General features: G+C 45.6%; 199 protein-coding genes, 3 riboswitches and 1 other annotated feature. Of the genes, 161 read left to right on the top strand and 38 right to left on the bottom strand.

Annotated features, from left to right (window positions below):
• The first annotated feature begins 478 nt into the window (after positions 1-478).
• Positions 479-1,264 carry an NlpC/P60 family protein gene (locus tag ASG85_RS25245; protein ID WP_235550217.1) on the top strand — a complete coding sequence of 262 codons (786 nt, stop codon included), beginning with the start codon at positions 479-481 and terminating at the stop codon, positions 1,262-1,264.
• Between the two features lie 59 nt (positions 1,265-1,323).
• Here the strand turns inward: ASG85_RS25245 and ASG85_RS25240 are convergent, their stop codons facing one another.
• The 5 genes from ASG85_RS25240 to ASG85_RS25220 are packed head-to-tail and all read right to left on the bottom strand — an operon-like array spanning position 1,324 to position 6,450.
• Complete coding sequence (locus ASG85_RS25240) at positions 1,324-2,256, bottom strand: TauD/TfdA dioxygenase family protein (RefSeq protein WP_060648074.1); 933 nt, start codon at positions 2,254-2,256, stop codon at positions 1,324-1,326.
• A 26-nt stretch (positions 2,257-2,282) separates the two neighbouring features.
• Positions 2,283-3,626, bottom strand: a complete 1,344-nt coding sequence (locus ASG85_RS25235; protein ID WP_057304731.1) for an LLM class flavin-dependent oxidoreductase — start codon at positions 3,624-3,626, stop codon at positions 2,283-2,285.
• Between the two features lie 25 nt (positions 3,627-3,651).
• Positions 3,652-4,488: an ABC transporter permease gene (locus ASG85_RS25230; protein ID WP_057304732.1), complete on the bottom strand. Its 837-nt coding sequence runs from the start codon at positions 4,486-4,488 to the stop codon at positions 3,652-3,654.
• Complete coding sequence (locus ASG85_RS25225) at positions 4,481-5,359, bottom strand: ABC transporter ATP-binding protein (RefSeq protein ID WP_057304733.1); 879 nt, start codon at positions 5,357-5,359, stop codon at positions 4,481-4,483. Before ASG85_RS25225 ends, ASG85_RS25230 begins: the two co-directional genes overlap by 8 nt.
• Before the next feature lie 50 nt (positions 5,360-5,409).
• A complete protein-coding gene (locus tag ASG85_RS25220; protein WP_057304734.1) occupies positions 5,410-6,450 on the bottom strand; it encodes an ABC transporter substrate-binding protein in 1,041 nt (346 codons plus the stop codon).
• A 218-nt stretch (positions 6,451-6,668) separates the two neighbouring features.
• Here ASG85_RS25220 and ASG85_RS25215 point away from each other — a divergent pair, with 218 nt between their 5' ends.
• The 7 genes from ASG85_RS25215 to ASG85_RS25185 all read left to right on the top strand — a co-directional run bounded on the left by ASG85_RS25215 (position 6,669) and on the right by ASG85_RS25185 (position 17,049).
• Positions 6,669-7,856 (top strand): helix-turn-helix domain-containing protein, encoded by a 1,188-nt coding sequence (locus ASG85_RS25215; protein WP_057304735.1) that lies wholly within the window; start codon positions 6,669-6,671, stop codon positions 7,854-7,856.
• Between the two features lie 74 nt (positions 7,857-7,930).
• Entirely contained in the window at positions 7,931-9,982 is a 2,052-nt protein-coding gene (locus ASG85_RS25210; RefSeq protein ID WP_057304736.1) for a molybdopterin oxidoreductase family protein, read from the top strand.
• Between the two features lie 47 nt (positions 9,983-10,029).
• Positions 10,030-10,275 (top strand): hypothetical protein, encoded by a 246-nt coding sequence (locus ASG85_RS25205; RefSeq protein WP_057304737.1) that lies wholly within the window; start codon positions 10,030-10,032, stop codon positions 10,273-10,275.
• A gap of 430 nt (positions 10,276-10,705) precedes the next feature.
• On the top strand, positions 10,706-14,104 hold the full coding sequence (locus ASG85_RS25200; RefSeq protein ID WP_057304738.1) for a cadherin-like beta sandwich domain-containing protein: 3,399 nt from the start codon (positions 10,706-10,708) through the stop codon (positions 14,102-14,104).
• A 124-nt stretch (positions 14,105-14,228) separates the two neighbouring features.
• Positions 14,229-14,936, top strand: coding sequence for a DNA alkylation repair protein (locus tag ASG85_RS25195; protein ID WP_057304739.1), 708 nt, complete (start codon positions 14,229-14,231; stop codon positions 14,934-14,936).
• Between the two features lie 144 nt (positions 14,937-15,080).
• Entirely contained in the window at positions 15,081-16,325 is a 1,245-nt protein-coding gene (locus ASG85_RS25190) for an ATP-binding protein (protein ID WP_060648073.1), read from the top strand.
• Positions 16,326-16,362: 37 nt separating this feature from the next.
• A complete protein-coding gene (locus tag ASG85_RS25185) occupies positions 16,363-17,049 on the top strand; it encodes a DUF421 domain-containing protein (RefSeq protein ID WP_235550216.1) in 687 nt (228 codons plus the stop codon).
• 72 nt (positions 17,050-17,121) lie between these two features.
• On the opposite strand, the gene queF is transcribed toward ASG85_RS25185, so the two are convergent.
• Positions 17,122-17,622 (bottom strand): preQ(1) synthase, encoded by a 501-nt coding sequence (gene queF / locus ASG85_RS25180; RefSeq protein ID WP_057304741.1) that lies wholly within the window; start codon positions 17,620-17,622, stop codon positions 17,122-17,124.
• Positions 17,623-17,633: 11 nt separating this feature from the next.
• A riboswitch (PreQ1 riboswitch) is annotated at positions 17,634-17,677 on the bottom strand.
• A gap of 239 nt (positions 17,678-17,916) precedes the next feature.
• Between queF and ASG85_RS25175 the strand changes: the two genes are divergently transcribed.
• Together ASG85_RS25175 and ASG85_RS25170 are read left to right on the top strand one after the other, a co-directional pair.
• Complete coding sequence (locus ASG85_RS25175) at positions 17,917-18,867, top strand: thymidylate synthase (protein ID WP_060648072.1); 951 nt, start codon at positions 17,917-17,919, stop codon at positions 18,865-18,867.
• Between the two features lie 30 nt (positions 18,868-18,897).
• Entirely contained in the window at positions 18,898-19,386 is a 489-nt protein-coding gene (locus ASG85_RS25170) for a dihydrofolate reductase (RefSeq protein ID WP_060648071.1), read from the top strand.
• 60 nt (positions 19,387-19,446) lie between these two features.
• Here ASG85_RS25170 and ASG85_RS25165 read toward each other — a convergent pair whose 3' ends face one another.
• The 3 genes from ASG85_RS25165 to ASG85_RS25155 form a co-directional block, all read right to left on the bottom strand.
• Positions 19,447-20,073, bottom strand: a complete 627-nt coding sequence (locus ASG85_RS25165) for a YcnI family protein (RefSeq protein WP_060648070.1) — start codon at positions 20,071-20,073, stop codon at positions 19,447-19,449.
• 96 nt (positions 20,074-20,169) lie between these two features.
• Positions 20,170-20,841: a response regulator gene (locus ASG85_RS25160; protein WP_057304745.1), complete on the bottom strand. Its 672-nt coding sequence runs from the start codon at positions 20,839-20,841 to the stop codon at positions 20,170-20,172.
• A complete protein-coding gene (locus ASG85_RS25155; protein ID WP_321166605.1) occupies positions 20,841-21,683 on the bottom strand; it encodes a sensor histidine kinase in 843 nt (280 codons plus the stop codon). The genes ASG85_RS25160 and ASG85_RS25155 overlap by 1 nt, the downstream gene beginning before the upstream one ends.
• 138 nt (positions 21,684-21,821) lie before the next feature.
• Here ASG85_RS25155 and ASG85_RS25150 point away from each other — a divergent pair, with 138 nt between their 5' ends.
• The 3 genes from ASG85_RS25150 (at position 21,822) to phnE (ending at position 25,365) form a co-directional block, all read left to right on the top strand.
• On the top strand, positions 21,822-22,847 hold the full coding sequence (locus tag ASG85_RS25150; RefSeq protein ID WP_060648069.1) for a HoxN/HupN/NixA family nickel/cobalt transporter: 1,026 nt from the start codon (positions 21,822-21,824) through the stop codon (positions 22,845-22,847).
• Positions 22,848-23,020: 173 nt separating this feature from the next.
• Positions 23,021-23,794, top strand: a complete 774-nt coding sequence (phnC, locus tag ASG85_RS25145; protein ID WP_057304748.1) for a phosphonate ABC transporter ATP-binding protein — start codon at positions 23,021-23,023, stop codon at positions 23,792-23,794.
• A complete protein-coding gene (phnE, locus tag ASG85_RS39990) occupies positions 23,791-25,365 on the top strand; it encodes a phosphonate ABC transporter, permease protein PhnE (RefSeq protein ID WP_082562297.1) in 1,575 nt (524 codons plus the stop codon). The genes phnC and phnE overlap by 4 nt, the downstream gene beginning before the upstream one ends.
• Before the next feature lie 998 nt (positions 25,366-26,363).
• Here the strand turns inward: phnE and ASG85_RS25130 are convergent.
• Positions 26,364-27,332 carry a phosphate/phosphite/phosphonate ABC transporter substrate-binding protein gene (locus ASG85_RS25130; protein WP_057304750.1) on the bottom strand — a complete coding sequence of 323 codons (969 nt, stop codon included), beginning with the start codon at positions 27,330-27,332 and terminating at the stop codon, positions 26,364-26,366.
• A gap of 148 nt (positions 27,333-27,480) precedes the next feature.
• Between ASG85_RS25130 and ASG85_RS25125 the strand changes: the two genes are divergently transcribed.
• Positions 27,481-29,076 (top strand): bifunctional metallophosphatase/5'-nucleotidase, encoded by a 1,596-nt coding sequence (locus ASG85_RS25125; RefSeq protein ID WP_268796135.1) that lies wholly within the window; start codon positions 27,481-27,483, stop codon positions 29,074-29,076.
• 79 nt (positions 29,077-29,155) lie between these two features.
• Here ASG85_RS25125 and ASG85_RS25120 read toward each other — a convergent pair whose 3' ends face one another.
• Positions 29,156-29,401 carry a hypothetical protein gene (locus ASG85_RS25120; RefSeq protein WP_060648067.1) on the bottom strand — a complete coding sequence of 82 codons (246 nt, stop codon included), beginning with the start codon at positions 29,399-29,401 and terminating at the stop codon, positions 29,156-29,158.
• On the bottom strand, positions 29,398-29,718 hold the full coding sequence (locus ASG85_RS25115; protein WP_029194039.1) for a heavy metal-binding domain-containing protein: 321 nt from the start codon (positions 29,716-29,718) through the stop codon (positions 29,398-29,400). The genes ASG85_RS25120 and ASG85_RS25115 overlap by 4 nt, the downstream gene beginning before the upstream one ends.
• A gap of 103 nt (positions 29,719-29,821) precedes the next feature.
• Between ASG85_RS25115 and ASG85_RS25110 the strand changes: the two genes are divergently transcribed.
• The 8 genes from ASG85_RS25110 (at position 29,822) to ASG85_RS25070 (ending at position 38,283) form a co-directional block, all read left to right on the top strand.
• Positions 29,822-30,622: an alpha/beta hydrolase gene (locus ASG85_RS25110; RefSeq protein WP_060648066.1), complete on the top strand. Its 801-nt coding sequence runs from the start codon at positions 29,822-29,824 to the stop codon at positions 30,620-30,622.
• Positions 30,586-31,407: a 5-oxoprolinase subunit PxpB gene (gene pxpB, locus ASG85_RS25105; protein ID WP_321166604.1), complete on the top strand. Its 822-nt coding sequence runs from the start codon at positions 30,586-30,588 to the stop codon at positions 31,405-31,407. The genes ASG85_RS25110 and pxpB overlap by 37 nt, the downstream gene beginning before the upstream one ends.
• Complete coding sequence (locus tag ASG85_RS25100) at positions 31,397-32,377, top strand: biotin-dependent carboxyltransferase family protein (RefSeq protein WP_060648065.1); 981 nt, start codon at positions 31,397-31,399, stop codon at positions 32,375-32,377. The genes pxpB and ASG85_RS25100 overlap by 11 nt, the downstream gene beginning before the upstream one ends.
• A gap of 322 nt (positions 32,378-32,699) precedes the next feature.
• Positions 32,700-33,461: a LamB/YcsF family protein gene (locus tag ASG85_RS25095; protein WP_060648109.1), complete on the top strand. Its 762-nt coding sequence runs from the start codon at positions 32,700-32,702 to the stop codon at positions 33,459-33,461.
• Between the two features lie 911 nt (positions 33,462-34,372).
• On the top strand, positions 34,373-34,660 hold the full coding sequence (locus tag ASG85_RS25090) for a CD3324 family protein (RefSeq protein WP_047681764.1): 288 nt from the start codon (positions 34,373-34,375) through the stop codon (positions 34,658-34,660).
• 836 nt (positions 34,661-35,496) lie between these two features.
• On the top strand, positions 35,497-36,327 hold the full coding sequence (locus ASG85_RS25080) for an AraC family transcriptional regulator (protein WP_060648063.1): 831 nt from the start codon (positions 35,497-35,499) through the stop codon (positions 36,325-36,327).
• A 102-nt stretch (positions 36,328-36,429) separates the two neighbouring features.
• Positions 36,430-37,407: a Gfo/Idh/MocA family protein gene (locus ASG85_RS25075; RefSeq protein WP_060648062.1), complete on the top strand. Its 978-nt coding sequence runs from the start codon at positions 36,430-36,432 to the stop codon at positions 37,405-37,407.
• Between the two features lie 45 nt (positions 37,408-37,452).
• Entirely contained in the window at positions 37,453-38,283 is an 831-nt protein-coding gene (locus ASG85_RS25070; RefSeq protein ID WP_060648061.1) for a sugar phosphate isomerase/epimerase family protein, read from the top strand.
• 74 nt (positions 38,284-38,357) lie between these two features.
• Here ASG85_RS25070 and ASG85_RS25065 read toward each other — a convergent pair whose 3' ends face one another.
• Entirely contained in the window at positions 38,358-38,711 is a 354-nt protein-coding gene (locus tag ASG85_RS25065) for a hypothetical protein (protein ID WP_060648060.1), read from the bottom strand.
• Positions 38,712-39,005: 294 nt separating this feature from the next.
• Between ASG85_RS25065 and ASG85_RS25060 the strand changes: the two genes are divergently transcribed.
• The 10 genes from ASG85_RS25060 (at position 39,006) to ASG85_RS25015 (ending at position 48,463) form a co-directional block, all read left to right on the top strand.
• Positions 39,006-39,983, top strand: a complete 978-nt coding sequence (locus ASG85_RS25060) for an SDR family NAD(P)-dependent oxidoreductase (protein WP_200961704.1) — start codon at positions 39,006-39,008, stop codon at positions 39,981-39,983.
• A gap of 35 nt (positions 39,984-40,018) precedes the next feature.
• The gene (locus tag ASG85_RS25055) at positions 40,019-40,579 is read left to right on the top strand and encodes an SRPBCC family protein (RefSeq protein ID WP_200961703.1); all 561 of its coding nucleotides are present in this window, start codon (positions 40,019-40,021) and stop codon (positions 40,577-40,579) included.
• 204 nt (positions 40,580-40,783) lie between these two features.
• Positions 40,784-41,164 (top strand): gamma-glutamylcyclotransferase, encoded by a 381-nt coding sequence (locus tag ASG85_RS25050; protein WP_060648058.1) that lies wholly within the window; start codon positions 40,784-40,786, stop codon positions 41,162-41,164.
• Positions 41,165-41,252: 88 nt separating this feature from the next.
• Positions 41,253-41,627 (top strand): response regulator, encoded by a 375-nt coding sequence (locus ASG85_RS25045; RefSeq protein ID WP_060648057.1) that lies wholly within the window; start codon positions 41,253-41,255, stop codon positions 41,625-41,627.
• 57 nt (positions 41,628-41,684) lie between these two features.
• Positions 41,685-43,442 (top strand): diguanylate cyclase, encoded by a 1,758-nt coding sequence (locus ASG85_RS25040; RefSeq protein ID WP_060648056.1) that lies wholly within the window; start codon positions 41,685-41,687, stop codon positions 43,440-43,442.
• A 154-nt stretch (positions 43,443-43,596) separates the two neighbouring features.
• A complete protein-coding gene (blaI, locus tag ASG85_RS25035; RefSeq protein WP_060648055.1) occupies positions 43,597-43,971 on the top strand; it encodes a penicillinase repressor BlaI in 375 nt (124 codons plus the stop codon).
• Positions 43,972-44,033: 62 nt separating this feature from the next.
• On the top strand, positions 44,034-45,485 hold the full coding sequence (locus ASG85_RS25030; protein WP_060648054.1) for a M56 family metallopeptidase: 1,452 nt from the start codon (positions 44,034-44,036) through the stop codon (positions 45,483-45,485).
• A 221-nt stretch (positions 45,486-45,706) separates the two neighbouring features.
• Positions 45,707-47,335, top strand: coding sequence for a PAS domain-containing sensor histidine kinase (locus ASG85_RS25025; RefSeq protein WP_060648053.1), 1,629 nt, complete (start codon positions 45,707-45,709; stop codon positions 47,333-47,335).
• A gap of 156 nt (positions 47,336-47,491) precedes the next feature.
• Positions 47,492-47,950 (top strand): MarR family winged helix-turn-helix transcriptional regulator, encoded by a 459-nt coding sequence (locus tag ASG85_RS25020; RefSeq protein WP_060648052.1) that lies wholly within the window; start codon positions 47,492-47,494, stop codon positions 47,948-47,950.
• A gap of 174 nt (positions 47,951-48,124) precedes the next feature.
• Positions 48,125-48,463 carry a DoxX family protein gene (locus ASG85_RS25015; RefSeq protein ID WP_063860368.1) on the top strand — a complete coding sequence of 113 codons (339 nt, stop codon included), beginning with the start codon at positions 48,125-48,127 and terminating at the stop codon, positions 48,461-48,463.
• A 99-nt stretch (positions 48,464-48,562) separates the two neighbouring features.
• Here the strand turns inward: ASG85_RS25015 and ASG85_RS25010 are convergent, their stop codons facing one another.
• Positions 48,563-49,444: a PhzF family phenazine biosynthesis protein gene (locus ASG85_RS25010; protein WP_156390126.1), complete on the bottom strand. Its 882-nt coding sequence runs from the start codon at positions 49,442-49,444 to the stop codon at positions 48,563-48,565.
• A gap of 160 nt (positions 49,445-49,604) precedes the next feature.
• Here ASG85_RS25010 and nikR point away from each other — a divergent pair, with 160 nt between their 5' ends.
• Genes nikR through ASG85_RS24990 form a run of 4 tightly spaced genes read left to right on the top strand, consistent with a single transcriptional unit; the run spans position 49,605 to position 52,404 of the window.
• Positions 49,605-50,060 carry a nickel-responsive transcriptional regulator NikR gene (gene nikR / locus ASG85_RS25005; protein WP_057304768.1) on the top strand — a complete coding sequence of 152 codons (456 nt, stop codon included), beginning with the start codon at positions 49,605-49,607 and terminating at the stop codon, positions 50,058-50,060.
• 51 nt (positions 50,061-50,111) lie between these two features.
• On the top strand, positions 50,112-50,516 hold the full coding sequence (locus ASG85_RS25000) for a DUF2203 domain-containing protein (protein WP_057304769.1): 405 nt from the start codon (positions 50,112-50,114) through the stop codon (positions 50,514-50,516).
• Between the two features lie 11 nt (positions 50,517-50,527).
• Positions 50,528-52,180, top strand: a complete 1,653-nt coding sequence (locus tag ASG85_RS24995) for a copper resistance CopC/CopD family protein (RefSeq protein ID WP_060648051.1) — start codon at positions 50,528-50,530, stop codon at positions 52,178-52,180.
• A gap of 38 nt (positions 52,181-52,218) precedes the next feature.
• The gene (locus ASG85_RS24990) at positions 52,219-52,404 is read left to right on the top strand and encodes a hypothetical protein (protein WP_060648050.1); all 186 of its coding nucleotides are present in this window, start codon (positions 52,219-52,221) and stop codon (positions 52,402-52,404) included.
• Between the two features lie 53 nt (positions 52,405-52,457).
• Here ASG85_RS24990 and ASG85_RS24985 read toward each other — a convergent pair whose 3' ends face one another.
• Entirely contained in the window at positions 52,458-53,201 is a 744-nt protein-coding gene (locus tag ASG85_RS24985) for an SDR family oxidoreductase (protein WP_057304772.1), read from the bottom strand.
• 279 nt (positions 53,202-53,480) lie between these two features.
• Between ASG85_RS24985 and ASG85_RS24980 the strand changes: the two genes are divergently transcribed.
• The 10 genes from ASG85_RS24980 (at position 53,481) to ASG85_RS38870 (ending at position 65,124) form a co-directional block, all read left to right on the top strand.
• Positions 53,481-54,611, top strand: a complete 1,131-nt coding sequence (locus ASG85_RS24980) for a GntR family transcriptional regulator (protein WP_060648049.1) — start codon at positions 53,481-53,483, stop codon at positions 54,609-54,611.
• Positions 54,612-54,800: 189 nt separating this feature from the next.
• A complete protein-coding gene (locus tag ASG85_RS24975) occupies positions 54,801-56,135 on the top strand; it encodes a glycoside hydrolase family 125 protein (protein WP_060648048.1) in 1,335 nt (444 codons plus the stop codon).
• Between the two features lie 168 nt (positions 56,136-56,303).
• Positions 56,304-57,632 (top strand): ABC transporter substrate-binding protein, encoded by a 1,329-nt coding sequence (locus tag ASG85_RS24970; RefSeq protein WP_060648047.1) that lies wholly within the window; start codon positions 56,304-56,306, stop codon positions 57,630-57,632.
• 92 nt (positions 57,633-57,724) lie between these two features.
• Positions 57,725-58,570, top strand: coding sequence for a carbohydrate ABC transporter permease (locus ASG85_RS24965; RefSeq protein ID WP_082562328.1), 846 nt, complete (start codon positions 57,725-57,727; stop codon positions 58,568-58,570).
• 12 nt (positions 58,571-58,582) lie between these two features.
• Entirely contained in the window at positions 58,583-59,452 is an 870-nt protein-coding gene (locus tag ASG85_RS24960) for a carbohydrate ABC transporter permease (RefSeq protein WP_060648046.1), read from the top strand.
• Positions 59,453-59,482: 30 nt separating this feature from the next.
• The gene (locus ASG85_RS24955; protein WP_235550215.1) at positions 59,483-60,661 is read left to right on the top strand and encodes a glycoside hydrolase family 76 protein; all 1,179 of its coding nucleotides are present in this window, start codon (positions 59,483-59,485) and stop codon (positions 60,659-60,661) included.
• A gap of 68 nt (positions 60,662-60,729) precedes the next feature.
• A complete protein-coding gene (locus ASG85_RS24950) occupies positions 60,730-61,761 on the top strand; it encodes a glycoside hydrolase family 76 protein (protein ID WP_060648045.1) in 1,032 nt (343 codons plus the stop codon).
• A 96-nt stretch (positions 61,762-61,857) separates the two neighbouring features.
• Positions 61,858-63,420, top strand: coding sequence for a glycoside hydrolase family 76 protein (locus tag ASG85_RS24945; RefSeq protein ID WP_156396779.1), 1,563 nt, complete (start codon positions 61,858-61,860; stop codon positions 63,418-63,420).
• 31 nt (positions 63,421-63,451) lie between these two features.
• Entirely contained in the window at positions 63,452-64,138 is a 687-nt protein-coding gene (locus ASG85_RS38875) for a glycoside hydrolase family 27 protein (RefSeq protein ID WP_063860367.1), read from the top strand.
• On the top strand, positions 64,093-65,124 hold the full coding sequence (locus ASG85_RS38870) for an RICIN domain-containing protein (protein ID WP_063860366.1): 1,032 nt from the start codon (positions 64,093-64,095) through the stop codon (positions 65,122-65,124). The genes ASG85_RS38875 and ASG85_RS38870 overlap by 46 nt, the downstream gene beginning before the upstream one ends.
• 520 nt (positions 65,125-65,644) lie before the next feature.
• Here the strand turns inward: ASG85_RS38870 and glsA are convergent.
• The 4 genes from glsA to ASG85_RS24920 all read right to left on the bottom strand — a co-directional run bounded on the left by glsA (position 65,645) and on the right by ASG85_RS24920 (position 69,763).
• Positions 65,645-66,598: a glutaminase A gene (glsA, locus tag ASG85_RS24935; protein ID WP_057304782.1), complete on the bottom strand. Its 954-nt coding sequence runs from the start codon at positions 66,596-66,598 to the stop codon at positions 65,645-65,647.
• Positions 66,599-66,624: 26 nt separating this feature from the next.
• Positions 66,625-67,545 (bottom strand): aldo/keto reductase, encoded by a 921-nt coding sequence (locus tag ASG85_RS24930; protein WP_060648043.1) that lies wholly within the window; start codon positions 67,543-67,545, stop codon positions 66,625-66,627.
• A 109-nt stretch (positions 67,546-67,654) separates the two neighbouring features.
• Entirely contained in the window at positions 67,655-69,271 is a 1,617-nt protein-coding gene (locus tag ASG85_RS24925) for an MDR family MFS transporter (RefSeq protein ID WP_082588220.1), read from the bottom strand.
• Between the two features lie 63 nt (positions 69,272-69,334).
• Positions 69,335-69,763 (bottom strand): MarR family winged helix-turn-helix transcriptional regulator, encoded by a 429-nt coding sequence (locus ASG85_RS24920; RefSeq protein WP_060648042.1) that lies wholly within the window; start codon positions 69,761-69,763, stop codon positions 69,335-69,337.
• Positions 69,764-70,285: 522 nt separating this feature from the next.
• On the opposite strand from ASG85_RS24920, the gene pheS reads away from it, so the two are divergent.
• From pheS to ASG85_RS24895, 5 genes are all read left to right on the top strand, one after another.
• Positions 70,286-71,320, top strand: coding sequence for a phenylalanine--tRNA ligase subunit alpha (pheS, locus tag ASG85_RS24915; protein ID WP_057304785.1), 1,035 nt, complete (start codon positions 70,286-70,288; stop codon positions 71,318-71,320).
• 25 nt (positions 71,321-71,345) lie between these two features.
• Positions 71,346-73,799, top strand: a complete 2,454-nt coding sequence (pheT, locus tag ASG85_RS24910; protein ID WP_060648041.1) for a phenylalanine--tRNA ligase subunit beta — start codon at positions 71,346-71,348, stop codon at positions 73,797-73,799.
• A 94-nt stretch (positions 73,800-73,893) separates the two neighbouring features.
• Positions 73,894-75,519: a cell division protein ZapA gene (locus tag ASG85_RS38150; RefSeq protein ID WP_060648040.1), complete on the top strand. Its 1,626-nt coding sequence runs from the start codon at positions 73,894-73,896 to the stop codon at positions 75,517-75,519.
• A 6-nt stretch (positions 75,520-75,525) separates the two neighbouring features.
• Positions 75,526-76,080, top strand: a complete 555-nt coding sequence (locus ASG85_RS24900) for a CvpA family protein (RefSeq protein WP_235549311.1) — start codon at positions 75,526-75,528, stop codon at positions 76,078-76,080.
• A gap of 863 nt (positions 76,081-76,943) precedes the next feature.
• Positions 76,944-77,549: a transposase gene (locus tag ASG85_RS24895; protein ID WP_060648039.1), complete on the top strand. Its 606-nt coding sequence runs from the start codon at positions 76,944-76,946 to the stop codon at positions 77,547-77,549.
• 167 nt (positions 77,550-77,716) lie between these two features.
• On the opposite strand, the gene ASG85_RS24890 is transcribed toward ASG85_RS24895, so the two are convergent.
• Positions 77,717-78,103: a cupredoxin domain-containing protein gene (locus ASG85_RS24890; RefSeq protein ID WP_057304790.1), complete on the bottom strand. Its 387-nt coding sequence runs from the start codon at positions 78,101-78,103 to the stop codon at positions 77,717-77,719.
• Positions 78,104-78,285: 182 nt separating this feature from the next.
• On the bottom strand, positions 78,286-78,654 hold the full coding sequence (locus ASG85_RS24885; protein WP_060648038.1) for a phage holin family protein: 369 nt from the start codon (positions 78,652-78,654) through the stop codon (positions 78,286-78,288).
• A 246-nt stretch (positions 78,655-78,900) separates the two neighbouring features.
• Between ASG85_RS24885 and ASG85_RS24880 the strand changes: the two genes are divergently transcribed.
• The 33 genes from ASG85_RS24880 to ASG85_RS24720 all read left to right on the top strand — a co-directional run bounded on the left by ASG85_RS24880 (position 78,901) and on the right by ASG85_RS24720 (position 112,670).
• A complete protein-coding gene (locus ASG85_RS24880) occupies positions 78,901-81,261 on the top strand; it encodes an endonuclease MutS2 (RefSeq protein ID WP_060648037.1) in 2,361 nt (786 codons plus the stop codon).
• A gap of 142 nt (positions 81,262-81,403) precedes the next feature.
• Positions 81,404-82,084 carry a PspA/IM30 family protein gene (locus tag ASG85_RS24875; RefSeq protein ID WP_057304793.1) on the top strand — a complete coding sequence of 227 codons (681 nt, stop codon included), beginning with the start codon at positions 81,404-81,406 and terminating at the stop codon, positions 82,082-82,084.
• Positions 82,085-82,163: 79 nt separating this feature from the next.
• On the top strand, positions 82,164-82,583 hold the full coding sequence (locus ASG85_RS24870; protein ID WP_057304794.1) for a DUF350 domain-containing protein: 420 nt from the start codon (positions 82,164-82,166) through the stop codon (positions 82,581-82,583).
• A 138-nt stretch (positions 82,584-82,721) separates the two neighbouring features.
• The gene (locus ASG85_RS24865) at positions 82,722-83,222 is read left to right on the top strand and encodes a hypothetical protein (protein ID WP_057304795.1); all 501 of its coding nucleotides are present in this window, start codon (positions 82,722-82,724) and stop codon (positions 83,220-83,222) included.
• Between the two features lie 118 nt (positions 83,223-83,340).
• Positions 83,341-84,654, top strand: a complete 1,314-nt coding sequence (locus ASG85_RS24860) for an MFS transporter (RefSeq protein ID WP_082588214.1) — start codon at positions 83,341-83,343, stop codon at positions 84,652-84,654.
• Positions 84,655-84,737: 83 nt separating this feature from the next.
• A complete protein-coding gene (gene cysK, locus ASG85_RS24855) occupies positions 84,738-85,649 on the top strand; it encodes a cysteine synthase A (RefSeq protein ID WP_060648106.1) in 912 nt (303 codons plus the stop codon).
• A 168-nt stretch (positions 85,650-85,817) separates the two neighbouring features.
• Entirely contained in the window at positions 85,818-86,114 is a 297-nt protein-coding gene (locus ASG85_RS24850; protein WP_162257288.1) for a GNAT family N-acetyltransferase, read from the top strand.
• A 181-nt stretch (positions 86,115-86,295) separates the two neighbouring features.
• A complete protein-coding gene (locus tag ASG85_RS24845) occupies positions 86,296-86,787 on the top strand; it encodes an Lrp/AsnC family transcriptional regulator (protein WP_057304798.1) in 492 nt (163 codons plus the stop codon).
• A gap of 15 nt (positions 86,788-86,802) precedes the next feature.
• Entirely contained in the window at positions 86,803-88,008 is a 1,206-nt protein-coding gene (locus ASG85_RS24840) for an aminotransferase class I/II-fold pyridoxal phosphate-dependent enzyme (RefSeq protein WP_060648035.1), read from the top strand.
• Positions 88,009-88,076: 68 nt separating this feature from the next.
• Entirely contained in the window at positions 88,077-88,343 is a 267-nt protein-coding gene (locus tag ASG85_RS24835) for an aspartyl-phosphate phosphatase Spo0E family protein (RefSeq protein WP_057304800.1), read from the top strand.
• A 61-nt stretch (positions 88,344-88,404) separates the two neighbouring features.
• Entirely contained in the window at positions 88,405-88,932 is a 528-nt protein-coding gene (locus ASG85_RS24830) for a hypothetical protein (protein ID WP_060648034.1), read from the top strand.
• A gap of 32 nt (positions 88,933-88,964) precedes the next feature.
• Positions 88,965-89,118, top strand: a riboswitch (cobalamin riboswitch).
• A 151-nt stretch (positions 89,119-89,269) separates the two neighbouring features.
• Positions 89,270-90,283, top strand: coding sequence for an ABC transporter substrate-binding protein (locus ASG85_RS24825; RefSeq protein ID WP_060648105.1), 1,014 nt, complete (start codon positions 89,270-89,272; stop codon positions 90,281-90,283).
• A gap of 1 nt (position 90,284) precedes the next feature.
• Positions 90,285-91,322, top strand: coding sequence for a FecCD family ABC transporter permease (locus ASG85_RS24820; RefSeq protein WP_060648033.1), 1,038 nt, complete (start codon positions 90,285-90,287; stop codon positions 91,320-91,322).
• 5 nt (positions 91,323-91,327) lie between these two features.
• Entirely contained in the window at positions 91,328-92,104 is a 777-nt protein-coding gene (locus ASG85_RS24815; RefSeq protein WP_057304803.1) for an ABC transporter ATP-binding protein, read from the top strand.
• Between the two features lie 23 nt (positions 92,105-92,127).
• Positions 92,128-93,201 carry a nicotinate-nucleotide--dimethylbenzimidazole phosphoribosyltransferase gene (gene cobT, locus ASG85_RS24810; RefSeq protein ID WP_060648032.1) on the top strand — a complete coding sequence of 358 codons (1,074 nt, stop codon included), beginning with the start codon at positions 92,128-92,130 and terminating at the stop codon, positions 93,199-93,201.
• Positions 93,202-93,268: 67 nt separating this feature from the next.
• Positions 93,269-93,829, top strand: coding sequence for a bifunctional adenosylcobinamide kinase/adenosylcobinamide-phosphate guanylyltransferase (cobU, locus tag ASG85_RS24805; RefSeq protein WP_060648031.1), 561 nt, complete (start codon positions 93,269-93,271; stop codon positions 93,827-93,829).
• A gap of 31 nt (positions 93,830-93,860) precedes the next feature.
• A complete protein-coding gene (gene cbiB / locus ASG85_RS24800; RefSeq protein ID WP_060648030.1) occupies positions 93,861-94,850 on the top strand; it encodes an adenosylcobinamide-phosphate synthase CbiB in 990 nt (329 codons plus the stop codon).
• Positions 94,823-95,674 (top strand): adenosylcobinamide-GDP ribazoletransferase, encoded by an 852-nt coding sequence (gene cobS, locus ASG85_RS24795; protein ID WP_060648029.1) that lies wholly within the window; start codon positions 94,823-94,825, stop codon positions 95,672-95,674. The genes cbiB and cobS overlap by 28 nt, the downstream gene beginning before the upstream one ends.
• A gap of 522 nt (positions 95,675-96,196) precedes the next feature.
• Entirely contained in the window at positions 96,197-97,291 is a 1,095-nt protein-coding gene (cobD, locus tag ASG85_RS24790) for a threonine-phosphate decarboxylase CobD (protein ID WP_060648028.1), read from the top strand.
• Positions 97,292-97,295: 4 nt separating this feature from the next.
• Positions 97,296-98,882, top strand: a complete 1,587-nt coding sequence (locus ASG85_RS24785) for a cobyric acid synthase (RefSeq protein WP_060648027.1) — start codon at positions 97,296-97,298, stop codon at positions 98,880-98,882.
• Between the two features lie 20 nt (positions 98,883-98,902).
• Positions 98,903-99,472: a cob(I)yrinic acid a,c-diamide adenosyltransferase gene (locus tag ASG85_RS24780; RefSeq protein WP_057304810.1), complete on the top strand. Its 570-nt coding sequence runs from the start codon at positions 98,903-98,905 to the stop codon at positions 99,470-99,472.
• Positions 99,469-100,410, top strand: a complete 942-nt coding sequence (locus tag ASG85_RS24775) for an RluA family pseudouridine synthase (protein WP_057304811.1) — start codon at positions 99,469-99,471, stop codon at positions 100,408-100,410. The genes ASG85_RS24780 and ASG85_RS24775 overlap by 4 nt, the downstream gene beginning before the upstream one ends.
• 127 nt (positions 100,411-100,537) lie before the next feature.
• Positions 100,538-100,903, top strand: coding sequence for an arsenate reductase family protein (locus tag ASG85_RS24770; protein WP_057304812.1), 366 nt, complete (start codon positions 100,538-100,540; stop codon positions 100,901-100,903).
• 7 nt (positions 100,904-100,910) lie between these two features.
• Positions 100,911-102,008, top strand: a complete 1,098-nt coding sequence (locus ASG85_RS24765; RefSeq protein WP_060648026.1) for a site-2 protease family protein — start codon at positions 100,911-100,913, stop codon at positions 102,006-102,008.
• Positions 102,009-102,075: 67 nt separating this feature from the next.
• Positions 102,076-103,251 carry an aminotransferase class I/II-fold pyridoxal phosphate-dependent enzyme gene (locus ASG85_RS24760; protein WP_060648025.1) on the top strand — a complete coding sequence of 392 codons (1,176 nt, stop codon included), beginning with the start codon at positions 102,076-102,078 and terminating at the stop codon, positions 103,249-103,251.
• A gap of 91 nt (positions 103,252-103,342) precedes the next feature.
• Positions 103,343-104,497, top strand: a complete 1,155-nt coding sequence (locus tag ASG85_RS24755) for a DNA sulfur modification protein DndB (protein WP_057304815.1) — start codon at positions 103,343-103,345, stop codon at positions 104,495-104,497.
• Positions 104,497-105,681 carry a DNA sulfur modification protein DndB gene (locus tag ASG85_RS24750; RefSeq protein WP_057304816.1) on the top strand — a complete coding sequence of 395 codons (1,185 nt, stop codon included), beginning with the start codon at positions 104,497-104,499 and terminating at the stop codon, positions 105,679-105,681. The genes ASG85_RS24755 and ASG85_RS24750 overlap by 1 nt, the downstream gene beginning before the upstream one ends.
• A gap of 1,077 nt (positions 105,682-106,758) precedes the next feature.
• On the top strand, positions 106,759-107,037 hold the full coding sequence (locus tag ASG85_RS24745) for a hypothetical protein (RefSeq protein ID WP_060648024.1): 279 nt from the start codon (positions 106,759-106,761) through the stop codon (positions 107,035-107,037).
• A 13-nt stretch (positions 107,038-107,050) separates the two neighbouring features.
• Positions 107,051-107,401: a spore coat protein gene (locus ASG85_RS24740; RefSeq protein ID WP_057304818.1), complete on the top strand. Its 351-nt coding sequence runs from the start codon at positions 107,051-107,053 to the stop codon at positions 107,399-107,401.
• 79 nt (positions 107,402-107,480) lie between these two features.
• On the top strand, positions 107,481-107,708 hold the full coding sequence (locus tag ASG85_RS24735) for a hypothetical protein (RefSeq protein ID WP_029194101.1): 228 nt from the start codon (positions 107,481-107,483) through the stop codon (positions 107,706-107,708).
• Positions 107,709-107,791: 83 nt separating this feature from the next.
• Positions 107,792-110,956, top strand: coding sequence for a glycosyltransferase family 39 protein (locus tag ASG85_RS24730; RefSeq protein ID WP_060648023.1), 3,165 nt, complete (start codon positions 107,792-107,794; stop codon positions 110,954-110,956).
• Positions 110,957-111,116: 160 nt separating this feature from the next.
• Positions 111,117-111,659 (top strand): NADPH-dependent FMN reductase, encoded by a 543-nt coding sequence (gene ssuE / locus ASG85_RS24725; RefSeq protein ID WP_057304820.1) that lies wholly within the window; start codon positions 111,117-111,119, stop codon positions 111,657-111,659.
• 177 nt (positions 111,660-111,836) lie between these two features.
• The gene (locus ASG85_RS24720) at positions 111,837-112,670 is read left to right on the top strand and encodes a 5'-3' exonuclease (protein WP_414858793.1); all 834 of its coding nucleotides are present in this window, start codon (positions 111,837-111,839) and stop codon (positions 112,668-112,670) included.
• A 49-nt stretch (positions 112,671-112,719) separates the two neighbouring features.
• On the opposite strand, the gene ASG85_RS24715 is transcribed toward ASG85_RS24720, so the two are convergent.
• Both ASG85_RS24715 and ASG85_RS24710 read right to left on the bottom strand, forming a co-directional pair.
• Positions 112,720-113,694 (bottom strand): aldo/keto reductase family protein, encoded by a 975-nt coding sequence (locus ASG85_RS24715; protein ID WP_057304822.1) that lies wholly within the window; start codon positions 113,692-113,694, stop codon positions 112,720-112,722.
• A 102-nt stretch (positions 113,695-113,796) separates the two neighbouring features.
• Complete coding sequence (locus ASG85_RS24710) at positions 113,797-114,642, bottom strand: AraC family transcriptional regulator (protein ID WP_060648022.1); 846 nt, start codon at positions 114,640-114,642, stop codon at positions 113,797-113,799.
• 176 nt (positions 114,643-114,818) lie between these two features.
• On the opposite strand from ASG85_RS24710, the gene ASG85_RS24705 reads away from it, so the two are divergent.
• The 5 genes from ASG85_RS24705 (at position 114,819) to ASG85_RS39395 (ending at position 127,023) form a co-directional block, all read left to right on the top strand.
• Entirely contained in the window at positions 114,819-116,303 is a 1,485-nt protein-coding gene (locus ASG85_RS24705) for a tagaturonate epimerase family protein (RefSeq protein WP_060648021.1), read from the top strand.
• A 92-nt stretch (positions 116,304-116,395) separates the two neighbouring features.
• Positions 116,396-117,796, top strand: a complete 1,401-nt coding sequence (locus ASG85_RS24700; RefSeq protein ID WP_060648020.1) for an extracellular solute-binding protein — start codon at positions 116,396-116,398, stop codon at positions 117,794-117,796.
• 188 nt (positions 117,797-117,984) lie between these two features.
• Positions 117,985-119,046 carry an SGNH/GDSL hydrolase family protein gene (locus ASG85_RS24695; RefSeq protein WP_060648104.1) on the top strand — a complete coding sequence of 354 codons (1,062 nt, stop codon included), beginning with the start codon at positions 117,985-117,987 and terminating at the stop codon, positions 119,044-119,046.
• 12 nt (positions 119,047-119,058) lie between these two features.
• Positions 119,059-120,618 (top strand): extracellular solute-binding protein, encoded by a 1,560-nt coding sequence (locus ASG85_RS24690; protein WP_060648019.1) that lies wholly within the window; start codon positions 119,059-119,061, stop codon positions 120,616-120,618.
• Positions 120,619-120,642: 24 nt separating this feature from the next.
• Complete coding sequence (locus ASG85_RS39395) at positions 120,643-127,023, top strand: S-layer homology domain-containing protein (protein WP_082588213.1); 6,381 nt, start codon at positions 120,643-120,645, stop codon at positions 127,021-127,023.
• Positions 127,024-127,232: 209 nt separating this feature from the next.
• Here ASG85_RS39395 and ASG85_RS24680 read toward each other — a convergent pair whose 3' ends face one another.
• Together ASG85_RS24680 and ASG85_RS24675 are read right to left on the bottom strand one after the other, a co-directional pair.
• Entirely contained in the window at positions 127,233-127,541 is a 309-nt protein-coding gene (locus tag ASG85_RS24680; protein ID WP_235549312.1) for a hypothetical protein, read from the bottom strand.
• A 56-nt stretch (positions 127,542-127,597) separates the two neighbouring features.
• Positions 127,598-127,891 (bottom strand): DUF3055 domain-containing protein, encoded by a 294-nt coding sequence (locus tag ASG85_RS24675; protein ID WP_029194108.1) that lies wholly within the window; start codon positions 127,889-127,891, stop codon positions 127,598-127,600.
• Between the two features lie 201 nt (positions 127,892-128,092).
• Here ASG85_RS24675 and ASG85_RS24670 point away from each other — a divergent pair, with 201 nt between their 5' ends.
• Both ASG85_RS24670 and tyrS read left to right on the top strand, forming a co-directional pair.
• Positions 128,093-129,106 carry an HRDC domain-containing protein gene (locus ASG85_RS24670; RefSeq protein ID WP_060648018.1) on the top strand — a complete coding sequence of 338 codons (1,014 nt, stop codon included), beginning with the start codon at positions 128,093-128,095 and terminating at the stop codon, positions 129,104-129,106.
• A 68-nt stretch (positions 129,107-129,174) separates the two neighbouring features.
• Positions 129,175-129,431: a binding site (T-box leader), on the top strand.
• A gap of 51 nt (positions 129,432-129,482) precedes the next feature.
• Positions 129,483-130,742 carry a tyrosine--tRNA ligase gene (gene tyrS / locus ASG85_RS24665; protein ID WP_060648017.1) on the top strand — a complete coding sequence of 420 codons (1,260 nt, stop codon included), beginning with the start codon at positions 129,483-129,485 and terminating at the stop codon, positions 130,740-130,742.
• A 75-nt stretch (positions 130,743-130,817) separates the two neighbouring features.
• Here the strand turns inward: tyrS and corA are convergent, their stop codons facing one another.
• Both corA and ASG85_RS24655 read right to left on the bottom strand, forming a co-directional pair.
• Complete coding sequence (gene corA / locus ASG85_RS24660; RefSeq protein WP_060648016.1) at positions 130,818-131,753, bottom strand: magnesium/cobalt transporter CorA; 936 nt, start codon at positions 131,751-131,753, stop codon at positions 130,818-130,820.
• Between the two features lie 302 nt (positions 131,754-132,055).
• Complete coding sequence (locus tag ASG85_RS24655) at positions 132,056-132,283, bottom strand: hypothetical protein (protein WP_057304830.1); 228 nt, start codon at positions 132,281-132,283, stop codon at positions 132,056-132,058.
• Between the two features lie 245 nt (positions 132,284-132,528).
• A riboswitch (SAM riboswitch) is annotated at positions 132,529-132,657 on the top strand.
• Positions 132,658-132,768: 111 nt separating this feature from the next.
• Between ASG85_RS24655 and metA the strand changes: the two genes are divergently transcribed.
• The 10 genes from metA to ASG85_RS24610 all read left to right on the top strand — a co-directional run bounded on the left by metA (position 132,769) and on the right by ASG85_RS24610 (position 144,340).
• The gene (metA, locus tag ASG85_RS24650; RefSeq protein WP_057304831.1) at positions 132,769-133,713 is read left to right on the top strand and encodes a homoserine O-acetyltransferase MetA; all 945 of its coding nucleotides are present in this window, start codon (positions 132,769-132,771) and stop codon (positions 133,711-133,713) included.
• A 35-nt stretch (positions 133,714-133,748) separates the two neighbouring features.
• The gene (locus ASG85_RS24645; RefSeq protein ID WP_060648103.1) at positions 133,749-134,918 is read left to right on the top strand and encodes an aminotransferase class I/II-fold pyridoxal phosphate-dependent enzyme; all 1,170 of its coding nucleotides are present in this window, start codon (positions 133,749-133,751) and stop codon (positions 134,916-134,918) included.
• Entirely contained in the window at positions 134,915-136,087 is a 1,173-nt protein-coding gene (locus ASG85_RS24640; RefSeq protein ID WP_060648015.1) for a trans-sulfuration enzyme family protein, read from the top strand. The genes ASG85_RS24645 and ASG85_RS24640 overlap by 4 nt, the downstream gene beginning before the upstream one ends.
• Positions 136,088-136,224: 137 nt before the next feature.
• Complete coding sequence (gene mqnC, locus ASG85_RS24635) at positions 136,225-137,361, top strand: cyclic dehypoxanthinyl futalosine synthase (protein WP_057304833.1); 1,137 nt, start codon at positions 136,225-136,227, stop codon at positions 137,359-137,361.
• A 498-nt stretch (positions 137,362-137,859) separates the two neighbouring features.
• Positions 137,860-138,801, top strand: coding sequence for a putative sporulation protein YtxC (gene ytxC, locus ASG85_RS24630; protein ID WP_060648014.1), 942 nt, complete (start codon positions 137,860-137,862; stop codon positions 138,799-138,801).
• A gap of 424 nt (positions 138,802-139,225) precedes the next feature.
• Positions 139,226-141,160 carry a threonine--tRNA ligase gene (thrS, locus tag ASG85_RS24625; protein ID WP_057304835.1) on the top strand — a complete coding sequence of 645 codons (1,935 nt, stop codon included), beginning with the start codon at positions 139,226-139,228 and terminating at the stop codon, positions 141,158-141,160.
• Between the two features lie 182 nt (positions 141,161-141,342).
• Entirely contained in the window at positions 141,343-142,002 is a 660-nt protein-coding gene (locus tag ASG85_RS24620) for a 3D domain-containing protein (protein WP_414858792.1), read from the top strand.
• An 86-nt stretch (positions 142,003-142,088) separates the two neighbouring features.
• Positions 142,089-142,217: a hypothetical protein gene (locus ASG85_RS39640; protein ID WP_268795912.1), complete on the top strand. Its 129-nt coding sequence runs from the start codon at positions 142,089-142,091 to the stop codon at positions 142,215-142,217.
• Between the two features lie 143 nt (positions 142,218-142,360).
• The gene (locus ASG85_RS24615) at positions 142,361-143,884 is read left to right on the top strand and encodes a methyl-accepting chemotaxis protein (protein WP_060648012.1); all 1,524 of its coding nucleotides are present in this window, start codon (positions 142,361-142,363) and stop codon (positions 143,882-143,884) included.
• 78 nt (positions 143,885-143,962) lie between these two features.
• On the top strand, positions 143,963-144,340 hold the full coding sequence (locus ASG85_RS24610; RefSeq protein WP_057305109.1) for a hypothetical protein: 378 nt from the start codon (positions 143,963-143,965) through the stop codon (positions 144,338-144,340).
• Between the two features lie 43 nt (positions 144,341-144,383).
• On the opposite strand, the gene ASG85_RS24605 is transcribed toward ASG85_RS24610, so the two are convergent.
• Positions 144,384-145,673: an ammonium transporter gene (locus ASG85_RS24605; protein WP_060648011.1), complete on the bottom strand. Its 1,290-nt coding sequence runs from the start codon at positions 145,671-145,673 to the stop codon at positions 144,384-144,386.
• Positions 145,674-145,941: 268 nt separating this feature from the next.
• Here ASG85_RS24605 and liaF point away from each other — a divergent pair, with 268 nt between their 5' ends.
• The 16 genes from liaF (at position 145,942) to ASG85_RS24525 (ending at position 162,407) form a co-directional block, all read left to right on the top strand.
• Positions 145,942-147,057: a cell wall-active antibiotics response protein LiaF gene (liaF, locus tag ASG85_RS24600; protein WP_060648010.1), complete on the top strand. Its 1,116-nt coding sequence runs from the start codon at positions 145,942-145,944 to the stop codon at positions 147,055-147,057.
• A 9-nt stretch (positions 147,058-147,066) separates the two neighbouring features.
• A complete protein-coding gene (locus ASG85_RS24595) occupies positions 147,067-148,134 on the top strand; it encodes a HAMP domain-containing sensor histidine kinase (RefSeq protein ID WP_057304840.1) in 1,068 nt (355 codons plus the stop codon).
• The gene (locus tag ASG85_RS24590; RefSeq protein WP_057304841.1) at positions 148,124-148,774 is read left to right on the top strand and encodes a response regulator transcription factor; all 651 of its coding nucleotides are present in this window, start codon (positions 148,124-148,126) and stop codon (positions 148,772-148,774) included. Before ASG85_RS24595 ends, ASG85_RS24590 begins: the two co-directional genes overlap by 11 nt.
• Before the next feature lie 87 nt (positions 148,775-148,861).
• Positions 148,862-149,275, top strand: a complete 414-nt coding sequence (locus ASG85_RS24585) for a YugN family protein (protein WP_057304842.1) — start codon at positions 148,862-148,864, stop codon at positions 149,273-149,275.
• A gap of 142 nt (positions 149,276-149,417) precedes the next feature.
• A complete protein-coding gene (locus ASG85_RS24580; RefSeq protein ID WP_060648009.1) occupies positions 149,418-151,022 on the top strand; it encodes a S1C family serine protease in 1,605 nt (534 codons plus the stop codon).
• A gap of 145 nt (positions 151,023-151,167) precedes the next feature.
• Complete coding sequence (locus tag ASG85_RS24575) at positions 151,168-151,857, top strand: response regulator transcription factor (RefSeq protein ID WP_060648008.1); 690 nt, start codon at positions 151,168-151,170, stop codon at positions 151,855-151,857.
• Position 151,858: 1 nt separating this feature from the next.
• Positions 151,859-153,331, top strand: coding sequence for a sensor histidine kinase (locus ASG85_RS24570; RefSeq protein ID WP_057304845.1), 1,473 nt, complete (start codon positions 151,859-151,861; stop codon positions 153,329-153,331).
• 47 nt (positions 153,332-153,378) lie between these two features.
• The gene (locus ASG85_RS24565) at positions 153,379-154,335 is read left to right on the top strand and encodes a 4-hydroxy-3-methylbut-2-enyl diphosphate reductase (protein WP_060648007.1); all 957 of its coding nucleotides are present in this window, start codon (positions 153,379-153,381) and stop codon (positions 154,333-154,335) included.
• Between the two features lie 60 nt (positions 154,336-154,395).
• Positions 154,396-154,917 (top strand): DUF2062 domain-containing protein, encoded by a 522-nt coding sequence (locus tag ASG85_RS24560; protein ID WP_321166603.1) that lies wholly within the window; start codon positions 154,396-154,398, stop codon positions 154,915-154,917.
• A gap of 129 nt (positions 154,918-155,046) precedes the next feature.
• On the top strand, positions 155,047-156,090 hold the full coding sequence (gene aroF / locus ASG85_RS24555; protein WP_057304848.1) for a 3-deoxy-7-phosphoheptulonate synthase: 1,044 nt from the start codon (positions 155,047-155,049) through the stop codon (positions 156,088-156,090).
• Between the two features lie 239 nt (positions 156,091-156,329).
• A complete protein-coding gene (gene glnA, locus ASG85_RS24550) occupies positions 156,330-157,754 on the top strand; it encodes a type I glutamate--ammonia ligase (RefSeq protein WP_057304849.1) in 1,425 nt (474 codons plus the stop codon).
• A 181-nt stretch (positions 157,755-157,935) separates the two neighbouring features.
• Positions 157,936-158,487: an NADPH-dependent FMN reductase gene (locus ASG85_RS24545; protein WP_060648006.1), complete on the top strand. Its 552-nt coding sequence runs from the start codon at positions 157,936-157,938 to the stop codon at positions 158,485-158,487.
• A gap of 110 nt (positions 158,488-158,597) precedes the next feature.
• Complete coding sequence (locus ASG85_RS24540) at positions 158,598-159,917, top strand: DUF1800 domain-containing protein (protein ID WP_060648005.1); 1,320 nt, start codon at positions 158,598-158,600, stop codon at positions 159,915-159,917.
• Between the two features lie 15 nt (positions 159,918-159,932).
• Positions 159,933-161,162 carry a DUF1501 domain-containing protein gene (locus ASG85_RS24535; RefSeq protein WP_060648004.1) on the top strand — a complete coding sequence of 410 codons (1,230 nt, stop codon included), beginning with the start codon at positions 159,933-159,935 and terminating at the stop codon, positions 161,160-161,162.
• Positions 161,163-161,269: 107 nt separating this feature from the next.
• Positions 161,270-161,779, top strand: coding sequence for a mismatch-specific DNA-glycosylase (locus ASG85_RS24530; protein ID WP_060648102.1), 510 nt, complete (start codon positions 161,270-161,272; stop codon positions 161,777-161,779).
• A gap of 7 nt (positions 161,780-161,786) precedes the next feature.
• Positions 161,787-162,407, top strand: a complete 621-nt coding sequence (locus ASG85_RS24525) for an NUDIX hydrolase (RefSeq protein WP_060648003.1) — start codon at positions 161,787-161,789, stop codon at positions 162,405-162,407.
• A 17-nt stretch (positions 162,408-162,424) separates the two neighbouring features.
• Here the strand turns inward: ASG85_RS24525 and ASG85_RS24520 are convergent, their stop codons facing one another.
• A complete protein-coding gene (locus ASG85_RS24520) occupies positions 162,425-163,279 on the bottom strand; it encodes a DUF421 domain-containing protein (protein ID WP_060648002.1) in 855 nt (284 codons plus the stop codon).
• A 115-nt stretch (positions 163,280-163,394) separates the two neighbouring features.
• On the bottom strand, positions 163,395-163,970 hold the full coding sequence (thpR, locus tag ASG85_RS39390; protein WP_060648001.1) for an RNA 2',3'-cyclic phosphodiesterase: 576 nt from the start codon (positions 163,968-163,970) through the stop codon (positions 163,395-163,397).
• Between thpR and ASG85_RS39385 the strand changes: the two genes are divergently transcribed.
• The 21 genes from ASG85_RS39385 to ASG85_RS24410 all read left to right on the top strand — a co-directional run bounded on the left by ASG85_RS39385 (position 163,948) and on the right by ASG85_RS24410 (position 187,929).
• A complete protein-coding gene (locus ASG85_RS39385; protein WP_235550213.1) occupies positions 163,948-164,175 on the top strand; it encodes a hypothetical protein in 228 nt (75 codons plus the stop codon). The two genes, thpR and ASG85_RS39385, sit on opposite strands and share 23 nt — an antisense overlap.
• 171 nt (positions 164,176-164,346) lie before the next feature.
• The gene (gene serC, locus ASG85_RS24505) at positions 164,347-165,435 is read left to right on the top strand and encodes a 3-phosphoserine/phosphohydroxythreonine transaminase (protein ID WP_060647999.1); all 1,089 of its coding nucleotides are present in this window, start codon (positions 164,347-164,349) and stop codon (positions 165,433-165,435) included.
• 591 nt (positions 165,436-166,026) lie between these two features.
• Positions 166,027-166,386, top strand: a complete 360-nt coding sequence (nrdI, locus tag ASG85_RS24500) for a class Ib ribonucleoside-diphosphate reductase assembly flavoprotein NrdI (RefSeq protein ID WP_047677314.1) — start codon at positions 166,027-166,029, stop codon at positions 166,384-166,386.
• Entirely contained in the window at positions 166,373-168,457 is a 2,085-nt protein-coding gene (gene nrdE, locus ASG85_RS24495; RefSeq protein WP_060647998.1) for a class 1b ribonucleoside-diphosphate reductase subunit alpha, read from the top strand. The genes nrdI and nrdE overlap by 14 nt, the downstream gene beginning before the upstream one ends.
• Positions 168,458-168,479: 22 nt before the next feature.
• Positions 168,480-169,466 (top strand): class 1b ribonucleoside-diphosphate reductase subunit beta, encoded by a 987-nt coding sequence (gene nrdF, locus ASG85_RS24490; protein WP_060647997.1) that lies wholly within the window; start codon positions 168,480-168,482, stop codon positions 169,464-169,466.
• 212 nt (positions 169,467-169,678) lie between these two features.
• A complete protein-coding gene (locus tag ASG85_RS24485; protein WP_057304860.1) occupies positions 169,679-170,236 on the top strand; it encodes a glycerol-3-phosphate responsive antiterminator in 558 nt (185 codons plus the stop codon).
• 178 nt (positions 170,237-170,414) lie between these two features.
• Positions 170,415-171,164 carry an MBL fold metallo-hydrolase gene (locus tag ASG85_RS24480; protein ID WP_060647996.1) on the top strand — a complete coding sequence of 250 codons (750 nt, stop codon included), beginning with the start codon at positions 170,415-170,417 and terminating at the stop codon, positions 171,162-171,164.
• Between the two features lie 123 nt (positions 171,165-171,287).
• On the top strand, positions 171,288-172,103 hold the full coding sequence (locus ASG85_RS24475) for an HAD-IIA family hydrolase (protein ID WP_060647995.1): 816 nt from the start codon (positions 171,288-171,290) through the stop codon (positions 172,101-172,103).
• A 42-nt stretch (positions 172,104-172,145) separates the two neighbouring features.
• Positions 172,146-176,552 carry a lamin tail domain-containing protein gene (locus ASG85_RS24470; RefSeq protein ID WP_060647994.1) on the top strand — a complete coding sequence of 1,469 codons (4,407 nt, stop codon included), beginning with the start codon at positions 172,146-172,148 and terminating at the stop codon, positions 176,550-176,552.
• 120 nt (positions 176,553-176,672) lie between these two features.
• On the top strand, positions 176,673-178,349 hold the full coding sequence (locus ASG85_RS24465; protein ID WP_060647993.1) for a glycerol-3-phosphate dehydrogenase/oxidase: 1,677 nt from the start codon (positions 176,673-176,675) through the stop codon (positions 178,347-178,349).
• An 18-nt stretch (positions 178,350-178,367) separates the two neighbouring features.
• Complete coding sequence (locus ASG85_RS24460; protein WP_060647992.1) at positions 178,368-179,126, top strand: MgtC/SapB family protein; 759 nt, start codon at positions 178,368-178,370, stop codon at positions 179,124-179,126.
• A gap of 267 nt (positions 179,127-179,393) precedes the next feature.
• Positions 179,394-180,707, top strand: coding sequence for an ABC transporter substrate-binding protein (locus ASG85_RS24455; RefSeq protein ID WP_060647991.1), 1,314 nt, complete (start codon positions 179,394-179,396; stop codon positions 180,705-180,707).
• A gap of 18 nt (positions 180,708-180,725) precedes the next feature.
• A complete protein-coding gene (locus ASG85_RS24450; protein ID WP_057304867.1) occupies positions 180,726-181,658 on the top strand; it encodes a carbohydrate ABC transporter permease in 933 nt (310 codons plus the stop codon).
• A 13-nt stretch (positions 181,659-181,671) separates the two neighbouring features.
• Complete coding sequence (locus ASG85_RS24445; protein WP_057304868.1) at positions 181,672-182,502, top strand: carbohydrate ABC transporter permease; 831 nt, start codon at positions 181,672-181,674, stop codon at positions 182,500-182,502.
• A 19-nt stretch (positions 182,503-182,521) separates the two neighbouring features.
• Positions 182,522-183,277 carry a glycerophosphodiester phosphodiesterase gene (locus tag ASG85_RS24440; RefSeq protein ID WP_060647990.1) on the top strand — a complete coding sequence of 252 codons (756 nt, stop codon included), beginning with the start codon at positions 182,522-182,524 and terminating at the stop codon, positions 183,275-183,277.
• The gene (locus tag ASG85_RS24435) at positions 183,274-184,428 is read left to right on the top strand and encodes a hypothetical protein (RefSeq protein WP_060647989.1); all 1,155 of its coding nucleotides are present in this window, start codon (positions 183,274-183,276) and stop codon (positions 184,426-184,428) included. Before ASG85_RS24440 ends, ASG85_RS24435 begins: the two co-directional genes overlap by 4 nt.
• Before the next feature lie 95 nt (positions 184,429-184,523).
• Complete coding sequence (locus ASG85_RS24430; RefSeq protein WP_060647988.1) at positions 184,524-185,246, top strand: glycerophosphodiester phosphodiesterase; 723 nt, start codon at positions 184,524-184,526, stop codon at positions 185,244-185,246.
• Between the two features lie 707 nt (positions 185,247-185,953).
• Complete coding sequence (locus ASG85_RS24425; RefSeq protein ID WP_057304872.1) at positions 185,954-186,646, top strand: phytanoyl-CoA dioxygenase family protein; 693 nt, start codon at positions 185,954-185,956, stop codon at positions 186,644-186,646.
• Between the two features lie 21 nt (positions 186,647-186,667).
• The gene (locus tag ASG85_RS24420; RefSeq protein WP_060647987.1) at positions 186,668-187,150 is read left to right on the top strand and encodes an AraC family ligand binding domain-containing protein; all 483 of its coding nucleotides are present in this window, start codon (positions 186,668-186,670) and stop codon (positions 187,148-187,150) included.
• Entirely contained in the window at positions 187,147-187,512 is a 366-nt protein-coding gene (locus ASG85_RS24415) for an AraC family transcriptional regulator (RefSeq protein ID WP_060647986.1), read from the top strand. The genes ASG85_RS24420 and ASG85_RS24415 overlap by 4 nt, the downstream gene beginning before the upstream one ends.
• 33 nt (positions 187,513-187,545) lie before the next feature.
• On the top strand, positions 187,546-187,929 hold the full coding sequence (locus ASG85_RS24410; protein ID WP_321166606.1) for a DMT family transporter: 384 nt from the start codon (positions 187,546-187,548) through the stop codon (positions 187,927-187,929).
• Between the two features lie 333 nt (positions 187,930-188,262).
• On the opposite strand, the gene ASG85_RS24405 is transcribed toward ASG85_RS24410, so the two are convergent.
• Entirely contained in the window at positions 188,263-189,252 is a 990-nt protein-coding gene (locus ASG85_RS24405; RefSeq protein ID WP_060647985.1) for a helveticin J family class III bacteriocin, read from the bottom strand.
• A gap of 931 nt (positions 189,253-190,183) precedes the next feature.
• On the opposite strand from ASG85_RS24405, the gene ASG85_RS24400 reads away from it, so the two are divergent.
• Positions 190,184-194,230, top strand: a complete 4,047-nt coding sequence (locus ASG85_RS24400; protein WP_060647984.1) for an FIMAH domain-containing protein — start codon at positions 190,184-190,186, stop codon at positions 194,228-194,230.
• A gap of 222 nt (positions 194,231-194,452) precedes the next feature.
• Here ASG85_RS24400 and ASG85_RS24395 read toward each other — a convergent pair whose 3' ends face one another.
• On the bottom strand, positions 194,453-195,625 hold the full coding sequence (locus ASG85_RS24395; RefSeq protein ID WP_060647983.1) for an ROK family transcriptional regulator: 1,173 nt from the start codon (positions 195,623-195,625) through the stop codon (positions 194,453-194,455).
• 311 nt (positions 195,626-195,936) lie between these two features.
• On the opposite strand from ASG85_RS24395, the gene ASG85_RS24390 reads away from it, so the two are divergent.
• From ASG85_RS24390 to ASG85_RS24325, 14 genes are all read left to right on the top strand, one after another.
• Positions 195,937-197,388, top strand: a complete 1,452-nt coding sequence (locus tag ASG85_RS24390; protein WP_057304877.1) for an extracellular solute-binding protein — start codon at positions 195,937-195,939, stop codon at positions 197,386-197,388.
• Between the two features lie 62 nt (positions 197,389-197,450).
• On the top strand, positions 197,451-198,398 hold the full coding sequence (locus ASG85_RS24385) for a carbohydrate ABC transporter permease (protein WP_060647982.1): 948 nt from the start codon (positions 197,451-197,453) through the stop codon (positions 198,396-198,398).
• Positions 198,399-198,430: 32 nt separating this feature from the next.
• Positions 198,431-199,267, top strand: coding sequence for a carbohydrate ABC transporter permease (locus ASG85_RS24380; protein WP_060647981.1), 837 nt, complete (start codon positions 198,431-198,433; stop codon positions 199,265-199,267).
• Positions 199,268-199,359: 92 nt separating this feature from the next.
• Complete coding sequence (locus ASG85_RS24375; RefSeq protein ID WP_060647980.1) at positions 199,360-200,340, top strand: Gfo/Idh/MocA family protein; 981 nt, start codon at positions 199,360-199,362, stop codon at positions 200,338-200,340.
• Between the two features lie 51 nt (positions 200,341-200,391).
• Positions 200,392-201,381 (top strand): Gfo/Idh/MocA family protein, encoded by a 990-nt coding sequence (locus tag ASG85_RS24370; RefSeq protein WP_060648101.1) that lies wholly within the window; start codon positions 200,392-200,394, stop codon positions 201,379-201,381.
• A 105-nt stretch (positions 201,382-201,486) separates the two neighbouring features.
• Complete coding sequence (locus ASG85_RS24365) at positions 201,487-202,596, top strand: SGNH/GDSL hydrolase family protein (protein WP_060647979.1); 1,110 nt, start codon at positions 201,487-201,489, stop codon at positions 202,594-202,596.
• 235 nt (positions 202,597-202,831) lie between these two features.
• On the top strand, positions 202,832-203,989 hold the full coding sequence (locus ASG85_RS24360) for an ROK family transcriptional regulator (RefSeq protein ID WP_060647978.1): 1,158 nt from the start codon (positions 202,832-202,834) through the stop codon (positions 203,987-203,989).
• Positions 203,990-204,020: 31 nt separating this feature from the next.
• Complete coding sequence (locus tag ASG85_RS24355) at positions 204,021-204,788, top strand: Cof-type HAD-IIB family hydrolase (protein WP_060647977.1); 768 nt, start codon at positions 204,021-204,023, stop codon at positions 204,786-204,788.
• 604 nt (positions 204,789-205,392) lie between these two features.
• The gene (locus tag ASG85_RS24350) at positions 205,393-207,711 is read left to right on the top strand and encodes a helix-turn-helix domain-containing protein (RefSeq protein ID WP_060647976.1); all 2,319 of its coding nucleotides are present in this window, start codon (positions 205,393-205,395) and stop codon (positions 207,709-207,711) included.
• 196 nt (positions 207,712-207,907) lie between these two features.
• Complete coding sequence (locus ASG85_RS24345) at positions 207,908-209,542, top strand: extracellular solute-binding protein (RefSeq protein WP_060647975.1); 1,635 nt, start codon at positions 207,908-207,910, stop codon at positions 209,540-209,542.
• Positions 209,543-209,651: 109 nt separating this feature from the next.
• Entirely contained in the window at positions 209,652-210,608 is a 957-nt protein-coding gene (locus ASG85_RS24340) for an ABC transporter permease (RefSeq protein WP_057304886.1), read from the top strand.
• Between the two features lie 15 nt (positions 210,609-210,623).
• Positions 210,624-211,502 carry a carbohydrate ABC transporter permease gene (locus ASG85_RS24335; RefSeq protein WP_060647974.1) on the top strand — a complete coding sequence of 293 codons (879 nt, stop codon included), beginning with the start codon at positions 210,624-210,626 and terminating at the stop codon, positions 211,500-211,502.
• A gap of 15 nt (positions 211,503-211,517) precedes the next feature.
• Complete coding sequence (locus ASG85_RS24330) at positions 211,518-213,716, top strand: glycosyl hydrolase family 95 catalytic domain-containing protein (RefSeq protein ID WP_060647973.1); 2,199 nt, start codon at positions 211,518-211,520, stop codon at positions 213,714-213,716.
• A gap of 32 nt (positions 213,717-213,748) precedes the next feature.
• Positions 213,749-214,384: an SGNH/GDSL hydrolase family protein gene (locus ASG85_RS24325; RefSeq protein WP_060647972.1), complete on the top strand. Its 636-nt coding sequence runs from the start codon at positions 213,749-213,751 to the stop codon at positions 214,382-214,384.
• Positions 214,385-215,203: 819 nt separating this feature from the next.
• Here the strand turns inward: ASG85_RS24325 and ASG85_RS24320 are convergent.
• A complete protein-coding gene (locus ASG85_RS24320) occupies positions 215,204-215,917 on the bottom strand; it encodes a response regulator transcription factor (protein ID WP_047677301.1) in 714 nt (237 codons plus the stop codon).
• Positions 215,918-216,060: 143 nt separating this feature from the next.
• Between ASG85_RS24320 and trmL the strand changes: the two genes are divergently transcribed.
• Positions 216,061-216,525, top strand: a complete 465-nt coding sequence (gene trmL, locus ASG85_RS24315) for a tRNA (uridine(34)/cytosine(34)/5-carboxymethylaminomethyluridine(34)-2'-O)-methyltransferase TrmL (RefSeq protein ID WP_057304890.1) — start codon at positions 216,061-216,063, stop codon at positions 216,523-216,525.
• Between the two features lie 183 nt (positions 216,526-216,708).
• Positions 216,709-216,963, top strand: coding sequence for an AbrB/MazE/SpoVT family DNA-binding domain-containing protein (locus ASG85_RS24310; protein ID WP_047677456.1), 255 nt, complete (start codon positions 216,709-216,711; stop codon positions 216,961-216,963).
• Positions 216,964-217,312: 349 nt separating this feature from the next.
• On the opposite strand, the gene ASG85_RS24305 is transcribed toward ASG85_RS24310, so the two are convergent.
• The 4 genes from ASG85_RS24305 to ASG85_RS24290 are packed head-to-tail and all read right to left on the bottom strand — an operon-like array spanning position 217,313 to position 222,318.
• Positions 217,313-218,386: a phosphodiester glycosidase family protein gene (locus tag ASG85_RS24305; RefSeq protein ID WP_057304891.1), complete on the bottom strand. Its 1,074-nt coding sequence runs from the start codon at positions 218,384-218,386 to the stop codon at positions 217,313-217,315.
• Positions 218,386-218,820, bottom strand: a complete 435-nt coding sequence (locus ASG85_RS24300) for a hypothetical protein (RefSeq protein WP_047677233.1) — start codon at positions 218,818-218,820, stop codon at positions 218,386-218,388. Before ASG85_RS24300 ends, ASG85_RS24305 begins: the two co-directional genes overlap by 1 nt.
• 52 nt (positions 218,821-218,872) lie before the next feature.
• The gene (locus tag ASG85_RS24295; protein ID WP_057304892.1) at positions 218,873-220,501 is read right to left on the bottom strand and encodes a response regulator; all 1,629 of its coding nucleotides are present in this window, start codon (positions 220,499-220,501) and stop codon (positions 218,873-218,875) included.
• The gene (locus tag ASG85_RS24290; protein WP_060647971.1) at positions 220,498-222,318 is read right to left on the bottom strand and encodes a sensor histidine kinase; all 1,821 of its coding nucleotides are present in this window, start codon (positions 222,316-222,318) and stop codon (positions 220,498-220,500) included. Before ASG85_RS24290 ends, ASG85_RS24295 begins: the two co-directional genes overlap by 4 nt.
• 157 nt (positions 222,319-222,475) lie before the next feature.
• Here ASG85_RS24290 and ASG85_RS24285 point away from each other — a divergent pair, with 157 nt between their 5' ends.
• The 5 genes from ASG85_RS24285 (at position 222,476) to ASG85_RS24265 (ending at position 228,146) form a co-directional block, all read left to right on the top strand.
• Positions 222,476-223,360, top strand: coding sequence for a carbohydrate ABC transporter permease (locus ASG85_RS24285; protein WP_057304894.1), 885 nt, complete (start codon positions 222,476-222,478; stop codon positions 223,358-223,360).
• Positions 223,360-224,196: a carbohydrate ABC transporter permease gene (locus tag ASG85_RS24280; RefSeq protein WP_057304895.1), complete on the top strand. Its 837-nt coding sequence runs from the start codon at positions 223,360-223,362 to the stop codon at positions 224,194-224,196. Before ASG85_RS24285 ends, ASG85_RS24280 begins: the two co-directional genes overlap by 1 nt.
• A 161-nt stretch (positions 224,197-224,357) precedes the next feature.
• On the top strand, positions 224,358-225,677 hold the full coding sequence (locus tag ASG85_RS24275; protein WP_057304896.1) for an extracellular solute-binding protein: 1,320 nt from the start codon (positions 224,358-224,360) through the stop codon (positions 225,675-225,677).
• 216 nt (positions 225,678-225,893) lie between these two features.
• Positions 225,894-227,126 carry an MFS transporter gene (locus ASG85_RS24270; RefSeq protein WP_057304897.1) on the top strand — a complete coding sequence of 411 codons (1,233 nt, stop codon included), beginning with the start codon at positions 225,894-225,896 and terminating at the stop codon, positions 227,124-227,126.
• Positions 227,127-227,195: 69 nt separating this feature from the next.
• Complete coding sequence (locus ASG85_RS24265; protein ID WP_060647970.1) at positions 227,196-228,146, top strand: NAD(P)/FAD-dependent oxidoreductase; 951 nt, start codon at positions 227,196-227,198, stop codon at positions 228,144-228,146.
• 4 nt (positions 228,147-228,150) lie between these two features.
• Here ASG85_RS24265 and ASG85_RS24260 read toward each other — a convergent pair whose 3' ends face one another.
• Entirely contained in the window at positions 228,151-228,891 is a 741-nt protein-coding gene (locus ASG85_RS24260; protein WP_060647969.1) for a DUF2161 domain-containing phosphodiesterase, read from the bottom strand.
• Positions 228,892-229,039: 148 nt separating this feature from the next.
• On the opposite strand from ASG85_RS24260, the gene ASG85_RS24255 reads away from it, so the two are divergent.
• On the top strand, positions 229,040-230,344 hold the full coding sequence (locus tag ASG85_RS24255) for a sn-glycerol-1-phosphate dehydrogenase (RefSeq protein WP_063860365.1): 1,305 nt from the start codon (positions 229,040-229,042) through the stop codon (positions 230,342-230,344).
• The last annotated feature ends 342 nt before the right edge of the window (positions 230,345-230,686 follow it).

Genomic DNA, 230,686 nt, shown 5'->3' with positions numbered 1-230,686 from the left:
CCGTAACGATGAAAAACATTCTTAAAGTCGCTGGGATTCGCCCCATCTGAGGCAGAATGCTGCTGAGACGATGTTTTTCATCGTTACAATGGTGGGAGCGCGAGAAATTGACTCCGTAACGATGAAAAACATCCTTAAAGTCGCTGGGGTCGACCCCATCAGGCGCAGAATGCTGCTGAGACGATGTTTTTCATCGTTACAAAGGTGGGAGCGCGAGAAATTGRCTCCGTAACGATGAAAAACATCCTTAAAGTCGCTGGGGTCGAYCCCACCTGACGCAGAATGCTGCTGAGACGATGTTTTTCATCGTTACAGTGGTGGGAGYGCRAGAAATTGRCTCCGTAACGATGAAAAACATCCTTAAAGTCGCTAGAATCGACCCCATCAGGCACAGAGTAGCTGAGACGATGTTTTCATCATGTTTGTTTTTACAAAATTTTGGCATCCTAACAGCATCACTGGACAAGGGGTTTATTGGATGACATTGATGATGCGAAAAATCGTCTTTAGTTTGTTGCTGGCTTGCACTTTTTCTATGCTTAGCGGATGCTCCCAGAAATCAAAAATGGAGCAGCAGGGTATTAAGGAGCATTCGAACCTTGCAATGGAGCGTGAGACCGATAACAGAATGTCGGACTGGAATTTAACGAGCAGTGATTCGGAGCTATATATAGGGGATTTGGGGGTAGAACAGCACTTCACGACAAACCAGGTGAGGAGCATGGCGACGGGAAGTACGAAACAGGCGCTCTTACCTAACGGCTTCCCGTTGATTCAGGCTTTCCCCAATCCCGCTATTGTTCCCAAACAAGGAAGCTATGTAGAGAACGTGATAGATACGGCCATCGGTTATCTGGGGACACCTTATGTGTATGGCTCTGACAGATTGGAGCCTTCTTCGTTTGATTGCTCTGATTTTACGCGTTGGGTGTATTTGTATGCACTCGGGATGGATTTGCCTTGGGATGCCAAAAATCAGGCCGCCTATGTAGATGCCTTGTCTAAACGCAAGTACCGTGATATAAGCAAAGCACGGCGGGGAGATTTATTGTTCTTTACGAGTTTTCGAGGCAATCGGGCAGCGGATTATGCAGGGCTGGATGCTTCACAGAAGCCCATTAGTCATATGGGAATTTATTTAGGTGACGGGAAGATCATTCATTCGGCTTCGAAGAAAACAGGCGGGGTTCGGATCGATCAGATTATTAAAAATCATTTTCATTTGCAGTACCGCTTTATTCTGGGCGGCGGAATATTGGATTAGCTAACAAATGCCCAACTACAAGGCCAAAAACCTAGTAGTTGGGCATTTGTTTATCTCAACTAAGCACTCGTCTTGGTTAACGACTCGGATGGCTGTTTGATTCGTGTTACACTCTGTCGGCCATCGATACTCACCGGAACATCGCCGTCAACGGTGACTCGGCGCACAATCCGATGCTGGTCACCGTAATCGTTGATCGCATAGTGTTGCGTTGCGCGATTGTCCCAGATCACGACATCTCCGGCAGACCAGCGCCAACGTACCGTATTTTCCAGCTTGGTAATATGGCTTTGAAGTAGAGACAATAGTTGGGCAGAATCCGCGGAAGAAAGGCCCAGGATTTTCTTCGCAAAATGGCCAAGCACAAGGGTGCGTTCACCCGTCTCGGGATGCACGCGAACGATCGGATGCTCGGTTTCATACACCGTGGAGGCAAACACTTCCCGATGATGACGTTCTTTCTCGGGAGAGACTTCAGGACGCTGCGCGGCGTAATCGTAGTCATTGCTATGCAGTGCCCATAGCTGGTCCACGAGGGTACGCAGCTCAGAGGGGAGGTGCTCATAAGCTGCAGCCGTATTTGCCCAAACCGTGTCGCCGCCGGAAGCGGGAACTACAACGGCACGAAGTACAGAGGCCTGAGGGTAAGCATCGACGAAGGTCACATCGGTATGCCAAGAATCGGCCCGCCCGCTATGAGCGGAATCAAGCTCAAGAACGTAATCAGTTCCAGTTTTAATTGGCACCGTCGGATGAGCAACAGGGTCACCAAGCAGGCGAGCAAAAGCTTCCTGTCCCGCGTCATCCAGCTGATGCTGATCACGAATGAAAATGACTTTATGCTGCAATAACGCTTCGCGGATCGTCCTAACCGTCTGAGTATCCAGATCAGCGTTAAGGCTCACCCCTTTTATTTCTGCGCCAATTCTGCCTGCAACCGGAAGCACCTCAATGTGACTGGGAGTTACCTTTACTTGTTCATTTGTACTCATACGAATTACCTCCATTTTAATTATATTTATGCGCCTCCAACGGCAGCAGTCGCATACTGATTAGCAGGCCGAGATAAGCCCAAATGTCCCCGCAGGGTAGTTCCTGAATATTCCGTTCGGAACAATCCTCTTCGCTGCAATTCGGGTATGACGAACTGTGCGAATTCTTCCAATCCGGCAGGTAAATAAGGCGGCATCACATTAAAGCCGTCACTGCCTCCGTGTAAGAACCACTCTTCCAGCTGATCAGCTATTTGGATAGGCGTACCAGCAAACGTACGATGACCGCGTCCGCCAGCTAGACGGTGAAGCAGCCCGCGAATGGTTAAATTGTCGCGCTTCGCTAAATCAGCGACCAGCTGGAAGCGGCTTTTATTCCCATTGATGTCGGACAAGCTTGGCAGCTCTGGCAGAGGTCCATCTAACGGATAGGAGAATAAATCAATGTTCAACATATTGGATAACTGATTTAGCCCATATTCCGGAACGGTTAATTCGTTTAATTCCTGCTCTTTTTCTTTGGCTTCCGATTCGGTGCGACCGATGATGGGGCAGATGCCCGGTAAGATTTTCAACTGGTCAGGAGATCGACCATACTTGGCAAGTCTTGATTTTACATCGGAATAAAACTGTTGGGCCTCTACCAGTGTTTGTTGAGCAGTGAATATGGCCTCTGCATACTGAGCGGCGAATTCTTTGCCGGATTCGGAAGAGCCCGCTTGAACAAGCACAGGATATCCCTGCGGAGACCTTGGAATATTCAGAGGTCCGCGCACTTTGAAGGTATCGCCGACATGATTGATTTCCCGGACCTTACTTCGATCTGCGAAGGTGCCCGATTCTCGATCAATGATCAGGGCTTCATCTTCCCAGCTGTCCCATAGACTGGTCGTTACGTCTAAGAATTCTTTGGCCCGTTCATAGCGCTTGCTGTGCTCCAAATGGTCATCTTTGCTGAAATTGCTAGCCTCGAAGGAGCTTCCGGATGTGACAATATTCCAGCCTGCGCGCCCCTTACTTATGTGATCCAACGAGGCAAATTTGCGCGCAACATGAAAGGGTTCGTTATACGTTGTAGAGACGGTGCCGATAAGCCCGATATGATCGGTCACCGACGCTAAGGCAGATAGCAAAGTGAAGGGTTCAAGCCCAACAAACGCGCCATGTTTAATGTTTTGACTGACCGCTAACCCATCCGCCAAGAAGAGGGAGTCGAATTTAGCCTGTTCCGCAATTTGCGCAATCCGTTGAAAATATCGAATATCCGTAATATTCTCCGGCTCTGTGTTCTTGTGTCTCCATGATGCTTCATGATGTCCCGTATTCATGATGAATACATTTAAATGCAGTTGTCTTTTCGCTTTACTCATGATCACTCACGCACCTTTTATTTTTTTATTCACTATAGGTTTGCTTCCAGCCCGTTAATCTCTTCTCCAGCGTAACGAGCAGATAATTAATGATTAAACCAATAACCGAAATAGAGATAATGCCAGCGTACATATTCGTGATTTGAAAGCTGAACTGTGTGTATTGAATTAAGTAACCGAGACCCGACTTCGCACCAACCATCTCAGCGGCAACGAGCACTAGAATAGAGCCGGCTCCAGCCTGCCGAATACCTACAAAGATAGTCGGAGTCGCAGCGGGAATAATCACTTTGCGAAACAAGCTGACTGGCGATAAACCCATGGAACGAGCTGATTTGATCAAAAGTGGATCGACATTTTTGACGCCGCTTATGGTGTTCAGTAGAAGCGGGAACGTGCAGGCATACAGCACGATAGCAATCTTAGAAGTTTCACCAAGTCCGAGTAATAGGATGAAAACCGGAAGTATGGCAAGTGCGGCCGTATTTCGCAATAACTCGAGCAGTGGGTTGAGATATTCCGATACGGGCTTCCACCAACCGATGGCCAGACCAAGAGGGATGCTGATGACGATTGCTAGTGTAAATCCGCCCAAAGAACGCGATAAACTGGCTATCGTATGCTCGATAAGATCTCCCGACAGCAGCAACTGCCACCAAGCAGCCGCAATTTCGGAGATTGGAGGGAAGAACGTTCGATCAACGAGCCCTGCGCGAGGTGCCACTTCCCATACGAAAAGCAAGGCCACGATGACAATCGCATTTTTGAACAGTTTTCTTAGCTTTGCTAAGGACCAACTGACGACATCAAAGCTTTCTTTTTCACGAAGAACTAGGGCTTTCCCCGCATTCACACTAGCCATTCATAATGCCCCCTATTAATTCAGATTTATTGTGCTCAAAGCCATCCAAGCTCTTGGCTATCTCTTGCTCCTGGGCTCTCGTTACTTCGTCTTTAAGCAAATCCCACACCTCATGGCGCAGCTTGACGAAGTCAGGATGAGATCGTAAATCTTCTTCACTTCTTCGTGATTCAAAAGGGATATCAATGACTTTCTTGATTCTCCCTGGACGAGAGGTCATTACAGCGACACGCTGGCCTAAGTAAACCGCTTCTTCAATGCCATGCGTGATGAAAATAATCGTTTTTTTCGTAGCCTCCCAAATACGCAGCAGTTCGCTTTGCAGGGTTTCACGTGTTTGCGCATCCAGCGCAGCGAAGGGTTCATCCATCAGCAGCACTTCGGGATCGTAGGCCAAGCTTCTGGCGATCGCAACCCGCTGCTTCATGCCTCCTGAAATCTCATGGGGATAACGGTTTTCGAAGCCGGCAAGCCCAACCAGATGAATAAACTCTAGGGCAATTTTGCGGCGTTCTTTGCGACCCACCCCTTTGGCTTCGAGGCCAAACTCTACATTCGCCAGCGTCGTCTTCCAAGGGAAAAGCGCATACTGCTGAAACACAATACCGCGATCCAGATTCGGTCCTGTAATGGCCTTGCCATCTAACAAAATCTGCCCGCTGTTTGGCTTTGTTAAGCCCGCAAGTAAGTCTAGCAAGGTTGATTTGCCGCAGCCGCTTGGGCCGACGATAACCATGAATTCGCCCTTCTTCACCTCCAGATTGATATCCTTTAGGGCGGAAATAGGCTGTGAATCCTCTTTCAAATGCCCCAGGTTTCTTTGGATTCGAAACGATTTCTGCACATGCTGAATGCTTATTTTAGCTGTCATTTACAGCACCTCCTTAATGGTTTCGCCAGTGGGACTGGCTTTATAAGCAGTTACTTTTTCTCGTTAACAAAAGGATTGAATTCATTCGTGTACAAATCTTTGACCTTCAATTGCCCTTCTTTGATGACGCCTTCGTTCACAAGCCAATGGATCCAAGTATCGAATTCCTTGTCGGAGATCAAACCGCCTTTACCGGCAACACCGGTGCTTTTCCAAAACTTCACAGTAGAAGTATCTTCTTTTCTGCCTCGTGCGTTAATGATTTTCTCATAACGAGCAACGACTTCATCCCGCGGTGTTGTGCGAGCCCACTCAATCGCTTTGGCGGTTGCTTCAACAAATTTTCGAGAGGCATTCGGATTCGCCTTGATGAATTTATCAGTCAGGACATAACTGCCGGCACTAAAGGTGCCAAACAGATCGATATCCTTAAACAAAGGATGAATGCCGCCGCGCTCCAGCGCTTTGTCACGCAGTACACCGCCTAGTGCAGCTGCATCAATCTGTTCCGCGCGCAGCGTCTGTTCCGTTGTGACCGGCGGTACGACAACAAGCGTTACCTGCTTTATTTCCTCCGTCGTTAAGCCGGCTCTGTGCAGATATTCCTTAATGACGAATTCATGGTGAGCACCTAGTGTATTCACCGCGATTTTTTTGCCAATCAAATCCTTTGCAGACTTGATAGGACTGCCATCTAAAACGTAATATCCCGTCCACGTGTTCTCATCGACACCATAATAAGCAATCACTGGCTTAATAGGAGCTTTGGCAGATATCAATTTCACGATGGCACCATTAAAAGCTCCGCCAAAGTCGGTATCCCCCGTAACGACGGCTTGAATATCTTGAGGACCACTAATCGTGTTACCGATAAATTTCAGTTTCAAAGGGGCAAGGTATCCCAAGTCCTCAGCTAACTCTGGAAAAGTAACGGAGCCAACACCTCCTTGATAGCGAAGCTCAGTTACTTCAGGTGCGCCGCCGCTCGCTGATGCAGTCGCCTCTTTTTTGCCGCAGGCTGTCAATAGTAATGAGGAAGCAAGAAGTAATACGATGCCTGTCATGCAACCTTTTTTAGCGAAATGAGTCATGTTCATATCCCCCTAATGATAATTTGCTTTCGTTGACTTTCTGACCAAGCTATCTCCAATGGCTCGGTTTTAAATTGTATAATTCCTATAGACTTACTATGAATATATTTCTATAATGAAATATAATCTCAGCCCACCCAACTGTCAATGAAATGGAAACACATGAACATGAATGACGATGAATGACCATCTTAACCCCGGCAGGAGGCGCGATGACCATGACCAACCAGCGATTCAACCTCATTTCTTTGCATGATGCGATCGATTTGCTTGGTGTAAGCAGATCCACCTTTGACAGATGGCGTAAATTAAAGCAGCTTCCTTTTGTGAAAATAGGGAAAGAAATCTTAATTGATAAGAATGAGCTAGAGCAGTGGGTTCGTCATCACTCTTTTCGCATACAGAATCCGTCACTTGCCTCGGGCGCACCAACAACCGTTGCTTCTAAGGATCAGCCCACGATTACAGTTGGTTATCAAAGCGGAACGGCCCATATGTGGACAGCGCTCATCATGAAAGAGCTTGGCTGGTTGGAGGAAGAGCTCATCTTAGCGAATCCTAGCCGTCCTGTGCATGTAAAATGGTTGGATGCAGCTAACGGAACGTTGCTGCTGCAGGGATTGATTGGGGGCAGCGTTCAGATTGCTTCCATGGGAGACTATCCGATTGTACTTAGTCAATCACTCAGTCAGACGCTGCCTGCATTTCGTCCTATTCTACTAGCCTTTGACGGCAAAACCTCCGGTGGGCAAGGGATTTCACTTGTTATGCGCAAAGGGCTGGAGATCAACGATATTTCGGAGATCTGCCAGTGGCCGCTTTCATCGGCAGCGCAATCGAGTGCGGGTTATCGTTTATCGAAGCTGCTTCAATCGCTTGGAGGTGATGAGAATCATTTTGAACATAAAGAAATGGATGAATGTATGGCGGGCATCGTGAAGCGGAAGCTTGCCGGAAGTGTCATGTGGGAGCCGTATATTAGCTTGGCTCAATACCACGGCGTAGGTCAGGTGCTTTTTCCAGAGGGAATGGGGGAGAATTATTTAACGGGAATTGTTGCTGATGAGAATTGGGCGCGACATCATGAAGGTGACGCAGTTGCCTACTTAAAAGCACATGTACGGGTCCATGCCTTTATCCGCACTAATCCTTATGCAGCTGCCGAGCTTATTTCCAGGGCCAAAGGAATACCTCCAGAAATTACAGCATGCATAATCGCTAAAGTACGATGGGACGCTGCTTTTTATTCGAAGGATATGAACGCTCTACAGCAGCTATCACTGCCATTATCCAAAGAAGTCTGCTTCAAAGGTGAATATTTGCAACTAGCCATTAAGGCATTAAAGCTGCCCCAACTGAGCTGCGAACCACTGGAAGGGGATTGGGCCGTGGAGCAGTTGTACTAAATGTAAAGAGGCTTTCGCTTCGCTTCATTTCGGTATATAGTAAAAAAGAATTGAAGTGTTGAAAGGAGTGCCAAATGCTTACAACGATGCGTGATGAACAAAATGGTATTTTCCCAGCCGTATGCTCACTGGATTGTCCAGATCAATGCGGCCTGCTGCTTCATAAAGAAGCTGGAAAGATCGTTAAAATAGAGGGAGACCCGAATCACCCGGTAACACAAGGGGCTATTTGCAATAAAGTACGCAACATGACGGCTCGTATATATGATGATAAAAGGCTGCAGTATCCCATGAAGCGCGTGGGGCCTAAGGGTGAAGGCAGCCAGTTTGAAAGAATTACCTGGGAAGAAGCAATCGAAACCATTACTAGTCGCTGGAAGCAGCTAATCGCAGATGAGGGAGCCGAGTCTATTCTGCCTTATAGCTTCTATGGCAACATGGGACGGATTGGGACGGAAGGGATGGATCGCCGCTTTTTCAATCGGATGGGAGCAAGCCGACTGCTTTATTCCATCTGCGAATCAGCAGGCACAGAAGGCTACAAGTATACGATGGGAGGCAGCTTCGGGACGGATCCTGAGGATACGGTTCATGCCAAGCTGATCATCATGTGGGGCATTAATGCGGTCAGCACGAATATGCATCAGGTTATGTTGGCTGAAAAAGCCCGTAAGAATGGCGCGCAAATCATCGTGATTGACGCTCATAAGAACCAAACAGGCCGCTGGGCGGACTGGTTTATTCCGATTTTGCCAGGAACAGACGCTGCGCTTGCTCTTGGAATCATGCATATCTTGTTCGCTGAGAATTTAGTAGATGAAGCGTTTATGCAGCAATATACCGCTGGGCATGAGGAGCTAAGGGAACATGTGCGTCAATATGAACCTTCTGTGGTATCTACAATAACGGGCGTACCTGTCAATGACCTCTATCGATTAGCTCGCTTATACGGTCAGACTTCACCATCTTTCATTCGGATTGGAAACGGCATTCAGCACCATGATAACGGCGGTATGTGTGTGCGGACCATAGCCTGCTTGCCGGCGTTAACGGGACAGTGGCTGCATAAAGGCGGCGGCGCGATTAAAGGTAATGGCAGTTACTTGGAGCACAATATTCCAGCTTTACAGCGACCTGACTTGCGGAAGAAGGAAGCTCGGCAAATCAATATGAATTTACTCGGGAACGCCTTGCTGGAGCTTGATCCGCCTATTCGATCGCTTTATGTGTACAATTCCAATCCGGCGTTAGTTGCTCCTCATGCGAATAAGGTGAGAGAGGGACTTCAACGGGAGGACCTGTTTACCGTTGTTCATGACCTGTTTCTGACCGAAACAGCGAAGTTCGCGGATATTGTGCTTCCAGCAACGTCCTCATTTGAAAACACGGACTTTTACCGCTCCTATTGGCATCAATATGTGCACCTTCAGCTTCCCGTCATGGCTCCTCATGGGGAAAGCAAAGCGAATGTGGATGTGTTTCGTTTGTTGGCGGCGGAGATGGGCTATGAGGATGAAGCTTTGAGGGATACCGATGAAGCTTTGATTCGCCAGGCTTTGGATCATCCCGGGAACCCAGCTCTGAATAACATATCGTATGAAACATTACTCGAAAAACAGTTTATCAAGGCAGATGTTAAGCCGTTATTCCCTGGGGAATTAAAGACACCGAGCGGGAAGATCGAACTGTATTCTCATGAGATGGAGAGTAAAGGCTTTCCGCCACTTCCGACATATAAGCCACTAGTGGATGAGGGTGACCTGCCATTCTTGTTCGTTCCAGCACCGAATCATAACTTCCTGAATTCGACTTTTGCGCATAATGAGAAGCATATTCGAATGGAGAAAACGCCTAAGCTTCATATGAATGAGGCGGATGCGTCCGCATTAGGCTTGGTCAGTGGTGATGTTGCCCGTGTTTGGAATGATCGCGGAGAGTGCGAATTAATCGTAGCGGCTGGCACGGATGTGCTCCCGGGCGTGGTTGTGAGCCAAGGACTTTGGGCGGATTTGCCGGGGAACAAAGCGTTGGTTAACGCGCTTACGCCAGACCGAGTAGCCGATATGGGCGGCGGCGCTACATTCTTCTCGGGCCGTGTGCGAGTGCAGAAGCGTGAAGTAAACTGAACCCTTGGGCGCCTCGCCGCATAAGGTAATTCAGGAGGTGATGGCCTATGTCATTACAGCATAAAGCCTATGCTTGGATCGGAAGCCCAGTAGGTGTATCCCTAATGGACGGCACCGGTGCTTCTGGTATTCTGTGCAGCATTCAAGGTGGGTCTATTTATATAATTGAATATTTATACCACACCCAATTTGCTACCAAACATTATGCCTTCAATCAAATACGAGATATTCTCCCTTTCCCGCAATGCCCTCAGCCTCAACCGCCTGTGTACCAACCGAAACCTATCTATTAGTTTAAAAAGAAGGTTAGTTAATAAAGATTCCGAATGCCGATCCTCGTGGATCGGTTTTTGCTTTTTGCCGCCTAGGTAAATCTGTCGTTTGAGTTGCTCGATAACTCAGCCCGCTGTTCCATAATTGTCCAATTAGGTAACACGCAGAGGATTATATAAACTTGAGATATTAACTAGAGTAGTTAGCTTGATGTACTATCTATGAGCTTCGGCTCGCGGAATACTCTCTGAAAGCGCGTTTTTCGTGCTTATTTGTTCGAGGCTGCACGAGGCTTACCGCCATGTCAGCCAAATCCCAATAATACCCCTCTAAGACCTAAATAAATGACAATAAAATTAGATTGAAAGAGAGTATGATGAGGGTCAAAAGTGATTTGTATACGCTTACATATGTGTCCAAACTATTAAACAGAATAAGGAGCTTGTTGACATGAAAATTCATCTCATTCAAAGAAAGCTAGCCATGATGTTAATGATTTCAATGGTATTCTCATTACTCCTCATCCCTTCGCCAGGAAAGGCGACTGATGTTGAGGTGGATGTAGCTGCCCTGCTGCCTACAGCAGATGCGGCTATCGCTATGGACACTACGAATGCAGCAATTGCCAATACCAACTTTGATACCAAAACGAGCTCAACAACTGGTATATACAACATTTTGTCCAGCAACACAGTCAAAAGACAGGCCTACTATAAATTTAACGTGGCTGCGGTTTCGGACAGCGCATACAAGTATTATTTGCAGATATCCGCAAAACGGGGGAGCGGTGCAAATGACGTGGACACCGCCTTACAGGTGTTCGCTCAAAACGATATTACATGGCAGGAAGCAGCAATTACTTGGAATACAGCGCCCCAAACGGATTTGGCTCAATTAGCTCAACTCGGGCAGATTACGGTCACTCAGCCAAATACCATATCTAAGCCGGCTCTATATACGGTAGACGTGACTGATTATGTAAGACAGCATTTATCAGATGGCGCAGTGTCCTTTGTTGTCGGTGATTCACTAGGCTTAGGCAGATCGGTTAATGTGTATTCCAAAGAAACGACGGCATCCAATCCTAAGCCGCAGTTGGTGGTGAAACGAGTGGTTCAAGGCGATAATACACCGCCTACTTGGCCATCCAACGCTGTCTTAAAGTCAAGCAATCTGGGAACGAACTTTGTCCAATTAACCTGGCCAGCAGCTTCAGATGATACTTTAGTAACCAATTACTTGGTCTATCAAAATGACTCCGTTCTTTCTACCGTTTATGGCAGTACATATTATAACGTCGAAGGATTAACACCAAATACGAGTTATACCTATAAAATCATCGCCGGAGACGCGGCTGGGAACTATTCCTCAACCCCTTTGACTTATAGCGCGACAACGTTAACTTCACCTGTTACTCCCTTGCAGGTTGTAGAAGTTAATGCTAGCAGCAGCGATGGAAATGTAGAGAGCAATACACTGGATAACAATTTATACAGCCGTTGGTCAGCTTCTGGCGATGGTCAATATGTCATGTTTGACTTAGGGCAAACGAAGAGTATCGGGTACGTGGGCATAGCTTTTTATAAAGGAGATCAACGTGCTACCCTTATCGATATTCAAACCTCAAACGACGCTACAACATGGACGAGTGTATTTAGTGGCAGCAGCAGCGCGAGTACGGTTAATATGCAGGCATTTGATTTCCCAGATACCAATGCTCGCTTCCTAAGAGTAGTAGGACACGGTAACTCGGATGGCAGTACTTTTACCAGCTTAACGGAAGTGATGATTTATGCACCTTTTTTATCCGGAGATACACCGGTTGCTATTGTTCCGAATATTACACCAACGGCTCCCCCAGGGACAGTTCCTTTCACGAAGGCTGGCTTGACGAAACCCGATGGTTCCGATCACCCCATGCATGTACCTAATGCTGTAACGGGAAATACGATTAATGTGGTAGATTATGGCGCTGACCCAGCGGATAATGAACAAGATGACCGTGTAGCTATTCAAAATGCGATCAATGCTGCCGCTTTCGGCGATGAAGTCTTTTTACCGAATGGTGTGTATAACTTGAAAACATCGCCTGACGGGTTTATTAACATAAAACTCAAATCTGGCGTGAACGTAAGAGGAGAAAGCCAAACAGGCACTCTTCTGAAATCAAGTATTGACGATGTCAAGAATAGTTCAGTCTTGAAATCATCCAATCAACACGATATAGTCGTATCGAACCTGACAGTGACTTCAACTTGGAATCGTACATTTTCCTTAGAGCATACAACGAATAATCCAGAGGCCGGGGGACCCGACAGCATGATTGCCATAGCGAACTATGGCGAGAATCCGTCCTATAACGTGACCATCGATCAGGTTACTGTTGAACGATTTAGACGAATGGCGATTCGGATTGAGAACAGCCATGATGTCGTAGTTCGCGGCAGTACATTCCGCAATGCAACCGATCTCGGTGGCGGCGGAGCAGGCTATGGAACATCGATCCAAGGAATCCCTAAGGTTGATAGGCTCGGTTTTGATAATGATACGTATTGGAATGTGGTGGAAAATTCTACGTTTGAAGGGCCGTATTTGCGTCATGGTTCCCTCATCCAAAATGTAGCGCACAATAACGTTCTGAGAAATAATCACTATACCAATACCAAATTGGATGCTATAGATCTTCATGGTGAGCTGGAATATTTGAACGAAGTTCACGGTAATACGATTGAAAACATATTTACCGGCGGTGGCATAGGGCTTGGAAACACAGGCGGTACGGCGCCAAGCAACCACAGTAAAACGGGTCCAAATAACTACATTCATGACAATGTCATTCAAAACTCACGCGAAGGCATAGTCGTTTCGATGGGTACTCCGGATACGTTGATCGAGCACAACACGATAGAAAACACGACAACAGTCAATAACGGCGTTGGGATCAATATTTTAAACGGACCAGGTACTCGGATTATCAATAATCTTATTCGTAATAATACAGCGGACAATTACTGGGGAATTCTGCTCGAACACGACAATGGTGACCAAAATGCCAATAGTGTGGGACAGGGAGATCCTCAAAACGTACAAATTACAGGGAATACGCTAACAGGAAATACGAATGGGATTCAGCTGCAGGCAGGCTTAAATATTACGGTCAGTAAGAATTTCTTGAACAATATCGGGACCAATTATGAAAAGGCAGCTGGTGTAACAGCTACGGAAATATGGCCTTCGACGGACAACTCCTTAAGCGCATTGAATATCAATGCAGGTACATTAAGTCCTACATTTGATGAAGCTGTAACCGAATATACGTCCAGTGTGCCTAATGAGATAGCTCACATTAGCATCCATCCAACGGCAGCAGACAGTCAAGCAAAGATATCGGTGAACGGGGCATTCGTCGTTAGCGGAGAGGCTTCCAGTGACATTCAGCTAAATGTAGGCGAGAATAGGATCGACATTGTTGTTACGGCCGAAGATCATTCTACAAAGACATATCAGCTGACAGTAACTCGGCTGTTATCAAACAATGCGAATCTAAGCAGCTTGACGATTAGTGCGGGAACATTAAGTCCGGGATTCGAAGCGAATGTAACAGCATACACGGCTTTGGTGTCAAATGGAACCAGTAAGATCTCCATCACGCCAACTGTTGCAGATAGCCGGGCAATGGTAACGATAAACGGAGCATTAATTGTAAATGGAGCAGCATCTGACGTTATTCACTTGAAAAAAGGTGAGAACGCGATTGAGATTCAGGTGACAGCTGAGGATAACTCCACTAAAACATACAGGCTCATTGTGATGAGAGGCAGCGAAAAGGATAAAGACAAGGACAAATAACAAACGTAAAAGAGTCGGCGAGGTTTTCCTCTCGACTCTTTTACGTTTGCAAAGGCCAAAGAATTTCGCATGAAGACCTGCCCTATGATACAATACGGAAAAATGAATGTTGAGTGGTGAATCTATGACATTTGAAGAGGTAATGAATAACCTAGAGGAGCTCGGAAGCGAGCAAACGAAGAAAACGTTTCTTCGGCATGGCGCGCAGGAGCCTTTTTTCGGAGTAAAAGTAGGCGATCTGAAGAAGCTGGTCAAATTGATCAAAAAAGACCGTGAGCTAGCCCTCGCTCTGTATGATTCAGGCAATACGGATGCGATGTATTTGGCCGGACTCTCCATTGATCCAAAAACAATGACGAAGCAAGAACTACAGAATTGGGCGAAGCAAGCCTATTGGTATATGCTCAGTGAATATACGGTAGCGGGCGTTGCGGCAGAAAGCAGCAGCGCGCTTGAATTGGCACGGGAGTGGCTGCAGTCACCTGATGAACGAATAGCCACATGCGGATGGAGCACTTATGCCAATTATATTAGCATCACACCAGATGAAAAGCTTGATCTTCAGGAAATTGCCCAGCTGTTGGAGCAAGTGAGAACAACGATTCATGCGGAAAGAAATCGCGTTAGATATACAATGAACACCTTCGTTATTACGGTGGGTGCGTATTGTTTTCCACTATTTGAAGCTGCGACGGAAGTAGCTAGTGAGATTGGCAAGGTTCATGTCGACGTCGGTCAAACGGCTTGTAAAGTACCGCTCGCGACGGAATATATTCATAAAGTGGAATCGATGGGCCGAGTAGGAACGAAGAAAAAGACGTGTATTTGTTAAAAAGTTAAGGCTATGACTGAATGGCAGTGTAAGATGCTGCTTCAGTTGCAGCCTTTTTTAACATATTTCCCTGTTAGAAAAAGGATAACGCTTACCCTTGCAGAAACATTTGAAGTGTGGAAAGAAGGGAGCGCAGTGTAAGCTATGTTAATAGAAAAATTATTTTTGAACATCCTTATCGTCCTTGCTCCTGTATTATTACAAAGTGTCTTTGGAGATCGATGGCGCAATGATCAGTCACCGATTGTGATGGGCTTACTTTATGGCACAGCCTCTTCACTTTGCTTATTATTTTCTTATTATGAACTTGATTTGTACTGGGACTTACGTTATGTTCCCCTTGTCATTTCAAGCATCTATTGGGGACCTTTAGCAGGTATTGTTAATTATATGATGATATTGCTGATGCGTACGTATCTTGGTGGAGATGCGCTTATATTTGGGTACATCAGTATAACACTGAGTTTCATTATCCCTTTTATAGCTTCTTTCAAAATCAAAGAATTAACAGGAAGCTCACGAATAAAGGTAGCTATATTGGTTTCGTTAAGTCCATTACTGGTTATGCTGCTCATTTTATTGAGCTATGTTTCTCTTTACAAAGGTTTTGAATCGTTTGATCTTGCTACTATTCCTGCTATGATCTCTTTTGGCATACTCCTAGTTCTAGGAACCTGGTTATCATCCATGCTGCAAGAAATACATGAAGAGCGATTTAAAATGAAAGTTCAAATTCAAAAAGCTGAAAAAATGAAAACGCTTGGCGAGTTAGCTGCATCCATCGCACATGAGGTTCGTAACCCTTTAACTGTTGTTCAAGGGTTTCTGCAGCTTATGCGCCCGAACGAGCAAGGGAAGAATCAACAATACCTGAATATTGCCATGGAAGAGCTTGCTAGAGCAGAATCGATTATTAATGATTACTTAAATTTTTCCAAGCCGAAACTAACCAAATTAGAATCTTTTTCATTTTCTGACGTATTAAACAACATTATTGTGCTTCTAACGCCAATGGCGATGAAGAATGGTGTTGAGATTACTGTCAATCTTGAGGACAATATTTATATCTTTTCGGATCGTGGACAATTGCAGCAGGCCTTGGTGAATGTGATTAAAAATGCCATTGAAGCGACGCCTGCGGGCGGAGAGGTACAAGTAAGCTTGAAAAAATTGGTTGGCCGAGCCGAAATCAAGGTTATTGATAATGGTAAGGGAATGACGAAGGATCAGCTCTCTCGTATCGGTAATTTGTTCTATTCAACGAAAGATGTTGGAACGGGGTTAGGGACCGCGGTTAGCATTCGGATTATAGAAACGATGAATGGGGAAATGAACTACGAAAGTGAAGAAGGTGTCGGTACGACTGTCACAATCACTTTGCCTTTGTAAGGGTCATACCATTTTAAGTGACAGTTCTGGGAGTGATATGTTGGAAATTACCATGTATGTAAGCATAGCCGTAAAGTTAGCTGTTGCTTTGGTTGGATTGCTGATCATGACACGACTTCTGGGAAAGAAAGAGATTTCTCAGCTTACGGCTTTTGATTTTGTCTCCTCCTTAATGCTCAGTGAGTTAGTTGGAAATACGATTTATGATGACAATGTTCATCTCAGCCATCTCGTTTTCGCGCTTGTGATCTGGACACTGCTTGCACTTGGCCTCGAGAAATTTATATGGGTTGTCCCTTGGATTTCACGATATGCATCGGGAACACCAGATTTACTGATCCGTGATGGGGTTATCGACTTCAAGGCGATGAAGCGTAACAATATGGACTTTGCTCAACTAAGTATGCTCCTGCGGGAAAATGATGTGTTCTCTATGAGGGAAGTTGCTTATGCGTTGTTTGAGACGAATGGCAGCATTAGCGTTCTACGTCAAAAGGATCCGGGAAACCAGAATGATGGTGAGGCAGATTCGCCTAAGAAAAGGGTCTGCCTGCCGGAGAGTATTATTGAGAATGGAAGTATCAATGAAGCAGCACTACAGCGTCTCGGCCGTGATCAGGAATGGCTGAAGCAGCTTCTGCAGCTGAGTGGAATCAGCCATCACGAACGGGTTCTTTTTGCCGAATGGTCCGATTCAAACGGACTTTTCTATCAGCTTAAATAGCTTAGCAAAAAAAGCCTAGCCAACCCTTAATACCTAAGGGACTGACTAAGCTTCATATTTATAATCTGCCAATTAGCGATTATCAATTTTTTCCGGATAGAGGTCATGGTTCATCAATCGATGTTCAGCCATCGCTTCGAACTTCGTGCCGGGTTGACCCCAATTGCAGTAAGGATCGATAGAAATGCCGCCGCGCGGGGTGAATTTGCCCCAAACCTCGATATAACGAGGCGCCATCAGCTCGATCAAATCATTCATAATAATATTGACGCAGTCCTCGTGGAAATCACCATGATTCCGGAAGCTGAACAGGTACAGCTTAAGCGATTTGCTCTCCACCATTTTAATATTCGGAATATAGGAGATGTAGAGTGTAGCAAAATCGGGCTGTCCAGTTACGGGACACAAGCTCGTGAATTCAGGGAAATTAAACTTAACAAAGTAATCTCTGTTCTGGTGCTTGTTATCGAATGCTTCTAATAAAGTGGGATCATAGTTGAACACATATTTGGTTCCTTGATTGCCTAATAAGGTAATCTCTTTCAAATCTTCATTGCTTCTACCTGCTGACATGGGTGGTTCCTCATTTCATAGTTTTTTAGAGAGGGAGTTTGCGAACCTCTTGTATTTTTCATTAGAAATGTACCATATACGCACGCAAAATGCATCCTCGTCGCTAATGGAATTTCGTGGAGAGGGCCGGTTTTTCAACACTAAAGTCTCAAATTGATCCTGATTGTAGATACCACAGAATGGACAAGATTACAAAGTTCACTCTCGGCTGAGCAGTTTCAAACTTAGGATTGTACGTGTACTTACATACGGTTAAAATAGATAAATACATGTGTAACATAGAGATGGAGGTTCATAAGCTTGAAAGCCTATCAAGAACTATTACAAGATATTCTTACTAATGGTACGAAAAAGGAAGATAGAACGGGGACAGGGACAATTTCAGTATTTGGCAGACAGATGCGCTTCGATCTAGCAGAAGGATTTCCTTTGGTGACGACAAAAAGGGTACCTTTTCGCTTAATCGCTAGTGAAATGTTGTGGTTTATTAAAGGCGACACGAATATTCGTTATCTGTTACAACATAATAACCACATATGGAATGAATGGGCTTTTAAGAAATGGGTGGAGAGCGCGGATTATTCGGGACCGGATATGAGTAATTTCGGGTTACGCTCACAGCAAGACGAGACCTTCAAGCTTCAATACGATGAGCAAATGGATGAGTTTGTGAAAAAGGTGCTCGAGGATGATGAGTTTGCTAAGCAATACGGTGAGCTGGGGGATGTCTACGGCAAACAATGGAGGGATTGGACGACAACGCAGGGAGGTACGATTGATCAGCTGAAAGAGGTTATTCATATGATCAAAACGAACCCTGATTCCCGCCGTCTCATCGTATCTGCATGGAATCCGGAGGACGTACCCAGCATGGCGCTTCCGCCTTGTCACACCATGTTCCAGTTTTATGTGGCAGAGGGCAAGCTGTCCTGCCAATTATATCAACGCAGCGCAGATACGTTCCTCGGCGTCCCTTTCAATATCGCTGGCTACGCATTGTTGACGCATCTTATTGCCCATGAATGCGGGTTAGGCGTCGGTGAGTTCGTCCATACGATCGGAGATGCCCATATTTACACGAATCATGTGGATCAAATTCAAACCCTGCTCAGCCGCGAGCCGCGAGAACTGCCAACGCTCAAGCTGAACAAGGAGGTCGCTTCTGTATTTGATTTCGACGTTAGTGACATTGAAATGCTGGATTACAATCCGCATCCAACGATTAAAGCACCTGTAGCAGTATAAATAACATGTGACGAAGGGAGGGGCTCCTGCATGAGTATTTCATTTATTTTTGCAATGGATCGCAACCGAGCCATCGGTGTGAATAACACACTTCCTTGGCATTTACCAGGGGATCTGAAGTTTTTCAAAACCGTGACGATGGGTCATCCTATTCTTATGGGGCGGAAGACGTATGAGTCCATTGGCAAGCCGTTACCAGGCAGACGCAACATCATTCTTACTCAAAATCCACAGTTCCATGCAGAGGGCTGTGAAGTCATACACTCCGTGCAAGAAGCGGTGGACGGCTTCCGTGATCAGGAACTGTTCGTCATCGGCGGAGCGGAAATCTTCCGACTGTTTACTTCTGTCGTGGACCGCATGTACATTACGCACATCGAGCATGAGTTTGAAGCGGATACGTTTATGACCGAACTAGACTTGTCCGAATGGACGTTGGTATCCAGTGAACAAGGCGAAAGGAACGAGAAAAATCCTTACGAGTATTACTTCCGAATCTACCAAAGAAAACAAGTTTAAGGATATAAATAAAGGCCCTGAGTTATCTGTTGTGTTCACAGAGAGCTCAAGGCCTTTTTATTATTTACGCTTTTTTGTGAGCGACACGATCAGGGATAAAGCTCCAAGTACGACCGCAGCAATGGAGAGGTAGAGGGAAGTGTTGGATGATGTGCCACTCGCTGCAGCACTGCCAGCCATTACCTGTCCGTGGCTATCTGTCGTTGCACCGCCTGCAGCTTTGGCTTTAACCGTCGTTACAGAAGCAGGCTTGTCAGATCCATTAGCGCCGACCCATTCAACTACGCTGCCATCTTTATAGGTTTGATAGGCTTTCCAGACGATCTCGGTAGCAGCGTCCGCTACCTTGCCTTGCATATTGAATTCACCGAATTCCGTACTAGCAAGTCCATCTCCGGTTGCTTTCCAAGTAACACCTGTAATTTTACCAGCGGTATCTTTGGCTAGCTCGTAGGTCCAACCTGCTTTGGGCTCGAAGCGAGAAACCGCTACAGCATCCATAGGGAATTTCACTTCTACTTTCACAGTAGGAATGTCTTTCTCTGAAGGCACACGTACCGTAAATTTCTCGTAGCTGCCTTGTGTGGATTCTTTCGGATATACAGTAACGTGGGCGCTGGCGATACCCGCGAGAAGCATAGAGCCAATTAACATAATACTTGCATTTAACATGAGTTTTTTAAACATATAACGTGTTCCCCCTTCAAGTTAACTCTTATCATGTTGTCCATATTACCTGATCGACAAGCATAAGAGTATGACTCGACTGGGCTATTTTTTCGACTAGTTTTGTCCTTTTCGTGTCAATCCGTGCTTAATGGCGAATGCGGTGAGCTGGACACGATTCTCGAGTCCAAGCTTTACCAATATATTTTTCATGTGATTTTTAACCGTATGTTCGGAAATCAGCAGCTTTTCAGCGATCTGCCGGTTGTTATCCCCTAAGGCAACATAGGCGGTGATTTCCTGTTCACGAGAGGTCAACATGCTCGGTGTCGGGCCTTCCGTATGCGTACCCATGGGTGCGCGGAACCTTTGGAAAAGCTTATCCGCCATCCCCCTGGCCGCTTCAGAATTATCGTCGAGCAGCGCGCGTAGGTAAGTGAGCCATTCGTCAGGGTCCATGTTTTTTAACAAATAGCCTTGTGCTCCGAATTGCAGCGCAGTAAAGAGGTCGGCTACATCGTCGGAAACGGTGAGCATGACGATACGTATAGCCCCGTATGCTTGCTTAATGCGCCGCGTTGCTTCAAGTCCATCCATAGGGGACATATGTATATCCATCAAAACAACATCTGGCGCGACTTCTCCGCAAAGCAGGATAGCTTCTTCGCCACTATTCGCTTCTCCCACAATATAGAAGTCGGAGACAGGCTCCAGCATGCTGCGAATCGCTTTCCTTGCCAGCGGATGATCGTCTACGATGAGAACTCGGAACGGCTGATTGCTCAGCATTAGATCTTCCTCCTATCTGCTTGTACCAAAAGTGTAGTTCCTGTTGCCATCTCGTCAGGTTCTTTCATCTTAAACTCAAAAGATGCACCTAACTCAGCAGCACGCTTCTGCATCAATTCAATGCCATAGGTCTTCCCCTTTGATGCACCGGGATGCAACCCATCTCCGTTATCAGTAATCTGTAGTCGCCATGCCTCAGGTTGAGCTTCCAAAACAATTGAAGTTTGCGTTGCCATGGAATGCTTGCGTATATTGGTGAACGCTTCTTGTATAATGCCGAAGAGCTGAACTTCTTCTCCAGAAGAGAAGCTGTTCTCTTCCACAGTTAACTTCTCATGAAGCTCAATACCCGTCACCAATAGCCAATTCTCCAGAAATTTATGGATGCGCTGCTGGAAGTTAGCTCCTTCCTCCGGCGGTGTTCTTAGATTAAAAATGGCTTGTCGCAGCGAGTTATCGATTTCTGAAACCGCTGCTTTGGCTTCTTCTAAATCTCCTTGCTTCAACTTCACATTGAGGAAGAAAAGGGTTTGAGCCAAGTCATCATGCAGCTCTCTGGCCAAACGCTCGCGTTCTTCATACACGGCTCTGCGGGCTTCACCGATTGTCACTTTCTCATTGCTGCGCTCAATACTTTGGAACATCCACGAAGCGAAGAGATAGGAAAGCAGCAGTGTAATGATGGTAATCGTGAAATTACCAGCTTCCATGGTTAAATAATTAAGTAAAAATTCATGACGAATATACTCAAAGCCGCCGATGATGAAAACAGGCACTAGAATCGTAAAAAGCTTGAAAATACGAAGAGACATAGGGCAGATCCATTCCTTTCCGTCGTCCATCTTTGGAACGGTTCCTATTATATCAGATATGTGTTAGATTTCTTTACAAAAAAATGAGGTGGGTACTTCTCAAGTCATGCACACGTGTGCTACATTATTATTAAATCGTAACACGAATTGAAAGGCAGGGTGTCAAAGATGTGGAAATCAATTCTACAGCAGAGAAGAAGCTGGGCTGGATACGTTGGTGTGATTGTCATCCTACATATATTTGGGCTTATCGGATTATATAGTGTAGCGAAAATGACGCCTGCCTTTTGGGGGATTGGGCTCCTTGCCTACACATTAGGGATGCGGCATGCTTTCGACGTTGACCATATTGCGGCGATCGACAATACCGTACGCAAGCTCGTTCAGCAGAAGAAGAACCCATTAGGCGTTGGTTTCTACTTCTCATTGGGGCACTCTTCCGTCGTCTTCATCATGGCTATTGTGACTGCATTCTCCGTACAATGGGCAGAACGTGAGCTTCCTTGGATGCAGCGTTTTGGCGGTGTTATCGGCGCTTCGGTTTCCGGTCTGTTTCTTGTCATTATTGGCATTTTAAATTTACTCATTCTTATCAATCTATATAAAATGTTCTTGAAATTTCGCGGCGGCACGAATGATGATAAAGAGTTCGAGGAGCTTCTAGAGTCCCGTGGATTCATTGCTCGAATGATCAAACCACTTTTCTCTTTCATAGGCAAAAGCTGGCATGTATACCCGTTAGGTTTTCTCTTTGGATTAGGTTTTGATACGGCGAGCGAAATCGCGCTGCTAGCGATCTCAGCCCATGCGGCGAAGGAGGCTATCCCTTTCATTGGCGTCATTTCACTTCCGCTGCTGTTCGCGGCAGGGATGAGCCTCTTCGATACAGCCGACGGGATGTTCATGACCAAAGCATACAAATGGGCATTTCATACACCGGTACGTAAGCTTTATTACAATTTAACAGTGACCGCATTGGCCGTCATTGCTGCTTTAATTATTGGCGTGATCGAGCTAGGTCAAGTTCTCTCCGAAGAATTCAGCTTGGAAGGGATCTTCTGGACGTGGCTGCAGGATATTGATTTCGGGACTTTAGGGTATATCTTAGTTGCTCTGTTCGTGGTGGCGTGGGCGATTTCCATTGCGGTTTGGAAAGGGATGAAGATAGAAGAACGCTGGCGTGCCAAAGTATAAATCATCGTGATAAAAGTGGTCTCAGTTAGCCTATGAGACCACTTTTTTGTTGTGGTGAACAAGGGAATATGAATATTTTCTAAAGGTTATCTTAGAAAAAAGGATTTTGCCGAAATACGTTGAAAGTAGTCTGTCTGAACTTCAGATACTCTGTAAAAGAAAGTAGGACTTATATGATTGAGTTTAAGCATATTTCCAAAGTATATCCTAATGGAACTGTTGGTTTGAATGACATTAACTTAACCATTCACCCCGGAGAATTCGTTGTTATTGTAGGTCTATCAGGAGCAGGTAAATCTACCTTGCTGCGTGCGATTAACCGTCTGCATGAGACGACCGATGGAGAAATATTAATCGATGGCAAATCCATAACAAAGGCGAACGGTGCCGAATTACGCCGCATGCGCAGAGATATCGGGATGATCTTCCAAACCTTTAACCTGGTCAAGCGTTCTACCGTGATTCGAAATGTGTTATCCGGACGAGTAGGCTACCATTCCACCCTACGTACAGTTCTCGGTTTGTTCCCCAAACACGATATCGAGCTTTCCTTGAAAGCGCTGGAGAGAGTCAATATTAGGGAAAAAGCATATTCACGCGCCGATGAATTGTCCGGCGGTCAACAGCAGCGTGTTTCTATCGCGAGAGCGCTGGCGCAAGAAGCGAAAATCATTTTAGCGGATGAACCGGTAGCCTCCCTTGATCCATTAACGACTAGACAAGTTATGGACGACTTGAAGCGAATCAATACAGAGCTTGGTATAACGACTGTCGTTAACCTTCACTTTATTGACCTTGCACGTGAATATGCAACTCGAATTATCGGGCTTCGCGCAGGTAAAGTCGTATACGACGGACCCGTGTCGGAAGCAACGGATGATGTATTCTCCGAGATTTATGGCCGTGCGATCAAGAAAGACGAGCTCTTGGGGGTGCTGGAGGAATGAGTGTAACGACAGTCAAGAGGCCTCCTCGTACGAAGATCTATCTCATTGCCCTGATCATGGTGCTTTTCCTGATTGGGAGTATTTATCAGACAGATGCGACGCTGACGAAGCTCGTTACCGGTACTCCGGAGATTCTTAAATTTATAGCCGAGATGTTTCCGCCGGATTGGCTGTTTTTCGCTGATATATGGAAGCCAATGGCACAAACGCTGCAGATGTCCATTATTGGTACAGCAATTGGAGCCCTGTTTGCATTCCCGATGGCATTGCTTGCAGCTCGTAATGTTACTACGGCGCCATGGTTGTTCTATCCAGCTAGACTCATCATGAATCTATTCCGAACAATTCCAGATCTGCTCTACGCAGCACTGTTTGCCGTTCTAGTAGGCTTTGGCCCTACGGCCGGTACACTTGCACTAATCTTCTTCACGTTTGGTATTATATCTAAGCTTTCTTACGAATCAACGGAAGCTATTGACCCCGGACCGCTTGAAGCCATGACGGCTGTAGGCGCTAACAAACTCAAACTCATTCGATTCGGCGTCATTCCTCAGGTTGCTCCTACGTACTTAGCTCATTTATTGTACACATTCGAAGTTAGTATTCGTGCCTCAGCCATTCTCGGATTGGTTGGAGCCGGAGGTATTGGCTTGCTGCTCAAAAACACGCTGGATCTGTTCCGTTACGATCAGTCGTGCGCCATTGTTATTTATACCTTATTAGTTGTTGTTATAATTGATTTGGTCAGTACACGATTCCGTTCCTATTTGCTAAAAGGCAGCGCAAAACCGATGTCAGCTTCGCGTTCAATTACGTATAAGATAATCGGTTGGGTTGCCGTTGTTGCCTTATTCATATGGGCACTAACTGGCCTTGAGTTGACAGGTTTCCAACCAACGACGTGGATTCTCACGAAGTCTATGTTAACCGGTTTAGTACATCCTGACTGGGCCTATGTGTATATCCCAGAAGGAGAGGATTTACTTCGATCCTTGCTTGAAACCTTATCGATTTCCTACTTAGGAAACTTTGTTTCAGCAATTGTCTGTATCCCGTTTGCTTTCTGGGCAGCAGCGAATATGAGTCGATTCCGAGCAGTTTCAGGCACAGGGAAATTGTTCTTAAGTATCGTACGAACAATACCGGAGATTATTATGGCTTTGATCTTTATTAAAGCTGTAGGCCCTAATGCCTTTGCTGGGGTTATGGCTTTAGGACTTCATTCTGTAGGGATGCTCGGCAAACTGTATGCAGAAGCCATTGAGAATATGGATATGGGACCTACGGAAGCCATGACAGCTGTGGGTGCAAACATGTGGCAGCGGATGGCGTTTGCCGTGGTGCCGCAGGTCATTCCCGATTTCATTTCGTATACCTTATATCGTTTTGAGATTAATGTCCGTTCAGCGACCTTGCTAGGTGTTATCGGTGCAGGTGGTATCGGTACGCCACTCATCTTCGCGCTCAACGCGAGGCAGTGGCCGCGAGTAGGTATCATCCTCATTGGTATTATTGTCACCGTCTCCGTCATTGACTACATCTCAGGGACACTTCGCAAACGCATTGTATGAGGACATGGGAAAGACTTATAAGTGAAATTTAGTTGAAAATAAGCCTCCAAATCCAGCTATCACAGTGGTTTTGGGGGCTTTTTTGTTCATAAAGGATGGAATTTATAAGGATGGATCCTCAAGGGCAGAACCGTTGTTTGTTTATGGATAACTGTCTATCGGATTTCGTGGATTGTGAAAAACCGGTTTGGAGGAAGATTATTTACTGGCAAATTGATTTTAACCCGCTTATGAGCTGGGAAGTTGTATAACGTGCAACAATTCTGCTTAAATCACGCCTTTTTCCCTTCGTTGTTGCAAAATGTACAACAATTTGCTCCTATATAGGTCATTTCGCAACAAATGGGCTAAAAATGTTGTGCAAACTGCAACTTCAACTTGCTAAAAAGCCTTTAGACGTGCGAGATGTTGTAGAAAATACAACATTGGTAACCACTATAGCCCATTGCTCTCACGAAAAGCTAAATGACTCTAATATCCCATACCAACGATTGGCTGGCCTAAAAGGAGTACAAATACAAACTACAACTTCCTGAGGGGGATATCTCTATTTAATCATTAGCTGTAGTGCCTTCCTTGGGCTACCAAGCGAAGTGACCTATTTTCACGGTTGGTCTTTGATGGGGTGAATGAATCCAAGACCGGTTCCAACACCTCAATTTGTTCGATCAGCTCTATAGGAATCAGGACGTTATTCAATTTCAAAAGTCGAAAAGTAGGATAGTAATTTGTAATAACCCCCCTTATCTCGTCTTTACCGCACCGGATAGAGACTTCTTTTTTGCAGCTAATAAGCATTTCGAACATCCAATTTTCACCTCACTATGATATATGACAGGTCCAGGTAAACGTTTGTCATGCAAAAGTAAAAAAACATTTACGCGGACGTGCCACATTCATAGTATGCAAGGGAGGTTCGGAGTAGAATGCAAAAAAAATACCTCAACATGATTTGAAAAGATCATGTTGAGGTATTTTCAATTTACAGGGAGCTAAGCTTATTTCAAGCCCATTTCTTTGTTTACGCTGCGAACGATGTCGAATTTGGCATCATCAGAAGCTACATAGCCTTTGTGTGAGTAAACATCGAAAATGACTTTTTGACCATCTGGGTCGTTACCGATAGCGATAAACGCATCCGTAATTTTCTTTTTCCATGCTGCATCCATATCAGAACGAACAGCGATAGTATCATTAGGAATTTTGTCAGAGAAGCTAAGAACACGAGTTTGTTTGAAAACATCTGGGTAATCTTTCGTCATGTTTGCACGAATGTCTTGGAATACGCCTACAGCGTCAACTTGTCCGTTAAGAAGAGCGATAACCGCTTTATCATGGCCTTGGAATTGAACGCCTGTTACATCTTTTACTGGATCTACGCCAGCTTTTTTCAGAACAAATCCTGGGTAAACGTAACCAGCTGCGGATGTAACACCTTGCCAGCCCATTTTCTTGCCTTTCAGATCAGCAACTGTTTTGATTGGGGAATCTGCTTTAACGAGAATTTCTGATTTATAGAAATCAACAAGATCCTTCGTTGGTTGGCCTGTTGCATCGTCAACGCCTAGACGTGTAGCTTGTACAAGCAGGTCTGCTGCTTTACGATTGTCATGGGCAACAACGTAGTTGCTTGGAGGCAAGAAGCCAACATCAACTTGTTTGGATGCCATAGCTTCGATAACAACGTTATAATCTGTTGAAACGGAAACCTTAACGGGGATGCCCAGTTTGTCTCCTAATAGTTTTTCAAGTGGCTTTGCTTTTGCTTCAAGCGTCTCTGCATTTTGGGAAGGAACGAACTGTACTTTAAGCTCTTTAGGTACGAAGCCTGCAGCTGCGGCCGGTGTTGCAGAAGCTTTGGTAGATGCGGATGCAGCAGGGGCTGTTTCCTCTTTTTTTGCACAGCCTGCAAGAACACCTGCAGCAACAATCATGGACAAGCTAATGACTGTAAATTTTTTCATCATCTTTTTTTGACCTCCGTTTAATTGTTTACTTTTATCTATGATGTACTATAACATTATCATATAATATATGGAAGATAGTGTGAAGTATTTGTTAATCTGACAATCGACATGTAAAGAGTTACAAAATAATACGCTTGGAGTGGGTAATTTGACTCAACCTAGTAAGCTGCAGAAAAGTAGAGTAACCATATTAGAAACTAGTGACCTGCATGGAAATATGCTGCCTATTCACTATGCAAACAATCAACCAAACGATGTAGGTCTATCCAAAGTGGCTGCGCTTATTGCTGCAGAACGGAAGAAAGAAGCTCATGTAATTGTGATCGATAATGGGGATCTGATTCAAGGTACGCCGCTTGCGTATCATCATGCTAGATTGAATAACGATCCGATAGATCCAATGGTCCTAGGTCTGAACTATGTGGGTTATGATGCGGCCGTTATTGGTAATCATGAATTTAACTATGGACTTCGTGTACTGCGAAAAGCAGTTCAGGAATCCAAGTTTCCTTGGTTATGTGCAAACATTGTGGATGCGGAGAGCGGAAAACCGTTCCTAGGAAAGCCCTATTTGATTAAAGAGTTACCTGACGGCGTTCGTATAGGAATACTAGGATTGACAACACCCTATATTCCGAATTGGGAGAACCCCGATCATATCGAGGGTCTGCGGTTCGAAGATGCTTTAGAGTCAGCTAAGAAATGGGTGAAGTTCCTCAAGGAGAATGAGCAAGTGGATGCCGTTGTTGTCTCTTACCATGGCGGTTTTGAAAGACATCTAACGACGGGTGAGCCAACAGAGCCATTAACGGGAGAAAATCAGGGCTATCAACTATGTATGGAAGTAGAAGGTATAGATGTTCTGCTTACAGGGCATCAACATCGAAGCATCGCAGGAGCAGAAATCAACGGTGTCGTTATTGTTCAACCAGGAACTGCCGGTGTGTCGCTTGGCAAAGTGGAATTAGAGCTCTCGAAGATAGATGGCAAATGGCGCATCGATGCCAAGAAATCGGAGCTTCTTTCGGTGGCTAATATTGAAGCGGATCAGAAATTGATAGAGCTTGTTAGCCCATATGAAACGAAGACTCAGGAGTGGCTCGACCAACCAATTGGTAAGCTGTCCGGAGATATGCTCGTCAATGATCCCATGCAAATTCGCTTGAAGGACAATGCGCTAATCGAGTTTATCAATCGTGTTCAGATGGAGCTATCGGGAGCAGCCATTTCAAATACAGCGTTGTTTGATAACGTATCGCCAGGATTTCCATCCGATATTACAATGAGGGATATCGTGTCTAACTACATTTACCCGAATACACTGAAAGTGATTCGGATTTCCGGACAAGACATCAAGGATGCGTTAGAGCAGTCAGCAGAATACTTTGAATTAACGTTATCGGGTGAAGTTCGGGTGAGCAGCAAGTTTAGAGAGCCGAAGCCGTCACATTATAACTATGATATGTGGGAAGGGATTACCTATACTTTGAACATATCCCGTCCAATCGGCATGCGTGTTGTACAACTGGAATATGAAGGAAAACCGCTGGATCTCGAAGCCTCGTTCGATGTTGTTATGAATAACTACCGAGCTGCAGGTGGTGGCAATTATGCGATGTTCCAGAATAAACCGATCATCAAGGATATCCCGACGGACGTAGCTGAACTATTGGCAGGATACATCATGGAGCGTGGTACCATTGAAGCTAGCGTGAACGAAAATTGGGAAGTTATCTGGGAATAGGTTGTGGCCGTAAATAAAGCCGCACATAAGAGAGAGAGTGCAGACTCTTTCTTGTGTACGGCTTTTTTTGTTTGAATGGTTAGGATTCGCGAATGTATTCCCGGTCCCCTGATCTAGGATTGTAAAATACGCGGTAAGTGAATCCATCTTTTGGATCAATAAACACCTCTGAGGTTGAGACAAAGCCGTTTGAAGGCTTGTTAGGCGTAGCTGAACCGTTGTTTTTATAGCGTTTGTCATAAATGAGATAACCCAGAAGAAGGAGAATGATAAATCCGATAACCCATGTTCCATAGATAAGTAAAATCGGACCGAGTCCACTCATAGCCTTCGTGTCCGGACGGCGGTGCCATAAGCGACAATTTCACTCATGTTTTGTCCAATGTCGCCGCTATCGAAACGCATCATTACGATAGCATCAGCGCCCATAGCTGCGGCGTTTTTGACTAATCGGTCCATAGCTTGCTTCCGCCCGTCTTCTACCATCTGGGTGTACTGCGTGACTTCCCCGCCGACAAGCCCTTTTAACGAAGCAAGAATATCGCCGCCAATTCCTCTGGCTCGCACAACGACCCCAAATGTACTGCCCAACACTTCCGTGACTTCATAGCCTGCGATGTTTTCTGTTGTAGCTACTATCATGAAGATCATCTCCTTTTTTTGTAAAATAGACTCTTGCTACTTGATTGAGATTCGATATTATTAACTTAGTACGAAAATGAAAATAGGGGGTTTCACATTGAGTATGATAAAAACGATTGAATTATGGCCCGGAGCATCCAAGATTAGCATAGGTGAATATAACCAAGGATGTCCGAGTTTGACTTTATACCCTGTGTCTAAGGAAGGGCTGAGCTCTGCAGTTATAGTATGTCCCGGAGGAGGCTACGGTAGGCGTGCTGATCATGAGGGAGAGCCAATTGCCAAATGGTTAAATGGACTTGGGATTTCAGCTTTTGTTTTGAATTATCGCGTAGCTCCTTATGAACACCCGGTTCCACTTCAAGATGCACAGCGGGCAATTCGAACCGTAAGGCATCATGCGGAAGATTGGCAAATTGATCCGAACCGCATTGGTATTCTCGGCTTCTCGGCAGGTGGACATCTAGCTTCTACAGCCGGTACTCATTACGATGCAGGGGATCAGGAGTCCGTTGATCCGATCGATAGACAAAGCAGTCGTCCCGATTTGATGGTACTATGTTATCCCGTTATTACATTCTCCGGAGAGTATGGACATGAAGGTTCAAAGCATAATTTACTGGGCAAAACACCGGATGAGAAGTTGGTCTCGCTGCTATCTAATGACCAACAAGTAACTGCGCATACGCCACCGACTTTTCTCTGGCATACAGCTGATGATGCGGCCGTTGCCGTCGAGAACAGTTTGCTATTTGCGGGGGCGCTTAGCCGACATAAAGTGCCTTTTGATCTGCACGTGTTTGAGAGCGGACGTCATGGTATCGGAATTGCTGATGATCATCAGGAAGCTTATATTTGGCCTGAACTATGTGCGAATTGGCTCAAAAAGCAACAATTTGCATGACCAAGCTTGCTTACACATGCCATATACTTGGAGATTCGGCTATTGTGATTAGCCTTGGCGCGGACATTGATTTATCCATTCTAAATCGTGTGCGTCAGTTGACAACTTACTTAGAGAATAATCGTTTTGAAGGTTTTATCGAAATCGTTTCGGCATATACAACAATCACGATTTATTATGATAGCTTCCAAGTTTATAATCACTATTCAGAAAAGGGGACCACCCGAAAAAATGGGCGTGCCAGCTGGACGAGTACGTTACTACCCTATGACATTGTTTTATTACATATTCAACATCTCTTGGATAACTTTGAACATACAAATGAGGTTCATAGTAACGAGCCTGGGAGAACGATTGAAATCCCTGTTTGTTACGGTGAGGATTATGGTCCGGATCTTGAGGATGTCGCGGCCTATCATCATGTCAGCAAGGAAGAGATTGTGCACCTTCATACCTCACAGATCTATCCGGTATATATGATTGGTTTTGCACCTGGATTTCCTTATTTGGGAGGCTTGGATGACCAGCTAGCTACACCAAGGAAATCAGTACCTCGGACGAGTATACCTGTTGGTTCTGTAGGCATTGGCGGCGCCCAAACAGGCATTTACCCTTTTGAAACGCCGGGCGGCTGGAATTTGATTGGTCGTACTCCCCTGGCGTTATTTCGTCCAGAATCTGATCCGCCATCTCTACTGAAGGTAGGAGATCATGTAAGATTTGTATCCATTACGGCAGAGCAGTTCCAATATGAAAAGGAGAGGAATATGCGAAATGGGCTTTGAGGTCATCAAGCCAGGGTTATTATCAACCTTGCAGGATGAGGGACGGTATGGTCAGCGGAAATATGGCGTCATTACATCAGGCCCCATGGACCTCTTTGCGCATCGAGCAGCCAACATACTCGTTGGGAATGATTGGGGCGCAGCTGCGCTAGAAATGACACTGCTTGGACCGAGCATGGTTGCGCAGAAGGATATGCTGCTATCTCTATGCGGTGCTGATATGGAAGCCGATGTTGACGGTATTCCGGTTCCATTGTGGCGATCATTTCTGATGCGTAAAGGAGACCAGCTAAATGTTCATTATACAGTTAAGGGCTGCAGAGCTTACTTAGCCGTGTATGGTGGTTTCGCGGTGAAACCTGTAATGGACAGCAGAAGCACCTATTTACGCGCGGGTATAGGCGGTCACCAAGGAAGAGCACTACAAGCGGGAGATGAGTTGCCAGTAAGAAAAGTCGTGGTAGGTGATTATCTTCACCATCCAGGGGCTGTGAGTTCCTTTATTCGTCCGGACTATGAAGAGAATCCTGTTATAAGAGTGATACAAGGTAGGGAAGCCGCCTTTTTCACAGACGCAAGCAGAAGGAGCTTCTTGGCTCAAAGCTATATCGTTACCGCGCAATCGGATCGAATGGGTTATCGTTTGGAAGGGAAGAAGCTAGAACTCTCTGATGGCGTACCGAGTGAGATGATCTCAGAAGCGGTCGTCCAAGGGACGATTCAAGTACCCCCAAGTGGCCAGCCCATCTTGCTGATGGCGGACTGCCAAACAACCGGAGGCTACCCGCGCATCGCGCATGTCATCACGGCCGATCTTCCCTTAGTAGCTCAGGTGAAACCAGGCGGAAAGCTTCGTTTCCGGGAGGTCAGCTACCGTGAAGCCCAGGAGCAGTTCTTGCTGCAGGCGATGGATTTGCGGCTGCTTGAGGCTGGGGTTCGGGCTTGGGTACGGGATCGTGGGGGGAATTGAGGACTGAAGAGTTGAAGGACTGAGGGATTGAAGGACTGAAGAACTGAGGGACTGAAGAGCTGCAGGACTGAGGAACTGAGGAACTGAGGAACTGAGGAACTGAGGAACTGAGGAACTGAGGAATTGAGGAACTGAGGAACTGAGGAACTGAGGGACTGAGGAACTGAGGAACTGAGGAACTGAGGGACTGAAGAACTGAGGAACTGAGGAACTGAGGAACTGAGGGACTGAAGAGCTGAAGGACGAGGAACTGAGGGACTGAAGAGTTTAAGTGCTGGAGAACTGTGGAACTAAAAGAAGAAAGAAAAAACTGGGGGTGAGAATTCTGCGTATTGACTTGAATTGTGATATGGGCGAAGGCTTCGGCGCTTATCGCCTTGGCCGGGATGAGGAGCTGCTCGACTTTGTCAGCTCCGCAAACATCGCCTGCGGATTCCATGCAGGCGATCCCGCAACCATGCGCAGCACTGTGCAGCTGTGCTTGCGCAAGGGCGTCGCGATCGGGGCCCATCCGGGCCTTCCCGATCTACAGGGCTTCGGCCGGCGCGAGATCGCGATCACGCCGGCGGAGGCTTACGAGCTGACGTTGTATCAGCTCGGGGCGCTGCAGGCGTTCGTCCACGCCGAAGGCGGACGCCTGCAGCATGTCAAGCCGCATGGCGCGCTCTATCACATGGCTGCGAAGCGCCATGATCTCGCCGCGGCCATTGCGGCTGCGACTGCTAGCGTCAGCGCAGAGCTGACGCTGTTCGGCCCGCCCGGCAGCGAGCTGCTGCGGGCGGGTGCCGCCGCGGGGCTGCGGACCGCGAGCGAAGCCTTCGCGGACCGCAGCTACCAGCGGGACGGCACGCTGACGCCCCGCGATCAGCCGGGGGCGCTGCTGCCCAGCGCCGCCGATGCTGCGGCGCAGGTCGTAAGGCTCGTCCGCGAAGGGAAGGTCCTCTCCCGGGAGGGAGAGGACCTGAGCATGCGCGCGGACACGATCTGCATTCACGGCGATGGTGCGCACGCGGTGGAGTTCGCGCGCGATATCCACGCACTGCTAAACAGCAGCGGCATCGCGGTGATGGCGCTCGGGCAATAGTCAGCTTATTTCCCCGCACTGCGATAGGAAATAAAGTCGCCCGATGATACTGGAAATCCTCCTGTTAATTTCACTAGGATACCGATGAACGTGTATCTAACGGGAAAACCTCCAGCAATAATCATTGTTAATGCGTCATTTATCTGATTTCTGCTACATTAACGGTAGGTTTTCGGGTTAAAGGACTAATACACGAAATAACCAATAAATGAAAGGGAGTTTTTCCTTCTACCATCGCAAGAAAGTGTAGCGACCTGGATAATCAGCCACCATCACATCAACTGATTCACCGCCGGTCCCAAGTTACGATTAGACCCCAATCACTGGCACCTAGGAAAGAATCTTTATAACCATTCTTTCACTTGAGAACAAGCTGGAAATATGAGTAAATATAGAGGTAGCCGGCCGGCTAATTACTTCGGAAAGGAGTGATCAAAGTGATTACAACAAAAGCAGAGGTGGTCTCTGCGTAAGCAGAGTCCATCGTTCCAAACGGGGGTCGCTAGGCCCCCGCATATTTTTCCTGAATGAGTAGACAGCGAGATGCTTTTTACATATAATGAGAATGTGAACACATAGTGAACACCATAAATTAGGAGAGACTTTGCTCTCCAACCCAATTTCAAAAATTAAACTATCTGGTGAAAGGAGTGCTTTTTAATGAACACAATGACAGTAGCGATGAATGTTGCGGCCGCCGCAGAGGTACTCGTCTCCTAACTGAATATCATTCGTGGAATAACCGTTCACCTGAAGTGTATAATTGCATATACAACCGACAGGCACGATTATGATCGTGTTTTTTTTATTCCATTTTTTGAGAATGGTAGGAGGTTATGGGGCGATGAAGATACTCTCTGCAAATCAGACAAAGTTTAACTTTGCTCGACAATTTGAGGAGGTTTTCATCCATGAGTTACAAGAACGGGAAAGACGTTCTTCCCCCTAACCTATTAAAACAATTACAAGAATATATCCAAGGTGAAATTGTATACATCCCTAAGAAAGAGCAGAAGCGCGCTGGATGGGGAGAAAATAACGGAACACGTATTATCATTGAACGTAGAAATCGAGAAATATTTCGGTTGTACCAAACTGGTTCCACGGTGATGGAACTTATCAAAGTCTTTCACTTATCAGAGGACAGCATCCGTAAAATAATCGTGAAAACACGCGAACTAACAACTAATCAAGCGTAGAGGCAGCATCCCTAGAGGTGCTGCTTTTTTTTATACGACGGACTAATTCACGCACATTGCTAATGAAACCAATCGGAAATGGACGGTTAATGGACCAGGATGCCGTTAACAGCCTATTTGGAGCAATGATTCCGAGCTTACGGACGTCAGCGCCGTTATTCGGTTTCCATCTTTCTTATTTTCATCATTTGAAGTCGATTAAGGGCTGTCGAGTTCATTAGAGTTTCAAACTCAATCTTTTTCGGGTATTAACGTCGCTCCAGTCCTTTAGCCGTGGAAGATAAATCTGAAGCTGATTTCGCACCCACTTCCTTACTCTCCAGCTGTAAGTTAATTGGTCAGTCGTAGTTTTTTTCGTAGAAAAAAATATAAGTTTTATTCCACTTCGCGTCATCAGTCTTGGCAAACGCGCTTGTCCCAGAAGGACGACGGAGTCGTTTATCCTTAGACCACGTAAGCCATCTTATGATGAAAAAGCCTACTGCTGCATATTCCAAAGGGAATGACGATGCGCTATTTGTGGAAAACAATACCTTTTTGAGCGTTAGGGGGAACGTAGGTGTGCTATGTAACCATTTCTGGGTGAAGTTCGGAGTTTTTAGGGGAATTAGCGAATCGAGGTTCCGCAACGTTAGCTTTATAACCACTTATTGGAAAAATAGCGCATCGGCGTTCCCATTCGTGAAGAGTGGAAAGAAAACGATAATCCATTTCGGCGCCAATCGGAAAACATATTTGATTGCCGTCAAATTGAAGGAAATGCCTTTACCTTCTTGAAATTAAAAGGAAAGAAAACGTAGTGAGCGTCCGATCGCTTTGGAGGTGGTGCAAGACAAATGCAAGATGAGCTGGATATCCGCAGTTTTATCGGTACACATGATGCCGATTTTTATGATGATGGATTTCACCGTCATTCGGCCGTTGAAGTCAGTATCGTGCTAGAAGGACGGTGCTTGTTCGAATGGTCAAGGCGAAGCTGGATGGAAGCAGGCCATATCGTTATTATCCCGTCAGACTTGTCACACAGGTTTGAAGCCGTGACGAATGTGAGGTTTGGGGTTATTTTGCTGCAGGGCGTAACGGCTCGTACGATGGAGCTGGTCGCGAAGCTCGGAGGCAGCGGATTTACTGGCGACGGGGGCGGCGCTGATAGATCTCCTTTATTCCTTGCTTTATCCCGACTGGACAAAGAGCGGTTCGAGCGATTGTTCCGGGAGTGGCTTCGGATGAAATCGTCGTTCCTAAAGGAAAAGCAAGCTAATTATTCGGCATGGATGGAAGTGCTGCTGCTTTTTTTACTTGAACACTCGCAGCAGGATTTGCAGGGGATGACGGTGACGAAAGCGGCTGACTACATTCGTGAAAATGTGCAGGAATCTGTTCATATTTCTGATTTGGCAGAGATGGCCGGTTTTACGGAGCCTGCGTTTCGCCGTGTCTTTGAACAAATGTATGGCGTTAGCCCAAAGCAATACCAGCAGCAGTGCCGTTTGCAGGAGGCAAAATGGCTGCTTAGCTCAACAGATAAGGACATACGTGAAATCGCCGAGCAAGTTGGCTTTTTCAGGCTGCATTCCTTTTCACAGTGGTTTAAGGAGCAAGAAGGTCACCCGCCTACCGTTTGGCGGAAAAGTCAAAGGTTGCAGCACGGTTCGGTGCTGGACTAGTTGCGTTTTGCGTAAATTGCGGTTCGGTTTCCCTAAATACAAGCGCTTTCTGATTCGATATGCTAGTGGAGTAAAGGTAAACACATAGGGAGGCAACGACGGATGGAAAAAGTAAGAATTGGATTTATCGGTGTAGGCGGCATGGCAGAGTATCATATGAAAACATTGCAGCAAATCGATGACGCAGTGATTACGGCCGTATGCGATATGAACGCGGATCGGGCGAGGGAGATAGCTGAAACATTCGGCGCAAAAAAGTACGAAACTTTGGAAGAAATGTTAGATGCGGGGGTAATCGATGCGCTTTATATATGCACGCCGCCTTTTGCTAGGGAAGGGATTGAAGAAGCGGCTGCAGCACGGGGCATACATCTGTTATCGGAGAAACCGACCGGTTTACATATGGAGGAAGTGCGTCGTAAAGAACAGATCATTCGTGAGTCGGGCATCATCCATTCGTCGGGCTATTGCCTGCGTTATCTGGACACAGTGCAGAAGGCAAAGACGTACTTGGCTGATAAGCAAGTAGATATGGTACTCGCATACAGAATTGGCGGCATGCCAGAAGTAGGTTGGTGGAGGCTCATGAATCGCTCAGGCGGCCAACTTGTAGAGCAATCGACGCATCAAGTAGACTTGATTCGTTATTTGGCCGGTGAGTTTGACTATGTCCAAGCGAACTACGAGCAGCGTCACATCCATCGGAATTATCCAGAGGCAACGGTGTATGATGTGGGTATCGTATCTTTCGGCCTGCGCAGCGGGGCGCTAGGCACGATCAGCAATACGGTATTGTCCCGTAAAATTGGACGCGGGGATGTGGAGTTTTTCGGTCACGACTTCTACGTGTCAATAAGCGGTATGACGGTTCGGATTGTGGATGACACGCAAGACGTGACTTTGACGTCGGAGATGGATTTTTACCTCGAGCAGAATCGGGCGTTTGTCGCAGCTGTGAAAACAGGACGGCAGGAGCTAGTGCTTGGGGATTATAGCGAAGCGGCAGCGACGCTTGAGGTTACACTGGCGGCGAATGATTCGGCCGTTGCGAAACAAACGATAACGATCACTTCCAAATAAGAGTACGAATGTTTCCATTTTGAAATACACGAAGGAGGTTAAGGCATGTTAAAAGGAGTCAATCAATGGTGCTTTCCTGAAGGGCTGCCCCTTCAGCAGTTATTCTCGATTAGCCGTGAGGCTGCTTATGACGCGGTTGAGCTGAATGTCAATCCGTTAGGCGGCGTTGGTTTGACCATGGAGACGACTGCTATGGAGGCTGAGGAGATTGGCCGCATGGCCAAAGAGTACGGTATTCAGCTGCGAAGCTTGTCTACCTCTCTACTGTGGCACACTCCGCTGTCTTCGGCAGACGCGTCTGTACGTGAGCAGGGGCGTCGCGTTGTCGAGAAACAGTTGGAGCTAGCGGAGCTGCTAGGTATCGATACGGTGCTTGTCGTGCCTGGAGCTGTCAACGAAGAGACATCGTACGATGAGTGCTACGACCGCAGCCGTGCGGAACTAGCTTTGCTGGTGAAAGAAGCGGAAAGACGGCGCGTTCGCATTGGCATCGAAAACGTGTGGAACAAATTTTTGCTTTCGCCGCTCGAAATGCGTGCATATGTCGATGATCTTCAATCTTCTTATGTCGGGGTTTATTTTGATGTAGGCAATATTTTGCATAACGGTTACCCACAGCAGTGGATCAAAATTCTTGGTTCACGTATATTCAAAGTACATGTGAAGGATTACCGGCCAAGCGTAGGCAATGGCAACGGCTTTGTCCCGCTGCTCGCAGGAGATGTCAATTGGACGGCAGTCCGCACAGCACTAGAGGACATCGGGTATACCGATACGGTAACGGCTGAAGTCGGCTTGTACGCAGAAACTCCACTGCAGACGGTGTATGACACTTCTCGTCACTTGGATATTATTCTTGGCGGAGCTGCGAGATAGTAGTGAAGTCAGAAGAATCGCTTCCTGCTTCATAAGAAGACCCCGGCACATCAAGTGTCGGGGTCTTCTCATTCTTATATACGTGTCAGCTCTGAATGAACGACGCGATGTGCTGCAACATACTTGTTTTTAGGACTGATACCGAATACAGCAAACAGTATATCCCTATCGCTCGACGAAAATTGCACCTCGTATGCCTTCGTCTTGGAAACATCAATGATTTTAATCGCAGAAGACAACGGACCGACTACAAAGGAGAGAGAGGCAATCAATCGCCGTCTTCCATTTAAGGCAAATACTTTGACGTGAACTTTTTCCTGATCGTTCCGACCACGATGTGCGGCATTAATAATAATATTTTTCGAAACAATCTTGTTGCGGAAAGCAAGGTTATTTAAGGGACCGGTTGAATATTTTATCATTGCCAATGATTCATACACCTCCATCTTCAGATGGAACATTTTATGTTATGAATCATAGATCGTCACGGCTAACTTTGCTCATTGTTAAGAATCAGCGTATGACAAGATACGAAAGAAAAGGGAGTTCGCCCCGTAAGTAGATCATCTACAAAAAAGTGGATTTATGCAAGATTAGCTGTTTATTTATTTCTTAATTTTCAATTATAGTGATTGACCAATCAATAACAAAATGATAAGATGATTTCAAGTTAGTAATTGATCAATCACAAAAAATAAAAATACGAAATGAGGCTGATGAAAATGGAAAAAGCGATTGTAATTGGAGCAACAGGCGGGACAGGAGCAGCAATCACGGAAGAACTTATCAAACGGGGGGTATGTACCATTGCTTTTGGACGATCACGCCAGAAATTGGAACAGCTTGCTGAAAAACTTGGAAATCCTAAGCATTTAACGCTTGCCTTTGGAGATGCAATGAATCCTGACGACATTGTAGCCCAAGCAGGCGGTGCTAACGTATTGTTCCATTGCGCGAACGTACCTTATAACGAGATGGTGAACAAACTGATTCCGCTAGGCGAATCCGTGATGGAGGCGGCAGAACGGCTTGCAATTAAAGTAGTAGCGATTGACGGGATCTATCCTTACGGGAAAAAACAGATGGATCTTGTCACGGAAGAACATCCAAAAGAGCCTCATACGATAAAAGGAAAAGTACGCCTGGACTATGAACGGATGTTGTTCAGTAATAATCGATGGACTAAAGCAAAAGTAATGATTGTTCGTTTGCCCGATTATTATGGCCCTACAGCTAATGAAGCCTCGTATTTAGGTTCGACCCTGGAAGCGATAGCTGCTGGCAAAATGGCTTTTTTCGTCGGCAACATGCAAGTTCCCCGCGAATTCGTTTATTTACCGGATGCAGCTGCGATGGTTGCTGAGCTGGCAGGCAAAGACTTCGCCTATGGACAGAACTGGAATATACCGGGTGCTGGGCTTATATCGGGGCGAGAGATCGTACGGATTGCACAAACGGCAAGCGGCCATGTTAAACCGGTGATTCCGCTGAAAAAATTAGGTTTATCATTGATAGGTATGAGCGTGCCCGTGATGAAAGAAATTGTCGAGATGCTTTATTTAACCGAAGAGCCGCTGACTTTAAGCGGGGAAAAATACAAACGGTTCATAGTACCGATCACCGCGACGCCATTCCAGCAGGGGATTACTTCGACTGTTTTGGCATTGCAGGAGAGTAAGGCATCTTTCGCACAAATATAAGTGATCAATCAATTACATTAAGGAGATGAAATAGGATGTTTAGATCGTTTAATTTAAAAACATTTACGATGAGCTTTCTTTTACTGATAACTATTCTGATTGGTGGGGTCATTTTTGCGAGACCCTTTGATGATTCCCAACGGGCCACCATCGATGTCGACCGAAACGCCCAGGTCATCGTCGACCTTTCCATCGAAATCAACGCTCCACAAGAGACCGTATGGCGGATACAGACTGGCATCGACCAGTGGCCAACTTGGCAGAAAAATGTCTCACAGGCACGGTTATCCGCTCCAATCACGGTAGGAACTACCTTTCAGTGGGAGACGCATGGGCTATCCATCGTCTCCACCATCCGCGAGGTCGATCCCCTGCGGCGCATCGTTTGGGGCGGGCCAGTACAAGGCATCGAAGGCGTCCACGTCTGGACCATCACTCCCACCCTCGAAGGAGTTGTCGTGTACACCACGGAGTCCTGGGACGGTCCGCCAGTTGCAGCCGACCCCGACGGCATGCGCGCGGCACTCACGTCCTCGCTCGAAGCCTGGCTTGCCGACCTCAAGACGACTGCCGAGGCGGGGACTTCCGCGCTGTAAGAAGCCGCATTCTGATGGTCCGTTTTATACGAAACATAGGAGGTGCTTACTTGGCTCTAGGCAAAAAACCTAGCATTAATGAGACATACTGCCATGCAGTATGTCTTTTGTGCGCTTGATAGAAGGGATGCTTTCATGTCTCAGCGAATTATTGGAATTAAATGTGAAACATCTGAATTCATCGATTAGGTAGGAGGAGTCATTATGATTTCCGTATTCGTTTACGGAACATTGCTTTCGGGAGAGAGTAATCATCATGTTGCTGCACCTTTTTTAATCTCCGTACAACCGGGTACGATATTTGGTCGTCTATATGATGTAGGCCCATATCCAGCTCTTACTCTTACGGAAGGGGATCATAAAGTGATTGGCGAGTGGTTCGAAGTAACAGAGGAAGGGCTGCAAGCAATGGATATTCTGGAGGGGTACAACGGTCCCGGTGCCTCTAATGAGTATGAAAGAGTGTGGGTCAGCGATGTTAATGGCTTGCGTGAAGGCTGGGTATATATCTGGGAAACCATTAGCGGGCTCAAAGAGATTAATAGCTCCTCATGGAGAGCCTATTCAGCCCAAAAAAATAAGTGAAAAGTTCGGTTTATTTCGACAAATTTCTATCCTGCCAGAATGCATGATGCTATAATTAAGTTAATCTATTTAGGTTGAGGAGAACGCCATGCCTGTTTATAAAATATTACTTGCAGATGACGAAATCGCGCTGCGTTTTCTGCTTACTGAAACTCTTTCTGATGAAGGTTATGCCATCTCGGAAGTTGAAGATGGCCAACAAGCGATGGAGCAATTGCAAAAAGAAACCTACGATCTGATCATACTTGATTATATGATGCCGGAGCGGACGGGTGTTGAAGTCTGTGATTGGCTGCGGCATAGCGATAATGCCAATCGGGATATACCGGTAATTTTGCTGACGGCTAAAGCCTTGGATAAGGACAAAGAAAAAGCCAAAGCAGCGGGCGTAACCACCTATATTGTTAAACCATTCAGCCCTCTTCAATTAATAGATACGGTCGGACAATTATTACAACGTTAATTCGAACTATATAGAGATTGAGATTATTTTATATATAAAAAAGGGTGATTGGCTGTCATGAGTTATACGAACCTAGAGGGGTTGAAGGACTCCAAGTCAGAATCGGATAGAGATGCAAGAATTCTTAGACAAGGAAGAAAGCTGTTTATTCGTGAATTTGAAAAGCAGCTTAAACAGCTTAACTCGCTGCTTGATACGATCCAGATGGCGGCTGCAGCCGATGATTTAAAACAGTTTTATCGCATTGTACATACGCTTAAAGGCAGTGCGCCTATTTTTGGTTATGTCCGGATCGGTAAACTGGCTGAGGATATGGTTCGAGCCTGGGAATGGACGCAATCCATGGATAATGACGGAGAAGGGCTGCTCTTGGCGATCAACCCGATTATTGAAAGTGCAGAACGCAGTATCATTTCACTTCGTGAAATGAATATGGAATATGATATTGGTATGACGGAAATCCAGATGGATGAACAGCAGGGTCCTGGAGGCGGTTCTTTGCTTGGATCCATGAAGAGTCGATTGCTGCTTGTGGATGATGACGAGGTGCTGCGCACTTATTTGACCCGTCGTCTTCAACTCGATGATTGTATTGTTGATGAGGCAGCCGATGTGGAGAGCGCCATGAAATTATTACGTGAACATACGTATGATTTAGTGACGCTGGATCTTATGATGCATCCTCAGTCTGGCTATGAGCTTTTTGAATTTCTCAAAGAGGATCCAACATTGAAATGGTTACCGCTTATTGTATTGTCGGGACGTAACGATTTGAATGATAAAGTCCGCTGTTTTCACTTGGGAGCCGATGATTATGTGACGAAGCCATTTCAGTACGAGGAATTGGCCGCAAGAATCTATGGACTGCTCAAAAGGACCAAAAATTTCGAGCAGCTAGCCTTCCGTGATCCGCTTACCGGGGTGTTCAACCGGCGTTATTTTGATCTTCAGATTGGTATGGAATTGCAGCGTATTGAGCGTTACCCGGCACCAATCTCACTTGTTTTTATAGATATTGATTGCTTTAAACGGATCAATGATACTTATGGGCATCACGTAGGAGACTTGGTGCTCCAAGGCTTAGCTCATTTGCTTCAAGTGAACTTGCGGTCGACAGACCTGCTTGCACGTTTTGGCGGCGAAGAGTTCGTTATTGCTCTTCCGAATACAACGGCGGAACAAGCAATTGCAACCATGCAGTCTATACTTAATAAAGTGCGTTTAAATGCTGTTGCACAGTATGAGGGCCAAACCTTCTCTGTCACCTTCTCTGCAGGCGTTGCAGAGTGGCATGAGGGGATGACGGTTGCGGAATGGGTGGCTAAGGCTGACGATGCGATGTATCAAGCTAAGCAACAAGGCAGGGATAGGATTGTTAGCGCTTTGGTCGAGGATGAAGAAAAAGAGCTTCGTAAGCTGGCTGCCAGTTCTCAGATTGACAAGAAAAATCTGCTCATCGTGGACGATGATCCGATTTTACGAGCGATTCTCACCTCACATTTAGAGCACTTACCTATTACTATTACTCATGCTTCCGATGGTGAAATCGCACTCGGCTTGCTGCTCGACAATACCTATGATGCTTGTATTCTCGATGGCATGATGCCGAAGCTGGATGGGTTCTCATTGTTGTCACAGATAAAGAAGGATCCGCGTCTAACCGTTCGGGACATGAAGGTACTTATGCTTTCAGGCAAAAAGAAGGAAGATGATCTAGCTAAAGGCTTTCAAATGGGGGCTGACGACTATATGACGAAGCCTTTTTCACTCGTTGAGTTGGAAGTTCGCGTGAGAAAGTTAATGAACTTAGTGTGATAAATTGCATATAAAACACAAAGCTGCTTCTGCCATATTGGCGAGCAGCTTTTTATTTTGTCAATTGAACTTGGATTTGACTTCTAAGGATTACAGATGTAATATTACTATTGTATTACATCTGTAATCCATATAAAAGTCAGGAGGTAAGCCTGTGAAAAGTGTTCCCCATATATCCGATGCGGAATGGGAAGTAATGAAAGTGCTATGGGCTAAGGCCCCATGTACGGCAAATGAAGTGATTGAAGCTTTAGAAGCCCAAACGGATTGGAAACCGAAAACAGTAAGAACGCTGTTAAACAGATTAGCACAAAAACAAGCCATTTCGTATTCACAAGAAAACAGGGTGTATGCTTATTTTCCATTAGTATCTGAAGACGAATGTGTGAAATCAGAAACGCAATCATTCCTGAAGAGAATTTATGGTGGTGCCTTTAAGCCGCTGCTAGTTAACTTTTTGAAGGAAGAACAGCTATCAGCGGAAGATATTAAGGAATTGAAAAATATTCTTGAAGACAAAACAAAATGAAGGATTTGTGGTTTGCATCGTGCCAGCTGTTATCTCTTTGACTCAATAAAGGAAAGGGCAGGGTGAATGTGAAACGATTAACGGAACACCTTATGGATCTCTTTGATTGGGTTTGGTCTGTCTCGACCATGGCAAGTGTATTGGTTGTGTTGATTATAGTGATGCAGCACGTACTAAGGCATCGTTTGAAACCAAGATGGCATTACTTGTTGTGGCTGTTGGTTATTATACGATTAGTGTTGCCATGGGGCCCTGAGAGCGAATTCAGTATTTATAATTGGATCGGTTACACAGATGCCGTTCATTCGACCGTACAAGTTAATCAGGAAGAACTACTTACAAGAGCTGTTGTATCGGAATCTGCTGCCCACTCTATTTATCGGAATGTAGTTGTTGTATGGCTGTTAGGCGTGTGTTTTTTTGGGATATATACAATTCGGATCAACGGGAAATTTGCCCGAAAAATGAAAATTGAGACGGTTACGATAACCGATGAAAGAATACTGGAGCTTTTCAATCAATGTAAAAAAATGATGTCGATACATAAATCAATTGCTCTCGTTGAATCTTGCAATCTGGCAACACCAACCCTATTCGGTTTTATAAAACCCCAATTGATTATGCCTAAAACCATTTTAAACAGCTTAAATGACGATCAATTGCAGCATGTGTTCCTTCATGAACTGGCTCATAGCAGACGTAATGATATTGGGATCAATTGGTTCATGCATGCTTTGCTGATTATTCATTGGTTTAATCCAGTTCTTTGGTATGCTTATCGCCGAATGCGGGAAGATCAGGAAATCGCAAGCGATGCCCTTGCTCTCAGCTGCCTAACTCCTGATAAAAGGCAGGACTATGGGTATACGCTGATCAAATTGTTGGAAAATTTCTCGCGACCTGTTCAAGCTGTTGGAAACGTAAATCTAACAGGAAGCAAAATACAACTGCAAAGGAGAATTAAAATGATCAAACAGTTTAAAACAAATTCATATCGTTGGTCGTTTCTTGGGATAGCCGCCATCATCATTATAAGTGGGTGCGCGTTAACGAATCCTAAGGACAGCTCGACATCTACACCATTGCAAAGTACGGCAGTTTCCGAAGAAAAAGTAAAACAGCAGGATTCTCTAAAATCAAATACGACGGCTCCCGAAGAGACACCAAAAGTGGCCGATTCCGTAGTTCCGCAGGCAACGCCTTCGGAGGAAAAGTCGAGAGCAGCGACTTCCGAAGGGGCGCAACCAACGGTGTCGGATGATAAGTCAAGACCGGCACCTTCTGGAGGTTCAGAACCAAGAGTGTTGGATGACAAGCCGAGAGCGGCACCAGTAAGTCCAGAACCAAGAGTGTTGGAAGTCAAGCCGAGAGCGGCATCACCAGTAAGTCCAGAACCAAGAGTGTTGGACAACAAGCCGAGAACGGCACCCGTGAGTCGGGAACCAAGAGCATTGGAAGGCAAACCGAGAGCAGCTCCCGCAGGTCCGCTACCAACGGCCGCGGCTGCTGAATAAACTGCCTTTTATATGAATAGAAGATTTATCATGAAGTAGAGGAGTTGCTAATCGGCGGCTCCTTTTTTTTGTTTACTAGAGGACTTATGCGATGGAATAAAAAACCGATAATCATTTTGAATAATAAATGTTATAATCAAATTCGTCTGTGTATAAAAACGGCTAGTTAATTATCCTGTGTGTTCAGTTAGAGTGAAAAAGGAAGGTTAAGGAAGAATGATATGCATAATTGGTCAAAGGCACTAAATCTCAGAACTCCTTTTAAAATCTCTTTGGTCTACATGCTTGTAGGAAGTCTATGGATTATCTTGTCCGATAGAGTTATGGACATTCTTAACTTATCAGGGGCAATCACTATTCATTCAACTAAGGGACTATTTTATGTATTACTTACGGCATTGGTTCTATACTGGTGGGTAACACGTTTGAAGAAAGCCCTTACAGAAAGCGATGAACGGTACCGAATACTTGTAGAACACTCACCAGAACCGTTAGTTGTTCACAATAAAGGGAAAATAGTCTATATCAATCCTGCCGGTGCCGAAATATTTGGGGCAGCTAGCCCAGAGGAACTTATTGATTTTCCCGTAATGAATTTGGTTCATCCCGATTATATAGACATTGCGAAGGAACGAATTAGGTTGATCGAAGAGGAGAGAGTTCCGACAGCTCCCATTGAGCAAAAATTTCTTCGTGTCGATCGTCTAGTTATTGATGTGGAGGTCAGAGCGGTACCTATTATCTACTTAGGTAAACCGTCCGTACAGCTTATATGTAAGGATATCACTGAGCGTAAACGAGCAAGGCGTATGCTGGAAGAGAGAGAGCAGAGTTATAAGTCCCTTGTTGAAAATAACCCCGATGCTATATTTGAATTAGATCTAAATGGAAGAATACTTAATATGAATACAGCTACGGAAAGGATTACGGGCTATCAGCAGGAAGAGCTGCTGCAACAATCCTTTTGTCATTTGATGGCAGGCGAAGATCAACTTAGGGCATCAAATGTGTTTGAAGCGTCGGCAAAAGGTGAGTCAAACAACATCGAAGTCACCATTACTAATAAACGTGGCTACTCTGTCGAATTAAATTTAAAGACGGTTCCTATTATCATAAATGATAAGATCGATGGTGTTTATGGCATTGCAAAAGATATCACCGAACGTAAAAGGACAGATGAGCTTCTGATTAAATCAGAAAAGCTGTCGGTAGTGGGGCAGCTAGCCGCCGGAGTTGCTCACGAGATTCGAAATCCATTAACTTCTCTTAAAGGATTTGTTCAATTATTACAAACCAAAACGGATAATTATGATGAGTATTTTCAAATCATGTTGACTGAATTAGACCGAATTAATTATATTGTGAGCGAGTTTTTGGTCATTGCTAAGCCTCAGGCCGTGTCTTTTGAGATGAAGGATGTTCGTAAAATTCTTCATGATGTGATCTCGTTGCTTGACTCACAAGCCATTCTTAGCGATGTGCAAATCCATACGACGTTTGATTCGGACATTCCGTTAATCAATTGTGAAGAAAATCAAATCAAACAGGTCGTTATTAATATTCTTAAAAATGCGATTGAAGCGATGACAGAAGGCGGTATGATCGAAATTATTATGAAAGTAGACGACAATAAAGTCGTTATTCGGTTTATTGATCAGGGGTGTGGAATTTCTGAAGAACGAATAGCGATGCTAGGAGAACCTTTTTATACGACAAAAGAAAAAGGGACCGGATTAGGACTAATGGTGAGCCAAAAAATCATTGAAGCCCATCAAGGGAGCCTTCATATAAAGAGTCAGATCGATATAGGAACAACGGTTGATCTTATTTTACCTTTAGATCTCAAATAGAGATGCTTGCGCTTATGAACTTCTGAAGAGGAGTTTATTTTTTTTCTGAAAAAAGTCGATAACTTGACAAACAAATTAGCCTAAAGTTAGCATAGTGTTATTACGATTGGAATTAAAGAAAAATTGGGGATTATTTACACCAAAGGAGGAGCGATCATGTACCAGGGAGACGAACAAAGCCAGCTTGATTTAAGATTATTCCGAATCTGGAGTAAAGCTTCCAAGGCTATTACTGATAATACCAAACGAGATATCGAAAGTCATGGAATCAGTCCTGACCATTTTATGATTCTAGAGCTTCTCTACAACAAAGGACCTCACCCTATTCAAAGGATTAGTGAAATATTTAGTATTCCAAGCGGGAGTATTACCTATGTGGTAGATAAGCTTGAACAGAAAGATTATGTAAAACGGCAATCGAGTCCTACGGATAGAAGAACCTCCATTGTCGCCCTTACTGAGAAGGGTGATACCTTATTTAACGAGATTTTCCCGAAGCATGCAGGCGTTATTTCTGAGAATTTATCCTTTATAAGCAATGAGGAAAAACTTCAGATGATCGATCTATTAAAGAAACTGGGGTTTGGAGCAGAAGAACTCAGTAAGGATAGATAAGACAATACGAATCAAATTCAAGCTATCCAGGCGTTGCTGGATAGCTTTTTTTATTTAGATATCTTGTTGAAAATGGTTGACAAATAAATATCCTAATGTTAGTGTATATTACAATAACGTTAGGATATCTTATTATAGTTTATCTGTAATTAGGTGAAAAAAGGGGAGAGTTAGATGAATACGGTATCTATTATTATTCAAATCATTTTAGCACTGGGGTTTCTGATGTTCGGAGCCTTGAAGCTCGGTTCAAAGCAAATGGTGGATGAATTTACACGTTACGGGATGCCTCAGTGGTTCAGGGTCATCACTGGCTTACTCGAGATTGCCGGTGCCGCACTCCTGGTTGCAGGAATTTGGAACAACAGTCTTGTTGCTATTGGCGGATGGCTGTTGGCCGTTATTATGGTTGGAGCGGTCATAACGCACCTACGTATTAAGGATCCTGTATCTAAAATAGGCATGCCCATTATTTTAATTATCCTTACTCTGGTTGTCTTGTTTATAAAATGAGAAGCGTTGCTATAACGTTCGAACTAATAAAAAGCCGGGTCCTGTTCAACAGGACCCGGCTTTTTGACCATATAAGACTTCCTCTCATTGTTATTTTGCTTATACCCACTCGCCTTTTGCTGTGTAAATCGTTTTACCGCCGATTTGAATAGAGATGTGGTCTTCCTTCTGAGATGCTCGATGATACAGAATGGAAGGACGCATGATTTCAAAGCCTTGCTCAACGCTGATATCGATAGACTCATTGCCGAAATAGCGATATTTGATCAAATATCCAGCCAAATCGCCATTGGCACTACCTGTAGCCGGATCTTCAGGCGCACCATAGTAGTCACCGAACACCCTTGCATTTAAAGAGTTGCCTGCTTGATAAGTCTCTGGACAAAAGACTAAAATCATTTTAGCTGAAAGCGGCTCAATGAGTTGGAAATATAGATCACGATTCACCTTACAGCGCTGAACGTCTTTCAAGCTTTTTAGAGGGACAATAAGGGCTGGCAGCCCAGTAGAAACCTCTTGAATGGGATACCGCGGATCAATGGACGAGGCTGGAATTCCTAAAACAGCTGCGATCGTATCTAGATCGATAATCTCTCCAAATACCGGCGGCTTCTGGTGCATCCAAGCCATACTGGGGCTATCCTCATCAAAAGTGACCGGTATTTGACCAATTTTTAAGTTAAGCACAATTTGCTGGACAGGGTGTCCTATGATATCTTTTTGAATGATGTAGGCTGTTCCCAAAGTCGGATGTCCAGCGAACTCTACCTCTTCTTTCGGGGTGAAGATACGCACATCATATCCGCCATTAACAAGCTCTTCAGACAGGATAAACGTTGTTTCAGAGAAGTTCATCTCGCGAGTAATGGCCAGCATTTCCTCAGTGGATAGGTGGGCGGTATGACGGAAAACGGCGAGCTGATTGCCTTCATATTTATGCTCGGCAAATACATCAACAATCGAAAAAGATAATGGTTGTATAGACATGACAGGATCCCACTCCTATGAATGAATTGACAGATGAATACACCATACCATATTGTGTTTAATTTGCGAATTCGCTCCGGGTAAGGTTTGCGGCAGAGCAGCTTTCTGCTAGAGTAAGGGTATAGGAAATGTTACACGAAAAGGAGTGGGGCGGATGTCTGACAAAGAAAATCTGGTGCGCTTCGGTATCTCCATGCCGCAATCTCTCATAGAGCAATATGACCGGCTCATTGCCTTGCAGGGCTATGATAATCGCTCTGAAGCAATTCGTGATCTTACGCGCAAAGCGCTATTGACGTCTAGCAGCATGCAGCCCGACGAAATCGTTGCCGGAACGATCGTGATGGTGTATGACCATCATATTCGCGATTTGCCGATTACCTTGATGGAGCTTCAACATGATTACCACCATGCGATTATTTCAACGATGCATATCCATTTAAACCATCAGCAATGCTTGGAAATATTAGTTGTTCGCGGTAAGGTGCAGAAGCTTAGAGAGCTTCAACAGCGGATACAAGTACTCAAAGGTGTAGGTTATGCGGAGCTGTCTGTTACTCATGTGGACGAGCATGGGCACTCGCATGAGCATCCTCATTCTCATTTGTAGAATTCGTAGTTGTCATGTTTTTTTGTTAAAATTAGGGCACGGAGGTGCGATATGTCAGTAAAAAAATGGTTCAGTTTAGAAGAGGCAAATGAAATGCTGCCGTTTGTTGATCAGGAATTGAAGAAAATGCAAGCATTGAAGCACAATTTTGAGGAAAAATATGCAGAGCTCCGAATAAAGAAAAATGAGCATGCTGAGAGACCCGGCGCTGAGAAGGATCCATTTTTCGTTATGGAAGCAGAGCTGGAATTCCTTCAAATCGAAGCGCGCGGGCTTATTCATAATTTTCAGCTTACGGGTGTAGAGCTCAAGGATATAGATACAGGTCTTGTCGATTTTCCCGCGTTGATGGAAGGGCAAGAAGTACTGCTTTGTTGGAAACAGGGAGAGGATAGAATTCGTTATTACCATGGCAAACAGGATGGATTTGCTGGACGTAAACCGATTTCGGAATAGAGGAATAGACGATGCATAGATCTTTACGTTATATGGCCAAACGCTTATTATTTATACCTTCATTGCTCGTATGCATGTTCGCCTTAATTCTTTTGAGCACAGTAGTTGTCCCTCAGACAGTCTCTGCTCATGCGTCATTGATACAGGCACAACCTGAAGCGGGCACCAAGCTTGAAAGCTCGCCTCCCCAAGTAGCTGTTACATTTAATGAACAGTTAGATGCAGGACTATTTTATATCAAGGTATTGGATCATAACGGTGATGAAATTACAAGTAATAAAGCTTATTTGAACAAAGAGCAGACAGGAATAATTCTTGATCTGCCGAAATTAACAGAGGGCTTTTATTTGATCAGCTATCACGTCATTTCGGCTGATGGACACCCTGTTGCAGGGAGTTACCCGATAACGATTGGCAATCCACCGCAAGAAGAAGCTCTCGATCTACCTTCCGTAAATGGTGGGCACAATCATGGAACTGGTCAGTTAACAACGAAAGATATCCTGCAATATGCGTCTCGTGGACTGTGGTATTTAATGTTGTTGACGTTAACTGGTTGGGTTATCTGGTTAAGATTGTTGGGAGCAGGCGGGAGCGATACCCGAAAAGCACTATCAGCTTGGACTCTCAATCTGCAGCGCGCACAATTAGTAGCCCTATTGCTGCTCATTTTCACGCACATCGAAGCTCTACTTGGTGGCGGTGGGGTAGAAGAGATATGGAAACTATTTAGTGCAACTACGATCGGTATTTCCTGGGCGCTTATGCTAATACTGTCCTTCCTTGGATTTGTACTTGTAGGTAGGGTAAAGTGGCTGGATTTATTATGGCCTTTGTGTTTCCTAGGGGTGAAAAGCTTTAGCGGTCACGCGGCTTCATTTACTCCTTTATGGGCAACAATCGGGCTAGATTTTATTCACCTGGTCGCCGCGGCCTGTTGGGTTGGGGGCTTAGTACTGCTCTATGCGAAATGGCGTCAGAAAAGTGATGATGTCAGTACCTATATGAAACAATTTTCGAGAATGGCTTTGATCTCCATCCTTGTACTTACCCTATCCGGATCTTTATCTGTCTTATTGTTCCTGCCAAACTTACGTTACTTGCTTTACACTTCGTGGGGCATATTGCTGCTTGTGAAAATTGGTGCTGTTGCACTTGTTGTACTCATAGGTTTTATTATTCGGATCTATTTGCGCAAACAGAAGGTTAAACAATCAGTTCTCTGGATAAAGGTTGATCTTACCTTTATGGTTATTATCGTGCTGCTGGTAGGGCTCATCACATATATGGCGCCAATTCCTGTCAACGAGCCGCTAGAGTGGCATCAGATGGGTGAAAAGGTTCACGTATCTGCTGATATTACGCCTAAAATCCAGGGAACCAATACCTTCGTTGCAAAAGTATTTCTTCCAGAAAAAGCTGGGAAACCGAAGCAAGTGCTCATGCTGCTTCATTATTTAGACGATAAAGAAATGGCGCCTATTTCTGTGCCGGTAACCATGTACGAGGATAATACACAAGAAGAGTCTTATGGCTTTGCGAAATTCAGCTACAAAGCGCAAGGCGCATATCTGCCGTTCCGAGGCAATTGGGAATTAGAGATGCGTGTCATGGATGCGGATGATAATGAAACGGTGTACAACAAAGAATTCATGGTGTATTAAATCTTTTGAATACAGGATAGCCGAAAGAGGTGGCGATAATGACATGGATTCAAGTGCTCGATAAAGAAAATTTGTCGGTCAAATTTGATGACAAGGATGAGATGGCATTGCTGGAGATTAACGATGGCGGCATCTCGCCTAATTACGTAACCATTCGTTTAAATGAAACGGAGATTGATGATCTGATCGAGGCTTTACAACGTATTAAACAAGCCATTCAATAGTGATGGCTTGTGTAGGAGAAGGGGCACATTGTGCCCCTTTTTTGCGTTGATAATTAGACAAACCCGCCATTGACGCGGACCGTTTGACCCGTTATCCATTGGGATTCTGCACTTGCCAGAAATAAGACAACACCTGATATATCATTTGGTTCACCTATACGCCCGAAAGCGTTCATTTTGCGCATACCTTCAATTTGCTCTTCCGTTTTACCCGCAGTAAAAAGTTCTGTATTAACTGGGCCGGGAGCTACTGCGTTAATCGTAATGCCTTTCGGGCCAAATTCCTTCGCTAGTTGGCGAGTGAACTGTTCAACAGCTCCTTTGGTACCGGCATAAACGCTGTAGGTCGGGAACATACTACCGAGAACAGAGGTTGAGAAGTTAATGATTCGGCCATTATCACTCAAGTATTTGGCTGCTTGTTGGCAAGCAAAGAAGGTACCTTTGACATTGACATTAAACTGCTTGTCGAAATCTTCTTCTGTGATGTTGGCTATAGGTTTAGTGATCATGAGGCCTGCGTTATTAACAAGAATATCGACCTTGCCATAGGCTTCAATCGTTTTCTGGAACATCTGTTCAATGTCCGATACGCGACTAATATCAGCGTGAATAGCTGTAGCTATTCCACCGTTCTGTTCAATCCCATGAACGACCTCTGCAGCTTTCGCTGGATTGCTTGCATAGTTTACAACAACCTTGGCTCCATTTCGAGCCAACTCCTCTGCGATCTCACGACCCATTCCTCTAGATGCTCCTGTGACTAACGCTACTTTACCTTCTAATTTCTTCTCCATTGTAATTCCTCCTCATAGGGCTTACTTAGATTCACTGATTCAAACTTGGTTGATATTGATTTGATTATAACAGCTAAAATTCAAAAATCAAGTGACAATATTGTATTTTTGTCATTAATTTAGTTCAACTACCCATAAATAGTAGTGGATGATAGTTTTCCATCAAGATAGGTAAGAAATAGTAGCTTTCCTTCTGACTCTATCCAAAACGTGTATATCATGATATATTAATGGTATCGTATGATATAACATTTGGTTGGGTGCAGGGGGTAGGTAGCATTGTCAACAGATTCGAGACCCATTTATGAGCGAATATTCGAAACGCTGCGTGAAGAAATAATACAACGTAAATATAACGTTGGAGACCGCGTTCCTTCCGAGAAGGAACTGGCGGATGAATATAACGTGAGCCGGATTACGAGCAAAAAGGCGCTGGAGATGCTGGCAGAAGAACGTCTCATCGTGCGTAAGCCAGGCAGAGGCTCTTTTGTCATGGAAGGAGGGGGTATTCCGTCTGAAGGTCCATCTACGAGTGAGAGAACCAAGCATACGCTGATTGGCTTAGTTATAACGGATTTCGGGAATACCTTCGGCACGGAGATGATTTATGGTATGGAGCAGGCATCCGCCGAGCACGATAGCTTCCTGGTGCTGCGCAGATCGTTTGGTGTGCCTGAGAATGAAGAAAAAGCTATTCGATCGTTTCTTGAATTAGGCGTGGATGGCATTATTGTGTTTCCTGCACAAGGGGAGTTCTATAATGATGAACTTCTCAAGTTGGTCATACAACAATTTCCTTTAGTTCTGGTTGACCGTCATCTCAAAGGGGTAGCCGCGGCTTCGATTAGTACAGATAATATAACAGCTGCTCGCACGGGTGCTGATTATTTGCTTGATTTGGGGCATAAACAGATTTGCTTACTTACGCCGCCGCCTATGGATACAACAGCTATTGAGGACCGTATTGAGGGCTTCGTGCGAGCTCATGCGGAACGCGGGGTTCTGGTTGACCGGTCACTCTGGTTAGATGAAATTACCTCTACACTGCCCAATTCATTTCATTCACCTAATATTGATAAAGATATCGATATGATTAAGGAGCACCTGGGAAGCAATCCGCAAATTACCGCCTTGTTCGCTATGGAATATAATATTGCTCTATTAGCTAAGGCTGCCGTGGAACAAATGGGACTTCAGATACCCAAGGATATTTCAATTATTTGTTTTGATAGCCCTCCTACGACGCTTGGCAGCGGCTATCGCTTTACCCATCTGATCCAAGCGGAGGATGAAATCGGCAAGCTCGCTGTAGAGAATGTGCTAAAACTGAAGCGAGGCGAGAAGGTTGCCAATAAAATAAGTCTGGAAGCAAAGCTTATCATCGGGGAGTCAACGGGACCCTCCAAATGATCGGTGAATAAATCATCATGGATATCGAATCTGAGACTGCTAATCTAGTAGTCTCTTTTTGATTGGTATATCAAACGATTTAAATGATATGTAAATAGTATGATAAATATATATTGACATACTGTATACATACCAATATAATCGTAAATGTAAGCGGTTTATTTATCGGAAGAGAGAGGAGCAAACCTGATGACGAATGAGGCTAAGTTACCTGCATCAATGAGTAAACTCATTGAGCAAGTAAATAACGAATTACTGAAGGAACAACGGCCGAAGCTAGCTGCCATGTTCCGCGATTGCTTCTCCAACACGTATCAAACAACGATTCAAAGCCTAGAGGACGGATCAACTTTCGTAATCACCGGTGATATACCGGCCATGTGGCTCCGTGACTCATCTGCTCAGGTTCGAGCTTATCTGCTTCTGGCGAATGAGGACTCCAGCTTGGCTGATATGATTGAAGGTGTGGTTAAGCGGCAAATGCAATATATTCAACTTGATCCGTATGCCAATGCCTTTAATATGGAGCCAACCAGCGCAGGTCATGGGCAGGACTTGACCCAAATGAGCCCTTGGATCTGGGAGCGTAAATACGAAATTGATTCGTTATGTTATCCTATTCAGCTCAGTTATTTACTTTGGAGAGCAACAGGGAGAACCGCACATTTCAATGATGCCTACAAATCCGCTGTTCATACAATTCTTAATCTTTGGCGTGTTGAACAAGATCATGAGACGAAGTCTCCTTATCGCTTCCAACGATTGAATTGTCCTCCGACAGACACTTTAACGAGAGATGGAAAGGGCAGTCCAGTTGGCTATACGGGAATGACATGGTCAGGTTTCCGCCCTAGCGACGATGCTTGTTCATACGGATATTTGATTCCAGCCAACATGTTTGCCGTTGTGGTGCTGGGTTATATCGCTGAAATTGCAGAGCAGGTGTGGCAGGATGCCAGTCTTAGCCGTGAATCGCTTAAGCTGGCTGCTGAGATTAAACAGGGAATAGAAGCATTCGGAACGATCGAGCATCCCAAGCTCGGTACGATGTTTGCTTATGAAACGGATGGTCTTGGCAACTTCAATCTGATGGATGATGCCAACGTGCCCAGCTTGCTCTCGATTCCTTACTTGGGATATGTCGCCGATTCCGATCCTGTTTATGAGCATACACGCAGCTTTATACTTAGTGATGAAAATCCTTACTTTTATAAGGGGAAAGCGGCTCAGGGAATCGGCAGTCCGCATACGCCGGATCGCTTCATTTGGCATATTTCCCTTGCGGTTCAAGGTCTTACTGCTTCAAGCAGGGAAGAAAAGCTGCGTATCCTTGATTTACTAGCCGACACCGATGCAGGAACGGGACTGATGCATGAGGGCTTCCACGTAGACGATCCGTCGCAATATACGCGGCCATGGTTTTCTTGGGCGAACTCCATGTTCAGCGAGTTGGTGTTAGACGCATGTGGCCTATCGATTAAGAAGCTGCTGAATGATCGCGTGAACGCATCGCACTCATCTTAGGTTATACAGGGGGTGGAACCCCTTTTAACAGTAGATAAGAAAGTATAAGTTTTATACTTTTGCTTCGCATCTACCTTGACAAACGCGCTCGTCCCTGAAGGACGACGGAGTCGTTTATCCTTGTAGCAACTGCACTTGTAACGTTTACTTAAAAAGGGAGGAAGAAACATGAAAAAATGGATGACCGTTTTAACTGCTCTCTCGCTCACGTTTAGTTTGGCAGCATGCAGCACAAAAACTGGCGGGGATCAACCGGCTGAAAGCAAGAAGCCTGAGGCCACGACAGCACCGGCAGCATCAACAGCTGCCACCAAAGGAGCACCGGTAGAAATTACGTTCTGGGGAGACTGGGGCGGAGAAGGTGAAAAGCAGTTTGTAATGATGGCTGATGCTTTTAATAAATCGCAAGACAAGATTAAAGTTAAATATGTTTTGCAGGAAGATATGATCACGAAGTTTCTAACTGCGGCTACCTCAGGCGGCTCACCAGATATTATGTTCTGGGACAGATGGCGGACTTCGCTGTATGCATCCAAGAACGTGCTTCACCCGATCGATGATTATTTGAAAAAAGACAACATTAACCGTGGTGATTATTACGATGAAGCCTTGAAGGAGCTTTCCTCTGGCGGTAAATTGTATGGTCTTCCTTTGACGGTTGATGCGCGCGCACTGTTTTATAATAAGAAATTGTTTGCTGAGAAAGGACTACAACCTCCGAAAACTTGGGATGAGCTGGAAAACGCAGCTAAGCAGTTAACGGTATGGGAAGGCGATAAGCTGGTTCGCTCCGGGATGTCGATGCAGGATAATGGCCTGTTCAATATGTGGCTGCAGCAAGCAGGCGGTTCTATGATGACCAGCGATCTGAAGAAAACGAGTTTTAATAACGATCAAGGCAAGCAAGTATTGGATTTCTGGGATAAGTTGATCAATAAAGATAAGGTATATAAGGTTGGGTTTGAAAAAGGTCTCGGCGAAGGAACGGATGCTTTCGTGACCGGAAAAGTAGCTATGACCTATACAGGTCCATGGATGCTCTCGACGTATAAGAAATACGGCAAGGATCTTGATTTCGGTGTTGTTCCTCCTCCAACTGGACCTGGCGGCGCCAAAGGAAGCGTAATGGGCGGCTTCGGTCTCGTGATTCCAGCGGGCTCCAAGCATAAAGACGAGGCATGGGAATTCGAGAAATGGTGGTTAGCGAATAAAGACAACACGCTGCTATGGGCAAAAACAAGCTTAAACCTGCCGGGCTTCAAACCGGCGCTGCAGGATCCGTTCTTCAAGGACGATCCGAACTGGAAGCCATTCATGGATACACTCGAATTCGCGAAAATTCGTCCTCAGCATCCAGGATACTCGGTTATGGAAGGCGACGGCCTGATGCCGAATATTGAGCTATTCATTCAAGGCAAGCAGGATGCGACAGCGACGCTCAAGAAGGGGCAAGAGCAAGGTGATAAGCTGCTTGATCAGAACGCAGCTGGGAAGTAACTAGAAATGTGAGGGAGGGTCATCCCTCCCTTTTTGTGGAAGGGGGAATTCTCTTGGCATCGATAACCAAGCTGGGTCGACATCAAGCTAGGATGGGTTATCTCTTTATTACGCCAACGATTTTGCTATTTATTATTTTTACGATTATTCCTGTCATCATGGCGTTCTATCTAAGCTTTACGAATTATGACATTGTGAGTAAAAACGATTTCGTTGGATTGGATAACTATAAGCGTTTGGCCGAGGATAACATCTTTTGGACGACGCTGAAGAATGTTTTGTTTTACTCCGTCCTTTATATTCCGCTGAATATTGCCATCTCTTTATCGATGGCCTTGCTGTTTATGCGCAGCCGCTTCGGTGTAAAGCTGTTTCGTACAGCCGGGTATTTGCCAACGTTAACTTCTGGCGTTGCTGCGGCCACGGTATGGATATGGCTGTTAAACCCTGAGTTCGGACTCGTGAACGATATCCTGAGCAAGTTAGGAATCACAGGACCTTCCTGGTTAGCTGAAATGCCTTACGCCATGCTGTCCATTGTGTTAGTGACCTTGTGGCAATCCGTTGGATCGAACATGATCATTTATTTAGCGGGACTTAACGGGGTTCCCGATCATCTGTATGAATCCGCAAAGCTGGACGGAGCTAATGCTTGGCAGTCCTTTCGCTATATAACTTGGCCAGTGCTGAGGCCGACCACCTTTTTCGTAAGTACAATGGCTATCATTGGCGCGCTGCAGTTATTTGACCAGGCGTTCGTCTTGACCAAGGGTGGTCCCGCCAACTCGACGAAAACAACCGTGTATCACATTTATCAACAGGGCTTCAACCAGCTTCAGATGGGCTATGCCGATGCCATGGCGTTTGCGCTGTCTATCATTATTCTAGTATTTTCGCTTATTAATATGAGACTAAACAAAGAGGAATCCGTGATCTAGGAGGGATGGAAAGTGAAACAACAATATTATTGGCAAACGACAATCCTGTATATCATTTCCATCGCCGTCTGCATCGTCATGGTCGTCCCGTTTGTATGGAGTCTTATTACTTCCATTCGGCCGGATGAAGAGATCTTCATGCTGCCGATTCAATGGATTCCTTCCAGCGTAACGTTGGAGCATTATCGCAAGGCGTTTGAGCTCGTTCCATTTGCTCTGTATTTCTGGAATTCATTTTACCTTGCGTTTATGGGCGTGCTCTTCAATTTGCTTTTTGGCTCTTTAAGCGGCTATGCCTTCGCTAAGCTTCATTTCCGCGGAAGAGATACGATGTTCAAAATTCTGCTCGCTGCCATGATGATACCTGGTGTTGTGACGATGATCCCGCAATTTTTCGTGCTGAAGCACATTCCTTTCATGGGAGGAAATGATTGGCTGGGCGGTGGCGGCAATGGCTTGCTCAATTCATTTTGGGCGATTATTTTGCCAGGTGCGTCGGGGTCCTTTGCGGTATTTTTTATGAGGCAATTTTTCGTGTCTTTACCTAGTGATTTGCAAGAAGTGGCTCGAATTGAAGGCAGCGGAGAGCTGCGTATCTTTTGGAATATTTATATTCCGCTCGCGAAGCCAGCGTTGGCTACACTCGGCATATTTACCTTTCAAGCAGGCTGGAACAGCTTTCTCGGTCCGCTCATTATGCTTAACGATCCTGCCAAGAAAACGATTCAGCTAGGTTTAGCTGCTTTTACTTATAACAAACAGGTCGACTTCGGCCCGTTGATGGCAGGTGCTTTAATTGCGGTAGTGCCGATACTGATCTTGTTCCTGCTGCTGCAGAAGTATTTTGTGCAAGGAATCGCTTTTACAGGAACGAAAGGATAGTACGCAAGTCGGATAGATAGGTGAAGCGAATTGACAATTCGATTAAAAATGATCATAGTCCTGATGATTGTTGGGGTAGGCATCATCGTGGCTGCTAGCTGGGGAGTGGAGACAATGGACAATAACAATAAGATGACCGATGTGCAAGTGAGCACAAATAGAGAAACCTGGGAGCAGCGTGCGGATCTAGCACAAGCTGGGCTGCTAAAGCAATATTGGAATGGAAAGTTGAATTTATTCGATAATTTGTCGCCTTGCAACGATCTATGCAATGAGAAGTTCCATTATTGGTGGCAAGCTCATGGTGTAGATACGCTGGTGGACGCTTATGCGAGAACCGGCGATACGGCGTATAAGGGCTACCTCGCCAACATGTATCAGGGGATTTTGGACCGCAATGGCGGCGTATTGCCGAATGACTTCTACGATGATATGGAATGGTTGGCTCTAGCATGGCTCCGAGCTTATAACGCTACTGGGGAAGAGAAATACAAGGAAGCTGCGCTTGAGCTTTGGGAAGATATTAAGACGGGCTGGAACGAAGAGCAAGGCGGAGGCATTGCATGGCGTAAGCCGCAGCTTGATTATAAGAATACGCCGGCTAATGCTCCAGCAGTCATTTTAGCTGCTAGATTATATAAGCAGTTCGGCAAGCCGGAGGATCTAGCTTGGGCGAAAAAGATTTACGATTGGCAGAAGGCCAATCTCGTTGATCCAGATACGGGCTTCGTCTGGGATGGGAAAAACCGCGAGGGAGACGGCAAAATTGATAAGAGCTGGGAATTCTCCTATTGCCAAGGTGTTTACATCGGAGCAGGGGTTGCGCTTTATCAGGCGACTGGGGACAAGAGCTATCTGGCGGATGCGGCTCGGACTGCTCAAGCATCGAAGCTCAGGCTGACAAGTCCGGCAACAGGCATGCTGCCAAGTGAAAGCAATGGAGACGGCGGCTTATTCAAAGGGATTTATGTCCGTTATTTGGCGGAGCTTGTACTTGCGGACCCTGGTCAGAAGGAGTCGCTTGAGCTTCTTGTAACGAATGCAGACAGTCTCTGGAAGTATGGGAGAGATGAGCAGCGTGTCATGTTCAGTAAATCATGGGCGGCTACACCTGAGCCTGCTGAGGATTTAAGCGTGAATCTGAGCGGCGTTATGCTGCTGGAGCGTATGGCCGCGCTGGAGAAGCAAGGATTGTTGAAACAGAACTAATGAATTAAGAACAGGGGCAGCCGGAAATCTGCCCCTTTATTTTTAGGCATAGAGGAGTCGAGGGATAGATGAATGCGGCAGCGATGGCAGATCTACTGCAAGCGACTTTGCACAAGCTTTATTGGAATCCGGGTACACAGATTATGAATCAATGGGACGATAGTTTAACGGTCAATCGCCCTGGCGAAAATTACTATTATTGGTGGCAAGCACATGCTGCGGATGTTATCCTTGACGGCTATGCTCGAACGGGCAATGTGGCATATTCGAGCCGATTAGAGCATCTGTTCCACGGCATTCTTCGCTCTAACAGAGGAACGTTTCGCCATCAATATTATGATGACATGCAGTGGATGGCGCTGGCTTGGCTAAGGGCTTATGACATGACAGGTGCTCAGATGTACTGGGAAAGCGTTGCCGACTTGTGGGAAGACATCCGAGGAGGATGGAATCAGCATATGGGCGGAGGGATTGCTTGGCGAAAAAATCAGCTGGATTACAAGAACACGCCAGCTAACGCTCCAGCCGCTATCCTAGCTGCACGCTTATTTCAACGATTTGGCGATGAAGCGGATTTGGCTTGGGCACAAGAAATCTATGATTGGAACAAAAGGACATTAACCGATCCCGTTGACGGATTCGTATGGGATGGCATCAATCGACTGGGCGACGAGAAGATAGATATGGACTGGCAGTTTACTTATTGTCAGGGTGTCTTCATGGGGGCCGGCCTCGAACTTTACACTTGCACAGGGGATTCAGTTTACCTGAAGGATGCCTGCCGCACGGCAGCTGCGATGAAGAACCGATTGTGCGACAGTGCCACTGGGATGCTGCCCGATGAAGGAATCGACGATACAGGTTTATTCAAAGGGATACTGATCAGGTACCTACGGAAGCTGGTGGAGATTTACCCCGAGTTTGAGCTGCCGGCTGAGCTTATTGAACAAAATGCAATCACACTTATGGAGCATGGGATAGACGACACAGGACGTGTTGGCACAGACTGGAGAATGCCCCCTGAAGGCTCAATTCAGTTAAGTGTTATGCTAAGCGGCGTTATGTTACTGGAGGCGTATGCATCACTTCAAACGAAGTAGAGACAAATTGGTGCAGAAGGGAGGTGAAATTTACAGAATTGAAAGCGCATTCATCATGACAAATTTCAAGGAGAAAAGGAGTTGTTTTATGTGATCATGCAAAGAAGATCAGCTTTCAAATGGTTAAGTGTGAGTTTGGTAATGGCCCTTTTCCTATCCGTTTGGGGAGGTGCGAATCGTGCATCTGCTTTCACAGCATCGAATGCTGATGCAGCAATGAATTCATTAGTGAACGTGTTCTACGATGCTAACGCCAAATACTTCTACACGAACAGCGACCATCTCATACATGCTGCTCATGCTTATGGACCCGACGGAGGACTGTACACCGATTTCTGGTGGGAGGCTCAAATGTGGGAGACTGTCATGGATGCTTATCAGCGGACGGGAAACAGCACTTACCGCACTATGATCGATGATATTTACACCGGTTTCAATGCAAAATATACGAATATGATTGATAACCAATTCAATGATGACCTTGGTTGGTGGGCGCTTGCTTGTCTGCGTGCATACGAAATTACCGGTACGCAAGAATATTTGAACCGAGGATCCTTTCTTTTCGATCAAGTCTATGCTTATTGGGATACAACCTATTACGGTGGAGGTATCTGGTGGAGAAAGGATGCGACCAACCCAGCAATCAGTAGTAATGCTCAGAAAAATATGGCTACCAATGCTCCCATGGTGATGACGGCTATTAAACTAAAAAATGCCTATAATAACAACACTTATCTAACGAAAGCCCAGCAAATGTACACTTGGGTCAAAACGAAGCTGGTTAGTGGCAGCAAAGTAAATGATCACATGGAAGGCACTGGAGCGGGCATCGTCAAGGATTGGGATTTCACATACAACTACGGAACTTTTCTTGGGGCGGCGACCGCTTTATATGGGGCTACTGGCACAAGCAGCTATTTAACGGATGCTAATCATGCAGCTGGATATGTTATCGACAAAATGACTTCGGCTACTACCTTGCTATACGAAGGGGAGAACGACGCTCCTGGGTTTAAAATGATCTTTTCCCGCAATCTGAATCAGCTTCGCGTACAAGCAGGCCAATCGCAATACCTTACCTTTTTACAGCAAAATGCTACGCAAGCATGGAATCATCGAAGAACTTCAGACGGTATCATCGGAAGTGATTGGACGGCTCCTACCGGATCTGCCTATATCCAAAGCCTAACTGCTGCTGCGGGTGCATCTATTCTTCAGTTCGTTCCTTCGGACAATTATACGGGTAATATAGCAGGGAACGGTCTTTATGAAGCAGAAAATGCACAGCGTACCTTGGTTGGCGGTGTTGGCATGATCAACGAAAGCACACAGACCGGCTTTAATGGCCGGGGCTATGTCGCAGGCTGGAATACCAATGGAACATCGCTTAATTTCTATGTGAATCAAAATAGTGCGGGAACGAAGACGATTACGTTCCGATATGCAGCAGGTGCCGGCAATGCGAGCCGATACGTCAAAGTAAATGGTGTAGACGTGGCAGCCAATTTGAATTTTTCTGGAACTTCCGGCTGGAGCAGCTGGAACACCGTTTCTTTGACCATTTCCCTTCAGGCAGGATCGAATACGATTCAACTTGGTTATGACACCTCGAAAGGAAACAATAACTGGCTGAATATGGACCAACTATATGGCTTGTAGAGCCAAATTTATTTTAGTATGGAGGTTTTTTATGGGGAAATTCGCTCGGAAAAAAATTCGGTTTATCGTGCAATTCCTGCTCGCCTTCCTGCTTGCATTGCCTATTGTGCTGTCCGGCAGCATTGCTCCGCAAACAGCCTCTGCTTTAAATAATGGCTTATCGCCAACTCCGCCAATGGGCTGGAATAGCTGGAACTTCTATGCTTGTAATGTAGATGAAGTGAAAATTAAACAAGCAGCTGATACGTTGGTAAGCAGCGGTATGCAGGCGGCCGGATACAAGTATATTGTGATCGATGATTGCTGGCAGACAGGTCGGACCAGCGACGGTACCATAATTGCCGATCCGGTCAAATTCCCAAGCGGGATGGCATCACTTGCGAGCTATGTGCACAGCAAAGGCTTAAAATTCGGTCTCTACACGGATGCCGGATTTACCACTTGTGCCGGAAAACCTGGGATGTATTCACATGAGTTTCAGGATGCTAATACGTTTGCTTCCTGGGGGGGGATTACGTCAAGATCGACTGGTGCGATAATGGGGGCATGGATCCGCAAACCAGGTATACGATCATCCGGGATGCGCTCGCTAACTCAGGAAGGCCAATGCTATTCAGCATTTGAAATTGGGGCATCAACAAACCATGGGTGTGGGGTGCAGCTACAGGTAATATGTGGAGGACGACGGACGATATCTTCGACTACTGGGATCGAGTAACTTGGATCATTGATCAGAACGCTCCGCTTGCCAATTTTGCGGGGCCTACCAAAGGCTGGAATGACGCAGATATGCTCATGGTCGGTAATTATGGAACTGGCGCCGTCTTCGGCGGAGGCATGACGGATACGGAATACCGTTCGCATTTCTCGATGTGGACGATTATGGCTTCGCCGTTAATAGCGGGAAATAATTTGAACACGATGAGTCAATACACGAAAGATACCCTAATGAATTCTGAAGTGATTGCTGTAAATCAGGATGCGCTGGGCAGCCAAGGCATATTAGTAAGCGATCTCGGAGGTTTGCAGGTGTACTCCAAAAAACTGCAGACGACTGGAACGCGTGCGGTTGTGTTGTTTAATCGTACCGGCGCGGCTGCGAACATGACGGTCAATTTCTCAAGTATCGGCCTGAATGCTACTGCTAGCGTAAGGGATTTATGGTCCAAGACCGAGAAGGGAACATTCACCAACAGTTACACTGTAAATGTACCTTCACATGGGACCGTTATGGTGAAATTGACGGGAACAGAGTCAACGAGCAGCTTCTTTATTTCGGGTAAAACGTACCGAATCGTACCTAAATCTACTGGCTTATCTGTTGCTGTTGAAGCAGCTGCCTTAAACAATGGAGCGAAAATATTCCAATGGGATTACGGCACAGCGCAAAATGATCAATGGGTGATTACATCGACAACGGGAGGCTTTAATAAAATTATCAATGTGAAGAGCGGTAAGGCTATAGCTGTGAAAAATGCCTCCTTGATGGACGGTGAAGGCGTGATCCAATGGGATTTCGGCTCAACCTTGAATGATCAGTGGGAAATTCAGGGTGTAGGCGGCGGTTATTTCAAAATTATTAACAGGCTATCCGGCAAGTCATTGAATGTAGCCGATAACTCGCTCATCGCTGGCGGAAAAATGATTCAATGGCCGTATTCCGCCGCGGATAATATGACGTTCCAGTTGATTCCCTTGAACTAACCAAGTGTTTTTCTGACATGCCTCCGAAGTACCAGTAGTACTGGAAGTATCAGAACTACCAGAAGTACCAGAAGTACCGAAAGTACAAGAAGTACTACGAAAATACCCAAAAAGGCAAAAGAACCTTCCCGACTAATGGGAAGGTTCTTTTTAAGCTGTGTAAGCCAAAAGCAAAAGCTAAAGTTATAGCCATAGTTATAGCCATAGTTATAGCCATAGCTATAGTCGAAGCTGAACCGGGGGTTACCCCGTATTAACATGCATGGACTAGATGAGCAAGTTGTACTTCGTACAACAATTTTCTTGATTTCTTCTTGATATACTAAGGATGTTGTATTCTGTACAACAATTTAGCCTTTTTATAGACAATATAGCTATAGCTACTTTTGGCTGGAATTCTTGTATTTTTTACAACATTCACGAGGGAAATGTAAATTAGCCCACGTAAAGTTGTACAACGTACAACAATTTTACGGATAACAAGTGATTGCTTAGGAGTTACAACTTGGTTTAACGAAATCTAAAATAAGCTCCAATCAAATTCCTGCGACAGCGTACCCAAAAGGTGAACGCCAGCTGTGCTGTTGCCTTTGCGGTTCAACGCCGGGCCGACCAAACCGATCCCGTATTGTCCAGGTACCATGGTCATAATGCTGCCAGACACGCCGCTTTTGGCAGGCAGTCCAACGTTCATAGCGAATTCACCAGAGGCGTTGTACATCCCACAGGTAAACATGAACGTCTTAGCGATCTGTACGAATCGCCGCGGTATAAGGCGTTGATTACGAATCGGATCTACGCCATTATGCGCTAAAACGAGGGCCATTCTAGCCAAATCGGTACAATTCACCTCAACGGAGCAATGGCTGAAATAGACGTATAGGACGTCATCAACCTCACGATCCAGCACACCGTTGTCTTTCAAGAAGTAAGCTAACGAACGATTACGATGTGCGGTATCCGACTCAGATCGGAGTACATTTTGATTAATTTCAAGTGAAGGATTATGAGCAATGTCGCGGAAAAAGTGGAGAATTCGTTCAACTTGCTCCTTAGTATCACTGCCTGCAATCAAGGATGAGATCGCAATGGCACCAGCATTGATAAGCGGGTTGAAAGGAATACCTGGCTCAACGAGTTCGAGCTTCAGCATGGAGTTGAAATCGTCACCGGTAGGTTCCATCCCCACCTTGGAGAAGACAATCTCTTCACCGTTATCCATCAACGCCAAAATGAGCGTAAATACTTTCGAAATACTTTGTAAAGTAAATCGGAAATCAGATTCGCCGGCAACAGAGATATTTCCTTCAGCATCCATAATGCAGATACCTAGAACATCGGCTGGAGCGTTAGCAAGTTCAGGAATGTAGGAAGCAACATGTCCGTCTGATGTATGTACCTTGCTCTCCGTAACCCATTGAGGCAAGTGTTCTTTGAGTTGCTTCCAGGTTTCTTCGTGTTGTAGATGACTCATTCAGAAGTCATTCCTTCCTCATTCTCTTAAGCTTTCCAAGCCTGTGGGTGGTTATCGCTGATAAGTTCCGTTGCGCTTGCATTCGCAATAACCTGTTCTGGGTTTTTGCAGCCTGGAATGACCGTTGTAACGGCATCATGCTTCAAACACCAAGCTAATGCCCATTTGGCCATATCCATTCCTTCAGGAACTTCTTCTTTTTGGATGCGCTGCACATCCTCAAGCTTCTGTTTCACACTCTCGGCATCATGACGATGGCGAACGTCTGTGTTGCTGAACACCGCACCAGGCTTATACTTACCGCTCAAATAGCCGCTAGCCAAAGGGACACGTGCCAGAACACCAAGATCTTGATTCACACAGGAAGGGAAAACAAGCTCTTCTGGTGCTCGATCCAAGCGATTGTACACGACTTGAATGGCTTTGGAATTGACCTTGCTGGAGGCTTCTGTTTGATGAATATTAGCATTACTACCAATGGATGTTCCCAAATGGCGGATTTTCCCGGCTTGAACTTGTTTGTCCAAAGTTGTCCAAAGCACATCATTATCAAATAAGTCATCAGGTCCGGAATGGAATTGATATAAGTCAATATAGTCCGTTTGCAAAGCTTTCAGAGAATCATCCAGTTGTTTGACAACGCCTTCGGAACTGAAATCATCTGTTCGGGTGAACAGATCGTGGAAATGGTGGCCAAATTTCGTAGCCACGATCCAGTTCTCGCGATTGCGGCGGGATAAGTAATTACCGATAAGAGATTCGGATAGATGGTCACCATAGCATTCTGCTGTATCGATCAGATTTATACCAAGTTCAGCTGCTTGATCGAGAATAGCATCCGCTTCAGCTTGCGTGTAGGTAAGTCCCCACTCTCCGCCGAACTGCCAAGTCCCTACACCTACGATGGAAACTTTCAAATCCGTTTTACCAAGTCTGCGATATTTCATGGCGAGCACTCTCCTTTTTAAGGTATCCAAGTTTATTAAACGCTATAGCTTGCTCCGTGTCAAAAAGAAAAAGCTCTTTCCTCTCTTGAAGAGAAAAGAGCCTTTTGTATTAAGCGAGTTCTGCTGAAAGATCATTTCCCTTTTTGTCATTAGATTTCTTGGATTTACGGTCAGAAACTTTAATATTTCCGATAAACAGTGTCAGAATAGCCCCAAGTAAAACGAATACTAAGCCTACAATAAACACTTGGTGAAGCGATGTAACCAAGGCATTTTTTAGAATTGGCAGCATGTGCTCCACGAATTCTTTTGGCATTTTAGCCAAAGCTTCAGGACTTAGTAGGGAAGAATATAAAGCCTGTGGATTGGTATGAATCATATCCGTCATTTGTGTAGCCAACCCACCTGCTTCCGCGGGAAGCTGATTAACAACAGGAGTTAAATCTTGTTCTAAAAGCACAGTTGACTTGTGGTTCATAATGGCTCCGAGAATCGTCATACCGAACGTACCGCCAATTTGACGGAAGAATTGACTAGAAGACGTTACGACACCAAGCTCGGACTTTGGAAAACTCTCTTGCAAAGCAAGTGTAAGGATTGGCATAACTAGCCCCATACCTAAACCAAGAATCAACATATAACTTGAAGCGATCAACTTCGTCGTGCTGATGCCCATGGTGCCAAGGAAATAGAAGCCGATAGCCATAATAATCATACCACCAAGCATTTGCTTACGAACGCCGATTTTCTGAATGAATTGACCGGAAACAACGCTGGCAGCAATCATCGTAATCATGAGCGGCGTCATCACTGTACCTGATGCTGAAGCACTGATACCGACGATGCCCTGCATGAAGAGAGGAACGAACATAATAGCTCCGAACATTCCGACAGCCATAAGGAACCCTACACCGTTAATTGTTGTAAATGTTCTATTTTTAAATAACCGAACAGGAAGGATCGGCTCTTCTGCTTTACTTTCAATAATAACGAAGGAAACCAACGAGATAATAGCTAATGCAAAAAGCCCAATGATTTGCCAAGAGAACCAAGCAAAATCTTTACCGCCAAAAGTTAATGCAAGCAGTAAGCTGACGACCCCGACAATCATGGTGATAATACCCGGAATATCGAATTTTACTTTGCCGATTGCTTTATGCTTCGGTAATGCAATTGCAATTAAGACAACAGCCAGAATACCGACAGGAAGGTTGATGTAAAATACCCAGCGCCAGTCTAATGCGTCAACGATCCAACCACCGATTTGGGGGCCAATTACCGATGATAAACCAAAGATCGCCCCGAATACACCCTGCCATTTGGCACGTTGTTTACCGGTAAATAAGTCCCCGATAATAATCATCGCCATGGGCATCATAATACCGCCGCCAAGACCTTGCAAACCACGGAACAGAATCAGTTCGGTCATGTTCTGAGACATCCCGCATAAGGCGGAAGCCGCGATAAAGATGACTAAACCTGTTACATAGATGACACGACGACCAATTAAATCGGCAAGTTTACCCGCAATAGGAACGACAACCGTTGATGTCAACATGTAAGCAGTAGTCAACCAAGCCATTAAGCCAAGACCGCCGAATTCACCAACGATACGCGGCATTGCAGTGCCGACAATTGTGCCGTCCAATGCGCCAAATAGCATAGCAATGATAAGGCCGGTAAGCAGGAGACCTCGATTTTTGAGTTCTGGTCCTTCTGCTTCTATGGATTTCTCTGAAGCTGTTTTTTGTATGTTTTCCACTATTACCACTCCTTGAATAAGATGAAATTAATAAAAATTAGTAAGCTTTTCAAAGGCACTCACTAGAATGCGCATTTCTTCCGGGGGAAGCTGTGAGAGTCCACGAGCAATCACTTCTTTCTGGACATCTTCCGCTTGTTTGAGTATGGCCTTTCCGGATTCGGTTATTTCAACCAGCACAATCCGTCGATCTGTCTCATGGTGTTTACGAATAACATGCCCACTCTGGACAAGCCGATCAATCATAACGGTAATAGCACTTGGCTTAACACCCAGTTTCTCAGAGAGATGGGTTTGTTTCGGCGTGCCTTCTTTCGATATCATGAATAACATGAATAATTGTGGACCTGTTAACTCCGAATCTAACTGGGTAAGTACGGTGTGGCTAATTTTTCGATGTGCGGTTTCAAATGTTGTCCGGAAACGATTCGTATAAGCTATCAATTCATCTTCCATATCAAAATCCTCCTTACCACTTAATTAAAGTATCAAATCATTAAACAATAAGATGTTTATATGAATTAATGTTTAAACTGTTTAAATAAAATATACGCCGATGATGATTCGAAGTCAATAGGGAAATTCAGCACAAGAGGCTAGTTCACTTGCATATCAGGCATATCTTGCATATAATAACTGGTACATATATGTGAAATGCTTTGACGGAGAAGAGTACGCAGTGCTTCTTGACAGGGAGGGAAAGCCGATGATTGAGAGCTATCCCCGAGAATCAGGCTGCTGAAGTTCGCTCCCGAGCAGTCCTTTGAACAGAAGCTTATTATCAGCTTCTCATTAGAGGGAACCGGACACATCGTCCGTTATCTGAAATGAAGTGAGAATTGTTTATTTGGCTTTTTTGCCAGTGAACGAATCTAATTAGGGTGGTACCACGACTTTTCGTCCCTTGTGAGGGAGCGGAAAGTCTTTTTTGTGTTTTCATTTAGGGTGATTCAGGGGCCTAATTCAGGAGGGATTTCGATGAAAGAGCGGTTAGAAGCTTTAAAGCAGGAAGCGCTGCTGGAGCTAAGCGGCGTACAAAGTCAGCAGGAGCTGAACGATTTACGTATTAAGTATTTGGGTAAAAAAGGACCATTAACCGAGGTATTACGCGGTATGGGCGCATTAAGTGCAGAAGAGAGACCGGTTATCGGCCAAGTAGCGAACGACGTTCGTGCAGCGATTGAAACTGTTATTGAAGAGAAGCAAGCAGCGTATCAACAGCAAGAAACCGAGAACCGTTTGCGTGCGGAAATGATTGATGTAACACTGCCAGGTCGCCCGTCGCAGCAAGGCGCTGTGCATCCTTTAAGCAAAGTTATTCAAGAAATTGAAGATATTTTCATTGGAATGGGGTACACCGTAGCTGAAGGTCCGGAGGTAGAGCAGGACTACTACAATTTTGAGGCGCTTAATCTGCCGAAGGATCATCCAGCTCGCGATATGCAGGACTCATTCTATATCACGGATGAGATTCTAATGCGTACACAAACCTCTCCAGTTCAAGTTAGAACAATGGAGAAACGCAAAGGGGAAGTTCCGATCAAAATCATTTGTCCGGGCAAAGTATATCGCCGCGATGACGATGATGCAACACATTCCCATATGTTTACCCAAATCGAGGGTCTGGTCATCGACCGTAACGTACGGATGAGTGATCTGAAAGGCACGTTGCTTCAATTCGTTCAAGAAATGTACGGCAAAGAGACGAGAATTCGCTTGCGTCCAAGCTTCTTCCCATTCACAGAGCCTAGCGTTGAAGTTGATGTGAGCTGTGCAATGTGTGGCGGCGTTGGCTGCCGTACTTGTAAACAAACGGGCTGGTTAGAAATCCTCGGAGCGGGCATGGTACATCCGCGCGTTCTAGAGATGGGTGGATATGACCCGAAGGAATACACAGGATTTGCATTTGGAATGGGCGTTGAGCGCATTGCGATGCTGAAATATGGTATTGAAGATATTCGTCATTTTTACACGAACGATTTACGGTTCTTAAAGCAATTCTTACACTTGTAAGCATCAGGAAAAGGAGGGGTTAAGCATGAAGGTTTCTTATCAATGGTTATCGGAATATGTAGATGTATCAGGCTTCACAGCCGAGGAATTAGCAGAAAAATTGACCCGAAGCGGCATCGAAGTGGATATCGTGGAAGATCGCAATAAGGGTGTAACGAACGTAGTCGTTGGATTTGTAAAATCACGCGAAAAACACCCAGACGCAGATAAATTAAGTGTATGTATCATTGATGCCGGACAAGGCGAAGACTTGCAAATTGTTTGCGGGGCGAAAAATATAGATGCAGGACAAAAGGTTCCTGTAGCCATGATTGGAGCCGTGCTGCCAGGCGGACTGCAAATCAAACGTGCTAAGCTGCGCGGCGTAGAGTCACAAGGCATGATTTGTTCAGCCAAAGAACTTGGTCTGAACGACAAGCTGCTGCCAAAGGAAATTCAAGAAGGTATCCTGGTTCTGCCTGAAGATACCGAGGTTGGCAGCTCGATTCTTGATGTCCTTGCTATCAGCGACAAGGTATTAGAGCTTGACCTGACACCAAACCGCTCCGATTGCTTGAGCATGCTCGGAGCAGCGTATGAGATCGCAGCGATCCTGGGGCGCGGCGTCAAACTGCCTGATGCGGAAGCAGCGCACGGGGCGGCTGGAACTGCCGCAATGAAAGCTGCTGACCGCATCAGTGTGAAGATCACAGCAACGGAGCAGTGTACGCACTACGCGGCTCGCCTTATCGAAGGCGTACGCGTAGGCACTTCACCGCTGTGGATGCAGAACCGTTTAATGGCGGCTGGTATCCGCCCGATCAACAATATCGTAGACATCACGAATTTCGTGATGCTTGAATACGGCCAACCGCTTCACGCTTTCGATGCTGAGCAGTTGAACAATGGCCACATCGATGTTCGCCTCGCTGAGGCAGGCGAGAAGCTCGTCACGCTCGACGATGTGGAGCGTACGCTAGAGCCGCACATGCTGCTCATTACGGACGGCACGAAGCCGGTAGGGATTGCTGGTGTTATGGGCGGCGCTAACTCCGAAGTGACAGAAGGCACAACACGGATTCTTCTTGAATCCGCCAGGTTCGCAGGCAGCTCTGTGCGCCGAACGTCGCGCCAGCTAGGGCTCCGCTCGGAAGCGAGTCTTCGCTTCGAGAAAGAAGTGAACCCGGAAGCGGTGATTCCGGCATTAAACCGTGCTGCTGCGTTAATGGCTCAGTACGCAGCTGGTCAAGTCGCTGACGGCATCGTCCAAGCCGTAGCAGGCTCACACAAGCCGGTCAGCATCGAGCTTGCTGCTAACCGTGTGAATAATTATCTCGGCACTGAACTTTCCTTGGCCGAGATGGGTCAAATCATAGAGCGCCTGCACTTCACTTTCGAGCAGGCAGGCGAAGGCAAGCTGCTCGTGCATGTGCCGAGCCGCCGCGGAGACATCACACGGGATGTCGATTTGATCGAAGAAGTAGCTCGCCTTTTCGGCTACGACAACATCCCTACAACTTTAATGACCGGCGTGACAACGCCCGGCTCCTTGACCAAAGAGCAGTCGATCCGTCGTATCACTCGGAATCTCCTGACTCAAAGCGGACTGCATGAAGTCATCACTTATTCCTTCACACAGCCGGATCAAACCGTTTCTCTGCCGGGTCTATACCCAGCGGCGAAGCCGATCTCGCTCGCGATGCCAATGAGTGAGGATCGCAGCCAACTGCGTACTAGCTTGCTGCCGCATCTGCTAGACGTTGTTAGCTACAATCGTAACCGTACAATGGATGACGTAGCTATTTTCGAAATCGGCAAAGTATTCATAACAGATGAGTCTTCACTTACAACTTTGCCGCAAGAGAAGCTTCTACTCTCCATTGTATTGACAGGCAAACGCCGTCAAGCACATTGGGCGCAAAAGTCCGAAGCAGTCGACTTTTATGATATCAAAGGTGTTTTTGACCGCCTTGTAAGCTACCTAGGAGTTACAGGACTCACCTATAAATCTGCTTCACCAGATGGATTCCATCCGGGCCGAACAGCTGAGCTCCTATTAAACACAGCTGAAGGTGAGCAGGTAATAGGTCGAATCGGCCAACTGCATCCTACAGTCCAACAGCAACGTGATCTTGATGACACTTACGTCCTTGAGGTTGAACTTTCTCCAATCTTAGAAGCTGCTGGAGATGCAATTGTATATAAATTGCTGCCGCGTTATCCGTCCATTGGGCGCGATCTTGCTGTAGTAGTGAATGCTAGTGTACCAGTAGGTCTAATGGAACAAACCATCACCGAAGTTGCCGGAGACTTGTTAGAATCGATTCAAGTATTCGATATCTATACAGGAGAACGTTTAGGCGCAAACCGCAAGAGCGTAGCGATTGCTTTAGTATACCGTCACGCGGAGAGAACACTGCTGGATGAAGAAGTAACAGAGCTCCATGCCAAAGTAGTTCAAACCCTGGAACAACAATATGAGGCAGAGTTAAGAAAATAGTGTAACTTTCATTTAAGTTGCAGGAAAACAGGCTGGTCTTATCGAAATTACACTCGATAGGGCCAGCCTTTCATCTAAGGGAGGATATAAAAAAGTGAACGCTGAAGATAAAACGAGGATTACCGTTGATATATATGGTCACCAGTACAAATTAAAAGCAAGCACCAGCACCAATTACATGAAGCGAGTTGCTGAATACGTGAACGACCAGATGTTTCGTATTGCAAAGGGCTACCCGCGGCTAGATTCACAGAAAATCGCCGTTCTGGCTGCCGTAAACATGGCAGATGAGTGCTTCCGTATGAACGAAATCATGGAAGAACTGACCAAAACCCAAAAGAACCAAGAAGCGACCAAAGCTGCCTATGACAAATTAATCGTTAACTTTAATGAATTGAAACAAGAATACGAGCAACAACAGACATCCATTACTGAACAAAATGCTAAGCTAGTACAAAGTAACCAAGCGCAAGAGCAAATGAAACAAGAAGTGCAGAAAGCAAAACAAGAACAAGAGCAATTGAGGCAACAACTACAACAAGCTAAGCAACAGCAAGAGCAAGATAAACAACAGGAAGAGCAAGTTAAACAACAACAAGAGCAGAAAGCTAAACAACAGCAAGAACAAGCTAAACAGCAGCAAGAGCAAGTCAAGCAACAACTAGAACAAGTCAAACAACAACTAGAGCAGGAAAAACGTCAACAAATACAAGTAAGACAACAGCTAGACCAAGAAAAACAACAACACCAACAAACAAAGCAACAATTCGAACAAGAGAAACAACAAAAGGCACATCAGCTTCAAAAGCTCAACGAACAACACAGAGTCGAAAAACAGTCTCTCTCAGAAATCCACTTGCAAGACAAAGAAATGTTAAATCAACAGTATCAACAAGACAAAGTAACACTAATGCAGCAACATTTGCAGGATAAAGAAATCATCAACATGCAACATCAAGAAGAGATCATTAAGCTTTCGAATCAGCATCTAGCGGAAAAGGAAATACTCGTTAATCAACATCAAGAGGAACTAGAAAACATCACAAACCAACATCAAACAGAACTTGAAACAATTACAAGTCAACATCAAACAGAACTTGAAACAATTACAAACCAACATCAAACAGAACTTGAAACCATCAAAAACCAACAACAAGCGAGAATAGATACCATTACGAACCAACTTCAAGAGAAAATAAATACAGTTTCAAACCAACTTCAAGAAAAAATAAATGTAATTACAAATCAGCATCAAGAAGAAATAGAAACTCTCACAGCCGCGCACCAAGAGGAAATAGAAACACTCACCGCACTTTATCAGGACGAGGCAGAAGCCAAGATTCTGCGTTTTGAGCAAGATAAAGGCAACCTAGTTGGGGAGTTCCAAGAACGGCAAACAAACATTATTCAACAACTTGAAGACCAAAAGTCAATCATTATTACACAATATCAAGCTCAAATTGATGCCTTATTAGAGCAGCAGCAACTAGAACGAAGAGCCCTTTCTCAACATTTTGAAGAAGAAAAAGAACGGATTTTAGCCCAGGCCCGTAGAGAAAAAGAAGAATTAATGCACCAAAGCTTGAATGATGAAGCTCAGCAAAAAGAACTTCAAAACATCAAAGAAGAGTATAAAGAACTACGCGAGGAATATGCTAAACTGCAGAATGAATACAATGAGTGGATCGAACTTGTAGAAACAGACAGCCCTGGCAGGTAATCCACAGTGACACTGAATACATTAGACTATGTCATGTTGTCGATAGTAGCTTTAGGTCTGCTGCTAGGTTACTTTAGAGGGTTTATTGCTCAGATTGTTTCGCTCTCAGGTTTTGTTCTCGCCTACCTCGTTGCATTTTATTTTTACAAGGATTTTGCCCCTCTGCTTAGAAACGCAGTTTCACTGCCAACCTATCAAAGTTATCAAAAATATGAATTTATCGTAAAAGGCCTTAATCTGGAAACCTATATCTTGAACGCTTTAGCCTTTGCTATATTGTTTTTTGGCGTAAAATTCGCACTAGTCATCGTAGGCAGAGCGCTTAATATTCTAGCAAAAACCCCAGGCCTGAACTTCATCAACCGTTGGAGCGGCGCATTGTTGGGCTTAGCAGAAGCACTTTTGATCATCATTATAGCCGTCAATGTTATCACCATCATGCCCTCAGATGGACTTCAAAAGCTGCTCTCAAGCTCAACCATAGCTCCATATTTAATTAACGAATTGCCCAATATAGCAGGAAAACTTCAAGAACTCTGGAAACAAGGAATCCCCCTATAAAAGCTGTCTACATTTCTAACATAGAAAGGGCAGCTTTTATCAGTTCACCACGTAGCTCAATGCCACTACAAGTACCAGCACTCCTCGACATACATCCACTAAACATATAAGGTTCTGTAGTATCTACAAAGCCACAAAATAACATCACTACAACGACAACCATAAAGGACAACGTCATCACTACCAGGACAACGATAAACGACAACGACAACGACAATGACAACCCGGCAATAACACCAAAAACACACCGAAAATGGCAGCGTCACCACCACAACCACCACAATCGCAATCGCAATCGCAATCGCAATCGCAATCACAATCACAACGGCAACGACAACAAAAACACACCTGCGACACCACCACAACCACTACAATCACAACCACAACCACAACCACAAGCACAACCACAAACCACAACGACAACCCGACAATAACACCACAACCACACCAACAATGACTGCGACACCACAACCACGACCAAATTAACAACCGCAACCACTATCTCTAACGAGCATCGCAAGCATTACTCCAGAAAAGAGGCTATTCGAACAGATAACTTCTAAATTTACGTTTTCTGTAGTATCTACAATCATCAAAAACATTGCCGAAGCCTTAAAGCATTTTTGTCCCTGACGGAGATGAGAGCGGTACTACTGCTTACAAAAGTTCCAAAGAGATAACTTCAAATTATTGATATTGATGAGTCGATAGTTGATTTTATACATTGTAGATACTACAGAAAATGAATATTCATTGATATTAATATCAGAAGCATAAACTACTTTACAAGCAAACAAATGTTCTGTATAATACAAATATAGGAAATTGTTCGGGACGGTATTATAATTGAGAGGGGTCACTTCATGGATACATATTTATTTGAATCGTTGGATGACACTTTCAAGACGGAGGAAGATTGTGTAAGATTTTTGACGAAAAGACGGTGGGCGGGTGGGTTTTGTTGCCCGAGTTGTGGTTATCATTTATTTTATATTATTAAGACTCGCAATTTATTAGAGTGTAAAGAATGCCGTACGCAAATTTCATTAACGGCTGGAACGGTTATGCATAAATCTAAGCTTTCCTTGATGCTTTGGTTCAAAGCTATACGAGCATTGATCCAAGATGGCGAAACTTATTCAATTGCAGCGTTTGCGAGCTTGCTTGGAGTAAATTATCGAACTGCTAAGTTGATGCTGGAGAAGCTGCAACTAGCTTTATATAAGCAATACTCACGCATGGGTTCAGGTGCGGATAGAATTCGCAAACAAAAAGGAGAGTCCAACCAAAATAAAAGAAAGCATGCAAATTTTAACTCTCGAAAGATCAACACCAACTTTTGTACGTATATGTTCACAAATTCCAAGAACATAAAGTATGTTGAGGATGTTTTGTTTAGAAAGTGGATGGATGCTTTCTTATCCGTTTATTTGTTTCCTGTCTATTTAAGGTATTGTCAAGTTCTTTGACGTAACGTTATTATCACTTATAAAAAGTATGAATGAACTGCTTCAACGAGCACGCGGTGAAAGTTTGAAGTGAAATCAGAGGAAATCTTAAATCATTATGTAAATACAAAAAAGCCTTACCGCATTATTGCCGCGATAAGGTCTTATGAATAGATGATTGACTTAAATTATTCAACAATCAAAGTTGTTTTCATATTAGCGTGACCGCTGCCACACATGACGGAACAGTTAATTGGGAAAGAACCCGCTTTATCTGGCGTAAAGGTAACTGTTTTGTTGCTGTTATCGAGGTTTATTTTGAATTCTTTAATGGATGCACCATGAACGCCTTGAGAATTTTCAAGCGTAATTGTAACGGGCTCACCTTTTTTGACCCGATATTCGGATTGGTCAAATTTGAAGTTAGTGGCTTTCAATAAAACTTGCTGGCCAGCAGCTTGTGTAGTAGCGGCGGGAGATGTAGAGGATTGTGCTGATTTCGTATCTTTGTTTCCGCATGCGGCTATCGCAATGACTAAGACTATTCCCATAAAAAGAACAAGTAATTTTTTCATGTATACCCCTCCGAAATTGTATTGGTTTCCCTCATCATTGTACACGACCTCTTCAAAAAAAACAGTGACAAACTCGTGAAAGAAATAGTTAAAAGAAAAGATCGGTCCGGCGAGTGAATACGCGGCAGACCGATCTTTTTTTGGCTTTAGCATGGATATCAGTTATCGAAACTGATAGGTTTTTATCGACGATCTTCTCTTCCTGTGATCCCTTGTTCAAAGGGAGTTTTCACAGGGATGAATAGGTCGATGATTCCAATAACTAAAGCAGCTAAAATGGCACCTATTAGGCTCGTAGATACATTACTCACTACAAACTGGGCGGCCCAAATGACAAGAGCGCTCACCAGAAAGCCTACGATTCCCCTGCCAAAGGGAGTGATTTGTTTGCCGAAGATCCCTTCAATGATCCAAGCAGCAACAGCAATAACCAAAGCTAGAAAAAATGCGCTCCAGAAACCGCCGACTTTAAACCCTGGAACTAACCAGCTGACAAACATTAAAACCAAAGCAGAAACAATAAACCTTACCAGATGTCCGAGAAGATGCATCTCGTGAACCTCCTTCTTTTTGTGATGAGAATAAGTTCTCGTCACAAGAAGTGATTTTTTGCAAACAATGCTTGGTGTGTCTAAGTCTAACAAATTCCTTTTGGCAGGTGGATAGGTGCACAGTTTAGTGTATCCAAATGGGGTGAATATTATGGTAGGCAGCATCTTCCATATAACGATTGTCTCCGTAGCTAATCAGGCTTGTTTTGGTTTATAATATAGGGTAGAGAAATGAGGTTGGGATAGTTGAATAAGAAAATAATTAAAACATTAGATTATCAGAAGATTTTACATAAACTAGCTCATCATGCGTCTACTTCGCTTGGTAAGGATGTCGTGGAAAAGCTTGAACCTAAGGGTGATTTTGAACTCGTCAAGCTTCGGCTTCAAGCAACTGATGAGGCTGTTAATGTAGAGCGATTGAAGGGGAATGCCCCTTTTGGTGGGATTCGTGATATTAGATCTTCTTTGCACAGGGTTAGAATTGGTGGGATGTTAAATCCTATGGAGCTGCTCGATATTTCGACGACGATGTTCGGTACTCGCAGGTTGAAGCGATTTGTTCTTGCGGTTCATGAAGAATACGCGATTCCTATGCTCAAAGGGCAGGTTGAATTACTCACAGAAAATAAACCATTAGAAGATAAAATTAATAGTTGTATTGATGAGAACGCTGTTGTTGTTGATGGTGCAAGCCCTGAACTGGGACGTGTGCGAAGTGAACTGCGAACAGGTGAAGCAAGGGTCCGCGAGAGGTTAGAGCAAATGCTTCGCAATTCATCTGTTCAGAAAATGTTACAGGACGTATTGATCACTATTCGGAATGAGCGTTTTGTGATCCCGGTTAAATCGGAATATCGATCCAGCTTTGGCGGGATGATTCATGATCAGTCAGCTTCGGGTGCGACACTATATATTGAGCCAGATGCTATTGTTCAATTAAATAACAAAATTCGTGAATTAAAGTTTAAGGAAGAAGTTGAAATTGAGAAAATTTTACGCGCACTGACTGAGCTCGTTGCTGAACAAGTGGAGATGCTTGTGCTGGATGTGGAACAGTTGGCTGAGCTTGATTTTATTTTTGCTAAAGCTGGTCTAGCTAGGGAACTGAAAGCTACAATGCCTAGATTAAATGATCGAGGCTTCATTAAAATAAAGCGAGGACGGCATCCCCTTATCGCGGCAGATTCCGTTGTGCCGCTTGATTTGGAGTTGGGCAATGATTTCTCACAAATCATTGTAACTGGGCCTAATACCGGAGGTAAAACTGTCTCTCTCAAAACAGTGGGACTCCTTAGTTTAATGGCGATGTCAGGGCTTTTCGTACCTGCTGAGGAAGGCAGTCAGTTATGTGTGTTCGATGCGATTTATGCGGATATTGGTGATGAGCAGAGCATCGAGCAGAATTTGAGTACTTTTTCGAGTCATATGACGAATATCATAAGCATTTTAAGAGATATGACACCAAAGAGTTTGGTTTTGCTTGATGAACTTGGAGCGGGTACAGATCCTGCTGAGGGTTCGGCTTTAGCGATTTCCATTTTGGATTATATTCATCAAATCGGTTGCCGAATCATTGCAACGACGCACTATTCGGAGTTAAAGGCTTATGCCTATCAAAAGCAAGGCACCATTAACGCAAGTATGGAATTTGATATCCAAACACTAAGTCCGACTTACCGCTTACTTGTTGGTGTTCCTGGTCGAAGTAATGCGTTTGCGATTGCAGAGCGTCTGGGCTTATCTAAGCGCATTATTGAGCATGCACGTACGCAGGTGGGCGAGGAAGATAAGCGCGTCGAATCAATGATCGCGTCGCTTGAGGAGAACCGCCTGATTGCGGAAGCTGAGCGCCAAAGCGCTGAGAGGATGCGACGAGAGGCGGAAGAGATGCGCCTAACGTTAGAGGCTCAGCAGGCCAAGTTCGATGAGCAGCGCGATAAGCTGCTCGAGAAGGCCGAGCGCGACGCGCGTGAGGCTGTCGCCAAGGCGCGCCGCGAGGCGGATGAAATCATCGCCGAGCTGCGGCGCATGGCGCAGGAGGAAGCCGGTGGAGTCAAGGATCACCGGTTGGTAGAAGCGAAGCGACGCCTCGATCAGGCGGCGCCGGAACTGCGCGAGAAGCAGGTTCGCGCGGCGAAGAAGCGGCCAGAAAGAATCGAGGCCGGTGACGAAGTACGTGTCGTGACCCTGGGTCAGAAGGGTCACGTCGTAGAGATTGTTAGCGCCACAGAAGCAACGGTGCAGTTGGGAATTATGAAAATGAAGGTCGAGTTGTCAAATCTCGAGAAGATCAGCAGTACGGCTCAGAAAAAGCCAGCTCATCAGGTAGCTACAACCGTCAAAAGAACACGAGATGACAACATCCGGATGGAACTGGATATGCGCGGTCTCAACATGGAGGACGCCCTGATAGAGGCTGATCGATTCCTGGATGAATCTTTCTTGGGCAACCTGGGTCAAGTCTACTTAATTCATGGTAAAGGAACAGGTGTGCTGCGCACTGGCATGCAGGAATACTTGCGCCGTCATAAGCATGTGAAGAGTTACCGAATGGGGAATTACAACGAAGGCGGAGCAGGAGTTACAATCGTCGAATTGAAATAACTTTTAATTTTTTTCATCTTTTTGAAACTCATTCTTTGGGACTGCGTATGTAATATGTGTAAGCACCGTTGATTAAAAAATAAGCATTCGTAATACCCAAATTTTAAAATACATGTTTTTAAACCTTAGGAGGAATTCAAAAATGGGAATTTTTAAAAGACTTCGCGATATGACAATGGCTTCGGTAAATGACTTGCTGGACAAAGCAGAAGATCCTATTAAGATGTTAAATCAGTTTCTGCGTGACATGGAAGAAGATATCATGGAGGCTGAGGCTGCAGTAGCTAAGCAGATCGCAATTGAGAAGAAATTCAAGCTTCAGTTTGAAGAATCCGAAGAGATGGTCACTAAGCGTACTGAGCAAGCTATGAAAGCTCTTGAATCAGGCAATGAAGACCTGGCTCGCCGCGCACTGGAAGACAAGAAAGAGCACCAAGGCCGTTACGATGAATTGAAACGCCAATATGATCTTGCGAAAACGAATGCTGATCAACTTCGCAGCCAATTGACGGAAATGAAAGACGAGTTCAACAAAATGAAAAACAAGAAGGATTTGTTGATTGCTCGTGCTGAAACAGCAAAAGCTCAAAAGCAAATCAATCAAGCGATGTCTGGTTTTGGTACGGACAATGCAGCTAAAGGTTTTGACCGTATGAGCGAGAAGGTGCTTCAAATGGAAGCTGAAGCGCAAGCAAGCGGTGAAATCCGTGCTAAAAACCGCAGCTTAGATGATGAGCTTGACAAACTGGGCGGAAGCAGCAGCGGAATTGATGACGAATTAGCAGCTATGAGAGCAAAGCTTGCTGAAAAAAAACAATCCTAATGCTATACTAATAGTACCTGCGAGAGACTGAGTCAAACTCAGTCTCTTCTATCTTTCGCGAAGGAAGGCAGGAGACGATATGAACGAAGAGGTGGATGTATTGCTAAGTAACCCGTATTTATCGACGCTTGCCTTTTTTGCAGTTGCTGTAATCGCGCTTGTTGTATTTCTAACGATTTTTGAAATGGTCACCAAATATGATGACTGGGCTGAGATCAAAAAAGGCAACTTATCTGTAGCAATGGCTACAGGTGGGAAGATTTTTGGGATTTGTAATCTGTTCCGATTCGCTATCCTAAACAATGACACGATGATTCATTCCCTCATCTGGGCAGGGTACGGATTCTTGCTTTTGTTGGCTGCCTACTTCATTTTTGAATTCTTGACGCCTTATTTCAAAATTGATGAAGAAATCAAAAAAGATAACCGCGCTGTAGGTTTCTTGTCTTTGACGCTATCTGTCTCCCTTTCCTATGTGGTCGGAGCTTGTGTAACTTAGAATCATACATAATCTTGGAGGCATGAACAATGAAATACCTGTGGGGCACTTTGTTTGCCATTGCATTTGTATTTATGGCAGCAGGGGTTTATTATTTATTGAAATATGCATGAATGCATTAGGTTGGAGGATTACGCAATGAGCAGCAATGAAGAAATAGTATGTCCATGGTGCCAAACAGAGATCGTTTGGGATCCGGAAATTGGACCTGAGGACGAATGTCCACACTGTTTTAATGAACTGAATGATTATAGGAGCATCGATTTAAAGGTGAAACAAACAGGTCAACCGCTCCGCTTTGATGAACAAGAATATGCCGATTCGGATGAAGATTTGTCATTAGCTTGGGATGATTCGGATGAACCTCTCGATAAATACGGAGAAAAAGTTCAACATATTACTGACGAACAAGAAGAGGCGCCAGAGTGCTCAAGCTGTCATGAACTGTTGTTGTTTGCAGGTACTGAGGTCACAAGCGGTTCCTCTTTCACTCCTGTTATTCCCAAAACGTTAGGAAGTGCTTTCCTAACAGGTCCCTTTACTTCGAATGTCTTTGTATGTCCGTCTTGCTTTAAGGTGGAGAAAATCTTATCTGATACAGATCGACTGCTCATGGTTGAACGTATTAAATCGGAGTAGCGGTGGAACCGAGTCCTTTATGGATTCGGTTTTTTTATATGCCTAGCCTCATATTTTCACTCGATTGGGGAAGCTTAACAAGAGCTATTTCGATCAGTGGGGAAAGGTGAGGAGGAGTATGCAAAAGAATCAGAGTAAGCCGTTTGTTCAACAAGGCAGGGCAAAGGATGGCACTAAAGCTAATTATTTTGAAGACCGTGGAAGTGGAGCCGTCGAAGTTAAGGGTTCGCAGAAGAAAGGTCGGCTAGATGCACAGGCGATTCTTTTACTGATTGTTCACTCGTTATTTGGCAGTGCAAATGCTTTGTCGGGTACTTTCGTTGGTGTGTATTTGTGGAAGGCCAAAAATGACTACGCTTTAATCGGTTGGTTTACATTAACAACGCATTTAACAATGGCGCTTACTTTTTGGTTGGCAGGGAAATGGGTGAAGGAACACAATAAAATGAACTGCTTACGGCTCGGGGTAGCATTTTCGGCGGGCTTTTATATGCTGGTATTGTGGCTTGGAGCAAGCAGTTTTCACTATTTTGTCTGGTTAGGGATGGTACAGGGGATTTCAGCTGGCTTATTCTGGGTTGCTTTTAATGTTGTTTATTTTGAAGTGACGGACCCTGATAATCGAGATCGGTTCAATGGTTGGGTAGGGCTATTGGGTTCTGGCGCAGGAATAATCGCACCATGGATCTCAGGTTTACTAATTGTGAGTCTGGGAGATGGTGCTGGGTATCGGTTAATTTTTTCCATCTCGTTAGGTATCTATTTGTTAGGCGTGATTATCAGTTTCTTTTTGAAAAAACGGAAAGTGCAAGGTACCTACGAATGGTTGTTTCCCTTCCGTTGTCTAAGGCAAGCTGAGACACCTTGGAAGCGCGTGTGCTTAGCTTTGGTATTTCAAGGAGTTCGAGAGGGTGTCTTTGGTTTCATGATCGGACTTCTCGTCTACATATCCACATCAAGTGAAGCGAGCTTAGGGAGTTTTGTGCTAATTACTTCTGCGGTATCATTAGTGAGTTTCTGGGCGGCGGGACGATTTATTAAGCCACGTTTTCGAAAGATCAGTATGTTGATTGGCGCTGCTATGATTGTAGCCGTTATTATTCCTTTTTTTTGGAAAATGGGGTATGGCACTTTACTTATTTTCGGCATAGGAGCTTCGCTCTTTTTTCCGATGTACTCGGTGCCTATGGTGTCGGCTGTATTCGATCTAATTGGTTCAAATGAAGTGAGCGCTAAGCAGCGGGAGGAATATGTTGTTCTTCGTGAGCTTTCACTTAATGTGGGGCGTGTGTGCGGTGTGCTCCTATTCATTTGTGTCATTTCGTGGAGCACGGCCCCGCTTGTAATAAACGTACTGTTGCTAATCATTGGCAGTTCATCGCTGTTCAGCTGGTACTTCATGAAGAAGCAGTTAACTGTAATTAGAACTTGACATCTTTCACGCTTCTCTATAAAAATGTGGGTATAGATTGTTTTATTGGGAAGAGGTGGGGGTAACCCTTGACACATAAAAAAATGGTGAATAGTATCACAGACCTGATAGGTGATACACCGGCCGTGCGGATTAACCGGTTGGTAGGTCCGAATGATGCGGAGCTCTACGTGAAGCTTGAATATTTCAATCCAAGCGGCAGTGTAAAAGACCGAGCTGCGTTCAATTTAATCGAGCAGGCGGAGAAAGATGGGCTGCTTCGTTCTGGCGCTACGATTATCGAGCCGACGAGCGGTAATACTGGCATTGGACTTGCCATGAATGCGGCAGCCAGAGGCTACAAGGCCATTCTGATCATGCCGGACAACATGACCAAAGAACGCACTAATCTGCTCAAGGCTTATGGCGCAGAGGTTGTACTTACTCCCGCCGCGCTGCGGATGCCGGGAGCGATTGAGAAAGCGAAGGAGCTGCGCGATCAGATACCTGGCAGTTATATCCCACAACAGTTCGAGAATCCGGCGAATCCAAGCATTCATCGGACGACAACGGCTCCCGAAATTCTGGAGCAAATGGAAGGGCGTCTGGATGCATTCGTAGCAACATCAGGCACGGGCGGAACGATTACTGGAACAGGCGAGGTGCTTCGGGAAAAGCTGCCGGATATCCAGATCTACGTGGTAGAGCCGAAGGGTTCACCGGTTCTTTCTGGGGGAAACCCTGGTCCGCATAAACTTGTTGGAACAAGTCCAGGGTTCGTACCCGCTATTCTGAATACCAGCATATACGATCAGATCGTGCAGGTGACTGACGATGATGCAATCCGAACCATGAAAGATCTGGCCAGCAAGGAAGGCATTCTAGTAGGACCCTCTGCCGGAGCCTCGGTGTGGACAGGTATGCAGATAGCCCGTAAGCTAGGAGCGGGCAAGAGAGTGCTCTGCATTGCTCCGGATACGGGCGAAAGATATTTGAGTATGGACATTTTTGATTAAATTCATGAAAAAGTTAACCAATATGAGCGGCCCACCGGATCCAAATGATTCGGATGGGCCGTTCTTCATTATTTCTTATTAAAAATTAATGAAAGAATGTTGAATAAAAATACATAATTGAGTATAATTATGAGTATAAGATGGTTTGGGATGAAAGGTGGAAATACAGTGAAATTAGCCTATATTAATGCGCTTCCTGAAGAAGGTCAATTCCAGGAATTTATACAGACATATACAGAAGAATGCATAACATTTGGAGCTCAAGCAATTGTGAATTGGAACGATTTCCAATCGGAGCATGTTATTTCGGTTTATGATGAGAATAAACTTGTCGGAATCGGTTGTATGACGGAAGAATGTCATGTCCATGTGCGTCCTGCGTATGAGCATCGTGAAATTGAAACCATGATGAACAAATTGCTGCAAGCCGAATCGAAGTTTAGTTTGGTTCACGGCCAATCCTGATGATACAGGTAAGATGAGGCTATTCGGAGATCCGGGTGGCCTTTTTCCTATTAGGTGGGTGGAAATTTCGGTTATACAAAAATATTCCGCTCTAAAACAAGCTCAGTAATTGAATTAGGACAGCAATTCATTGTAAGATTAAAGGATGAACGAATCAGATTTCAGAAAGGTAGGTTTAACCATGGATGCTTTGAAGCTTAAAATTCTCGAACTACTGAAGGAAGATGCCCGCAGGAGTGCGGACTTGATCGCCACTATGCTAGGAACGGCGGAGGCCGAAGTGGCGCGAGCGATAAGCGAGATGGAAGCGGATAAGGTCATCGTCAAATATGCGACAGTAGTGAACTGGAGTAAAGTGGATGACGAAAAGGTTACCGCCCTAATTGAAGTGCAAATTACGCCGGAACGCGGGCACGGGTTTGATGCTATCGCGGAACGGATCTATTTATATCCAGAAGTCAAATCGGTTTATCTTATGTCTGGCGCTTATGATTTACTTGTAGAAATAGAGGGCAGTTCCCTCAAACAAGTCGCTTCTTTCGTGTCCAACAAGCTTTCGCCGATTGATCGTGTACTTTCAACAAAGACGAATTTTATATTAAAAAAATACAAACAAGACGGCATTATATTCGAAGATCAGGAAAATGATCACCGAATGCTCGTTTCGCCGTAAAGAAGAGGGAACGCCATGATCAAGGATGAGATAACGATACAGCAGAATAAGGTAAAATCGATGCAGGACTACCTCGCTCCTGCCGTACGTGAAATGAAGCCTTCAGGTATTCGGAAGTTTTTTGATTTGGTGAGTAACAGCAAGGAAGATATTATTTCGCTTGGTGTAGGGGAACCGGATTTCTCGACGCCTTGGCATGTCCGCGAAGCAGCTGTGCATTCCTTGGAACGCGGTAGAACGAAATACACGCCAAACTCAGGTATACCTGAGCTTCGTGAAGCGATTGCCGATTATCTTCATACGTCCTTTAAAGTGAAATATGAGCCATCGAATGAAGTCCTTGTTACGGTTGGCGGCAGTGAAGCGATTGACTTAGCTCTCCGAGCTTTGATAACGCCGGGCGACGAGATTCTTATACCTGAGCCTTGTTATATTTCGTATTCCCCAATTACGAGCATAAGCGGCGGCGTAGCTGTTGGGATCGAGACCTTCGCAAAGGACCAGTTCAAGCTGACTGAGAAAGCACTTCGCGACGCGATTACGCCACGCTCCAAAATATTAATTCTCTGCTATCCTAGTAATCCAACAGGCGGAATTATGACCTATGAGGATTGGCTTCCGATTGCCAAAGTCATTGAAGAGAACGATCTTATTGTCATTTCCGATGAAATATATGCCGAGCTGACTTATGGTCAGAAGCACGTGAGCTTCGCGGCTATTCCTGGCATGAAAGACCGGACAATTTTGGTTAGCGGGTTCTCCAAAGCTTTTGCCATGACAGGCTGGCGTATGGGATATGCCTGCGGTCACCAGGAGCTGATTTCGGCGATGACCAAAATTCATCAATATACGGTGATGTGCGCACCAGTTATGGGTCAAGTTGCTGCTCACGAGGCGTTGACGAATGGCATGGAAGAGAAAGATCGGATGATCGAGTCCTATAATCAACGCAGACGTTTGATCGTTAAAGGGTTCCGAGATATTGGTCTCGAATGCCATGAGCCGCAAGGCGCTTTCTATGCTTTTCCAAGTATTGTTGCTACAGGATTAACGTCAGAAGAGTTTGCGCAGCGGCTATTATTTGAGTCAAAGGTTGCTGCTGTGCCTGGAGATGTGTTTGGTTTAGGCGGAGAAGGCTTCTTACGTTGTTCCTATGCCTATAGTGTTTCTCAACTAAATGAAGCATTAGAGAGAATTGGGAATTTTATGAGAAAATTGTAATGAATAACGTAAATAAATATGTTCATTATTGATGAAAACTGGTATTCTTGTAGTAAGGAGGGATGAGCATGGCTTTTATGGAATATCAACTATCAACCTATCAAAAACATTTTCAAATTCGAGAACAGGATTTCGGACAAAGTTGGTTAACCAAGCGTGCGAAGAAGCAAAACTCCCTTACCTTATTAGAAGAAGAGATTCATTCTCTGCGACGCAAGTTAGAACAGATGGTTTTTGATGGGAAAGAAATGACATCTGATTCCGTTGTTGAATTGAGCACAATCCTAGACCAAAAAATAAATGAATATATGCATAATGGGAAAAAAAGTCGGTGAAAACCGACTTTTCTCGCGACTATCGATAGATTCAGATAACAAACGGAGGTACGCTCACAACATGAAAGTGAAATGGCTGTTGGTTATGATGGTGGGGCTTATGGTAATGCTTACGGGTTGCGGCGGGCCGAAGCCGGATGTATCTATATTTATTATGGGTTCTAATGGTTTTCCAAGTGAAGCGGGGGACAAGCTGGAGAGTGCTTTGAAATCGAAGGTGGGCGAGGTTCCTACAGTCAAAGTCAATACATCGCCTATATTCTCGTTGGAAAAAATGATTGTGGAACTGGCTGCAGGAGGCAACGGCATCTTCATTCTTGCTGAAGATCAATTCAAATCTTTAAGTAATCAAGCAGGTTTTGTTTCTTTGGATGATACGATCAAACCGGAAGATTATCCAGATGGCGTTATTCAAATAGCTGAAGAGGGCAAGCCAGCTGAAAAGCATCTATATGGTATTCCGCTTGCAGGAAACAAATGGATGAAAGAGCAAGGTTTTGAAGGGAAAGGCTTGGTGGCTTTCATTCCTCAAAATGCTCCGAAGCTGAATGAGTCGAAGCAAGTGCTCAAAGTAATTGCACAAAAGTAACAAGAAGTCTATAATCGACAAATAGATTGATAGTAAAATATGCAGCCATAGGTGCTGGTAAGCTCGTTATGAAGAGGTTGCCACTTAAAAGGGAAGCCGGTTGAAGTCCGGCGCGGTCCCGCCACTGTAATCCAGGCATAGGTTGCCAGGAGAGTCAGGATACCTGCCCATGGTGCCGTTTACGACATCCTTCGAGGAAAAGGATCGCGTTAAATCAGGAAGCAATCGCAGGGTTGCTGATCACCGCGATTTATCGTCCCCTTTGTTCCTTCGAGAACAAAGGGGCTTTTTTGTTAGGGTCAATCGACATAAATTGTTTAGAGAGAGGGTTTACAAGATGAAAAGGAATTCAGTAAAAAAAGCATTTATTCTTACAGTAGCTTTAGTAACAGCAATCAGTCTCGCAGCTTGCGGTAAAAAGGAAACGGAGATCTCTAATCCGTCTAAGCTTGGCGGAGAGGGGACGAAAGCTCCTGCTGCAACGACGACACCAACAACAGCAGCCAAAAAGACGGTCTATCCATTGAAAATAAAGGATGCTACGGGCAAGGAGTTTATATTTGATAAAGCGCCTGAGCGTATTGCATCCGTGTCCCCAGCGGAAACTGAAGCTCTTTTTGCAATTGGGCTAGAGGCTAATATTGTTGGTGTATCTGATTATGATGATTATCCAGAAGCGGCTAAAACAAAACCGAAATTAGGCAGCATAACGAAACCTAACCAAGAAGCGGTGATCGCAGCTAACGCGAATGTTGTATTCACGGGGGTTTCGATGAAACCTGATACGGTAGAAAAGCTGCGTGCTTTAAATATCAACGTGTTTAAAGTGGAGCCCAAAACGGTAGATGATGCCATTGCTGACATACAAACCTTCGGATTGATTACCGATCATCAGGAACAAGCGGAAAAAATTGTCGATAAAATGAAAGCGGACCGTCAAAAGGTTGTTAATGCGGTGAAAGACGTGAAACAAGAGAACAAGAAAAAGGTATACATTGAATTTGCCCCGGGATGGACGGTGGGCAGTGGCGAGTTTATGGATGAATTGATCAAGATTTCTGGCGGTGTTAACGTTGCGGGAGACAAAAGTGGCTGGTATGAAATCAGTGAAGAGAAAATCATTCAACAAAACCCTGGTGTGATTCTGTTCGCCAATGGAGTAGTCGATAGTAAGAGCAAGAAATCACTAGATGAAATTATCCGCACACGAAGCGGTTGGGATGCTATTGATGCCGTGAAGAATAAGCAGGTAGTTGGCCTCGACCAAAACATGCTAAGCCGTCCGGGTCCAAGACTGACCGATGGATTGCTTGAAATGGCGAAAGGCATTTATCCTGAACTGGTGAAATAAAATGAAAAGAAAATTAATGCTATGGGGAGGAGTAGGGGTTATACTCCTTCTTCTTTCTATTGTGGCGAGCTTGTCGCTGGGTACCGCTAATCTACCTGTACTGCAAATCGCCAGTATTCTCGCCAAGCATATCCCTTGGCTGGGAGATCACATCCATGCCAACTGGCCGCAATCGTCGGAACAAATCATCAATAAAGTACGATTTCCCCGTGTTTTACTAGGGATTCTAGTAGGGGCATCCCTCTCAATCGCAGGAGCAGCCTTTCAAGGTGTGCTGCGCAATCCGCTTGCGGATCCTTATGCACTCGGTGTATCCTCGGGGGCTTCTGTAGGAGCTGCGTTTTTAATCTATTTTGGACTGCAAGTGGCGTGGTTTGGGCAATGGTCGATCCCTATTGTTGCCTTCGTAACGGGACTTATTTCTTTATTTCTGGTTCTTAAGCTTGCTCAGATCGAAGGGAAGCTGAAGATGGAGACGCTTATTTTATCTGGCGTGGTCATGCAGGCTTTTCTAGGGGCAATCGTATCCTTCATGGTGTCTATTTCCAATCAAGTCATTAATGAAATTATTTTCTGGCTAATGGGCAGCTTGGCCATGCGAGGCTGGTCATATACATATATCATTGCACCCTATTTAATTATCGGTTTTGTCGTGCTGCTTAGCTATGCAAGGTCGTTAAATTTACTAGCTCTGGGTGAACGTCAGGCGTCACATCTCGGTGTTAATGTAGAGCGTACGAAGCTAATTGTACTTATTGTGGCGACATTCCTTACTGCCGCTGCGGTATCCGTTGCAGGTGTAATCGGCTTTGTCGGGCTCATCGTGCCGCATTTAGTCCGACTAATAGTAGGTCCGGATTATCGGTTGATTATTCCATTGTCCGCAATTGGTGGCGGCATTTATGTCCTCTGGGCAGATACACTTGCCCGTACCCTGCTGAGTCCAACCGAAATTCCGCTTGGAGTCATCACGGCATTTCTGGGTGCGCCATTTTTTGCTTATTTGCTCCACAAGGATAAGAAAACGTTAAGAGGTTGATCAAGATGATTAAAGTGGAGCACCTTTCCCAAAGCTTTCGGGAACAACAAGTGCTGGAGAACATCAGCTTTGAGATCAAGCAGGGTGAATTTTTTGGCATTATTGGGCCAAACGGCAGCGGTAAGTCGACGCTACTCCGTCTAATATCAGGGATTGATCCTGTTAAAAACGGAAGTGTTGACCTCGATGGCCGATTAGTATCTTCTTACTCACGGAAAGAGCTGGCTAGATGGCTTGCTGTCCTCCAGCAGGATGCGCTGCCTCCAGTAGGCTTTACGGTCCGTGAAGTGGTGGAAATGGGCAGATATCCTTTTCAGAATTGGCTTGGCGAGGAGTCGGCTGATGCGGAAGGTTTAATTGATGGAATTGTCCGGAAGCTGCACTTAGAACCGCTGATTGATCGAACAATCGAGCGCCTCAGCGGCGGTGAACGGCAGCGTGTCGCGCTTGCTAAAGTGATGGCGCAGCAGCCACGGCTGCTTATGCTGGATGAACCAACAACGTTCCTGGATATCGGATATCAAGTACAGATGATGGACTACATTAAGGAATGGCAGAGAGAATCCGAGTTGACGGTTGTGGCTGTCCTGCATGACTTGAATTTGGCTGCGCAGTACTGCACGCGATTAATGGTTGTACATAATGGCGAGCTTGCAGCGATAGGAACACCTGATGAAATCATTACCAGCAGATTAATCAGCGAAGTGTATGGAACTGAACCGATTGTCCTGCAGCACCCCGTTAACGATGCGCCGCAAATTTTATTACAGCCAGGAAAATAGTTGAGCTATCGGAGGACACAGTCATGGATAAGTTGCAAGCGATTATAGATAGCATTAAGCCTGTTCATCAAGATGTGGTGAACCAAGCGGATGAGCATTTGAATCAATTGACGAAACCGCAGGGAAGTCTAGGGAAACTGGAAGATATTGCGCGTCAGGTTGCTGGAATTACGGGCGAAGTGATGCCGATTTTTAAGAAAAAAGCGGTCATCGTAATGGCCGGAGATCACGGCGTATGTGAAGAAGGGATTAGTGCATATCCGGCGGAAGTAACGCCTCAAATGGTGCTTAATTTCCTATATGGCGGGGCTGCTGTCAACGTTCTTGCCAGACATGCCGGTGCTGAAGTTGTCTGTGTCGATATGGGGGTTAATGCTGATCTGGAGCATCCTAATCTCATCTCTCGTAAAGTAAGAAAAGGGACACGTAATATGGCGCGTGAAGCGGCATTAACGTTGGATGAGACTGTGCAGGCAATACAAGCTGGTGTGGAAGTTGTAGATGAGTTGGTGGAAAAGGGCTATCGACTCTTTGCTATGGGAGAGATGGGGATTGGCAATACAACGGCCAGCGCAGCGATTCTGTGCGCTTTGACGGGCTTGGATGCCAGCGTTGCTGTTGGCCGAGGAACGGGCATTGATGATGAAAGGTGGCTCCATAAGCAATCGGTTGTGAATAAGGCGCTGGATGTGAATGAGCTTCGTGTAGGTGAGGTGAATAGATCAAGCGCTGAGTATGCGCTCGACGTGTTGATGAAGGTCGGGGGACTAGAGATCGCCGGACTTGTTGGCGTGATTCTGGGCGCAGCGAAGAATCGCTGTCCGGTGGTCGTCGACGGCTTCATCTCGTCGGCAGCTGCACTTGCGGCGAGCCGATTAGCACCGCTAAGCGCGTCCTATATGCTCGCCTCGCACTTATCGCAGGAGCAGGGACATGCGAAGCTGCTCGAAGCGGTTGGCCTCGCAGCAATGCTGCAGATGGATATGCGCCTGGGCGAAGGAACGGGCGCGGTGCTTGCCTTTAACTTGATCGATGCCGCAGGTAAGATCATGAAGGAAATGGCGACATTCGAAAGCGCAGGCGTGTCGCGGGGTTAGCCTCTTGGCGATATGCCGGTAAAAGGCAAGCTTACGCAGTAAGCATTGATAAGGAGGCGAAGGCGCCATGGCAGTTTTGGTTACGGGCGGCGCGCGCAGCGGCAAGAGTTCTTTCGCGGAGAAGCTCGCCATGCATGGCAGCGAACGAGGGGTTTATATTGCGACTTCCCACATCTATGATGAGGAAATGAAGGAGCGGGTTGAGCTGCATCAGCAGATGAGGCTTGCCTCGGGGTATCCATGGGATACCCGGGAGGAGCCTTTCCAGCTGCGGGATCTGCTGCTCCATATGCAGGAGAGCGGAGAGGATGCTGTGGTCTTGGTCGACTGTTTGACACTCTGGCTGTCCAACTGGTTGCTCCATCATGAGGGAGAAGCAGATGCTTCTGTTCGAGTTATGAAACGCATAGATGAGCTCGTAGAAGCAGTGTCCTCCTACCGTGGACACCTCATCTTGGTTACGAATGAAGTAGGCGACGGCATTGTGCCGGAATATCCGCTTGGCCGCAGTTTTCGAGACCTGGCAGGACGAATGAATCAACGCTTAGCTGAGGTATGTGAGCAGGTATTCCTTGTCACGGTTGGCATACCCATGGAGCTAAAAAGCAGAGCCTATCGACTGGAATGAATAAGTCTTAAGGTATAGAACGGTGATCAATATGTGGATATATTCTTGGCAGGAAATCGTTAGTATGACAGCTGCTGCCATTGCGTTGGACTGGCTGATTGGTGATCCGAAGTGGCCGACACACCCGGTTATTCTCATCGGGCGCTTCATTCGCTGGATAGAAAGCAAGTTACACAAAGGAAACGAGACGTCAGTTATATCGTCTGGATGGGTGCGGACGAAGGGTTTCATGCTTACTGTTTCTACTGTATTGCTTAGCTTTTGCGTGATGCTGCTGCTTATTCTTGCTGCTCGCTCGATCCATGAGTGGCTCGGATACTTGGTCTCTACGTGGTTCATTTCCACAACGATAGCTATTAAAGGATTAAAAGATGCTGCTTATCTAGTTTACCATCCGCTGCGTACAGGGAATCTCGCAGATGCTCGCAAGTACACGGGCTACATCGTAGGCCGCGATACGGATAAGCTCGGCGAGGAAGAGCTGACGCGCGCGGTCGTGGAGACCGTGGCGGAGAATATCGTCGACGCGGTCATCGCGCCCTTGTTCTATGCGCTGATCGGCGGATCACCGCTCGCTATGCTGTACCGGGCATCGAATACACTGGATTCGATGGTCGGCTACCGAAATGACAGATACCGTCATTTCGGCTGGGCGTCGGCCCGCTGGGACGACGTTATGAACTGGATCCCGGCTCGGCTGACCGGCCTCCTGTTAATCCTCGTCGCCCTGCTGCAGCCGGGCCTCTCGGCGAAGCGCGCAGCGGCAGCGATTCGCCGCTTCGCGCACCTGCACCCCAGCCCGAATAGCGGAATTCCGGAGTCGGCGGTAGCCGGGGCACTCGGAATTGAGCTTGGCGGGCTGAACGTCTATGGCGGCGCTGCGAGTGAGCGCGCCCGCCTGGGCTGGCCGCTGCGGGAGCTAGCGCAGCAGGATATTGTCTACGCCGTGAGGATGCTTTACGGCGTCAGCTTTGTAGTGATGGGAGGATTGCTGTGCATACTACTCGTACTGTTTTACTAGACTGGCTGCGTGCTTGCATAGCAGCCTTTCAGTTTTTAACCCGTTTGCCGATTCCTGTGCAAATTGACTATACAGACCGAGTGTTCCAAAGAAGCGTGATATTCTATCCGCTAGCGGGATTCGTCATCGGTCTTCTTTTACTCCTTGCAGGCGAGGGGTTAAGCCTCGTCCTGCCTGCGATGCCCGCAGCCGTTCTGCTGCTGGGGTTCTGGGTTGTTTTAACAGGAGGCCTTCATCTAGACGGGCTAATGGATACCGCTGATGGTATTCTTAGTCACAGACCCCGTGAACAGATGCTAGAAATCATGAAAGACAGTCGCGTAGGCGCCATGGGTGTCATCGTTTGTGTTCTCCATCTGCTCCTCAAATTTTCGTTTCTTTATACCTTGCTGAGTACTGGTGGAATGGACGGTGTGTACTTCTTACTTGCCATTGTTCCTATCTGGAGTCGTTGGTTTATGGTTGCAGCTATTCAAGGTTGGCCCTACGCCCGGCGAGACTCAGGATTAGGGAGTTTTTTTCGCGGAGTTACCAAATGGCATGTGACATTGTCTGGATTAGTAGCCCTCTTTGCCACTACTCTTTTAGTAATTATATTTTCCGCATGGCTAGCTGAGAATAGCGTTACATCTTTTTCCATCATTAATGGTTTAACTATCATTTTTAGCTTTGCTATAGGCACAAATTTAACAGGTTATCTTTTGGCCACATATATAAGCCGTAAATTAGGCGGTTTAACCGGAGATACATATGGTGCTTTGAATGAACTCCTCGAGACATTACTTTTATTGGGCATTACCATTTTCGCGGCTTCCCACATGTAGGTTTGTAACATCCCGAACAAGGGAGTTGCCTTTGGAATTGGGATTGAAGATAGGCCCGATTGGTTGAGTCTCTATGAGCCCGTGCATATGAAATCAATAAGGCTGAACATCTCCAATGGAGATTTTAGGGTGACGGATTTCGATTATTGACTCGATCAGCGGCTTTGTGAGGGTAGATGGCTATTGTAGTTACAAGAGTTGTAATTTCTACAACAATTCACACTTCTGAAGGCTATTTTGCATGTTGAAGTTGCAGTTAGTACAACATTTCGAACTCATTTATTACGAAATTGCCTGAATAGGGCCAAATTGTTGTACAACATGCAACAATGAAGGGAAAATGGCGCGATCTAGGCAGTAATTGTTGCACTTTTTACAACATCATTCAACAGAGCATAGGGTTCATTTTTTCACCGATTAAGACACCTCCATGAAGAACCAGATTGGACGAACGAATCGACGGTCACGAAAATACAAACTATGTTTCATCCTAACTCATATCAAAAAGAAGGAGTGAATATCATGCTAGAACGCTATGGGCATGGAGGCGATCTCTGGACGGCAGAAGAAGCCTTTGGCCGTCCGAAGGAGCAATTCTTGGATTTCAGCTCGAATATGAATCCGTTAGGTCCTCCTTCGGTTGTTAAACATATTCTCAGAGACGGGTTGCGCGATATGGTCAAATATCCCGACCCCGCTGTGCGTGAGCTGAGAAACAAGCTTTCGTTGAAATATGATATAGGGGTGGAAAGCATTCTCGTTGGAAACGGGGCAGCGGAGCTGATCGATCTGACTGCGCGAGTGTTAAAGCCTTCTGTTACCGGATTAGCGAGGCCTTCTTTTAGTGAATACGAGGAAGCGGTTCATAAATCAGGTGGCGGAATTTACAACGTCCCTCTATCGCAAATGTACAATTTTGAATTGCAGCAGGAAGAAATCGAAGCCGCCACTTCAGCTGTGGACTTGTTCTTTCTAGGGCATCCGAATAATCCAACAGGGAAGCTAGTCCCTCGTCAGATGTTGGATATGCTTATGCAGAGTAACCGAAGGTTGGTGCTCGATGAGGCATTCATGGATTTTGTACCGAATGAGCAGGAACATTCTTTACTCAAGCTCGCTTCCACAAGTCAGCAGCTTGTCGTCATCCGTTCGATGACGAAATTTTATTCCATCCCGGGTATACGCTTAGGCTTTATGGTGGCTCACCCCGATAGGATTCGGCAAATTCAACATCTGCAGGTGCAGTGGAGCGTAAACTATTTAGCTCAGCGCATTGGAACAGCCGTGCTTGATGATGTGGATTTTGAGCTGTCCAGCTGGCAGTGGTTGAAGGAAGAGAAGCCATGGCTCACCCAGCAGCTCGAGCAATTGGGTCTTGAGGTTGTGCCTAGTGATGTGAATTTTTTGCTTTTTTCATTTCCTGAGCGGATGGGTATCGATGTGAAGATGGCCCAGAAGCATTTGGGGCATCAAGGGATATTAATCCGAGATGCTTCCCTTTTTGAAGGTCTCGATAAACGCTATTGCCGGGTTGCGATACGCCTACGCGAAGACAACCAACGCTTAATAGCTGGCTTGCATCACATGATGGCAGAATTAACGCAGAACCGGGGGTAAGCTGATGACGAATAAGACTGTGCAAGCTGCAACACTGATGGTCCAAGGCACAGCTTCCGACGTGGGTAAAAGCATTCTAACGGCAGCACTGTGCCGTATTCTAGTTCAAGACGGCTGGCAGACGGCGCCATTCAAGTCGCAAAATATGTCCCTTAATTCTTATGTTACTTTTGATGGCAAAGAGATTGGCCGAGCACAAGGGGTGCAGGCGGATGCCTGCCGTATTTTAGCTACAACGGATATGAATCCGATCCTGCTTAAGCCGAAGCAAGACATGGTAGCTCAGGTCGTTGTTCACGGGAAGCCATACTCTGATCTAGATGCAAGGACTTATAGAGAGACCTATTTGCCGCAGGCTGAAGTGATTGTGAAGGAAGCTTTAATCCGACTGCGCAGTCAATATGATGTAGTGGTGCTTGAGGGGGCGGGAAGTCCAGCTGAGGTTAATCTGAAGGATCGTGATATTGTAAATATGCGCTTGGCGGGTTGGGCGGACGCTCCTGTGCTTCTTGTTGCTGATATTGATCGTGGAGGCGTATTTGCATCCATCGTAGGCACTTTGGAGATCTTGACGCCGGAGGAAAGAGACCGGGTTAAAGGCTTTATTATTAATAAGTTTCGTGGAGATGTTAGTCTGCTGAAACCGGGCTTAGATTGGCTAGAAGAGAGGACGGGGAAGCCAGTTCTTGGGGTCATTCCTTATCTGCCTCAGTTAGGCATTGAGGATGAGGACTCAGCTTCACTGGATTCCAAGCGCATGCAGAGTAAGCGGAATGAGAGTTCTCAAGGGAAATTGGCAGATCAGCTGGATATCGCGGTCATTCGCTTGCCACGTCTCTCTAATTTTACGGATTTCGATCCTCTGCAAGAGGAGAAAGATGTCCATTTCCGCTATATTACCCACCTATCCGAATGGGGGGAACCGGATGTCGTTTTGCTCCCAGGCAGCAAGAATACCATGGACGATTTAAGGTATTTGAACGAATCTGGTCTGGGAGAGCGTGTGAAGATGTTCGCGCAAAAAGAGAATGGTTGGGTCGCCGGTATTTGTGCAGGCTATCAGATGTTGGGCGCCAAGCTGCTTGATCCAAACGGCTACGAATCAGATCATCCTGAGCTGGAGGGACTAGGGCTTTTACCAACGGAGACTGTATTTACTTCCGATAAACGGACGGTTCAAGTTCAGGGAAGCAGCACACTTTTTGCTGAAAATAACTCTGAGATTGTCATTGATGGCTATGAAATCCACATGGGACGGACACGTTATTTGCAAGATATAGCAACACCTTTCCAGATTAAGGCTTTTACCAACCTCGATGATGAAAGCATTGATAACGTTCTGCACGGAGACGGGGCAGCTGCGGATCATGGACGTGTTTGGGGGACGTATTTACATGGGATTTTGCATAATGATGACTTCCGCAGAGCCTGGTTAAATCGTATTCGCAAGCATAAAGGATTATCCCTAATCGAGGGTGGTCTTCGTTTTAAGGAACGCCGAGAAGCTGCTTTCGATAGATTAGCTGACCACGTTAGATGTCACTTGGATATGAACCGTGTTTATGAGATGATGGATATATCAAAGCCTTGAAAAAGGGAGGATGCTTGAAAATGAAAATTTATACTCGAACTGGAGATGCGGGGCAAACTGGCGTAATCGGTGGTCGTGTGGATAAAGACGATGATCGTGTTGAGGCTTATGGCACAACGGATGAACTGAATTGTTATGTAGGTCAGGCGATGAGCTTTATGGATCCTGAGAAGTACCCTGATTTACTCCCAGATTTGCTGCAGGTGCAGCATGAATTGTTTGATTGCGGTTCGGATCTTGCCCTCTTGAAGCAAGAGCTGCGCCCATATAAAGTAACGGCAGAAATGGTTGATATGCTTGAGACTTGGATTGATAAATACGATGCCGAAACACCGGATATTACACGATTCATTTTGCCGGGCGGAGGTACCGTTTCATCGACACTTCATGTTTGCCGTACCGTATGCCGTAGAGCAGAACGCCGGGTGGTAACACTAGCGCGAACACAGGCAATTAATCCAGAAGTGCGCAGATACTTGAACCGACTGTCCGATTTGTTCTTCACTATTGCCCGGACTGCGAATCACCGTGAAGGTATTACCGATGTGGAGTATGTACGCAGCGCTGAGGTGTTTAGACGTAAATCATGAGTTATTATGAACCGTTAGTATACATTGTACCTCCGGAGGAAGAAGGCTTTATACTCAAGACGGTGCTCCAAAAAAGATTGATGGTCTCCCGCAAATTGCTATCCCGCATTAAACTAACCGAGCAAGGCATAACGGTGAATGGGGTTAGACAATACATCAACATTAAGGTGAAGGCAGGCGATCGTGTAGAGATTCGTATGGAAGAGGAGCAATCCGAGGATATTTTGCCTCAGGATCTTCCTCTGCACATTCTGCATGAAGATGAGCATCTGTTGATATTAGCCAAGGATGCCGGTATCATCGTACATCCGACGCATGGGCATTATTTGAACACAATCGCCAACGGCGTCGTGTATCACTGGCAGCAAGCGGGCATTACGTGCCGTTTCCGCCCCGTGCATAGACTTGACCAAGAAACGTCAGGTGTACTGGCAATTGCAAAGACGCCTTATGTGCATCAGCAAATATCGGAGCAGATGATTCAACATCAGGTGAAAAAAGAATACCTGGCCTTTGTATGGGGCGTAGTCACAGCGAAAAGCGGAACGATCAATGAACCCATTGATCGCGATCCTGAACAACCGCATGTTCGTATCGTGACCGCTGACGGATATTCGGCAGTAACTCATTATGAGGTCGTGGAACAATTCGCGCATGCTGCTTTAGTACGCATATGGCTTGAAACCGGACGGACACATCAAATTCGTGTGCATATGCGCCATTTGGGACATCCGCTGCTTGGAGATAAAATGTACACACTTCCAGAGTTTGAGCAAAGTTTATCAGCAGTTGAAGCAAGTAGAAGACTGGGTCGCCAAGCTCTGCACGCGTATAAACTGGGCTTTGTGCATCCAGGCACAAGGGAATGGACGGAGTTTCATGCTCCTCTGCCTGCGGATTTAACTGTTTTGCAAGCATGGCTGGAGGAAAGTAACTAAATAAACAGAAACCATCCCTTTTGAGGATGGTTTTTCTTTGTTATAACTTGACTTTCCTTATCAATTAGATCAGAATTTTAAGTAGTCCGTTTCATTTCATCTTAGACTTAAAGGAGCTTTAAACATCATGGGAGTAAAAATATTTTGTTACGATAAATGCGGGACATGCCGTAGTGCTGTAAAGTGGTTGAAAGAGCATCATGTAGATATCACAGAAAGTGTTCCTTTATTCGAAAAGCCGCCCTCTGCCAAGGAATTGGCAAAGCTGCTTAGTGATAGCGGTCTGGAAATCAAAAAGTTTTTTAATACTTCCGGAGAAGTATATAAGGAGATGAGCCTGAAAGACAAGCTTCCCAGCATGTCGCAAGAGCAAATGCTCGAATTGCTCGCCTCGAACGGCAGGTTGATTAAGCGTCCAATCGTAACCGATGGCCATAAAGTTACAGTGGGCTTCAAGGAAGCAGAGTATGACGAAGTATGGGCGAAGGGGTGATCTTAGGTTGGAAGAGAAGAAGAAACCAGCAGGTAAAAAGTCACCATTAGCCATTGGTGGTTTCATAGCTGTTCTATTATCCCAAGGGAAGCTGCTCTTAGGCTTACTTAAGTTTGGTAAGGCTGGCGGGGCCATCATCTCGATGTTCATTACTATTTGGGCTTATGCCTATCTCGCTCCGCTGCCCTTCGCAATAGGCATTGTTCTGATGATTCTCATACATGAACTCGGTCATGTGTTCGCTGCCAAGATAAAGGGGCTTCCCGTGTCAGCGCCCGTATTTATTCCTTTTCTTGGAGCACTGATTACAATGAAAAAGAATCCTACCGATGCAGCAACAGAAGCCTTTATTGGCATAGGAGGGCCTATTCTTGGGACCTTTGGTGGCGTTGCCGCTTTTGGTTTGGGTGTATATACGGATTCTCCTGTCATTGTTTCGGTTGCCTATGCCGCATTCTATTTAAATTTAATTAATTTACTCCCTATTCATCCTTTAGATGGCGGGCGAATTTCTACAGCAGTAACTCGTTGGTTATGGATTCTAGGTTTAATCGGCGGTTTGGTATTTATTTTCTATATAAATAGCCGTGTAAGTCAACTTATTTTCTTTGTGATTTGGGCCATGTTTGCCTGGGATTTGTATAAAAAATACGTGAAATACAGAAATCGAGAAGAGCTTCTTTCGGTTTCCACACGGTTTGATTTTGGGGCTGATCATTTGCTCCAGCAGGGGTATATCATTCCGGGTGAAAATCACACGCGGGATTTAGAATATACGACTTACTCGGATTTGCAGGGTCCTGGGGAAGGTAGACAAACCATTGTGTTGTATTGGCAGGGGATCGGATTCGAGGGTCATGCTTTATTGCCTCAGCAATCTATTATCAAAAGAGTTCAATTAATCAAAGTGGAACGTATGCAGAAAGAGAATGGGTTTTATTTAGGGTTACAAGTAAAAGTCGATTATTCACCTCTTGGGATTCAGGAGCTTTACTATGAAGTCCCTGCGAAAACCCGTTGGAAATTCGGAATCGCTTATCTTGCGCTCGTTTTGTTTTTGCTTTATATGATAAGACTTGTTCATCAAGTGGGAATTATCGACTAACGCTTTGCAATTCTCGCCCTATTAATTAATGATATGAAGTGAATTCATCATAAAGAGGATAATAGCCATGAAAATTACAGGATCAAAGAGACTTAGTCAGCTAGGATCGGCTATTTTTTCAGAAGTAGCAGATTGGAAGAGAGAGGTTATGAACCAAGGGGTAGACGTCATAGATTTAGGTATAGGAAGTCCTGATCTACCTCCTTCTGATCGAATTATTGAAGCGATTACAGAAGCCGTTCGCAACCCGACGCATTACGGTTATCCAACATCTGAAGGAAGTTTAGCGTTTCGCGAAACGGTAGCCAGATGGTACAGTTATAGATTCGGTGTAGAACTGAGTCCGGAAAGTGAAATATTGACTCTGATGGGTTCACAAGATGGTCTTGCTCACTTAGCGCTTTCACTCTGTGATCCTGGGGACATTGCCATTGTCCCTGATCCAGGTTACCCCATATATTCGGCAAGTCTCGTGCTGGCGGGAGTCGAACCTTACTTGCTGCCGCTGCGCGCAGAACACAACTTTTTACCCCAATTAGAGGACATTCCAGTAGACGTGGCTGCTAAGGCTAAATTCATCCTGCTTAACTATCCAAGTAACCCATTGTCTGCTGTTGCAGATCGCGCTTTCTTTGAGCATTTGATTACTTATGCCAAGAAGCATGACTTGCTTGTCGTACACGATCTTGCCTACTCCGAAATGGCTTTTGACGGCTACCGGCCAATTAGCATTTTGGAGATTGAAGGCGCTAAGGAGGTTGCTGTCGAGTTTCATTCACTGTCAAAAAGTTTTAATATGGCAGGTTGCCGAATCGCTTTCTTAACCGGAAATGCAAGTGCAGTAAAGGCTCTTAAAACACTGAAATCCAATATCGATTACGGTGTATTCAGTGCCATTCAAGCAGCTGGAATTGCAGCATTAGAGGAAGACATGGAGCATAATCACTCCGTTGCCCATGTGTATGAAAGAAGACGAAATGTGTTGATCTCGGCACTAGCGGAAGCGGGTTGGATCATACCGCCACCCAAGGCAACTATGTTTATCTGGGCTCCAATTCCAAAAGGATGGACATCTCGACAAATTTCCCGGGAAATGTTATATCATGCTGGTGTTGTCGTTATTCCTGGAGACGCTTTCGGGGCCGAGGGAGAAGGCTTTGTACGAATCGCATTGGTACAAGAAGAGGGTCGATTACTTGAGGCGGCAAAGCGAATAGGAGATTGGCTTCGTACATTAGAATGAAAATTAGAGATATTGGTAAAAATAGGAGAATGAGAGACATATAGATGTTTAAGTAATGAAATAAAACTTATTTGTTGAAAGGGGTAAGCATATGGATGCCATTTCCTCATTATCGGAGCTTTTAGCTGAGCAGAAGCCTTCATCGTTCGTAGAAATTCCCGGAATTTTGGGGCAAACATTTGGGCAAGCAACAATTGCAGCTACGCTGCCTATGAGCAAACTATTTTCAATCTATGAAGTTGATTTAGAAGTTCAACGTGCGATTATTCCGCGTAATCTTTCTAAACTAATTGATTACGTTAATTTGTATTTAGAAGATCGCCAACCTATTTATTTCCCGGGAATCATATTCTCGGCAAGAGGTGCAGGTCATTATGACGAAGACCAACAAGCGCTTCGATTGCAGCCTATTGAGAAATTGTATGTCGTAGATGGTCAGCATCGTTTGGCCGCTTTCCAACGCATTATGGAGACGTTACAAAGTCAAATGGCTCGTGCCAAGGATCGTCGTGAGTACGACAAGATGGAAGAGATCACGGAAAAGCTGCGCCGTTTGTACGCTTTCCCAATCTCAACTATGACTTATTTGGACATTAATGCTCGTCAAGAGCGCCAGTTGTTCTCTGACATTAATAAGCTTCCGCGTAAGCTTGGCGGCAACCTGGCGGTGCTTCGCGATCAGCGCAGATTCTATCACGTTGCTGCGTCGGAGCTTGCAGCCAAAGCGCCAGCTATGCAGAAGCTGACTGTAGATATGTTCTCTGAACGCGGTAAGTCACCTGAGTATTTGTTCTCCTATCACTTGTTGATCGAAATATTGATTGCTTTGTTTGAAGGCAGAATGAAATCAGCAGCGCGCAATAATGGCTATCAATATGAGGATAAAGAGCTGCAGGATCTTGTATCCTTGGCGGGAACCTATTTCAATGGCTTACTGAATTACTTGCCCGAACCAACGAAGGGTGAAATCGTATGGTCGGAGAATATCCAAATTGCACTAGCCATGTTTATGCATGAAGAAGCTACCAAACCAGGTAAATTTAATCGCTATGCACTTGAGCATGTATTGAAAATACTTCCTCATGTGAATTGGAACAACATTTATGCGGGAGAAGAGAAGGATCGGTTACCGAGACGGACTCGCATTATGAAAGCCTACAACTACATCAAAAACTTTTATCAAGATCAGAATGCATTTCTTATCAGCGATGCCGATTCTTACAATTCCAAGGAGGACGTGAGCTAATGGAAGGATTACGCCTTAAGATGACCATTCATCCTTTTTGCGATAAGTTCGGACTTTCAACTGTAGCTTTACGCGTTCAGGATCTGCTGAATTATACGATGATTGACCCTATGGTGCAGCGTAAGCTGAGCAACATGCAAAGACGCAAAATCTCCACCTATTTGCAGGAGCGGGAGCTCGATCATGTGTTCTTCGGACCTGTTACACTGTCATTGCGTGAAGTGAATCAACTGTCCAAGGGCGAGAAGGAATTCCTTCTGAAGCATGGCTCCAAGCTGTCTATTTTGGACGGTCAGCATCGTATTCTAGCGCTAGGCTATGTGAATGATCAGATGCAAAAGGAAGTTAGACGGTATGAGAAAAAATTAGTTGTGCTAAAGATCAAGCAACGGAAGTTCCCAGAGGATGCTGAAATTAGGCAAGAGGTTGAGGAAACAGAAGGTACAATTAATCAGCTTGAAGGAAGACGTCTAGATTTGATGGAAACACAGCTTGCTGTGCAAATCTATATAGGCTTAACTGAGGAAGAAGAGCAGCAGTTGTTCGGCGACATTAACTCCAAAGTCCAACTGGTGAGCAAAGAGCTTGGTCATTCCTTCGACTCCATTGATCCGTTAAATCTGGTTATTCAACAGGTTGTCGATCATAATGTGTATCTCAAAGCAGCCGGTGTTGAGCGTCGCAACAATTTGACTTCGTTCAATCGTAACTTTACGTGTTTCAGCTGGTTATATGCGACGGCGACGATGCTATTTTCAGGCAGAATGCAGCCATCCTATGAGCTTCAACGTAAAATTCGCCACGATCCATCGACGTATGTGGAAATATTGCACCAATTTTTTAATACGCTCCTGCCGATGATGCCAGAGCAACCAGGCTTGGCGCAGTATACATCTGCAAACCGTGTGATTCAAGAAAGTATTGCGCTGTATGCCAATCGCTTCTTATTCCCGAACGGAGAGTATAACGAGGAATGGACGAACTCTTTGCAGATCCTGGAAGGCTTCGATTGGTCACATGACAATGAGGAATTGATCTACGTATTTGGCGCGTTGGATAACGGTAAGATCAATCTTATCCATGAGAAATCGCTGAAAAAGCATGTGAAGCTTGTTCAATTCTTCCTTGAAGGTACGGATAGCGGAAGTACGGATGAGGATGATGTGGCTTCGTCTGCATCATAAAAACAAAGATAAACAGACAAATGAGAGATTGACCTCATTTGTCTGTTTTTTGTTTAAGGGGCGCGGGGGGGAGACTTATTCCCTGCTTGTTTGCCTAGGAGTTGTACAGCGTACAACAATTCTCTTGATATTTTCTCGGAAAATCGAAGATTTTTGTACAAGAATTAAATGATTTTTCATCCAAATCAGCTCATTTTTGGGGGAGTTGTCGTATTTCCTGCAACATTCTACTCAGATAGAGCTGAGAAGCTTGAATAATGTTGTACTAAAGAAACCGTCGATTCATTCATCCAATCTTGCAGTCATGAAGGTGTCTTAAATCGGGCTCAATCCTCATATATAAGCTCAATTGAGGTTGCTGGATTGAATGAAAGCCTATTCGCGGTTGAATGATGTTGTATAAAGTACAACAATTGCAGTCTAAATCTCACCTTTTTCCCTTCGTTGTTGCATCATGTACAACAATTTGGTCCTATACAGGCCACTTCGCAACAAATGGGTTCAAAATGTTGTACAGAATGCAACTTCAAGTTGCGAAATAGCCTTTGGGCGTGTGAATTGTTGTACAGAATGCAACTTCAAGTTGCGAAATAGCCTTTGGGCGTGTGAATTGTTGTAGATAATACAACATTGGTAACTACTATAGTCTATTTGCCCTCACGATAGCTGAATGATTCTAAAATCGAAATTTTGGTGTTTTGAATACCAGTTGTGAGGAGGCATAATGAATCAATCGACTGTCTCCTAAACACAACATCGCTTGTTACTTTTGTGTATCTTTTGGCATTTTACAATAATTCGATGATTGGATTCGTAGTATACTCCAGTTGATCACCTTCAGATAGTATAGAAATAGCTCCCAGTCACAAGGTGGTCAGAATCCAAGGGTTCCCGCGTGAAACTGTTCCCCTAAAAAGGTTGAAGAATGGACGGAAATAAGCTGACTGTGCCTGTTTACACGACAGTGATTTAAAATTTGAACTGGAAAAAGGCTGTTCCTGATTATCCAAACTTTGTCATAAGAATTTATTAATTTGTGCATGCTATACGTATTCTCGAAAAAATAAAGGAGACAACATGCAAACTCAACAAGAACAACAACAAAACACCATTATGCAGGTACCACCTCAGGTAATTACAACCAAGGACTCTCAGTATTTAAAGGACCAATTATCGTGGGAGCTCTTAGCCATGAAAAAATGCCGTCATTTTGCACAGGAATGCTTGGATTCAGAAATTAGACAATTGATTGATAAGGCCGGTCAAATGCATCAAAAACATTACATGCTCTTATTAAAACACCTGCAAAACAATAATACAGAGGAAATGAAAAAAGTTCCTCAAACACAACAATGAAGGAGGATCGTATATGAATCAGAATCCACAAGTCATCAAAAATCCTAAACCTGCCAGTGAGCCGCAAGTCAAAGGTCCCGAGTTGAATGATCGTGACCGGGTAAACGATATTTTGGCGACGGAAAAATACTTAACGGATAGCTTTAACGTATCTGCCAGAGAAGCAAGTCACACTTCCCTACACCAGGATATTATGACGATTTTGAACGAGACACATCAATGTCAATATGAACTATTTGAAATGATGTTCAGAAAAGGGCACTACAAATTAGAGGCTGAAGAACAAACGAAACTGGATCAAGCCTTTCAACAGTTTTCTAACTATTCAACGCAATTCCCATATCAAGGCACAACCATTCAGTAGATCATATTGTTTCAGTCTTCCCATTTTTGACCATACTGCTTAATGTAGCTACTTAACTAGCAGGAGGGTATCCAAGACCATGTTGGCCGTTCATCAACGTATGGCGGAGTTATGGACATTACGCAGAGCGCGCGAGCTAACACGAGCAGAGCAAGATGAATTACTGCTGTGTATGGAAGCTAACGCGACATATGTATGGAACCGTTTGAAATTGGAAAATTTATCGCTCTGTGCTTCGCTCACCGGAGACTATGATTGGCTGCATGAAATTTGCGAGCGCATTGAAAAGCTTGAACCCAAGCACTGACCTAACCAGTCGGTGCTTTTTTCCTTTTCTGCAAGAGAGTGGACAGGTATAATGGTAGTAGTCTAAATCTAAGGAGATGTGACATGGTAAGCTGGTTCAAGCAATTGTGGGGGGCTCCCCATAAATTCTTTCTTCTGGGTTTACTGCTATTAACCGCGTTATTATTTAGATTATATCTAGCTCCCCTCTGGGTAGGCTATGATACTGACGTACGAACGTTCCTAGCGTGGGCGGATCGCGCCTATTCAGTAGGTTTATCCGGATTGTACACGAACGCCAAAGATTACTTTCTTGATTATCCTCCTGGGTATATGTATGTCCTATACCTCATTGGCTTACTGCACCACAAGCTGTCGATTCCCTGGGAGAGTGCAGGGTCACTGGTCATTCTGAAGCTTCCTGCCATTCTGGCTGACATAGTCACAGCTTACCTCTTATATCTGCTAGCAGTTAGTCGACGAGGTGGGGCACGAACATGGATACAAGCCATTTTAATTGCTGCTTTGTTTGCCTTCAATCCGGCGATTTGGTCGAACTCCGCGATATGGGGACAGGTTGACTCCTTTTTTATGTTATTTATTCTTGCAACTTTGTTACTACAACAGCGGGGGAAGCTCCCACAAGCCGCGGTTTTTATAGCATTAGCTCTTCTTCTTAAGCCACAGGCACTTCTTTTCGGTATTTTTCTACTTATCGACGTTTTACGAAAGCGCAGCATGATGGTATTGTTGTTGAGTGTTCTAAGCGGAGCTGCAACGATGGCCGTGATTTCACTCCCTTTTGCCGTTGGCAGAGGGTATGGCTGGTTGATCGCATTATACTCTGGCACTTTATCTTCTTATCCATACGCCTCCTTGAACGCTTTCAATCTTATGGCACTCTTAGGTGGCAATTTTATCGATTTGAATAGCAGTATCCTGCACATCTCTTACCAATTGATTGGGTGGGTGCTTATGGCGCTATCCATCGTGTATGTTTGCTTTCTATATATTCGCAGCAAAGGACGGCGTGGCGCCTTACTGTATGTGGCTTTCTTATTTATCACGGCTGTTTTCATATGTATGACCAAAATGCACGAGCGCTATTTGCACTATGGGTTATTGCTCGCGCTGACCAGCTTTATTTACATAAAGGATCGCCGGATTCTGGGGCTCTTTATCGGTTTTAGCATCACTCATTTTATAAATATAGCTGATGTACTTTTACGCAGTTTTCATCAGGATTATCACATTCCGAGATATGATCCTTTGATGTTGGTCGTTTCGGCCATCAATGTTATGATGTTTGCCTATGCATGTTTATTGGGATGGAGGCTTTTCGTGGAATCACAAGAAGAACAGAAGGTGGAGGAGCCAGCTCCGCTGCCAACAAAGCAAGAAATTCACACAGAATCCGAACGGTGGAATGCGATTTTCAAATCAAGTAGGGATGAGGTCGAAAGAAGCACAAGGGGACGTTTTTTCACAAAAAAGGATGCGCTTTATCTTGGCGCTTTAGTGTTGGTCTATACGATAATTGCTTTGTTCCATCTAGGTGGGCATAAGGCTCCTACAACGTTCTGGAAGCCAACAATCGCAGGCGAAACGGTCATTGCCGACCTCGGAAGCTCGCATAACATTACGAGAATTAACACTTTTGCAGGTGTTGGTGAAGGGGCTTATTCGTTCTGGTTTTCACAGGACGGTACGCAGTGGCAGGATCAAATATCAGTGAAATCCGACCACACCAAGGTATTCACTTGGAACACAGTTGAGCCTAAGAAAGATGCGCGTTACGTTAAAATGGTCATGGATGCGCAGGAAGGAGCGGCGCTTCATCTTCATGAAATTGGTATTTTTGGAGATGGCAACACGGCTATTTTGCCAATTACTAAGGTTTCGGAACAAGATGTCAACGCGGCTGATGAAGGTAAGACAGCTAATTTGTTCGATGAACCTGCGACAGTACCTTATACGCCTACATATATGAATGGGTCGTACTTTGATGAGATCTACCATGCAAGAACCGCTTATGAGCATCTTCATCAAATAGAGCCGTATGAAAGCACGCATCCACCGCTTGGTAAAGTACTAATGTCTATTGGCATTTATGTGTTTGGATTGAATCCGTTTGGCTGGAGAATCATCGGAACACTGTTCGGCGTCGGCATGATTCCTATTATGTACGTGTTCGCTAAGCGAATGTTTGGCCGTTCGGAATATGCCTTTATCGCTGCTTTCCTGCTTACCTTTGATTTTATGCACTTTGCGCAGACGCGAATCGCGACGATAGATGTTTACGGCGTATTCTTCATCATGCTGATGTTCTATTTCATGTATCGCTACACAACGCTTAGCTTTTACAGAGAAAAGCTTTGGACCACGTTAATTCCCTTAGGACTATCAGGTCTTTTCTTCGGAATTGGAGCTGCATCCAAGTGGATCGTTATCTATGGCGGTGCAGGTCTTGCCGTGCTGCTGCTTTTGTCTTTATTAGAGCGGTTCGGGGAATATCGATTCGCACGAAGTTTGCTGCTCGAGGCGGAGAATGAATCTCCACTTACAGAACCGGAGCGCAGCCGGCTGCAGCTTGTGCAGAAGCTTTTCATACGAAACACGTTGTTTACTTTACTCTGGTGCATACTCACATTTGTCATCATTCCTCTAGGTGTTTATACGTTATCCTATATTCCGTTCATGATGGTTCCCGGACCGGGGCACAATCTGAAGGATGTGGTCACCTACCAGGTGCATATGTACAAATATCATAAAGATTTAGTCGCGACGCATCCTTTCTCTTCCCCTTGGTGGGAGTGGCCGATGATGCTCCGTCCGATATGGTATTATCAAGCTAAGCTCATGCCGCAGGGCATGCTTTCGAGCATCGTCTCGTTCGGGAATCCATTAGTATGGTGGCCGGGCTTCATTGCCGTTATCCTTTCGTTTTATGTAGCAGTTACACGTAAAGATAAGCTGCTGCGTATGCTGCTAATCGCATACTGCTCGCAGTATTTACCATGGATCTTAGTGCCAAGGCTCACATTTATTTATCACTATTTCGCGATGGTGCCATTCCTTGTACTGATCTTAACTTATTACATCAAAGAGTATTTAGAAGAAGGACCGCTTTATAAAAGAAGATGGGTTTACGGATATTTAATTGCCGTATTCGTTCTGTTTGTTCTCTTCTATCCGATCCTTTCGGGGATGATCATTCCATCCAAATATTCCTTCTTCCTCCGGTGGCTGCCGGGTTGGAATTTCTTTTAGACAAAAAGTATTGACGTTCCTAAAAGGCAATGGTAATATAAACCCAAGTAAATTACTGTGAATTAAAAAAGTCGACCCATCAACAGGAGACTCCCACTTTGTACAGAGCAAAGGCAGCGGAGTCTTTTTTTCATCCCAAACCTAATGGAGAGTGAATCACATGGCTAAAGTTGTAATTATTTCAGGAAGTCCAACACCTACATCCCGTTTGCATGGCGTTATCGAAGTGGCCAAAAGTGAACTATTGAAAGCGGGCTTGGAAGTGGAATGGATTAAAGTACGCGACATTCCGGCAGAGGATTTGTTATATGCCAAATTTGATAGCGAAGCCATTGTGAAAGCGAACGCGCATGTTGCGGAGGCAGATGCCGTATTCGTTGCTACGCCGGTATATAAAGCCTCTTACACAGGTGTGCTAAAAGCTTTCCTTGACCTTCTCCCGCAAAAAGGCCTCGAGCGCAAAGTCGTGCTTCCGCTAGCCGTTGGAGGGACGATATCTCACTTGCTAGCTATCGATTATGCTTTAAAACCGGTGCTGTCTGCACTAGGTGCTCAGAACATTCTGCAAGGGGTTTACGTGCTCGATAAACAAGTGACGTGGGGCGATCAAGGACAAGCTATATTAGACGATGAAATTGCAGATCGACTGCAAGAATCTGTGACTGAATTTATTCAAGAGATTAAATGGCATACGAGCCGTTAAAAAACAAATAAATCATCGAAAACCGCTTCTGGTACCTTTTACTAGTAGTGGTTTTTTGTGTTCGGACCAACCCTTCCCATGCTATACTAGTCGTAGAACTTATACGTTATGATTTATAGAATAGGAGCGATTATTTTGTCCGAAACATCATCTGAATCTGTGCTGCTTGTCGATGGCATGGCTTTATTATTTCGTGGTTATTACGCCACTTCTTCCAGTGGTTACATTATGAGAACAAGTGCCGGTATGCCGGTTAACGGGGTTTATGGTTTTCTTAAATATTTGCTAGATGCGATTCAGACGTTCAAACCTACACATGTTGTTTGCTGCTGGGATATGGGAAGTAAGACGTTTCGTACGGAGAAATTTGATAATTACAAAGCGAATCGCGGACCTGCTCCGGAAGAGCTGATCCCTCAATTTGATTTAGTGAAGGAAGTAACGGCCAGCTTTAACATACCGAACGTGGGTGTTATCGGATACGAGGCGGATGATTGCATAGGCACATTGGCAAGTACATATAGTCCATCTACGAAGGTGCAGATTCTCACAGGTGATCACGATATGCTGCAGCTTGTAAATGAGAATACGGAAGTTATTATTATGAAAAAAGGTCAATCCAACTATATGGTGTATACGCTGGAAACCTTGATGGAAGAGAAAAGTCTAACACCTGCTCAAATTATCGATCTGAAGGGTTTAACAGGAGATACGGCGGATAACTATCCGGGGGTAAAAGGAATTGGTGAGAAAACTGCGACCAAACTGCTCATGGAGTATCAGGACATCGCCGGGATTTTGGAAAATCTAGCGGCTCTGCCGAAAGGTGTTCGCGCCAAAATTGAGGCGGAGATCGACATGCTGCATTTATCACGCGATTTGGCTACGATTCGTTTGGATGCGCCTGTCGCTTGTGCGCTTGAGGAATGCGGCTGGTCGATGGAGCGGGAAAAGGTCATTAGCAAGTTCGAGGAATTGGAATTCAAGGGCTTGATGAGATTAATTGGATAAAATCATATGGAAGGGACAGGGCTGCTAATGGTCCTGTCCCTTTTTATTTTTAACGTGCAGGTGAGAAATTAGCTACTTGTTTGAGGATGACTTCGATTTGTTCCAGTGTCTCGGTTCCAAGAACAACATCAACGGCTTTCACATTCTCTTCGATCTGTTCAGGTCGAGTCGCACCGATGAGCGCAGAGCTTATTCCTGGTTGACGGAGTACCCATGCTAGAGCGAGCTGTGCGAGAGAGATATGGAGCTGCTGAGCAACCTGCTCCAGCTCATGAACAACTTGAAGCACTTGGTTATTCAAATAGCTGTTAATGACACCATTTACGGAGTCGTTAGCGGCACGACTCTCAGTCGGAATCGGCTGTCCCAGCTTGTATTTACCGGTTAAAATGCCTTGAGCAAGCGGCGAGAACACAACTTGACCCAATCCTTTTTGCGCTGACACAGGCAATACTTCTCGCTCGATATAGCGCTCAAACATATTATAAATCGGCTGATTAGAGATCAGCGGTCTTAGGCGCAAACGCTCGGCAATACCAGCTGCCTCGGTAATTTGGGCACCGCTCCACTCACTGACAGCGGCGTACATAATTTTACCTTGAGCAGCTAAGTCGTCCAAAGCGCGAAGCGTCTCTTCCAGCGGTGTATGGATGTCATAGCGATGGCAGAAGTATAAATCAATGTAGTCGACACCTAATCTCTTTAAGCTCGCATCACACTGCTCGAAGATGTGCTTACGGGATAAACCTCGATCATTCGGACCATCACCCATCGGGAAGTAGACCTTCGACGAGAGCACATAGCTTGACCTCTCATAGGGCTTCAACGCCGCCCCCATCGCTTTTTCGCCCTCGCCACGATTGTAAGCATTAGCTGTATCGAAGAAATTAATGCCACTTTCAAAAGCTTTCGCGATACAAGCATCTGCTGCCTTTTGTTCGGCGGCTGTTCCGTAGGTAAGCCAGCTCCCCAAGCTAATTTCACTTACTTTTAACCCGCTGCGACCTACGTTTCTATACTTCATGAAATGTTTACCATCCTCTCATTATGCTGCTTTGAAATCATTATAAGAGTGGAGAGGATAGCTTGACAATGACGCACTATTTGTTCACTTAGTTACTTTAACTTAAGTAACCGCCGATTGCCGATAGCGAAGAGGTGTCGTTTTGGTCATTTGACGGAAGACGCGTCCGAACTGTACAAGTGACCCGAAGCCTGCCTGCTCAGCGATCAAAATAACTTTAAGTTTCGTAGTTGTCAGCAGTCGCTGCGCTTCTTGCACACGAACGAGATTCACATATTCAATAAGCGAAAATCCGGTAATTTCCTTGAACATCCGGCTTAAATAGGCCGGGCTGATTTCGAATTGCTCAGCCAGCTCTTCCAGACGGATAGGTTCAGGATAATGAATATTGATAAATCTCACGATGGTGGAAATTTTCCGATGCAGTGGTGAAATGTGTTCGGGAGATGTAGACGGATGCATAAGGACGAATCGTGCTGTAAACAGCAGAAGCTCAGTCAAATATTGACGCAAGGCGAAAGTTTGCCCAAGCTGCGGCTCCTTCGCTTCATGAATCAATTTACCCAGAATGTCTTCGACTAAACGCCGAGTAGGCAGATCTAATCGCAGAACGGGAGTAGCATGTGTGAAAGCATCGAGAAGAAATGGAGCATCCTCTTTGGCATTCGCTAAAAAGCTATCATCGAAATTAATCACTACACGCGCATGTCCTAAGTTGTCCGAGTCTGATGTCGCATGAAGCTCACGCCGATTTATAAGCACTAGGTCCCCAGGAAGAATGAGATACGAGCGATCACGAATGAAGTACATACGCTCACCTTCGTACAAATAGTAAAGCTCGTACATGTCATGCATGTGTTGAGTCCTCTCGAAGGAACCAGAACGATGAATATGTTGGATATAAAATGGGCCTTCTTCTTCATTGCCGAAGGTGACAGTTCGTGACATAGGTAGGACTCCTTTGGTTCTTAATGATTATTTGAAGTATAGCATGATTTTAGTGAAAAATATGAATAGTTTTAACGAAAAATAAGAAGAGATGATGAGAAAATTTTCGTACCTTGCGATATGATTGAGCTATGTGAAATGAGTAAACGCTTGCATAACAAGGGAGGATTTACACAATGAAACAGCTTATCGAAGCTATTAAATCAGGAAATATAACGACATTTTCTTCACCGGATGTGAAAGTGTATGCACCATCTTTTACACAAGTAGGTAATACTTCCCTTTTAATGGTGCGAACAGCGGCAGGTAAGAAGCTTATCGCTGCAGGCGAGGGAGAACTATACGACCAACTCATTGGGGAAAACGTGGATGGCGGTAAAGTAGCTTCTTTATCTCACGAAAATCGTCTTACGCTTAACCAATTCCTTCCATATACAGCTCCGCAGGCATTTGGTACACAAGTAGCTACAATGGGTTTAGGTGATCGACTTGGGATTGCAAGCCCTGGACATATTCAAACGATTCGCGGCAAAGACATTCGCCCAGTACTAGCACAGCAAAGTATTCGTGAACTTGCGCTAACAGGCCGAACCTATGAGGATGTTTTGGATGCGGCTGCTTATGCTGTTTTCCAAGAGGGCTATAAAGATGGGTATGGTGCAGACGGTGACCATTTGAAGAAGGAAGAAGACATCGAGTACGCGCTGCGTCTTGGTTTTACGATGCTGACACTTGATTGCTCGGAAAATATCGACAATACCATTGAATCTATGTCTGAAGCGGAAATCGCAACAAAATATGAACAGCTGCCAGCTAGTTTGCGTAATCATTATGAAAAGCGTTACCTTGAAACAGCAGCTAATGTTCCTGGAGCGACGCTTAACTATACACGTCAAGCTTTACAGAAAGATGTGCTGATTTACGACGCAGCAATTAATTTCATGGAAGCTATCTTCCGTAAGTATATCGCGACGCTTGATCGCGCAGTCGATTTTGAAATCTCTATCGATGAAACGGCTACGCCGACATCTCCTGAAGCGCATTATTTGGTAGCTAACGAGCTTCGCGACCGTGGAGTTACGATCTTCAGCATGGCGCCGCGATTCTGCGGGGAATTCCAGAAGGGAATTGACTATATCGGCGATATCGCTCAGTTTGAACGTGAATTAGCTAGCCATGCCGCGATTGCTGTACATTTCGAATACAAGCTTAGTATTCATTCCGGCAGCGATAAATTCAGCGTATTCCCTCTCATCGGGCAGTACACAAACGGCTTGTTCCATATCAAAACAGCAGGAACGAACTGGCTCGAAGCGGTGCGTGTCGTAGCGAAGGTAAATCCTTCCTTATACCGCCGCATGCATCAGTATGCGCTTGATCATTTCAGTGAGGCTACAGCTTACTATCACGTGACAACTGACATTAACGCTATCGTCCCATTAGGGGAAATGAGCGATGCTGATCTGCCGGATTACATGGAAGAAAACAATGCTCGCCAACTGCTGCACATCACGTACGGCTTGCTGCTTCAATCGAAGAATGCTGATGGCAGCAAACAATTTGCGGACGAATTCTTCCAGACCTTGGCGGAACAAGAAGATGCCTTTGCTGAAGGTCTTCGTTATCATATTGGCAGACATTTAGAGCTGCTGGGTAAATAATCATAAAGTCGATCTCCAGATATGCGGAGGTCGGCTTTTTCTTGTATGATTAAAGAAGTGAGTGTTAGACAGTAAGATAGTGAGGTAGCTGCATGCAAAAGAGATTAAGCCGCAAACATTTTCGGGTTCGGCTGGAAGATATGATTGTTACGTTGCGTCAAGAAATCTTGTCTGGCAAAGCGGCTATCGGCAGCTACTTGCCTTCTGAAAGTGATCTGGAAAAGCGATTCGAGCTCAGCAATGCATCCGTTCGCAACGGTCTTAAAGTTCTCGTAGAGGAAGGATTTATTGAGAAAATTGCCAGGGTAGGAAATAGGATAATAAGTCCCTCTTCCGAACAAAAGACGGTTATCAAATTTGGTTATGTCCAATCATTTGCCGGACTTGTCGAGATGGAAGAGCTGCTGGCTGAGTTTGCTAAGCAATACCCGCATATTGTTGTCCATCCAATAGAGCTGCCTTCAGGCAGCTATTCCAAGTCATTGAAGCAATATATGGAAGCGGAGCTCCTCGATTGTGTAATGATTAATAATAATAATTTTCAGGATTTCGTGGAAAATGACTGTACCCATTTATTGGAGCCGATTGAGCAAATGGATGATTTGTACCCTTTTTTGACGGAACCGTTTCAACATGGAGGTCACACGCTCGTTCGACCGTTTAATTATTCGCCTGTCGTTTTGTGCTATAACAAAAAGCATTTCGAACAGTCTCAAGTTCCACTGCCGGATAGCAGTTGGGCATGGCGTGATCTTTTTACATATGGTCAACAATTATCTGTGAAGAATGAACGGTTTGGCTTTTATTTTTATTTGCCCTCCCGTAACCGCTGGCCGATCTTTATGCTGCAGAGCGGAACAACCTTTCAGACCGACGATAGCGGAAACTACCGATTGCATGGAAGCAAGATTATAGAAAGCTTAGAAGCATGCAGAGATCTGCTGGATGTATTTCCAAGAATTCTTTCGGAAAGCAATGCCGATGCGGAAGCACTTTTTCTAGAAGAAAAAGTTTCGGTTATTATGACAACCTATTTTTTCTTAAATCAGCTGCGAGATTCTAACATTTCCTTTGAGGTCTCCCCATTGCCAGGTTTACAGGATTCTAGTACGCTGCTCATAATTAATGGACTAGCAGTTAACAGCCGGTCTTCTAACAAAGAGGCAGCAAAGCTGTTAATCGACTTTCTGACCTCATATGAGATTCAATTAATGCTTCGACGCAAAACTTTGAATATTACCGCTCACCGACGTGCCATGGAGTGGGAGGGGGAGGAGTCAGGGTATCGTCCGTCTAGATTTTTTTTATACAGGGAAATAGTCCCCACGTTTCGGCTAATTACGGAATTGGGCCTCAGCAATTACCAATTAAAAAGCATCCAGCGTGATATTATGTTATTTTTATCGGGTCTGCAAAATAGTGCAGCGCTTAGCTCCAGATTGGAACAATTGTTGATCGAAGCTAAAGAAAGCAACATCATTCATTCCTCCTAAGGGTTTTTCATAGGTAAACACAGGTGCAGGCTCATCCAAAGAGCTTGTACTTTTTTTATTTCCACCCCATAAAATCACAAGTTGAACCAAAGAAAACCATATTGGCTGCGCTTACATTGATGATATCATAAATATATGAGTTAGATACGAGTCAGGAATAAAGTGAAATGATAGACGGGGTGACTAACATGCAGCATAATGGTGTTTATTTTCACAATGTCACGGAACTTGAACAGCTGCCATACCTGCCAGGACTTCGATTACACCGGTTTCCGAAGCAGGTTCGTCACAGTTTAACGGAGAAGGGCAGAACGAAGGCGGTGCAGTCGAACGGCTGCGAGCTTCGATTTGTTACAGAAGCGAAGTATGTACAAGTGGTGCTGGCTTCGCAGGATACGAACGGTAAAGTGCTGGTGTTCAAAGGCGACTTTTTCCATTCTTCTCATCAGTTAGAGGCGGGGGTTGCAACAACCATTCAGTTGGAAGAGCCTGAAAGGTTTGCTCAAGTAATCCCGGAGAAACTGAACAATAGGGCGTTCTCTTCTAATGTTTGGCGCATTTTCTTTGAACGGTTTAGCGCTGTATTCTATGATATTGATGCGTTCGGGTTTGAAGTGAGGCCTCCTCATAAGGATGAGATGCCTCAGTTGACACTTCTAGCTTACGGCTCATCGATAACGCAAGGGGCAGGAGCTTTAAGCCATTACAATGGCTATATTCAGCAAGCTGCCCGACGTCTAGAAATTGATGCTTGTAACTTAGGACTTAGCGGATCCTGCTTCTGCGAAAAAGAGTTGTCCGATCATATTGCGGAACGCATTGACTGGGATATGGTCTATCTTGAGATTGGTGTCAACATGCGAGCGGTTGTTTCTACGGAGGAATTTGAACGACGCTCATCCTATTTACTGGACCGTATCATTGAACGGCACCCGGAGAAGCCAGTATTTCTAACCTATATTTATCCAAATCGGGCTACGTATTTCAGTGATTATAACCATGATTACAGCGAGGCCGAAAGACGCTATAACGAAATCTTAGCGCAATATACAGCAAATAGAAGCCACCCTTTCCTACACCTGTTGGACGGGAGCGAGATCGTGGATGACTTTACTTCGTTGACCAGCGATCTCATTCATCCTTCTGATTATGGCCATATTCGAATGGGAGAGAAGTTGGCAGGTTTCATGCTTCCAACTGTAAATAAGCTGCGAGAATCGCAAGTGAAACATGGAGTCATTTCCAAATAGGAGGAGATTGATATGAGAAAGAAGTGGCTTTTATCCATAATTAGTGCATCTTTGCTTGCCGCAACCGCAGGATGCTCGCAGGCAGGGAAGCAGGAAACAGCAACCACAGGCAAGCCTGAGGGTGGGAAGGCAGCCTTCTCGATATCCTTCCGGTCCGGGAATATTTCGTACGCGGAAAATCATCCGAACATTAACGAAGAGAAATGGGTAAAGAAGCTGGAGGAGCTAACGAATACAGATTTGGACATCCGATTAATGTCTCACAAAGAATTCGATCAAAAGATGATCCAAATGTTCGCCATTCATGATATACCCGATGTTGTTCAGGCGAGCTCTGGCTTGACGAATCCGCAATTGGCAGGGTCGGTACAGGCTGGTGTATTTCTACCTTTAAACGATTTATTAGAAAAGCACGGCAAGAACCTTTTGAAAAAAATACCGAAAGAAGCATGGGAAAAAGAAACGGACGCCAAAGGGAATATCTATGCGATACCAGAGTGGTTATCGAATCCGTCCAGAAGAGCGACTTGGATCCGTACAGATTTATTAGAAAAAACAGGCCTGCCAGAGCCCAAAACGGTTGATGATTACCTCAACGTTATGCGTGCGTTCAAGAAGCTAGGTGTTGAGAATCCATATATGGGACGAGAAGATTTCGTATATGCGGATGCTTTCTTCGGGGCTTATGATGTTTTCGGTAACTTCTTTATGAAGCAGGGCGATCAAATCGTTCCTAAGTTCTTTAACGTAGAAAATATGCAAAAGGCCATTCAAACCTATAAAACGATGGTGGATGAAGGCTTGATGAATAAAGAGTTTGAAACCATCAATCCGACCAAGTTCAAAAACGATATTTTAGCCGGAAAAGCAGGGATATGGAACATGAATGCCAACTTGTTGATTCAATGGGATCAGCAGTTGAGAGAAAACGTGGCAACCGGGAAGATGAAATTGATTTCATCTCCAACTGGACCTGACGGCAAGGGCGGATTGCGGCTTGTCGGTAACGTGACTAGAGCTTATTTGATTAATAAAAGTGCAAAGGATCCAGCGGTTATCATTAAATTTTTCGATTGGATGGTTAGTGACGAGGCGGAGAAATTTTTTACCTTTGGTATTAAAGGTGAGAATTACACGGAAGAGAATGGCAAACTCAATTATAAAGCGCCAACGAACGCTAAGGATGTAGATGAGGAGACTTATAGACAAATTTTACTCTGGTTAGTTCAGGATACGACTTATAACAAAGGAACTTTGAGTCTTACGCCTGAGGGGCAAGGTCTGATGAAACTGTATGATACAGTGTTGGCCAAAGAAGGACGTGACGGTATCCAGTTCGATCCGCAGCTGAAGGGATATTTGAAGAATCCTGATCTTGCGCCAACGGGGGATAAGCTTCCGCCTGTTATTCTCACTCATGTTTTGAAAATGGTTTATGGAAAGGAACCGATCTCGGACTATCCGAAGGTTTTAGAAGAGTGGAAGCAAAAAGGCGGCAATGATGTCATCAAAGAAGCTACGGAAAGATTTAACAAAAATGATGGCGTTAATCTATCGAGAACGAAGAACTGATAACTAGGAAAGCGAGGGTGATAAATGAAGTACTTACTGCGAAGTATTGAGATACGTATAGCATTATGCGTAATTCTGCTGATGACCGTTGTTTCACCAATGTTTGAAATGAAATCGCTTTCAGTTGAACCGGTAGTCACACAAATCTTTTATGACAGCTTTGAATACGGTAACGGCGTTGCTGTCCCGACATCATCGCCATCCAAGTGGGCGCAAGAGGGTCTGAACGGAAGTCTGGTGAAGACGACAACCAGCGGCATGCATACAGGTACCTATGGGATAAAAGTAGATGCTACCGATTCGCTAAGCCTGCAGCTTAGTACGCTCGGATACCAAAATATTCAGTTGAGCTACTGGTACAAAGCAAGTGTCACAGCAGGCAGCGTAAAAGTGGAGTATTCCGCAAACGGAGGTTCCGATTGGTTTGCTTTGGATCCCATTAATAAAACGCAGGGCTCTTTCGCACAAAGAACGTACACCATTACGGCAGCAACGTACACACCTATTGATAATCTTCCGGATGTTAGAGTGAGATTCAGCGTGGACTCAGCACTAACAGGCAACATCTATATCGATGATGTGGTAGTTAGTGGCACAGCTATTTCCAGTACACCGGAAGCACCTTCAACCCCACAGCCCGAAGGACCAGAAATCGAATTTTTCTCCGACAATTTCGATGATCCTGATAATTACGGTTCAGAGGGCAGTGTATCCATACCGTCCCCTTGGTTACAGGAAGGCGCTGGGGGAAGCGCCGCCAAAACATCAACTTCAACAAGTGCTCCATCGCTACCCAATTTTGTCAAAATTGATTCTAACGATGCACTAGCTTTACCGCTCAATACGACTGGATATGGAAACATTAAGCTGAGCTATTTTACAAGAGCATCCTCTTATATTAGCGGAAGTATGGTCGTGGAGTGGTCGGGGAACGGAGGAAGCAGTTGGACGACTTTAGAAGAATTCAAGCTAGCACAAGGCACTGCTGAGCAAAAAAACAGCGAATCCAACAAACTGAAAACGTGGACATTAGGAGCGGATGCCAACAACAACGCTAACCTTAAGATAAGATTCAGAGTGGGAGATCCCATGCAGGCGAATATGTACATGGACAGTGTGTCAATGACAGGGCAAGCTATTCCGGGAATCCCGCCTGCTGTTACACCAGTGCCCACACCTCCGCCATCCACGGACCCGGTACCTTTTCCCGTACCAGATGGTGTTACTTTGTATGAAGATGTTGAAATAGGAACAGCGGGCAACCGCCCCCTATATACGTCGATTGCAGTGCCCGAAACTTCGCCTGCTGCTCCATTGCCTGTCGTAGTTTATATTCATGGTGGAGGCTGGAATCACGGGGACAGGAAACAAGCGCTAGCTAACATATGCGGATATGTGACCAAGAGAGGATATATCGGCGTTTCGCTAGACTACCGCCTCACTCCTGAAGCGCCTTATCCGGCCCAAATTCAGGATGTGAAACTGGCCATTCGTTATTTGCGAGCACATGCCGCTGAGTACCATATTGATCCTGACCGTATCGGTGTATGGGGCTCTTCAGCGGGAGGCCATCTTGCTTCGCTGCTCGGTACTTCAGGGGATCTCTTAACGAGTGATCAGGTGGTTCTCGATAATGGAAATACGGTAAATGTGCCAGATCTGGAAGGCTCAGGAGGCTGGCAGGAATATTCAGATAAAGTGCAAGCAGTGGCTGACTGGTTTGGGCCTGCTGATTTCACAACTGCTTTTGCGAATAACTATAGCTCAGTAACGGCGCTTCTAGGCGGGAACAAAGCCTTCAATGTGCCAGATCAAGCGAGACTTGCGATGCCCGGTACGTATGCATCTCCGGATGATCCGCCATTCTGGATCCGGCACGGGGACGCGGATTCTACGATTCCCTATACAGATAGCGTTACATTTGCCAATCAACTAACAGCCGCGGGTGTTCCTGTTGTTGACTTCAAAGTTGTCCCTGGGCAGGGCCACGGGTTCACAGGAACAGCATCAGAAACAGCCAATGCGGAAGCATGGGCATTCATGGATCAGTATGTTAAGAACAGGACCGTGACAGATCACATTTTATACAAAGACGGCCATACACCCAGCAATCCAACAAATCCTAATCCTCCTGCTCCGACTGGACCGAATGTTTCAGCTGTTTTGGATCCTTCCATTTTCACAATGGAGGTTAACGGGTCAAAGGAATTGACTGTATCGCTTACGCCGAATGATACCGTAACACAAACGGTGACATGGATAACGTATGACAGTAGTGTTGCAACCGTATCCTCGTCAGGCTTGACAAGCGCATTGGTGTCAGCTGTAGGTCCGGGTACAACGAAAATACGGGCAAACGTGACAACCTCCGTCAATCAGCAGGTATATACGGATAGTGAAATAACAGTGGTACCACAGCGACCTTCTGGACCTGGAACGGTGGTTGAAAATGAAATAGGCAGTCCACTACCAACGGATGATGCACTCATTGACAGCAGCAAAGCAGGTATGAATTTTAATTCAGCCACGGGCACAAGCGCCGGACTATTTAGTGTTTCCTCAGGAAGCACAAATAAAAAATACGTTTATTTTAAATATGATTTGTCCGGCTTGAGCGATCCTGATTACAAATATATATTTCAAGTGGCCGGGAAAAGAGGCAGCTCCAACACCAATGTGGAGCTTTCACTTTATGGGATCGAGAATACGGAATGGATGGAAACAGGTCTAACATGGGGCAACTCGCCGGTCAATAATCTGGCTGATGCCGCTTTTATTGGCAAATTCACGGTGTCGACCGATAAAGGATCCAGCCCGGAATTGTACAGTGTGGATGTATCCGATTATGTCAGAAGCCATTTGACCCAAGGCAAGGTTGCCTTTGTAGTGGGAGATGCGGAAAACACGGGTATTTCCTTAAACCTCTATTCGAAGGAAGCTAACGGTACGAGTAATCCAAGACCTCGATTAGTTGTTAAGGAGATCGTCGATATCTCGAACGATAACACACCGCCCTCATGGCTGAGCGCCAGTCATTTAGCAGTGTCTAACCTTGGGACTGATTTCATCAACTTGTATTGGCCAGCTGCAGTAGATAATACGAAAGTTATTGAATATCGGATTTACCAAAATAATACATTTCTGGCAGCGGTAAATGGAAGCACTTCTTATAACGCTGTTGGGTTGAGTCCAGGAGCAGTGTATACGTTCAAAGTTGAAGCAGTAGACGCAGCAGGGAATATCAGTACGTCTCCGCTGACTTTTAGCAGAGCAACGCTTTCGGCACCGCTGACACCCCTACCGGTTATCGGTGTAACCGCGAGCGGAAGCGATGGAAACATCGAGATTAACACGATGGACAGCAATTCGTACACACGTTGGTCTTCATCGGGTGATGGGCAATGGATTATGTACGACTTGGACGACATCAAACGCGTCGGATATGTTGGTATTGGATTTTATAAGGGGGATGTGCGATCAACGAATTTCGAAATCGAGACCTCTGAAGACGGAACAACTTGGACACAGCGATTCAGCGGCTCCAGTAAGGGCACTACTACGACTATGCAAGCCTTTGATATTCCTGATACGGATGCCAGATACGTGCGAATTACAGGCCATGGCAATTCGGATGGCAGCACATTCACAAGCATAACGGACGTTCATGTGTATCCTCCATTCGCTAACGGGGATACGCCGGTTGCCCATATTCCTTATGTGGTACCCGGTCCGCCGCCGGGGGCTGTGCCCTTTACCGAGCCGGGGATGACAAATGCGGATGGCACGAACCATCCTATTCATATGCCCCATGTAACATCAGGCAGGGTTATAAATGTGTTGGATTATGGTGCGGATCCTGCAGACAACGCTGCTGACGACCGTTCTGCCATTCAGGCGGCTATCAACGCAGCTGTTGAAGGTGACGAAGTCTATCTGCCGAATGGAACGTACAATTTGAATGCAGCTCCTGACGGAACTACAAATCTATTATTGAAAACGGGGGTCAACCTCCGTGGTGAAAGTGAATCCGGTACAGTGTTGAAAACGGCTCTTAACAAAGTTAAAAACAGCACGGTATTAAAAGCAGCCAATCAGCATGAGCTGGTTATTTCCAATCTAACACTAACCTCCACTTGGGCGGGCGCTTATACAACAGATCATACGGTAAACAATCCGGCAAATGGCGGACCGGACAGCATGATCGCTATTTCGAACTATGGCGAATATCCTTCCTACAACATCACCATAGATCACGTAACGGTTGAAAAATTTACTCGTATGGGAATTCGCATTGATAACAGTCATGATGTCGTTGTAAGAAACAGCACCTTCCGCAATGCCACTGATGTAGGGCCAGGCGGGTCAGGGTATGGAGTCGCAATCCAAGGTATGGCGAAGGTAAATCGGCTAGGGTATGACAATGATACAAAATGGAACTTGGTGGAAAATTCGTCTTTTGAGGGGCCTTACTTAAGACATGGAGCGCTCGTTCAATTTGTCGCGCATAACAACACCATACGCAACAATCAGTTTACTAGGACCAAGCTGGATGCGATTGATCTTCATGGAGAACTGGAATATTTAAATGACATATACGGAAATTTGATTACCGATATTATCACGGGTGGAGCTGTTGGTCTTGGTAATACAGGGGGTACAGCGCCAAGTAATCATAGTAAGTCCGGTCCCAAAAACCATATCCATGACAATATCATCCGAAATTCTCGAGAAGGTATTGTGATTACGATGGGTACACCGGATACGATCATTGCGAACAATATCATTGAAAGCACGACGAATATAGATGGGGCTTCAGGTATTAATGTCTTGAACGGGCCAGGAACGATGATTAGAAATAACATAATTCGCAATAATACGGCGCCCAATTATTGGGCTATCCTCTTAGAGCATGACAAAGGGGATGAAAAAGCGAACTATATCGGTGAAGGCGATCCGCTGAACGTGCAGATTTTGAATAATACGATTACTGGGAACGCAAATGGCATTCATCTTCAAGCGGGGACTAATATTGTGCTCAGAGGAAATATACTAGAAAACAGCGGTACGAACTACCTGAAAGCTCCAAGTGTGACGGCTGTGGAGGAAGATGAACCGCCAATTAAAGAAGAACCTTCCTCCGACGCTGACCCAAGCGATCAGAACCTGGGGAGAACCTCCTCTTCCGAGCCGCCAACCGGCAGCCACGCTGATATAGGAGTTACGGAAATAAAAACCGTTGGTGATAAACGGATAGCGTTTACAAGTGTAAATGAAAAACAGATTGATAATGCATTGCAAAACACAGACTCAAGTTTGCTTGCCATCACGGTTGATAGCGGTGAAGTCGAACAGGTAAATGTAAAGCTGAACAGTAAATCACTGCAAAAAATTATCGCCATCAAATCGATTCAGACGATTTCTGTTAATACCAAGCTGGGAACGTATCTGCTGCCGAGTGATCAAATTAACATCATCCAGTGGGCTGCACAATTGAACACGAATCTGGAGAACATGCAGCTTGAGATCATCATCAGCGGGAATGATAGCGCTGAGCAGCACGCTGAATCATCCGGATTAAAGGTACTTGGTGTCATCGATTTTACAGTACAAGTGTCTGGGGTAGATGGGAAAATGATAAATATCGATTCATATACCCAATATATAGCTAGGGTAATCAAAACGGAAATCCCAGTACAAGATGGGAATCTGGCTGCTGTTCGCGTTTCGACTGATCGCAATGGCAAAGTTAGCTACGAGCCGGTACCTTTTTCTGTAAAGGGCAATGAAGTGATGATTTACAGTAGAACGAACAGTACTTACATGCTGATAGACCATCATCTTTCATTCAAGGATACCCAGAGGCATTGGGCCAAGGATGACATTGAGAAAATGGCCAATAGACGAATTGTTCAAGGAGTGTCTTCGGAGATATTTCATCCGGATGTACCTGTTACACGTGCTGAATTCGCTGTGCTCCTTACCCGTTTTCTAGGTTTGGAGAATACCGCAGGATTATCAGGCAAGATCAGCTTTGAAGATGTCCCGAGCGATGCTTGGTATCGTGATTCCCTTGCAGCGGCTGTAGGATCGGGAATTGTGAACGGTTATGAAAATAACGCATTCCGTCCTGATGGAACCATTAGTCGGCAGGAGATGGCGCTTATGATCTATCGAGCCATACAATTCGCAGGCAGCAAAGATCAAGAGCCAGCCAACCAGCAGCCCATATTTATGGATCAAGACAAAATAGCAGACTGGGCGCAAGAGGCAGTTAACCGCTTGACCGGAATGAACCTAATGGAAGGCATTTCGAACGGTAACTTTGCACCTTCAGATGTTACGACCCGTGCACAAAGTGCGGTTATGTTATCCAAAATGCTGCCCGTACTTTCTTTTACACGGTAGGGAAGAGTCACCTTCGCAGTAGGTTCTCCGCTTTCATATTGGCAAACCTTTAATGCTGACACTTGTGGCTTATCGTAAGCAAGTTTTCTTTTTTCTATAAAAGTAGCGTTTTACTGCCGATGATTTCAAATCTCGAAACAAACAAACAAACAAACAAAGAGCCAAACGTTTGTAATATCAACGTTTGGCTCGCTTGTTTTTATAAGAGTTTATTCTTCATTTGTAGGTTCATTTCGATAATCGTCTTCACCTGGATAGTCCCGCTTAATGCCTTCATGCAGCTCGTGATTTTCGTAAGAAAATTGATTAGGCGGGCGTTGATCCTTACGCCATGGTGAGCTCTTTCCCAGCGATTCTGTATTTAGGCTAGTGCCGTATGGACCTTCTGGGAATTCCTCTGGAATTAGGTCATTACGCTGCGACTCAACCGTCTCTAGATCAGTGAAGTCATCGCGGTATTCAGGGATGAAGCCTTTCGCTTCAGTTTTCTTAGCTAATTGGGGGGATTCGTCAATCATGGATAAAGCCTCCTTATCAGGTTGCTATGCTTTTTCCAGTTTCCCCCGCAGACAGCTTAAATATCCGTGAAATGAATGGAACCAATAATTTGTGACAGGAATTCATTAAGTTCTTGCGCTTGTTCCTCATTCAGTTTATACACATGCTCCAAATATCCTTCTTCAGCTAGATCATCTGGGCCAATAACAGCGCTGCGTCCGGATTGCAAGTCAATAACAAGCTTTTTGCCGAAATAACGGGACGTCGTCATAATTGCGAGATCAAATCGGTGCAATGCGTTGCCAACGAAGCAAACGAACCGTGTTGTTGTTTCTTCCTGATGGTCGTATAAAAAGTCATAATCAGACATGAAGGCCCTCCATTCTCTTTCTAGTATGTACCCCATTATAACCGAAAAAAGCTCGTCAACAAAACATATCTTGCGCCCATCTGACAAACATGGTATGATTTGGATATTGGAAAAAGGGAAGCACCTTTTCAGCTAACAAGCTGAGGAGGTGCTTTTTCGTTTTTCTGAACCTATTTTTAGCTACCGTTTGGAGGAGAAGGCATGAACATTGTATTTCTGAACACATTGGAGAAAGAAGCGGGGGATCATCGCGTTACATCGGCTCAAGTGTCGATTGGGGAAGAACAAGGCATTTGGAATGTCTATTGGAATGAGCCTGATAGTGCTGGCAAAATTCAGCAAGATCAGTGGTATCAGGGGGTAAGCTGGGATGAGATGCTGAGTGCTTTCCGTCAAGGGCTGCGGGATAAAGTTCGTTCTGGATACCGTCCGCTTGTTAGTACGGATTTGGAATCAGCGCAAGGACTGTCAGGCAAAGCTAGAATGACACAGATGCTGACCTACTACTGTGAAGAAAATCCAAGTGAGGAAGTGTACGAAACGCTCCGCGCTTGGAGGCGCGAACAAGCTGCCCGCGAGGGGAAAGCGCCGTATATTCTCGCCACGAATCGTGTCCTTCGCATGATCTCCGTCTTCCTGCCCCAGAGCAAGGAAGAGCTGCAGCAAATTCCTGGCTTCGGCGAGCAGAAGACGACGATGTACGCGGCAGATGTGCTCAATCTCACCGCTGAGTATACACGGTCGAATGGCTTTCCTTTAGATTGGGTAGCTAAAAGTGTAGACACAGTGAAGTTTGAGGCTTGGCTCCACGCTCAGAAGGAGCAAAAACTGCGTTCCGAGCTTGACCGTGAGGTTAGCAAGCGCAAACTTCTTGAGATTGTTGCTGGCGGAGGAAGCTTGGCAGATTTACAAGCAGTGCTAACCATGCCGCGCCGGGAACTACTTCTTTGGGTGGAGGATTTGGAGCGAGAGGGATACGATATGGATCCGCTTGTAGAAGCGGAGCTTGCTTCGATCCCGGAAGACGAGCAAATCAAAGCCTGGAACGCCTTCGAATCGGAAGGTGACCGCTATCTGAAGCCAGTACTGCAGCGCATCATCGGCACGGAGGAGCTCAAAGGCAAAGAACTTGACCGCGCCTATGAGTGGCTGCGCTTGCTTCGTTTGCGCTTCCGCAGGGAGAAAGAAAGGTTTGCTTCTCAAGCTGCGAGCTAGTTTGTGTTGACTTTGGTTGGGATTATATGATTAAATGGTCAATAATCTAAATATCAATTAAAGCGATGACGAACACGGGCTATGCCCGAAGTAGGAGAAATGCCGCTGCTGCAGAGAGTCGGTGTAGGGTGCAAACCGATGCAAGTATGGCTCCGAATTACAGTTCTGAGTTGGTTAAGGGAACATGCTCGTTAGAGCATCAGTAGCTTTTACCCGGCATTCATTTGTCGTTATAAGTCTAAGTGAAAGAGAAATTTGCGAATGAGAGCGCGAATCCTTCTCTTTAATTAGGGTGGTACCGCGAGACAACCTTCTCGTCCCTTTGTGGACGCGCAGGTTGTCTTTTTTGTATTTATCAGAATGAGGAGGATTAACTATGTTGATATGGGATCAGCTTACTGAAGTACAGCAGCAGGAAGTGGAACGCCAACTGATTATCATAAAACGAGGTGCTGCCGAAATCGTGCCTGAGGAAGCACTCAAGCAAAAGATCATGCGCGCTGTGGCTACAGGAAAGCCGTTAAAAGTGAAGCTTGGCTTAGATCCATCTGCGCCCGATATTCACATTGGTCATACCGTTGTTTTGCAGAAGCTGCGTCAATTTCAAGATTTGGGACATGAGGTTCAACTCATTATTGGAGATTTCACAGGACGCATCGGGGATCCAACCGGAAAATCAGAGACACGCAAACAGCTGTCAGAGGACGATGTTAAGCGCAATGCGCAAACGTATCAGACGCAATTGTCCAAAATATTAGATTTGACCAAGACCACCTTTTACTACAACTCATCTTGGCTTGGGGCGCTTAAATTCGATGATGTGCTGAAGCTAGCAGGGAAAGTAACGGTTGCACGCATGCTGGAGCGGGACGATTTTGCCAAAAGATACGCGGCTAATCAGCCCATTCACGTTCATGAGTTTTTCTACCCTTTAATGCAGGGCTATGACTCAGTCTCTCTTGAAAGTGACATTGAGCTAGGTGGAACCGATCAAACCTTCAATATTTTGATGGGCCGAACGCTTCAAAGTGCGTATGAGATTAAAGATGGTCAGGTAGCGATTCTGATGCCGCTGCTCGAAGGCTTGGATGGTGTTCAAAAAATGAGCAAAAGCTTGCGAAATTACATTGGCATCGATGAGCTTCCTAACGAAATTTTTGGCAAAACGATGTCGATCCCAGATTCGCTCATGACCAAATACTTCGAGTTAACAACGACCATCTCAAATGAATCCCTGCATGATCTCACACGAGGGCTAGAAGCAGGTGCCATCCATCCGAGAGATGCCAAGATGAAGCTGGCTAAGGAATATGTGCACATGTATCATGGTGCGCAGGCGGCTGAAGAGGCCGAGCAGCATTTCATCACCGTGTTCCAAAAGCGAGCTTTGCCCGAAGACATCGAAGATATGACACTAAGCATCAGCCAGTTGGAAGAAGGTCAAATCTCCATCATTAAGCTTCTTGTTTCACTCGAGCTGCAAGCCTCTAATGGGGAAGCAAGACGCAGTGTGGAACAAGGGGCAGTGAAGATCAATGAACAGAAGATCATGCAAATTCATGAACAAATAACCCCAAAGGATGGGGATATTATTCAGGTAGGGAAACGGAAATTCGTTAAGGTTAAGTTGATTTAAACGTGATGAAAAGGGCTCCTTGATAGCAGCATTCTGCTCCAAGAAGCCCTCACTCTTTCTACGATCAAAAAGTATCTATAGCCATTCTTTTTTACGAAATAATATATACATGCCTATGCCCAATGCACCCATGAATGCCAACACAATTTCATCGCCATGAGCCACATGAAGCCCGAGAATGTTATCAAAATTCATTCCGAACACGCCGGTAATGAATGTCAAAGGCATGAAAATCGTCGAAGTTGCTGTGAAAACGCGCATGATTTCATTCGCGCGGTTAGCGACGCTAGACTGATAGGCTTCTCGTAAGTTGCCCATGAGATCGCGCAGCGTATCAAACGTATCCACGATCTTTACGGCATTTTCATAAATGTCTCCGAAATATTTTTGCAGCTGATGGTCAATCAGTCTAAGCTCTTTCTTGCCAAGTGTTCCAATGACATCTCGCTGAGGAACCAGCACTTTTTTGAGCCATAAAATCTCTGAACGAAGACCGATAATTTCATTCAAATGCGACTTCTTCGTTGCCACCAGGATGTCTTCTTCCAGCTTTTCAATCTTGGCCTCGATACGGTCACCGACCGCCACATAATTATCGACGACAAGATCGACCAGATGGTATAGGAAACGATCAGCGCTGTTTACTTCCTCTTCCCAGAGAAAAGGTTTCAAAGCTCGAAGTTCATTAATTTTTTGTCTAGTAACGGTAATAATGACATGTTTGCTTAGAAATAGATTAAGTGCGCGAAGGAAAATTTCTTCATCATCAAATCGAATACTATTAATAACAATAAAATAATGGGAATCGTAGAACTCAATTTTGGGACGTTGTTCCTCTTCGCTTAAGCAATCCTCCACGGCCAAATCATGGAGATGGAACAAAGGTTGAAGGATCTCTAAGTCCTCTACCCCTGCATCAATCCAATAAAAGCCTCTTTCTGGAGGTGTTAGGGCGACAGTCACGTCATCAACCAACGTAAAAATGCCATTCTGAACCCACCGTGTTTTCATCTGATCCACCCCTTTGAATGGAATCAGCCGGTTAGTTCATCATTTAGAGCAAGGCTCCGGATGAAGGAATAACCGACTGCATTCCTACACTATTAAATTGTTTAAGATCCTTGCAGGTTCTACTCCTCGGTTCTCCGTCCAAACGTATGCCCTCCTTTTTCGTCCGTGTCGAATACTTGTCTAGTATAACCCTTCATATATCACGTTTCAAGCCATAAAAGTTTGCAGAAACTGGTAAAGTGTTGTTAAGATAAAGTATGGGAATAACGGTCAGTCGGTGTCAAAAAAATAGCCGCCATGACTCACATGGCGGCATTTAAAATTTTATTTTTAATTTCTTTGTAAATCTCAATTAATTCAGGATCACCGCGCTGCAGCAATTCTTCTTCACTGTTTGCACCGTAGATACGGCATAACAGGGCAGCAGCATCCTCTGCTTGCTGAATGGTTGGTTTTGTGGTTTCAATCAGAGTGAAAAATCGGTTTAATGAAGCAAAAGCGGAAAAGTTATCGATCGTTTGGGTTGACATAGGTGACCTCTTTTCATGAGATATGATTTATAAGTAGAGTGTTGTTATATATATTAGTGTTTTAATATCATATAACCCGTTTTTTAGATGGCTTAAACATTATTATTTGAGACATTTTGTATCAACCGTATCCTAAGGGGACAAACCGCTGCAAATTCTTTGCCCTAATTTCGCTTGACAAGTGTTTCATGCCTTGACTTTGGATGAATTTATAGTATGATAATTTTAATCGCATACGTTACATTTTCTTATCAAGAGTAGGTGGAGGGACTAGCCCTATGACACCCGGCAACCGACAAACCTTTGCAAGCAAAGGGACGCACGGTGCTAATTCTTGCGGAAACGCTGTTTAAAGCGAATCTGGGAGATAAGAGAAGGACATTGACTTTGATTTTCCATGGCCTTTCTCTGATTCCAGAGAAGGTCATTTTTGCATTTATTACCCATTTTCATCCATTTAAAACTAATGAAGAGGAGTGAACAGGATGCCGATCAAGATTCCTGACAACCTGCCTGCCAAAGAAATTTTAAACCAAGAGAACATCTTCACCATGGACGAATCCGTCGCGTATCACCAGGATATACGTCCACTTCGAATTGCTTTATTGAATCTGATGCCGACCAAAGAAACGACGGAAACGCAGCTGCTGCGCTTAATCGGGAATACGCCATTGCAGGTGGAATTCGTGCTTCTGCATCCTAAAACTCATACTTCTAAGAACACTTCCGTCGAGCATTTGGAAATGTTTTATAAAACATTTGACGATATTAAAGATGAAAAGCTGGATGGCATGATTATCACGGGTGCGCCTGTCGAACAGATGGAATTCGAAGATGTGAATTACTGGGAGGAATTGACGCAAATCCTGAATTGGAGCAAGCACAACGTCACTTCTACCTTGCATATTTGTTGGGCCGCTCAAGCGGGCTTGTATCATCATTTCGGTGTACGAAAGTTTGCACTCGAGAACAAGATGTTTGGTGTATTTCCTCATACTGTTCAGGTACCGAATACAAAGCTGCTGCGCGGCTTTGATGAAGTCTTTCATGTACCGCAATCGCGTCATACGGATATTCGTCGTGAAGACATTGAACAATGTCCTGATTTGGAAATTTTATCGGAATCTGAGGAGTCTGGTGTTTATATCGCCGCAACGCGAGATGGGAAGCATATTTTCGTAACAGGACATTCGGAATACGATGCTTGTTCATTAAAATGGGAGTACGATCGGGATGTGAGTAAAGGGCTTTCAATTGATATCCCCAAAAATTATTACCCAAATAATGATCCGAGCAGACTGCCATATAACACTTGGAGAGCGCACGCGAATCTTCTATTTTCCAATTGGTTGAACTACTACGTATATCAAGAAACACCATTTGAACTGAATGCTAACATCAACGAAAGCTTGGCAAGCTCACAATTGTAATTCGAACCCATACCCCTGAGGAGGAACTCCCTTTGTTGAAAATCGAAAGTCGTCTCGCTCAAATTGGCTCTATTGAAGAACCTGTTACTGGAGCTATCAGCTTCCCAGTCTACCAGGCTACTGCGTTCCGTCATCCGAAGCTTGGGCAAAGTACAGGATTCGACTATGCACGTACGAAAAGCCCGACACGCAAGGTGCTCGAAGATGCAATTGCTCAGCTGGAGTCAGGAGATGCGGGCTTTGCTTGTTCCTCAGGAATGGCTGCGCTGCAGACTATTTTTGCTTATTTCAGTCAAGGAGATCATCTGATTGTTTCCTTGGATTTATATGGCGGTACCTACCGTCTGCTTGAGAAAATCATGTCGCGCTTTGGTGTGACCGCTACGTATGTAGACACGAATGATTTAGATGGATTGGAAGCGGCTTATCAATCAAATACCAAAGGGCTTGTCATTGAGACACCGACGAATCCGCTGATGATGATTACAGACCTTGAGCTTGTGTGTACATGGGCTCGTAAAAAAGGCATCGTATCAATTGTCGATAACACCTTGTTAACACCGTATCTGCAACGTCCTATTGAGCTTGGTGCTGATATCGTCATTCATAGCGCCACCAAGTATCTCGGCGGTCATAATGACGTGCTCGCTGGACTCATCGTGACCAAGGGCAAAGAGCTCTCCGAGCAGATGGCTTTCCTGCACAACTCCATTGGTGCCGTGCTTGGACCGCAAGACAGCTGGCTACTTATGAGGGGAATGAAGACACTTGCGCTGCGCATGGAGCGTCATGAGCAGAATGCAACCGCAATCGCTAAGTTCTTATTGGAACACCCGCTCATCGGTGAAGTTTACTACCCAGCACTTGAAACGCACCCTGGTTATGCGATTCAGAACAAGCAGTCGAGTGGAAACACAGGTATTTTCTCCTTTAAAGTAACGGATGCGAGACTGATTGAACCGATTCTTCGTCATATCGAGCTCATTGCTTTCGCCGAAAGCTTAGGCGGTGTTGAATCACTTATGACCTATCCGGCTGTGCAAACACATGCGGATATTCCGCTTGAAATTCGTCAGCAAATCGGTGTAGATGACCGTCTTTTACGCTTCTCTGTGGGCATAGAGCATATTGATGATCTGATTGCGGATCTTTCAAATGCTCTCAGTAAGGCGCAAGCCGAATTGGAAGGAGATTCGCTATCATGAGCCATCCACAAGATAATAAACGTAAGCCGCATGGCAAATTTGCAACGAAGCTCATTCATTTCGGTGGAGAGATCGATGAAGCAACAGGGGCATCCAGTGTGCCTCTGTATCAAGCCTCAACCTTTCATCAAGCCGACTTAGAAGTCTCACCGGAGTATGACTATACCCGTTCCGGCAATCCAACCCGTCAAGCTTTGGAAGACTATATTGCATTACTCGAAGGAGGTACACGCGGATTTGCTTTCGCCTCGGGTATGGCAGCTATTTCATCAGCCTTCATGCTTTTATCGCAGGGTGATCATGTCATTTGTACCGAAGATGTTTATGGTGGTACTTATCGCCTGCTGACAACGATTATGAATCGTATGGGCGTTGAGTCGACATTCGTTGATATGACTGATATCGCTCAAGTACGTGCAGCACTGCGATCTAACACAAGAGCCGTATTTATCGAGACACCTTCGAATCCGACACTCCGAATTACAGACATCGCCGAAGTCGCTGCTTTTGCTAAAGAGCATGATTTGCTTACGATGCTGGATAATACGTTTATGACCCCTTACCATCAGCGGCCAATCGAGCTGGGTATTGATATTGTGCTGCATAGCGCAACGAAGTTCCTGGGCGGACACAGTGACGTTCTGGCTGGGCTGGCTGTAGTTGCTAACGACAGTCTAGGGCGCAGAATGAAACAAATTCAGAATGGCATGGGGAACGTACTAGGCATTCAAGATTCTTGGCTGTTGATCCGTGGGATGAAAACCTTGCAGGCTCGTATGGAAATGTCCGAAACTAGTGCCCGTAGACTGGCAAATTGGCTTTCAGAGCAGCCTGATATTGATGTTGTTTACTACCCGGGACTTCCGAACCACCCTCGTAGAGACGTTCATGAAAAGCAGTCTTTAGGCTATGGAGCGGTTGTTTCGTTCGATGTTGGTTCCGGAGAGAAAGCGAAAAAGCTATTAAGCAAAGTGCGTATTCCTCTCGTTGCAGTAAGCCTGGGCGCAGTGGAGAGCATCTTGTCCTATCCGGCTATGATGTCGCATGCCTCGATGCCGAAGGAAGTTCGCTTACAGCGCGGCATTACGGACGGTCTTGTACGGTATTCGGTAGGTCTTGAAGATATCGAAGACATTATTGAAGATTTGGAACAAGCCCTCCGCGGTTAGACCTCCATGAATTCGAAAAATAGTCATATTTGAAATGGAATACGCCTTGGTAAAAGCAGCATATTGCTGCTTTTTTGGCATGAATATGGTACGATGAGTGGATACAAGCTTTCAGAAAGTAAAGGAGTGAGTAGCCTATGAAACCGATTGATCGCATTTTAAATAAAGCACAGTCAGGCGGACGAATTGATGTAGAGGAATGTATTACGCTGTTCGAATCCGATCAAATAGAAAAGATTGGCGACACCGCCAACCAGATTATGAAGAAATGGCATCCCGATCCCATAACGACCTTCGTCATTGGGCGGAATATTAATTATACGAATATTTGTGATGTTTATTGCAGATTTTGCGCGTTTTACCGTCCACCCGGTTCATCAGAAGGTTACGTATTGCCGGATGAAACCATTTTCCAGAAGATCCAAGAGACTCTGGATGTAGATGGAACCGAAATCCTCATGCAGGGCGGCACAAATCCGAATCTTCCATTCAGCTATTACACGAATATCCTTCGAGAAATTAAGAAGCGTTTTGATATTACGATGCATTCTTTCTCGCCAGCTGAAATTATGAAAATGAAAGATGTTTCAGATGGTTTATCTTTAGAGGAAGTCGTTCGTCAATTGCACGAAGCAGGACTCGATTCTTTGCCGGGTGGCGGAGCAGAAATTCTGGATGATCGCACTAGACGTAAAATTAGTAAGCTAAAAGGGTCATGGCGTGATTGGATGGACGTTATGCAAACCGCTCACAAAATTGGTATGCATACAACGGGTACTATGGTTATTGGTTTTGGCGAATCTATGGAAGAGCGCGCGCTTCACATGCTGCGCATCCGGGATGCGCAAGATGATGTTCTGTTCCAGAAGCTAAATACACCAGGCTTCCTAGCTTTTATTCCGTGGACATTCCAACCGGATAATACGAATATGAAGGCAGAGAAAGTAACGCCTGAGGAGTATTTGAAGACGTTGGCGATTAGCCGAATTATGCTCGACAACATTCCTAACTTCCAATCGTCATGGGTGACGATGGGACCTGAAGTGGGCAAACAAACGCTGAGCTATGGCTGCAACGACTTTGGAAGTACGATGATTGAGGAGAACGTAGTCTCCGCGGCGGGTACAACCCACAAGGTCAACGTTAACTCCACGCTGCGAATCATTCGCGAAGCAGGTAAAATTCCAGCTCAGCGGAATACGAAATACCAAACATTGCGTGTGTTTGATGACGAGTCGCTTGTTATTGATAAAGATTTCGTGATGCAAAACTAATAATGTAATTTTGGAGAGCAGCTGCGGCTGCTCTCTTTTCGTTTTAAATGCACATGCATTTACTTGGACAAGTTATGAAAAAATTAATGTTATTTTCATGTTTGTTTCTGAAAAAGGAGTATAATCGAAGTAGTTCACAATTTAGACAAAAATGATAGGAGTGATTCTTGTGAAACTATTCAAAAATTTTCTTCAAGGATTTTTTTATGCTTTTGTCTCAATTGGTGCACTTCCGTTCTTGCTTGTAAAAAGTATTTTTGAATCATACTTAGGATAATGGCAGAAGGCGATTAAAATGTCGTGATGCAAAACTAGCTAATAAATACAAAAAAACGCTTCCAACTTGGACGCGTTTTTTTACTTGCGAGATTGGAATATATTCACTCAAGATTTGATGAAAAATAGATGATTGGAAATGGCAAATTGTTCGTTGTATATCTGATTCCTATCGACCATATACTCTTAGGAGGAGGACGTATTGATGAAGGGAGTTAGCCTATGGAACTGTTTGCCATTGTTGTAATGAATGCCGATGAGGCCTATGTACGTTCGCTAAGCGCTCAGATAGAACGTGAGCTGCAGCTTTTACATATCGCTGAAAGTGGAGTAACTGCCCCATTTGATCTACATGATACACATGCGTACATTCGAATAGAAGTGAGGATGAATGAAAGAGAAATATCTTCTGTTCACAAAGAACTAAGAGAAGGACTGGCTGTCGTTTTGGCTAATCATATCATCGCAGAGAAGGAATCGCTTATCTTGCGTGATTTGATTGTTAAAGAATTTAAATATGAAGCCATAGATGATTTGGAAGCCATTGAAGGGTACTGCAAGCAATCCATGTGTGCGGAGGCGGTCATTGAGGAATTGCCTATTTTGAATGGCAGCTCAGCAAGACAACGCCGCAAACAAATGTTATCGGAGCAGCTCGTGCAAACTCTAGAGGAAACTCCTCGGTTAAGCTTAGATGGCTTCCTTAAATTTCGCTTACAGGATTATACGGAGGAGCTGCGAGAGATAGCTGAGTATGCCATCGATGAATTCATGATGGATCGCCAGTATCAAGAATTTATATCTCTGTTGCAGTACTTCGTTTATATTCAGGAAGCCAAGATCCCAGTTGCTCATCTTATACATAAAGGCGGGCATGAGTTTGTCATCCTGAATGATCAGCTTGAACTCATAGACGCGAATGAATTCGATACAACCTTTAAGCTGGAAGTACTTGAAAAAGATATTAATTTCGAGGACATGATTGTTAGCACACTCATTACGGTATCTCCGGCAAATATCTACATCCATACACGAGATCCCGAATTAACGATCATCAAGACGATTAGACAAATATTTGAAGATCGAACAACGGTTTGCTCCTATTGTCGAACTTGTGACATCTTCTTGGGCGAAGCCAAGAAACAAGATCAACTGTCCCCTTGACCTTGAGCGAAGAGGCAATTATAATAGTGATCGAAGGCGTTAATATCAAAGACATGAACTTTCTGCAAGAACTGCTCAGAGAGAGGAGACTAGGCTGCAATCTCCTTCAGCTATTCAGATCGTTTACCCCTTTGTAGCCGTATTGTGGAATTCGACCTGACTTGCAGGATCGTTAGTATACAATACCGGAGTCATTCCCGTTACCGAATGCTGATGAGGATTCGCCTTACCCCTGTGGGCATGCAGCGAATCGAACTAGGGTGGAACCACGAGCTGAGCGCACTCGTCCCTTTTGGGATGCAGTGTGCTTTTTTGCGTTCAAAAAATGAAACAAAAGCGGAAAGACTTTGAGCGTAGCTCAAAGATCCCAAAGCGGAGAGACTTTGGGCTACGCCCAAAGATCCCAATATTAGGAGGAACAAAAATGGTTGTACAAGTGAAATTACCAGATGGAGCGGTTAGAGAGTACGCAGTTGGAACGACCATTGAGCAAGTGGCGGAATCCATTTCATCCGGACTGAAGAAAAATGCGATTGGCGGCAAAGTTAACGGGAAATCTGTGGATCTGTCGTTCTCTTTGGAAAATGATGCAGACGTAGAAATTCTAACGCTCGACAGCGAAGCGGGATTAGAGATGTATCGTCACAGCACAGCGCATTTGATGGCACAGGCGATTAAACGTATTTATGGTGAAAAAGCGGTTAAATTAGGGATTGGACCTGTCATTGAAGACGGATTTTACTATGATATCGATTTGGACACACCGCTTAATCCCGAAGATTTGGTGAAAATCGAGAAGGAAATGGAACGTATTTCCGGTGAGAACCTGGCGATTACTCGCCGCGTTGTTTCCCGTGAGGAAGCGATTCGCATTTTCACTGAAATGGAAGATCCGTTTAAGCTGGAATTGATTCGTGATCTGCCGGAAGACTCGGTACTTACGATCTATGACCAGGGTGAATTCTTTGATTTATGCCGCGGACCGCATCTGCCATCAACTGGCCGAATCAAAGCGTTCAAATTATTGAGCGTTGCTGGTGCTTACTGGCGTGGAGATGCGAAAAACAAAATGCTGCAGCGTATTTACGGCACTGCTTTCCCTAAGAAAGCGCAGCTGGATGAGCATTTGCATCTTTTGGAAGAGGCTAAGAAACGTGATCACCGTAAGTTGGGAAGAGAGCTTAAAATGTTTGCTTTTTCACGTGAGGTTGGGCAAGGGTTACCGCTTTGGCTGCCAAACGGTGCTAAATTGAGACGTACAATGGAACGTTATATTGTCGACCTGGAAGAACGTTTGGGTTACCAACACGTTTACACGCCAGTTCTCGCTAATGTTGAGTTGTACAAAACATCCGGCCACTGGGATCATTACAGCGAGGATATGTTCCCGAAAATGGTGATGGACAACGAGGAGCTTGTTCTACGTCCAATGAACTGTCCACATCACATGATGGTTTATAAAAGCGATATGCGCAGCTACCGCGATCTGCCGATCCGGATTGCTGAGCTTGGAACTATGCACCGTTATGAAATGTCAGGTGCTTTAACAGGTCTACACCGTGTTCGTGCCATGACACTGAATGACGCTCATATTTTCTGCCGTTTGGATCAAATTAAAGAAGAGTTCTCCCGCGTTGTGAACTTGATTCGTCAGGTTTATGCGGATTTCGGAATTACAGAGTACCGTTTCCGTCTTTCCTATCGGGATCCTAAGGATACAGAAAAGTATTTCCAAGATGATCAAATGTGGGAAACTTCCCAACGCATGCTGCGTGAGGTTGTTGAAGAGCTAGGACTTGATTTCTACGAGGCTGAAGGTGAAGCTGCCTTCTATGGTCCTAAACTAGACGTTCAAATCAAAACAGCGCTCAAGAAAGAAGAAACACTTTCAACAGCGCAAATTGATTTCTTGCTCCCTGAGCGCTTCCAGCTTGAATACACTGGTGAAGATGGTCAAAAGCATCGCCCAGTCGTTATTCACAGAGGGATTATTAGTACTATGGAGCGTATGACAGCCTTCTTGCTTGAGAATTTCGCTGGTGCGCTGCCAACTTGGTTAATGCCTATCCAAGCCAAAGTCATTCCGGTATCTCCGGCATTCGAAGAATTCTCGAATCTCGTGACTGAGCGTCTACGAGAAGCTGGTATTCGAGTTGAGGCAGATAATCGTAATGAGAAGCTGGGATATAAGATTAGAGAAGCGCAGCTGGAGAAGATTCCTTATATGCTAGTCGTCGGTGAAAACGAAGTGAAGAGCGAGAGCTTATCGATTCGAAAACGTGGTCAAGGGGATCTAGGAACCCATCCGATTGAACAGGTGATTGGCATGATTAATGAGGAAATAAGCAAGAAGCTTTAAGACTCATAACCTATAAATGAAGCAGAGAAGATATTCTTCTCTGCTTTTTTTGTTTTCAAATTCAGTTAATTGGGTATGTATAGGGGAGCGTGAATAGGACACCTTAAACATTGAGTCTGCAACCGGAGGTTTAAAGGTGGTAGGTATTGGACAACCTGCAATAGTAGGGGAGGTATTAAAAAATAGTAATGTTAACCAATTTTTTGACTCAGTCTAAATGGTTTAGTGCGTCGATCATCGTTGTTCTGATGGCACTTTTCGGACAAGAGACGACGGGCAAAAGTGACCAAAGCTACACGACGGTAAACTCCGTCACCCATATACAAGATCAGCAGCAAAAGGTTATTCCGGCTAAAACGGCACCTGCTTCACTGCCGGTTGCTCAAGAAAACCTGCAACAAATCAATTATCGTTATGTTCCAAAGTTAGACTCAGATTTGTCCAAGCTCAAGGCAGTCGAAGTGATAGCCACCGGTTATTTTGCAGGGAAGGAATCAACAGGGAAAAATCCGGATCATCCTGAGTACGGGATCACGTATTCAGGTATTAAGGTAAAGCGGGATGATAAATCTTTATCAACGATCGCAGCAGACACGAACGTTTTTCCGCTTGGAACTGTCTTGTTTATTCCCGGTTATGGCTATGGCGTTGTTGCAGATACAGGCAGCGCAATTAAAGGTAAGAAAATTGATCTGTATTTCGACACAAAGGATCAGGTTTATAAAGAATGGGGCAAGAAGACGGTTAAAGTATTTATTGTCAAAGAAGGACATGGGAAAGTGACTGAACTCATCTGGAATCAACTAAAGGATGAGATTATAGCACCTACCAAATCGCTATAACGAAAATTAGCTTTTCAATAAGCCGGACATTTCCATCATAAAATCTCCTGTTTGGGAAATCCTAATCTTACAGGAGGTGATTGAACATGGCTAAGAACAAGAATAACAAGAATAGAAATTTGAGTTCGAATGTAGCTCAAGACGTAGAATTTGCTGCGGAAACATCAGCAACCAACAAACAGCAACAAACGAATACTCAAAACCAAAACAAATAATGAAATATCAATAAGCATAAAGTGATGGAAGAACAGAGATCTGAAAAGGTCTCTGTTTTTTATTTCTTTTCAACATCTCCTATTTTCGATATAATGTAACAAAAACTAACATTAGGTTCCTTTTGGGAGGAGTTCCATTGCTTATGCGCGCAGAAATGAAACACAAAGCTTGGTTATATGCTCTTATTCTCATTGGTATTACAGTAAGTGTAATCGAGTTATTTACTTCCTCTCGATGGTTTACGGCTGTAAGTTTGGCTGTTTTTTTGTTTATAGGTATAGTTTCTTGGCTAAGTTCCAGATCATCAAGGTCATCCAATAGCCTCGATAATAAGGGCCAACAAGAGCAATTCCGAACGTTTATACAAGAATCTCAGGTTGTAGCGGATAGATTAGCAGCTGCTGTTGAAGAAGTGAATCGGTCGATCGGACATCTTTTGCATATAGCCGATGCTTCAATTCAAGGGGAAGAGGATCTGAAGATTCGAAGTAATCAAGCTGTTGGACAGCTGCAGGAAGCATTCGCTGCGATTCAGCAGGTAGCGGCTGCAGCAGATCAAATTCTAGATTCGTCCTTACATATGCATCAAGAGAGTGAGCAAACCAAAGATACGGTAGTTGATGTATGTCGGTCACTGAATGCCACGGATGAAGTTATGAATGATCTACATATTAATAATGATACCATGCAGAAGAAGATTCAAGATTTGACAGGACATACATCAAAAATTGAAGAGATCAATACATTTATTGCAGAAGTAGTTTCTCAAACCTCGCTGCTCGCGCTTAATGCATCCATTGAAGCAGCCAGAGCGGGTGAGCATGGACGAGGCTTTTCTGTGGTCGCACAGGAAATTAAGAAGCTGGCCACACAAAGTCACGAAGCGGTTACGAAATCTTCCGAACTATTGGCATCAATCGAGAGCGGTGTTTCACAAGTCGTGACAGCAGTTGCTGAAGAGAAAGCATCCGTCGCTCATGGGATAGCTGAGATGAAAATAATAAAAGACAAGATCGATACGATCTTCGCGTTGATTCTGAATGTGAATAGTCTTGTATCGAGTACAACAAGCTCCACTCAAACTCAGTCCTCGCTTGTCTCAGGTACAAGAACATCCCTGGGTCAAGTTGTTGATTTGATGAATGAGACGATGTCTAGTGTGGAGATTACCTTGGATCAAATGAAAAAGCAGCGCCATGAAGTTTCGATGCTGCAGCATATCAACCAAAATCTAGATCGTTCCTCTAAGGAACTGATACAGGCGATACAAGCAGTAGGTATGCAAAATAAAGAAGGTACGATTCATGTAAATATCCAGGAAATGAAGCAAGTACTTAGCTCACTTGTGCTAATACCTGACATAACTTCATTGCTTGATACTAAGCATGCTTCCCATTTAGGCACTATTTTGCAGAAAACGGCCGGAATTGAAGCCATCTGGTCTAACCGCGCGGATGGAACCTTCATCTATTCGATGCCTGAGGCAGGGCTAGTTAATGCAAAGGGCAGAGAGTGGTGGAAGCGTGCAATGGGGGGAGAACTGTTCGTTTCTCCAGAATACGTGTCAGCTATTACCAAAAAACCATGTATCACGATGTCGAAAGCAATAATAGATGACACGGGAACCCCTGTTGGTGTTGTAGGAATCGATTTAATATTGAAATAAAGGTTCTCAAATCGACTGTTTTGGTGTAAAATAAGATTACTGTTATAAATCTTGACACGGGGAGATAGGTGAGTGGTCATGCTGAATGCTTTGCGATTGGACGGAAAACCTCAAAAAACACCAAGGAAAGCTGCAGAGGTACTTCCTTTCTTGGAAGCTTACATTGTCCGCAAGGAACAGCAGGTCCTGGATATTGAGCAGGTAGTAGAGCGCTACGAAATCAAAAGAATGAAAGAAGAGCGCGCTTATCAGACCATGTCATCATTTCGCCGCATGTTTTCTGGTAAGAAACCTGATCATCATCTTGCAGTCGAATATATCCACTATGTGAAGAAACCCATGGAGCAAGTTAGGAAGCTTAGAGCTGAAATTGCCCATGCGAGACAAATTATGAATGAATCCAAACCAGGCGATGTGATCTCAGTACCGGATGAGATTGAAGAGCTGCTTTCTTAATACAAACAAAAAAACCTTCCATTAGGAAGGTTTTTTATTGTTGTCATTGACCTTTCTTTAGTTGTTCTAAGTCCAGAAATCCATCCTCTTGGCTGTAAGCCGGAACACCATGGATACCGACGTCTAATCCGACTAATTCCTCATCTCTACTAACTCGAAGCGGAACGATAAGTTGAATTAGCTTCATACAACCCCATGTAATAACGAATCCCCATATACAAACGGTAACAAGCCCTAAAGCTTGAACACCTAGTAGGCTGAAGCCGCCGCCATAGAATAAACCAGCAGTACCTTCCCGGATGGCGTCAGGCTGCGCGAATAATCCTACAGCGAGAGTCCCGATGCTGCCGCTGATACCATGAACTGGAAAGGCACCGACTGGATCATCAATCCGTCTAGCTTCTAGCATTTCTGTTGCATAAACCATGGCGATTCCGCAAATAGCTCCGATCAAAATGGCCGCAGCATCACTAACGAAAGCACAGCCTGCGGTAATGCCAACGAGCCCTGCAAGAGCGCCGTTGATAACCATAGGGGGATCGGCTTTACGGTAACGCATCATGGTGAATAGAATGCACGTTGCGCTGCCCGCTGCTGCCGCCAGCATGGTGGTTACTGCAATGTGGCCGATCGAAGTGTTGGTGGCACTTAGTGTGCTTCCAGAGTTAAAGCCGAACCAACCGAACCAAAGGATAAATGCGCCTACTGAGGCAAGCGGCAAATTAGACGGTGGTACAATGTTAGCCGTGCCGCTAGCGGAAAATTTGCCAATCCGCGGACCAATGATCATAGCTGCGGCAAGAGCAGAGAAGCCGCCAAGTGCGTGAATGACAGCTGAACCTGCGAAATCAACCATGCCTAATTTGCCGAGCCATCCATTGACGGCCCAAACCCAGTGGCCAGCAATCGGGTAAATTAAACCAGTCATTGCGATGGTGTATAGAATGTAAGCACGGAAGTTGATGCGTTCGGCTACTGCCCCAGATACGATCGAGATCACAGCGATAACAAAAGCGCACTGGAATAGCCAATAAGTTTCATGTGAGATATTTAAAACGATATGTGTTAAATCTCCTCCCATGAAGAAGCCGGTAGTTCCAACAAGTCCGGAAACATCTTTCCCGTACATAAGAGCGAAGCCAAATAAGTAAAAAATAAGTGCTCCGAAAGAGATATCAACAAATACTTTCATGATGATACTTACCGCATTTTTTTGTCTGACGAAACCAGCCTCCAATAAAGCGAAGCCGCCTTCCATCAATAGAATCATGGCAGCTGTCAGAACCACCCATATGGTATCTAGGCCGCTAGAAAGCTGTTGGATTGCATCCATAATCTGATCTCTCCTTATGTTTGAGGAATTGTTTGCACCAATTATACGGTTCTGATGATAAGCATGTCAACGAAATGCGTAAGAATACATAACATATGATGGCTATTGTTCGTTTTTGAAATAGTTGATGTCAGTTATTCATTTATTTCTGCGAAAACTCAGTCTCTAGACCGAGGAAACCTTCAATCTCTCGTCTCTTTTCATTCATGGCAGTATCTTATAAACTAGAGGTATCTTAACGACGTTGTACACAAATGGAGGAAGAAGTATGAATCCGCATATGTTTCAAAGAATAATTTGGGGTCTTGTCCTCGTAACGGCAGGTGTCCTTTACTTACTTAACCAATTAGGGTTTATTGATATTGATCTTGCTTATATGTTTTCCACTTATTGGCCTGTCATTCTTATTTTCTACGGTCTCGTTGGATTTGTTTGGCAGCGTAGGTATCATTGGGGAGGCTCAATATGGAGTTTACTCGTGTGCTGTATGGGAACGATCTTTCTTCTGAAGAATTTAAAGCTGACTGATCGATCGGTGGGAGAGATGTTTCAGATTTTGGGACCTATTGCCTTAATCCTATTTGGATTAAATGTGATTTTTAAACCTAGCAAGAAAGAGTCACCGGATTGGCCTTCTATTAAAGAGGCGAAGGATCAAGTTAGACAGGCAAGACGTGAGGCTAGAAGATTGCAGCATGAAAAACATAGAAATCCATGGGATCAACCTAAATGGAGTGATGGAGCGCCATCACCTACAAAAGAGAAGGAGCGCGATAATAAATCCACTTTTAATGAAGTAAAGCATGAGCTCAGCGACGAAGAAAAAGCCGTACTCAAGGATATTCATGGCGAGTTTCATGATAAGCATATGTGGGATGTGCCAGACGCGCCGGGGGAACCAAATCCAAGTAGACAACCTCAGCCGCTGCAACAGCCGCAAACGCATGCTTTTAACCATCATGGGCACAAGTACGATGATTTCGTACGTAACTTCAACTCTGGTGATGTGCTTCATCGGCATGGTTTTATCGGAGATGTGCATCTGGGACAAGAAGCTTGGGAACTGAAGCCGATTCAGATCTCACATTTCATTGGTGATTCTGTCATAGATCTTACTCGCGCAGCCATTCCTTTGGGAGAGACAACCATTCATGTTTCAGCATTTATTGGGGATGTGAAAATATTCATACCTAATGATATTGATGTTGAGGTTCGCGTAATGGCAAGTTCTTTTATCGGGGATATGAAAGTGCTTGATCGGCGTGAGAGTGGGTTTCTGCGCAGCGTGAGAACGCAGACCTCGCACTATGAAGAGGCTGACCGGAAAATAATTGTAACCACGAGCATGTTTATTGGTGACATTACAATCAAAAAGATAGGTTAAGGATGGAGCATGTACAAATTGCGAATGTTCAATATGAAGTGGCAGCTGCTGAATTACTTTCTTATCTCGAGTTTACTTACGGTATCTAGCATATATATTGTGCTTGAATATTATAAGGAGGAGCTTGTTTCTTGGCAGTTCCGAATGTGGTTCGTCATAGCCATTCTCTTGGTCTGTCTAACGGTGGGTTATGTTGCGACCAAAAGATGGCAGCGTAAAGTGGATGAGCTGCATGTGGCCATGCTCGAATTGTCCAAGGGGAATTTCTCCAGCCGGATTGAAATGGAACCCGTAGAACCATTCTTGTATTTGTATGATGCTTTTAATAACATGGCCTCTGCCGTTGAAGAGCGCATTCAGCTGCTGCAAAAATTGGGTGAGGCCGAGGCGATTCGGGATCAGGAGCTCACTGAAAATGCTGTGCTTGAGGAGAGACGCCGACTGGCGCGAGATTTGCACGATACGGTTAGTCAAGAGCTGTTCGCCATTCATATGTCAGCATCCTCATTACCCAAAATTTTGGAGAGAAACCCGGATGCGGCACCGGGCGTTATGAATCAGCTTATTCAAATGTCTCACCATGCCCAGAAGCAGATGCGCGGACTCATTTCGCAATTAAGACCCATCGAATTGGGAGATATGAGCTTACAAGAAGCCCTAGAGAAATGGTTTCCGGAATATTGCCGAAACCATGAACTGCAGGGCATGCTTGATGTTTCTCTGCATGAAACGATATCTGAAGCGATTGAACATCAATTTTTCCTCATTATACAAGAAGGTCTTGCGAACGTAGTTAAGCATGCTTCTGCCAAGCAAGTTCGCCTAGCTATATATGAAAGAGAGCATCAGTATGTGCTTCAGCTGCAGGATGACGGTCAAGGCTTTGAACGTAGAGACATTCCATCGGCTTCACATGGTTTATCAACAATGAGAGAACGAGCGCAAAAGCTTGGTGGGGAAGTGGAGATAGACAGCAAGTTAGGATCTGGAACTCGAGTTAGAGTACGCATTCCGCGTTTTACGGGACAGTCGAGCTTTCTAATGAAGGAAAGAGGTGGGGAAATAAATGAGCAGTAATATTAAAGTGATGATCGTTGATGATCACGACATGGTTCGGGTGGGGCTTCGAACCTACATCTCACTAGAACCCGGTTTGGAAGTTGTAGGGGAAGCAAGCAATGGGCAGGATGCGTTCGATAAGTTAAATCAAGAACTCTCTCATCATTTGCCGGATGTCATTTTGATGGATCTAACCATGCCGGTTCTGGATGGTATAGGCGCCACCAAGTTGATTTGCGGGAAATTTCCACAGGTTAAGGTTATTATGCTGACCAGCTTCTTGGAGGAAGCGAAGGTTCTTGAAGCTGTCGAATCGGGTGCCATCAGTTATATGCTGAAGACGGTTTCATCCGACCAATTGATTCATGCGATTCTGAGTGCTTACCGCGGTATGCCGGTTATGAACTCAGAAGTGTCCTTGGCGCTTACAAGAGGGATTAGGCAGCGTAATAGTACACCCGAGGAAGAAGGGTTGACTTCGCGCGAGAGAGAGGTATTGCTTTTAATTGCAGAGGGAAAAAGTAATAAAGATATTTCAGAAGAGCTTTTTATTAGTATCAAAACGGTCAAAACACACGTCAGCAACCTTCTAATGAAGTGTGAATTAGAGGATCGGACTCAGCTTGCTATCTTCGCTCACCGCAAAGGCTTGGTTTGATAATAAGGAACGTAACACACATAAAATCAAGATTTTGACACATTCTATGCGTAAGTAAAATAATATGAGCGCTTAAGGAGTGTCTGAATGAAAACAATATCATCATCATTGGAGCAGGTTCAAGAATCTTTCGACAGTGTCCGTGAGCACCTGCATGAATTCGATTTTGCTCTTGGCGGTAATTGGGATTACGATCATGGCTATTTTGACCACTACTTAGATGAAGATCATCTAGTTTGGCTGCGTATTCCTTTTCAAGTTGTGACAGGAAGGATTGATGGCGACGCCGAATCGACGGATGCGATCGTCGAAGTGGGAACTCCTTTCGTACTGAAGCATGTTTATAATGAAGGACTTAGCCAGGATGCGGAAGCTGAAACCTATGGCGCATTGATCGATCAATTCCAAACCCCGCTTGATCCCGATGCCAAAATCGAAGATAAATGGGTGAAAGAAGCAGCTGGATTGCTCCATAAAGTGGAACAAGCTTGGATACAATGAGTTAGCCCTTTTTTTACCTCCATTTTATTGTTTTTTAATATTCGTTTAAGGTTGTAGGTGCATGATAGAACTACAGAGAGCAAGACATAACCCTTCAAGAACATGCACTTATAACTTTATTAATCAAATGGAGGTAAGAACTATGGAAGACAATAAGAAAGACTATAGCGACTTCTTTAAGCCGCAGAACGACAATAGCAGTAACAATGATCGCGTTAATCGAAATGATTCTAATCATCAAGACCCGCAAGATCCACAAGATCCTAACAAAGCAAGACCTTCCTACTATTATTCGTATGGCCCTTACAAGTCGGCTTTTAACGAAGAAAACGAAGGGCATTCGCTTACAACTTCTTCTTCTGGAACTGAGGGAACCTCCAGTGTTGAAGTTACTCCGCCTAAGAACTTGCGTCCTTTCAGTTTTGGACCTGAAGCAGGCGTTCCCCAAGGCTCAGGTCCTTGGGATCCAAACGCAAGAAAGCGTTCATCTGTGAAAAGCGTTTTCGCAGCTTTCATGGCAGGCGCCCTGGTCGTAGGTGCACTTATGTTCAGCGCTGATAAAATGAATTTGTTTACTGGCAATCAGCCTTTAGCTTCGGGCAGCTCCACAGCAGCTGCGACGAAGAGCGGGAGCAGTAATGGAGGCGAAGTGAAAAATGTTGGGCTGGATGTTGTTCGTCCAGGGAACATTTCAGCTATTGCACAGAACGCTGGGCCTGCGATTGTTAAAGTGGAATCTCTCGTGAAACCAAAGCAAACAAACCGTGGCGGTAATTCCCTCTTTGATGATCCGTTCTTCCGTCAATTCTTTGGGGATAATGGCGGCGGTAATACAACGCCTAACAATAATCAGAATAATTCCGGCAATGGCGAACTGCAGCCGGCAGGTATGGGAACAGGGTTTATTTTCGAAAAAACCGGATATATTTTAACCAATGAGCACGTTGTGGATGGCGCTGATGAGATTCAAGTTACGGTAGAAGGTTATGATAAGCCATTTAAAGCTAAATTGTTAGGTAATAGCTACGATTTGGATTTGGCTGTACTCAAAATCGAAGGCGATAAAGAGTTTCCAATCCTCCCGCTTGGTAAGGCTGAAGATGTGAATGTTGGGGATTGGGTTGTAGCCATCGGTAATCCATACGGCTTCGACCACACGGTTACTGTAGGTGTGCTTAGTGCGAAGGAGCGTCCTATCAGTATTCCAGATGCGAAAGGAACTCGCGAGTATAAGCACTTACTGCAAACGGACGCATCCATTAACCCAGGTAACTCCGGAGGACCTTTACTGAACTTGAATGGTGAAGTTATTGGTATTAATACGGCCGTTAGTTCTCAAGCGCAAGGAATTGGTTTCGCCATTCCTACTAGCACAATTTCTTCCGTTCTTGAGAATCTTAAAAACAATGTTAAAATTCCTAAAGAACCGGTTCCTTACTTAGGTGTAGGCCTACAAGATATTGGTAAAGACTGGGTAAGTGAATTGAAGCTTTCGAACACAGACGGGGCATTAGTTGGCAGTGTTCAACGTAAAAGTCCTGCTTTCCAAGCTGGTCTGCGTCAATACGATGTCATTGTAGATGTTAACGGAGCCAAGGTGAAAAATTCGCAGGAATTGATTACCAAAGTTCAGGCAGCGAAAGTTGGCGACAAGGTCACTTTAGGACTTATTCGAGACGGCAAGCGTATGGAAGTACCTATTACAGTTGGGGATAAAAATGCGCTAGCCGAGACACCTGCCCAATAATAAAAAGAAAAATTAGAGAGATAAATGAAGGTTAGTTCGGAATAAAAGGAAGTGGAGTCCCGCGGCCGCAAGCTTGCAGGCTCTGCTTCTTTTTGCTTGGATAGCGGAATTTGTTACAATGGTTGAAAGAAGGGTGGTCCAGTCGATGAGAGAGAACATAATGGTTATTGATGATGATGAGAAAATTACGTCTATGTTGAGACGAGGTTTGGCTTTTGAAGGATATTCCGTCGTCACAGCGACCAATGGTGCGGATGGCCTCAAGCAAATGTTAACATCGGAACCACATCTGGTGATCTTGGACGTCATGATGCCGCATATTGATGGCTGGGAGGTCGTTAGTCGAGTGCGTGAAAGCGGCAGCGAGGTACCGATTCTTATGCTTACAGCAAAAGATGAAGTCAGCGATCGCGTGAAAGGCTTGGATCTTGGGGCAGACGATTATTTGGTCAAGCCGTTTGCGCTTGAAGAGCTGCTCGCAAGAGTGCGTGTACTTCTTAGGAGGAGAACAGAGCGTCCAGAGCAGCAAACGAATAGATTGAGTTATGAGGATACAATTTTGGATTTGGATACACGTGAGGTGTTCCGCGGTGAGAAACTGATTGAGTTAACAACCAAGGAGTTTGATTTACTTCACTTGTTTATGCAGAATCCGAAGCGTGTCCTTTCACGGGATATTATTATGGAAAAAATATGGGGCTACGATTATAGCGGTGAATCCAATGTTCTGGAGGTTTATATCGCGCTGCTGCGCCAAAAGACCGAAGAATTTGGCCATAAACGATTGATTCAAACGGTTCGGGGGGCAGGCTACGTATTGAGAGGGGAAACTTAATATGTCTCTTCGCTTGCGTCTAACGCTTTGGTATTCAGGTATATTGGCACTAACCATGCTGCTCTTTGGCATTGTCCTTTATTTTTTCTTGAATTACTTCCTATACGATCAAATTCGCCAGGATGTGAAAAGGGAAGCACAGAACACTTCGTTGCGTATTCAGAAGAGCTTTGCCCTTTCGCAGAAGGGACTCGTCGTTGATTTGGAGCTAGAAAGCAGAGATTTCTACTCTACGAATACGTTTCTGCAATTATATAATGTTGCACTCAAAAAATTTAATCGCTCGGCTAACTTACAAATCTATGATGTTTCTTTGCCTTTAGCCAAGAATACGATTGATAAATTAAGCTCTGAGGATGGTTTTTTCGAAAAGACAAAAGTACTAGGGCAAGATTTCCTCATTTATAATCAAGCGATCAGATCAGATGACCAGAACCAACTCATCGGGGTTCTTCAAGCGGCTGTACCGATTAGCAGTTATGAAAAAACGTCCGTTACCCTTGGGTATACGCTGATGATTTGGGCATTACTCACGATTATTGTGGCAGCTTCACTTGGATGGTTCTTGGCGCGCAAAGCGCTCAAGCCGATCGAACGCGTCATTGACGCCGCGAATCAAATAGGAAGCAGCGATGATCTGGAGAAGCGTATCCACTATGACGGTCCACTTGATGAGATTGGGCGCTTGACGGAGACGATCAATGGGATGCTCTCTCGTATTGAGATCACCTATCTGGAATTAGATGAAGCGTACCGCGCTCAGCGCCGGTTCGTATCGGACGCTTCTCATGAGCTGAGAACACCGCTTACAACGATTCGAGGAAATGTCGACTTGTTAGAAAAGATGTGGAAGCAAACTTCGGGGAGTACAGAACTTGCTACGCCTGATCAAATGCAGATGTCACTCGAGGCCATGCATGATATTGCAGGTGAAGCACAGCGAATGAGCAGACTAGTCAATGATCTTCTGGCTCTGGCGAGAGCAGATGCCGGCGTTCTTATGGAGAAGAAGCCAGTTGAGATCATGCCGCTCGTTCAAGAAGTGGTAAGGCGGGCTCAATTGCTAGAGCATACTGCTGATTGGCAAGTGGGTGATCTAGATGCACTAGAACATGCGGTCGTGCAAGGGAACCGGGATTACTTGCAGCAACTGTTGTTTATTTTCATCGAAAATGCGTTCAAGTATACACCTGCTGGAACCGTAAGGTTCGAGGCGTCGCGAACGGATAGTTTTATTGGTATTCGGATTACCGATACGGGAATTGGCATGGATAAAGAGGATATTCCTCATATTTTCGACCGATTTTATCGCGCAGATTTATCCAGGGGACTGACGTCAGGAACTGGACTTGGTTTATCGATCGCCAAATGGATTATTGATGAACACGGCGGGTCTATTGAAGTGACAACGCGCAAAGACGAGGGAAGTACCTTTATGATTTGGCTCCCAGCAAACTTTCCTCTCTCCGTATAATCAGCTATAATGAAAGAAAATAATGTTTTCTTAGGCAGGTGGAAGAAATGGAAGTAGTCCGAATATCGCCCAGAGGCTATTGTTATGGCGTTGTAGATGCTATGGCACTTGCTATGCAAACTGCTAAAAACTTAAATCTTCCCAGACCTATTTATATATTAGGCATGATTGTTCATAATGCGCATGTCACTGATTTCTTCAAAGAAGAAGGTGTCATCACATTAGATGGCGAGAACCGGCTTGAAATATTAGAACAAATCGAAACAGGGACGGTCATTTTCACTGCTCACGGGGTATCTCCTGAGGTAAGGCGCCGAGCCAGAGACAAGGGCTTAACTGTTGTGGATGCAACCTGCCCAGATGTAACGAAGACACACGATTTAATTCGAGAAAAAGTAGCCGACGGCTATGAAGTTATCTATATCGGGAAGAAAGCTCATCCTGAGCCGGAAGGCGCAGTAGGTGTAGCTCCGGATCAAGTTCACCTCATCGAGAAGCTTGAAGAAGCTGACCAACTAAACATTAAAGCCAAACGTATTATTATTACGAACCAAACAACAATGAGCCAATGGGACATTAAGCATATTATGAATCGTTTACTTGAACTATTCCCAAAAGCTGAGATTCATAATGAGATCTGTCTAGCCACGCAGGTTAGACAAGAAGCGGTTGCTGAACAAGCGAAGGAAGTCGATTTAGTTATCGTAGTTGGAGATCCGAAAAGTAATAATTCGAACCGCTTAGCGCAAGTTTCAGAGGAAATTGCAGGAGTTAGAGCGTATAGAATATCGGATATCACGGAGCTTAATCGCACGTGGTTAACCAATGTACGCAAGGTCGGTGTTACATCTGGTGCTTCAACACCTACACCTATAACCAAAGAGGTCATTTCCTACTTGGAAGGCTATGATGCGAAAGATGAAACCAGTTGGGGAATTACACGTACTATTAATATGAAGAAGCTCATTCCGGCTGTTAAATCCAAAGCAGCTAGTAGTGAGTGATCCTTATTTATTCCACAGGGCGGGATTGAGACCAGCATGCAAAGCACTCAGAAGGTGAAAATGATGAAAGTGAAGGCTCGCTACGATTGGAAAAGCACGAAGCGCTGGTTTAAATATAAATATTTACTTCTATTACGTGCCAAAGGCGGTCCTTCCAAAGTAGCACGCGGGTTTTCCATTGGATTGTTTGTAGAGATGTTTACTTTACCTACAGCTGGTTTTGCATTCGTTCTTATCTTTCCGTTGGTTTATTTATTAAGAGCTAATTTACCTGGAGCGTTAATTGGTTTTGTGTTTGGAAAAGTGATTTATATTCCATTCTCGATACTCAATAAGCAAGTGGGGGATTGGTTGGTACCGAAACACTTTAAGATTTATCTGATACATCATTTACCGCACATGCTTTCTAATATTATTAGAGGTGGTTTGGATTTGATTGTAGGCGGTATGGTGGTTGGGTTGATACTTGGGGTTATTGCCTACTTCCCAGTGGTGCTCTTACTTAAATACCATACGAATCGTCGCAAAGAAAAACGTAGAATCCGTAAAGATCAACTAGCCCCTTCGAATACAAAAGAATAGCAAATAATTTAACGCTTGACGAAAACTCGTCGAGCGTTGTATATTTACTTTAGCGGTTAAAAGCGTAGAAGCGAACAAGCGTTGAAGTATACAAGTGTTCCAACCCATATAATAAGGAGCGTGTTGAAGATGATCGCCATTACATCCAACAAAACGTCAGATGAGCGTATTCAGGAAATTGTACAATTCATAGAAAAGCAAGGTGTTCAAGCACACGTCTCCAAAGGTGAGGATCGCACAGTAATCGGAATTATCGGTCAAGCAGATCCTAAATTAGCAGAACAGCTGCGTCAAATGTCAGGAGTTGAGCAAGTCGTGAAAATTTCCAAATCCTATAAATTAGCAAGTCGTGACTTTCATCCGGCTGATACGGTTATCAAAATTAAAGGTGTTGAAATCGGTGGGGAGCAGCTTGTTGTTATGGGTGGCCCTTGTGCCGTGGAAACTCCAGAGCAAATCGATGAGATTGCACGTTTAGTGAAAGCAGCGGGAGGTCAAGTTCTCCGCGGTGGCGCATTTAAACCAAGAACAGGTCCTTACAGCTTCCAAGGTGTTGGCGTTGAAGGCTTAATCATGATGGCTGAAGCGGGTAAGAAGCATGGTCTTCTTACAATTACAGAAGTTATGACACCTGAGTATGTTGATGTATGTGCACAATACGCGGATATCCTGCAAGTAGGTACACGCAATATGCAAAACTTTGACTTGCTCCGCAAGCTGGGAACCATTCAAACGCCAGTATTACTCAAACGTGGTTTTAGCTCAACATATGATGAATTCTTGAATGCTGCTGAATACATTCTTGCTGGCGGTAACCCGAATGTTATGCTTTGTGAACGCGGAATCCGAACATTCGAAACGTACACGCGGAATACACTGGATTTATCGGCAATTCCGGTTCTTAAACAATTGAGCCATCTTCCGGTAATCTCTGATCCGAGTCACGGTACTGGCCGTAGAGAGCTTGTTGTTCCTATGACAAAGGCATCCGTAGCGGCAGGAGCAGATGGTTTGATCATCGAAATGCATACAGATCCAGACAATTCAATGACTGGTGATGGTGTTCAATCCTTGTTCCCTGATCAATTCGCTAATTTGCTTGTTGATCTTGAGAAACTTGCTCCGCTGCTTGGTAAAAAGTTTGATACACATAAAGAAGTTATCTTGGCGTAATGGGAATAGTTCTAAGATGACTGGTTTCCTCGAGAGAGGAAGCCAGTTTTCCTATTTCTGGATATGGGACAAATATGTGAAATTGTGTGAGCATAGCTTACACATCAATAAAAAATACCTGACATAAGTATTGACTGTGTAAGCTTAATCGCTATATAATATGTGCAAGATAACAAGCAAAAGTTGAACATTAATCATGTAAAGTACGTTGAATGTACGGAAATGGGAGGGTTTTTTAAATGTCAGTTCAAAACGTGTTGAACCTTATCAAGGAAAAAAACATCGAGTGGGTAGATTTTCGTTTCGTAGGTCTTTCCGGTAAAGCACAGCATATTTCTTTGCCTGCTACTGAAGTAGATGAAGAAACATTCGTAAACGGAGTAGCTTTTGACGGTTCATCCATCCCAGGATTCCGTGGTATTGAACAATCTGACATGGTAATGATGCCAGATACAGAGACTGCATACGTAGATCCTTTCACAGCTCATCCAACTTTGATTATCATGAGCAACATCCACACACCTGAAGGCGAGCGTTATGATCGCGATCCACGCAGCATCGCTCAAAAAGCAGAAGAGTATCTGCAAACAACTGGTGTAGGTACAACAGCATTCTTCGCACCTGAGTCCGAATTCTTCATTTTTGATGATGTTCGTTTCGAAAATGGCATGAATAAGTCTTACTTCGAAGTTGACTCCGAAGAAGCAGGCTGGAACACAGGCCGTAAAGAAGAAGGCGGAAACCTTGGTTATAAAGTTCCAGTTAAAGGCGGTTACGTTCCGGTAGCTCCAATGGATTCCCAACAAGACATTCGTTCCGAAATGTGCAACAAGCTTGCTGATGCAGGTCTTCGTATTGAGCGTCACCATCACGAAGTGGCTACAGCTGGTCAAGCTGAAATTAACTTCCGTTTTGACACATTGACTAAAACAGCAGATAACCTGCTCAAATACAAATATATCGTTGCTAACACGGCTAGAGAATATGGTAAAGTTGCTACTTTCATGCCTAAACCACTGTTTGGTGACAATGGTAGCGGTATGCACGTACACATGTCCATCTTCAATGAAGGCGAGCCTTTGTTCTATGAAAAAGGAGCATATGCAAACCTGAGTGAAATGGCAATCAACTATATCGGTGGTATTCTTTACCACGCACCAGCATTGATCGCTTTGACAAACCCAAGTACTAACTCCTTTAAACGTCTGGTTCCTGGTTACGAAGCTCCGGTTAACCTTGTATTCTCCAAAGGTAACCGTTCTGCAGCAGTTCGTATTCCAATCGCAGCTGTGACACCTAAAGGTTGTCGTATCGAATTCCGTACACCGGATAGCACGGCTAACCCATACCTAGCTTTCGCAGCAATGCTGATGGCAGGTCTTGACGGTATCAAAAAGAAAATCGATCCACGTGCTCTTGGTTACGGTCCTTTCGATACAAACATCTATGAAATGTCCGATGCTGAGAAAGCTGAGATCCGCAGCGTTCCTGGTACATTAGATGAAGCGTTGGATGCTCTTGCAGCTGATTCCGACTTCTTGATCGAAGGCGGCGTGTTCACACAAGATTTCATCGATAATTATATCGAATTGAAACGTGGCGAAGCGAAAGCTGTAGCAATCCGTATTCACCCGCACGAGTACAACCTGTACTTCGATTGCTAATTCCTTAGCACTTATACATGAATAACATACGAGCTGCTTCTTTCATAGTTTTCTATGGAGGAAGCAGCTTTTTTGTTTATCGATATTAAAACTCTTTTGATAATCATTATAATTAGTACTGTTATTTGATGGAAATTGAGGTATAATGAATGCATGAATCAGATGTGGAAGGAAGATCATTATGAAAATTACTATGATAGCAGGAAGTAATCAGAGATCAGCGACAAGTACAAGACTTGCTGAATATATCAAGCATCTAGCGACCTTAGAGGGCCACGAGGTGACGTTGATTGACTTGTATCGAACACCGCTCCCTTTCTATACACCAGATGATGCAAACGAGGGGCATGAAGCTCTAGAAAAATTAAAAGAAGCCATGCTTGAAGCAGAGGGGATCGTACTGGCAACACCGGAATATCATAGTGGAATTTCCGGCGTTTTGAAAAATGCGCTTGATCATTTAGGACAAGATCATTTCAATAACAAGGTCGTCTTATCTGTTAGTTCAGCAGGCGGGGCAGTTGCTGTAAGCTCTCTGACGCAGATGCAAACCATTGTACGTAATCTGCATGGTATTAACTGCCCAGATTGGCTATCTATTGGAGGCGATCAGCGGAAGAGCTTCCAAACGAGTGTAACCTATCAAGATATCCATCCAGATGTTGAAAAACGTGTTCGTCGTGTTGTTGGTTCATTCCTCGATTTAACCAAACAGTTAGCTGCAAAAGTATAGTAATCCGAATAAAACAAACCAAGGACAGTTGTCTTGGTTTGTTTTTATTTCCACACACTTTTGACACATTTCTGTGGTACAGTTTGGAAAATAGGGCGAGGGGGGAGATCATGGGAGCACCATGGACTAACAAGGAAGTCGTTCATTTATTACATCGAGCCGGATTTGGTTCCACTGGGGAAGAAGTTACTGCATGTATTTCACTTGGACGTGAGGAAACGGTGCGACGGCTAATTACCGGAGAATCATTGATCGATCAAGCGCCATCGCTGACCCCATTTGATCAATTAACCGCTGATGGTAAGAAATCATTAGATCCGCTGCAATTAGCCGATCAACAAATGTACTGGTTATATCGAATGGTTTATTCTAGTGCTCCGCTCATTGAGAAGATGACGTTGTTCTGGCATGGCCATTTTGCAACGGCGAACTACAAGGTTAACGATGTCACGCTAATGGTTCAGCAAAATACACTGTTTCGCAAACATGCATTAGGAAATTTTAAAGAACTCGTACTTGCAATTGGCAAAGATCCTGCCATGATGATCTGGCTAGATGTGAATCGGAATAAAAAAGGTAAACCGAATGAGAATTATGCCCGCGAAGCCATGGAGCTATTCACGCTAGGTATCGGTCACTATACAGAGACGGATGTGAAGGAAGCAGCGCGCGCTTTCACGGGATGGACCTATGATAAAAAGGGTAATAAAGTAGATTTTAATCCCAAACAACACGACAATGATTCGAAAACGCTGCTTGAAGAAACAGGAAAGTTGGATTCGGATGATGTAATTGATATTATTTTTCATCAAAAAACGCTGCCGATCTTTCTTGCTACAAAGCTGCTCAAATATTTTGCTACGGACAGTCCCTCCGAAAGTTGGATTCAAAAAGTTGCCGAACATATATCTGCTAAGGCTACTGTGGGGGAAGTGCTGCAGGAGCTATTCCTATCCGACGAATTTTATGAGGAGAAATTGCGGTTATCTCTCATCAAAACACCGGCAGACTATGTTGCAGGTATTCTCAAATGCTGTAAGCTAACTGTTTCTAAAGGGCATGCACAAGCAATGAGGAGGATGGGACAGGAGCTATATTCTCCGCCGGATGTTGCGGGTTGGAGAGGAGGCGCCTCATGGCTGAACACAAACTCCCTATTATCAAGGTACCAGTTTGCCGAGTCCATCGCCAAGCAGCTTAACGGCAAGGTGCTCTCATCGACAGAGTATACACCTGAACAACAGGACCGTCCGGAAGAATGGGTGAAATTGTGGAGTCAGCGTATAGGAATCACTGATTTATCGGATAAGACTTTACAGGGGTTAAGCGCATACGCAAATGATACCCTTATACATACAAAGCAAAAAAATGCAGGTTTGAGAGGCTTGCTTCAATTAGTACTGATTAGCCCAGAAGCTCAAATGAAATAGCAAGGGGTGAGAAAAGTGAAATTATCGAGAAGGGATTTTCTGTTAAAAGGAACAGCCATGTTTGCGACTTTAGGCCTAGGCGGGGCTTTATTTACGGAAACGGGAAAATCGATTTTTGCAGGCGGTTTTGATGATGGTGTGGATGAACCTGTGCTTATTGTTGTTCAGTTAAGTGGCGGGAATGATGGCATTAATACGCTAATTCCTTATGGGCAAGGGATATACTATGATGCGCGGCCAACGCTGGCTTACCAGCAGAAGGATGTTCTTCCGTTAGATAATCAAGTAGGCTTGCATCCGAGTTTAGTTGGTCTCGCTGCACTTTATAAACTTGGGAAAATGGCAGTCGTCCAAGGAGTTGGATATCCAGGACCCGATCACTCTCACTTCCGCTCTATGGAAATTTGGCAGACGGCCGAGCCAGCGAAGATGAGTCGGAGCGGTTGGCTTGCACGCTATGCAGAGTCTTCTTTGCGAGATAGCAGCAATCCGCTCAAAGCTATACAGATTGGCGCAGGCGGCAAGGCTTTTGCTTCGGAGAAAATGAGCTTTCCCGTGATCCAATCTCTAGAAACGTATCATCTGATTGATCCGAAAACTGCGATGATGGACAAAAATCGGATCACCAAAGCATTCTTGGAGATGTATGGTGAACAGAATCAGAGGGAACAGCTTCGTGTCGTATCTGGGCGCGGCTATGATGCCTTCAAGAGTGTTGAAGCGATTCAAGCTTTAACGGCTACCTATGCGAATAAAGTGGAGTACCCGAAAACTAATTTTGCAAGGGATCTCCAATTAGTATCCAAGCTGCTGGCCGGCAAATCGGGCACAAGAATATTCCATGTACAGATTGGCGGTTTCGATGATCATGCGGATGAGAAAGTACAGCATGCCAAAGTGCTGACTCAAGTCGACGAGGGTCTGACAGCATTCTATAAAGACTTGGAAGCGCAAGGCTTGCAGGACCGTGTTGTGGTGATGATGTTTTCGGAGTTTGGGCGAAGGGTGAAAGAGAACGGTAGCGGCGGAACAGATCATGGAACGGCAGCTCCGATGTTTGTGATTGGAGGCAAGGTGAATGGCGGCCTTTATGGCGCGTACCCGAGCCTGAGTAATTTGGACAATGGCGATTTGAAGTATGAGGTCGATTTCCGGTCCGTTTACAGCACGCTTATTGATAAATGGTTAAAAGGTGATACGACCGCTGTGCTAGGCAAGTCCTATGAGTCTTTAAAGTTTTTATAATGAAAGCCGGGGTCCTGTGCCTCGGCTTTTGGTTTTTGGTCGTTCATGGTAACCTATTGAAAAGACAAAAAAATCGTCGTGCCAGTGGAGGTGTCATAACGTTGAGCATAGAGCCTATTTCGGATCATCTGCAGGAGCATTTAAGGATACTTTTTGTGGGGTATAACCCTAGTATACGATCCGGAGAGACGGGTCATCATTATGCGAATCCGAATAATCGCTTTTATCGGATTCTATTTCAAGCGGGATTAACACCTCGGTTGTATGTACCTCAAGAGGATGGGGATTTGCTGAAACTAGGGTATGGATTTACGAATATTGTGGCTCGCCCTTCTTTAACGGCTGCAGAAATTACGCCTGAGGAATACCGAGAAGGTCGACTTATTTTGAAACAAAAGATTCAGGCCTTCCGACCTCGTGTTGCCTGTTTTGTAGGAAAAGGGGTATATGAACAGTATAGCGGCCGCAGGGGGATGAGTTGGGGGAGTCAACAGGATCCGGTGGTTGAAGGTGTGATCGACTATGTATGTCCCTCTTCTAGCGGGCTTGTTCGGATGAAGCTGGAGGAGATGGTTGATATTTATAGCGGCATCAAGAAATATATCGAACGGAGTTGAGGAACGGATGAATATTCCATGGTTGGAGTGGGCTAAAGAGATTCAGGCTATTAGTCAAGCAGGGCTAACCTACGGAGAGAATGGCTATGATTTGGAGCGGTACGAGGCGCTGCGCAAGATCAGCGTGGAGATGATGAGTTATTTCTCAGAGACACCGATCGATAAGGTGACGGCTTTATTCGCGAGCGACACGGGGTATCAGACGCCGAAAGTGGATATTCGGGCCGTCGTCTTGAGAGAGAACAAGCTGCTGCTTGTGAAGGAAAGAGCGGACGGTGCTTGGGCTTTGCCTGGAGGCTGGGCGGACATCGGCCTGACACCATCGGAGGTCGCCGTCAAAGAGACCCGCGAGGAGGCCGGCTATGAGGTCAAGCCGGTGCGATTGCTGGCGGTCTTCGACAAGAAGCGCCACGCGCACCCACCCTCGGCTAACCACGTGTACAAGATGTTCATCTTGTGCGAGCTTGTAGGCGGGGAAGCGCTTGAAGCCGGTCTGGAAACGACCGGCGCTCAGTTCTTCGGCGAGAGCGAGCTGCCGCCGCTTTCGGTGGAGCGAAACACCGCTGAGCAGCTGATGCGGATGTTCGAGCTAGCCCGCGACCATACAGCGCAGACGCTGCTCGATTAGCCAAGCGCGTAAAGACTTTACCGCTTAAGTACGGGTTTCAATTGTGCGATGATTTCCTCCATTTGCTTCGAGCATTGTTCGTACATCTCTTTGGCAGCTTTATTATTCGTAGTAAGCCCAAACAGCATCAGGTCGCTTTCGCACTTTTTTAATGTAGCAAAGAGGGATGCCTTCTCCTGTGGCACAGGTACCATGATCTTGTCGTCAAATAGATCCACATATAATTGTCCGTAAGAATCGACTTGACCTAGAAATACATTTTCAATCGTCACACCCAATTTATCTAATTCGGTTTTCAGCCATCCCCGGCTAAAACCGATGGTGGCTAATGATTCATCCAAGATTTCACCATCCATGATAACCGCTTGGGGTTCCTCTTCGGGCGCAACTTTGATGCCCAAATGTTTGGCAGTCAAAGGTTGGTTTTTTCGAGCTAGTAGGACATTTATATCACCGCTTGGTTCCATGATCGCAAATTCAACATCAGCCATTTTAAATGCCGATCTCTTTCTTAATTGCTCCATAAGTTCATCGGTGGTGAGGCGTTCTTTCTTTAAATTATCTTCCAAAATTTTACCGTCTCGAATGAGCACGGTTCCTTTACCATCAATAAAATCCCGCATTTTTTTACTTTTTAACTGCATAAATTCAATTCCTAAAGAACATGCGACCCAAGCGATTAAGGATACCAAACCTAAATACCAATTATCCTCTAATGAGATGTAAGCCGCGAGATTACCAATTGTAATTCCCGTTATGTATTCGAACAAGGAAAGTTGAGATACTTGTCTTTTACCCAACAACTTTGTCATTATGAAAAGCACGACAACCGCCAATAAGGTACGTAAAAAAATTTCAATCCAATCGGACACACCGGTTCCTCCTCTTTTATTAAATCTAATCCAATCGGTTCAATTGTTTGTAGATTTCTTGAAAGTTATACAAAAACAAGATATAAATCCCAGTGCGGAAATTATGTGGAATGTATTAAGTAGATTGTTCCTCAAATGGGAACACGGCTAGCGGCTCGTACGACGGTTGGCGGCCCAAGTGGCTGCGGTAGAGGACGATGTCCTCTACCTGCCACACGGGCCAGCCGCCGGCAGGCGCTCCTACCGCTGCTAGGGCGGAGCGCTTGAAAGGCCCCGCCGCTGCGCGGAAGCGGCGGGCTAGTGTAAGGTGCGGCCGATAGGCGCGAGCCTCGGCCGGGAAGCCGTGGCGGGCGCAGACGCCCGCGACCTCGCGCTGCAGCGCAGCCAGCGCGTCTAGGTCGCCGGCGAGGCCCGCCCAGAGGATCGACGGCGCCGCCGGAGGTCCGAACACGCCGAGTCCCTCGGCGTGCAGGGTCAGCGGCAGCGCAGCTGCAGCAAGCTGGCGCAGGTCGGCCKCTAGCGCTTCGGCTGTCTCGGCGGATGCGTCGCCGAGGAAGCTTAACGTGACGTGGACATCCTGCGGATGTGTCCACTTTTGGAAAGGCAGCACCTTTTGGATGCTGTCTTTCCATATGTCGAGCTCCCGCTGGACGTCTTGCGGGAGCTTAATGCCTACGAACAGCCGATACATCTCGGAGGCGTTTGTGGCTCTTTGTGCGTTTGTGGAACTTTGTGTATTTGTTGAACTTGGGGCGTTCGTTGAACTTGGTTTGTTCGTGGAACTTGAGTTGTTTATGGAACTTGAGTTGTTTATGGAACTTGAGGCATTCGTTGAACTTGTAGCATTCGCGGAACTTGAGGTGTTGGAGTTTTCAGAATTCGCAGTGTTTGTATAACTTTCTCCTATTTTATCAAGCAATGTCATAAGTAAATTAGGCTCCTTTAGTATCCAAATCTGTTTTCTTCTTCGTACTTCTCCTAGCATTGCCAACTGAGGTTTTACTTGATGCATGAAGAGAATATTGCTATCATAGCGATAATACAAAAAAGCAAAGGTGTGGTCATTCATGGGAAATAGGGCTTATAACTTTAACGCGGGGCCTGCGGCATTACCTCTCGAGGTACTGCAGAAAGCACAAGAGGAGCTTGTCGAATTTAAAGGCATCGGTATGTCCATTATGGAAATATCTCACCGCAGCGCGGAGTTCGAGCAAGTACATAATGAAACTCAGCAATTGTTGAAACAAATTTTTAGCATCCCTGATGGGTACCAAGTGCAGTTTCTGCAAGGTGGTGCGAGTACACAATTCGCTATGATTCCGCTTAATTTTCTAAAGCCAGGTAAAGTTGGCAGCTATGTGCTTACAGGTGCATGGGCGGAGAAAGCTATTCAGGAAGCAAGCTTGTTCGGAGAAGTTGCCATCGCGGCAAGCTCGAAAGAACAGAAATTTATGAAAATTCCCGACTTGAGTGAAATCAATATTCATCCGGATTCCTCTTATCTGCATCTGACTTCGAATGAAACAATTGAAGGCGCTCAGTTCCAAAGCTTCCCGGATACAGGGAATGTGCCGTTAATTGGGGACATGTCCAGTGATATCTTGAGCCGTCCTGTTGATGTTTCGAAATTCGGCATGATTTATGCAGGAGCGCAAAAGAATCTAGGTCCTTCTGGTGTAACTGTGGTTATTGTAAAGGAAGATTTATTACAGGATCTGCCTAAAAAGATTCCAACTATGCTTCGCTACGAAATTCATAGCAAAAACAATTCCCTATACAATACACCACCGGTTTATTCCATTTATATGATGAACCTAGTATTGAAATGGATTCAGGAACAAGGTGGACTAGCTGTCATCCAGAAAAACAACCTTGAGAAATCAGGTTTAATTTATAACGCAATCGACCAAAGCGGTGGTTTCTACCGCGGTCCTGTTGATGCGGGCAGTCGTTCCGCAATGAATATCACGTTCCGTTTGCAGGATGAAGAGTTAGAGAAGAAGTTCATCAAGGAAACCGAGCAGAACGGATTTGTTGGGTTGAAGGGTCATCGCAGTGTAGGCGGTTTGAGAGCATCTACGTATAATGCTGTTCCTTATGCATCCTGCAAAGCGCTTGCTGAGTTCATGAGTGATTTCCAAAAACGTAACGGTTAAGAAATAAGATTAAGCTATTCACGGCACCCTCGTGTGCGTGTGAATAGCTTTTTTTGTTTCAGGATAGGAATGTTGCATCATCGCTATGGACGACCTTAGACGGACTCTGGGGCGGTTTGGCGAGCCTGTATTTGGGACGGGATGGATCTATATCTAGTGAGCTTAAAGCCCTAATCTTGCTTTCGACAATTTCGAAAATTTCAAGTCGAAATTGAAAAAATATTTTCAAAGCCTTCCGAGCCACGTCCTGTCTAGGTTTACGTATTTTGATAGTCAAAATGATCCTTTTTACTCGTTGACAAACACAATATATTGATATAAATTTGAATCTATCAACTAGATATCGTGAAAAAAGCGAAACACACAACTGCTAGAATTTGTGAAAAAATAGAATCAAATTCCGTTATAAACCCCGTAATTACCGCCTTTTTCCTTGGTTAAGAGATTCTGAAATTCGCATATTTTGTCGAAAGGACAATGACGGATTCCAGCTTGGATTGCACGGAATGATTCATTTGTTTACTACATATAGGGTTACTTACATAAGCGGTACTAGATAGAGAATAAGAGAGTGTTAGGAGACGGAAGCCCATGCTGATTGCTTACGATTCGAAGACGGGAAATGTTCGCCGATTTATTGCTAAGCTCAAAATGCCAGCGATTCAAATTGAGGAAGCGATGAAGATGGACGAGCCCTTCGTGCTCGTTACCTATACAACCGGTTTTGGTCAAGTGCCTCCTAAGGTAGCTTCTTTCCTAGAAAGCAATGCCTCTCGTCTTATCGGAGTAGCAGCGAGTGGTAACCGCAACTGGGGAGACGGATTTGCCAAAAGCGCAGATACGATCTCACAGCAGTACGATGTGCCTGTGCTAACCAAGTTTGAGTTATCCGGCACCAAAAATGACGTAGAACGATTTGTTCAGGGGGTACATGCAATTGCGGCACATTGAGCTGAATAATTTATTAATGCAACGCGGAGCGGATGGCTTTTTCCAACTAGAGAAGGATAAAGAAGCTGTTGAAGTTTTTATGAAGGAAGTCCACAGTAAAAGCCTGACTTTCCCCGATACTTCTTCTAAAGTACGTTATATGATCGATCATAACTATTACGAGAACGTATATGAGAAATATACGCAAGATGAAGTTAACGATGTTTATCAAGTGGCCCACGATAATCAATTCGAGTTCGCCTCCTACATGGCAGCTTCGAAATTTTATACGGATTACGCTTTACGCAGTGATGACAAGTCCTTATATCTGGAACATTTCCCGGATCGCGTTGCTATTGTTGCTTTGTACTTGGGACGTGGGAACGTGGAAACAGCGCGTGTTCTTGCTGTCTCGATGATGGAACAACGCTTGCAACCAGCGACACCGACATTCCTTAATGCAGGTAAGAGCCGCCGAGGTGAAATGGTATCCTGCTTCCTATTGGAGATGGACGACTCACTTAATTCGATTAACTACGTGCTTGCTACTTGCATGCAGCTTTCCAAAATTGGCGGCGGTGTAGCCGTTAACTTGTCCAAGCTTCGTGGACGCGGTGAAACGATTAAAGGTGTGGAAAACGCAGCAAAAGGTATTATGCCGGTGCTTAAGCTTATGGAGGATGCGTTCTCCTATGCAGATCAAATGGGTCAGCGTAAGGGTTCAGGAGCTGCTTACTACAACATTTTCGGCTGGGACGTTATGGAGTTCCTAGATAGTAAGAAAATTAATGCGGATGAGAAATCGCGCCTGAAGACACTGTCCATCGGTCTCATTGTACCGAACAGGTTTTACAAGTTGGCTGAAGAGAACCAGCCGTTGCATGTATTTGCTCCTTACACGGTACTGCAAGCTTATGGAAAGCATTTGGATGATATCGATCTCGATGAAATGTACGACGAACTGCTGGCTAACCCGAAGGTGAAGAAAAAGGTTGTCATGAGTGCGCGTGACATGCTAGTTAAAATTGCGACTACCCAACTGGAATCCGGTTATCCATATATGATGAACCGTACGAATGCTAACAGGGATCATGCCCTGAAAGGTATCGGTACGATTAAAATGTCTAATCTCTGTACAGAGATTTTCCAACTGCAAGAAACTTCGGAAATCAACGATTACGGCCAAGATGATCTCATTCTTAGAGATATCAGCTGTAACCTTGCTTCCATGAACATTGCAAATGTAATGGATCGTAAGAAGCTGCGCGAAACTGTTCACGAGGGCATGATTGCATTGACTTCTGTTAGTGATATGACGACGATCTGCAATGCGCCGGGGGTTGCCAAAGCGAACCGTGAGCTGCACTCCGTTGGTCTTGGTGTCATGAATCTTCATGGCTACTTGTCTAAGAACAAAATTAGCTATGAGAGTGATGAAGCCAAAGATTTCGTTCGCACGTTCTTCATGGCTATGAACTATTATTCCATTGAGAAAAGCATGGAAATTGCCAAATCTTCAGGGCAAACCTTTGAAGGTTTTGAGCAATCCGAATATGCGAATGGTGCCTACTTCAGCCGGTATACGGAGACGGATTACACTCCGCTTACGGATAAAGTGAAGTCCTTGTTTGAGGGGATGCCGATTCCATCACCAAGCGACTGGGCTAAGCTAAAAGAAGATGTAAAAACCAATGGTCTTTATCATGCTTACCGATTGGCCGTTGCTCCAACACAAAGTATTTCTTATATTCAAAATGCAACTTCGAGTGTCATGCCGATTGTTGAACCTATCGAGACTCGAACTTACGCGAACTCAACAACGTACTATCCGATGCCTTTTATGGCACGTGATAATTTCTTTTACTATAAATCTGCTTATCAAATGGATCAGTTTAAGATTCTTGATCTTATTGCTGAGATTCAAACACATGTGGATCAAGGGATTTCAACCATTTTACATGTAAATAGCGATGTTTCGACGAGACAACTTGCTAAACTATACCTCTATGCGGCACACAAAGGACTTAAATCGCTCTACTACACGCGAACAAATCAGCTATCCGTTGAGGAATGCGTCAGCTGCTCGGTGTAATTTGGAAGGGGATTGAATATAAATGAGTACGGCCACTACCCTAAGTAATGCCAAGAAAGCTGTGAACTGGAATCGTCCCGATGATGATTTTACGATCACTTTCTGGAATCAAAATATTATGCAGTTCTGGACAGATGAGGAAATCCCATTATCTGATGATAAAATGTCATGGATCACGTTAAGCGGTGCAGAACGTGAGCTATACATGAAAGTACTCGGCGGCCTTACGCTGCTCGATACCATGCAAGGCGGCGTTGGCATGCCGAAAATTCTTGAGCATGTCGATGGACTCCAGCGCAAAGCTGTGCTGAGCTTCATGGGGATGATGGAGCAGATACATGCGAAGTCTTACAGCAGTATTTTCACCACGTTGTCTACAACGGAGGAAATCAATGAGCTGTTCCTTTGGGTGGAACGCAATCCTTACTTGCAGTTCAAGGCAAACAAGATTTCCCATTTCTACGAAAACATTGGAACTCCTAAAGAGCTGTATTTGGCTATGGCAGCATCTGTCCTGCTGGAGAGCTACTTGTTCTATAGCGGCTTCTATTATCCGCTTTACTTGGCTGGACAAGGTAAAATGACGAGCAGCGGCGAAATCATCGATTTGATTTTACGCGATGAGAGCATTCATGGCCTGTATATCGGTGTGTTGGCACAAGAGGTTTATGCGGAGTTAAGTCCTGCTGAGCAGGATGAGGCGTATGCAACATTGTGTGCCTTGCTTAAGGAGCTTCATGCCAATGAGGAAAGCTATACAGAAAGTCTCTATGGGACTTTGGGCTTGGCAGAAGAAGTGAAAGCTTTCTTACGCTACAACGCGAATAAAGCGTTCATGAATCTGGGCGTAGACCCCATTTTCGAAGAAGAGGATATTAATCCGATTGTTCTTAACGGTCTGAGCACGAAGACGAAGCAGCATGACTTTTTCTCGAAAAAAGGGAATGGTTATGTCCGCACGATTCACGTTGAAGCGTTGACGGATGATGATTTCCTTTTTGGGGATTGAATATTAACATGGTTAGCTGCGGATTTAACGGAGTGAGATTGTGTTGACAAAAGTCGATACCGATTTTATAATACAAACTAAATCATATCCATTGAATACGGTCAGGTTCGAATATAGAGAGAAACCCTTTCCCGTGATCATATCCTTCAACTGGAGGGGTATGTTTCATTGTGGTCAGGGTTTTTGTTTATCTGTTTGAAAGGAGAGTTTATATGTATCCAATAATCGATCTTGTAGAGCATCAAACCATTGCCACCGTACAAAAAGAAGAAGAACTAGAGCTTGCTATAAAGAGTCAGGCCAATATTATTTTTCTGCTAATAGGCTCCATCTTCAATGTTCAGGAATTGGTGGATAAGATAAAGGGCGCAGGTAAGCAAGTCTTTATTCATGTAGAATTCATAGAAGGAATAGTGGCTGATCGGACCGGAATATCTTATTTAGCGAAAAATGTAAAGCCTACCGGTATTATTTCTACAAAAGGTAACCTCATTCGGATTGCGAAAGACATGAATTTGATGGCCATTCAACGTATTTTCCTAATTGATCACAGCGCCGTGCTAAGAGGGATCAAAGCGGCGGAGCAAAGCCAGCCGGATGCGATTGAGGTCATGCCTGGCATTATGCCCCACATTATCGAGGGGCTAACTTCAATGACTCCCTACCCCATTATTGCCGGGGGACTGGTTGACAATCAGAGGGAAATAGACGAGGCTTTGCACGCTGGGGCGTTGGCAGTCTCTACCGGGAAATCTGAGTTATGGCAATAGCGATTAATTGATTGCGCTTTCATTATTTTTATTATATAGTAGCAATATTAGATTATTTTGTATCTTGGGTAGAGACTAATGAGAACCCCTGATTACACTGTAATTCACTTTCTAATGGGAAAGTGAGTTCATGTGTAGTTGCGGGTTCTTTATCTTTTTAGGGGGACAATTGCACAAAATGGAAATTACCTTACTAGGGACAGCCTGCGCTGTTGGCGGGATGGATAGGGATAACACCTATTTCCTCATCCAAAACAGGGAAGATTGCACGATGGTAGACGTTGGGGGAAGTCCTTTGAGCAAGCTTGCTAAATTGGGAATTAGCGTCCATCAAGTGAAGGAGATCATTTTCACCCATTTTCATATCGATCATGTGTACGGATTACCATCCCTACTATGGGGAATGTGGCTAGCAGGTCGAACGAAGCCCCTGATCATTTATTGTTCCTCTGAGAATGAGGTCCAACTAAAGAAATGGCTAGAAGTGATTGATATTCATCAATGGCCTGTGTTATTTGAAGTTCAGATCCATAAGTATGCGTGGAGAACGGAATCACTGTTGATAAAAGAAGAGGAGTTAATGATAACGACCTTTCCAAGTCTGCAACTAGGTCCGACCGTTGGATTAAAAATCCAATATAAAGACAAGGTTTTGGTTTATTCGGCAGACACGGAGCCCAATAGCTGGATCAAAGAACAAAAGCAGATTGACATAATGATTCATGAAGCGACAACTGCCGAACGTCCACGGGTTAACCATACGAGCTTACAGGAAATAATTAATTACTATCCATTGGAACGTATTGATCAGGTGGTAGCCGTTCATTTAACCGATACAGAGCCTTATGATCGCGTTCTCGACAGTCAGGTTATAGCTATTAAGGATAAAATAATCATTGGCTTTGATTTCATGAAAATTAATCTATGATGATGTGTAAGGGAAAGAGACGAGTAGAATCCCAAACCTATCAGACTGACTTTAGCCGGAAGGTGAAGTCTGTCTTAAGGTTTGGGATTTTTTTTGAATTTATAGATATAGGAGTGGGAACAGATGAAAGATTTTGCAGGATATATATTTGATTTGGACGGCACTATTTATTTGGGGGGGCGCTTGATTGACGGCGCAGCTGAGGTGATCGAATCCCTTCAATCGAGACATAAAAAAATCTTGTTTTTAACGAATAAAACGATTGAATCCCGAGACAAATACGTCACCAAACTAAACGGTTTGGGCATAAAAGTTGGGATTGACCAAATCTTGAGTCCGACGCTGGTTACCATTCGGTTTTTAAAAGAAAAATACGAAGACTGTAAAATATACGTGATCGGGGAACCATTGATCAAAGAAGAATTCAAGCAGGCGGGGTTTACATTCGCAGAATCACCTGAAGAAACAGATGTAATCATCACCTCATGGGATCGTGAGTTTCACTACTCTCATCTGGATTTTGCCTATCAAGCGATTAAGAAAGGAGCTATGGTCCTTGCCACAAATCCGGATAGAACTTGTCCGACGGAGGGAGGTGATGTTCCGGATTGCGGGGGGATGATCGGAGCTATTGAAGGAGCAACAGGAAAGAAAATTGAACTTATTACCGGTAAACCGTCCATTTATATGGCCAAAGCGGCATTGGAAAGTTTGAAGCTAAACGCAGATCAATGTCTAATGACAGGTGATCGGCTTGAAACGGATATTTTGATGGGTAAACTTGCGGGTTTGCATACGGCATTGGTTTTGACGGGAATTACACAAAAGGAAGACATTTTCAAATCAGACTATCAACCGGATTATATTCTTAATTCTGTATATGACCTTTTGTTAGAGGAGGTTATCGAAGAGACTGCAAGTACATTAGAATTGGATTGAAATGAGACGGCGAGATCATGGGTTAATAAGAGGAGGAGAGCTATGAATCGTAAGTTCAAACCAATAGTCGTTTGCTCGGTTGCTCTGTCACTGTTCGCCGCTTCGGTCGTGACCGGGATCGGTATCCCGGCTGTATCGGCATCTGCTGCTTCGGCCGTATTTATTACGGAGCTGGTTCCGGACACGGTAAATGTAAATTCAAATGATGGCTACGAATACGTCGAGCTTTACAACGCTTCAGATGAACTGATTGACTTGACGGGTTACAAGCTTCAGGGGAAAATTGACGGTGTTTTTAAATGGGAAGGAACACTTGGTAGTAACGTACGAATTCCCCCCCGTGAAACGGTGCTGATTTGGACTCAAAATAGTGTGATCAGTGGAAACACACCACAATTGACACATGACCAGTTCAGAAGCAATTATGGTATCGCTGAGTCCGAACTGCCGAATGACCGTATACATGTTCTGCAAAACGTTTCTGGCTTGTACAACGGAAGCTCTTCACAGAAAAATATAAACATTTCCCTAGTCGACCTGCTCGGTTCGGAAATCGTTGTCGCCACATATTTCGTGAATTCTGATAACGACGATACGTTCGAAAACAAAGGCATTTCATTTAAGCAGCCTTCCTCTGGGATTGCTATGGTGTATAACGGTGGAAATAAGACAGCAACGCCGGGACGTATCGCCTCCGATGAAGTGCTAGGAGTGGCGCCGAGTGACGTGATCGCAGCTGGGGGAGACGGCAGCTTGACGCTGTCGTGGACGCCGAGCAGCGATTCGAATGTGATCGGCTACCGGATTCATTCCCGAAACGGTCTTTCAATGGCGTCGGTTACTGATGTGACCTATACATATACCGGACTGACTAATGGATCCGATTATACGTTTACGTTATCGTCCGTCTATGCTGACGGAGGCGTATCCCCAGCTTCGCTCCCGGTACGCGGAAAGGCGGGCATTCCAGTTATTCCTGCTGTTGCGACTGGCTTACAAGCGCTTCCTCGTGATAAGGCGATTCGTTTGAGCTGGGATGCTTCTACTGAGGGGGATGTTGCTGGTTACCGTATTTATAAGAACGGCGTGCAGCTGCCGGATTTGGTGACAGGCTCCTCCTATGTGGCAACAGGTTTAACGAATGGCCAAAGCGTCACGTTCGCTGTCTATACCGTCAATCAGTCAGGGTTAATGTCTGCGCAGCCTGCAGTGGTTGCACAAAAACCGCAGGCCGCCCCCTCGTTTGTAGTTACGGAAATGGCGCCAAACACGAAAAATATCGACTACAAAACCGGTGGGACAGATGCGTTCGAGTTTATTGAGCTGTACAATTCTACCTCTACGCCCATTAACGTCAAAGGATTTATTTTAAAATACATAGCAGGTGCAACCGTTTTTGATTATCTCATCACGGAAAACAAAATGATCGCGCCGCAAGAGACATTCCTTATTTGGTTCAAAAACACCAACGTACAGCAGGTTGGACTGCCCGAATTCAATCTGGCTTACGGCAGTTCGATTGTGGAGGATCAGATGATCGTAGTCGTAAATGGCGGCATGTCGAATTCGGCGTCGCGCCGTGTACAATTTCTAGATCCCGACAATATTGTGCTTACTGACACGACCTACAAGGTTGAAGATATCGGCGAAAGCATCAGTGCCAACTTCATTCCGGATCGCGGCAACGGGGTTGTCTCGGCCGACAGATTTTCCATGCAGGCCAATCCGGGTTTTCTGTATCCGGTGCAAAAGGTAGCCGATCCAGCTGATATGGTGCGACCAGCTGCCCCTACTGACATACAGGTAGCGGCTGGTGTCGGCGGAGTGAAGGTGACCTGGAGCGATACGCTCGAGCCAGATGTTGCCTATGTGAACGTATATGTGAATGGCGTGGTGCAAAATAAGCTGCTCATGCCGGAGAATGAGGCGATTATTGAGGGACTGGAAAACGGGACGGCGGTTTCCTTGCAGGTGAGCACGATCGATACGGCCGGCAGAGAATCCGATTTGACGGCTCCAATCGTTGCAACACCGACGGCTGATACAATGCCGGCGGTAATGATAACGGAAATTGTTCCCGACACTTGGAACACAGAGCCGCTCGAATCGCGCGATGTCTACGATGCGTATGAGTTCATCGAGCTGTACAATCCGCATTTGCAGCCGTTCGATCTGAACGGCAAAACAGTGCGGTTTACGCAGCCAGATGATGCTGCGAAAAGCTGGTCTTGGACGTTCGATCATCCGACCCCCATCGAGCCGAAAAAAAGTATTCAATTTTGGGTACGTCCGAATGGGCTCAACTATTTAAAGCCGGACGGATTTAACTTTTTCTATTACGGCTTCCAAGAAGCAAAATATGTTCCAGATTCGGCTTTCGTGTATGGCGACGGCGCAGGCGGATTATCCAACAATGGCGGTATCATCGATATCGTCGAGCCGGACGGTACTGTTCTCGTTTCGGCAACGTATACAGCCGGTCAATTTCTCGAGAAAAAAGGGATTACCTATGCCTATCCGATGTTCGGCGGCACTGACATGCGGACCGTCGGCGTTCAGCAAACCGGGACGCCTGGTGTAGTTAACTCTACGCAAATTCCTCGCGAGTCGATGCATGACCAAACTGCACCTGTAGCACCTGCAGGGTTTCAAGCGGAGCCCAACCGAGGTGAAGTGACCGTCAGCTGGGAGCCAAATGCGGAATCGGACTTGGCAGGGTATCAGTTGTACATGGGCGGACAGCTTGAGGTGACATTGCCGACATCGGTAACGTCGTACACGATACCAGCACTTCCGGGTCAGGTTGCGGTGACGTTCGAGTTGAGCGCGATAGATAACACCGGCAACGAATCCGCGCGCGTATCGGCTACGGCTAAGCCAACCTACCCGTTAATGACTCAGGTAGAACGAGAGCCGAGCCCTGCGAATGCACTTACTGAATCTCGGTACATGGCGGCGTGGGATGTCGGGGGGAAAGGTCCGATCATACCGGGTCTTGTACAAGGTCATGTTCCTCAGGGGATGTCATATTTTGCAGATAACCAGCATGAATGGATACTGATGGCTGCGTATCACTATACGGGGGATCCCAGCACTTTAGCGCTCGTCGATGCAAAGACAGGCACTTTGGAGAAATATGTTAACCTCAAAAATCCCGACGGTTCCATTTACACCGGGCATGCGGGCGGTGTTGCGGTAAGCCGGGATAATATATGGCTATCATCCGGCAAGAGGATGTACCGGATGCCGATTCAGACGCTGATCGATACGCCGGACCAAGGCTTCGCACAATTTGCGGATTCGTTTGGCGTTGTGACGAATGCCTCATTCGCGTCGTATGAGGATGGGATGCTGTGGGTTGGAGAATACAGCAACCCGCCTTCTTATACGACAAGTCCGTCGCATCAGATCCATAACCGAAACGGGGAGTCTCACTTGTCGTGGATCGTTGGTTATGAGCTCGATTTAAACGACAGACTTCCATCGGATACACCCAGCTTTCGAGAAGAGAGCATGGACAAATTTGTGCCTAAATATGTGATAAGTATCGGTGATAAAATCCAAGGCGTTGCGTTTAACAAGGGAGAAGTGCTGCTCACTTACAACCAGGGGCGGCCTTACAACTCGATTGTTCGCTATGCAATGCCGAACGTCTCTGACCTGTCCACGAAATATGCGGAAACGTCCATCGGCGGCGTTACCGTTCCGTTATGGTTGTTGGACAGCGTGAATAAAACGGGTTCGATCAATGTTCCAACCGGTGCGGAGAATATGTTCATCCGCAATGAGGATGGTGCTGACAATCTGTATGTGAACTTCGAATCGGGTGCGAACCATATGCGGTTCATGTCGTCCTATTCGATGGATCGATTGCTTAAGCTGAATCTTGATCAGCTGCGCGCATATGACAATCGGACATTAGCAGGTATTCCCCAGGAAATGAAGATCGGCGCTCAAGCGCAGGCGATCGTACTTGCAGACCGAGGTAAACGCAATGCAGAGAACGTAACAGGCAGCTATATATGGACGAGCAGCGAGCCTTCAATTATCGAGGTCACAGCGGAAGGCTATATTCGCGCCATAAAACCGGGTACAGTAACGATTACCGGTACGGCCGGCGAGAGTGTGCTCAAGGCTTCCGTTCGGGTAACCTCTCCGGACTCAATTCGCGCAGATTTTCCTTCGAGCGGACGGATGACCGATGGTACGGAGTTCCAGCTTGCGGTCAAAGCTGTTTATGCGGACGGGTCGGAAAGTGATATAACTTCATTGGCTGCTTACACGCTCAAAGGTAGTTCCGGGGCTCTCGAGGTAAGCCAATTGGGGTTAGTCCGGGCCATTAAACCGGGTATGGAAATGATTTCGATCGTATTCGAGGGAAAAACGTTTGAATTGAAAGTAATTGTTAGCCCAGAAGAGGCCGGGGGAAGGAAACACCAGCCCCGTTGAGCAAAAGACGAATTAATTCCAAGCGGTAGAGATGAAGGAGAACCTCTTTGGAAGAGATGCGGTTTGTTTGCGCATTTTTTCTAAGGGGGTTTTTATATTTTACATGGAGGAGAACCATACATGAGACCTACATTTTCAGCAGCTAACAGATCGATTATTTTAGAGACAATGGCGCAGAGCGAGCTAGATATATTGGTTATCGGAGGTGGGGTCACAGGAGGCGGTATCGCGCTCGATGCAAGTGCGCGCGGTATGAATGTCGGCTTGTTGGAGAAGAACGATTTCGGTTCCGGCACAAGCAGTCGCTCTACGAAACTTATTCACGGCGGGTTGCGGTATTTGAAGCAGGGAGATGTCAAGCTTGTGCAGGAGGTTGGACGGGAACGGGCAATTTTGTACAAAAATGCGCCGCACCTTGTCATTCCCGCACCGATGCTTCTTCCTGTATATAAAGGCGGGACATACGGTTACCTTGCCTCGTCGATTGGTCTATACATCTATGATTGGCTGGCAGGTGTCGCCCGCAAGGAGCGGAGAAAAATGTTTGACCGTAGGCAAACAGCCCAGCTCGAGCCGCTGCTGAAGCAGGATGGCTTGAAGGGAGGCGGGCTATATTTCGAGTACCGAACGGACGACGCCCGGCTAACGATTGACATTATGAAGACTGCTTACGCGCAAGGCGCCAGCATCGTAAACTATGCAGAGGTGACGGAGTTTATTTACCGTGACGGTAAAGCGGTGGGTGTTCGTGTACACGATCGCATCAACGGTACGTACACGCAAATTAATGCCAAACATATTGTCAATGCAACCGGCCCGTGGGTCGATAAGGTGCGAGATATCGACGGTTCCTTGAAAGGGAAACGCTTGTTCTTAACTAAGGGTGTCCATCTCGTTGTTGATTACGAGCGCTTTCCGGTAAAACAGGCTGCCTACTTCGATACACCCGATGGTCGCATGGTGTTCGTCATTCCACGCGGCAAGGTGACCTATATCGGCACAACGGATACCGTCTATTCGCAATCCATTGAGAGCCCAAGAACGACGATAGAGGATCGCGACTATATTATTCGTGCGGTGAATTTTATGTTCCCTAGCATTGGGCTTACAACGGATGATATCCGTTCCCATTGGGCTGGGCTTAGACCGCTCATTTATGAGGAAGGCAAAGGGCCTTCTGAGCTGTCTAGAAAGGATGAGATTTTCGTTTCCGACAGCAAGCTCATTACCATAGCCGGCGGCAAGCTGACAGGTTTCCGCAAAATGTCCGAGAAAGTCGTCGATCTTGTCGCCAGCGAGCTGCATAACACCACTGGACGGAGCTACCCGGCCTGCAGTACGGATAAGATTACGGTGAGCGGTGGAGAAGTTCACCTAAGTGGTGCGAGCTATGCGGATTGGAAGAAAGAAATGGTGAGATTGGGAGCCGCACAAGGCGTAAATCAAACGGTCATGCAAGATTGGATTGATACATTCGGTTCGAATGCGCTTCGCATTATAGACCGTCTACCGGCTTTGAAACAGCAAAACATTCCTATAGAAATGTACTGGCTGCATGCAGAGCTGATGTACTGCATGGAAGAAGAAATGACCGTCGACGTGTCCGATTTCTTGAGACTGCATACAGGTTGGACCTATTTCCAATTGAGTAAGGCGGAGAAATATGCTGACGCAGTATTTCAAATACTTTGCAATCACCTGTCATACGACGGAGCTCAGAAGGAAAAACAGCTCAACATGATGGAAGCGCTATTCGCTTCTATTAACGATCTCCCGGTAAATGATCATGCTATCTAAAGAAGGGGGTGATCAAAGATGAGCAGTGTATGGCATATTACAGATCTAGAGCTTACCATACGAATTCTGCTGGCTGCAGGGTTAGGGGGACTCGTAGGCTTGGAGCGGGAATGGAGCAACCATGCGGCTGGTTTACGCACGCACATTCTTGTCTGTATCGGATCAACGGCAATTATGCTGCTGTCGATATATGGCTTCTCCGATTTCGTTAACGAGCCGCAAGTGCGGGTAGACCCGGCACGACTGGCGGCGCAGGTCATTAGCGGCATCGGGTTTCTGGGAGCCGGTACCATCATGCGGACCGGCTTGACTGTATCCGGTCTGACGACTGCCGCTTCCTTATGGGTGGTGGCGGCGATCGGTCTGTGCGTCGGCGCGGGCTTCTTGTATTGCGCGGTGCTTGCAACGGTTATGGTATTACTTAGTTTGGTTGTGCTTAACAAATGGGAAAAGTATTTAATGCGCAATCGGCGAACGATGGAGGTAGTGATAAAAATCGTCGATAAGCCCGGCGTATTAGGCAACATTGCTACCAAATTCGGTGAGAACGGCATTCATATCGTGAACGTCCAGATGAAGCCTGATGGCATGACCGAAGTGGACGGTGTATTGGAGGCGGTCGTGGAGCTGCGTTTCAGTTTGAAGGCAAGCCAAGGGGAGACGCTAATAAAGGCGTTGGATGCGATCTCTACATCAGTGCATATTTTGTCTACGGAGTCGAAAACCTTTAGCATGGAATCAGGTTCCCGGAAGTCAAGCAGGCATGCGGTAGGATAAATTGCATAATGCCGATCAACTTCTTGTAGATGATGTTAATGAATGGTAAAATATACTGTTGTATTGACTATTACGCAATTATGTGAAATACTAGTAGCAGTGAAAACGCTTTAATTCGTTCATAACGATTGGGTCGGAGATCATTGAGACAGCCCAAGAGACGAACGGACCGTGTGGTAATTGCGCGGCTCCTTTGTTTCTTGTGTCTCAGTGCTCTCCTTTTTTCATCTCCAAAAGTAATACCAAAAATGGAAAGGGGATTTTACAATGAAATTAACAAAATGGTTTCCCTTGCTTGCGGCATCTTCTCTTATGCTAACAACAGCGGTTGGCTGCTCGAACGGTGGGGAGGAAACACCGGCGGAAGCGTCAATTGCACCGGTGGTGGAAGACAACTCGCAGATTACGATTCAATATTGGCATTCTCATGCTGAAGTGCAAATGCCCGCAGTCAATTACATGATTAGCGAGTTCCAGAAAAAGTATCCGAACATCACGGTCGAACCGGTGTTCCAAGGTGCATACGTCGATTTGCATAAGAAGCTGCAGGCGGCTGTTGCGGCTAAAGAAGTTCCTGCCGTCACCAATGTGGAAGTTTCAGTGTTACCTAACTTTGCTGACAGTGGTGTGTTTGCAGATTTAAGCGGTTACATATCCCGCGATAAAGTAGATATGAACGATTTTTCCAAAGGGATGTTGCAAGCGTATTCTTATAACAATAAGCAATACGGCTTCCCGTTAATCGTCAGCACAAGCGTTATGATTTACAACAAAACGATGCTCGATAAGCTGAATGTTAAACCGCCGCAAACATGGGCTGAAATCGAAGATTTTAATAAAAAGGTTACGGTTAAGGAAAATGGGAAAACGAGCCGTTACGCTTTCTCCGTACCAGGTTGGGATACATGGTACATGGATCCGTGGGTATCTAACGGCGGTGGCGCGATTCTGAGTCCAGATCATAAGAAAACGCTGCTTGACCAGCCTGATAGTCTGAAGTGGATTCAAAACTTCGAAAAATGGACTAAGGAAGGTTCTATGCATATGGGTTACGGCAAAGGTGCTTCAGACACCATGCGCCAAATGTTCTTAGAGGAAAAAGTAGCGATGGTTCAGCATACTTCGGCTGTCTTGAAAACTTACCTGCAAAATGCGAAATTTGAAGTAGGCGTTTCATTCCTGCCTGGCGACAAAGAACGCAAATCGCATATCGGTGGAGCAGGCATTGTTATGATGGACGGAGCTCCTGCTAAACAGAAGGAAGCTGGTTGGAAGTTCGTGAAGTTCATGACCGCAGCTGAGAACAATATCAAGTGGGCGGAAGGCACAGGTTACTTGCCAACTCACAAGTCCGTTCTCACGACAGAGGAAGGCAAGAAGTACTTTGAGAAGCTGCCGCAGTACAAAGCGGTGTTTGATAATTTCGACAATGTCGTAGGCCGTCCGCAGCACCCGACTTATCCGGAATTCAGCAAGAAGTACATGGAAGTGGTTGGTAAAATGCTTCTTGAAAATGGAGATCCAGTGCCTCTTATGAAGGACGCTGTGAAAGAAATCGATGCGATTTTGAAAGAAAGCTAGAAAGAAAGGGGAGTCGCCATGAAAGCGACGGAAAGCCAGCCTGTCCGTATACAGCAAGCGACCAAACGGTCTAATACCCGTTGGTTAGAATACTTGAAAGACTTTTCGTTTGCAGTGCCCGCATTGGTCATATTGACTCTGTTTATCTATTATCCGCTCCTAAATTCGTTATACCTCAGCTTTACAAACTGGAATATGACGAAGCCGGTGAAGAAATTCATCGGCTTCGACAACTACGTCTATTTGCTGACTAGCGACACGTTTTATAAAGTGCTCAAAATTACATTTACGTACACCATATTAGACGTTCTGCTTACGCTCGGACTCGGGCTGTTACTGGCACTTTTGTTTAACTCGGTTTCGAAGTTTTTTGGCTTTATGCGGGCGATCATCTTCATGCCGCATTACATCTCGATGGTTATCGTGTCTATGATCTTCCTATGGATTTTCAACGGTCGATATGGATTGATGAACGAATTGCTGAACTGGGTGGGATTGGACCCGATACAATGGCTGACCAATACGAAGACCGCACTTTGGGTGCTTGTCCTTATTGGGGTTTGGAAAGGCGTCGGTTTTACAATGATAATCTTCATCGCCGGGCTTAGAAGTATTCCGGTCGAATATTATGAGGCTTCCGGCATCGACGGGGCGACGAAATGGACGCAGTTTTGGAAAATTACATTGCCGCTGCTGTCTCCGACAACATTATTCCTTGTCGTTACACACTTTATTTCTTCGATGCAAGTGTTCCAATCAGTCGATGTCCTCACGAACGGAGGCCCACTCGATTCAACGAAAGCTATGGTCTACTGGATTTATGAAATGGCGTTTTCCGAGTTTCGAACAGGCCGAGCGTCTGCTCTTGTTATCATGTTCTTCCTCATAATCGTCTTGCTGACCATGGTGCAAATGTATGTGTCCAAGAAGAAAGTCCACTACGAAGGGTAGGTGCCAGTGACATATGAAAAATCCGCTGTTTACCAGTACCCGGGTCATTGTCGCAATCGTTATTACGTTATTTATGTTTTTTCCTATTTATTGGATGCTGATTACTGCTTTGAAAACATCGAGTGAGCTGCGCATGGCTGTACCGAGCTTTTGGCCGGAAAAGCTGATGTGGGAAAACTTCGCAAGCGCTTTCAAGGCGATTCCTTTCTATCGTTTTACCGTAAATACGGTCATCCAGACTGTCGGTATCGTATTTCTGCAAATTAACATCGGCATCATGGCTGCGTACGCTTTCTCTAAAGGTACGTTCCCAGGTAGAGATGCCCTGTTCGCTCTTGTACTGGCCGCGCTGATTGTTCCAGAGCAGGTCGTGTTCGTACCTATTTACGTGATGCTGTCGAAAATAGGTTGGATTAATACGTACTACGCATTGATCATTCCACACGCGGCTTCAGCATACGGCATTTTTCTGTTGCGCCAAATGTTCCGATCGATTAATAACGATGTGATTGAGGCCGCTAAAGTGGATGGAGCGAGTCGTTTGCAGGTGCTTTATCGCATTCTGACCCCGATGGCGATGCCGACGGTAGCTACCTTGACCGTCATCAGCTTTATACATAGCTGGAATGCCTACTTCTGGCCGCTCGTTATGACCAACTCGAATAAAATGCGCGTGCTGACGGTCGGTATTTCCATGATGCGGGATTCAATTGCTGGCGACGAGGCGCTTAACTTTCACCTGTTGATGTCTGCGAGTATCTTGGTTATTTTACCTATCGTTATCATGTTTGTGTTCGCACAGAAATATATTGTTGCCGCCATGGCGAACTCAACATTTAAGTAAGAGAGGAGCTTCATGCATCATGACAAAACAACCATTGTTAGTCATCGCGCATCGCGGAGCGAAAGGGGAAGCGCCGGAAAATACGCTGGTGGCTTTCCTTCTCGGACTTGAGCAAGGTTGCGACGCGATTGAATTAGACATTCATTTATCCAAGGATGGAGAAATTGTCGTTATTCATGACGACACAATGAACCGGACGACAGACATAAGCGGTAAAGTGAATGAATTGACGCTCGCGGAGCTTAAACAAGCTGATGCAGGTCGATGGTTTCATGAGAAGTATGCGGGTGAGCGTGTGCCGCTGCTGGAAGAAGTATTCGATCTCGTACCGACGAATGTCATGATTAATGTGGAAATTAAATCTTCCTATGGGCGTAAATTAGAGCCTGCTTTGGTGGAGCTCATGAGACGCAAGAACCGCATTCAAAATGTCGTTGTTTCTTCATTCGACCATAAATGTTTACTGTTTCTGAAGCTTCTTGAGCCGGAAATCAAGATCGGTCTTTTGTATGATTTTACCCCAGGGCAGCATAACCAATTAGCGGCTGGCTTAGGGACGCCGGTATACTCGCTGCATCCCAAGCATACTCGAATCGTTGCTGAAGATGTGCGTGAAGCGGTTGCACATGGTCTTCGCGTATTTGTTTACACGGTCAACGACGAAGAAAATATGGCGAAGTTGATTGATTATGGCGTCTCGGGAATTATTACAGACTATCCAGGCAAGCTGAGGACTTTGTTATCGTATACGGCTAGTGCGGGGGCAGGACGATGAAACGAACGGCATGGATTGTTCTCCTTGCAGGATTATCGGCGCTAATGGTAACCGGCTGCCAACAGGGGGCTTCATCGGTTTCGACCACGCCGTCTTCAGTGTCAACGAAACCGACCGCTGAAGCCGGAGCTGTCAGTGGGGCGTCGAATAAGTCTGGCAGCAACCAGGCTGCAGCGACACCCGCAGTTTTTACACAAGAAGAAGCGGGTATTAAAATCCGAGTCGACATGCCGGAGATCAAAACCTTTTTGCAAAAAGCAAACCAAGGTCCCATTGTTCCTGCATTAAAACAAAATGCGATCCCGCAAGGCATAGCCTACTTGGAAGACCTTAAATGGATTCTGGTGTCGTACTACAGAGAAGATGGCAAGCCGAGCTTGCTAACGGTAATAGACGCCGGTACCGGGAAAATGGTTAAGGCGCTTGAGCTCTATAAAAGCGATGGCACTCCTTACAAAGGGCATGCTGGGGGGATCACGGCAAGTCGGAAGCATATCTGGATTTCTTCGGAACAAGATGTGAACTTTTTCAATACGGAAGATATCCAAAAAGCGGATAATAGTAAGCTTACTTTCAAAGGTTCAGTGAAAAACGATACGCGTGCCTCATTTACGACTTACGCGGACGGCGTCTTATGGATCGGCGAGTTTGCTCAAGGCACTGACTACCCGACGGATAAGTCACACTACATGACGAATCGCGATGATAAAGAACACAGAGCATGGGCGGTCGGCTATAAGCTGGATGCGGAGACAGACCTGCCTGTGGCAAAAGAGCAGGGGCCGACACCTGCTGTTCCGGACTATATTATGTCGCTGCCGGGAAGCATTCAAGGCATGTTCGTTACAAAGGACGGCATATGGCTCAGTCAATCATCCGGTCGCAATAATGCAAGTACACTGCACCGTTTCGTCAATAGTATGACAGTAGACAAACCGCATACTACAGTGTCAGTTAGGGGCAAAGATGTTCCCGTCTGGTTCTTGGACAGCAAGAGCTTGAAAAGTAAAATGGAAGCACCCCCCATGTCCGAAGGGTTGTTCGAAACGAATGGACAGCTGTATATCCTATTTGAGTCGGGGGCAACCAAGTACAAAACTTCTTCCAGCTACGCGCTGGACAGGATTCAAGTCCTGCCGCTTCATGAGTAAGAACTGGTTGGCAAGCTGCGAACAATTCATGTATGATATTGGAAGTTCGATGATTTAATTCAACTTCATTATCAAACTGAGGAGGAGGAGCTGCAATGATTCTAGGCCTGGCCCATAGAGGATACCCGAGGAAGGTTCCTGAGAATACGCTTGCATCTTTTCAAGCAGCTTTAGACTTATCGTATAGTCATTTGGAGTTGGATGTACAGTTAACCAAAGACGGCATACCTGTCGTTATTCATGATACGACGGTCAACAGGACGACAAATGGCAAGGGCAGAGTGGTGGATTTCATGTTCGACGAGCTGCGGAAATTGGACGCCGGAAGCAGTCAACTGATCCCGACGCTCGAGGAAGTGCTGCAGTTGGCCAAGGGAAAGGCCAAGGTGGACATTGAACTGAAGCAGAGCGGCAATCTGTACCCTGGACTGGAACAGAAAGTACTTGATGTGGTGCGTTCTTGTGGTGTCCTTGATCAAGTATTCGTGTCATCATTCGATCATTATTCGATCGTCCGGATGCGCGAATTGTCTCGCGAGATCGAGCTTGGGCTAGTCCTTTACGGAGCAACGCCTTCTGTCTTTCCGCTTGCCAAGCAAATTGACGCCCGTTACGTTTCTGTCAAATATATTTATTTGACTGACGAATTTGTTCAACGCTGCGATGAGCAGGGCATTCAATTGATAGCGTGGACAATAGACGATGAGCAAGATATGCGTGATATACGTTCCCGATACCCGCACATTTGGGTTTGCACGAATGAACTGGACCGGTGGAAGCAGTGCATGGAACCGTTCGGATCGATTGTAAATCAGTGAAAATGACATAAAGACGAGCCGTTATCTGAGGATAGCAGTTCGTCTTTTTGTTATACGGTTCTAAACTTTGAGTTCAGCATGATGTACATTCGATGTCTCTATTTGAAAAGTAGTGTGCTGGATTTTGAATTTATTTTCTTTTTCATGGATTTCCTTTTGTAAAATATCCTGTTGTGAACATTGATGACACCATCAATTCTTTCTAACGTCTTTTTAACTTTATCCATCAATGGTTGTGGGTGTACTTTCCATCAATATGTGAAAGGCATTACGAATAACACCCCACGCGCTTTAATCCTGATGCGAATGAGAGAAGATTCACAAAAGGGTTGCTGCAAATGTACAAGCTGATGGCTGCCTAGTTCGTCTGAAGAAGGAAATCATGACTTCACATATGCGGTCATTCAATGACGCTTGTTACGCCGTAGGAAGACTTTCGTTTTACAAAAATAATACTCAACAGAATCAACACGAGACCTGCCAAAAGCGACCCTGAAAACGGTTCGTTAAAGAAAAGCGTTCCCGTCAAAATAGCAACTAACGGTATAAGGAACGCCAATCCAGGGCATTTTTCAGACCATTTTCAGCTTTAATGCGTTTTCTGGAGACATCCGATTTGTCCAGATTGCTTATCGTATTTCTCCATGGCAGAATCGTAAAGCCAAGTGCTACAATACAATCAAGCGATTAATAAAGGAGTGAATCAGGTGAGAAAATTGACGATAGAAGAGAAAAAGAATTATGATGAACTTGGCTATGTGGTCGTTTCGGATCTATTTTCGACGGAGGAACTAAGTGAGATTAACGAAGAGCTTGATGGATGCGAAGAGCCAGTCCAAACCTCGGGGGAACACGAAGGATTTACGTACCAGCTAGCGATGCTGACCGACAAGACGAAACAATTCGCTCACGACGAGCGGATCCTGAACTTGATCGAGGACATCGTTAAGCCGGGCATTTCCATCTTTTCCTCAAAGCTGTTGACCAAGCTGCCACACAGCGCTTCTGTCTGTCACTGGCATCAGGACGACGCATACTATAACGAAGTGGTGAACAGCGATACTCGGATGTCGATCTGGGTACCGCTGCAGGATACGGACGAGCTGAACGGATGCTTATGGATCGTTCCCAGAAGTCATAAGCAAGGGCAGCAGCCTTATACCGTCAAAAATAACGGCACTTGCCGGAAGGCGCTGGACGAGGAGCAGGTCGATTTGACAAAAGCCGAACCGGTGCGAATGAAGGCGGGCTCCATGCTGCTTTTTAACGCGTTGACTTGGCATTCCTCGAAAGGCAACGAAACGGATCAAGTTAGAAGGGCGTTCATCGTTTCGTACCAGGAGGCGACGGTACCGATCGGGCGGGGGAAGCAGCACATCGTTCTGCGTCCTGCGATCTGAGCTGCAAGGAGAGAGTAAGCATTGATAAACGCGACCCAACTGGCGGATCATCTCGATAAATCCGTGTTCTCGATCGCTTTTGCTGGAAATACGATACTCCAGGCCGGTACGTATCAAGCACCGTACATTCACAACATTCATTCCATTCACTATATCGTAAGAGGCACGGGTTTCTACGTGATGAACAACGTCAAATATACTCTAGAAGCGGGATCCGTCATGATGTTTGTTCCCGAGACGACGTTCGAATGGTCGGTCTCGGAGGCAGAAGACGTTGAAATTTACCATATCCGGTTCGACTACCGAATTTGTTGTAAAGAGAAGCAGGAGTGGATTTCACGGTCTTCTGACAGCTGGCTTGCCCCTTTGCGCGGCATGCTTACGACAGTTCGGCCGGCCGAAGTCCGTAGATGCTTTGATAAGGTGTTTCAACTATGGAAAGCCTACATCCCATTTCGCAATATCGCTGCAATTTGGCGTTTCGGGAGCTATGGCTTTCTTTGATCGACAATATGTACGATCAACAGTACAGTAGTGACGCGGATTCGGCGATTCAGTTCACGTATCGGTATATCGCGGACCATTTCCAGTCTCCTTTAACCGTTGAGCAGTTGGCCAAGAAGGCCGGGCTCAGCGCGGGCTATTACTCCCGGCAGTTCAAGCGGCTCACCGGATTCGCGCCAAAAGACTACATCATTCGTCTGCGGGTTACTAAAGCGAAGGAACTACTGGAACGCTCTGGGCTGACATTAACCGATATATCCAAGCTCGTCGGCTACGAGGACGAATTTTACTTCAGTCGGATTTTCAAGAGGATTACTGGAATGACTCCTTCGTCCTATGCAAAACAATCGAAGAAGCTGTAAAATTTTGCTTGCCCTCACAGGTTCTAAAGGTACATCGCGGGCCTGGACGGGCTGGCAAATACGCTTCTGCAGCTTGGCTTATCGGTTATGATGCTGTCCCCATTTGTGCTATTCACCGATGGCTACAATTTCTTTTCATTCACCAGCGCACCGATTATATTGATGCTTATGTTGGGTATCATTCATGGCGGGATTGGATTTTATCTTTTCTTTGCAGGAATGAAAGGACTTAAAGGCCAAAGCATCGCTGTATTGAGTTATATCGACCCCCTAACTTCACTATTAATTTCAGTTCTGGTTGTTGGAGAGAGGATGAGTTTGCAGCAGCTTATCTGCGCTGTCATGCTATTGGGCTCCATATGGATAGGTGAAGCAGGCGGAGAGATGAAAAGGGGAAATAACAACCCTTCAAAATGAGAAGTGTAACTCGACATAGAAACAAGGTAACTGACAGAATCGGCTAGTCTGTTAAACTAACGGCGAACTTATGGTTTAACAAAAAAGGGGTTTCACATATTAGATATGACTAGTATGTGAAACCTTTTATTTAATAATAGTTTTTTAAATTTAAGTCTTGATAAACTGCGAAAATAAAGTTGTAGACTGACAGCAACGTTAAGCTAAACGGGCAGTTTTCACTAATATGAAGAAGAAATTACAATACCCATTAATTGTGGCGAAATGCTTAGATCATGTGTTAGATTCTTTAATGCGAACACTTATGGTGACCAATTCCAGTTTGGCGGTTATTTAAAATATGCTATCAGGAACGTAATAAATTTTCTGCGTATTTTGTTTATTTACTGGGTCTGTAACTATATTAAAATAAACGTTGCCGTTTTTTGTCTGTACTCCCTCAATTTCATGGGTTCCCACATTTGTAATATTCACAAGGGTTTTGTATGCTCCTGTGTTGTTCATCATAGCAATCTGCGGAGTTTGACCTTCCGCGCCGCCTGACGTATATATTTCCGTATTATCGAGCATATCAACACCCTGGAAAGATCCGTTAGGTCTGACTATAGCACTTCCCGACTGCGTAAAGCTTGTAACGCAGGCGCTTACCGCCGCAGCACTGTCCATTCGAACCTGTTCATTGCTGTCAAGAAGCTGGTTCAATGCTACCGTGTCATAAATGGACCAAGTTACAGTTCCTTCTGCAGTTTGTATGCGGAAAATAGTATTGGTACTGTTGCCGCCGCTATCAACGCGGTATGTCGTACCTAAACTTGTACCAGTCTCATTGGCGTAATTCATGTAGGTGAACCGATGAAGATCCGTATAATCATATGTCGCGCCGGCCGAGTATTGAAGTCTTGCTACCTGGAGCGACCAGTAATACGATGTTGAAGGATCCGCTTTCGAACTGAAATAAAAGTAATTTATATCATTGTATGTGTACATATCAAGTGTTTGGCAATGACCGGCATTGGTGACGGTCATTTCATCAACGTATGTTGCGTCACTTCCGTTTATGAGTAATCTTGAAAGATAGCATGTTCCCCCAGACCGCTGAGTTACGTAAAGATACGTTGAAGCGATGTAAGCCTTCTGAACAGCCAGGTTGTGATTAAGTCCTTTGAGATTGTATGCGAGTGTTGCTGAAGCGTTTACAGTTTTAGCAGGAGTTGCCGCAAATACGGGCAAAACAGACATTCCCAAAATAAGAATTGCGAGAACAACAGATGTGAGTAGTTTTAATTGCCTTTTAATAAGGCTCAATGCTTGAACTTGAAACATACTGATACCTCCTTTGTTGTGCAATCCTTTACATCTTGCTCCAATGCTCCATGCTACTTGGCCGTAAGCCTCAAGCTGCACCTCCTTATTGTCGGATGAGCCCAGTCAACAAAATAAAAACCCCAACAATAAGACAGGCTCGCAGGCGAGCGAATCAAATTGTTCGGGTTTTCTCATGGACTCCAACCGTCACATATATTCATAAAAATAGCGGAAAGTAAGCGCTTTCAATTCGATTACATGTTCATGCTAACAGTTTGCTTCCAGAAAGTCAAGCGATATTTGGTAGTCGGCTTTGCCAAGCTGATTAGGTTGAAGCAATAGAGCAAATAAAACCGGGAGTGGACGTTTTGACGCATGATATGATTTATTGGTTAATTATTGGGGCTCTAAGCCTGCTCCTCATAATACTACGGAGTTACAGGCCATGGTAGTGGTTGGGAACAATACATACAAAAGAGTACCGAAGCGAACTTATGCAGGCAATTACAGGACTAAGTGATTTTGATAAAGATATGAGTAGAGCCCCTGGCAAATGGTCGATCAGAGAAATTGTTCATCTCGAGAATGAACTATAACAATCGCCCAATTGAATATGTATAAGAACCCTCCAACTAATTTTGAAACAACACAATCGGAGCCATACGGTTCTGTGGGCTCCCTTTTCTGATTAATTAACGCAGCTTACACTGGATTCTCCACTATCAAAGTATGCAACGGTTCTGCAACACCCCTCATTTATAATCCATCTCCCATCTCCATATCTCAAAAAAACCTTTACAAAAACAAAGAGGAAACGTGACCTTGATGGCGAATGATATTTACCAGCAATTAATAAATCTAATAGATTTATTAATTGACAACTCGAATGGAGCTATTTCCTGTACTTCGAAATCATTGTGTAAATTGAAACCAAGGAGATGACTAACAAGTGAAAAAGAAACTGTTAACCCGCTGCTTCACCTGCCTGCTGGTCACACAGCTTGTCGCCGGCTCTCTGCTGCCGCTTAGCAGCGCTGCAGCTGCAGAAAGCGCAGCCGCTACCGAAGCGGCAGCCGCCATTCCCCGCATGCTTATTACTGAAATTGTCCCCGACTCGGGTGGGGACGATGCGCTGGGAGAGGATCCCTTCGAGTACCTAGAGGTTTATAACAACAGTGACCAGTCGATTGACTTCAAGGACTACTCTATTTTATACAGGTACCCGGGAGATCCCGGCAATGATTTGTTCTGGCGGCCTTACACCGATGAACAGATAATCATCCAGCCTAAGCAGACCATGGTTTTCTGGGCGGTTACGCCATCAGGGGAGCCCAAGAAGGTGGCTGACTTTAATCAGCATTTTCAAACCTCGCTCGTTGAAAATAAAGACATAGTCCGGATTCCCGGGGGTCTTAACAACCTGAGGGAAAGAACCATCGTGGTGGCGACTAATACGGGAACAGACATTGTACGCGCAAGTTATAATCCGGGCGTGATCGATACGGCGGCGGATCTGAGTGTCGAGTACGGTGTTCCGGACGACGGCAGTCTCGATATGAAGAAACTCAGCTCCAAGACGGTGCCGGCCTCCCCGGGAACCTTCAACCCGGCTAACGTACCCGCGGAGCCTGTTCGTACTGTGAACGACCCTGTTCCGCCGTCGGTAAAAGATCTTACGGATCTCTCCGGCATCGACCTGATCAAGCCGATTGAGCTGATGGCCGAAGCGGCAGATGATCGTCTGCTTGCGTCCGTTAATCTATATTATAAATCCAACAAGACGACGAATTATAAAATGGTAACCTTGCCGCGCGGCGCCGACGGACGCTTCCGCTATTCATTGGAGATGATGGAATGGTTCGGGAGCCCGACGCTCGACTACTATTTCCAAGCGTCCGATACCTTCAACGAAACGTCTACGGCTCCGAGAACGCTCAGCCTGGCGGGGAATGAGATAAGCCCTGCGCTGAACGTTCGTGAAGGCGATATTCTGTCAGGTGAGCGGGTTCTGATCGGTTCGTCTGCCACCGAAGGGTCCATGTCGCTGTTGATCGACGGCCAGCCGGTTAGTCCAACGGAACATGCTCTCGAGAAAACGGCTTATTTCGTATTTGAAGCGGACGACATAGACAAAGGGCAGAACGTGACCACCATGGGCACTGAGACGCTCCACTTGATTCCGTTCAGCACTCAGGACTACAAAACTATGGTAGTACCGGTACGCCCCGATTTGTTCAAGTACGGTCAAGCGAATCCGATTGCCCTGCGTGCGGGTTCAGTAACCAGGCCTTATTATGAGAACCAGCCGGAGCCCGGCCTGGATGATTTCAATATCCGCAATGTCCGGCTTGTTTTGGCGGACGGTACGGTCATCCGCGACCCGAAATATGCGAATCCGGCAACCATACTCGACATGGGAGATAACGGACGCTTCCTTCCGGTAGTGTACTTCAATTTCACGATTCCGGAGCGCTATTGGGACGGGATCTCTTACCGATGGAATACCGCATCAGCCGTTGATGGACCTCATCGGGTCGAAGTGTCGCTACCTGACGGCAGCAAGGACACAGCGAGCGTGATGGTAGACAATCAGGGGCCGGTAGTAACTGCGAATATTACGGAAGGCAGTACTTACAAAGGAGCTTTTGATATACAAGCTTCTGCATCGGATGCGGCTTCCTCCGTCAAATCCTTTGAGGTGAAACTGGATGGCAAGCTCATTGAGGTTCCGTATCCCACCTCCTCTGCGGCTCTCACTCCGGGGGAACATAATCTTGTGCTTAAGGCTGTAGACGCCGGGGGCAAATCGACGGAGAAAACGATCAAGTTCGCAACACCTGCAGAGCTTCCGGGTAAGCCGCTCCTAGCGGCGCCGGCGGACGGTTCACAGGATACGGACACGAACGTGAGCCTGCAGGTATCGGTTTCTGATCCGACCGGCGACCCGCTGAACGTGAAGTTCTTTAAAGGGCAAAAGATCACCGCTGCGGATGCGGGAGTGATTGCTTATAAGCATGCGACTGATGTGGAGCCCCCTCTGACCTTGACGAGTCCAGGAGAAACGCAGCTGACTGCCGAAGAACAAACAGCGGCCGGAGCCTCCGATGACAGTTACGTCACTTCGGACTCGACTGAACAGTTTCCTTATCAGCGCTTTGAAGTAGAGGTGGGGGCGGAAACAGGCGCTGGCGACCGTCTCGAGCTTAGCTGGGAAGGGCATTCGCTCAAGGGCCGTAAAATAAGTTTGTATGCGTGGAATCATATTACCGTGAAATGGGACTCCCTTGCGTCCACGGTGGCGGATTCGGAGGAAGATTTTACCCTTTCTGCAGAGGTGGACGGTGGTAATTATGCAAGAAGCGGTAAAGTCCAAGTCCTGATTCAGGACGAGATTCCACGCCGTGAGCAGTACGATTTTACCATTGCCTCTATACCGGACACACAGATATACGCGGAAGTTCAGCCGGAGTATTTTGAGTCCCAAGTCAATTTCCTGCGCGATGCCAAAGAATTGATGAATATTCAATATGTGATGCAAGTGGGGGACATTGTAAACTCCGCAGGCATCAAAGGACAGTGGGAACGTGTGGATAAGTTCATGAAGGTGGTGGAAGATGCACAAATTCCTTGGGGCGTAGCTGCGGGCAACCATGACGTATTCGACGGAGGAGCGACGTCAGTGCCGGATTACTCGGAATTCTCAAAGTATTTCGGAGAGAATCGCTTTAAGGATAAGCCTTACTACGGAGAGTCGTACAAAGATAACAAAGGTCACTATGATCTGATCTCGGCGAGCGGCAACGATTTTATTTTCGTCTATATGGGCTGGGGCTTTAATGATGAGGACATGGGATGGATGAACAACGTTCTGAAGCAGTATCCGGACCGTAAAGCGGTCATTGTGGTTCATGAATATTTGCAAAATAACGCAGCGAGATCTGCAACCGGCAATCAGATGTACCAAAAGGTGGTAGTGCCGAATCCTAACGTATGGATGGTCATGAGCGGTCATTTCACCGGAAGTGCGCTGCGTACCGACCAGCTTGACGATAACAAGGACGGACAGCCGGATCGCAAAGTATACCAGATTCTTAACGATTACCAGGGCATTCCGAATGGTGGAAATGGATATTTGAAGCTTCTCCATTTTGATACGAAGACGGATACCGTCTATGTTAATACGTATTCGCCGTATTTGGACGATTACAATTATTACGATCCGACCAAGGACGAATTTAAGCTTTTGCTGGACCTGAAGCCAATGCTAAAAAGAGTGGCAACCGACGCGATGACGGTAAAAGTGTACGCTAACGACGCGATCGGATCGGCGCAAGCGGCCAGCGGTTCCACAGCCATGGTCAACTGGAACGGCCTGAAAGGCAGCACGAATTACGAATGGTACGCACTGGCGGAGGACAGCTTCGGCGGAAGGACTTACTCGGATATTTGGTCTTTCCGCACCCGGCTTACCGTAGAAGCCCCGCAAGGTGTAATGGCGGCAAACGTGACTGCGGGTTCGGCGCAGTTGAGCTGGTCCCCGGTAACAGCATCCGACGGAAGCAGCGTGACCTACCAGGTGTACGACAGTCGTGGGGCTGTATCTACGGTAACCGGTACGGTGTACAATTTGACGGGACTAGAGCCGGACACGGCGTATACGTTCCAGGTAAAGACCGTACACTCTTCGGGAGCGGAATCTATGCTCAGCGATCCGGTAAGTTTTAAGACAACGATCGACTTGCCTGCTCTACAGAACGGCTTGCAGCGCTTTATTGCCTCCGGTAAGGTTACCCATCCGCTGGCCATACAGCTGGAAAATGCGCTAAGCCAGGCGGACAAAGATATGCAGATGGGACAGCGGGATCAGGCAGCCAAGAAGATCGAGGACTTTATGAAGCACCTTTCTAATAAAGCACATCAAGAATTGGCGGCAGCGGACGCCCGGCAGTGGCTGAATGATAAAGCTGAGGCTCTGCTTCGCGTCTGGGTCAGATGACCTGCCTGCAAGGCGCAAGCAACAAAGAAGCCCCTGGAAGAATTGCTTCCAGGGGCTTTTTGTTGCTTTCTTCAATTGGTGGCGCAACCGCGAGAAAAGCCTCATTTCGGTCTTATGTGAGCGATCCATTCAGCACAGTGTAATCAGGGGACCCGCGCAAGTGCTGCGCCTAATAAACGCCCAGCCCGCCAGACAGTCCATTTCGGCCCAATAGCCGCTGGCTTATAGCGACAAGCTGTCGAGCGGGATCTTGAACACGCTCTGCAGGACAAGCCCGACGGCCAGCGCAGTCTCGTCTTCCACATCTGTAAGATGGAGGAATTCCACGTTCCGGCACGTTTGAGGCACTTGGGCCATCACCCGCGCTTTAAGCTCGTCGACGAACGAGTCCCCCCATACCGGCAGCATGAACCCGGTGAGCAGAACCCGGTCCGGGTTGAGCAGGGTGACGATATTGGCAACGGCGTAAACGATCGCTGTCCTCACCATCTCGAAAAGCTGAACAGTTTCGGGGTCACCGGCGCGGACAGCTTCACTGAACTGCTCCACACTCCTGCCAAGCGTCCGCAGCAAGCCCCTTGAGGATGCCAAAGTGGTTAGGCATCCTCTGCCGCCGCAGTAGCACTCATAATCGTAGGGCGGCATAAACGCTTTATAGTGGCCTACCTCGCCTGCTACGAAGGAGGAGCCGGTAACCAGCAGCTTCTCTGCGACGATGGCGCCCCCGATGCCTCTGGCTAATTTAAGTGTCACATTGCTTTTGGAGGAGATCAGACTTCCGCCCATATTCTCGTTGAGCGCAAGCAGATTGGTGTCATTCTCCAGAAAGACGGGCAGCCCGTACTCGTCCTCGAGCAGCTTCGCCAGCGGTATTCGCTTCCAGCCGAGCCCCGGCGAGCGAAGCAGAATGCCTTCGGAGGAGTCAACGAGTCCATGGACGCTGAAGCCGATTCCCTTCAGGCTGGTAGGGTCAGGGGTCTGGCCCATGAGTTTGTCGATCACGCTGCGGATCACCCTGAGCAAGTCCTCTTCGGTCTCGTAACGGTCTGCCTTCACTTCGGCTTCCGCCAAGCGGACGTGCTGAAAATTATATACCGCTCCCCGTGCCGATGTGCCTGACAATTCAATGCCGATCGCACTGAATCGGGAACCGTTAAGCAGCAGGGGAACGCGCTTACGGCCGCTGCCGCTCTCAAGGGATTGCGGTTCGCCTTCGACGATCACTTGATCCTCGAGAAGCCGATTGACGATGTTGGTGACGGTTTGCTGACTAAGTCCGGTTTTTCCAGCTAGCTCTACACGGGAGATCGGACATTCCGAATAGATCAGATGCAGCACCTTCTGCTGATTAATGGATTTAAGCAGCGTGTGGCTTGCATGTTTCAATGTGGACATAAGTCGACCTCTTCCTTGAACTGAACACGTTTATTCTCTTAGTAGAAATTAGTTTACCACGCAGGTCATTACTGGGTAAAGGCAGGGATTTTTGTCGAAAGATATCTATTGTATCTAAAAGAAAAAACAGGTAATATAATAATAAATAAAATTGATTTATTAATTGAGTGTAAATTGTAAGCGTGTTCATACCACGTGAATCAGCGATTTTTAACAGATCTCTTACATAACGATAATCATCGCCAAACAATTATCCTCTATCCTTAAACTTAATAAATCATTTTTTTTTATTAATTAGAGGGGGTTTCAGTATGAGAAACAAATTTGGAAAGATTACGGCTTTTAGCCTGGCTGTTGCCATGTCGGGTTCGCTGCTTGCAGGTTGTACAGGAAAAACGGAACAACCATCCGCAAGTCAGCCTCAGAATCAGACGAAAGTGGAAGTCTACGAAAATGGGCTGCCGAAGATAGAAAAAGTGACGCTGAAGGTTGGTTTCTTTATGGGAGGCTATGGAAGGGAATGGTTCGATTATGCCGTGAAGTCCTTCCAGGCCAAATACCCGAACGTATCCTTCGACGTTACCGCATCGGCGGACATGAAGAACATGATTCAAACAAAAATTTCCGCAAGCAACGACAACGACATGTTCGACATTTTCAATACAACGCCGCCGTCCGGAGCACAGGGTATCATTTCCCTGGCTGAAGCCGGTAAGCTCGAGCCTTTCGATAATATGTTCGACAAGAAGCTTCCGGACGTACCGGGCAAAGCAGTGAAGGAACTCATGATGCCGGGCCTCGCCGAATCGTTTACCAAGGTGAACGGGAAGGTATACGAGTTTGCGACTTCGAGCTCCTACGGCGGATTATTCTACAATAAGACGCTGTTCGAGCAGAAGGGCTGGAACCAGAACCCGAAGACATGGGCTGAGTTTAACGACCTGCTTGCCAAAATTAAGGCGGACGGTCTGGCTCCGATTACTTTCCCTGGAGTTTACCCTAATTACTATGACTGGGCCTTTGGACCAGCAAAGCTGTTTGAGCTGGCCGATATCAAAGGAAACGCCGATAAGGTGATCGAAAATTATAAAACGTACAACGGTCCTCAATTTACGAGCGAGGAAAGCTTGGAACACTGGAACCGACTGTATGAGCTGGGCAAGAAGGGGTACTTCCCGGAAGGACTGCCGGCCTTAACGCATACCCAGTCCCAGATGCAGGTGATTCAAGGCCAGGCCGCAATGGTTTCCACAGGAAGCCACGTGGAGAACGAAATGAAGAAGACTACGCCGGAAGACTTCAAATGGGGCTTTATGGCGGTGCCGTTTAGGGATAAGGCGGAGCAGAAGCTTTGGATCCGAAGCGGAATCACTAACTTCCAATACATGTGGGCCGGCAAGCCGGATCTAAATAAGAAGTGGTCTAAGGAATTCATTCTGTGGCTGATGACGCTAGATAACCAACAGTTTGCCGCAGAAAAGGCGGGCGCTCTCCCGATGAGAAAAGATTTGATTGACGACGCGAGTAAAGTCGTTAAGCTGTCCACCTCTGCGCAGGCGATTCTAAAGTATATTAAGGATAATGATGCCCGTTCTTATAAGCCGCACAGAACCGTCAGCATCTCCGATCCGAACCTGGCCAAAGCTAATAAGATGGTGGAAGAAGCCACGGTGAAGATCGTATTAGGTAAGCAGGATCCGAAGCCGATTCTCGAAGAAGCGGACGCTTTGCTCAAGAAAGCGGTAGAAGCTCAGAAGAAATAAGTTCATAGGCGGGGAGGGATTCTCTCCCCTTTACCATTTCCCTTCATAGGAGTTGACTTCCTTTGTCCGAACCCACTGTACTGAAAGTTAAATCCGCTTCCTCCGGCAGCATGGGACTGGATAAAGCGCGGACGCAGAAGTGGATTTTTCTAATCATGGCCGTCGTGCCGCCGTTCGGTGGCTATCTGCTGTTTACGCTGCTTCCGAATGTTTTATCCGTTTACTATGCGTTATTGGATTGGGACGGGCTAACGGATTCCAAATTTGTAGGGCTCAGCAACTTTGTTACCGCGATTCAGGACGAGTATGTATGGCGGGCGCTAAAGCACAACCTTATTTTTATGGCAACGGTACCGGCACTTGTCGTACTCATTTCCTTAGTGCTAGCTTATCTGGTCACATACAAGACTTATGTGGAAAATGAGTTCCTGAAAATCTTGTTTTTTTTTCCGAACGTCTTATCCATTGTTGTCGTTGCTCTATTATGGGCATTCATATATGACGGCACGTACGGCCTGCTTAACAGCGGTTTGAAGCTGCTTGGGATCGATATGAACCATTTTTATTGGCTGGGCAGCGAAGGTACGGCACTGTGGGCGCTGATTGCTCCATGGGTTTGGGGTGGCGTCGGGCTCTATGTCATCATTTTCGTAAATGCGATGTCGGCCATTCCCAAGTCGCTGTATGAATCGGCTATTATCGAAGGCGCAGGACATATGACACGGTTATTCAAGATTACACTGCCGCTCATTTTGCCCGTCGTCCGGGTCAGTGCGTTATTCCTCGTGATCAGCACGCTCAAGACATTCGAGCTTATTCTGATTATGACTAACGGCGGCCCATCCGGCTCCACGGATGTAATCGGTCTCTATATGTTCAACCTTGCTTTCGGTAAAGAGTACATCAACTACGGTTACGCTTCCGCTGTCGGTATGATTCTCTTCGTCATCTTGATCACGGCCAAACTGCTGATGGATAAGTTTCTGCCAAACCGAAGCGTAGAGTATTAGAGCCTACTTTTTAAAGCGGGGAGAAGATGAAATTGAAGGAAAAAATGACGCATATGGACGTCCTATGGCGTCTGGTGCTGTATGTTTGGGCTTTGTCGATACTGTTTCCGCTGGTGTGGGTGTTCTACGAGTCTCTGAAGTCCAATCCGGAGTTTTTCAAGGACATCTGGAGCCTTCCCAAAAAGCTGCAGTGGTCCAATTACACAACAGCCTGGACGGAATATGGCTTCGGTCGTTCGCTGCTAAATACGCTTTATTATGTAGGCGGAAGCCTTGTACTCAGCTTGTTCTTTACTACGCTTAACGCTTATGCATTGACTCGGATGGAATTTAAGGGACGGCAGTTGATCTGGGGCCTCATTATGCTTTCCTTGTTCCTGCCGGGGATTAACGCCCTGGTTCCGCAGTACGTGATCATGAGGGAGCTCCATTTGACGAACAGCTTAACGGGGTTAATCTTATTATCCTCCTTGGGAGAAAGTGTGTTCTATCTGATGCTGCTCGGAGGCTTTATGAAGTCGCTTCCCAAGGATTTGGAGGAAAGTGCGCATATGGACGGCGCTTCGATCTTCCAGGTGTTCTGGCGGGTGATCGTTCCCTTGTCCACTCCAGGGATTGTTACGGTTGCGATTTTTAAATTCCTGGGCTTCTATAACAATTTTATGGGGCCGTTCATCTATTTGAGCGATCCCAAGAAATATACGATTGCGGTGCAGATGTACCAAGCCAACAAAATGATGGAGTTTACAGCGGACTGGGTTACGTTGTTTGCAGGAGTGACGATTGCGATGGTGCCTTCGGTCATTATGTTCATGTTGTTCCAGCGGATGATTATGCAGGGCGCCACTTTAGGTGCGGTTAAGGGTTAATCTAGATCATGAATCGGTGTATCGACGTTCCGCCGGTACATGTATTTGTGACACAACAGGTTAAAAGCTGTTTGCAAAAAGGAGAATGCTGCATGAAGATTGCTGTAATCGGCTGCGGTACTATGGGCCGTACCCATGGGGCCGAATGGATTAGAATGCCCGGTATTGAGCTTGTCGGTGTATGTGATATGCAGGAAGAAGCCGCCATTGCGCTTGCTGGGAATTTGGAGACAAAGGCTTATTTCAATTTCGATCAAATGGTATCGGAGGCGGGGCCGGATGTTGTAGACGTCTGTCTGCCTACTCATATGCATAAGGAATTTGTTCTCAGGACTGCCCGTCACGGGAAGCATATCATTTGCGAGAAGCCCATCGGATTGTCGCCCGAGGAAGCGGATGAAATGGCCGTTGTCAGCGAGCAGCACGGAGTACGGCTGTTTATCGGGCATGTGGTACGCTTCTTCCCAAGCTATTCCGATATTCGCCGCAAAGCTGCGGAAGGAGTCATCGGAAAGCCAGGAGTGCTGCATACAAGACGGATGGGCAGCAATCCGGGTATTGCCAAGACTTGGTACGCCAATAGTGACACTAGCGGTGGTGTGATCCTTGACCTAATGATTCACGATATTGATTTTGCTCAAAGCATCTTCGGGAAGGCTGTATCCGTGTATGCAATGAACCGCAGGCACGAGAGTCTCGACTATGCTTTGGCTACCCTGCGTTTCGAAAATGGCGGGATTGCGCATCTCGAGGGCTATTGGGGATTTCCGGGCCCTTTTACGACGAGTGTGGAATTGGCGGGCAGCGGAGGTGTCATCCGCTTTAACAGTGAGGATGCCGTTTCACTCAAGAATTTCAAGGCAAATAGGGATTTATCGGATACCCCGGATGTTGCGATTCCCAAAAGCCCTTTTATGCATAATCCGTATTACCTGGAGCTGGCTCATTTCGTGGAATGCCTACGGACCGGCACCGAGCCGGACATAACGATCGCTGACGCCCGGAGTGCGCTGAAGACGGGCCTTGCCGCGATTGAATCTGCCGCATCAGGACGTCCGGTACGTATACAGTGATGGAGAGGGAGAGAAGCAGTGTCTGAGTTAACGAATGTTGTAAAGATAGGAATGATCAGCTTCGCCCATGGCCATGCTGCCGGCTTCTATCGCCAGCTTCGGAGGCTACCGGGAGTGAAGGTAACGGGCATATCGGATGAGAACCGTGCCCGGGTGGAGCCGTATTTGCAGGAGGATGCCGAGATCCGTTATTTTGCGGATTACCGTGAGTTGCTAAGCAGCGGCTGTGATGCGGTGGTCATCTGCTCGGAGAACGTTCATCATGCCGAGCTCACGATTTCCGCAGCTGAGGCGGGAAAGCATGTGCTGTGCGAGAAGCCGCTCGGCTTGAACGTGGAGGAAATGAAACAGATGGTAGCTGCCTGCGAGAAGAACGGAGTCCAGCTAATGACGGCGTTTCCCTGCCGCTTCCTCCCTGCAATTGTGCAGGCGAAGGCAGCAATCGACAGGGGCGAGATCGGTGAGATCGTTGCAGTGAAAGGCACGAACCGGGGCACCATGCCGGGAGGCTGGTTCATTGATCCAGCGCTATCTGGCGGAGGCGCCCTACTGGATCATTCCGTACATGTCATGGATCTGCTCAACTGGATGCTGGAAAGTCCTGTAACGGAGGTATACGCTGAAGTTGCAACCCTGTTCCATGAGATTCCGGTGGATGACGCCGGAATACTGCACGTGAAGTTCGCGAACGGAGCTTTTGCTTCGATCGATACCAGCTGGTCGCGCACGAAGTCTTTCCCTTACTGGGGCGATGTTACGATGGAGATTGTAGGAACGAACGGTCTGCTTTCCGTCAATGCCTTCGGCCAGAAGAGCGAGGTCTACAGCGACGAGAGTATGAAAGCCCAGTGGAGCTACTGGGGAGATGATATGAACCAAAGTCTGGTGCAGGCTTTCATCGATGCGATAAGAAGCAACCGAGAAGTACCGATTACCGGCATGGACGGCCTTTGGTCGGCTGCTATCGCTTTGGCGGCTTACGAATCGGTTCGCCGGGGCAAGCCGGTTAATTTAGATGAAAGCGGACGCGTGAAGGCTTAGGGGGAAGTAAGCTGGCGCAGGAATCATTTTAGCAGATATAGGCTAGGCGGTTGAGCGATAAATGGATAAGAATGTTGATTCATTTTGCATGGAGGTGGACGGTTTATGGCCGAGAATAATCAACCGACAGGGAATGCCCTTCAGTTGGATAAGCATATGAAAGTGGAGACTGGTGGAGTTGTCGGGAAAGAGTGGCACAGTCCCCTAGAGAGTCCATTCCGCGTTTCCGGCCTTGCCTGGTGGAACTTGGAGTACCAGTACCGCCGCCTTCCGGTGAAGCCGAACGAGGAGATCCCATCCGCAGTGGATGACCTGGCTAACTGCACTGCGGGTGGACAGATCCGCTTTCAGACGGACTCGCCGTCGGTTGCGGTTCGGATGCGATTGAAAGCCAAGACCGGCATGTATCATATGCCGGCTACGGGTGAAGGCGGAGTCGATGCTTACATAGGCGAAGCTGGTGCCCAGCTGTATGCCGGGACGGCTAGGTTTCTGCCGTCGCAGCAGGAGTACGAGAGCGAACTGTTTGCAGGAGAGAGCGGCGGTCTGCGCCAGTTTACCCTGAATCTCCCCTTGTATCAAGGGGTAGAGGCAGTCTGGATCGGTTTGGAGCCAGGTGCGCGGATTCTTCCCCCTAAGGCTTATGAATCGGAGAAGCGGATTGTCCTGTACGGCACCTCGATCGGGCAGGGAGGATGCGCTTCCCGCCCGGGAATGGCGTACACGAATATTCTTAGTCGAAGGATCAATTATGAGTTTATTAATCTCGGCTTTTCCGGCAACGGCAAGGGCGAGCCCGAGCTGGCCCGCCTCATTTCTCAGATCGAGGACCCAGCGCTGCTCGTCCTTGATTATGAAGGCAACTCTGGCAGCACCGAAAGCTACCGTCAGACGCTGCCGGAGTTTATCCGCATTCTGCGGGAAGCTCACCCGGAGGCACCGATGCTCGTCATATCGCGGGTCCCATACGGGCTGGAGCCGCTGAAGCCCGAGCTGCTGCGCAGTCGGCTGGAACGACTGACGTTCCAGCGAGAGCATGTTGAGCAGCTGCAGGAACAGGGAGACCGCCGTCTATTCTTCTTCGACGGCTCAACACTGCTCGGCGCAGATCCGGCTGAAGCGACCGTGGACGGTGTCCACCCGACGGACATGGGCTTCATGCGCATGGCCGACGGTCTTGAGCCGGTGCTGCGACGAATCCTGGCGGATTCATAGAAGAGTTGCACCATCGATACTAAGTCAGGTTCTCCATGCGGTAATGCCCCGGGACGGAGTGGGCAAAAGATCGTTAGAACGTAAAATCCGGCGTAGCGATCAGGTAAAATGCCGCATGCGGGCTCCATTATTGAGTAACATAGCAGCCCGAAATCACGAAGCTTTTTCGCCAAATGGTTGGCCTCTTAAATTGTGTATACATCATGGAACGCCAAAAGGAGTGGTGAAAAAGCGAATGACTAGAGTAACCAGCCAGCAACTGCTCAAATCGATTAATCAGCAGAAAGTGCTGCACCTGATCTTTGCCGAAGGACCGATATCCCGCGTAGAGTTGGCCGACAAAACGGGGCTGACTCAGCAAACCGTGACCAATATCGTCAACCGGCTGCTGCTGGAGGATATCGTAATCGAGGGTACGCCCGGCGCAAGCAAGGGAGGCCGCAAGCCGGTTCCGCTGACGATCAATGTCGCCAACATGTTCGCCATCGGCATCGAACTCGCTGGGAAATATGTCCAGGGGGCTCTGCACAATTTTCGCTACGATCTTGTCGGCGAAGCAAGGCGCCCGGTAGATCGGTACGTGAACGAAGACCATATTCTCGCCACCGTATGCGAGGTTATCGATGAGCTCCTGCAGCTAGCGCCGGAACGGAGCCGGATCAAGGGGATCGGCTTGAGCATTCAGGGGCTGGTGGATTCCAAGCAAGGAATTGCACTGCGGCTGCCTGGTTTTGGGTGGGGCCGGTTCCCTTTGCAGGAGCGGCTGGAGAATAAGTACGATATGCCCTTCTACCTGGAGAACGACGTTAATTTATTGGCGATCAATGAAAACATGCACGGCCTTAGAGGCTCGTCGAACAATATAACGCTGAAATTCGATTACGGCATAGGCGGCGCGATCGTAGCCGATAATCAGTTGGTGACCGGGTCCAATTTCGTAGCTGGGGAAATTGGGCATTACAAGGCTTTCACGGGTGCCAACGTTTACCGCTGCCACTGCGGGGGAATGGGCTGCCTGACTACGCTTGCATCAACAAGCGGACTGGCAATGAATGCCGGATTGACGCTGGATGAGTTCGCTGAAGGCGTTCGTACCGGCGAGCCGCGGATGGCAGAACTATACGAAACCGTTGTGACGGCGCTCTGCTTGGCCGTAAGCAACGTGGTGACGTTTCTAAATCCCGACCAGGTGCTGATGACGGGCAAGCTGCTTGAGTCATTGGGCGATTTGCTAATCCCAGTCATGGACGAGCGGATTATGGCTAACGTGCCGGAAACGTGCCGTGGGGTGCGGCTCAATTACATGCGGCAGAAGCCGAACGAATCGGCTCTGGCCGCGGGTTTGGTGTTGAAGCGCGTATTTGAGGTACCTGTTGACAGCCTGTCGCTGTAATCGGAAGGAGTGCACGGAGGAGAACGAGGAAATGCCGCATTATAAATTACTAGCTTTGGATATGGACGGCACGCTGCTTACTGACGATAAGCAGGTAACGGAAGAAACAAAGAAGTGGCTGCGGAAGGCAGTGGACCATGGGGTAACCGTCATGTTCTCCACGGGCCGGGGTGTACAGACCGCCAGTTCCTTTTGGGAGGAGCTCGAGCTCGATTCCCCGATGGTCCTGTTGAACGGTGCGGAGATCTGGGAAGGGCCGGGCCGATTGATGGCCCGCACCCATTTGCCCCGCGAAACGGTTCGCCGATTGCATGAGCTGGCTCTCCGCGAGGATGCGCATTTCTGGGGCTATTCCGTGGAGAGCTTGTCCAGCCGGCGTAATTGGAGCGAAGAGCTGTTTGAAACCGACTGGATGAAGTTCGGCATGAAGCATGACGATTTGGCGGTAGTTGCGCGCATCCGTGAGGAGCTGCTCGGCTGGGGCGGGCTGGAGATTACTGCTTCCGCACCGGTCAATGTGGAGATCTCCGTCCAGGGGATCACCAAGGAAAGCGGCGTGCGGGAGGTTTGCCGGCTGCTCGGCATCGACATGACGCAGGTCTTGGCGGTTGGAGACAGCGATAACGACGTGCTGATGCTGCAGGCGGCGGGGCTCGGCGTAGCGATGGGCAACGCCGAGGAGCACGTCAAGGCGATCGCCGATGCCGTTACCTCCTCCAACAATGAGGATGGTGTCGCCAAGGCGGTGCAAAAATTTATTTTCGGCTTGGACGTAGCCGAGTGTCGGTCGATTGTATAAGGATCGGCACCGACGGGGGCTGGTGCCGGCTTAAAGGCAAGGCGAAAACAAAGCCATAAGCCGTAAAAACCGGCTTGAGGTGATAGGCCAATAATGGCAAGAAATTTATTTTTACGAAAGAAACCAGCAAACCATTGAGTTTGCTGGTTTCTTGCACTTCATTTCTTGCACTTCAAAACTTATTTGTCACCCAACACGTACTGGCCATTTCACAACAAAGACGGATTTGGGTAATCCCCACAAGTTAAACACAATTGAAAAGATGCCCAGAAGAAAGACCACAAAGCAGTAATCCGACAAATTAAATAGTAGAAGTTCGAAGATTTTCAGTAAAGCCTTCGCGTGCAGGATCGGATTTCCGCTCGAAAGATACTCACTGCATGTTGAGAATGTTTGAATTCATTTACATGAGATACGGATATTTCCCCTCGATGAGTTGCCTGATTTCGATAAATTCGCTGGCTTCCTCACGCATTAGTGAGGTAATTACATACTGATCGATTCCAACTTTCCTTTTATATACAATATAAGTTCTTCAATCCTGCCATATTTTCTGTATAATGGTGGTGAAAGCAGTTACAACATGGCAATGAGGGGTAATCCAATGAATCTTGCTCGAATCCGCTTCAACAAACGCAGTGTTATCGTCACGTGGCTCATATCTTATATTTCTGTACTTCTTATCCCGATTATCATTAGCGGGATTCTATACGCAGCTGCCTGGCATGTTGTGGAATCGGAAGTCAACCGTGCGAACAAGTCAGCCCTAGAGCAGATGGAGCAAGCGATTGATAATAGCCTTCGCGGTATTGAGCGGTTAAGCTTGGAAATCGCTTTAAGCAAGATGGTAACTGGTTTTATGAATACGGTGAAGCCATTGACCGATAGCGACTATTACGATTTGGTCAGCATTGCCAACGATCTGCGGGTGTACCAGACAGCGAATGATTTTATTGAACAAATCTATATCTACTACCGGAATAGCGACACGGTTATATCCACACGTGATCACACGAACAGCCGTATGTTGTTTGAAAAGATCCGCGAGAAAGACGGGATGAGCTACGAGGAGTGGGCGAAGTTTTTTGATAAGCCTTACATCCAGGAGTATGCCCCCATTACGTTTAGGGAAGACGGCCAGGCAGTCAAAGCTGTGATGTATGCCAAATCCGTTATACTCGCCAACCCGGATCATCCAGGCGCAGTCATTTTATTTGTCATTAAGGATTCCAAGCTGCTGGATAATATTCCATCCACGTCGGATAAAACCTCGATAGCGGTACTCGATAAGGAAAACCGTCTAATTGCTTCAACTGGCTTTGAATCTAGAACGGACTTTCTGGATTACAACAAACTTTCTAGCAAAAATGGGATGTTTATTAGCGAGGACTCCGGTAAAAGGGCAGCCGTTTCTTATATCACCTCAAGCAGCACAGGTTGGAAATACATTTCAACGATTCCCGCCGAATTATATGATGACAAGATGAAATACATGAAGAAGCTGATTTATGCCAGTGTAATCTTGAGCCTTATCATGGGGGGAATTGTCACTTATCTCTTTTTGAGAAAAAATTATAACCCAATCAACCTACTGATTCGGAGCTTTTCTGTGAAATCAGGGATATCTTTTCATGAAGGTTCGAACGAGTACGGATTTTTACAGGATGCGTTGAATAATACGTTTGCGGAAAAAGAACAGATTGATAGGCGGCTGCATCAGCATCGTGATGCCATTCGTTCGCATTTTCTTCAGGGGCTGCTGAAAGGCCGTTTGGAACAAAATGTCCCGATACACGAATTGCTTGCTGCCCACGATATTCGTTTGGCTTCACCGTATTTTGCCGTTTTGTTATTTCACATCGAGCATTTCGGCAAGTTTGAGATTGACGAGTATGCCGCTCCTGAGAAAGTGAGAATGCTGCATTTCATTATTATGAATGTCGCTGAAGAAGTGATCGGTCATCACAATCAAGCCTTCATTACGGAAGTAGACAATATGCAAGCGTGCATCGTAAATTTCGGGACAGATCCGGATTCGCAAGAGTTGAAGCGTATTGCCGATCAGGTGAAATCATTCTTATTAGAACATTTCCATGTCCATTTGACTGTGGCGATCAGCGGCATCCATCAGGAGCTGTATGGGATCCCACCAGCTTACCAGCAAACCTTGGCAGCCTTAGAGTACCGACTCGTTATGGGGAGCGGGGAAATTATTGGGTACGATGATTTACCGAGTTCAGAAACGGTTAGGCAATCCAGAAGTTACTACTATCCATTACCTGTAGAGCATCAGCTGATCAATTTTGTGAAATCAGGGGATTTTGAAAAATCGAGTGCAATTATCGACGAAATCATCGAGATTAACGTATCGGACGCGTCCTTGTCCGTTCCGCTCGCCAAGTGTCTCATGTTTGATTTGATAAGTACGCTGCTAAAAACGATGGATGAAATCGGTACGAGCAGCAATAATCGAGCGTTAATCGTAAAAACGGACCCAATCGACCGATTGATGAGTAGTTCAACTATCAAAGAAATGAAGGTACAGATTCGAGAAGTGCTGAGTCAGGTGTGCCAATTCATTCAAGAAGACCGTGGGCAGGATCACAACCAACTTAGCCAACAGGTAATGGAATATGTCAAAAGCAATTACGCTGAGGAGAATCTGAACATCTCCATGGTAGGCGATAAGTTCGGGTTAACGCCTTCCTATTTATCCAAACAGTTCAAAGCACAGACGGGTGAAGCCTTGCTTGATTTTATTAGCAGAACCCGATTAGAAGAAGCCAAGCGGCTGCTTTCTCTTCAAGTCTTATCTGTCACGGACATTGCGAAAAAAGTCGGATACTCGGACATGAATACGTTCAATCGGATTTTCAAGAAATTTGAGGGCATTACTCCAGGCAAATATAAGGATATTCAATGACATGAAAGAAGCCGTACAAGCATGCTTGCGCGGCTTTTCCGTTTTTACATAGCGATTGCGTAAATTGAAGGTTGATTATTATCGATTTTAATGATGCAGTTTCGGTTTTAACGATATCCGATTCATGGTTTTCGTTACATAATGAAACCACGGTGCACCGAAGTGCCTAGAAGCAATTCATCTGAGGGGGATTTACATGGGAAAATATGTGAACAAGAAGTCTTTTAGTATGGCATTAAGCGTTGTAGTGGCATCTAGTGTGTTCGTTGGTTGTTCCAAACAAGAGGCAGGTGTGAGCACGACTTCACCTAAAGCATCTGCTGCCCCAACAGCGGCTGGAGCTAAGTATCCAATTAGTACGCAAGAAACGTTAACGTCTTGGGAACAGATCGACACCAACTTGGCATCTTTTGTTCCTAATCTGGCGGAATCGCCGTTCGGCTTGCAGCTTGAAAAAGAAACCGGTGTGAAAGTGAAGTATACACATCCGGCTGACGGGCAATCGAAGGAGCAGTTTAATCTAATGATTGCATCCAATAAATTAGCGGATGTTATTGAATATAATTGGGGCGGAGGCGGGACTGCCGCTTATCCAGGCGGACCCGAGAAAGCGATTGCCGATAAAGTCATTCTTCCACTCAATGATTTGATCGACAAGAATGCGCCGAACTTAAAGAAATTGCTTCAGCAGGACAAGGAATTAGACAAGATGATCAAAACGGACAGCGGCAAATATTACGCATTTCCGATGATTCGTCCTGATAATGGGTTAGTGTTCCGAGGGCCAATGATACGCAAGGACTGGCTGGATGAATTGAACCTGCAGGTTCCTACGACGATCGATGAATGGTATACGGTGTTAAAAGCGTTCAAAGAAAAGAAAGGCGCAACCGCACCATTTACCGCCCAGTATACCAGTGAGCTGAACATCCAGGACGCATTCATTGGCGCTTTCAAAACGGCTAATCGGTTCTATATCGATGATCAAGGAAAGGTGAAATACGGTCCAATCGATCCGCAGTTTAAAGATGCTTTGACTCTGCTGCGTAAATGGTATGCGGAAGGATTGTTTGATAAAGACTTTGCACTTAATACGGATTCCAAAGCGTTGGACAACAAATTAATGAGTGACAGTGCGGGAGCAACCGTAGGTTTATTAAGCGGAGGCATGGGTAGATGGATGGATACTGGGAAAAAGAAAAACCCGAAATTCCAACTAGTTGCAGCTCCATATCCGACTTTGAAGCAAGGGGAACGCGCTTTTATCGGTCAGCGTGATTTCAAGTACAATCCGGTTGCCAGTAAAGCCGTGTCAGGCGATTCGAAGAACGCTGAGCTCGCGGTTAAATGGATGGATTATGCTTATGGTGAAAAAGGCAGCTTGTTATTCAACTTCGGTATTGAAGGCGAAAGCTACAAGATGGAAAACAATGTCCCTAAATTTAGCGAGAAAATTACAAAAAATGAGAAGTTTAATCTTCAACAAATGGTATCACAGTATACGAAGCCGAATGGTCCTTTTCTAGGTGACTCCCGAAAAAGCTTCAATACGTTCAAGGAGCAGGACGAAGCGATTAAAATTTGGGGTGAAACGGATGCAGCCAAGCATGTTATGCCGCTTTTCATTACACCAACAATAGACGAAAGCAAGGAAGTTGCCAAATTGAACACAGCGATTTCGAGCTATAAAGAAGAAATGTTCGTGAAATTCATTATGGGCAAGGAACCCATCGAGAAGTTCGATGAGTACGTAAAACGCATTAATGAAATGGGTATCGATAAGGTCACAAAAATCTATCAGGATGCGCTTGACCGCTATAACAAAAGATAACACCTTTTGGGCATCTTGCAGGTGAATACGGAATCATAAGCCAGCCTTTGGTAAGTGGCTTGTATTCACCTGCATGGAATTAGCCCGAGGATAGAGAGGGAGCAGAGAAATGAACACAATCAGTCCTGAAACGGTCAGTACCTTCATACCGAAAAAGAGATCCCGAATAGGGATATTGATCGATATTCGTAAAAATAAACTGCTTTATGTGATGCTCTTTCCCGTGCTGCTTTATTATGTAATCTTCCATTATGGACCGATGTATGGTGCTATTATCGCCTTTAAGGATTTTTCTCCACGCCTTGGCATTTGGGGGAGCGATTGGGTAGGCTTTGAGCATTTTCAAGCATTCTTCACTGGGCCGTATTTCTGGAGGACAATAAAAAACACAGTACTTATCAGCTTCTATCAGCTATTGTTCGGATTCCCGGCACCGATCGTGCTAGCGCTTCTTCTCAATGAAGTGAGACATGCCTTATTTAAACGCACGGTTCAGACCATTACGTATATGCCTCATTTCATTTCACTAGTTGTCATCTGCGGCATCATCAAAGATTTCACCGTTAGCGACGGCGTCATGAATGACATCATTGTCTTTTTCGGCGGGGAACGGACGACATTTTTACTTGAACCGAGCTTTTTCCGTTCCGTTTATGTAGCTTCAGGCGTGTGGCAGCATATCGGGTGGGGAACGATTATCTTCTTGGCAGCTTTGACCGGCATTGATCAGGAGCAATATGAAGCGGCTAAAATAGACGGCGCAGGCAGGTGGAAGCAGATGATGAATGTGACGCTTCCCGGCTTAATGCCGACGATCATCATTCTGCTCATTTTGGAGATTGGAAGAATGATGAATGTCGGGTTCGAAAAGATCATTTTGCTTTATAATCCAGGCACATATGAAACGGCGGATGTCATATCTTCTTACGTGTACCGGGTTGGTTTACAAGACTTCAATTATAGCTTCAGCTCCGCGGTTGGCTTGTTTAATTCGATGATCAATTTTATTCTGCTCATTTGTTCCAACTGGTTAAGCCGAAAATTAAATGATACTAGCTTATGGTAGAAAGGAGGTATAATCATGCTGAACCGGGCAACATTGTCAGAAAAAAGCTTTGATTCTATCAATGTGATTTTCTTGACTTTCTTGATGATCATTACGATATATCCTATCGTTTATGTGGCGTTTGCCTCTATTAGTGACGCTGGAGCTCTGATGGCGCACAAAGGCATTTTATGGCGGCCGCTCGGATTTTCACTGGATGCTTACACGAACGTGTTTCGAAACCCCATGATCCTGAAAGGATACGGAAATACGTTTTTTGTTGTGCTGGTGGGTCTGTTTTTCAATATTGTACTTACAGCTTTTGGGGCTTATGCGTTATCAAGGAAAAGCTTAGCCTACCGTAAACCGCTTTTGCTGTTTATCGTGTTTACCATGTTTTTCAGCGGTGGATTAATTCCTCTCTATTTGACGATTAAAGGAGTTGGACTCGTTGATTCGCTATGGGCGCTCATTATTCCTCAAGCGATTAACACATTTAATCTTATTCTGATGAAAACCGCGTTCGAAGCGATTCCGGATGCGTTGGAGGAGTCGGCTAAAATAGATGGCGCGAATGACTTTGTCATTTTGTTCCGGATCATTTTACCGCTTTCCATGCCGGTTATTGCCGTTATGTTGTTGTATTATGGTGTCAGTCATTGGAATTCTTGGTTCAATGCGATGATTTTCTTGCAGGACCGGTCACTCTATCCGCTGCAGCTCGTCCTCCGAGAAGTTTTGCTCCAAGGGGAAGCAAGCTCAAACTTAGGGGCCTCGGACGGCGCCTCGGCTATGCTCTCGGTTACGTTGAAATATGCGACTATTATTGTGGCAACGGTACCGATTCTGCTTGTTTATCCCTTTCTCCAAAAATATTTCGTTAAAGGCGCTCTGATTGGAGCGATAAAAGGATAGGGGAGGCTGCTTGCAATGAATGATATGGAATGGGAACATTTTATGGCCGACAATGATATGGAATGGGTTGTAAAGCCAGTCAGTTGGGATGAAGGGGCCTTCATTGGTAATGGCTCGATCGGCGCGATGGTGTATGGGGAGGAAAATGCGAAGAAACGGCACGTGCTCCGTTTTGTCACAGGACGCACAGATGTGACGGCAAACCGGACCGACAAACCCGGCTTCCCTCCACGCGTGCCCATAGGTGAGCTTGACCTCGAGATGGAAGGTATGATTTATCATCCGACAAGCATGCGGGTAGACTTATGGAACGCGGAGCTTCGTGCTAATTTGACGACGACCCGGGGCGTGGTAAAGCTTCGTTCCATTGTCCATAGCGAGGAACCGGTCATGGTCATCGAGATGGAGACATCAGAAGGGGAGCGCGGTACACAGTTTGCGTGGTACGCCTACCCGGAAGTTGATCACGTGCTGAAGAATGCGGATGGCTTTAATTTAAATCAATATATACCTGCAACTGATGTGGTAAAAACGGTTAGAGATGCGGTAAACCTTTGCATTCAGCGATATTCAGGCGAAGATGGCTGTGTAACTGCCTGGAAGGAAGTGCAAGTGTCGCTGAATCGCCGAGTTTGCTTCCTTTCCGTTATTAATGGGCATGATGAAGCAGCGGTTGATAAAGCGGTGAATGCGGTTGTTCAAGCCACTAGCGTTGATTTCGATGCATGGGTGGACGTTCACCGCCTTTGGTGGCACAACTATTATCGGCAAAGCTTCGTCTCGGTTCCGGATGGGCGGCTCCAAAGCTTCTATTGGATACAAATGTATAAATTGGCTTCTGCCACGCGTGCGGATCATCCATTGATTGATAATCAAGGCCCATGGCTAACTTCAACGCCATGGCCTGGCGTTTGGTTCAACATGAATGTGCAAATGAGTTATTCACCGGTGTATACCGCAAATAGACTGGACATAGGGATGTCGCTTGTTCGCGCATTAGACGAAAACAGGGAAAATCTAATAACCAATGTTCCGGAGTCCTACAGGCATGATTCCTCAGGACTTGGTCGCAGCTGCAGCTATGATTTGCGGGCCAAGGTAGATGATGAAGTAGGGAATTTGAACTGGATTTGTCATAATGTTTGGCGCCAGTATCGGTATAGCATGGATGATGAGATGCTGAAAACCATCTTATTTCCTCTTTTGCGCAGAAGCGTGAACTATTATCTTCACATTCTTGAAGAAGGCGATGACGGTTGTCTGCATCTTCCGCCTACCATTTCACCTGAATATGGCTCGTTTATGAAAACGAAGGTGCGCGACGCGCACTACGATCTTGCTTTGCTGCGCTGGGGCTGTCTGACCCTTTTGGAAATATGCCAGCGGCTGACGGTGGAAGATCCGCTTACCGGGAAATGGAAGGAAGTTCTGGAAAGACTGACCCCGTTACCTGTAGATGAGACGGGATTTATGATTGGACATGACATGCCTCTAGCATACGGTCACCGACATTTCAGTCATCTGCTTGCGATTTTTCCACTTCATTTGATCGGCTGCGATAAGGAAGAGGACCGGAAGCTGATCGCAACCTCGCTTCGTCATTGGATCGGAAAGGAAGGCGACTTGCGCGGCTTCAGCCTTACTGGGGCGGCTTCAATAGCTGCTATTCTCGGCTCAGGAGATGAGGCATTGCTTTATTTGCAATCGTTGATGTTGATCTTGAAACCGAATACAATGTATAAAGAAGCAGGGCCTGTCATCGAGACGCCCCTCGCCGGTGCAGAAGCGATCCACGATATGCTGCTTCAAAGCTGGGGCGGCAAGATACGTGTATTCCCAGCTGTGCCGGGCGAGTGGCAAGATGCGTCTTTCGAAAATTTGCGAACTGAAGGAGCTTTCTTAATCAGCGCGGTACGTCGTGATGGTGAAACTCAAATGATTCGAGTGAAGAGTTTGGCTGGGGAGCCGTGTATCATCAAGACAGGCTGGACCGGTGTAATTCACTGGACGATATCCGGAACCAGAGTTGCAGAGCATACCGTCTATGTAGAAGCGGGTGAAGACGAAATCATTTTGGATTTGAACAAGGGGGATGAAGCGATTCTTTCCCGAGGTACGGAGATGCCTGACTGGCGGATCTTTCCCGTGGAATCACCGCGAAAGGTTGCCCGCTATTTCGGCGGACATAAGCCTTGGCGTCTTTACGGATTTTAAAATGGTTAAATTCAAAGTAGGAGGATGTGCAAATGGGAGTGCCATTCAAGCAAGGTGACATCGTATTATTTCAAGGTGACAGTATTACGGATGCCGGCAGGGTGAGGGAAAATCCAGCTGATATGGGCAAAGGGTATGCGCTGATGACAGCAGCGCTGTTCGGTTCATCTTATTCGGAACAACAGGTCACATTCCTGAACCGGGGGATTAGCGGAAATAGAGTGAAAGATCTGCAGTCTCGTTGGGATCAGGACTGCTTGGCATTACAGCCGAGCTGGGTTTCCATCTATATCGGTATTAACGACTGCTGGAGACGATACGACCGGAACGATCCTACATCTGTGGAACAATTCGAAGAAGGTTACCGGGAACTGCTTGTCCGCACGAAAGAGGAACTCGGGGCTAAGCTGATTATGATCGAGCCATTCGTGCTGCCAGTGCCGGAAGACCGTAAGCAGTGGCGTGAAGATCTAGATCCCAAAATTAATGTCGTGCGGGAGTTAGCACGGGAATTTGGTGCCCTTTTGGTTCCGCTGGACGGTATATTCGCACAGGCTTCGATGCTCGCACCCTCCAGTTTCTGGGCACCAGACGGCGTGCACCCGTCACCGGCAGGACATGCGCTAATAGCCAAAGCTTGGCTTAAGGCGGTCGGAGTGGCAATATAAAACTTTTATATATGCGTACATAGTAAAAAAACTACGACGGACCAATTAACGCACACAGCTAATGAGGCCAAGCGGAAATAGACGTTTAACGGACCTGGATGCCCTTAACAGCCTATTTGGAGCGATGATTCCGAGTTTACGGACTTCTGCGCTGTTATTCGGTTTCAATCTATCTTATTTTCATCATTTTAAGTCGATTAAGGGCTGTCGAGTCCATTAGATTTTCAAATTCAATCTTTTTCGGGGATTAACGTCGCTCCAGTCCTTTAGCTGGGAAAGATGAAGCTGAAGTTGATTTCGCACCCATTTCCTTAATGAACAGCTGTATGTTGATTGGTTAGTCTTAGAAAAAAAGAGGCTGTCTCAAAAGTGTTCGCATAATTGAGAACGCCCCGAGTTTTACGCAAAAGCACCTCCAATTCCACTAGCACAGTGGGAGATGGAGGTGCTTTATAGCTTATTTGGCGTGTAAAACATATCCATGTCTATCTCGCGTACAAACCTAGCCTTCGGCTAGGTCATTTATAATATCTACATTTTGCTAAGGAATGAATAGGCAAGCTAGGTGTGCTAATTCCTTCTAACTATCGAGGTATTTCGTGAGATAAGACCACAGATCGTGCTTATGCTCTGCAAAAACATGACATTCTGAGAGCATTAGCGGTCAATAAGCAAACATAGCTTGCTTAAGTATCCATAACAAGAGCTATTCGAACAAATAAGCAGTTTCAGTTGCCCTATTTTCCGTATCGAACCGCGTTAAACGGGTCCCCGAGCGCAGACTTGGGGGATATGGATTCAATCCTGGCGAAGAGGCCTTTAAGCCAGCGATTCCTTCACAACAGGCTCAGTTAGCTTATAGCCAACGTTCCTGATGGTCATAATATATTCCGGATTGCGTGCATTGTTCTCAATTTTATCTCTCAAGTGAGAGATATGAACATCGACGATGCGGGTATCTCCGAGGAAGTGATAGTCCCACACCCCATGGAGAAGCTGCTGTCTGCTAAGGACTTTGCCGCGATGCTTACACAGGAAGAGCAGCAGCTCGAATTCCTTAGGTGTAAGTTCAATCGGGGAGCCATTCACCATAACTTCGCGTTGATCGGCTTTAATGGCGATTTGGCCAATCGTGATAGGCGCATTTTCTGTCGAGGACGGTAAGGTTTGGATTCGCCGATGTATGGCCTGTATACGAGAAATGAGCTCCTGCGGTGAAAAGGGTTTGGTCATATAATCGTCAGCACCGTTATCCAAGCCGGCAATTTTATCCGTGAGATCCTGCATAGCTGTAAGCATAATAATGGGTACAAGGTTATTCTGGTTTCTAAGCTTGCGGCACACTTGGAACCCGTCCATCTTCGGCAGCATTAAGTCGAGAACGATGAGATCGGGGCGAAACGTTTGGATGGCATCGAAGACAGCTTCGCCATCGAATACGCAATGGACTTCAAAACCTACAAGCTTCAAGTTAAATTCTATAAGCATGGAAATGGAAGGTTCGTCATCAACAACTAGGATTTTCTTTTTCATCGATGGGTGGACTCCTTTTATCGAGGATAACTCTATTATGACAGCGCTCTATCATCGAGATATTAAGATAAAGTTAACCCTGTGTAAAATTGCATTCCGTACTCGCTTATAATAGGATGGAGAATGAGGTGAATTTGACAGAGATGGCTTTTCATATTGTATTAGTAGAACCTGAGATTCCTGCAAACACAGGTAACATTTCCAGAACCTGCGCAGCGACCGGCACATATCTCCATTTGGTTAGACCGCTAGGCTTTCAGACGGATGACAAGACGTTAAAGCGCGCTGGATTGGACTATTGGCACTCCGTTAAGCTCGAGTATCATGACTCATTTGATGAGGTGCTAGAGGCTTACAAAGAGCATCGTTTTTTCTTTGCAACAACGAAGGCAACCAAACGTTACACAGATTTTACATTTCAGGACGGAGATTTTTTTGTTTTTGGCAAAGAAACCAAAGGACTTCCTGAGGAACTGTTAGCTCAGCATCCCGAAACATTGCTGCGGTTGCCAATGTCAGATGCGGTCAGATCGCTCAATTTATCGAATTCGGCAGCGATCATGCTGTATGAAGGCCTGCGGCAGACCGGCTTCGTTGGTCTTGATTAGAGCTTAAGGCCTATCAATATTAGGGCTGAGCCGACATATTTGACAGGAAAAGAAAGTTTCAGCATGTCATTAGCAGGAGTTTCTTAAATAACGGCGAATAGTAATCCGTATCAGTCCGTATAGATATGCTAGATGAAGTAGAGGGCATGGAAAACGTGAGCGGAAGAGAGGTGAAGTCCTATGATGAAGCCAGCCGGAGTCGTTCGTAAAGTCGATCAATTGGGACGAATTGTACTGCCTAAGTCATTAAGAAAGCGATATCAAATGAATGAAGGAGATCCTGTCGAAATTTTGGTACAGGGTGACCATATCATACTAGAGAGATATCGTCCAAAATGTGTGTTTTGCGGAAGTATGGAAAGTGTTAGTGAATTCAAAGAACGCTATATTTGCGGCGTATGTGTAACTGAAATGAACTTGCTAAAGGTTAGAGCGTAAAAGTAATAAAAGAAAAAGCATCGTTTCTCCAAGCGGAGAAAACAGATGCTTTTTTTGTTGCATTTCAATTGTTTATAAACCTTTTGTTTTGTCCTCGTTATAGGAAGCCGTCATCATAGCGACGATGAATAATAGAAAAACGGTATTAACGAGCCAAAATGTTGCTGATAAACCAAACATTGCTGCACCTCCTAATATAGGGATCTTTTAGCGTGCTAAAAGTCTCTCAGCTTTGGGATCTTTTAGCGTGCTAAAAGTCTTTCAGCTTTGGGGATCCTAGAGCATAGTTAAGGCTTATTATACCCAACCATTCTAAAAAAAGAAACGAATAAAGTGTGAATAATTTCGGTTATTTAAAAAATAGAAAGTTGGTGGCTAGCGGTCTAAGCTTCCCATCAGATGGGCGATTGATGACACTGCCCCCCATGACTAAAGTGGTGGAGCCGCCCCCATCCAAGTTATACGCATCCACAATGCCTAATTGCTGCATTTTGTCCTGCAGCTCAGCAAGTGTTGCTCCAGAATTACCGCTTTCGTCATAGCCGTCGGTCACAATAAACAAAAGCTGGTCGTGCTTGTAGTTGGCCATGATGGTCCGCGCTGCTCTTGCCGGTGAGCTTTGCCACTGATAGGGAATCGACATCTTGTTACCATTCTTCAGGAGAACCGGAACGAAGGTAGATCCCATGATCGGGTTCAACTTGTCTAGCTCAGACTGAGTACTGAACTTTCCGCCAATGAGCTTGCGGTCTTTATTCAGGCCAATGAAGGTTGTATCGTTGTTGGTAGGAAAGAAGCCATTCACATACTTCCCATTCATCATGGTTGTGTCGAGCGGATAGCGTTTGCCTTTGTTATCATCGGCGAAGCCCCCTGCATTCACACCAGCGATAGCCCCATAACGTGTGACTGCATCCAGCGTTGTTTCACTGGAGCCAATTTTATCCTTGCCAAGCACAAGTTTGATGGCCTTATCGCTCTTAAGGTTTACTTTAAGAGCATAACCTTTATAGTTGCTTTCATTCAAAGCAAAAAGTTTTAAGTCGATATTCCCAGATGAAGCTTGTCGAATTGGGCTGCCGAGCTTGGCTGTTATCCGTGTATCATAGATAATCCCGGGTATCGCAGCTTGTGCTGCAGCGTTCTGGAGCATGGCCGTTACTTCTGCGGCACTTTTCTCATAAAGCTCGAAATATTGCTGAATGATGGATTTGGTTTGCACAGCGTCGCTATTCGCTTTGGTCAGCAAGTTATCAAGCGTAAGCGTTTCTTGATGCAAAGAGATCGGCGTAGACGCCTTATGTATCAACGGGCTGATAGGGACATTCGCCGTAACGAAGAGCAGCCAAATCAGCATCCCCAGAAACGGGGCGCATGCAAGAAGAAGGACGCGGTTGATTTGTTGAATGCTGATCACGTTCATTACTTTAACACATCCAGATTTTTTTGCAGTTCTTCCAGCTTCTTCTTTACGTCGGCAAGCTGCGTATAGAGCTGGTTGCTGTTATCGGTTTTGCTGTTAGCGCTGTCCTTCGTGAAAGCCAGTAATTCATTCAGTGAGTCTACCTTTGTCTGTAAAGCTTTCATATCTGTCGTAACACTATCTTTTAATTGGGTCACTTGCTTCTGATAGTCTTGTTGAACCACTTGCAGTTGTTGCTGGGTTTGCTGTGCGATATCGGTTGCAATTTTTTGCCTCAAATGCTCTGTGTACATCATAGCAGCGGCGACTCCGATTGCGATCAGCATGACCCAACCCACAAACAAGTATACGTACGTTTTCTTTCTTACCTTGGTAGCCTTCGAAGCGGCGCGAGGGAAAGAATTCGCAGTCGTAGTCTCGATGGGCATGTTCATGAAAATCACCTCTATTTACTAGTATAACATATTCCATATTTTTTACAGAATTTTAGATAGAATTCGCTGTTTTTCGATATTCATTTGGGGTGAGTCCCTCTAGTTTTTTGAAAACTTTGCTGAAATATTTCTCGTCCTGGTAACCGACCATCTCAGCTACTTGTGAAATCCGAAGATGTGGATTACGCAGCAAGACCTTTGCTTTACTCATGCGAATTTGACCTAAATAATCAGAGAGATTTACCTCGAACTCTTGCTTGAATTTCCGTGAGATGTACTCGCGGCTGAGGTAGAATCGATTCGCGATGTCCTGAAGAGAGACATCTTCGTGATAGTGCTTCTCAAGGAACTCGGCGATTTCAAAAATAACGCTTTTGTCCTTTTGCTGACTCTCAAGAAGCAGTTTCGATAAGTGAACAATACTCCGAGTGAGTTCCTGCTGCCACAATGAGAGAGAAAGGATCCCGTACTCATCCAACGGAACGATTAAACTGGATGGCTCATCCAGGAGCAGCTGTTTGACCTGATCTTCACTAATGTTAGAGAAAAATTGCTGCACCCAACGGCGCTTCATCACCCTATACTCCCGCCACCAATGGTCGAGCTGTTCGAGTGTAATGGCTTCACTCAGTTTAACGGCATCCATCCATGCTTGAATCGTTTCTTGAATTTGGTCTATGCTGCCACTGCGAATAGCGAGTTGAATTCGTTCCTCGTATTGACTGAAAGTAAGCGCAGGCTGAATCGTTTTGGCAGTATTCAATGTACTGTGAATCCAAGTTTCCTTGGATTTGAGATTGCGCTGTCTGAGAGCATCACGGGCTTCCTGATAGGATAAAGCCAAATCCGTCGGGAAGGAGCGAGAGCTTCCGATACCGAAGTCCACGCGGGTATGAAGCGCGGTGCGAATCCCATCATTAATTTTAGCTAGAAATGCCTCAGAGCCAGATTGATCCTTCCATAGAAGCAAAACAATTTCGTTATCGCTGTTCCAATGGCGGAATGCATAACCGCGCTGATCGTTAATGAGGAATTCATTACATATGTTAATGAGAGAGAAGAACAGTAAATCCAGATTATGACTGAATTTGTTCTTCACACTGCGTTCCATCGTATCTAAAGATAAAATAGCAACACGACATTCTCGGGTTGTCCGAGATAAATGAAATTCTTTCTCGAGCTGCTCGGCCGCTTGATCATAGGCGGAGGGTTCGGCAATTAAGTTCGATAGCAGCTTGTCCCAGTACATGGGCTTAATTTGGTTCATTTCAATATTCAGCTCTCGATTAGTATGACGAAGCTCCTCATCCTTATTCCAAGCCTGAATGGCTTTATCTAACGCTTCATTTAACTGCTCGGGATCAATGGGCTTTAATATATAGTCCGTTCCCCCATACTTCAACGTATGGCGAAGTAGAGAGAAGTCGTCATGGCCGCTAATGACGATCGTCTTCGAGTCAGGAGCATGCGTTTGCAGCCACTCAAGCAATTTTACACCATTCATAATGGGCATCATCATATCGGTCATAATAATCTCAGGATGATGGGTGTTCACCATATCAATGGCCGATTCACCATCTTGGGCCTCCAGAATGGTTTCTATGCCATACTGTTTCCAGTTGACTAGCAGACGGATGGCGTCGCGCACATGCTTTTCATCATCGACAAGTAATGCTTTCATTCCGTTTGCTCCCTTTTCATAGGAATGTGAATGACAATCCTAAGACCTTGTGGTTGTACATGTTCAATATCAAGAGTTGCATCATCGGTAAAATAGAGCTGTACTCGGGTTAGCACATTACTAAGTCCAATACAGGCTGCATCGGTTATGGAAGGGGTATTCAGCCGGCTTTTTACCTCGCGCAACCGTTCCTCCGTTATACCAATCCCATTATCCTCAATAATGAGCTTTAAATATTCATCCTCACGATCTGTAGGCATCTTTGCCTGAATACGTAATAAGCCTGTGGTTTCACTTGGTTTAAAACCATGCTTAAAATAATTTTCCACAAGCGGTTGAAGGATCATCTTGGGTACAGAGATTGCTTTTGTGCTTTCTTCGATGTCGTAAATAATTTCAAATTGATGCTCGAATCGCTGTTTTTGCAGCTCGAGATAAGCTTTAATATGTTCAATTTCCTTACGCAAAGGAACAACCGATTCGTTGGTGTTCATACTGTAATGCATCATTTTAGCCAGATACGAAATTAAAGCGTAAATCTTTGGAGCCTCGTGCTGTAAAGCTAATGTACCGATAGATTGCAGTGCGTTATTCAGAAAATGCGGATTGATCTGGGCTTGGAGTGCCATGAGCTGATTCGATTTGTTTGCAAGCTCTAAGCGGTATTCGCGCATGACCATTTGATTTAAATCTTGCATCAGGCCATGGAATCGATTGGCGAGAATGCCCATTTCATCCGTTCGAGTGAGCTCGATATCGGCATTCAATTGGCCTAACTGAACTTGTCCCGCCTGTATGCGTGTGATATAACGAAGTAATTGTTTGATAGGCTCTGTAAATTTAATGCTGATATAAATGGTTCCGGCAATGACAATCAACATAAACAGAGTAAGGATCAAAGAATTAATTAACGTTAACTGTCTGGCACTTTTCGTTAATTGCTCGTAGGGAAGCCGCTTCACGATCGTCCAGTTCACATAGTCAGTTTTCATTTTTTCATAAATATTTATCCCCGCATAAGCGCCGTTTTTCCATTCATAGGAGCCTTTTTGGAGATCACTATAAATCGCCTCATTCCCCCAGCTTGCTTCAAGAGGTTGTCCCCATTTAGAAACATCAGGACCGAACACGATGAACCCCTTATCATCCAGGATATACAGTTCTTCTTGGTCATGGGTGAATAAGCTTTGAGATATTTCTGAGACTAGATTCAGCTGAAGATCAATGATCAGCTCACCAATCGAGACGTTACTTGGGGAGTACATAATTTTACGATGCATAGATAGGACAGGGGTTGGAGCAGAATACACATTAAGTGCAATATTGTAATTATGGCTTTCATGAGTGGTTTCAAAATAAACGGTTTTGTTCTCGGGGAACTGCCGAAGAGAATCATATTTACCGATCGTGCTTCCTTGAATGTCGCTGCTCGCTAAATAAGAACGGTCGCTAACGGAGGCGTAAAGATAAATTTGTTTGATCTCTTTAACCGAGTGGGACATGACCTGCAGTCCGCTTTTGATAACCTTATCACTCATGTAGTCGATTTCTCGCTCGGTTTGCAGAATATCGTATAGATAACCAACAGATGAATACTGACCTGTATAAATCGTAGTGGATGCTTGGACAACACCATTTAAGTAGTTCAATAAATTCATTTTTGCTTGAGATATCAGGGCCGAATTATTCGTAATTGTGTCTTCTGTGACTTTCTCCTTGGTGAATATATAAGAAACAATAATGGAAGTAGTGAATGGAACTAAGGTCGCAATGAGCAGAAAAAGGATTAATTTATTACGTATACTATGACGAAACAAGGTGCATCAACTCGGTTTCCTTTTAGACTTTTCACCCTACATTGTAGCAGGAGAGGTCAACAAATTCCACCTAATGCATCACGATAATCTGTGTTTTGCCAAGAACAAGGGCTTTATACTTAGGGTATAGTTACATAATCGTAAGGGGGAAATTCCCATGAAGGCCAACAAAGGGTTAGCAGGACTTATCCAACAATGGGTGTTTATCGGACCAGCGTTGATCTTTTTCGCGCTCATTGTTGTTACTCCTTTTCTCATGAGTATTTATTATTCATTTACCGAGTGGAATGGTGTGACAACAACCGTGAAGTTCAACGGTCTAGACAATTTTAAACACCTTCTTTTTCATGACACGGACTATCGCAACGCATTCTGGTTTACAACAAGAATAACCGTGACGGATGTCATTCTCACGAATCTTGTCGGGTTTCTTTTGGCGCTCTTGCTCACACAGGCACTGAAAACCAGAAATGTACTGCGTACTATTTTCTTCATGCCGAACGTTATTGGGGGATTACTGCTTGGATTCATTTGGCAGTTTATTTTCGTCAAAGGGTTCGGGACACTAGGTGAAATAACGAATCTAAGTTTTTTCCAACTACCTTGGTTAGGTGATGCTCCAACCGCTTTCTGGGCGATCGCCATCGTTAGTATTTGGCAAGGTTCCGGCTACTTAATGATCATTTATATTGCGGCGCTTTCGAATGTGCCCAAAGATATGGTTGAAGCGGCCTATATTGATGGAGCTACGCGATTACAAGTACTTAAGAACATTATCATTCCACTCATTATGCCGGCCGTTACGGTATGTTTGTTCCTCACAATTTCATGGAACTTCAAGATGTTTGATCTGAACTTTGCCTTGACCAAAGGTGGACCGTTCAACTCAACAGAGTCTGTTTCCATCAATATTTATCAAGAAGCGTTCCGAAATAACAACTACGGTTTAGGAACGGCAAAAGCGTTAGTATTCTTCGTTGTAGTGGCCATTATTTCGACCATCCAAGTCATGTATACGAAACGCAAGGAGGTTGAAGTTTAATGGAATCTGTCAAAAAATACTCTGGACGACTATTCACACTCGAGGTGCTTGGCATCTTGATTGGACTTTTATTTCTAGTCCCTTTCTACTTTGTCATCGTCAACTCCCTTAAGACATTTCCGGAGCTGGCCGCTAGCACAGCTAAGCTTCCGTCAAGCTTATATCTTGACAACTATACGAAGGTATGGGCAATCATGAAGTTCCCAAGTGCGTTTATGAACTCTTTAATTATTACAGTGCTCAGTAATGTGGGACTTGTATTGATTAGTTCCATGGCCGCTTATCGAATGGTACGCAAATCAAGTAAATTCAACAATCTTGTATTTATTGCTTTCGTTGCTGCCATGGTTATTCCGTTTCAATCCATCATGATCCCGCTTGTGCGTGTGGCTAATGCAGTTGGACTCATGGATAGCAAGTTCGGTTTGATTATTTGTTATTTTGGATTCGGTGTTTCACTGAATGTCTTCTTGTTTCATGGTTTTATTAAATCCATTCCACTTGAAATTGAAGAGTCAGCAACTGTGGATGGCTGCTCGCCGTATGGAGTATTTTGGCGAATTGTTTTCCCGCTGTTAAAGCCGATGTCCACGACAGTCATTATCTTAAACAGTTTATGGATATGGAATGATTATTTGCTGCCTTCACTCGTGTTAAATAGTCCAGATCTGAGAACAATACCTTTAGCTACATTCTCCTTCTTTGGCCAATATACGAAACAATGGGATTTGGCCTTGGCTGGTCTAACACTTGGCGTCCTGCCGATCGTTATTTTCTTCTTGGCCATGCAGAGACATATTGTAGAAGGCATTACGGCAGGTTCGGTAAAAGGTTAACAGTTTTGCAAATATGTTCAAAATCTTCCACCTTTATGTTCAATATCCTCTGTGTTAAGGGTTTAAGTAAGTGTTTACAATAAACCATGTAAGCTGATGACGAGCTAATGAGATGTTATCAGGGTAAGTTGATTGAAACTTAAAAGGGAGGCTTTACCTCAATGAAAAAATTAACAATGATCAGTATGGCAGCTGTACTTTCACTATCTTTAGTTGCCGTTGGTTGCGCGAAGAAAGAAACAGCGCCAACGCCAAGTGCAACTACGGGTGGAGCGGCAACAGCGACACCTGCTGCAGGCGGTAAACAAGTTACAATTAAAATGTTCCAATTCAAAGTAGAAATCGCCGATCAACTTGGCAAATTAATTCAAGAATATCAAAAGCTAAATCCTAATGTTAAAATTCAAGTTGACACAGTAGGCGGCGGTGCTGACTACGGCGCAGCATTACTTGCGAAGTTCAACTCGGGTGACAAACCGGACATTTTCAACAACGGTGGTTTCTCGGATATGGATAAATGGATCGAAAACCTGGAAGATCTTTCGGATCAACCATGGGTTAATGATCTTGTAGACGTGGCAAAAGAGCCAATGACGAAAAACGGTAAATTGTATGGACAGCCGCTGAACCTAGAAGGTTATGGTTTCCAATACAATAAAGACTTGTTTACACAAGCCGGCATTACCGAATTGCCAAAAACACTCACACAACTCGAAGATGCGGCTAAAAAGCTTCAAGCCAAAGGCATTACACCTTTCGAAACTGGCTATGGCGAGTGGTGGGTACTTGGTAACCACTTCGTAAACCTTCCTTTTGCTTACCAAAAGGATCCAAATGCCTTCATCGATGGCTTGAACAAAGGAACAGCAAAAATTCCAGGTAACGAAGTATTTAATCAATGGTCGAAACTATTTGATCTGCAATTGAAATATGGTAACAAAAATCCGCTTCAAACCGACTACAATACACAAGTAACAGACTTTGCTACTGGTAAAGCAGCAATGACACAACAAGGTAACTGGACACAAGTCCAAATCACGAAAACGAACCCGAACATCAAAATTGGCTTCTTGCCAATGCCGATCAGCGATGACGCTGCAGCGAATGATAAATTGTTCGTTGGTGTTCCAAACAACTGGGTTATCAACAAAAACTCTGCTGTGAAAGACGAAGCTAAGAAATTCTTGAACTGGATGGTAAGCTCTGATGTAGGTAAGAAATACATCACGGAAGAATTCAAATTCATTCCAGCATTCAAATCCATTCCTGCTGACGAGAAAGTTCTAGGACCTTTGGCAGCTGACATTATCGCTTACAGCAAAGCTGGTAAAACACTTAGCTGGAACTGGTTCAAATTCCCAGGTGGCGAAGCTTCCAGTAAAAAATTCGGCGATATTATGCAAGGTTATGTTGCGAAGAAGTATACGAAGGATCAAATGCTTGAGGAATTCCAGAAAACATGGGATAGCCTTAAGAAGTAACTCCATAATGGGTAGTAATAAAGCCTCAGCGCCAATGCTGAGGCTTTTTGCTGTTTAACAGATAAGGAATAGGCTGTTACAATGAGAAAACCTACTATCGAAGCCATTCAAAGATGAGCGACCGCGTTTAGAGGTAGGTTTTATCGCCAATAAGAAAGCCGTTTTCGGGAACCGAAAACTTATACTTTCTTATGTGGAAAAGAAGACTGGAGGTCTATGATGATAATAAGAATCAGGTCTTGGCTGCATAGCAGAGGAAATTCACTTCCGCGTGAGAAGCAATTATCTCGTGAGGCCGTAATTTCATTAATTATTCATTCTATTTTTCAGTTTGGCGCTTCCATGTCGGGCGTGTTCTTAAACTTGTACTTATGGCGGTTAACGCACAGTGTCGTAGTGAATGGTACATACAGCATGATCGTTTTCATCTTAACACCGATTGGCTTTGCACTTGGCGGCCTCATGATTAAGAAGAAAGACCGAATGGTATCGTATCGTCTAGGTATCATGCTTATAGGTCTTTTCTATTTGAGCGTCATTCTAGCCCAAGAGACACTGGTCGAATATTATATACTATTTGCCATTTTTAATGGACTTGCTGGTGCTTTTTACTGGGTAGGTTATTTAACCCTGATGTATGATGTGTCTAACGAACAGAACCGGATTCGATATCTTGCCTTCAATATGATTTTTTTCACAGCAGCAACCTTAGCGGGGCCGGCTCTTGCCGGGTTCATTATCCGTTTAAAAGAAGGGCTTAGCGGCTACACGATCGTCTTCTCAATCGCATTCTGTATGTTCTTACTAGCGGCGCTGATTTCATTGAAAATTAAAGCTTCAAGCGGACATCATAGAGTTTATTACTTGAAGCTGACTGGTCTTATTATGAAGAAAGAACGTGACTGGCTGAAAGCGCTGTTTGGATTTTTGGGAATGGGTTTGCTGCAAGGGACGATGCTTTTCTTACCGAATATTCTGCTTTTCAAAGTGATGCCGCGTGAAGATATTGTGGGCTATCTCGGTGTATTATACTCAAGTCTATCGATCGTAATGGGCCTTTTTATATCTAAATACGCAAACGCTAGTAAAGCTCGTCTTTATTTAGCCATATCAACACTTGGCTACCTTATTGGTGTATCTTTTTTACTAGGAAATGTTAATGTATGGACCGTTGTAAGTTTCATGATCTTGCACTCTATTTTCGCACCGCTGCAAGGGAATACGATGACAGGCTATTATTATGGCCTCATTGCGAAGCTGCCGCTTAAAGGTCAATTGAAAGTAGAAAGTGTGGTTGTTCGGGAATTTTTCTTGAATGTCGGACGTGTGATTTCTATTACCTGTTTAATTTCATTTGGCAGTGATTTGGATGGGGGCTGGATTCCATGGATTTTAATGATGGCAGCGATGTCACAAATTGCCCTTGTATGGTCGATTAAGAATCAATAAGATGAGCATGAAAGCGTGTTAACTCGGATATCCTAGGGAGTAGATGACAGGAGAAGAGGACGTGCGGTTATGGAACAGTATGACAGCATGATTGTTGGCGGAGGTATTGCTGGACTTCAAGCGGCTATTCAATTAGGAAGATATGAGCATCGTGTGCTTGTTATAGATGCGGGCTATGGCCGGTCTACACTATGTAAAAGTTATCATAACCTCTTGGGGTGGCCAGATGGTGTATCGGGTGAAGAGCTTCGCCGATTAGGGAGGCTTCAAGCTGAGAAGCTGGGTGTTACTTTCGCTAAAGATGAAGTTGTACAAGCCGTAAACAAAGGGAAGCCTGGGGACGGATTTGAGCTATGGGGGAAGTCGGGTAAGGGATATGAAGCCCCAACTTTACTTTTGGCTACAGGGCTTCTAGACCGTATTCCCGAGCTGCCCAATCTGAAAAACTGTCTAGGGCTGACTGTTTACGTCTGTCCAGATTGCGATGGCTATGAGGTTAAAAACAAACAGACTATTGTGATGGGTTCTGGTGATTCTGGAGCGGAAATGGCCCTGACGCTTAGTACGCGTACGGACAAGCTGACCTATGTGAATCATGAGCAGAAAGCAGTGAAGAGCGAACTACTAGCAAAGCTAAAGGAAAAGAGAATCACCTATGTCGCGGAAGATATTGGGGAGGTAATGGCTGAAACCAATGGCTTTTTTCGCGGTGTTGTTTTGGCAAATGGGGAACGAATCGGTGCGGAGCGTGGGTTTATTGCCTTCGGCGGGAATGAAGTGAAGTCGGATTTGGCACGGCAATTAGGCGCGGAGCGATTGGAGAATCGCCACATTGTAACGGATCCCCGCAGCAAAATGACGAGTGTGCCGTTCGTCTGGGCAGCTGGGGACGTAGGCGTTCATGCGGAACAAGTCACTATTGCCATGGGAGAAGGGGCGCAGGCGGCGATTTGGATGAACAAAGCACTGTTGATGTTAAAAGAAGAAGCGAACATACATCGAGTTGTAGTTCGCTCTTAATGGTTTATATAGTAGATAGAACAGCAGACGAGTCGGAAGTCTCCGCCCCTGGGAAAGCAGTTACAACATGGGCATAGTCCGCTAACGCCTGCTCCCCAAGCGGGGTGATGTGATAAATGCCGCGGCTTTGGCGTACGAACCAGCGGTAGTAGTTTTTTTGAAGCAGGGAGCTCACAGCTTTATTGCTCGTGAAATCGCGAAGCTGACGAGGACTAAGTGGTCCATGCTGACGCATTAGGTAGGCGCAATGAAGCGATTTTTCGCGGTAGGCAGTCATGAGTTTTTGTTTAGAGCTGCCTCCGACGTTGTAGTCCCCACTGCGTTCATGAAATTCATTTACGACTTTCAAGGCAGCCCGCTTATTCGGGCGTAATAGATAGGGAGTAGGCTCGCAGATGAGATCCACTGCGGGCTGTTTGCGTTTGAAGAATTGAACGGTCAGTACACCTAGACCGAGCATGCGGCATAAACGTCGAATCTCTTCCCATTGCAGTCGATGGGGAGCACGTCCTTTATTGGGAAGCTCGAAAGCGACATAGACCTGATCCGTCAGCCGCAGACGATCGATGCCTTGCACGAGGAGCGGAATATTGAAGCTTTTTTTCAATTCGACAATGATTGGCGGCTCATCGCCGCGGATGGCAACTAAGTCGCAATGCTTAATTTCCGCACGTACGGTGTATCCTCGCTGCTCGAAATATTGTTTAATCGGAGCGTAAAGCTCCGTTTCTGTTTGGATAGGCATGAGGTAATGATCTCCTCTCTAGTTACAACAATTGCAGCCAGAATGTGTTCCATTATAGCATAGCTTTTGCTAGAATAGGGGAAGAATCACTTGTACGTACATGTTGGGACGGAACGGTAGAGCCAGGAGACAGAGGAGGATGCGTGGGATGAGTGAGATATTGGATGTCTGGATAGGAAAGAGTATGGATTGCGCTTGCGGGTTGCGGCATGAAGTGCCGATTCGGCGCATCATTATTGAACGGGATGCGCTGGCGAAGGTAGCCGGGTATGTGAAAGAAGCCGGCTATGGGGAAGTGACGCTTGTCGCGGACGGGAGGACGTATCAAGCGGCTGGAGAGAAACTGCGCGAGCTGCTGGAAGCCGCGCAGGTGAAGGTGAGCATCAGCGTGATTCGCGAGAACGCGATGGGGGAAGTGGCGGCCGATGAAGAAGCGATTGTCCAGGTGATGCTGGACACGCCGCTTTCATCGGAGGTCATAGTGGCCGTGGGCGCGGGTACCGTCCACGACATTGTGCGCTTCGTGGCGCATCGCACGAAGCGGCCGTTCTTGTCTGTGCCGACGGCGCCATCGGTGGACGGCTTCGCCTCAGTGGGCGCGCCGCTCATCGTCCGCGGCTTCAAGCAGACAATCCCGGCTTGCGCGCCGGAGGCGATCTTCGCCGATCTCGCGGTGCTGGCGGAGGCGCCGCAGGCGATGATAGCGGCCGGCCTCGGCGATATGCTCGGCAAGCACACGTCGCTGGCCGATTGGTCGCTTGGCCGTGTGCTCCTCGGCGAGCACTACTGCGAGCTGAGCGCTCGGTTGACGCTGGAAGCCGTGGAGCTCTGCACGGCTCATTTGGACGAGATCGCGCAGCGCACTGATCTCGGCTTGCTCCGATTGATGGAAGGCCTGATCCTATCAGGCCTTTCCATGCTCATGGTCGGCCACTCGCGGCCGGCCTCCGGGGCTGAGCACCATCTCTCCCACTACTGGGAGATGGTGCTTCTGCAGCAGCGGCGCCGGGCGCTGCTGCACGGCGCGAAGGTCGGCGTCGCGACCGTGCTCATGGCGCAGCGCTATCAGGCGCTGCAGGGGCTCACGGCCGACGCGGCCGCTGCGCGCCTAGCGCAAGGCCATGTCCCCAGCGAGCTTACGGATGCGCAGCGCATCCGGCAGGTCTATGGGGACATGGCCGAGCAGGTCATCGCCGAGAATTTCCCGGCGAATGGCACGGCTGTAGATGTGGAGGCGCTGAAGGCGCGCATCGCGGAGAAGTGGGGCGATGTGCAAGCCATCGCCCGGGCGGTCCCGCTACCATCGCAGCTCATCGCATGGCTCGAGGCCGTGCAGGGACCGGTAACGCCGGAGCAGCTCGGTATGGAGCCGGAGCTGGTGGAGGCGTCCCTGCAGGATGCGCTTTTCGTGCGCAACCGATTCACGATCCTACGTTTACAGCGTCTGCTGTAGATGCTGTATCTGTACAAAGGAAAAATGAGATGGCAAGGGTTATTACTTGTCATCTCATTTTTTTGTTTTTTTAAAAGGCAAAAGTCACCTGATTCCTCATGATTTCTGGGATTTTTCGTCCAATTAGCACATCGACGTTCCCCCTCAGTAAATACTTGTGACCATAACAAAGTACAATTTAGGGGAGAGTGGCCTAACATCACCCTAAAATGACTTCTGGGACAGCCCTTTCGGCTAGGCCCCCGAATTCTGGAGTCTTCCCGTTAAAAAAGCCAATTTTCGTAAGATTGCTTCTTTGTGCTAACAGTTACATTGCTTTATAGAATATCGATCGGTCTTCCA

It is taken from the genome of Paenibacillus sp. Soil724D2, assembly GCF_001427935.1.
In the GTDB taxonomy this organism is placed as follows: Bacteria; Bacillota; Bacilli; order Paenibacillales; family NBRC-103111; genus Paenibacillus_E.
This window is presented reverse-complemented; position numbering and strand designations above follow the sequence as displayed.

Excerpts from the sequence above, each read along its gene's own strand:
- ASG85_RS25245 (WP_235550217.1), top strand. The coding sequence starts at position 479 with ATGACATTGATGATGCGAAAAATCGTCTTTAGTTTGTTGCTGGCTTGC.
- ASG85_RS25240 (WP_060648074.1), bottom strand. The coding sequence starts at position 2,256 with ATGAGTACAAATGAACAAGTAAAGGTAACTCCCAGTCACATTGAGGTG.
- ASG85_RS25235 (WP_057304731.1), bottom strand. The coding sequence starts at position 3,626 with ATGAGTAAAGCGAAAAGACAACTGCATTTAAATGTATTCATCATGAAT.
- ASG85_RS25230 (WP_057304732.1), bottom strand. The coding sequence starts at position 4,488 with ATGGCTAGTGTGAATGCGGGGAAAGCCCTAGTTCTTCGTGAAAAAGAA.
- ASG85_RS25225 (WP_057304733.1), bottom strand. The coding sequence starts at position 5,359 with ATGACAGCTAAAATAAGCATTCAGCATGTGCAGAAATCGTTTCGAATC.
- ASG85_RS25220 (WP_057304734.1), bottom strand. The coding sequence starts at position 6,450 with ATGACTCATTTCGCTAAAAAAGGTTGCATGACAGGCATCGTATTACTT.
- ASG85_RS25215 (WP_057304735.1), top strand. The coding sequence starts at position 6,669 with ATGACCAACCAGCGATTCAACCTCATTTCTTTGCATGATGCGATCGAT.
- ASG85_RS25210 (WP_057304736.1), top strand. The coding sequence starts at position 7,931 with ATGCTTACAACGATGCGTGATGAACAAAATGGTATTTTCCCAGCCGTA.
- ASG85_RS25205 (WP_057304737.1), top strand. The coding sequence starts at position 10,030 with ATGTCATTACAGCATAAAGCCTATGCTTGGATCGGAAGCCCAGTAGGT.
- ASG85_RS25200 (WP_057304738.1), top strand. The coding sequence starts at position 10,706 with ATGAAAATTCATCTCATTCAAAGAAAGCTAGCCATGATGTTAATGATT.
- ASG85_RS25195 (WP_057304739.1), top strand. The coding sequence starts at position 14,229 with ATGACATTTGAAGAGGTAATGAATAACCTAGAGGAGCTCGGAAGCGAG.
- ASG85_RS25190 (WP_060648073.1), top strand. The coding sequence starts at position 15,081 with ATGTTAATAGAAAAATTATTTTTGAACATCCTTATCGTCCTTGCTCCT.
- ASG85_RS25185 (WP_235550216.1), top strand. The coding sequence starts at position 16,363 with ATGTTGGAAATTACCATGTATGTAAGCATAGCCGTAAAGTTAGCTGTT.
- queF (WP_057304741.1), bottom strand. The coding sequence starts at position 17,622 with ATGTCAGCAGGTAGAAGCAATGAAGATTTGAAAGAGATTACCTTATTA.
- ASG85_RS25170 (WP_060648071.1), top strand. The coding sequence starts at position 18,898 with ATGAGTATTTCATTTATTTTTGCAATGGATCGCAACCGAGCCATCGGT.
- ASG85_RS25165 (WP_060648070.1), bottom strand. The coding sequence starts at position 20,073 with ATGTTTAAAAAACTCATGTTAAATGCAAGTATTATGTTAATTGGCTCT.
- ASG85_RS25160 (WP_057304745.1), bottom strand. The coding sequence starts at position 20,841 with ATGCTGAGCAATCAGCCGTTCCGAGTTCTCATCGTAGACGATCATCCG.
- ASG85_RS25155 (WP_321166605.1), bottom strand. The coding sequence starts at position 21,683 with ATGGACGACGGAAAGGAATGGATCTGCCCTATGTCTCTTCGTATTTTC.
- ASG85_RS25150 (WP_060648069.1), top strand. The coding sequence starts at position 21,822 with ATGTGGAAATCAATTCTACAGCAGAGAAGAAGCTGGGCTGGATACGTT.
- phnC (WP_057304748.1), top strand. The coding sequence starts at position 23,021 with ATGATTGAGTTTAAGCATATTTCCAAAGTATATCCTAATGGAACTGTT.
- phnE (WP_082562297.1), top strand. The coding sequence starts at position 23,791 with ATGAGTGTAACGACAGTCAAGAGGCCTCCTCGTACGAAGATCTATCTC.
- ASG85_RS25130 (WP_057304750.1), bottom strand. The coding sequence starts at position 27,332 with ATGATGAAAAAATTTACAGTCATTAGCTTGTCCATGATTGTTGCTGCA.
- ASG85_RS25120 (WP_060648067.1), bottom strand. The coding sequence starts at position 29,401 with ATGAGTGGACTCGGTCCGATTTTACTTATCTATGGAACATGGGTTATC.
- ASG85_RS25115 (WP_029194039.1), bottom strand. The coding sequence starts at position 29,718 with ATGATAGTAGCTACAACAGAAAACATCGCAGGCTATGAAGTCACGGAA.
- ASG85_RS25110 (WP_060648066.1), top strand. The coding sequence starts at position 29,822 with ATGATAAAAACGATTGAATTATGGCCCGGAGCATCCAAGATTAGCATA.
- pxpB (WP_321166604.1), top strand. The coding sequence starts at position 30,586 with ATGTGCGAATTGGCTCAAAAAGCAACAATTTGCATGACCAAGCTTGCT.
- ASG85_RS25100 (WP_060648065.1), top strand. The coding sequence starts at position 31,397 with ATGGGCTTTGAGGTCATCAAGCCAGGGTTATTATCAACCTTGCAGGAT.
- ASG85_RS25090 (WP_047681764.1), top strand. The coding sequence starts at position 34,373 with ATGAGTTACAAGAACGGGAAAGACGTTCTTCCCCCTAACCTATTAAAA.
- ASG85_RS25080 (WP_060648063.1), top strand. The coding sequence starts at position 35,497 with ATGCAAGATGAGCTGGATATCCGCAGTTTTATCGGTACACATGATGCC.
- ASG85_RS25075 (WP_060648062.1), top strand. The coding sequence starts at position 36,430 with ATGGAAAAAGTAAGAATTGGATTTATCGGTGTAGGCGGCATGGCAGAG.
- ASG85_RS25070 (WP_060648061.1), top strand. The coding sequence starts at position 37,453 with ATGTTAAAAGGAGTCAATCAATGGTGCTTTCCTGAAGGGCTGCCCCTT.
- ASG85_RS25060 (WP_200961704.1), top strand. The coding sequence starts at position 39,006 with ATGGAAAAAGCGATTGTAATTGGAGCAACAGGCGGGACAGGAGCAGCA.
- ASG85_RS25055 (WP_200961703.1), top strand. The coding sequence starts at position 40,019 with ATGTTTAGATCGTTTAATTTAAAAACATTTACGATGAGCTTTCTTTTA.
- ASG85_RS25050 (WP_060648058.1), top strand. The coding sequence starts at position 40,784 with ATGATTTCCGTATTCGTTTACGGAACATTGCTTTCGGGAGAGAGTAAT.
- ASG85_RS25045 (WP_060648057.1), top strand. The coding sequence starts at position 41,253 with ATGCCTGTTTATAAAATATTACTTGCAGATGACGAAATCGCGCTGCGT.
- ASG85_RS25040 (WP_060648056.1), top strand. The coding sequence starts at position 41,685 with ATGAGTTATACGAACCTAGAGGGGTTGAAGGACTCCAAGTCAGAATCG.
- ASG85_RS25025 (WP_060648053.1), top strand. The coding sequence starts at position 45,707 with ATGCATAATTGGTCAAAGGCACTAAATCTCAGAACTCCTTTTAAAATC.
- ASG85_RS25020 (WP_060648052.1), top strand. The coding sequence starts at position 47,492 with ATGTACCAGGGAGACGAACAAAGCCAGCTTGATTTAAGATTATTCCGA.
- ASG85_RS25015 (WP_063860368.1), top strand. The coding sequence starts at position 48,125 with ATGAATACGGTATCTATTATTATTCAAATCATTTTAGCACTGGGGTTT.
- nikR (WP_057304768.1), top strand. The coding sequence starts at position 49,605 with ATGTCTGACAAAGAAAATCTGGTGCGCTTCGGTATCTCCATGCCGCAA.
- ASG85_RS25000 (WP_057304769.1), top strand. The coding sequence starts at position 50,112 with ATGTCAGTAAAAAAATGGTTCAGTTTAGAAGAGGCAAATGAAATGCTG.
- ASG85_RS24995 (WP_060648051.1), top strand. The coding sequence starts at position 50,528 with ATGCATAGATCTTTACGTTATATGGCCAAACGCTTATTATTTATACCT.
- ASG85_RS24990 (WP_060648050.1), top strand. The coding sequence starts at position 52,219 with ATGACATGGATTCAAGTGCTCGATAAAGAAAATTTGTCGGTCAAATTT.
- ASG85_RS24985 (WP_057304772.1), bottom strand. The coding sequence starts at position 53,201 with ATGGAGAAGAAATTAGAAGGTAAAGTAGCGTTAGTCACAGGAGCATCT.
- ASG85_RS24975 (WP_060648048.1), top strand. The coding sequence starts at position 54,801 with ATGACGAATGAGGCTAAGTTACCTGCATCAATGAGTAAACTCATTGAG.
- ASG85_RS24970 (WP_060648047.1), top strand. The coding sequence starts at position 56,304 with ATGAAAAAATGGATGACCGTTTTAACTGCTCTCTCGCTCACGTTTAGT.
- ASG85_RS24965 (WP_082562328.1), top strand. The coding sequence starts at position 57,725 with ATGGGTTATCTCTTTATTACGCCAACGATTTTGCTATTTATTATTTTT.
- ASG85_RS24950 (WP_060648045.1), top strand. The coding sequence starts at position 60,730 with ATGAATGCGGCAGCGATGGCAGATCTACTGCAAGCGACTTTGCACAAG.
- ASG85_RS24945 (WP_156396779.1), top strand. The coding sequence starts at position 61,858 with ATGCAAAGAAGATCAGCTTTCAAATGGTTAAGTGTGAGTTTGGTAATG.
- ASG85_RS38875 (WP_063860367.1), top strand. The coding sequence starts at position 63,452 with ATGGGGAAATTCGCTCGGAAAAAAATTCGGTTTATCGTGCAATTCCTG.
- ASG85_RS38870 (WP_063860366.1), top strand. The coding sequence starts at position 64,093 with ATGTGGAGGACGACGGACGATATCTTCGACTACTGGGATCGAGTAACT.
- glsA (WP_057304782.1), bottom strand. The coding sequence starts at position 66,598 with ATGAGTCATCTACAACACGAAGAAACCTGGAAGCAACTCAAAGAACAC.
- ASG85_RS24930 (WP_060648043.1), bottom strand. The coding sequence starts at position 67,545 with ATGAAATATCGCAGACTTGGTAAAACGGATTTGAAAGTTTCCATCGTA.
- ASG85_RS24920 (WP_060648042.1), bottom strand. The coding sequence starts at position 69,763 with ATGGAAGATGAATTGATAGCTTATACGAATCGTTTCCGGACAACATTT.
- pheS (WP_057304785.1), top strand. The coding sequence starts at position 70,286 with ATGAAAGAGCGGTTAGAAGCTTTAAAGCAGGAAGCGCTGCTGGAGCTA.
- pheT (WP_060648041.1), top strand. The coding sequence starts at position 71,346 with ATGAAGGTTTCTTATCAATGGTTATCGGAATATGTAGATGTATCAGGC.
- ASG85_RS24895 (WP_060648039.1), top strand. The coding sequence starts at position 76,944 with ATGGATACATATTTATTTGAATCGTTGGATGACACTTTCAAGACGGAG.
- ASG85_RS24890 (WP_057304790.1), bottom strand. The coding sequence starts at position 78,103 with ATGAAAAAATTACTTGTTCTTTTTATGGGAATAGTCTTAGTCATTGCG.
- ASG85_RS24885 (WP_060648038.1), bottom strand. The coding sequence starts at position 78,654 with ATGCATCTTCTCGGACATCTGGTAAGGTTTATTGTTTCTGCTTTGGTT.
- ASG85_RS24875 (WP_057304793.1), top strand. The coding sequence starts at position 81,404 with ATGGGAATTTTTAAAAGACTTCGCGATATGACAATGGCTTCGGTAAAT.
- ASG85_RS24870 (WP_057304794.1), top strand. The coding sequence starts at position 82,164 with ATGAACGAAGAGGTGGATGTATTGCTAAGTAACCCGTATTTATCGACG.
- ASG85_RS24865 (WP_057304795.1), top strand. The coding sequence starts at position 82,722 with ATGAGCAGCAATGAAGAAATAGTATGTCCATGGTGCCAAACAGAGATC.
- ASG85_RS24860 (WP_082588214.1), top strand. The coding sequence starts at position 83,341 with ATGCAAAAGAATCAGAGTAAGCCGTTTGTTCAACAAGGCAGGGCAAAG.
- cysK (WP_060648106.1), top strand. The coding sequence starts at position 84,738 with ATGGTGAATAGTATCACAGACCTGATAGGTGATACACCGGCCGTGCGG.
- ASG85_RS24845 (WP_057304798.1), top strand. The coding sequence starts at position 86,296 with ATGGATGCTTTGAAGCTTAAAATTCTCGAACTACTGAAGGAAGATGCC.
- ASG85_RS24840 (WP_060648035.1), top strand. The coding sequence starts at position 86,803 with ATGATCAAGGATGAGATAACGATACAGCAGAATAAGGTAAAATCGATG.
- ASG85_RS24835 (WP_057304800.1), top strand. The coding sequence starts at position 88,077 with ATGGCTTTTATGGAATATCAACTATCAACCTATCAAAAACATTTTCAA.
- ASG85_RS24830 (WP_060648034.1), top strand. The coding sequence starts at position 88,405 with ATGAAAGTGAAATGGCTGTTGGTTATGATGGTGGGGCTTATGGTAATG.
- ASG85_RS24825 (WP_060648105.1), top strand. The coding sequence starts at position 89,270 with ATGAAAAGGAATTCAGTAAAAAAAGCATTTATTCTTACAGTAGCTTTA.
- ASG85_RS24820 (WP_060648033.1), top strand. The coding sequence starts at position 90,285 with ATGAAAAGAAAATTAATGCTATGGGGAGGAGTAGGGGTTATACTCCTT.
- ASG85_RS24815 (WP_057304803.1), top strand. The coding sequence starts at position 91,328 with ATGATTAAAGTGGAGCACCTTTCCCAAAGCTTTCGGGAACAACAAGTG.
- cobT (WP_060648032.1), top strand. The coding sequence starts at position 92,128 with ATGGATAAGTTGCAAGCGATTATAGATAGCATTAAGCCTGTTCATCAA.
- cobU (WP_060648031.1), top strand. The coding sequence starts at position 93,269 with ATGGCAGTTTTGGTTACGGGCGGCGCGCGCAGCGGCAAGAGTTCTTTC.
- cbiB (WP_060648030.1), top strand. The coding sequence starts at position 93,861 with ATGTGGATATATTCTTGGCAGGAAATCGTTAGTATGACAGCTGCTGCC.
- cobD (WP_060648028.1), top strand. The coding sequence starts at position 96,197 with ATGCTAGAACGCTATGGGCATGGAGGCGATCTCTGGACGGCAGAAGAA.
- ASG85_RS24785 (WP_060648027.1), top strand. The coding sequence starts at position 97,296 with ATGACGAATAAGACTGTGCAAGCTGCAACACTGATGGTCCAAGGCACA.
- ASG85_RS24780 (WP_057304810.1), top strand. The coding sequence starts at position 98,903 with ATGAAAATTTATACTCGAACTGGAGATGCGGGGCAAACTGGCGTAATC.
- ASG85_RS24775 (WP_057304811.1), top strand. The coding sequence starts at position 99,469 with ATGAGTTATTATGAACCGTTAGTATACATTGTACCTCCGGAGGAAGAA.
- ASG85_RS24770 (WP_057304812.1), top strand. The coding sequence starts at position 100,538 with ATGGGAGTAAAAATATTTTGTTACGATAAATGCGGGACATGCCGTAGT.
- ASG85_RS24760 (WP_060648025.1), top strand. The coding sequence starts at position 102,076 with ATGAAAATTACAGGATCAAAGAGACTTAGTCAGCTAGGATCGGCTATT.
- ASG85_RS24755 (WP_057304815.1), top strand. The coding sequence starts at position 103,343 with ATGGATGCCATTTCCTCATTATCGGAGCTTTTAGCTGAGCAGAAGCCT.
- ASG85_RS24750 (WP_057304816.1), top strand. The coding sequence starts at position 104,497 with ATGGAAGGATTACGCCTTAAGATGACCATTCATCCTTTTTGCGATAAG.
- ASG85_RS24745 (WP_060648024.1), top strand. The coding sequence starts at position 106,759 with ATGCAAACTCAACAAGAACAACAACAAAACACCATTATGCAGGTACCA.
- ASG85_RS24740 (WP_057304818.1), top strand. The coding sequence starts at position 107,051 with ATGAATCAGAATCCACAAGTCATCAAAAATCCTAAACCTGCCAGTGAG.
- ASG85_RS24735 (WP_029194101.1), top strand. The coding sequence starts at position 107,481 with ATGTTGGCCGTTCATCAACGTATGGCGGAGTTATGGACATTACGCAGA.
- ASG85_RS24730 (WP_060648023.1), top strand. The coding sequence starts at position 107,792 with ATGGTAAGCTGGTTCAAGCAATTGTGGGGGGCTCCCCATAAATTCTTT.
- ssuE (WP_057304820.1), top strand. The coding sequence starts at position 111,117 with ATGGCTAAAGTTGTAATTATTTCAGGAAGTCCAACACCTACATCCCGT.
- ASG85_RS24720 (WP_414858793.1), top strand. The coding sequence starts at position 111,837 with ATGGCTTTATTATTTCGTGGTTATTACGCCACTTCTTCCAGTGGTTAC.
- ASG85_RS24715 (WP_057304822.1), bottom strand. The coding sequence starts at position 113,694 with ATGAAGTATAGAAACGTAGGTCGCAGCGGGTTAAAAGTAAGTGAAATT.
- ASG85_RS24710 (WP_060648022.1), bottom strand. The coding sequence starts at position 114,642 with ATGTCACGAACTGTCACCTTCGGCAATGAAGAAGAAGGCCCATTTTAT.
- ASG85_RS24705 (WP_060648021.1), top strand. The coding sequence starts at position 114,819 with ATGAAACAGCTTATCGAAGCTATTAAATCAGGAAATATAACGACATTT.
- ASG85_RS24700 (WP_060648020.1), top strand. The coding sequence starts at position 116,396 with ATGCAAAAGAGATTAAGCCGCAAACATTTTCGGGTTCGGCTGGAAGAT.
- ASG85_RS24695 (WP_060648104.1), top strand. The coding sequence starts at position 117,985 with ATGCAGCATAATGGTGTTTATTTTCACAATGTCACGGAACTTGAACAG.
- ASG85_RS24690 (WP_060648019.1), top strand. The coding sequence starts at position 119,059 with ATGAGAAAGAAGTGGCTTTTATCCATAATTAGTGCATCTTTGCTTGCC.
- ASG85_RS39395 (WP_082588213.1), top strand. The coding sequence starts at position 120,643 with ATGAAGTACTTACTGCGAAGTATTGAGATACGTATAGCATTATGCGTA.
- ASG85_RS24680 (WP_235549312.1), bottom strand. The coding sequence starts at position 127,541 with ATGATTGACGAATCCCCCCAATTAGCTAAGAAAACTGAAGCGAAAGGC.
- ASG85_RS24675 (WP_029194108.1), bottom strand. The coding sequence starts at position 127,891 with ATGTCTGATTATGACTTTTTATACGACCATCAGGAAGAAACAACAACA.
- ASG85_RS24670 (WP_060648018.1), top strand. The coding sequence starts at position 128,093 with ATGAACATTGTATTTCTGAACACATTGGAGAAAGAAGCGGGGGATCAT.
- tyrS (WP_060648017.1), top strand. The coding sequence starts at position 129,483 with ATGTTGATATGGGATCAGCTTACTGAAGTACAGCAGCAGGAAGTGGAA.
- corA (WP_060648016.1), bottom strand. The coding sequence starts at position 131,753 with ATGAAAACACGGTGGGTTCAGAATGGCATTTTTACGTTGGTTGATGAC.
- ASG85_RS24655 (WP_057304830.1), bottom strand. The coding sequence starts at position 132,283 with ATGTCAACCCAAACGATCGATAACTTTTCCGCTTTTGCTTCATTAAAC.
- metA (WP_057304831.1), top strand. The coding sequence starts at position 132,769 with ATGCCGATCAAGATTCCTGACAACCTGCCTGCCAAAGAAATTTTAAAC.
- ASG85_RS24640 (WP_060648015.1), top strand. The coding sequence starts at position 134,915 with ATGAGCCATCCACAAGATAATAAACGTAAGCCGCATGGCAAATTTGCA.
- mqnC (WP_057304833.1), top strand. The coding sequence starts at position 136,225 with ATGAAACCGATTGATCGCATTTTAAATAAAGCACAGTCAGGCGGACGA.
- ytxC (WP_060648014.1), top strand. The coding sequence starts at position 137,860 with ATGGAACTGTTTGCCATTGTTGTAATGAATGCCGATGAGGCCTATGTA.
- thrS (WP_057304835.1), top strand. The coding sequence starts at position 139,226 with ATGGTTGTACAAGTGAAATTACCAGATGGAGCGGTTAGAGAGTACGCA.
- ASG85_RS39640 (WP_268795912.1), top strand. The coding sequence starts at position 142,089 with ATGGCTAAGAACAAGAATAACAAGAATAGAAATTTGAGTTCGAATGTA.
- ASG85_RS24615 (WP_060648012.1), top strand. The coding sequence starts at position 142,361 with ATGCGCGCAGAAATGAAACACAAAGCTTGGTTATATGCTCTTATTCTC.
- ASG85_RS24610 (WP_057305109.1), top strand. The coding sequence starts at position 143,963 with ATGCTGAATGCTTTGCGATTGGACGGAAAACCTCAAAAAACACCAAGG.
- ASG85_RS24605 (WP_060648011.1), bottom strand. The coding sequence starts at position 145,673 with ATGGATGCAATCCAACAGCTTTCTAGCGGCCTAGATACCATATGGGTG.
- liaF (WP_060648010.1), top strand. The coding sequence starts at position 145,942 with ATGAATCCGCATATGTTTCAAAGAATAATTTGGGGTCTTGTCCTCGTA.
- ASG85_RS24595 (WP_057304840.1), top strand. The coding sequence starts at position 147,067 with ATGTACAAATTGCGAATGTTCAATATGAAGTGGCAGCTGCTGAATTAC.
- ASG85_RS24590 (WP_057304841.1), top strand. The coding sequence starts at position 148,124 with ATGAGCAGTAATATTAAAGTGATGATCGTTGATGATCACGACATGGTT.
- ASG85_RS24585 (WP_057304842.1), top strand. The coding sequence starts at position 148,862 with ATGAAAACAATATCATCATCATTGGAGCAGGTTCAAGAATCTTTCGAC.
- ASG85_RS24580 (WP_060648009.1), top strand. The coding sequence starts at position 149,418 with ATGGAAGACAATAAGAAAGACTATAGCGACTTCTTTAAGCCGCAGAAC.
- ASG85_RS24575 (WP_060648008.1), top strand. The coding sequence starts at position 151,168 with ATGAGAGAGAACATAATGGTTATTGATGATGATGAGAAAATTACGTCT.
- ASG85_RS24570 (WP_057304845.1), top strand. The coding sequence starts at position 151,859 with ATGTCTCTTCGCTTGCGTCTAACGCTTTGGTATTCAGGTATATTGGCA.
- ASG85_RS24565 (WP_060648007.1), top strand. The coding sequence starts at position 153,379 with ATGGAAGTAGTCCGAATATCGCCCAGAGGCTATTGTTATGGCGTTGTA.
- ASG85_RS24560 (WP_321166603.1), top strand. The coding sequence starts at position 154,396 with ATGATGAAAGTGAAGGCTCGCTACGATTGGAAAAGCACGAAGCGCTGG.
- aroF (WP_057304848.1), top strand. The coding sequence starts at position 155,047 with ATGATCGCCATTACATCCAACAAAACGTCAGATGAGCGTATTCAGGAA.
- glnA (WP_057304849.1), top strand. The coding sequence starts at position 156,330 with ATGTCAGTTCAAAACGTGTTGAACCTTATCAAGGAAAAAAACATCGAG.
- ASG85_RS24545 (WP_060648006.1), top strand. The coding sequence starts at position 157,936 with ATGAAAATTACTATGATAGCAGGAAGTAATCAGAGATCAGCGACAAGT.
- ASG85_RS24540 (WP_060648005.1), top strand. The coding sequence starts at position 158,598 with ATGGGAGCACCATGGACTAACAAGGAAGTCGTTCATTTATTACATCGA.
- ASG85_RS24525 (WP_060648003.1), top strand. The coding sequence starts at position 161,787 with ATGAATATTCCATGGTTGGAGTGGGCTAAAGAGATTCAGGCTATTAGT.
- ASG85_RS39385 (WP_235550213.1), top strand. The coding sequence starts at position 163,948 with ATGCCTACGAACAGCCGATACATCTCGGAGGCGTTTGTGGCTCTTTGT.
- serC (WP_060647999.1), top strand. The coding sequence starts at position 164,347 with ATGGGAAATAGGGCTTATAACTTTAACGCGGGGCCTGCGGCATTACCT.
- nrdI (WP_047677314.1), top strand. The coding sequence starts at position 166,027 with ATGCTGATTGCTTACGATTCGAAGACGGGAAATGTTCGCCGATTTATT.
- nrdF (WP_060647997.1), top strand. The coding sequence starts at position 168,480 with ATGAGTACGGCCACTACCCTAAGTAATGCCAAGAAAGCTGTGAACTGG.
- ASG85_RS24485 (WP_057304860.1), top strand. The coding sequence starts at position 169,679 with ATGTATCCAATAATCGATCTTGTAGAGCATCAAACCATTGCCACCGTA.
- ASG85_RS24480 (WP_060647996.1), top strand. The coding sequence starts at position 170,415 with ATGGAAATTACCTTACTAGGGACAGCCTGCGCTGTTGGCGGGATGGAT.
- ASG85_RS24475 (WP_060647995.1), top strand. The coding sequence starts at position 171,288 with ATGAAAGATTTTGCAGGATATATATTTGATTTGGACGGCACTATTTAT.
- ASG85_RS24470 (WP_060647994.1), top strand. The coding sequence starts at position 172,146 with ATGAATCGTAAGTTCAAACCAATAGTCGTTTGCTCGGTTGCTCTGTCA.
- ASG85_RS24465 (WP_060647993.1), top strand. The coding sequence starts at position 176,673 with ATGAGACCTACATTTTCAGCAGCTAACAGATCGATTATTTTAGAGACA.
- ASG85_RS24460 (WP_060647992.1), top strand. The coding sequence starts at position 178,368 with ATGAGCAGTGTATGGCATATTACAGATCTAGAGCTTACCATACGAATT.
- ASG85_RS24455 (WP_060647991.1), top strand. The coding sequence starts at position 179,394 with ATGAAATTAACAAAATGGTTTCCCTTGCTTGCGGCATCTTCTCTTATG.
- ASG85_RS24450 (WP_057304867.1), top strand. The coding sequence starts at position 180,726 with ATGAAAGCGACGGAAAGCCAGCCTGTCCGTATACAGCAAGCGACCAAA.
- ASG85_RS24445 (WP_057304868.1), top strand. The coding sequence starts at position 181,672 with ATGAAAAATCCGCTGTTTACCAGTACCCGGGTCATTGTCGCAATCGTT.
- ASG85_RS24440 (WP_060647990.1), top strand. The coding sequence starts at position 182,522 with ATGACAAAACAACCATTGTTAGTCATCGCGCATCGCGGAGCGAAAGGG.
- ASG85_RS24435 (WP_060647989.1), top strand. The coding sequence starts at position 183,274 with ATGAAACGAACGGCATGGATTGTTCTCCTTGCAGGATTATCGGCGCTA.
- ASG85_RS24430 (WP_060647988.1), top strand. The coding sequence starts at position 184,524 with ATGATTCTAGGCCTGGCCCATAGAGGATACCCGAGGAAGGTTCCTGAG.
- ASG85_RS24405 (WP_060647985.1), bottom strand. The coding sequence starts at position 189,252 with ATGTTTCAAGTTCAAGCATTGAGCCTTATTAAAAGGCAATTAAAACTA.
- ASG85_RS24395 (WP_060647983.1), bottom strand. The coding sequence starts at position 195,625 with ATGTCCACATTGAAACATGCAAGCCACACGCTGCTTAAATCCATTAAT.
- ASG85_RS24390 (WP_057304877.1), top strand. The coding sequence starts at position 195,937 with ATGAGAAACAAATTTGGAAAGATTACGGCTTTTAGCCTGGCTGTTGCC.
- ASG85_RS24375 (WP_060647980.1), top strand. The coding sequence starts at position 199,360 with ATGAAGATTGCTGTAATCGGCTGCGGTACTATGGGCCGTACCCATGGG.
- ASG85_RS24370 (WP_060648101.1), top strand. The coding sequence starts at position 200,392 with ATGATCAGCTTCGCCCATGGCCATGCTGCCGGCTTCTATCGCCAGCTT.
- ASG85_RS24365 (WP_060647979.1), top strand. The coding sequence starts at position 201,487 with ATGGCCGAGAATAATCAACCGACAGGGAATGCCCTTCAGTTGGATAAG.
- ASG85_RS24360 (WP_060647978.1), top strand. The coding sequence starts at position 202,832 with ATGACTAGAGTAACCAGCCAGCAACTGCTCAAATCGATTAATCAGCAG.
- ASG85_RS24355 (WP_060647977.1), top strand. The coding sequence starts at position 204,021 with ATGCCGCATTATAAATTACTAGCTTTGGATATGGACGGCACGCTGCTT.
- ASG85_RS24350 (WP_060647976.1), top strand. The coding sequence starts at position 205,393 with ATGAATCTTGCTCGAATCCGCTTCAACAAACGCAGTGTTATCGTCACG.
- ASG85_RS24345 (WP_060647975.1), top strand. The coding sequence starts at position 207,908 with ATGGGAAAATATGTGAACAAGAAGTCTTTTAGTATGGCATTAAGCGTT.
- ASG85_RS24340 (WP_057304886.1), top strand. The coding sequence starts at position 209,652 with ATGAACACAATCAGTCCTGAAACGGTCAGTACCTTCATACCGAAAAAG.
- ASG85_RS24335 (WP_060647974.1), top strand. The coding sequence starts at position 210,624 with ATGCTGAACCGGGCAACATTGTCAGAAAAAAGCTTTGATTCTATCAAT.
- ASG85_RS24330 (WP_060647973.1), top strand. The coding sequence starts at position 211,518 with ATGAATGATATGGAATGGGAACATTTTATGGCCGACAATGATATGGAA.
- ASG85_RS24325 (WP_060647972.1), top strand. The coding sequence starts at position 213,749 with ATGGGAGTGCCATTCAAGCAAGGTGACATCGTATTATTTCAAGGTGAC.
- ASG85_RS24320 (WP_047677301.1), bottom strand. The coding sequence starts at position 215,917 with ATGAAAAAGAAAATCCTAGTTGTTGATGACGAACCTTCCATTTCCATG.
- trmL (WP_057304890.1), top strand. The coding sequence starts at position 216,061 with ATGGCTTTTCATATTGTATTAGTAGAACCTGAGATTCCTGCAAACACA.
- ASG85_RS24310 (WP_047677456.1), top strand. The coding sequence starts at position 216,709 with ATGAAGCCAGCCGGAGTCGTTCGTAAAGTCGATCAATTGGGACGAATT.
- ASG85_RS24305 (WP_057304891.1), bottom strand. The coding sequence starts at position 218,386 with ATGAACGTGATCAGCATTCAACAAATCAACCGCGTCCTTCTTCTTGCA.
- ASG85_RS24300 (WP_047677233.1), bottom strand. The coding sequence starts at position 218,820 with ATGAACATGCCCATCGAGACTACGACTGCGAATTCTTTCCCTCGCGCC.
- ASG85_RS24295 (WP_057304892.1), bottom strand. The coding sequence starts at position 220,501 with ATGAAAGCATTACTTGTCGATGATGAAAAGCATGTGCGCGACGCCATC.
- ASG85_RS24285 (WP_057304894.1), top strand. The coding sequence starts at position 222,476 with ATGAAGGCCAACAAAGGGTTAGCAGGACTTATCCAACAATGGGTGTTT.
- ASG85_RS24280 (WP_057304895.1), top strand. The coding sequence starts at position 223,360 with ATGGAATCTGTCAAAAAATACTCTGGACGACTATTCACACTCGAGGTG.
- ASG85_RS24275 (WP_057304896.1), top strand. The coding sequence starts at position 224,358 with ATGAAAAAATTAACAATGATCAGTATGGCAGCTGTACTTTCACTATCT.
- ASG85_RS24270 (WP_057304897.1), top strand. The coding sequence starts at position 225,894 with ATGATGATAATAAGAATCAGGTCTTGGCTGCATAGCAGAGGAAATTCA.
- ASG85_RS24265 (WP_060647970.1), top strand. The coding sequence starts at position 227,196 with ATGGAACAGTATGACAGCATGATTGTTGGCGGAGGTATTGCTGGACTT.
- ASG85_RS24260 (WP_060647969.1), bottom strand. The coding sequence starts at position 228,891 with ATGCCTATCCAAACAGAAACGGAGCTTTACGCTCCGATTAAACAATAT.
- ASG85_RS24255 (WP_063860365.1), top strand. The coding sequence starts at position 229,040 with ATGAGTGAGATATTGGATGTCTGGATAGGAAAGAGTATGGATTGCGCT.